This window comes from Agromyces sp. Leaf222 (assembly GCF_001421565.1).
Lineage (GTDB): Bacteria > Actinomycetota > Actinomycetes > Actinomycetales > Microbacteriaceae > Agromyces.
This window is the reverse complement of the sequence record NZ_LMKQ01000003.1, coordinates 1-228,900: the sequence shown is the minus strand read 5'-3', so window position 1 is coordinate 228,900 and position 228,900 is coordinate 1. Positions and strand designations below refer to the sequence as shown.

General features: G+C 71.3%; 204 protein-coding genes and 2 pseudogenes (1 of these 206 only partly in view). 100 read left to right on the top strand and 106 right to left on the bottom strand.

Annotated features, from left to right (window positions below; translation table 11 throughout):
- Both ASE68_RS18475 and ASE68_RS20460 read right to left on the bottom strand, forming a co-directional pair.
- On the bottom strand, positions 1–1,027 hold the 5' portion of the coding sequence (locus ASE68_RS18475) for an RNA polymerase sigma factor (protein WP_055862978.1). It extends 257 nt beyond the left edge of the window; 1,027 of the gene's 1,284 nt are visible here — the first part of the coding sequence; its start codon is at positions 1,025–1,027; its stop codon lies off the left edge, out of view.
- 44 nt (positions 1,028–1,071) lie between these two features.
- Complete coding sequence (locus ASE68_RS20460) at positions 1,072–1,425, bottom strand: YciI family protein (protein WP_055862976.1); 354 nt, start codon at positions 1,423–1,425, stop codon at positions 1,072–1,074.
- Between the two features lie 193 nt (positions 1,426–1,618).
- Between ASE68_RS20460 and ASE68_RS18465 the strand changes: the two genes are divergently transcribed.
- Complete coding sequence (locus ASE68_RS18465; RefSeq protein ID WP_055862973.1) at positions 1,619–2,314, top strand: DUF998 domain-containing protein; 696 nt, start codon at positions 1,619–1,621, stop codon at positions 2,312–2,314.
- Between the two features lie 102 nt (positions 2,315–2,416).
- Here the strand turns inward: ASE68_RS18465 and ASE68_RS18460 are convergent, their stop codons facing one another.
- Both ASE68_RS18460 and ASE68_RS18455 read right to left on the bottom strand, forming a co-directional pair.
- Positions 2,417–3,070: an NAD(P)H-dependent oxidoreductase gene (locus ASE68_RS18460; protein WP_055862971.1), complete on the bottom strand. Its 654-nt coding sequence runs from the start codon at positions 3,068–3,070 to the stop codon at positions 2,417–2,419.
- A gap of 3 nt (positions 3,071–3,073) precedes the next feature.
- Positions 3,074–3,547 carry a MarR family winged helix-turn-helix transcriptional regulator gene (locus ASE68_RS18455; protein WP_055862969.1) on the bottom strand — a complete coding sequence of 158 codons (474 nt, stop codon included), beginning with the start codon at positions 3,545–3,547 and terminating at the stop codon, positions 3,074–3,076.
- Positions 3,548–3,697: 150 nt separating this feature from the next.
- Here ASE68_RS18455 and ASE68_RS18450 point away from each other — a divergent pair, with 150 nt between their 5' ends.
- Entirely contained in the window at positions 3,698–4,534 is an 837-nt protein-coding gene (locus ASE68_RS18450) for an SDR family oxidoreductase (protein ID WP_055862967.1), read from the top strand.
- Here ASE68_RS18450 and ASE68_RS20375 read toward each other — a convergent pair.
- The 7 genes from ASE68_RS20375 to ASE68_RS18420 form a co-directional block, all read right to left on the bottom strand.
- Positions 4,501–4,653: a hypothetical protein gene (locus ASE68_RS20375; RefSeq protein WP_157421767.1), complete on the bottom strand. Its 153-nt coding sequence runs from the start codon at positions 4,651–4,653 to the stop codon at positions 4,501–4,503. The two genes, ASE68_RS18450 and ASE68_RS20375, sit on opposite strands and share 34 nt — an antisense overlap.
- Before the next feature lie 40 nt (positions 4,654–4,693).
- On the bottom strand, positions 4,694–5,176 hold the full coding sequence (locus ASE68_RS18445; protein WP_055862965.1) for an N-acetyltransferase: 483 nt from the start codon (positions 5,174–5,176) through the stop codon (positions 4,694–4,696).
- A 57-nt stretch (positions 5,177–5,233) separates the two neighbouring features.
- Positions 5,234–5,686 (bottom strand): hypothetical protein, encoded by a 453-nt coding sequence (locus ASE68_RS18440; RefSeq protein WP_157421766.1) that lies wholly within the window; start codon positions 5,684–5,686, stop codon positions 5,234–5,236.
- Complete coding sequence (locus tag ASE68_RS18435; protein WP_055862961.1) at positions 5,683–6,978, bottom strand: serine/threonine-protein kinase; 1,296 nt, start codon at positions 6,976–6,978, stop codon at positions 5,683–5,685. The genes ASE68_RS18440 and ASE68_RS18435 overlap by 4 nt, the downstream gene beginning before the upstream one ends.
- Before the next feature lie 88 nt (positions 6,979–7,066).
- Positions 7,067–8,692, bottom strand: a complete 1,626-nt coding sequence (locus tag ASE68_RS18430; RefSeq protein WP_055862960.1) for a hypothetical protein — start codon at positions 8,690–8,692, stop codon at positions 7,067–7,069.
- 18 nt (positions 8,693–8,710) lie between these two features.
- Complete coding sequence (locus ASE68_RS18425; protein ID WP_055862958.1) at positions 8,711–9,547, bottom strand: exodeoxyribonuclease III; 837 nt, start codon at positions 9,545–9,547, stop codon at positions 8,711–8,713.
- 63 nt (positions 9,548–9,610) lie between these two features.
- Positions 9,611–10,117: a DUF6328 family protein gene (locus ASE68_RS18420; RefSeq protein WP_055862956.1), complete on the bottom strand. Its 507-nt coding sequence runs from the start codon at positions 10,115–10,117 to the stop codon at positions 9,611–9,613.
- A 271-nt stretch (positions 10,118–10,388) separates the two neighbouring features.
- Here ASE68_RS18420 and ASE68_RS18415 point away from each other — a divergent pair, with 271 nt between their 5' ends.
- The 9 genes from ASE68_RS18415 to ASE68_RS18375 all read left to right on the top strand — a co-directional run bounded on the left by ASE68_RS18415 (position 10,389) and on the right by ASE68_RS18375 (position 19,704).
- Positions 10,389–11,066: an LPXTG cell wall anchor domain-containing protein gene (locus tag ASE68_RS18415; RefSeq protein WP_157421765.1), complete on the top strand. Its 678-nt coding sequence runs from the start codon at positions 10,389–10,391 to the stop codon at positions 11,064–11,066.
- A 1-nt stretch (position 11,067) separates the two neighbouring features.
- On the top strand, positions 11,068–12,843 hold the full coding sequence (locus ASE68_RS18410) for a DUF4012 domain-containing protein (protein ID WP_055862954.1): 1,776 nt from the start codon (positions 11,068–11,070) through the stop codon (positions 12,841–12,843).
- A 95-nt stretch (positions 12,844–12,938) separates the two neighbouring features.
- Positions 12,939–13,688 carry a coenzyme F420-0:L-glutamate ligase gene (gene cofE, locus ASE68_RS18405; protein WP_055863065.1) on the top strand — a complete coding sequence of 250 codons (750 nt, stop codon included), beginning with the start codon at positions 12,939–12,941 and terminating at the stop codon, positions 13,686–13,688.
- Between the two features lie 74 nt (positions 13,689–13,762).
- A complete protein-coding gene (locus tag ASE68_RS18400) occupies positions 13,763–14,536 on the top strand; it encodes a GntR family transcriptional regulator (protein ID WP_055862952.1) in 774 nt (257 codons plus the stop codon).
- A gap of 264 nt (positions 14,537–14,800) precedes the next feature.
- Entirely contained in the window at positions 14,801–15,799 is a 999-nt protein-coding gene (locus ASE68_RS18395) for a TIGR03557 family F420-dependent LLM class oxidoreductase (protein ID WP_255353523.1), read from the top strand.
- Positions 15,796–16,824: a coenzyme F420-0:L-glutamate ligase gene (locus tag ASE68_RS18390; protein WP_157421764.1), complete on the top strand. Its 1,029-nt coding sequence runs from the start codon at positions 15,796–15,798 to the stop codon at positions 16,822–16,824. Before ASE68_RS18395 ends, ASE68_RS18390 begins: the two co-directional genes overlap by 4 nt.
- Positions 16,818–17,585: a 2-phospho-L-lactate guanylyltransferase gene (gene cofC / locus ASE68_RS18385; RefSeq protein WP_055862950.1), complete on the top strand. Its 768-nt coding sequence runs from the start codon at positions 16,818–16,820 to the stop codon at positions 17,583–17,585. The genes ASE68_RS18390 and cofC overlap by 7 nt, the downstream gene beginning before the upstream one ends.
- Positions 17,582–18,616: a glucose-6-phosphate dehydrogenase (coenzyme-F420) gene (gene fgd / locus ASE68_RS18380; protein ID WP_055862948.1), complete on the top strand. Its 1,035-nt coding sequence runs from the start codon at positions 17,582–17,584 to the stop codon at positions 18,614–18,616. The genes cofC and fgd overlap by 4 nt, the downstream gene beginning before the upstream one ends.
- A 170-nt stretch (positions 18,617–18,786) precedes the next feature.
- Positions 18,787–19,704, top strand: coding sequence for an NAD(P)-dependent oxidoreductase (locus tag ASE68_RS18375; protein ID WP_055862946.1), 918 nt, complete (start codon positions 18,787–18,789; stop codon positions 19,702–19,704).
- A gap of 40 nt (positions 19,705–19,744) precedes the next feature.
- On the opposite strand, the gene ASE68_RS18370 is transcribed toward ASE68_RS18375, so the two are convergent.
- The 3 genes from ASE68_RS18370 to ASE68_RS18360 are packed head-to-tail and all read right to left on the bottom strand — an operon-like array spanning position 19,745 to position 22,721.
- A complete protein-coding gene (locus ASE68_RS18370) occupies positions 19,745–20,587 on the bottom strand; it encodes an ABC transporter ATP-binding protein (protein WP_055862943.1) in 843 nt (280 codons plus the stop codon).
- Positions 20,584–21,696 (bottom strand): putative F420-0 ABC transporter permease subunit, encoded by a 1,113-nt coding sequence (locus tag ASE68_RS18365; RefSeq protein ID WP_082462493.1) that lies wholly within the window; start codon positions 21,694–21,696, stop codon positions 20,584–20,586. Before ASE68_RS18365 ends, ASE68_RS18370 begins: the two co-directional genes overlap by 4 nt.
- Positions 21,696–22,721 carry a putative F420-0 ABC transporter substrate-binding protein gene (locus ASE68_RS18360; protein ID WP_055862941.1) on the bottom strand — a complete coding sequence of 342 codons (1,026 nt, stop codon included), beginning with the start codon at positions 22,719–22,721 and terminating at the stop codon, positions 21,696–21,698. The genes ASE68_RS18365 and ASE68_RS18360 overlap by 1 nt, the downstream gene beginning before the upstream one ends.
- Before the next feature lie 224 nt (positions 22,722–22,945).
- On the opposite strand from ASE68_RS18360, the gene ASE68_RS18355 reads away from it, so the two are divergent.
- The 8 genes from ASE68_RS18355 (at position 22,946) to ASE68_RS20620 (ending at position 29,674) form a co-directional block, all read left to right on the top strand.
- On the top strand, positions 22,946–23,911 hold the full coding sequence (locus tag ASE68_RS18355; RefSeq protein WP_055862940.1) for an alpha/beta hydrolase: 966 nt from the start codon (positions 22,946–22,948) through the stop codon (positions 23,909–23,911).
- Positions 23,908–25,320: a dihydroorotase family protein gene (locus ASE68_RS18350; protein WP_082462492.1), complete on the top strand. Its 1,413-nt coding sequence runs from the start codon at positions 23,908–23,910 to the stop codon at positions 25,318–25,320. The genes ASE68_RS18355 and ASE68_RS18350 overlap by 4 nt, the downstream gene beginning before the upstream one ends.
- A 2-nt stretch (positions 25,321–25,322) precedes the next feature.
- A complete protein-coding gene (locus ASE68_RS18345) occupies positions 25,323–26,321 on the top strand; it encodes an LLM class flavin-dependent oxidoreductase (protein ID WP_055862938.1) in 999 nt (332 codons plus the stop codon).
- A 77-nt stretch (positions 26,322–26,398) separates the two neighbouring features.
- Positions 26,399–27,238 (top strand): ABC transporter ATP-binding protein, encoded by an 840-nt coding sequence (locus ASE68_RS18340; RefSeq protein WP_055863058.1) that lies wholly within the window; start codon positions 26,399–26,401, stop codon positions 27,236–27,238.
- Positions 27,235–28,071 carry an ABC transporter permease gene (locus tag ASE68_RS18335; protein WP_055862936.1) on the top strand — a complete coding sequence of 279 codons (837 nt, stop codon included), beginning with the start codon at positions 27,235–27,237 and terminating at the stop codon, positions 28,069–28,071. Before ASE68_RS18340 ends, ASE68_RS18335 begins: the two co-directional genes overlap by 4 nt.
- Positions 28,068–28,904: an ABC transporter permease gene (locus ASE68_RS18330; RefSeq protein WP_055862934.1), complete on the top strand. Its 837-nt coding sequence runs from the start codon at positions 28,068–28,070 to the stop codon at positions 28,902–28,904. The genes ASE68_RS18335 and ASE68_RS18330 overlap by 4 nt, the downstream gene beginning before the upstream one ends.
- A gap of 8 nt (positions 28,905–28,912) precedes the next feature.
- Positions 28,913–29,326, top strand: a complete 414-nt coding sequence (locus tag ASE68_RS18325) for a RidA family protein (protein WP_055862932.1) — start codon at positions 28,913–28,915, stop codon at positions 29,324–29,326.
- Positions 29,327–29,530: 204 nt separating this feature from the next.
- Positions 29,531–29,674: a hypothetical protein gene (locus tag ASE68_RS20620; RefSeq protein WP_199471814.1), complete on the top strand. Its 144-nt coding sequence runs from the start codon at positions 29,531–29,533 to the stop codon at positions 29,672–29,674.
- A 213-nt stretch (positions 29,675–29,887) separates the two neighbouring features.
- Here ASE68_RS20620 and ASE68_RS18320 read toward each other — a convergent pair whose 3' ends face one another.
- Positions 29,888–30,979, bottom strand: a complete 1,092-nt coding sequence (locus tag ASE68_RS18320; protein ID WP_055862931.1) for an ABC transporter substrate-binding protein — start codon at positions 30,977–30,979, stop codon at positions 29,888–29,890.
- 300 nt (positions 30,980–31,279) lie between these two features.
- On the opposite strand from ASE68_RS18320, the gene ASE68_RS18315 reads away from it, so the two are divergent.
- The 5 genes from ASE68_RS18315 to ASE68_RS18295 are packed head-to-tail and all read left to right on the top strand — an operon-like array spanning position 31,280 to position 35,716.
- A complete protein-coding gene (locus ASE68_RS18315) occupies positions 31,280–32,284 on the top strand; it encodes an alcohol dehydrogenase catalytic domain-containing protein (RefSeq protein WP_055862928.1) in 1,005 nt (334 codons plus the stop codon).
- Between the two features lie 45 nt (positions 32,285–32,329).
- Positions 32,330–33,622: a CaiB/BaiF CoA-transferase family protein gene (locus ASE68_RS18310; RefSeq protein WP_055862926.1), complete on the top strand. Its 1,293-nt coding sequence runs from the start codon at positions 32,330–32,332 to the stop codon at positions 33,620–33,622.
- Positions 33,619–34,482, top strand: coding sequence for an amidohydrolase family protein (locus ASE68_RS18305; RefSeq protein WP_055862924.1), 864 nt, complete (start codon positions 33,619–33,621; stop codon positions 34,480–34,482). The genes ASE68_RS18310 and ASE68_RS18305 overlap by 4 nt, the downstream gene beginning before the upstream one ends.
- Positions 34,483–34,526: 44 nt before the next feature.
- Positions 34,527–35,369, top strand: a complete 843-nt coding sequence (locus tag ASE68_RS18300) for a hypothetical protein (protein ID WP_055862923.1) — start codon at positions 34,527–34,529, stop codon at positions 35,367–35,369.
- Positions 35,369–35,716, top strand: coding sequence for a hypothetical protein (locus ASE68_RS18295; RefSeq protein ID WP_055862921.1), 348 nt, complete (start codon positions 35,369–35,371; stop codon positions 35,714–35,716). Before ASE68_RS18300 ends, ASE68_RS18295 begins: the two co-directional genes overlap by 1 nt.
- A gap of 173 nt (positions 35,717–35,889) precedes the next feature.
- Here ASE68_RS18295 and ASE68_RS18290 read toward each other — a convergent pair whose 3' ends face one another.
- Genes ASE68_RS18290 through cofD form a run of 3 tightly spaced genes read right to left on the bottom strand, consistent with a single transcriptional unit; the run spans position 35,890 to position 38,047 of the window.
- Positions 35,890–36,450 (bottom strand): GNAT family N-acetyltransferase, encoded by a 561-nt coding sequence (locus ASE68_RS18290; protein ID WP_255353526.1) that lies wholly within the window; start codon positions 36,448–36,450, stop codon positions 35,890–35,892.
- Between the two features lie 5 nt (positions 36,451–36,455).
- Positions 36,456–36,929: a hypothetical protein gene (locus ASE68_RS18285; RefSeq protein WP_055862917.1), complete on the bottom strand. Its 474-nt coding sequence runs from the start codon at positions 36,927–36,929 to the stop codon at positions 36,456–36,458.
- A 50-nt stretch (positions 36,930–36,979) separates the two neighbouring features.
- A complete protein-coding gene (cofD, locus tag ASE68_RS18280) occupies positions 36,980–38,047 on the bottom strand; it encodes a 2-phospho-L-lactate transferase (protein ID WP_055862916.1) in 1,068 nt (355 codons plus the stop codon).
- A 180-nt stretch (positions 38,048–38,227) separates the two neighbouring features.
- Here cofD and ASE68_RS18275 point away from each other — a divergent pair, with 180 nt between their 5' ends.
- Positions 38,228–42,451: an HYR domain-containing protein gene (locus tag ASE68_RS18275; protein WP_055862914.1), complete on the top strand. Its 4,224-nt coding sequence runs from the start codon at positions 38,228–38,230 to the stop codon at positions 42,449–42,451.
- 66 nt (positions 42,452–42,517) lie between these two features.
- Here ASE68_RS18275 and ASE68_RS18270 read toward each other — a convergent pair whose 3' ends face one another.
- A complete protein-coding gene (locus ASE68_RS18270; protein ID WP_055862912.1) occupies positions 42,518–44,710 on the bottom strand; it encodes a bifunctional lysylphosphatidylglycerol flippase/synthetase MprF in 2,193 nt (730 codons plus the stop codon).
- Between the two features lie 72 nt (positions 44,711–44,782).
- Positions 44,783–46,192 (bottom strand): PLP-dependent aminotransferase family protein, encoded by a 1,410-nt coding sequence (locus ASE68_RS18265; RefSeq protein WP_235481183.1) that lies wholly within the window; start codon positions 46,190–46,192, stop codon positions 44,783–44,785.
- 261 nt (positions 46,193–46,453) lie between these two features.
- On the opposite strand from ASE68_RS18265, the gene ASE68_RS18260 reads away from it, so the two are divergent.
- The 9 genes from ASE68_RS18260 (at position 46,454) to ASE68_RS18220 (ending at position 56,818) form a co-directional block, all read left to right on the top strand.
- Complete coding sequence (locus tag ASE68_RS18260) at positions 46,454–47,302, top strand: nitrilase-related carbon-nitrogen hydrolase (protein WP_055862907.1); 849 nt, start codon at positions 46,454–46,456, stop codon at positions 47,300–47,302.
- A 32-nt stretch (positions 47,303–47,334) separates the two neighbouring features.
- The gene (hydA, locus tag ASE68_RS18255; protein ID WP_055862905.1) at positions 47,335–48,771 is read left to right on the top strand and encodes a dihydropyrimidinase; all 1,437 of its coding nucleotides are present in this window, start codon (positions 47,335–47,337) and stop codon (positions 48,769–48,771) included.
- A gap of 44 nt (positions 48,772–48,815) precedes the next feature.
- Entirely contained in the window at positions 48,816–49,832 is a 1,017-nt protein-coding gene (locus ASE68_RS18250; protein WP_055862903.1) for a TIGR03842 family LLM class F420-dependent oxidoreductase, read from the top strand.
- Positions 49,829–50,827, top strand: coding sequence for an ABC transporter permease (locus tag ASE68_RS18245; protein ID WP_235481173.1), 999 nt, complete (start codon positions 49,829–49,831; stop codon positions 50,825–50,827). The genes ASE68_RS18250 and ASE68_RS18245 overlap by 4 nt, the downstream gene beginning before the upstream one ends.
- Entirely contained in the window at positions 50,824–51,762 is a 939-nt protein-coding gene (locus ASE68_RS18240; protein ID WP_055862900.1) for an ABC transporter ATP-binding protein, read from the top strand. The genes ASE68_RS18245 and ASE68_RS18240 overlap by 4 nt, the downstream gene beginning before the upstream one ends.
- Positions 51,762–52,616 (top strand): ABC transporter permease, encoded by an 855-nt coding sequence (locus tag ASE68_RS18235; RefSeq protein ID WP_082462490.1) that lies wholly within the window; start codon positions 51,762–51,764, stop codon positions 52,614–52,616. The genes ASE68_RS18240 and ASE68_RS18235 overlap by 1 nt, the downstream gene beginning before the upstream one ends.
- Positions 52,617–52,665: 49 nt before the next feature.
- Entirely contained in the window at positions 52,666–53,817 is a 1,152-nt protein-coding gene (locus ASE68_RS18230; RefSeq protein ID WP_055862898.1) for an ABC transporter substrate-binding protein, read from the top strand.
- 115 nt (positions 53,818–53,932) lie between these two features.
- Positions 53,933–55,255, top strand: coding sequence for an aspartate aminotransferase family protein (locus ASE68_RS18225; protein WP_055862896.1), 1,323 nt, complete (start codon positions 53,933–53,935; stop codon positions 55,253–55,255).
- Between the two features lie 63 nt (positions 55,256–55,318).
- Entirely contained in the window at positions 55,319–56,818 is a 1,500-nt protein-coding gene (locus tag ASE68_RS18220) for a CoA-acylating methylmalonate-semialdehyde dehydrogenase (protein ID WP_055862894.1), read from the top strand.
- Positions 56,819–56,970: 152 nt separating this feature from the next.
- Here ASE68_RS18220 and ASE68_RS18215 read toward each other — a convergent pair whose 3' ends face one another.
- The 3 genes from ASE68_RS18215 to ASE68_RS18205 all read right to left on the bottom strand — a co-directional run bounded on the left by ASE68_RS18215 (position 56,971) and on the right by ASE68_RS18205 (position 60,817).
- On the bottom strand, positions 56,971–57,489 hold the full coding sequence (locus ASE68_RS18215; RefSeq protein WP_157421762.1) for a hypothetical protein: 519 nt from the start codon (positions 57,487–57,489) through the stop codon (positions 56,971–56,973).
- A gap of 116 nt (positions 57,490–57,605) precedes the next feature.
- Positions 57,606–58,391, bottom strand: a complete 786-nt coding sequence (locus tag ASE68_RS18210) for an enoyl-CoA hydratase/isomerase family protein (protein ID WP_055862890.1) — start codon at positions 58,389–58,391, stop codon at positions 57,606–57,608.
- A gap of 56 nt (positions 58,392–58,447) precedes the next feature.
- On the bottom strand, positions 58,448–60,817 hold the full coding sequence (locus ASE68_RS18205; protein WP_055862888.1) for an arylsulfatase: 2,370 nt from the start codon (positions 60,815–60,817) through the stop codon (positions 58,448–58,450).
- Positions 60,818–61,012: 195 nt separating this feature from the next.
- Between ASE68_RS18205 and ASE68_RS18200 the strand changes: the two genes are divergently transcribed.
- The 3 genes from ASE68_RS18200 to ASE68_RS18195 all read left to right on the top strand — a co-directional run bounded on the left by ASE68_RS18200 (position 61,013) and on the right by ASE68_RS18195 (position 61,930).
- A complete protein-coding gene (locus tag ASE68_RS18200; RefSeq protein WP_055863055.1) occupies positions 61,013–61,471 on the top strand; it encodes a DUF6325 family protein in 459 nt (152 codons plus the stop codon).
- 1 nt (position 61,472) lies between these two features.
- Positions 61,473–61,634 (top strand): hypothetical protein, encoded by a 162-nt coding sequence (locus ASE68_RS20615; RefSeq protein WP_200921786.1) that lies wholly within the window; start codon positions 61,473–61,475, stop codon positions 61,632–61,634.
- Between the two features lie 74 nt (positions 61,635–61,708).
- Positions 61,709–61,930: a hypothetical protein gene (locus ASE68_RS18195; RefSeq protein WP_055862886.1), complete on the top strand. Its 222-nt coding sequence runs from the start codon at positions 61,709–61,711 to the stop codon at positions 61,928–61,930.
- On the opposite strand, the gene ASE68_RS18190 is transcribed toward ASE68_RS18195, so the two are convergent.
- Complete coding sequence (locus ASE68_RS18190; protein ID WP_055862884.1) at positions 61,902–64,589, bottom strand: LuxR C-terminal-related transcriptional regulator; 2,688 nt, start codon at positions 64,587–64,589, stop codon at positions 61,902–61,904. The genes ASE68_RS18195 and ASE68_RS18190 overlap by 29 nt on opposite strands.
- 273 nt (positions 64,590–64,862) lie before the next feature.
- Here ASE68_RS18190 and ASE68_RS18185 point away from each other — a divergent pair, with 273 nt between their 5' ends.
- On the top strand, positions 64,863–65,252 hold the full coding sequence (locus tag ASE68_RS18185) for an SHOCT domain-containing protein (protein ID WP_200921785.1): 390 nt from the start codon (positions 64,863–64,865) through the stop codon (positions 65,250–65,252).
- Positions 65,253–65,383: 131 nt separating this feature from the next.
- Here the strand turns inward: ASE68_RS18185 and ASE68_RS18180 are convergent, their stop codons facing one another.
- Positions 65,384–66,349 (bottom strand): LysR family transcriptional regulator, encoded by a 966-nt coding sequence (locus ASE68_RS18180; protein ID WP_082462489.1) that lies wholly within the window; start codon positions 66,347–66,349, stop codon positions 65,384–65,386.
- Positions 66,350–66,815: 466 nt separating this feature from the next.
- Between ASE68_RS18180 and ASE68_RS18175 the strand changes: the two genes are divergently transcribed.
- Genes ASE68_RS18175 through ASE68_RS18150 form a run of 6 tightly spaced genes read left to right on the top strand, consistent with a single transcriptional unit; the run spans position 66,816 to position 74,312 of the window.
- Positions 66,816–68,213, top strand: a complete 1,398-nt coding sequence (locus tag ASE68_RS18175) for a threonine/serine exporter ThrE family protein (RefSeq protein WP_055862879.1) — start codon at positions 66,816–66,818, stop codon at positions 68,211–68,213.
- Between the two features lie 52 nt (positions 68,214–68,265).
- The gene (gene pyrE / locus ASE68_RS18170) at positions 68,266–68,838 is read left to right on the top strand and encodes an orotate phosphoribosyltransferase (RefSeq protein ID WP_055862878.1); all 573 of its coding nucleotides are present in this window, start codon (positions 68,266–68,268) and stop codon (positions 68,836–68,838) included.
- Complete coding sequence (locus tag ASE68_RS18165) at positions 68,838–71,993, top strand: hypothetical protein (RefSeq protein ID WP_055862876.1); 3,156 nt, start codon at positions 68,838–68,840, stop codon at positions 71,991–71,993. The genes pyrE and ASE68_RS18165 overlap by 1 nt, the downstream gene beginning before the upstream one ends.
- Complete coding sequence (locus tag ASE68_RS18160; RefSeq protein ID WP_055862873.1) at positions 71,990–72,922, top strand: nucleoside hydrolase; 933 nt, start codon at positions 71,990–71,992, stop codon at positions 72,920–72,922. The genes ASE68_RS18165 and ASE68_RS18160 overlap by 4 nt, the downstream gene beginning before the upstream one ends.
- 29 nt (positions 72,923–72,951) lie before the next feature.
- Entirely contained in the window at positions 72,952–73,647 is a 696-nt protein-coding gene (locus ASE68_RS18155; protein ID WP_157421761.1) for an SRPBCC family protein, read from the top strand.
- Positions 73,644–74,312 (top strand): DUF4166 domain-containing protein, encoded by a 669-nt coding sequence (locus ASE68_RS18150; protein ID WP_055862871.1) that lies wholly within the window; start codon positions 73,644–73,646, stop codon positions 74,310–74,312. Before ASE68_RS18155 ends, ASE68_RS18150 begins: the two co-directional genes overlap by 4 nt.
- Positions 74,313–74,316: 4 nt before the next feature.
- On the opposite strand, the gene ASE68_RS18145 is transcribed toward ASE68_RS18150, so the two are convergent.
- Together ASE68_RS18145 and ASE68_RS18140 are read right to left on the bottom strand one after the other, a co-directional pair.
- On the bottom strand, positions 74,317–75,468 hold the full coding sequence (locus ASE68_RS18145; protein ID WP_082462488.1) for a hypothetical protein: 1,152 nt from the start codon (positions 75,466–75,468) through the stop codon (positions 74,317–74,319).
- Positions 75,469–75,530: 62 nt separating this feature from the next.
- On the bottom strand, positions 75,531–77,069 hold the full coding sequence (locus ASE68_RS18140; RefSeq protein ID WP_082462487.1) for a PLP-dependent aminotransferase family protein: 1,539 nt from the start codon (positions 77,067–77,069) through the stop codon (positions 75,531–75,533).
- Between the two features lie 158 nt (positions 77,070–77,227).
- On the opposite strand from ASE68_RS18140, the gene ASE68_RS18135 reads away from it, so the two are divergent.
- On the top strand, positions 77,228–78,286 hold the full coding sequence (locus tag ASE68_RS18135; RefSeq protein WP_082462486.1) for an aldo/keto reductase: 1,059 nt from the start codon (positions 77,228–77,230) through the stop codon (positions 78,284–78,286).
- Positions 78,287–78,293: 7 nt separating this feature from the next.
- On the opposite strand, the gene ASE68_RS18130 is transcribed toward ASE68_RS18135, so the two are convergent.
- From ASE68_RS18130 to ASE68_RS18115, 4 genes are all read right to left on the bottom strand, one after another.
- Positions 78,294–79,091: an HAD-IIA family hydrolase gene (locus tag ASE68_RS18130; RefSeq protein ID WP_055862868.1), complete on the bottom strand. Its 798-nt coding sequence runs from the start codon at positions 79,089–79,091 to the stop codon at positions 78,294–78,296.
- Between the two features lie 147 nt (positions 79,092–79,238).
- Positions 79,239–79,571 (bottom strand): UBP-type zinc finger domain-containing protein, encoded by a 333-nt coding sequence (locus ASE68_RS18125; protein ID WP_055862866.1) that lies wholly within the window; start codon positions 79,569–79,571, stop codon positions 79,239–79,241.
- A complete protein-coding gene (locus ASE68_RS18120; protein ID WP_055862864.1) occupies positions 79,568–81,223 on the bottom strand; it encodes a cyclic nucleotide-binding domain-containing thioredoxin-disulfide reductase in 1,656 nt (551 codons plus the stop codon). The genes ASE68_RS18125 and ASE68_RS18120 overlap by 4 nt, the downstream gene beginning before the upstream one ends.
- Before the next feature lie 56 nt (positions 81,224–81,279).
- Entirely contained in the window at positions 81,280–81,744 is a 465-nt protein-coding gene (locus tag ASE68_RS18115) for a MarR family winged helix-turn-helix transcriptional regulator (RefSeq protein WP_055862862.1), read from the bottom strand.
- A gap of 64 nt (positions 81,745–81,808) precedes the next feature.
- Between ASE68_RS18115 and ASE68_RS18110 the strand changes: the two genes are divergently transcribed.
- Both ASE68_RS18110 and ASE68_RS18105 read left to right on the top strand, forming a co-directional pair.
- Positions 81,809–82,177, top strand: a complete 369-nt coding sequence (locus tag ASE68_RS18110; protein ID WP_055862860.1) for a VOC family protein — start codon at positions 81,809–81,811, stop codon at positions 82,175–82,177.
- Positions 82,178–82,320: 143 nt separating this feature from the next.
- Positions 82,321–82,689 carry a VOC family protein gene (locus tag ASE68_RS18105; protein ID WP_055862859.1) on the top strand — a complete coding sequence of 123 codons (369 nt, stop codon included), beginning with the start codon at positions 82,321–82,323 and terminating at the stop codon, positions 82,687–82,689.
- Here ASE68_RS18105 and ASE68_RS18100 read toward each other — a convergent pair.
- Entirely contained in the window at positions 82,679–83,332 is a 654-nt protein-coding gene (locus ASE68_RS18100) for a metal-dependent transcriptional regulator (protein ID WP_055862858.1), read from the bottom strand. The genes ASE68_RS18105 and ASE68_RS18100 overlap by 11 nt on opposite strands.
- A gap of 403 nt (positions 83,333–83,735) precedes the next feature.
- On the opposite strand from ASE68_RS18100, the gene ASE68_RS18095 reads away from it, so the two are divergent.
- Positions 83,736–86,339: a rhamnogalacturonan lyase gene (locus ASE68_RS18095; protein WP_055862856.1), complete on the top strand. Its 2,604-nt coding sequence runs from the start codon at positions 83,736–83,738 to the stop codon at positions 86,337–86,339.
- Between the two features lie 79 nt (positions 86,340–86,418).
- On the opposite strand, the gene ASE68_RS18090 is transcribed toward ASE68_RS18095, so the two are convergent.
- The 3 genes from ASE68_RS18090 to ASE68_RS18080 all read right to left on the bottom strand — a co-directional run bounded on the left by ASE68_RS18090 (position 86,419) and on the right by ASE68_RS18080 (position 89,577).
- Positions 86,419–87,327, bottom strand: a complete 909-nt coding sequence (locus ASE68_RS18090) for an alpha/beta hydrolase (RefSeq protein ID WP_055862854.1) — start codon at positions 87,325–87,327, stop codon at positions 86,419–86,421.
- 78 nt (positions 87,328–87,405) lie between these two features.
- Positions 87,406–87,987: a hypothetical protein gene (locus ASE68_RS18085; protein ID WP_055862852.1), complete on the bottom strand. Its 582-nt coding sequence runs from the start codon at positions 87,985–87,987 to the stop codon at positions 87,406–87,408.
- A 279-nt stretch (positions 87,988–88,266) separates the two neighbouring features.
- On the bottom strand, positions 88,267–89,577 hold the full coding sequence (locus ASE68_RS18080; RefSeq protein ID WP_082462485.1) for an Nramp family divalent metal transporter: 1,311 nt from the start codon (positions 89,575–89,577) through the stop codon (positions 88,267–88,269).
- 159 nt (positions 89,578–89,736) lie between these two features.
- Here ASE68_RS18080 and ASE68_RS18075 point away from each other — a divergent pair, with 159 nt between their 5' ends.
- Entirely contained in the window at positions 89,737–90,345 is a 609-nt protein-coding gene (locus ASE68_RS18075; RefSeq protein WP_055863049.1) for an RNA methyltransferase, read from the top strand.
- Positions 90,346–90,456: 111 nt separating this feature from the next.
- Here ASE68_RS18075 and idi read toward each other — a convergent pair whose 3' ends face one another.
- From idi to ASE68_RS18035, 9 genes are all read right to left on the bottom strand, one after another.
- Entirely contained in the window at positions 90,457–91,065 is a 609-nt protein-coding gene (gene idi / locus ASE68_RS18070) for an isopentenyl-diphosphate Delta-isomerase (protein WP_369800103.1), read from the bottom strand.
- Entirely contained in the window at positions 91,062–92,465 is a 1,404-nt protein-coding gene (locus ASE68_RS18065) for an alkaline phosphatase family protein (RefSeq protein WP_055863045.1), read from the bottom strand. Before ASE68_RS18065 ends, idi begins: the two co-directional genes overlap by 4 nt.
- Positions 92,462–93,655: a metabolite traffic protein EboE gene (gene eboE / locus ASE68_RS18060; RefSeq protein WP_055862850.1), complete on the bottom strand. Its 1,194-nt coding sequence runs from the start codon at positions 93,653–93,655 to the stop codon at positions 92,462–92,464. Before eboE ends, ASE68_RS18065 begins: the two co-directional genes overlap by 4 nt.
- Positions 93,655–94,599, bottom strand: a complete 945-nt coding sequence (locus tag ASE68_RS18055; RefSeq protein WP_055862846.1) for a TatD family hydrolase — start codon at positions 94,597–94,599, stop codon at positions 93,655–93,657. The genes eboE and ASE68_RS18055 overlap by 1 nt, the downstream gene beginning before the upstream one ends.
- Before the next feature lies 1 nt (position 94,600).
- A complete protein-coding gene (locus tag ASE68_RS20610; protein ID WP_200921784.1) occupies positions 94,601–95,281 on the bottom strand; it encodes an EboA domain-containing protein in 681 nt (226 codons plus the stop codon).
- The gene (locus tag ASE68_RS20605) at positions 95,278–96,165 is read right to left on the bottom strand and encodes a sugar phosphate isomerase/epimerase (RefSeq protein WP_200921783.1); all 888 of its coding nucleotides are present in this window, start codon (positions 96,163–96,165) and stop codon (positions 95,278–95,280) included. Before ASE68_RS20605 ends, ASE68_RS20610 begins: the two co-directional genes overlap by 4 nt.
- The gene (locus tag ASE68_RS18045; RefSeq protein ID WP_055862844.1) at positions 96,162–97,052 is read right to left on the bottom strand and encodes an SCO3242 family prenyltransferase; all 891 of its coding nucleotides are present in this window, start codon (positions 97,050–97,052) and stop codon (positions 96,162–96,164) included. The genes ASE68_RS20605 and ASE68_RS18045 overlap by 4 nt, the downstream gene beginning before the upstream one ends.
- Positions 97,049–98,365, bottom strand: coding sequence for an inositol-3-phosphate synthase (locus ASE68_RS20805; protein WP_235481169.1), 1,317 nt, complete (start codon positions 98,363–98,365; stop codon positions 97,049–97,051). Before ASE68_RS20805 ends, ASE68_RS18045 begins: the two co-directional genes overlap by 4 nt.
- 88 nt (positions 98,366–98,453) lie before the next feature.
- Entirely contained in the window at positions 98,454–99,551 is a 1,098-nt protein-coding gene (locus tag ASE68_RS18035) for a polyprenyl synthetase family protein (protein WP_055862842.1), read from the bottom strand.
- A gap of 244 nt (positions 99,552–99,795) precedes the next feature.
- Between ASE68_RS18035 and corA the strand changes: the two genes are divergently transcribed.
- Positions 99,796–100,812: a magnesium/cobalt transporter CorA gene (gene corA, locus ASE68_RS18030; RefSeq protein WP_055862840.1), complete on the top strand. Its 1,017-nt coding sequence runs from the start codon at positions 99,796–99,798 to the stop codon at positions 100,810–100,812.
- A gap of 49 nt (positions 100,813–100,861) precedes the next feature.
- On the opposite strand, the gene ASE68_RS18025 is transcribed toward corA, so the two are convergent.
- Positions 100,862–101,554: a TetR/AcrR family transcriptional regulator gene (locus tag ASE68_RS18025; RefSeq protein WP_055862838.1), complete on the bottom strand. Its 693-nt coding sequence runs from the start codon at positions 101,552–101,554 to the stop codon at positions 100,862–100,864.
- 134 nt (positions 101,555–101,688) lie between these two features.
- Between ASE68_RS18025 and ASE68_RS18020 the strand changes: the two genes are divergently transcribed.
- Together ASE68_RS18020 and ASE68_RS18015 are read left to right on the top strand one after the other, a co-directional pair.
- The gene (locus ASE68_RS18020) at positions 101,689–103,227 is read left to right on the top strand and encodes an MFS transporter (protein ID WP_055862836.1); all 1,539 of its coding nucleotides are present in this window, start codon (positions 101,689–101,691) and stop codon (positions 103,225–103,227) included.
- A 169-nt stretch (positions 103,228–103,396) separates the two neighbouring features.
- Positions 103,397–103,765, top strand: a complete 369-nt coding sequence (locus ASE68_RS18015) for a nuclear transport factor 2 family protein (RefSeq protein ID WP_055862834.1) — start codon at positions 103,397–103,399, stop codon at positions 103,763–103,765.
- Between the two features lie 81 nt (positions 103,766–103,846).
- On the opposite strand, the gene ASE68_RS18010 is transcribed toward ASE68_RS18015, so the two are convergent.
- Positions 103,847–104,506: a TetR/AcrR family transcriptional regulator gene (locus ASE68_RS18010; protein WP_055862833.1), complete on the bottom strand. Its 660-nt coding sequence runs from the start codon at positions 104,504–104,506 to the stop codon at positions 103,847–103,849.
- A 78-nt stretch (positions 104,507–104,584) separates the two neighbouring features.
- Here ASE68_RS18010 and ASE68_RS18005 point away from each other — a divergent pair, with 78 nt between their 5' ends.
- Positions 104,585–105,151, top strand: a complete 567-nt coding sequence (locus ASE68_RS18005; RefSeq protein WP_055862831.1) for a hypothetical protein — start codon at positions 104,585–104,587, stop codon at positions 105,149–105,151.
- Between the two features lie 5 nt (positions 105,152–105,156).
- A complete protein-coding gene (locus ASE68_RS18000) occupies positions 105,157–105,849 on the top strand; it encodes a DUF4386 domain-containing protein (RefSeq protein WP_055862829.1) in 693 nt (230 codons plus the stop codon).
- 111 nt (positions 105,850–105,960) lie between these two features.
- Here ASE68_RS18000 and ASE68_RS17995 read toward each other — a convergent pair whose 3' ends face one another.
- The 4 genes from ASE68_RS17995 to cls form a co-directional block, all read right to left on the bottom strand.
- A complete protein-coding gene (locus tag ASE68_RS17995; protein ID WP_055862826.1) occupies positions 105,961–107,904 on the bottom strand; it encodes a YhgE/Pip domain-containing protein in 1,944 nt (647 codons plus the stop codon).
- Entirely contained in the window at positions 107,901–108,572 is a 672-nt protein-coding gene (locus ASE68_RS17990; RefSeq protein WP_082462481.1) for a hypothetical protein, read from the bottom strand. The genes ASE68_RS17995 and ASE68_RS17990 overlap by 4 nt, the downstream gene beginning before the upstream one ends.
- The gene (locus ASE68_RS17985; protein WP_055862824.1) at positions 108,569–109,279 is read right to left on the bottom strand and encodes a TetR/AcrR family transcriptional regulator; all 711 of its coding nucleotides are present in this window, start codon (positions 109,277–109,279) and stop codon (positions 108,569–108,571) included. The genes ASE68_RS17990 and ASE68_RS17985 overlap by 4 nt, the downstream gene beginning before the upstream one ends.
- Positions 109,280–109,373: 94 nt before the next feature.
- The gene (cls, locus tag ASE68_RS17980) at positions 109,374–110,873 is read right to left on the bottom strand and encodes a cardiolipin synthase (protein WP_055862822.1); all 1,500 of its coding nucleotides are present in this window, start codon (positions 110,871–110,873) and stop codon (positions 109,374–109,376) included.
- Between the two features lie 232 nt (positions 110,874–111,105).
- Here cls and ASE68_RS17975 point away from each other — a divergent pair, with 232 nt between their 5' ends.
- Positions 111,106–111,444, top strand: a complete 339-nt coding sequence (locus ASE68_RS17975) for a hypothetical protein (RefSeq protein WP_055862820.1) — start codon at positions 111,106–111,108, stop codon at positions 111,442–111,444.
- 86 nt (positions 111,445–111,530) lie between these two features.
- Here ASE68_RS17975 and argG read toward each other — a convergent pair whose 3' ends face one another.
- Complete coding sequence (argG, locus tag ASE68_RS17970; RefSeq protein ID WP_055862818.1) at positions 111,531–112,958, bottom strand: argininosuccinate synthase; 1,428 nt, start codon at positions 112,956–112,958, stop codon at positions 111,531–111,533.
- Between the two features lie 115 nt (positions 112,959–113,073).
- On the opposite strand from argG, the gene ASE68_RS20370 reads away from it, so the two are divergent.
- On the top strand, positions 113,074–113,616 hold the full coding sequence (locus ASE68_RS20370) for a DUF3151 family protein (protein ID WP_158551888.1): 543 nt from the start codon (positions 113,074–113,076) through the stop codon (positions 113,614–113,616).
- Position 113,617: 1 nt separating this feature from the next.
- Positions 113,618–114,904, top strand: a complete 1,287-nt coding sequence (locus ASE68_RS17960) for an adenylosuccinate synthase (protein WP_055862815.1) — start codon at positions 113,618–113,620, stop codon at positions 114,902–114,904.
- Positions 114,905–115,118: 214 nt separating this feature from the next.
- On the opposite strand, the gene ASE68_RS17955 is transcribed toward ASE68_RS17960, so the two are convergent.
- The gene (locus tag ASE68_RS17955; RefSeq protein WP_055862813.1) at positions 115,119–116,990 is read right to left on the bottom strand and encodes an alkyl/aryl-sulfatase; all 1,872 of its coding nucleotides are present in this window, start codon (positions 116,988–116,990) and stop codon (positions 115,119–115,121) included.
- Positions 116,991–117,224: 234 nt separating this feature from the next.
- Between ASE68_RS17955 and ASE68_RS17950 the strand changes: the two are divergent.
- Positions 117,225–128,129 (top strand): annotated as a pseudogene (locus ASE68_RS17950) (DUF5979 domain-containing protein); the annotation flags it as partial.
- Here ASE68_RS17950 and ASE68_RS20910 read toward each other — a convergent pair.
- Both ASE68_RS20910 and ASE68_RS17945 read right to left on the bottom strand, forming a co-directional pair.
- Positions 128,048–128,275: pseudogene (locus ASE68_RS20910) on the bottom strand (hypothetical protein); the annotation flags it as partial. The pseudogenes ASE68_RS17950 and ASE68_RS20910 overlap by 82 nt on opposite strands.
- Positions 128,276–128,343: 68 nt before the next feature.
- A complete protein-coding gene (locus ASE68_RS17945; RefSeq protein WP_055862810.1) occupies positions 128,344–128,562 on the bottom strand; it encodes a hypothetical protein in 219 nt (72 codons plus the stop codon).
- Positions 128,563–128,686: 124 nt separating this feature from the next.
- On the opposite strand from ASE68_RS17945, the gene ASE68_RS17940 reads away from it, so the two are divergent.
- Positions 128,687–129,334: a GNAT family N-acetyltransferase gene (locus ASE68_RS17940; protein WP_055862808.1), complete on the top strand. Its 648-nt coding sequence runs from the start codon at positions 128,687–128,689 to the stop codon at positions 129,332–129,334.
- A 4-nt stretch (positions 129,335–129,338) separates the two neighbouring features.
- Here ASE68_RS17940 and ASE68_RS17935 read toward each other — a convergent pair whose 3' ends face one another.
- The 8 genes from ASE68_RS17935 to ASE68_RS17900 all read right to left on the bottom strand — a co-directional run bounded on the left by ASE68_RS17935 (position 129,339) and on the right by ASE68_RS17900 (position 138,414).
- Positions 129,339–130,085 carry a sulfite exporter TauE/SafE family protein gene (locus tag ASE68_RS17935; RefSeq protein ID WP_055862806.1) on the bottom strand — a complete coding sequence of 249 codons (747 nt, stop codon included), beginning with the start codon at positions 130,083–130,085 and terminating at the stop codon, positions 129,339–129,341.
- Between the two features lie 44 nt (positions 130,086–130,129).
- Positions 130,130–131,593, bottom strand: coding sequence for a cation acetate symporter (locus ASE68_RS17930; RefSeq protein ID WP_055862804.1), 1,464 nt, complete (start codon positions 131,591–131,593; stop codon positions 130,130–130,132).
- Positions 131,590–131,937 carry a hypothetical protein gene (locus ASE68_RS17925; RefSeq protein ID WP_235481167.1) on the bottom strand — a complete coding sequence of 116 codons (348 nt, stop codon included), beginning with the start codon at positions 131,935–131,937 and terminating at the stop codon, positions 131,590–131,592. The genes ASE68_RS17930 and ASE68_RS17925 overlap by 4 nt, the downstream gene beginning before the upstream one ends.
- A gap of 137 nt (positions 131,938–132,074) precedes the next feature.
- Complete coding sequence (locus ASE68_RS17920; protein WP_055862801.1) at positions 132,075–132,824, bottom strand: LytTR family DNA-binding domain-containing protein; 750 nt, start codon at positions 132,822–132,824, stop codon at positions 132,075–132,077.
- On the bottom strand, positions 132,821–134,035 hold the full coding sequence (locus ASE68_RS17915) for a sensor histidine kinase (protein ID WP_055862799.1): 1,215 nt from the start codon (positions 134,033–134,035) through the stop codon (positions 132,821–132,823). Before ASE68_RS17915 ends, ASE68_RS17920 begins: the two co-directional genes overlap by 4 nt.
- Before the next feature lie 64 nt (positions 134,036–134,099).
- Positions 134,100–135,140 (bottom strand): LacI family DNA-binding transcriptional regulator, encoded by a 1,041-nt coding sequence (locus ASE68_RS17910; RefSeq protein WP_055862797.1) that lies wholly within the window; start codon positions 135,138–135,140, stop codon positions 134,100–134,102.
- A gap of 53 nt (positions 135,141–135,193) precedes the next feature.
- Entirely contained in the window at positions 135,194–137,332 is a 2,139-nt protein-coding gene (locus ASE68_RS17905; RefSeq protein WP_055862796.1) for an alpha-galactosidase, read from the bottom strand.
- A gap of 59 nt (positions 137,333–137,391) precedes the next feature.
- Positions 137,392–138,414 carry a LacI family DNA-binding transcriptional regulator gene (locus tag ASE68_RS17900; RefSeq protein ID WP_055862794.1) on the bottom strand — a complete coding sequence of 341 codons (1,023 nt, stop codon included), beginning with the start codon at positions 138,412–138,414 and terminating at the stop codon, positions 137,392–137,394.
- 290 nt (positions 138,415–138,704) lie between these two features.
- On the opposite strand from ASE68_RS17900, the gene ASE68_RS17895 reads away from it, so the two are divergent.
- The 8 genes from ASE68_RS17895 to ASE68_RS17860 all read left to right on the top strand — a co-directional run bounded on the left by ASE68_RS17895 (position 138,705) and on the right by ASE68_RS17860 (position 148,751).
- Positions 138,705–140,018, top strand: a complete 1,314-nt coding sequence (locus ASE68_RS17895; RefSeq protein ID WP_055862792.1) for an ABC transporter substrate-binding protein — start codon at positions 138,705–138,707, stop codon at positions 140,016–140,018.
- 13 nt (positions 140,019–140,031) lie between these two features.
- The gene (locus ASE68_RS17890) at positions 140,032–141,000 is read left to right on the top strand and encodes a carbohydrate ABC transporter permease (RefSeq protein WP_055862790.1); all 969 of its coding nucleotides are present in this window, start codon (positions 140,032–140,034) and stop codon (positions 140,998–141,000) included.
- The gene (locus ASE68_RS17885) at positions 140,997–141,926 is read left to right on the top strand and encodes a carbohydrate ABC transporter permease (RefSeq protein WP_082462480.1); all 930 of its coding nucleotides are present in this window, start codon (positions 140,997–140,999) and stop codon (positions 141,924–141,926) included. The genes ASE68_RS17890 and ASE68_RS17885 overlap by 4 nt, the downstream gene beginning before the upstream one ends.
- Positions 141,923–144,502, top strand: coding sequence for a glycoside hydrolase family 2 protein (locus ASE68_RS17880; protein WP_235481164.1), 2,580 nt, complete (start codon positions 141,923–141,925; stop codon positions 144,500–144,502). The genes ASE68_RS17885 and ASE68_RS17880 overlap by 4 nt, the downstream gene beginning before the upstream one ends.
- Before the next feature lie 68 nt (positions 144,503–144,570).
- Positions 144,571–145,518, top strand: coding sequence for a hypothetical protein (locus ASE68_RS17875; RefSeq protein WP_055863038.1), 948 nt, complete (start codon positions 144,571–144,573; stop codon positions 145,516–145,518).
- 70 nt (positions 145,519–145,588) lie between these two features.
- On the top strand, positions 145,589–146,512 hold the full coding sequence (locus tag ASE68_RS17870) for an N-acetylglucosamine kinase (protein WP_055862789.1): 924 nt from the start codon (positions 145,589–145,591) through the stop codon (positions 146,510–146,512).
- Between the two features lie 245 nt (positions 146,513–146,757).
- Positions 146,758–147,123, top strand: a complete 366-nt coding sequence (locus tag ASE68_RS17865) for a DUF485 domain-containing protein (protein WP_055862787.1) — start codon at positions 146,758–146,760, stop codon at positions 147,121–147,123.
- Complete coding sequence (locus tag ASE68_RS17860) at positions 147,120–148,751, top strand: cation acetate symporter (RefSeq protein WP_055862785.1); 1,632 nt, start codon at positions 147,120–147,122, stop codon at positions 148,749–148,751. Before ASE68_RS17865 ends, ASE68_RS17860 begins: the two co-directional genes overlap by 4 nt.
- Before the next feature lie 182 nt (positions 148,752–148,933).
- Here ASE68_RS17860 and ASE68_RS17855 read toward each other — a convergent pair whose 3' ends face one another.
- From ASE68_RS17855 to ASE68_RS17830, 6 genes are all read right to left on the bottom strand, one after another.
- Positions 148,934–149,131 (bottom strand): hypothetical protein, encoded by a 198-nt coding sequence (locus tag ASE68_RS17855; RefSeq protein WP_055862783.1) that lies wholly within the window; start codon positions 149,129–149,131, stop codon positions 148,934–148,936.
- Positions 149,132–149,161: 30 nt separating this feature from the next.
- On the bottom strand, positions 149,162–150,562 hold the full coding sequence (gene lpdA / locus ASE68_RS17850; RefSeq protein ID WP_055862782.1) for a dihydrolipoyl dehydrogenase: 1,401 nt from the start codon (positions 150,560–150,562) through the stop codon (positions 149,162–149,164).
- Positions 150,563–150,698: 136 nt separating this feature from the next.
- Positions 150,699–151,313 (bottom strand): isochorismatase family protein, encoded by a 615-nt coding sequence (locus ASE68_RS17845; protein ID WP_055862780.1) that lies wholly within the window; start codon positions 151,311–151,313, stop codon positions 150,699–150,701.
- A 91-nt stretch (positions 151,314–151,404) separates the two neighbouring features.
- Positions 151,405–151,866 carry a MarR family winged helix-turn-helix transcriptional regulator gene (locus ASE68_RS17840; RefSeq protein ID WP_055862778.1) on the bottom strand — a complete coding sequence of 154 codons (462 nt, stop codon included), beginning with the start codon at positions 151,864–151,866 and terminating at the stop codon, positions 151,405–151,407.
- 38 nt (positions 151,867–151,904) lie between these two features.
- Positions 151,905–152,813: a carbohydrate kinase family protein gene (locus ASE68_RS17835; protein ID WP_055862776.1), complete on the bottom strand. Its 909-nt coding sequence runs from the start codon at positions 152,811–152,813 to the stop codon at positions 151,905–151,907.
- A 90-nt stretch (positions 152,814–152,903) separates the two neighbouring features.
- Entirely contained in the window at positions 152,904–154,079 is a 1,176-nt protein-coding gene (locus ASE68_RS17830) for a hypothetical protein (protein ID WP_055862775.1), read from the bottom strand.
- A 273-nt stretch (positions 154,080–154,352) separates the two neighbouring features.
- On the opposite strand from ASE68_RS17830, the gene ASE68_RS17825 reads away from it, so the two are divergent.
- Positions 154,353–155,294 (top strand): DMT family transporter, encoded by a 942-nt coding sequence (locus ASE68_RS17825; protein WP_369800122.1) that lies wholly within the window; start codon positions 154,353–154,355, stop codon positions 155,292–155,294.
- A 31-nt stretch (positions 155,295–155,325) separates the two neighbouring features.
- Here ASE68_RS17825 and ASE68_RS17820 read toward each other — a convergent pair whose 3' ends face one another.
- The gene (locus ASE68_RS17820; RefSeq protein ID WP_055862774.1) at positions 155,326–156,630 is read right to left on the bottom strand and encodes a sodium:proton antiporter; all 1,305 of its coding nucleotides are present in this window, start codon (positions 156,628–156,630) and stop codon (positions 155,326–155,328) included.
- Positions 156,631–156,845: 215 nt separating this feature from the next.
- Between ASE68_RS17820 and ASE68_RS17815 the strand changes: the two genes are divergently transcribed.
- From ASE68_RS17815 to ASE68_RS17760, 12 genes are all read left to right on the top strand, one after another.
- Entirely contained in the window at positions 156,846–157,205 is a 360-nt protein-coding gene (locus tag ASE68_RS17815) for a GntR family transcriptional regulator (protein ID WP_055862772.1), read from the top strand.
- On the top strand, positions 157,202–158,110 hold the full coding sequence (locus tag ASE68_RS17810; RefSeq protein WP_055862770.1) for an ABC transporter ATP-binding protein: 909 nt from the start codon (positions 157,202–157,204) through the stop codon (positions 158,108–158,110). The genes ASE68_RS17815 and ASE68_RS17810 overlap by 4 nt, the downstream gene beginning before the upstream one ends.
- Entirely contained in the window at positions 158,107–158,874 is a 768-nt protein-coding gene (locus ASE68_RS17805) for a hypothetical protein (protein ID WP_055862768.1), read from the top strand. The genes ASE68_RS17810 and ASE68_RS17805 overlap by 4 nt, the downstream gene beginning before the upstream one ends.
- A 252-nt stretch (positions 158,875–159,126) precedes the next feature.
- Positions 159,127–160,500: a lytic polysaccharide monooxygenase gene (locus ASE68_RS17800; RefSeq protein ID WP_082462478.1), complete on the top strand. Its 1,374-nt coding sequence runs from the start codon at positions 159,127–159,129 to the stop codon at positions 160,498–160,500.
- A gap of 156 nt (positions 160,501–160,656) precedes the next feature.
- Entirely contained in the window at positions 160,657–161,358 is a 702-nt protein-coding gene (locus ASE68_RS17795) for an ABC transporter ATP-binding protein (protein WP_055862765.1), read from the top strand.
- Complete coding sequence (locus ASE68_RS17790) at positions 161,355–162,680, top strand: FtsX-like permease family protein (protein ID WP_055862763.1); 1,326 nt, start codon at positions 161,355–161,357, stop codon at positions 162,678–162,680. Before ASE68_RS17795 ends, ASE68_RS17790 begins: the two co-directional genes overlap by 4 nt.
- A 9-nt stretch (positions 162,681–162,689) precedes the next feature.
- On the top strand, positions 162,690–163,013 hold the full coding sequence (locus ASE68_RS17785) for a chorismate mutase (RefSeq protein WP_055862761.1): 324 nt from the start codon (positions 162,690–162,692) through the stop codon (positions 163,011–163,013).
- Complete coding sequence (locus ASE68_RS17780; RefSeq protein ID WP_055862758.1) at positions 163,010–163,930, top strand: SDR family NAD(P)-dependent oxidoreductase; 921 nt, start codon at positions 163,010–163,012, stop codon at positions 163,928–163,930. Before ASE68_RS17785 ends, ASE68_RS17780 begins: the two co-directional genes overlap by 4 nt.
- 13 nt (positions 163,931–163,943) lie before the next feature.
- Positions 163,944–164,201, top strand: a complete 258-nt coding sequence (locus tag ASE68_RS17775; RefSeq protein WP_055862756.1) for a hypothetical protein — start codon at positions 163,944–163,946, stop codon at positions 164,199–164,201.
- A gap of 202 nt (positions 164,202–164,403) precedes the next feature.
- Complete coding sequence (locus ASE68_RS17770; protein WP_055862754.1) at positions 164,404–165,564, top strand: alcohol dehydrogenase catalytic domain-containing protein; 1,161 nt, start codon at positions 164,404–164,406, stop codon at positions 165,562–165,564.
- A 148-nt stretch (positions 165,565–165,712) separates the two neighbouring features.
- A complete protein-coding gene (locus tag ASE68_RS17765; RefSeq protein WP_055862753.1) occupies positions 165,713–166,132 on the top strand; it encodes a hypothetical protein in 420 nt (139 codons plus the stop codon).
- Positions 166,129–166,692 (top strand): hypothetical protein, encoded by a 564-nt coding sequence (locus tag ASE68_RS17760; protein WP_157421758.1) that lies wholly within the window; start codon positions 166,129–166,131, stop codon positions 166,690–166,692. The genes ASE68_RS17765 and ASE68_RS17760 overlap by 4 nt, the downstream gene beginning before the upstream one ends.
- An 89-nt stretch (positions 166,693–166,781) precedes the next feature.
- Here ASE68_RS17760 and ASE68_RS17755 read toward each other — a convergent pair whose 3' ends face one another.
- The 3 genes from ASE68_RS17755 to purL are packed head-to-tail and all read right to left on the bottom strand — an operon-like array spanning position 166,782 to position 170,504.
- Positions 166,782–167,039 (bottom strand): hypothetical protein, encoded by a 258-nt coding sequence (locus tag ASE68_RS17755; RefSeq protein ID WP_055862751.1) that lies wholly within the window; start codon positions 167,037–167,039, stop codon positions 166,782–166,784.
- The gene (locus ASE68_RS20905; protein WP_369800099.1) at positions 167,036–168,148 is read right to left on the bottom strand and encodes a GNAT family N-acetyltransferase; all 1,113 of its coding nucleotides are present in this window, start codon (positions 168,146–168,148) and stop codon (positions 167,036–167,038) included. Before ASE68_RS20905 ends, ASE68_RS17755 begins: the two co-directional genes overlap by 4 nt.
- A gap of 13 nt (positions 168,149–168,161) precedes the next feature.
- The gene (purL, locus tag ASE68_RS17740) at positions 168,162–170,504 is read right to left on the bottom strand and encodes a phosphoribosylformylglycinamidine synthase subunit PurL (RefSeq protein ID WP_235481160.1); all 2,343 of its coding nucleotides are present in this window, start codon (positions 170,502–170,504) and stop codon (positions 168,162–168,164) included.
- Positions 170,505–170,784: 280 nt separating this feature from the next.
- On the opposite strand from purL, the gene ASE68_RS17735 reads away from it, so the two are divergent.
- Positions 170,785–171,984, top strand: coding sequence for an MFS transporter (locus ASE68_RS17735; protein WP_055862750.1), 1,200 nt, complete (start codon positions 170,785–170,787; stop codon positions 171,982–171,984).
- 25 nt (positions 171,985–172,009) lie between these two features.
- Here ASE68_RS17735 and ASE68_RS17730 read toward each other — a convergent pair whose 3' ends face one another.
- A complete protein-coding gene (locus ASE68_RS17730) occupies positions 172,010–172,471 on the bottom strand; it encodes a DUF3817 domain-containing protein (protein ID WP_235481149.1) in 462 nt (153 codons plus the stop codon).
- 169 nt (positions 172,472–172,640) lie between these two features.
- Between ASE68_RS17730 and ASE68_RS17725 the strand changes: the two genes are divergently transcribed.
- From ASE68_RS17725 to ASE68_RS17715, 3 genes are all read left to right on the top strand, one after another.
- Positions 172,641–173,174 carry an adenine phosphoribosyltransferase gene (locus ASE68_RS17725; protein WP_055862746.1) on the top strand — a complete coding sequence of 178 codons (534 nt, stop codon included), beginning with the start codon at positions 172,641–172,643 and terminating at the stop codon, positions 173,172–173,174.
- A gap of 65 nt (positions 173,175–173,239) precedes the next feature.
- Positions 173,240–173,680, top strand: a complete 441-nt coding sequence (locus ASE68_RS17720; RefSeq protein WP_055862743.1) for a Fur family transcriptional regulator — start codon at positions 173,240–173,242, stop codon at positions 173,678–173,680.
- Between the two features lie 120 nt (positions 173,681–173,800).
- Complete coding sequence (locus tag ASE68_RS17715; RefSeq protein ID WP_055862742.1) at positions 173,801–175,261, top strand: catalase; 1,461 nt, start codon at positions 173,801–173,803, stop codon at positions 175,259–175,261.
- Between the two features lie 68 nt (positions 175,262–175,329).
- On the opposite strand, the gene ASE68_RS17710 is transcribed toward ASE68_RS17715, so the two are convergent.
- The gene (locus ASE68_RS17710; RefSeq protein ID WP_055862739.1) at positions 175,330–176,352 is read right to left on the bottom strand and encodes a DUF389 domain-containing protein; all 1,023 of its coding nucleotides are present in this window, start codon (positions 176,350–176,352) and stop codon (positions 175,330–175,332) included.
- A gap of 75 nt (positions 176,353–176,427) precedes the next feature.
- The gene (locus ASE68_RS17705) at positions 176,428–178,023 is read right to left on the bottom strand and encodes an AMP-binding protein (protein ID WP_055862737.1); all 1,596 of its coding nucleotides are present in this window, start codon (positions 178,021–178,023) and stop codon (positions 176,428–176,430) included.
- Positions 178,024–178,208: 185 nt separating this feature from the next.
- Here ASE68_RS17705 and ASE68_RS17700 point away from each other — a divergent pair, with 185 nt between their 5' ends.
- Positions 178,209–178,799: a dihydrofolate reductase family protein gene (locus tag ASE68_RS17700; protein ID WP_055862735.1), complete on the top strand. Its 591-nt coding sequence runs from the start codon at positions 178,209–178,211 to the stop codon at positions 178,797–178,799.
- 117 nt (positions 178,800–178,916) lie between these two features.
- Here ASE68_RS17700 and ASE68_RS17695 read toward each other — a convergent pair whose 3' ends face one another.
- The 4 genes from ASE68_RS17695 to purS all read right to left on the bottom strand — a co-directional run bounded on the left by ASE68_RS17695 (position 178,917) and on the right by purS (position 180,901).
- Positions 178,917–179,462, bottom strand: a complete 546-nt coding sequence (locus tag ASE68_RS17695; protein WP_055862734.1) for a dihydrofolate reductase family protein — start codon at positions 179,460–179,462, stop codon at positions 178,917–178,919.
- 38 nt (positions 179,463–179,500) lie between these two features.
- The gene (locus tag ASE68_RS20365; protein WP_157421757.1) at positions 179,501–179,746 is read right to left on the bottom strand and encodes a hypothetical protein; all 246 of its coding nucleotides are present in this window, start codon (positions 179,744–179,746) and stop codon (positions 179,501–179,503) included.
- Positions 179,747–179,898: 152 nt separating this feature from the next.
- Positions 179,899–180,597: a phosphoribosylformylglycinamidine synthase subunit PurQ gene (purQ, locus tag ASE68_RS17690; RefSeq protein ID WP_055862732.1), complete on the bottom strand. Its 699-nt coding sequence runs from the start codon at positions 180,595–180,597 to the stop codon at positions 179,899–179,901.
- Between the two features lie 4 nt (positions 180,598–180,601).
- Entirely contained in the window at positions 180,602–180,901 is a 300-nt protein-coding gene (gene purS / locus ASE68_RS17685) for a phosphoribosylformylglycinamidine synthase subunit PurS (protein ID WP_055862730.1), read from the bottom strand.
- Between the two features lie 203 nt (positions 180,902–181,104).
- Between purS and ASE68_RS17680 the strand changes: the two genes are divergently transcribed.
- On the top strand, positions 181,105–181,743 hold the full coding sequence (locus tag ASE68_RS17680) for a PadR family transcriptional regulator (protein WP_055862728.1): 639 nt from the start codon (positions 181,105–181,107) through the stop codon (positions 181,741–181,743).
- Between the two features lie 59 nt (positions 181,744–181,802).
- Complete coding sequence (locus tag ASE68_RS17675) at positions 181,803–183,362, top strand: DHA2 family efflux MFS transporter permease subunit (protein WP_369800098.1); 1,560 nt, start codon at positions 181,803–181,805, stop codon at positions 183,360–183,362.
- Between the two features lie 129 nt (positions 183,363–183,491).
- On the opposite strand, the gene ASE68_RS17670 is transcribed toward ASE68_RS17675, so the two are convergent.
- The 4 genes from ASE68_RS17670 to kynA all read right to left on the bottom strand — a co-directional run bounded on the left by ASE68_RS17670 (position 183,492) and on the right by kynA (position 187,382).
- The gene (locus ASE68_RS17670) at positions 183,492–183,962 is read right to left on the bottom strand and encodes a hypothetical protein (RefSeq protein ID WP_055862725.1); all 471 of its coding nucleotides are present in this window, start codon (positions 183,960–183,962) and stop codon (positions 183,492–183,494) included.
- A gap of 174 nt (positions 183,963–184,136) precedes the next feature.
- On the bottom strand, positions 184,137–185,360 hold the full coding sequence (locus ASE68_RS17665; RefSeq protein ID WP_082462502.1) for a kynureninase: 1,224 nt from the start codon (positions 185,358–185,360) through the stop codon (positions 184,137–184,139).
- A gap of 32 nt (positions 185,361–185,392) precedes the next feature.
- Entirely contained in the window at positions 185,393–186,478 is a 1,086-nt protein-coding gene (locus ASE68_RS17660; RefSeq protein ID WP_157421756.1) for an amidohydrolase family protein, read from the bottom strand.
- A 4-nt stretch (positions 186,479–186,482) separates the two neighbouring features.
- Entirely contained in the window at positions 186,483–187,382 is a 900-nt protein-coding gene (kynA, locus tag ASE68_RS17655) for a tryptophan 2,3-dioxygenase (RefSeq protein ID WP_055862722.1), read from the bottom strand.
- A 189-nt stretch (positions 187,383–187,571) separates the two neighbouring features.
- Here kynA and ASE68_RS17650 point away from each other — a divergent pair, with 189 nt between their 5' ends.
- Positions 187,572–188,222 (top strand): TetR/AcrR family transcriptional regulator, encoded by a 651-nt coding sequence (locus ASE68_RS17650; RefSeq protein WP_162238298.1) that lies wholly within the window; start codon positions 187,572–187,574, stop codon positions 188,220–188,222.
- Here ASE68_RS17650 and ASE68_RS17645 read toward each other — a convergent pair.
- Positions 188,219–189,061 carry a VOC family protein gene (locus ASE68_RS17645; RefSeq protein WP_055862717.1) on the bottom strand — a complete coding sequence of 281 codons (843 nt, stop codon included), beginning with the start codon at positions 189,059–189,061 and terminating at the stop codon, positions 188,219–188,221. The two genes, ASE68_RS17650 and ASE68_RS17645, sit on opposite strands and share 4 nt — an antisense overlap.
- Positions 189,062–189,259: 198 nt before the next feature.
- Between ASE68_RS17645 and ASE68_RS17640 the strand changes: the two genes are divergently transcribed.
- A complete protein-coding gene (locus tag ASE68_RS17640) occupies positions 189,260–189,787 on the top strand; it encodes a DUF1269 domain-containing protein (RefSeq protein ID WP_082462476.1) in 528 nt (175 codons plus the stop codon).
- A gap of 97 nt (positions 189,788–189,884) precedes the next feature.
- On the opposite strand, the gene ASE68_RS17635 is transcribed toward ASE68_RS17640, so the two are convergent.
- Both ASE68_RS17635 and purD read right to left on the bottom strand, forming a co-directional pair.
- The gene (locus ASE68_RS17635; RefSeq protein WP_055862713.1) at positions 189,885–190,832 is read right to left on the bottom strand and encodes a phosphoribosylaminoimidazolesuccinocarboxamide synthase; all 948 of its coding nucleotides are present in this window, start codon (positions 190,830–190,832) and stop codon (positions 189,885–189,887) included.
- 9 nt (positions 190,833–190,841) lie between these two features.
- Complete coding sequence (gene purD, locus ASE68_RS17630; protein WP_055862712.1) at positions 190,842–192,149, bottom strand: phosphoribosylamine--glycine ligase; 1,308 nt, start codon at positions 192,147–192,149, stop codon at positions 190,842–190,844.
- A 90-nt stretch (positions 192,150–192,239) separates the two neighbouring features.
- On the opposite strand from purD, the gene ASE68_RS17625 reads away from it, so the two are divergent.
- Positions 192,240–192,635 carry a sterol carrier family protein gene (locus tag ASE68_RS17625; protein WP_055862710.1) on the top strand — a complete coding sequence of 132 codons (396 nt, stop codon included), beginning with the start codon at positions 192,240–192,242 and terminating at the stop codon, positions 192,633–192,635.
- A 22-nt stretch (positions 192,636–192,657) separates the two neighbouring features.
- On the opposite strand, the gene ASE68_RS17620 is transcribed toward ASE68_RS17625, so the two are convergent.
- Genes ASE68_RS17620 through ASE68_RS17610 form a run of 3 tightly spaced genes read right to left on the bottom strand, consistent with a single transcriptional unit; the run spans position 192,658 to position 195,718 of the window.
- On the bottom strand, positions 192,658–193,431 hold the full coding sequence (locus tag ASE68_RS17620; RefSeq protein ID WP_055862708.1) for a heme ABC transporter ATP-binding protein: 774 nt from the start codon (positions 193,429–193,431) through the stop codon (positions 192,658–192,660).
- Positions 193,428–194,525, bottom strand: coding sequence for an iron ABC transporter permease (locus ASE68_RS17615; protein ID WP_055862705.1), 1,098 nt, complete (start codon positions 194,523–194,525; stop codon positions 193,428–193,430). The genes ASE68_RS17620 and ASE68_RS17615 overlap by 4 nt, the downstream gene beginning before the upstream one ends.
- The gene (locus ASE68_RS17610; RefSeq protein ID WP_235481146.1) at positions 194,522–195,718 is read right to left on the bottom strand and encodes a hemin ABC transporter substrate-binding protein; all 1,197 of its coding nucleotides are present in this window, start codon (positions 195,716–195,718) and stop codon (positions 194,522–194,524) included. The genes ASE68_RS17615 and ASE68_RS17610 overlap by 4 nt, the downstream gene beginning before the upstream one ends.
- 1,312 nt (positions 195,719–197,030) lie before the next feature.
- On the opposite strand from ASE68_RS17610, the gene ASE68_RS17595 reads away from it, so the two are divergent.
- The coding region (locus ASE68_RS17595) for an HtaA domain-containing protein (RefSeq protein ID WP_235481144.1) at positions 197,031–200,021 on the top strand (2,991 nt) is incomplete at its 5' end.
- A 101-nt stretch (positions 200,022–200,122) separates the two neighbouring features.
- A complete protein-coding gene (locus ASE68_RS17590) occupies positions 200,123–200,551 on the top strand; it encodes a hypothetical protein (RefSeq protein WP_055862697.1) in 429 nt (142 codons plus the stop codon).
- A 98-nt stretch (positions 200,552–200,649) separates the two neighbouring features.
- On the opposite strand, the gene purF is transcribed toward ASE68_RS17590, so the two are convergent.
- Both purF and ASE68_RS17580 read right to left on the bottom strand, forming a co-directional pair.
- Positions 200,650–202,107 (bottom strand): amidophosphoribosyltransferase, encoded by a 1,458-nt coding sequence (gene purF, locus ASE68_RS17585; RefSeq protein ID WP_055862695.1) that lies wholly within the window; start codon positions 202,105–202,107, stop codon positions 200,650–200,652.
- 162 nt (positions 202,108–202,269) lie between these two features.
- Complete coding sequence (locus tag ASE68_RS17580; RefSeq protein ID WP_055862693.1) at positions 202,270–202,767, bottom strand: carboxymuconolactone decarboxylase family protein; 498 nt, start codon at positions 202,765–202,767, stop codon at positions 202,270–202,272.
- Positions 202,768–202,815: 48 nt separating this feature from the next.
- Here ASE68_RS17580 and ASE68_RS17575 point away from each other — a divergent pair, with 48 nt between their 5' ends.
- Entirely contained in the window at positions 202,816–204,216 is a 1,401-nt protein-coding gene (locus ASE68_RS17575) for a PLP-dependent aminotransferase family protein (protein WP_055862691.1), read from the top strand.
- A 77-nt stretch (positions 204,217–204,293) separates the two neighbouring features.
- Here ASE68_RS17575 and ASE68_RS17570 read toward each other — a convergent pair whose 3' ends face one another.
- Positions 204,294–204,728, bottom strand: a complete 435-nt coding sequence (locus tag ASE68_RS17570; RefSeq protein WP_055862689.1) for a PaaI family thioesterase — start codon at positions 204,726–204,728, stop codon at positions 204,294–204,296.
- Between the two features lie 79 nt (positions 204,729–204,807).
- Entirely contained in the window at positions 204,808–205,419 is a 612-nt protein-coding gene (locus tag ASE68_RS17565; RefSeq protein WP_055862687.1) for a hypothetical protein, read from the bottom strand.
- 88 nt (positions 205,420–205,507) lie between these two features.
- Here ASE68_RS17565 and purM point away from each other — a divergent pair, with 88 nt between their 5' ends.
- On the top strand, positions 205,508–206,614 hold the full coding sequence (gene purM, locus ASE68_RS17560; RefSeq protein WP_369800096.1) for a phosphoribosylformylglycinamidine cyclo-ligase: 1,107 nt from the start codon (positions 205,508–205,510) through the stop codon (positions 206,612–206,614).
- A 20-nt stretch (positions 206,615–206,634) separates the two neighbouring features.
- The gene (locus ASE68_RS17555; protein ID WP_055862685.1) at positions 206,635–207,435 is read left to right on the top strand and encodes an LLM class flavin-dependent oxidoreductase; all 801 of its coding nucleotides are present in this window, start codon (positions 206,635–206,637) and stop codon (positions 207,433–207,435) included.
- A gap of 43 nt (positions 207,436–207,478) precedes the next feature.
- Here the strand turns inward: ASE68_RS17555 and ASE68_RS17550 are convergent, their stop codons facing one another.
- Complete coding sequence (locus tag ASE68_RS17550; RefSeq protein ID WP_055862683.1) at positions 207,479–207,691, bottom strand: DUF3073 domain-containing protein; 213 nt, start codon at positions 207,689–207,691, stop codon at positions 207,479–207,481.
- A gap of 183 nt (positions 207,692–207,874) precedes the next feature.
- Between ASE68_RS17550 and ASE68_RS17545 the strand changes: the two genes are divergently transcribed.
- Positions 207,875–209,059, top strand: a complete 1,185-nt coding sequence (locus ASE68_RS17545; RefSeq protein WP_055862681.1) for an FAD-dependent oxidoreductase — start codon at positions 207,875–207,877, stop codon at positions 209,057–209,059.
- A gap of 73 nt (positions 209,060–209,132) precedes the next feature.
- Here ASE68_RS17545 and ASE68_RS17540 read toward each other — a convergent pair whose 3' ends face one another.
- From ASE68_RS17540 to ASE68_RS17520, 5 genes are all read right to left on the bottom strand, one after another.
- Positions 209,133–211,223 (bottom strand): APC family permease, encoded by a 2,091-nt coding sequence (locus ASE68_RS17540; RefSeq protein WP_235481142.1) that lies wholly within the window; start codon positions 211,221–211,223, stop codon positions 209,133–209,135.
- Between the two features lie 102 nt (positions 211,224–211,325).
- Positions 211,326–211,706 (bottom strand): fluoride efflux transporter CrcB, encoded by a 381-nt coding sequence (gene crcB / locus ASE68_RS17535; RefSeq protein ID WP_055862679.1) that lies wholly within the window; start codon positions 211,704–211,706, stop codon positions 211,326–211,328.
- On the bottom strand, positions 211,703–212,122 hold the full coding sequence (locus tag ASE68_RS17530) for a CrcB family protein (RefSeq protein WP_055862677.1): 420 nt from the start codon (positions 212,120–212,122) through the stop codon (positions 211,703–211,705). The genes crcB and ASE68_RS17530 overlap by 4 nt, the downstream gene beginning before the upstream one ends.
- A 9-nt stretch (positions 212,123–212,131) precedes the next feature.
- Positions 212,132–212,653 carry a GNAT family N-acetyltransferase gene (locus tag ASE68_RS17525; RefSeq protein WP_055862675.1) on the bottom strand — a complete coding sequence of 174 codons (522 nt, stop codon included), beginning with the start codon at positions 212,651–212,653 and terminating at the stop codon, positions 212,132–212,134.
- Between the two features lie 39 nt (positions 212,654–212,692).
- Positions 212,693–213,451: a MerR family transcriptional regulator gene (locus ASE68_RS17520; RefSeq protein WP_055862673.1), complete on the bottom strand. Its 759-nt coding sequence runs from the start codon at positions 213,449–213,451 to the stop codon at positions 212,693–212,695.
- A gap of 212 nt (positions 213,452–213,663) precedes the next feature.
- On the opposite strand from ASE68_RS17520, the gene ASE68_RS17515 reads away from it, so the two are divergent.
- Both ASE68_RS17515 and ASE68_RS17510 read left to right on the top strand, forming a co-directional pair.
- Positions 213,664–214,596, top strand: a complete 933-nt coding sequence (locus ASE68_RS17515; RefSeq protein ID WP_162238297.1) for a DUF4097 family beta strand repeat-containing protein — start codon at positions 213,664–213,666, stop codon at positions 214,594–214,596.
- Positions 214,593–215,261 carry a PadR family transcriptional regulator gene (locus ASE68_RS17510; RefSeq protein ID WP_055862671.1) on the top strand — a complete coding sequence of 223 codons (669 nt, stop codon included), beginning with the start codon at positions 214,593–214,595 and terminating at the stop codon, positions 215,259–215,261. Before ASE68_RS17515 ends, ASE68_RS17510 begins: the two co-directional genes overlap by 4 nt.
- 99 nt (positions 215,262–215,360) lie before the next feature.
- On the opposite strand, the gene ASE68_RS17505 is transcribed toward ASE68_RS17510, so the two are convergent.
- Positions 215,361–216,077: a YitT family protein gene (locus ASE68_RS17505; RefSeq protein ID WP_082462474.1), complete on the bottom strand. Its 717-nt coding sequence runs from the start codon at positions 216,075–216,077 to the stop codon at positions 215,361–215,363.
- Between the two features lie 61 nt (positions 216,078–216,138).
- Between ASE68_RS17505 and ASE68_RS17500 the strand changes: the two genes are divergently transcribed.
- Positions 216,139–217,590: a PLP-dependent aminotransferase family protein gene (locus ASE68_RS17500; RefSeq protein WP_055862669.1), complete on the top strand. Its 1,452-nt coding sequence runs from the start codon at positions 216,139–216,141 to the stop codon at positions 217,588–217,590.
- A gap of 58 nt (positions 217,591–217,648) precedes the next feature.
- On the opposite strand, the gene ASE68_RS20800 is transcribed toward ASE68_RS17500, so the two are convergent.
- From ASE68_RS20800 to ASE68_RS17480, 3 genes are all read right to left on the bottom strand, one after another.
- Complete coding sequence (locus ASE68_RS20800; protein ID WP_055862667.1) at positions 217,649–218,539, bottom strand: hypothetical protein; 891 nt, start codon at positions 218,537–218,539, stop codon at positions 217,649–217,651.
- A 298-nt stretch (positions 218,540–218,837) separates the two neighbouring features.
- Positions 218,838–219,284, bottom strand: a 447-nt coding sequence (locus tag ASE68_RS20795) for a chaplin family protein (RefSeq protein WP_235481140.1), incomplete at its 3' end; no start/stop codon positions are given.
- A gap of 124 nt (positions 219,285–219,408) precedes the next feature.
- Positions 219,409–220,497 carry a hypothetical protein gene (locus ASE68_RS17480; protein ID WP_055862662.1) on the bottom strand — a complete coding sequence of 363 codons (1,089 nt, stop codon included), beginning with the start codon at positions 220,495–220,497 and terminating at the stop codon, positions 219,409–219,411.
- A gap of 143 nt (positions 220,498–220,640) precedes the next feature.
- Between ASE68_RS17480 and ASE68_RS17475 the strand changes: the two genes are divergently transcribed.
- A complete protein-coding gene (locus ASE68_RS17475) occupies positions 220,641–224,075 on the top strand; it encodes an efflux RND transporter permease subunit (RefSeq protein WP_082462473.1) in 3,435 nt (1,144 codons plus the stop codon).
- Between the two features lie 118 nt (positions 224,076–224,193).
- Here ASE68_RS17475 and ASE68_RS17470 read toward each other — a convergent pair whose 3' ends face one another.
- Genes ASE68_RS17470 through ASE68_RS17460 form a run of 3 tightly spaced genes read right to left on the bottom strand, consistent with a single transcriptional unit; the run spans position 224,194 to position 228,696 of the window.
- Positions 224,194–226,269 carry an ABC transporter ATP-binding protein gene (locus ASE68_RS17470; protein WP_082462472.1) on the bottom strand — a complete coding sequence of 692 codons (2,076 nt, stop codon included), beginning with the start codon at positions 226,267–226,269 and terminating at the stop codon, positions 224,194–224,196.
- A complete protein-coding gene (locus ASE68_RS17465) occupies positions 226,266–228,002 on the bottom strand; it encodes an ABC transporter ATP-binding protein (RefSeq protein ID WP_055862660.1) in 1,737 nt (578 codons plus the stop codon). Before ASE68_RS17465 ends, ASE68_RS17470 begins: the two co-directional genes overlap by 4 nt.
- Positions 228,003–228,015: 13 nt before the next feature.
- Entirely contained in the window at positions 228,016–228,696 is a 681-nt protein-coding gene (locus ASE68_RS17460; RefSeq protein ID WP_162238296.1) for a TetR/AcrR family transcriptional regulator, read from the bottom strand.
- Between the last annotated feature and the right edge of the window lie 204 nt (positions 228,697–228,900).

Here is a 228,900-nt window from a genome sequence, read left to right as displayed (position 1 = left end):
CGACGGCCGAACCGGTGCGACGCCCCAACCGCTCGTAGAGCTCCGCGATCGTCGCCCAGTCGGTGGCGTCGACGGATGCCGCGCGCGCATGCTCGTCGGCGATCGCGGCCTGCAGCACGTACGGTCCGGGCTCCGCCGCGACGCTGACCGATGGCTCGGCGGTGAGCAGGGCGTCGGCGCGCGCGAGTGCGGCCTGGCCGCGGCGGATGCGCGCGGCATCCCAGGTGCGCCGGTCCTGGGCGTCGAGCAGCACGGGCTCGCCGTCGGGGCCTACCCGGGCGGCGAGCCGAGACGACTGCAGCTCCATGAGCGCGGAGAGGCCGTGCACCTCGGGCTCGCCCGGCACGAGCGCGGTGAGGATGCGCCCGAGACGAACGGCCTCGTCGCAGAGCGCCGGACGCATCCAGTCCTCGCCCTCGGTCGCCGAGTAGCCCTCGTTGAAGAGCAGGTAGACGACGCCGAGCACGGTCTGCAGCCGCTCGGCGCGCTCGACGCCGCTCGGCTCCTCGATGGCCGCGCCCGCCTCGGCGAGCGTGCGCTTCGCACGGGACACGCGCTGGGCGATCGTCGCCTCCGGGGCGAGGAACGCCCGGGCGATCTCGCGCGTCGACAGGCCCGCGACGAGCTTCAGCGTGAGCGTGGTCTGCGCCTCGGGCGTGAGGGCCGGGTGGCAGCAGATGAACATCAGCCGCAGCACGTCGTCCTCGACATGGTCGATGCCCGCGCCCGGGTCGGTCTCGACGGCCTCGTCGAGTTCTCGGGCGAGCGCCGCGAAGGCGCTGTCGTGCTTGGCGCGTCGACGGAACTCGTCGACCGCCCGGCGCTTCGCGGTGGTCATGAGCCAGGCTCCGGGACTGCTCGGGATGCCGGTGGCCGGCCACTGGGCGAGGGCGGCGACGATCGCGTCCTGCGCGACGTCTTCAGCCAGGCCGACGTCGCGCACGAAGCGCACGAGCGCGGCGATGAGGCGCGTCGACTCCAGCCGCCAGACGGCCTCGATCGCGGCGCGCGTCGTCTCCTCACCCACGTGGGCATGAGACCACGCGCGCCGCCCGGACGCAAGGGCGCGGCTCAGTACTCCGCGATCTGCCGGATCTCGACGCTGCCGACGAAGCCGGGCCAGTTGTCGACGTGGATCTGCATGAGCCGCCGCGCCAGTTCGAGCGCCTCCTCGTGCGTGCGCACCTCGACGATCGCGTAGCCGCCGACGAGTTCCTTCGCCTCGGTGAACGGGCCGTCGACGGCCTTGATGGCGCCGTCGGCGAGCGAGACGATCGCGCCGGCCGAACTCGGCAGCAGGCCCTGGCTGTCGATGAGCACCCCGGCCTCGCGGCCCCAGCGGTCGTACTCGGCCATGGCCTCGTACATCGCGGGCGGCGTCTGGCCGTTCTCGTCGGTCGACTTCATCATGCACAGGTAACGCATGGGGTTCCTCCTCCATGAGGCGCGCCCGGTCGGCGTGCCCTCACCATAGCGTCGGTGCCGCTCGGCCGTTCTCGACATGGGCGGAAGACGACTTCGGAGTGATTTCCGAGAGTGTGTCGAGAACGGATGCCGCGCCGCGACGCCTTGGTGAACGACCCGATCGACCGGGTCGCCGACCGGAGGGAAGCACACCATGGACACCACCTCGACCGTCGACGTCGACGCCGCCCGCCTCGCCGGGCGGAGCCCGCATCCGCACGCCGTCGCCCAGGCCCCGGATGCCGCGACTCGGCGTCTGGTGCTCGCGGGCGTCGTCGCCGGGCCGCTCTTCGTCGTGGCCGGACTCGTGCAGGCGCTCGCGCGTGAGGGATTCGACCTGTCGCGGCATCCGCTCAGCCTGCTCTCGCTCGGCGACCGCGGATACCTGCAGATCGCGAACTTCATCGTCGCCGGCGTGCTCATGCTCGCCTTCGCGGTCGGCGCCCGCCGCAGCCTCGGCGACGGCCCAGGGCGGGTGTGGGCGCCCGTGCTGTTCGGCCTCTACGGCGTCGGACTCGTGCTCGGCGGGGCCTTCACGGCGGATCCGGCCCTCGGCTTCCCGCTCGGCACACCCGACGGGTACCCGACCGAGTGGACCTTCCACGGCGGCGTGCACGCGTTCGCGGCGCCGCTCGCGTTCCTCGCGCTCGTGGCCGTGACGTTCGTCGTCGCGAAGCGGCTGCGCTGGGAGGGGCGGCGAACGGCGGCGGCCTGGTCGATCGTGATCGGGCTCGCCTGCCTGGTGCTCTGCGTGCCGTTCGGGCCGGCAGCCAGCATCCGCCTGTTCGTGGGCGTGGCGCTCGGGTTCGCGTGGATCACGGCCTACGCCGTCTCGCTGCTGCGCCGCTGATCCACGCGGCTCTCACCTTTTCAGGACCACATCGGTCATGGACGCATATTGCACGCATGACCGATGTGGTCCTGAAAAGGTGGTCTATTCGACAAACGTGGTCTATTCGACCGGGGATGCCACGGCGACGGCGGGCTGACGACGGCGGGCCCTCGCGGCATCCGTCGCCCCGAGCCGGCGAACCTGCTCGAGCCAGGCGGCGCGCTTCTCGGGGGTCGAGAAGCGGACGGGCGTCAGGCGCGTGATGCCGATGGTGCGCACGCCGCAGTACCCGAGGGTCGCCCGCTTGAGCGAGGTCTCGGCGGCGTTGCGGTAGACGAACCGGTTCCACGCGATCGGCGAGTCCATGGTCATGACGATGCGGGCCGTCTTGCCGTCGAGGAGGCGCGTCGAGATCTGCCCGCGTCCGTACGTGAACGCCGTGCCCGAGAGGATGGCGCGGTCGAGGAACGCCTTCAGCACGGCCGGGTAGGTGCCCCACCACTGCGGGAAGAAGAACACGAGGTGGTCGGCCCACGCGACGTCGTCGACGAAGGCGCGGATGCGGGGTTCGAGGTGCGAGGTGTCGCCGTCTGGCGCGCGCAGATCGCCGCGGGCCGTGGGCAGCAGGTCGAACTCCCGCTCTGCGAGGTCGATGACCCGCAGGTCGGCGGGGGCGACGGATGCCGCGCGCAGGCCGGTCAGGTACTGCGCGGCGAGGGCGTGGTTGAAACTGCCCGCGTTGGGGTGGCCGATGATCACGAGCGTGTTCGTCATGGTTCAGTGCTCCTTGGAGTCGAGGTGGCGGATGACGGTCTTGAGGTCTTCGTGCAGGGCGGCGAGGTCGACGGTCGCGAGGTCGTCGAACGTCTCGGTGAACGACGCATCGAGCACCGGCAGCGCCTCGGCGAGGAAGCGCCCCGCCTTCGGGGTGATCGAGAGCAGCACGCGACGCGCATTCGCGGGGTCGGTGTGCGTCTGCACCCAGCCGGCCTCGACGAACGCGGGCACCCGCTTGCTCACGGCGGCCTTGCTGACCCCGAGGCAGGTCGCGAGCGTCGTGATGTCGGGCGGCGGCGCGAGATCGGCGAGCACGGCGATGAACATGAACTGGCTGTAGCTCATTCCGAAGCGCTGTTGCAGCAACTGGTCGGCGAAGCGGTCCATGCGGTCGACGAGGTAGTGCAGGGTGACCGTCACGCGGTCGCCGAGCGGGCCACCGGATTCGGGTCGGGGGTTCGGTTCGGCGGTCATGGGATGAGTAAACCGGTTGACACGTTGGATGTCAACAGGTTGACAGATATTTCGTCAACATGTTGACACCCTCTGGGTACGGTCCGGGTACAGTCCGGGTACAGTCCGGGTCCGGGTCCGGGCCGCGTCCGCGTGCAGGAGAATGGACGGATGACGAGAACGGTGCGCGGGGCGAGACTTCTCATCACGGGCGCTGCGGGCGGCATGGGCCGCATGTACGCGCAGCGCGCGGTGGCCGAGCACGCGGCATCCGTCACCCTCTGGGATCGCGACGCCTCGGCGCTCGCGCGCACCGTCGACGAGCTCGGCGCCGTCTCGCGCGGGCGCACCCGCATCCACTCCTACGTCGTCGACCTGGCCGACCTCGGCTCGATCGCCAAGCACGCGCAGAAGGTGCGCAAGGAGGTCGGCAACCCCGACGTGCTCATCAACAACGCCGGCATCGTGCGCGGCAACGAGTACTTCTGGCAGACCGACAACGGCGACGACACCCGCCCGACCATGCAGGTCAACGCGCTCGCGCCCATGTACGTGACCCGCGAGTTCCTGCCCGGCATGATCGCCGCCGCCTATCGGCCTGCCCGCATCGTGAACATCGCCTCGGCGGCGGGCACGCTGGCGAACCCGCGCATGGCGACCTACGCCGCCTCGAAGGCCGCGCTCATCGGCTGGAGCGACTCGTTGCGGCTCGAACTCGAACAGGCCGACCACACCAACGTGAAGGTCACCACCGTGACGCCGAGCTACATCTCGACCGGCATGTTCGCGGGCGCGAGAGGGCCGGTGCTCACGCCGATCCTCGAGCCCGAGTTCGTCGTCGACAAGGTCTGGGCGGCGATGCTCAAGGGCCGGCCGCTGCTCGAGCTGCCGTGGAGCGTCGGACTCTCACGGGCGCTCAGGGGAATCCTGCCGACGCGCGTGTTCGACCGACTCGTGGGCAACGGCTTCGGCGTCTACCGGTCGATGGAGCGGTTCACCGGCCGCTGACCGCGATCGGCTCGCACGCGCACCGGCTGCGGGCGCCGCCGAAGGGCGACGAGGCCGAGCAGCAACGGGCCGACGACGGCCGAGAGGCAGATGACGGCGAGCCAGGAATCCGCGTTCATGCCTGCACGATAGGCCTGCAGGCTGAACGCCCGCCGCGAATCAGAGCTCCTTGCGCATGTGCAGCGAGGCCGTGAGGTAGCCGAGGCTCTCGTAGAGCGTGATCGCCGGGATGTTGTAGGCGAACGCGTTCAGCCCGAGGCTCTTCGCGCCGCCCTCGCGCGCGATCGCATCGGCTCGCTGCATGACGACCCTCGCGATGCCGCGCCGCTGGAACTCGTCGTACACGCGGATGTCGTAGATCCACCAGTCCTCGACGCCGGTGCCGTTCCAGGGCCCGAGCCAGAACCACCCCGCGTCCTCGCCTGCGAGGCGGACCGTGAAGAGCAGGTGGCCGTCGATCAGCCGCCCGTCGGGGAAGAACCGCTGCTCCGACTCGGCGCGGGCGGCATCGGCCCCCTCGGCGCTGTCCCCCGCCTCCATGCGCGACTCCTCGTACTCGCGCATCGCGACGGGCAGCCAGGCGGCGACCTCCTCGGGGCTCATCGGCTCGAGCGTGATGTCGTCGGGGTTCGCCTGCGTCATGGCTCCATGCTGGCGGATGTCGCGGCGGATGTCTCGGGCGGATGTCTCGGCGACCCGTCAGTCGTCGCCCTTGTCCTTCCCCTTGCCCTTGTCTTTGCCCTTGTCGTCGTTCTTCCCGCCCTTGTTGCCGCTGTTGCCCGGAGCGTCGTCGGAGTCGTCCGAGTCGTCGGTGGTCGGCACCGGGGTCGGGGTCGGTGTCGTCGCAACCTCCGCGGCCTCGAGGTCGGCCCTGACGAGCTCGATGGACTCGCGGATCTCCTGCTCCTGTGCGGCGTCGAGGCTGCCGTCGGTCGCGGCAGCATCGACAGCCGCCTCGAGCCGGTCGAGCTCGGCGAGGGCGCCGACGTAATCGGCCGACGCCGCGCGCTCCGAGACGCGCACGACCGACGCGTGCATGCCGGCCGCCTCGTCGTCCGTCGATGCGCACGACGAGAGGCCGAGCCCGAGCATGAGCGCGAGGGCGGCCGCCGCGACGATCGCGGCGCGCGGACGCGAGGAGGGGCGCATCACCCGGTCACCGCCTCGTCGAGCTGCTCGAGGTGCACGCCGAGCTCGCCGGGAACGCTCGGAAGCGGTTCTGGCTCGGGCGCGGGCGGTGCCGCGAGGGGCGTGACGAGGATCCAGAGCAACGCGACGGCCGCGGCGACGAGCAGCGCGACGACGGCGGCGCGGGCCTTGCGCACGGGTCGCCGCGACGCCGCGGCACCGGGGGCGGGCGAGCGCTCGGGCTTGGGCTCGGGCTCGGACTTCGACGCGGGCGCGCCGGTCGCGGTGAGCACGCGGGTGGGGTCGTCGCCGGTCTCGACCTCGGGCTCCACCGGCAGCCGCTTCGTCGGGGCGTCGTCGGCGACGGTTGCCGCGGCCGCGGCCGCGGTCATGGCGACGGTCGGCGTCTCGGCGACCTCGGCCAACGCGACCGTCGCCGCCGTGGCGCCGGCATCCGCTCGTTCCGAGACGTCGAGTGCGGATGCCGCGACGACGACCTCGAGCGCCGTCGGACGGTCGCCGGGCTCACGTGCGGTCATCGACCGGAGCAGGGCGACCCAGTCGTCGCCGAGCTCGGCCGGGATCGCGGGGTCGCGCACGAGTCGCGCCGCCGCGGATTCCGCGGCCGGGCCGGGGAAGGCGGTGGCACCGCCGCGGGCTTCGAGCATGAGGAGCCCGAGTGCGTAGACGTCGGAGGCGGGTCCGGGATCCGCGCCGGTGACCTGCTCGGGACTGAGGTAGCCGGGGGTGCCCACCAGCAGGCCGGTGCCGGTGAGCCGGGCGTCGTCGATGAGCCTCGCGATGCCGAAGTCCGCGAGCTTCGCGTTCCAGGTGCGGCTCGGCACGTGCGCGGGCTCGAGCAGCACGTTCGCCGGCTTCACGTCGCGATGCACGATGCCGCGACCGTGGATCACGTGCAACGCCTCGGCGAGGTCGGCGAGGATCACCGCGGCATCCGCCGGCCCGATCGGCCCCAACCGCAGGGTCTCGCGCAGGTCGTGCCCGTCGACGAGCTCCATCACGAGGAACTCGCGCCCCGTGGTCTGGTCGTGCGATGCGTCGTAGAGGCGCACCAGTCCGCGGTGGGAGAGGCTCGCGAGCAGCGCGATCTCCGACGAGCGGCGCTGCGCGTCGTCGAGGCCCTCTGCCGTGGCCGAGAACACCTTGACGGCCACCTGGCGTTCGAGCGCGAGATCTTCACCGCGGTACACGCTCGCCATGCCGCCCCGGCCGACGAGGCCGTCGAGGCGGTAGCGCGCGTCGAGCGTTGCTCCGATGAGCGGGTCGCCGGCGACGCGTCGGGGGGAGGTCGTCACCCTTCGAGCGTAGTTCGAACGACCGGCGGCCGCCCGCGGAGCTCGGGGGCTGGCCACGCGGCGACCGATGCGGTACAGGCGGCAGAGCTCACTGGTACGACACGAGATCGGGTTGCGGCGAGACCTCGCTCATCGTCTGCTCGGGCGTGAGCATCGGCCCGTCTTCGTCGATGAAGTTCTTCCAGCCCCAGGCGGCATCGGGTGCCCCGGCGCGCAGCGCGTTCCACGTCGCCTGCTTCGCCGGCTGCGTGCCGTTGCCGTCGACGTGGAAGAGCACGCTCACCTCGGGCCGGTCGACCTCGATGCGGTCGCGGTGCAGGATCATGTCGCCGCGGAACTGGTGCAGCACGAGCAGCTTCGGCGGCAGGTCGTGCTCGTCGCAGATCGCGGCGAGTTCGTCGACGACCTCGTTCACCTCGCTCGCCTCGACCTGGCCGATGTCGACGAGGTGGCGCTGATTCGCGTCGAGGCGCCACTCGGGATCGAGCGCGAGCCCAACCCACGGGTACTCGAGCAGCGATCGGTACTCCTCGAGCTGGGCAGGGAACGAGTCGCGACCCGGCTGCAGGTCGAGGATCACGTACTGCCCTGCGGCCCCCGCCGCCTCGATCCAGGGCACGAGGTCTTCGGCATCGGGCTCGCTCGAGAAGTCGCCGTCGGGCGTCGGGGCCCCGGAGGCGAGCGTCGTGATGATCTCGAGCGCGGGCATCACCGTGCGGTCGGTCAGGTCGTCGTAGGTCGCCGCGGTCTTCGCGGCCCGCTCGACGGTCGCGGGGAGTGGTTGCTCTCCGAGCACGCCGAGCGTGGGGGAGTCGGGCTTGCCGTACAGCGCGATGAGCAGGCGGTCGGGGAAGAGCACCTGCCCCCCGCCCGGCAGCTGCTCGCCCGTGCGTGCCGTGCGCACCTGCCAGTCGAGGGCTTCGGATGCCGCGAACTCTGGGCCGATCGCGATGGCCGGCCCCCCGTCGGCCGCATGCAGCGCCTCGATCGCCCCGGCGGATCGCTGCGGATTCGGGTCGTCGGCGGGCAGCATCTCGACGGTCGCGCCGGCGGCCCGTGCGGTCGCCGTCGATGCCGCGTCGGGATCGGTGGCGAGCACGACGGCGGTCGACGGTTCGTGCGCGAGGTCGAGGCCGGCGTTCGCGTCGTCGATCGCGTCGGCAGCGTCGGATGCGGCGTCGGAACCGCCGACCCGCACGATGTCGCGGTCGCCGTACGCGTCGCCCTCGGTCGCAGGCGAGGGGTCGGCCTCGATCGCGACGACCTGCGAGACGCCCAGGCGGTCGAGCTCCGCGACGAGCGGGTCGGCGCCGTCGGCCGGTGCGGCGGACTCGGATGCGTCCGCGGACGCAGGCGCGCTCTCGGGAGCCGTCGCCGGAGCCGACGCGTCGCCGGTGCCCGTGCCGCTGCCGCCGCCCTCGTCGCCGCCCGGAGCGACGAGCAGCGGCACGCCGAGCTCGACGGCGACCTCCGACCCGATCGCGACCTCATCGGCGGTGGCCGGACTGACGATCGCGACGGGCGACGACGCGAACAGGGTCGAGCTCACGGCGATGGCGGCCGCCGCGGCATCCGTCTCGTCGATGACCGTGAGCGGTGCCTCGGGCGCGTGCACCTCGGGCGAAACCGTCGCGGGAGGGTCGGGCGTCGGGGTGCAGCCCGCGAGCACGAGCAGCGCGCCGACGGCGATCGCCGTCGAGGTCGTGCTGCCCATGCGATGCACGTCGGCCGCCTAGAAGATCATCGGCCGATCGTCGTCGTCGCCGCCCAGGTCGAGGTCGACGAGCACGGGCACGTGGTCGCTCGGGGCGGTGCCCTTGCGCTCGTTGCGGTGGATGGACGCACCGGTCACGGCGTGGGCGAAGGCCTCGGAGCCGAGCACGAAGTCGATGCGCAGGCCCTCGTTGCGGGGGAAGCGCAGCTGCTTGTAGTCCCAGTAGGTGAAGCCCTCCGGCACGAGCGGGCGCACCACGTCGGTGACGCCGGCGCCCTCGAGGCCGAAGAACGCCTCGCGCTCGGCGGGTGAGACGTGCGTGGTCACGCCCTCGATGACCGTGGGGTCGCCGTTGTCGTGGTCGAACGGCACGATGTTGAAGTCGCCCATGAGTGCGAACGGCCGGGTCGGGTGGGCGGCCGTCTCGGCGCGCGTGTACTCGGTGAGGGCGGCGAGCCAGTCGAGCTTGTACGTGTAGTGCGGGTCGTCGAGCGACCGGCCGTTGGGCACGTAGAGGCTCCACAGGCGCACGCCGTCGATCGTCGCGCCGAGCGCGCGCGCCTCTTTCGGCAGGTCGGGGCCCTCGTGGCCCTTGAGGAAGCCGGGCATGCCGGGGAACTCGATCGCGACGTCTTCGATGGGCGCGCGGCTCGCGATGGCGACGCCGTTCCACTGGTTCAGGCCGTGGATCGCGAGCTCGTAGCCCGCGGCCTCGAACGCCTCGTGCGGGAACTGCTCGGGCTTGCACTTGATCTCCTGCATCGCCAGCACGTCGACGTCTTCGCGCACCATCCAGTCGACGGTGCGTTCGACGCGGGTGCGGATCGAGTTGACGTTCCAGGTGGCGATGCGCATGGGTTCAAGCCTACGGTCGGCGTGCGACACCGATGAACGCGGGCGGACGCCGCGGGCGGCCGTTCAGGCGGACAGTTCGGGCCCGTCGTCGGCCGCCGCCCGCACGAGCGGCAGCACCACCCACGCCGCGATCACGACCACCGCGCCGACGCCGAGCGCCCACCACCCCGCCTCGCGCGACACCGCGACGTCGAACACGAGCGAGGTGACGCCGACGAGCAGCAGCCCGACCACGGCGAGGTGCGCGACGAGCAGCCGGTTGCCGGTCAGCACGAGCCGCTCCTTGACCTTGCGGCGGAACAGCGCGCGGTGCAGGGTCACCGGGCCGAGCCCGATCACGGTCGCGAGCCCGGCGAGCGAGACGAGCACGAGGTACAGCCGCACCTGGTAGTCGTCGAGCTCGTCGAACCTCGGCTGGAAGGCGACCGCGATCAGGAACCCGCCGATCAGCTGCGTGCCGGTCAGCGCGACGCGCAACTCCTGCAGGATCTCGTTCCAGTTGCGGTCGCTGCGCTGGTTCGCGGTCTCGTCGCGGCCGTCATCGGGCGCGACATCCGGGTGGGCGTCCATGGCTCGATCGTACGCAGAGCGGATGCCGCATCCGCAAGCCCTTGCGAACCGGAGCGCCTCGCCGCGACCGGCACCGTCGGGTCGGATCACCCCCGTTCTGGGAATCGCCCTTCGAGGCCGAGCAGCGTTCACTTGGAGACCAGTACTCGGTCTGCGTCACCCGCACGTGCCGCACCCTCGGCCGGCAGTCCGAGTCCCGCCCGTCCGCCCGCCCCCCGCCAGCGGCGTCACCCCCGTCGCGCCTACCCGAACCGATGTGATCATGCGTGGAATGACAGCAGCCATCCTGCTCGCCTCCGGACTCGTCCTCCTCGGAGGGCAGTCGGCGAACGCGGCGGAGACCCCCACTCCCGTCGCGCCCGGCTACGCCCCCGGGGTGTCGGTCGAACCGACGCTCGGCGGCTCGACCGCGGTCGGCGTCTGCGACGACGACGTCCCGTACATCTTCTACTCCGTGACGCTGACCGACCCCGACGGGGTCGCGACGTCGGACTTCGCGAAGCTCATCCTGCAGGGGGCCGACGGCCAGTCGCTCGAGATCCCGCTCGGCGAGCTCGTCGACGGGTCGCTCTCGGGGAGCGTGCTGTGGCCGGGCGCCTCGGTCGACGCGAGCGGCGCTGCGACCGGATGGCCCGGTTGGGCGTTCGTCGACGGCGAGTGGGTCGAGACCACCGGCAACTTCGCGTGGACCCGCACGGTGACCTCCGCGACGCTCGTCGTCAACCCCGACCTCGAGGTGGCGCTCAGCTACCCGCCTGCCACGCCCGGCTGCACCGACCCGGCCGGCTCGACGCCCGCAGGTGTTGCGAGCGCCGGCGAGGCGCTGCCCGACACGGGTGTCGCGTCGTGGACGGCGCCGCTCGGGATCGCTGCCGCGGGCGCCGTGCTGCTCGGGCTCATGCTGATCCGTCGCCGTGCCGGGGCGTCGCGGTCCAGGGTGCAGCCCTGAGATGACGTCCGAAGCTCCGGGCCGTCCGAAGCGTCGCCGCGTTCGCCTGGTGCTGCTGGGCATCGGTGCGCTCGTCGCCGTCGCGCTCGCCGCGGCCGCGTGGGTGGGCGTGCGCGGGTGGCTCGCGAGGGGCGAGCTCGAGGCCGCCGTCGACGCGGCGGGATCCGTCATGTCCGCGATGTCCGCCCAGGACCGGCCGGCAGCGGCCCGCGAGGCGGAGCGGCTCGACGAGCACGCGTCCGCCGCGGCGGCGCTCACGGGCGATCCGGTCTGGGCGGGGGCGCAGGTGATCCCGTGGATCGGCGACGACCTCCGGGCCGTCGGCGTGATGGCGGCTGCGCTCGCCAGGGTCTCGGCGGACGCCGTGCTGCCGCTCAGCACGACCGTCGCGGGCCTCGACGCCTCGTCACTGCGAGATGCGGAGGGCCGCATGGACATCGATCGGATCGCCGCATCGGCACCGGTCGTGCACCGCGCGGCGACCGCGATCGGCATCGCGGCCGACGAGGTCGAGGCCATTCCGTCGCGGGGGCTCCTGGGCCCGGTGGCGGGCGCGCGCACCAGGTTCCTCGGTGCGCTCACCGAGGCGTCGACGGTCGCGAACGGCGCCGACGACGCGCTGTCGTTCATCCCGGGGGCGCTCGGGCAGGACGCCCCGCGGCAGTACCTCATGCTCTCGCTCAACAACGCGGAACTCCGCACGGCGGGCGGCATCACGGGCGCGATCGCATTGGTGCGCATCGACGGCGGGCGGCTGACCATCGTGCGACAGGCGAGCACGAGCGACTTCGCGAAGTTCGACCCGCCGTTGACCGTCGACCCGGGCATGCGGTCGGTGTTCGGCGACGACGTCGGCAGCTACATCCAGAACACGACGATGACCCCCGACTTCGCGGAGACCGGCGAGCTCACGGCGGCCATGTGGCAACGGGTGTTCGGCGATCGCATCGACGGCGTCGTCGCCCTCGACCCCATCGCCCTGTCGTACCTGCTCCGGTCGACGGGACTCGTGACCGTCGACGGAGCCGACCCGCTCGACGCCGCGAACGCGGTCTCGCGCCTGCTCATCGAGCCGTACCAGGACCCGACGTTCGAGCAGGCCGCGCGGGACCGGTACTTCAGTTCGATCGCGGCGGCGACCTTCGAGGCCATGCTCCACGAGTCGGTCGACCTCGGAACCCTCGCGTGGGCGGTGGCCGAGTCCGGAGCGGAGCACCGCATCTCGATGTGGAGCGCCGATGCGGGCGAGCAGGCCATGCTCGAGCGGTCGCCGTTCGGCGGGCTCCTCGCCGCGCAGGCCGCAGCCGGCCCGCAGGCCTACGGCGTGTACCTCAACGACACGACGGCCGCGAAGCTCGATCCCTATCTCGACGTGGCGATCGACGTCGGCGCCGTTCAGACACGCGCCGACGCGCACGGTGACGTCACCGTCCGCGTCACGCTCACCGACGCCGTGACGCCGGCCGACCTCGTGCGCATGCCGATCGATGCGAGCGGCGCATACCGGGAGGGCTTCGGGCACGGACGGATCACGACGATCGTCACCGTTCGCGCGCCTGAGGGCGCGTTCAACGGCGGCGTCTTCGTCGACGGCGCGCCGGTGCCGTCCCTCGCACGCGACGTCGCGGGCGCGACGACGAGCTCGCTGCCGATCGACCTCGAGCCGGGCGAACAGGCGATCGTCGAGTTCAGGTTCGTGAGCGCCGAGCCCTTGCAGGCCGAGCCGCAGGTGGTGCACACGCCGCTCTTCGCCCCGCTCGAAGTCGGCTCGCTCTAGCCCCGCACTGGCCGCGACACCGGCGGAACTGCGAAGATCGTTCGAGGCGAGGATCGGGGGGTGCCGTGGGGTTCAGCATCGAAGGCGTCGAGGGCATGCCCGAGATCGGCAAGGGCGACGACCTCGCCGCGATCATCGTCGGGGCGGTGAGCCTGGAAGAGGGCGACATCCTGGTGATCACCTCGAAGATCGTGTCGAAGGCCGAGGGGCGGGTCATTGCCGCGGCCGATCGCGAGCAGGCGATCACCGACGAGACGGTGCGCGTCGTCGCGACGCGCGAGTACGAGGGCGGCGTCACCCGCATCGTCGAGAACCGCCAGGGCATCATCGGCGCCGCGGCCGGGGTCGACGCCTCGAACGCCCCCGACGGCACGGTGCTGCTGCTGCCGATCGACCCCGACGCGTCGGCGCGGGCGCTCGCCACCGGCATCCGCTCGCTCACCGGGCTCGGCATCGGCGTGATCCTCTCGGACACGCTCGGCCGGCCGTGGCGCGACGGGCAGACCGACATCGCGATCGGCGCGGCGGGCGTGCACGTCTTCGACGACCTGCGCGGGGCGACGGATGCCACGGGCAAGCCGCTCGCGGTCACGATGCCGTGCGTGGCCGACGAGATCGCGGGCGCCGCCGAGCTCGTCAAGGGCAAGTCCGCCGGGATCCCCGTGGCCGTCGTGCGCGGACTCGGCCGGTACGTGGGGGCGCTCGACCTGCCCGGGGCGCGCAGCATCCAGCGCCCGGCCGAGCGCGACCTGTTCCGCGTGGGCGCCGACGAGGCGTACGACAACGGGTATCGAGACGGCTTCGACGAGTCGCAGAACGAGGGCCCGCTGCGGCGCGACCTGTAGCTCTTCGACGCACTTCGTGTTTTTTGGATCCAGAACGGGGTGATCGGGGCGGTTATCCGCTACGTTCGGGATCCATGAGCGCGCAGAACGCAGCACCCGGGGGCACCACGGCGGCATCGGGCGACGGCGGGGCCGCCGCCCTCAAGCAACTCGCAGGCCAGCACGCGACCGGGTACCGCTCGGTCGGCGTCATGGTCTACGACATCCTCAAGGACGCGATCCTGAACGGCGCCCTGCTGCCGGGGCAGAAGCTGCGGCAGGAGACGCTCGCCGAGCTGATCGGCGTCTCGCGGCTGCCCGTGCGCTCGGCGCTGATCCAGCTCGAGGCCGACGGGCTCGTCGAGTTCCACGACCGCCGTGGGGCCGTGGTGAAGTCGCTCTCGCCGGCGCAGGCGAAGGAGGTCTACGACATCCGCGTGCTCCTCGAGGTGGAGGCGCTCCGGCTCACGATGGCCGCGCTCACCGACGATCGCGTCGCCCGCCTGCGCGAGCTCGGCAAGGCCGCCGACCGCCAGCAGGAGGGCTCGGACTTCGTCGACGCCCGCACCGAGTTCTACGCCGAGCTCTATGACGCCGAGCAGCGGCCCGTGCTCTGGGAGATGATCGAGCAGCTGCGCCTCAAGGTCGGCCGCTACGTGCTCGGCTGGCGCCTCGTGGGCGACGCCGAGCACAGCCACACGCACGAGCAGCTCATCGAGGCCGTCGCCTCCGGTGATGCCGACCGCGCCGTCGACGTGCTGCGCGACCACCTCGTCGGCGTGCGCGATGCCGTGCTCGAGCTGCTCGAGGCGGAGTCGAAGGCCGCGGATGCCGCGGCGCCGGCGTCGCGGGTGCGCGCACCGCGCTGAGCGGCCGGCGAGGCCGGTCGAGTAGCGGAGCGTATCGAGGCCTTGCGGGGTGCTGGTCTCGATACGGCGCCGGCGCGCCTACTCGACCGGCGAGGCCGGCGCGCCCGCCGGATTGCCGCGCCACACGCGGCGTCGCGCCGAGGCATCGGATCTCGGTATTGCATTTTGGATCCAGAATCCGGAATGATGGAGCTCGGGTCGCTCGAACGCACGACCTTCGCGAATTCGGACCCGGCACCTTCATCGGAGCGGGAGGATGGAGGGGTGTCAGTGCACATCGGATACGCAGCCATGCTCGAGCAGTTCCCGCCCGCCGAGGCGGTGGCGCTCGCCGCGTACGCCGAGCAGCACGGCTTCTCGGGGGTCATGGCCTCCGACCACTTCCAGCCGTGGCTGCCGCAGCAGGGCGAGTCCTCGTTCGTGTGGAGCGTGCTCGCGGCGCTCGGCGAGCGCACGACGGGCGACCTCGGCCCCGGCGTGACCACCCCGACGTTCCGCTGGCACCCGGCCATGGTCGCCCAGGCCAGTGCGACGCTCGCCTCGATGTACCCCGGCCGCCATTGGCTCGGCATCGGGTCGGGCGAGGCGCTGAACGAGCACGTCGTCGGCACCTACTGGCCAGAGGCGCACGAGCGCATCAACCGCATGTTCGAGGCCGTCGACATCATCAAGAAGCTCTTCAGCGCCTCGATCGCCGGCCGCGAGGTGCGCCACGCCGGCCCGCACTTCCGGCTCGAGACCACCCGGCTCTGGACCATGCCGCCCGTCCCCCCCGAGATCTACGTCGCCACCCAGGGGCCCGTCACGGCGAAGCGCGCGGGCCGCCAGGTCGACGGCATCATCACGACCGGCGCCGACGACGAGCGACTGCGCGTGCTGCTCGCGAAGTTCGACGAGGGTGCCCGCGAGGGCGGCCGCGACCGGTCGAAGCTCACGCGCGTGCTGCAGCTCCACCTCTCGTGGGCGCCGACCGACGAGGAGGCGATGGCGAACGCGCTGCGCGAGTGGCCCATCGCGGGCATGCGCTTCGCTCGCGGCGACATCCGCTCGCCCTTCGAGTTCGAGCAGCTCGCGCGCTCGGTGCGCCCTGAGGACTTCGCCGGCCGGCTCACCGTCTCGAGCGACCCCGACGTGCACCGCGCGCACATCCAACGCTGCATCGACCTCGGATTCGACCGCATCTACCTGCACAACGTCGGCCGCAACCAGCGCGAGTGGCTCGAGGTCTTCGGGCGCGACGTGCTGCCGGGGCTCGTGCGATGAGCGCCGTCATCACCGGGTCGCGCGCGGGCGTCGCCGCCGCTTCGGACGTCGCGCGCGTGGCACGCCTCGAGCGAGCGGATGCCGCGGCGATCGCCGTGCGCGCGCTGCCCGGCATCGGCGAGATCCGCCCGGGCGACGACCTCGTCGGGCTCATCGCGTCGGCCGCCGACCACGCCGGCGGACTCCACGACGGCGACATCCTCGTGGTCACCTCGAAGATCGTGTCGAAGGCCGAGGGGCGCATCGTGCACGCGACCGATCGCGAGCAGGCGATCACCGACGAGACCGTGCGGGTCGTCGCGACCAGGGCGCACGAGGGCGGCGTCACGCGCATCGTCGAGAACCGCCAGGGCATGGTCGCGGCTGCGGCGGGCGTCGACGCCTCGAACACGGCGGACGGCACCGTGCTGCTGCTGCCCGTCGATCCGGATGCCTCGGCGCGGCGCCTCGCACTGGGACTGCGCGAACGCACCGGCGCGACGGTCGGCGTGATCCTCTCCGACACGCTCGGACGCCCGTGGCGCGAGGGCCAGACCGACGTCGCCATCGGCGCTGCCGGCGTGCACGTCGTCGACGACCTGCGCGGCGGCACCGATGCGGCAGGGCGCACGCTCACCGTGACCATGGCATGCCTCGCCGACGAGCTCGCGGGCGCCGGCGACCTCGTCAAGGGCAAGGCGAGCGGATGCCCCGTGGCCGTCGTCTCGGGCCTCGCACGCGCCGTCGGCCCGCTCGACCTGCCCGGCGCCGCGAGCATCGCCCGCCCGTCGGAGCGCGACCTGTTCCGACTCGGCACCGACGAGGCCATCGAGCTCGGACGACGAGACGGACACGAGCACGGCTTCGCGAGCGGCCGCGCCGTCGGGCACGCCGAGGGGTTCGCCGCGGGCTACGCGGAGGGCGTCGCGGCCGCCCGCAGCGAGGCGCTCATGGCGCGCGCACGCGCCGCGGCCGTCGTGGGTTCGGCGGTGGGCTCGGCGGTCGTGGGCTCGGCCGAGACGGCTGCGGAGGCGACGACATGCTGACCTACGACGTGGTCGTGCCCGTCAAGCTCCTCGCCGAGGCCAAGACCCGGCTCTCGCCCTCGCTCGACCGTTCCGCACGCGCCGACCTCGCCCGTGCGTTCGTGCTCGACACCATCGATGCGGCGCTCGCCGCCGAGCGCGTCGCGCAGGTGATCGTCGTCGGCGACCTCAGCGGCCACGTCGACGAGGTGCCCGCCGGCGTCGTGGTCGTCGCCGAGCCGGAGCCGCGCTCGCTCTCGGCGGCGATCCGTCACGGCATCGCGGAGGCCCGACGCATCGCCGTCGACGAACGCGTCGCCGGCGAGAGGGCCGGCCGCCGCTCCACCCGCTCCCATCGGGGCATCGCCGTGCTGCTCGGCGACCTGCCCGCGCTGACCCCGCACGCGCTCGATGCCGCGCTCGGCGCCGCGTCGCGGCATCCGCTCGCCTTCATGCCCGACGCCGAGGCGACCGGCACGACCCTCGCAACGGCCGCCGCCCACACCCGGTTCGAGCCCGCCTTCGGCGCCGACTCGGCGATGCTGCACCGTGCGCTCGGATTCCACGACCTCTCGCACGACGTGCCGGCGCCGCTCGCCGAGCGCATGCGCCGCGACGTCGACACGATCGACGCGCTCGACGCCGCCGTACGGCTCGGCCTCGGCGCGCACACCACGGCGGCGCTCGCCGCCCGCGAAGACCGGGGCGCCCCCGGCGACCACCGGACCGACGCCCAGCCGTCGTCACGCCCCATCGACTCCACCAGAAAGGGAGCAGCATGACCCTCACCCTCGGATACAAGGCCAGCGCCGAGCAGTTCGACCCGCGCGAGCTCGTCGAGATCGCCGTCGCGGCCGAAGCCCACGGCATGGAGTCCGTCTTCACGAGCGACCACTTCCAGCCCTGGCGTCACACCGGCGGCCACGCGCCGTTCTCGCTCGCCTGGATGGCGGCGGTCGGCGAGCGCACCTCGAAGATCCGCATCGGCACCTCGGTGCTCACGCCGACGTTCCGTTACAACCCGGCCGTGCTCGCCCAGGCGTTCGCGACCATGGGCGTGCTCTACCCGGGACGCGTGATCCTCGGCGTCGGCTCGGGCGAGGCGCTCAACGAGATCGCCACGGGCTTCCAGGGTGCGGGCGAGCAGGAGTGGCCCGAGTTCCGCGAGCGCTACGCGCGCCTGCGCGAGTCGGTGCGCCTCATGCGCGCCCTCTGGAGCGACGAAGACCAGGTCAGCTTCGACGGCGAGTACTACTCGACCCACGACGCGTCGATCTACGACCGGCCCGAGGGAGGCGTGCCGATCTACATCGCCGCCGGCGGGCCCCAGGTCGCGAAGTACGCGGGCCGCGCGGGCGACGGCTTCATCTGCACCTCCGGCAAGGGCGCCGAGCTCTACGCCGACCAGCTCATGCCCGCCGTGAAGGAGGGGCTGGAGGCCCGCACCGACGGCCGCACCTTCGACGACTACGACCGCATGATCGAGATCAAGCTCTCGTACGAGGAGACCGAGGAGGCCGCGCTCGACAACACCCGGTTCTGGTCGCCGCTCTCGCTGTCGAAGGAGCAGAAGCACGACATCACCGACCCCGTCGAGATGGAGCGGGCCGCCGACGCGCTGCCCATCGAGACGATCGCCAAGCGCTGGATCGTCGGCACCGACCCCGACGCCGTCGTCGAGCAGATCGGCCAGTACATGGACTGGGGCTTCAATCACCTCGTGTTCCACGCGCCCGGGCACGACCAGCGGCGCTTCCTGCAGCTGTTCGAGCGCGACCTCGCGCCGCGACTGCGAGCTCGCGCGGCGCAGTAGCTCCCGCCGGGGCGGCGTCGCCCTGTTCGGCGCCCATCCGAGTCCGTGATGTCGCGCGAACTGCTCGCATCGTCAGCCGATGGCGACGATTCGTGCGACATCACGGGGTTCGGCTCGGCGTAGCGTGGAGCCTGCGAGGCAGCACGACGACGACGTCGGAGGAGGGGGCCATGGCCGTCATCGGATGGATCGGACTCGGGCACATGGGCGGGCCCATGTCGGCCCGCATGGCCCTGGCAGGGCACGAGGTGCGCGGATTCGACCTCGACGACGCGGCCTGCATCCTCGCGGGCGAGCGCGGCGTGCGCGTGTGCGAGAGCATCGCCGAGACCGTCGCGGGCGTCGACGCCGTCTTCACGTCCCTGCCGCGCAACGAGCACGTCCGCGAGGTCTACGCGGCGACCGCCGGTGTGTGGGCGACCGCTCCGGCGGACGCGCTGCTCCTCGACACGTCGACCGTCGATGTCGAGACCTCGCGGTGGTGCCACGCCGAGTCGGCGGCCCATGCGTTCCGGTTCGTCGATGCTCCGGTCTCGGGCGGCATCGCCGGGGCCGAGCGCGGGTCCCTCACGTTCATGCTCGGCGGCGACCCCGACGCCGTGGCGGCGGCCCGCCGGCTCGTGGAGCCCATGGCGGCGCACGTCTTCGACCTCGGCGGGCCGACGCTCGGCATCGCGGCGAAGCTCGCCAACAACCTCATGCTCTTCGTCTCGCTGCTCGGCGTCGCGGAGGCGGCCGCGCTCGCGGCCTCGCTCGGACTCGATGCCGCGAGGTTCCATGAGGTCGCGGCCGCCTCGTCGGGCGACTCCTGGCCGCTCCGCACCTGGTATCCGGCCCCAGGCGTCGTGGAGACGAGTCCCGCGAACCGCAACTTCGACGCGACGTTCTCAGCGGCGCTCGCCGAGAAGGACCTCTCGTTCGCGGTCGCGGCGGGCGAGGCATCCGCGCTGCACATCCCGGCCGCCGAGTTGGCGCTCGAGCAGTTCCGTCGACTCGCCTCGGAGGGGTACGCGGGCAAGGACGCGAGCCTCGTGGCGAAGTACCCGCCCGCCGACGGCACGATACCGGGGTTCGACCCTTCGGCCTGACCCGATCGCCGCGCCGACGCCACCCGCGATCGGTCGGCTGCTACGCCGTGGGCGTCGGCGAGCCGCCGAGGGGCGCCGAGGCCGCCACGGGTCCTGGAACCGCCGACGTCGCCGGGCTCGCGACCGCGATCAGCGGGCGACCCGTGAGCGGGTGCGTGACGACCTCCGCCCGCACCCCGTAGACGTCGTGCACGAGCTCGGAGGTGAGCACCTCGGCGGGCGGCCCGGCCGCGACGACCCGTCCGGCGGTGAGCACGACGACGTGGTCGGCGTAGGCGGCGGCGTGCGAGAGGTCGTGCAGGGCGGCGACGACGGTGAGCCCGCCGCGCGCGAGCCCCGCGAGCAGGTCGAGGGCGACGAACTGGGAGCCGAGGTCGAGGTGGTTCGTCGGCTCGTCCGCGAGCAGCAGGGTCGGCTCCTGCGCGATCGCCCGGGCGAGGGTCACGCGTTGCCGTTCGCCGCCCGAGAGCGAGTCGAGGGGTCGGTCGGCGAACTCCGCGGCGCCGACCGCGGCGAGTGCGCCGTCGATGATCGCGCGGTCGTGGGGGCCGGCGACGCCGAACACGCCGAGATGCGGGGTGCGCCCGAGGGCGACGGATGCCTCGACGGTCAGCCGTCCGTCGACTTCGGCCTGCTGCTCGGCCAGCGCCACGATCCTGGCGCGTTCGCGACGCCGCATGCCGTCGAGCGGCCGACCGTCGAGTCGCAGTTCGCCCTCGTCGGCGCGCTCGATCGCCGCGATGAGGTGCAGCAGCGTCGACTTGCCGGCGCCGTTCGGCCCGATGAGCGCCGTCAGCGCGCCGCGGGGGAGCGTCGCGTCGACGCCGTCGATGATCGTGCGTCCGGCGCGATCGAAGCGAACGCGCGACAGGTCGAGGCTCATGCCGTGCTCCTCGCGCGAAGCAGCAGCCAGGCGAAGACCGGCCCGCCGATCAGTGCGGTGATGATGCCGACCGGCAGCTCGCGAGGGTCGAACAGGGTGCGGGCGGCGGTGTCGGCCCAGACGAGGAAGATGGCCCCGGCGAGGGCCGAGAGCGGCAGCAGCGCGCGGTGACCCGGCCCGGTCACGAGCCGCACGGCATGCGGGAGCACGAGTCCGACGAAGCCGATCGACCCGCTCACCGCGACGAGCGCACCGGTGAGCAGCGCCGTGCCGCCGAGCAGCAGGACGCGTGAGCGGGCGACGTGCACGCCGAGCGCGGCCGCGCCGGCCTCGCCGAGGGCGAACGCGTCGAGCGTGCGGGCGCTCGCGATGAGCGGCACGCCGACGACGACGAGCGCGACGCCGCTGATCGCGACGGAGGTCCAGTCGGTGCCCGCGAGCGAGCCGAGCAGCCAGTTGAGGATCTCGCGGTAGCTGTCGCCCGTCGCGCTCCAGAAGATGACGAGGCTCGTGATCGCCCCGAACACACTCGACACCGCGATGCCGGCGAGCACGGTCGTGGTGGGGTCGAGCCTGGCGCCGCGGCCCGACCGCGCGGAGGCGGCCATGGCAAGTCCGAGCGTCGCGACCAGGGCCGCGAGCGCACCGGCGAAGGCGGCGAGCGGGAGCAGCAGCCCCACGCCGAGCACGATCACGACGACCGCGCCGACCGAGGCGCCCGACGAGAGTCCGAGCAGGTACGGGTCGGCGAGGGTGTTGCGGGTGACGGCCTGCATCACGGCGCCGCAGAGCGCGAGTCCCGCGCCGACCACGGCCGCCGTGATCACGCGCGGCATCCGCAGCTCCCACACGATGCCGTCGCGGATCGGCGAGAGCGTCGGCTCGCCGAACCCCAGGTGCGCTGCGACGCTCGCGAACACGTCGGACGGCGCGATGGGCGCCGGGCCGATCGTGACGGCGATGACGACGGATGCCGCGAGCAGCGCCGCGAGCAGCAGGCCCCAGGCGAGGGCCCGTCCGAGAACAGGCGCGGGCGGACGGCGCGCCGAAGACGCGCCTGCCTCCGGGGCGGAGACCCCGGCGGCGCCTGTTCTCGAGGGGGCGGTCATCAGTACCCCAGGGCTCCGAGCTGCTCGACCGTCGAGGCCACGGCGCCGACGTTGCGCACGCCGGCCTCGGTCGACGGGAAGTCGAGCACGACGTAGCGCTGCTCCTGCACGGCGGGCAGGGCGGCGGTCGCCGGGTTCGCCTCGAGCTGCGCGATCTTCTGGTCGGCGGTGTTCCACGCGGCGTCGACGAGCACGATGACGTCGGGGTTCGCGTCGACGATCGCCTCCCAGCTCATCGAGGTCCAGGTGTCGTGCACGTCCTTCGCGATGTTGTCGAGGCCGGCGGCGCCCATGATCATCTGCGGGGCGCCGATGCCGGCTCCGACGTAGGGCGTGTCGTCGCCCGAGCTGTACCAGAGGGCGGTGAGCCCGTCGTCGTTCGGCTCGATCGCGTCGAGCTCGGCCTGCTGCTCGGCGACGAGGTCGGCCGCGGCATCCGGAACCCCGAAGACGTCGCCGGCCTCGCCGAACTCGCGGAAGACCTCGTCGAAGGTGAGCGGGTCGGGCATGTAGCCCTCGGCCTTGCACGCGGCGGGGGCGACGTAGCTGTTCACGCCGAGCTTCGCGAGGGCGTCGCGCTCGCCGGCTCCCTCGGCCGAGAGGTTCGACTCCCAGCCGGCGAACACGAGATCGGGCTCGAGCGCGAGCGTCGCCTCCTGCGAGGGCACCTTGTCGGAGACGACCTCGATGCCGGATGCCGCGTCGCCGAGGTCGTCGGGCACGGGGCCGTCGCTGAACGCCGAGCCGATCACGCGGTCGGCGAGGCCGAGCGCGAGCATGAGCTCGAGGGTCGAGGACTTGACGGTGAGCACGCGCTCGGGGGCGGACTCGAGGGTGACCTCGGTGCCGCAGTTGTCGATCGTGACCGGGTAGCCGGCGGCTGCGGCCTCGGCCGAGGGGTCTGCGCCGCCGGTCGAGGCGGCGGTGGGGCTCGCGCAGCCGGCGAGCAGCAGGGCAGCGGCGGGGATCGCGAGCACGGCGGCCGGGATCGCGAGGGCAGGGCGGTGACGGCGGGAAATGGGCATGGTTCCTCCGGGACGGTTCGGTGCGGACTTCGACAGTTGTCGAGGACTCACGGCCCAATCCCGGGCCATCACAACCGATCAAGGCGGATCGGCGGTCGGGTTCATCCTACGGCGCCCGGTAATTCGGAATCAATACTGGATTCTGGATCCAGAATACGCAATGATGACCATGCACTGCCGTTCCGCCGCATCGCAGCGACGAGATCCGAGAGGACCCGCACCACATGAAGACCACGAACGTCGAGTTCTACAGCTCCGGCGACCGCCTCGCCGCGATCTGGCGAACGCCCGAGACGCCCGGCCCGTACCGCGCGATCGTGCAGGGTCCCGGCTGGCTCGGCCTCAAGGACGCCAAGCTCTACGTGCGGTACCACGAGGCGCTCGTCGCCGCCGGGTTCGCGGTGCTCATCTTCGACTACCGCGGCTTCGGCGACTCCGAGGGCGACCGAGGCATCCTCTCGCCTGCTCGCCAACTGCAGGACCTCGTGAACGCGGTCACCTACCTGACCACGCGCGACGACGTCGTCGCCGACGCGATCGGCGTCTTCGGCACCGGCGGCACGGGCGGCGGCAACGCCGTGCTCCTCGCCGACGCCGACCCGCGCGTGCGCGCCGCCGTCAGCCAGGTGCCGGTCGCCGACGGCACCGACTGGCTGCACCGCATGCGCCAGGAGCACGAGTGGCTCGCCTTCCTCGCGAGCCTTGACGAGGACCGTCGACTCCGCGTCACGACGGGCGCCGGCCGGCTCGTGCACCCGCGCGAGGAGATCATGGTGCCCACGCCCGAGCGCCGCGCGACCACGATCAAGGCCGACGTCGACGACCGCATCCCGAGCGCGATCCCGCTCTCGTGCGCCGAGGAGATCCTCGCCTACCGCCCGATCGACGCCGCCGCGCGGCTGACGACCCCGCTCCTGGTGATCGGCGTCGAGGGCGACGCGACCACGCCCACCGACCACGCCGAAGCGCTCTACGCCGCGGCCAAGGGGCCGAAGCAGCTCATCATGCAGCGGCACACCACCCACTACGCGGCCTACGACCGCTACTGGGAGCAGACCACCCCGCGCATCGTCGACTGGCTCGACCGCCACGTGCAGCCGAGCGACGTCGACATCCGCACCACGCTCTCGCCGCAGTCGGGCGAGGCCATCGAACACCTGGAGGCACCACGCATGGAGGCAGGACAGTGAGCATCGACCTCAGAATCACGGGCGGCACCGTCGTCACCCCGAGCGGACCCGTCGCCGGCGACCTGCTCGTGCACGACGGCAAGGTCGCGGGCGTGGTCGCGCGCGACGTCGCCGTCGACGCGGATCGCACCATCGACGCATCCGGCCGCCTCGTGCTGCCCGGCATGGTCGACGTGCACGTGCACACCCGCGAACCCGGCTACGAGCACAAGGACGACATCCTCACGACGACCCGCCAGGCCGCGGCCGGCGGCGTGACGACGATCTTCGGCATGCCCAACCTGAAGCCGCCGACCGTCGACGTCGCGAGCCTCACCGACGTGTTCGAGCGCTACGCCTCGTCGTCGATCGTGGACTGGAACCACAACCCGGCGCCGACGAAGTTCGACGAGATCGAGCCGATGGCGGCGATGGGCATCAACGCCTTCAAGATCTACATGGTCGTCGACACGGGCCGCACCTACCCGCACCCGGCGGGGACCGGCATCCACGACCACGGCCATCTGCTGCAGATCATGGATCGCATCGCGACCACCGGCAAGCGCTTCATCGTGCACCCGCACGACCAGGCGCTCATGGACTACATCGAGGGCGAGGTGCTCGCCCGCGGCGACAACACGCCGCAGGGCTACGCGTCCGCCTACGCCGCGCGCGAGGGCGTCATCTGGGACACGGCCATCGACGTCGTGCTGCGCCTGGCCGAGGCATCCGGATGCCCCGTGCACATCGCGCACATCCAGACCCGCCGTTCGATCGAGGCCGTGCGCCGTGCGAAGGCCTCGGGCATCGACGTGACGTGCGAGGTGAACCACTGGGCGCCGTTCCTCTCGACGTGGAACGACGTCGAGACCCTCGGCCCGTACGCGCTCAGCTACTGGGTGCCCGATGACAACCGCGCCGCCATCTGGGAGGGCATGCGCGACGGCACCATCGACGTCGCGAGCTCCGACCACGCGCCGCACACGCGCGAGGAGAAGGAGATCGGCTGGACCGAGATGTGGAGCGCCCACACCGGCACCCCCGGCATCCAGTACTACTACGAGCTCATGCTCGACGCCGTGAACCGGGGCGAGCTCGATCTCGACCGCGTCGTCGAGATGGTCGCCGAGGTGCCGGCCGACAAGTTCGGCCTCGCCGGCGTCAAGGGCACGCTCGCGGTCGGCGCCGACGCCGACATCGTGATCGCCGACCTGGCGCACGAGTGGACCATCACCGACGACGACGTGCTGTCGAAGATCGGCTGGACCCCCTACAACGGGCGCACGATCAGCGCGCGCATCGAGCGCACGCTCGTGCGCGGCCACGAGGTCTACGCCGACGGCGTCGTCGTCGGCGAGCCCGGATTCGGGAAGCTCGCGGCCGCTCCGGCCGCACGACCGGCCGAACTGGCCGCAACAGAAGGGAAGTGACCATGAAATTCGGTCTGCTGCTGCCGCACTTCGGCGAAGAGGCGAGCAAGGAGAAGCTCCTCGAGGGCTCAAAGCGCGCCGAGGAGCTCGGCTTCGACTCCGTCTGGGTTCGCGACCACTTGGTCTTCGAGCCGCACGGCGAGATGGAGAAGCCGAACCGCACGTTCTACGACGCGCTCACGACGCTCACCGCGATCGGCGCCGTCACCGACCGCATCGAGCTCGGCACCGGATCGCTGATCCCGTTCCGCCACCCGCTCGTGACCGCCCTCATGGCCGGCACCATGACCCAGCTGCTCGGGCCGCGCCTGATCCTCGGCTTCGGCGCCGGCACCTTCGACCACGAGTTCGACGCCATCGGCTGGGGCGACCTGGACCGCGTCGAGATGGTGCGCTCGAACGCCGAGATCCTGAAGCGCGTCTTCACCGAGAACGACGTCACCTACGACGACGGCATCTTCTCGTTCGAGAACGTCACGATCGAGCCGAAGCCCGTCGGCGGTCGCGTGCCGTTCTGGTACTGCGGCGCGACGCCGCGTTCGGCCCGCCTCGCCGCCGAGTACGCCGACGGCTGGATGCCCGGCCGCATCTCGCTCGCGTCGATCGAGAAGCGCATGGGCGTCATGCGGGAGATGACGGATGCCTCGGGCCGGCCGATGCCGACCGTCGGCGTGATCCCGCCGACCTCCATCGAGGAGACCCGCGCCGAGGCGCTGAAGGACGTCAACGTGCCGGGCCTGCTCGCCTGGGCGAACAAGGCGAAGTTCGCGGTCAAGCCGCCGTCGGGCGTCTTCGAGACCGTCGAGGACCTCGAGGGCCAGCTCATCGTCGGCAACCCCGACGAGGCCGTCGAGGAGATCCGCAAGTTCGAGGCGACCGGAGTCGACCACCTCGTGTTCGACTTCCGCTTCAAGTTCGACCGCTTCTTCGAGCAGATCGAGCTCCTCGGCACCGAGGTGCTGCCGAAGCTCCGCGAGAAGGCGGCCGTCCCCGTCGGCTGACGTCGACGCCCCGGTGTGCGCGGCGCGGGGTTCCGTGAGAGAAACGTGAGAGACCGAGAGAGAGCAGGACGATGACGATGACGACGACGACCGCCGAACACGACGAGCCCGCGGCATCCGCCCCGCTCATCTCGGTGCGGAACCTGACCGTGAGCTACAACGTCGCGCGCACCGGGGCAACGCTCACGGCCGTCGAGGGCGTGAACCTCGACGTGCACGAGGGCGAGTTCGTCACCGTGCTCGGCCCGTCGGGGTGCGGCAAGACCACGGTGATGAACGTCGTCGCCGGTCTCGTCGCACCCACCTCGGGCGAGGTGCTGGTCGACGGCCGGCCCGTGACGGGCCCCGGCCCCGACCGGGCGGTCGTCTTCCAGGACTACGCGCTGCTGCCGTGGCGCACGGTCTTCGACAACGTGAAGTTCGGCCTCGAGATGCAGAAGCGGCTCAAGGGCGACGGATGGCGCGACCGCGTGCAGGAGGCGATCGAGCTCGTCGGCCTCTCGGGATTCGAGAACTCGTACCCGAAGGAGCTCTCGGGCGGCATGCAGCAGCGCGTCGGCCTCGCCCGCGCGATCGTCGCCGAGCCGCGGATCCTGCTCATGGACGAGCCGCTCGGCGCGGTCGACGCGCTCACCCGCGAGGTGATGCGCGACGAGATCGAGAAGCTCATCGCCAAGACGGGCAAGACGGTGCTCTTCATCACGCACTCGATCGAGGAGGCGATCCTGCTCGGCGACCGCATCGTCGTGTTCAAGAGCCATCCGGGCGCGATCAAGGAGGTCATCGAGACCAAGTTGACGAGGCCCCGCTCGGAGCGCAGCGTGCAGAGCGACCCGCGCTTCCTCGAGCTCCGCGATCACCTGTGGGACGCCCTGCAGGCCGAGGCGACGCAGGCCGCGGTGGCGGGCGGCTCATGAGCGTGCTCTTCGCCACGGGCGGGCCGCGAACGGGTCGTGGCGGGCTCGCCGCGTGGCTCGCCGGCCTCTCGACGGGCGGCAAGGCCGCGGTGATCGCGGTCGAGGTGCTGATCGTGCTGGTGCTGTGGCAGCTCGTGGTCGGCTATTGGGGGCTCATCAACCCGGTGTTCTTCCCGCCGCCGCTCGCGATCGCGCAGGGGTTCGGCGAGATCGTCGCCAACGGCTCGCTCGCGGCCAATGCCGCGGTCTCGGCGCAGGCGTGGCTCACGGGCTTCACGATCGCCGTGATCGTGGGCATCCCCGTCGGCCTGCTCATGGGCGCCTCTCTGCCGGTCGATAAGGTCGTCGGGCCGATCGCGTGGACGATCTACGCGACGCCCGCGATCGCCTACCAGCCGCTCGCGAAGGCGTGGTTCGGCTTCGGCATCGGTCCGGTGATCTTCCTCGTGGTGATCAGTGCGCTCTTCCCGATCATGCTGAACATCGCGGCCGGCATGCGCACGACGAGCCCGTCGCTGCTGCGGGCCGCGCGCGTGTACGGCGGATCGCAGCTCGACCTCTATCGGCGCGTGTTCCTGCCCTCGACCGTGCCGTTCCTGTTCGCCGGGCTGCGGCAGGCCGTGGTGCTCGCCACCATCGGCATGGTCGTCGCCGAGCTCTCGGGCTCCTCGAGCGGCATGGGCGCCCTCATCATCAAGGCGGCGAACACCTACCAGACCGACCAGGCGTTCGCCGCGATCGGCGTCGTCGTCTGCTGGAGCGTCGGCATGACCGGCATCGTGACCCTCATCGAGCGTCGCGTCGCCCCCTGGACCAGGAAGGCACGCCGATGACCGCGACGGTCTCGATCGAGACGCTGAACGCCCCCGCGCCCCGCCGCCGTCGGCCGGGACCGAGCAGGTGGACGTGGGTGCTCCTCGCCGTCATCGCCGGCATCCTGCTGATCTGGGAGGCTGCCGTCTCGTGGCTGCACCTCGTTCCCGAGGCGTTCCTCCCGCCGCCCACCGCGGTGTTCTCCGCGTTCGTGCAGCTGCTCGTCGACCCCGAGTTCTGGCAGGCGTTCGCGTTCAGCATGCAGAACCTGCTCATCGGGCTCGTGCTCGCCGTCGTCGTCGGCGTGACCGTCGGCCTCGCGGTCGGCTGGTCGCCCGTGCTGCGGTTCACGGTGGCGCCGTTCCTCTGGCTGCTCTACTCGACGCCGAAGGTCGCGCTCGCACCGCTGTTCATCCTCGTGCTCGGGCTCGGCAACGAGTCGAAGATCGCACTGGTCTTCCTGCTCGCCGTGTTCCCGATCATCCTGAACACCATGGAGGGCGCGGTCACGGTGCCCGCGTCGCTCGTGAGCGCGTCGCGCGTCTACGGCGTGAACGGCGTGGCCCTCGGCTGGAAGGTGATCCTGCCGGCGACCCTGCCGTACAGCCTCGCCGGCATCCAGCGCGGCGCGGCGCTCGGCTTCACGGGCGAGGTGCTCGGCGAGTTCCTCGGCGGCACGGGAGGACTCGGCCACATGCTCGAGTTCGCGGCCTACCAGTTCGAGATGGACGAGGCGATCGCGATGGTCATCGTCATGGTCATCATCGCCAACCTGACGCTCACCCTCATCTCGGTGCTGCGCAAGCGCCTCGCGCCCTGGTACGACGACCGCCAGATCATGGGCCGGAGCTAGGGGAGCGCATGGTGCACAAGCAGGTCATCGTTCCCGAGGGCGTCTACCCGCCGACGGCGGCGTTCAGCCAGGCGATCCGGGTGCCGGCGGGCGACCTCGTGTTCGTGAGCGGCATCATCGGCATGCGTCCCGACGGCACCATGCCGCCGACGACCCGCGAGCAGGTCGAGCTCGCCTTCGAGAACCTCGTCGCGGTGCTCAGGGCAGCGGATGCCGCACCCGACGACGTCGTCAAGGTGAACGTGTTCATCGGCGAGGCGTTCGACCTCGTGCGCGAGGACCTGCGGGAGATCCGCGCGCGCCACTTCACGCGCGACTTCCCGGTCTCGACGCTCGTGCAGGTCGCCGGCTTCGCCTCGCCCGAGTACCGCTTCGAGATCGAGGCGATCGCGGCGCTGCCCGCTCGGACTCCGGTCGGGTAGCGCCGAAAGGTCGAGCCGAGGCATCCGATCGGCCTCAGAGACCGCCGGTCCCCGTGTCATGCGCGACACGGGGACCGGCTCCCTGCGCCGCGACAGGGTGAACGACCCGACCTGCCAACCCACCGGGAACACCGTGCGCGCGCGGTGCGACCGCGTAGGGTTGCGCGCACGGGGCCGTTCGAGCTCCCGAACAGAGGCGGCATCATGTCCGACAAGTCCCCCAAGAAGTCCGCATCGAAAACCGCGGCAACGCGCACCCTCAAGGAGAAGCGCGCCGACAAGAAGTCGAAGGTCGCAGGCCGCTCGACCGGCAGCGACATCACCGAGGCCACGCACCGCAAGAAGTAGCCCCTGAACGAACGAGGAGCCCCTGCCGACATCTGCTCGGCGGGGGCTCTCGGCATTCAGGCCAACGGTGCGGTCGGAACGTCGATCGAGACGTCTGCATGCATGCATGCGCAGCAAGCTCGAAAGCGACGAAGAGCCCCCGCCGGCATGCGCTCCGGTGGGGGCTCTTCGGCTTCGAGGCGGAGGTGCCGCGAAGCAGGTGCTCAGGGTCGATCAGGGTGCGCCCGGGTAGGTCAGCGTCTCGGGTCCGGCGTTGTCGATGCCGAGCAGCTCCTGCGCCTTCTCGAGGTAGACGAGCTGCGACTCGTCGAACTCGACCGGCTCGAGCGACTGCGTCTCGATGGTGGTGTCCCATGCCTCGGTGTCGAAGTAGAGGTTCGAGCAGGCGAGGTGGCCGTCGAGCACCCAGGGGCTCTCGCTGTCGCGGAGCACCTCGACGTCGAAGTCGTTCGCCTCGTAGATGTCGAGCACCGAGTCGACGTTCTCGGGGAACACGCCGGGCGCCGGAGCCGTCATGTAGTCGGTCGCCTTGAGCGTGGCGCGCAGGAACCGCACGAGCGTGTTCGGGTTCTCGGCGACCCAGCCGCTGCCGGCCACCTGCACGTCGTTCGCCCAGTTGCGCAGCGACTCGACGATGACGTTCGCCCCGTGCTCCTCGAGCGCGGGCAGGTCGTCGGCGTAGAACGGCTGCATCGAGATGCGGTCGTTCACGAAGAACTCGGTCCACGACTCGGAGCCGGGCCCGGGGTAGACGACCTCGGTCTGCACCGTGTCGAGGTCCCAGCCCTCCTCCTTCAGCACCAGCTTGCGCTGGAACTCGGCGGGGTCGCCCGGGGTGCCGGCGAGCACGATGGACGTGCCCTCGAGGTCGTCGACCTTCGTGATGCCCTTCTGGGCGGCGAAGTCGAAGTTCTGGCGGCAGTAGTGGCCGCCGACCAGGTCGACCTCCACGCCGCCGCGGATCGCCTCGATGACCGTGCCGGTGGACTCGACGCCGATGTCGGCGCTGCCGCTCGCGACGGCGGCCGTGACGTTGTCGGCCGTGATGACCTCGACGGTGAGGCCCTCCTCCTCGTAGTAGCCGAGGTCGGTCGCGAGCACGTACATCGAGTACATGGTGATGTCGGGGAACGGGATGGCCACCGTGATCTCGGTGTCCTCCGCTGCCCCGGGTTCGCCGTCGGCGAGGGTGACCGGTTCGGCGTCGGCGGAGCCTCCGGGGTTCGCGGCGCATCCTGCCAGCAGCGTGAATGCTGCGAGGGCGGCTGCCGCGGTGAGGCCGTATCGGCGGATGGATCTGCGCATGACTCTCCATTCTCAGCGGGTGTCTCGAACGGGGCCGGCCGCACAGTACGGGGCCTCGTGCGAATTGACGGATACCGTATCCAAAATCCCTCGAAGTGTCCATGATTCCGGGTGAAGCCGATGGTTACGGTTGGATTGCGGCGCTGCGAAGCGCATCCGTCGGCACGAGGCGACCGGCCACCGGGTGAGGTCGGATGTCGCCGCCTGACGGCGGATCGGTGGACACGTCGCTGCAGATTGGATACGGTATCCAGAAATCACGACATCGAAGTTCGTGACCGAGACGGGAACGGGGTGCGGATGCGAGCGGCGCAACTGCAAGCCAGTGGACTCGAGGGCCTGCGCGTCGGGGACATCGCGCGCCCGGTGCCCGGATCCGGCGAGGTGCTCATCGCCGTCGAGGCGGTGAGCCTCAACCAGCTCGACCTCAACGTCATCGCCGGCCTCGGTCCCGGCCGTGCCGCCCGCCTGCCGCGCGTGCTCGGACTCGACCCCGCCGGCATCATCGTCGAGCTCGGCGAGGGCGTCGACGCGCGACGACTCGGCCAGGCCGTCGTCGTCAAGCCGAACATCCCGTGCGGCGACTGCGCGCGATGCGCGATGGGCCACGAGGCGGACTGCCCGGCGCAGTCCGTGCTCGGCGTGCACCGCGACGGGGGTGCCGCCGAGTTCGTCGTCGTGCCCTCACGCAACGCGTTCGACCGCCACGACCTCGACGCCGCGACGGCCAGCGCGACCGTGCACAGCCTGCCGATCGTCATCAACGCGTTCGACGCCGCGGCCGTCACCGCCGCCGACCGGGTGCTCGTGACCGGCGCGGGCGGCACGCTCGGCCATGCGGCCGTCGCCTACGCCCGGCACCTGGGCGCCTCGGTCGTCGCCGCCTCGCGTGCCGAACTCCCCCGCCTCGACGGGGTCGAGCAGATCGTCGCCCCCGACGCCGCGAGGCTCGCAGGCCGACTCGCCGACCTCGACGCGTTCGACGTCGCGATCGACGTGAGCGGCCACGGCGGCACGATCGCCGCCGGGGTCGCGGCGCTCGGCTGGGGAGGCCGCGCGGTCTTCTGCTCCGCCTCCGTCGACGCCAGGCTCGAACTCGACGCCCGAGACCTGTACCTCAAGCGCAAGCAGCTCCGCGGCGTCGCGAGCGCCGACTACGAGCACGTGCGGCGTGCGCTGCGACACGTGCAGAACGGCACCATCGCGCCGATCATCGGCTCGCGGCATCCGCTCGACGACATCGTGGGCGCCTACCGCGGCTTCGGTGCCTCGCCGAGGGGCAAGGTGGTCATCGATGTGGTGTGACCGCCGCCCCGACCGCGTCAGAACCCTCCGAGAGGACCGCACCAGATGAACACGCCCCACCGCGACGCCGCCGAGGAGGCGGGCCCGCTCGCCGGCATCCGCGTCATCGAGCTCGGCCAGTACATCTCGGGTCCGTACGCCGCGAAGCTCCTCGCCGACCTCGGCGCCGACGTCGTGAAGGTCGAATCGCCCGACGGCGATCCGATGCGGCGCTGGGAGGGCAGCGGCACGATGAGTCCGCAGTTCGCCGCGTACAACCGTGGCAAGCGCGCCGTCACGCTCGACCTCAAGTCGCCCGACGGGCTCGCCGAGCTGCTCGAGCTCGCCCGCACGGCCGACGTGCTCATCGAGAACTTCCGCCCGGGCGTCGCCGCTCGCCTCGGGTTCGGGCCCGAGGTGCTGCACGAGCTCAACCCCGCCCTCATCACCTGCTCGATCACGGGCTTCGGCGCCGAGGGGCCGTATGCGAAGCGCCCGGCGTACGACACGGTGATCTCGGCCGTCGGCGCGATGTACAGCCAGGTCGTGCCTGCCGAGACCCTGCGCCCGCTCGGCCCGGCGTTCTCCGACCTGCTCTCGGGCATGTCCGCGTCGCAGGCGGTGCTCGCGGCGCTGCACGCGCGCAGCGCCCGCGGCGGGTCGGGCGCGGTCGGCGAGGCCGGCGAGGTCGCCGAGGGCGAGCACCTCGAGGTGTCGATGGTCGGGTCGCTCATCGACTTCCTCACCGAGGCGGCCTCGACCTACCTCGAGACCGGGCAGGTGGCGGGCCCCGACTCCCGGCCGCGCCGCGCCCAGGCGTACGCCTGCGTCGGGTCCGATGGGCGCGCGTTCGTCATCCACATGTCGGTGCCCGAGAAGTTCTGGACGGGCCTCGTCGCGGTGCTCGAGCGTCCCGAACTGGCATCCGACCCCCGGTTCGCCACCCGCGAGGCGCGCGTGCGCAACTACGACGAGCTCGACGTCGAGCTCAAGGCGATCACCGAGCGGATGCCGCGGCAGCACTGGCTCGACCGGCTCGCGGCTGCGGACATCCCGCACGGGCCGCTGAACACCGTGGCCGACCTCCTCGACGACCCGCAGGTCGCCTCGATGGGCCTCGTCGAGGAGATCGCCGGACCGGACGGCGAACCGCTGCGCGTCCCCGCGCCGAGCACCCGGTTCCACCGCAGCGGGCGACCCGTGCTGCGCGCGGCGCCGCGCCTCGGCGCCGACAACGGCACGGTGCTCGGCGGCCCCGCCGCGACGACCGCCGCCGCTGCGACATCCGGCGTCGCCGGGACATCCGCCGGGACATCCGCCGTGACATCCGCCCCCACCATCGAAGGAGCCAGCGCATGAGCGGCATCGACGACCTCGTCGCCATCGACGTGCACACGCACCCGCAGACCGAGGAGTTCCTCGCGGCGATGGGGCAGCGGCACCAGCAGATGGCCAAGCACTTCGGGCGGGAGCGGCCGGTGGTCAGCTTCGCCGAGCAGGCCGACCAGTACCGCGACCGCCGCATGATGGCGGTCATCGTGAACTCGGACTCCGAGACCACCTCGGGCATCAAGGGCGCACCGAACGACCTGCTCGGCAAGGCGCAGGCCGACCACCCCGACGTGTTCCTCGCGTTCGCGGGCATCGACCCGTGGAAGGGCGAGGCAGCGGTCGCCGAGATCCGACGCATGCACGCCGAGTACGGCATCAGGGGCGTCGGCGAGCTGAACCCGTCTCGGCAGAAGTTCCTCGCGAACGACCGGCGCTTCTTCCCGATCTGGGAGACGTGCGCCGAGCTCGGGCTCGTCGTGATGTTCCACTCGGGCTTCCCCGGTGCCGGCGCCGGCACCCCGGGCGGTGGCGGCTACCGTCTCGAGAACGCCCGCCCCGTGCCGTACATCGACGACGTCGCCGCCGAGTTCCCCGAGCTGAAGATCATCAGCGCGCATCCGGCCTGGCCCTGGCACCTCGAGAACCTCGCCATGGTCTGGCACAAGTCCAATGTCTACCTCGACCTGTCCGGCTGGGCGCCGAAGTACCTGCCGCCCGAGGTCGTGCGCTACGCCGACTCGCTCATCAGCGACCGGGTGCTCTTCGGCTCGGACTGGCCCGTCATGACCGCCGACCGCTGGATGACCGAGTTCGACGAACTGGGCCTCAAGCCCGAGTCGCGACAGAAGATCCTGCTCGACAACGCCCGCACCCTGTTCGGGCTCTGAGCCCGCCGCCCTCCTGAACCCAGACCCTCGAGAAACGGAACCCGATGGCCGAGCTCGTGCTCGCGGCGGCCACGCCGCACAACCCGCTGCTCTGGCGCGCGATGCGCGACCCGATGCCCGACGACCTCGCCGGGGTCGCCGCGAACTTCGCGCGGTTCCGGCGGTCGTTCGCCGAGCACGACGTCGACGTGGTCGTCGTCATCGGCACCGACCACCTGCGGCAGTTCTCGTACGACCACTCGCCGGCGTTCGTCGTCGGCAAGGCCGAGTCGTACCACGGCACCTGGGAGAACGAGGTGCGCACGTTCGGCATGGACTACGTCGAGCTCGAGGGCCATCGCGAACTCGCCGACGAGATCACCGGTCGCCGGGTGCAGCCAGAGGCGATCGACTTCTCGGTGAGCCTCGAGTGGCGGCTCGACCACAGCTTCGTGATCCCGCTGCAGTACGTGCGGCCCGAGCTCGACGTGCCGGTCGTGCCGATCCACACGAACGCCTCGATGCCGCCGGTGCCGTCGGTGCGCCGGTTCATCGCACTCGGCGAGCACGTGCGCTCGGCGGTCGCGGGGTGGGACTCGGATGCCCGGGTCGCCCTGCTCACCTCGGGCCACATGGCGAACGACGTCGGCGGCCCGCGCACCTTCGCGGGTTCGCCAGACCCCGACTTCGACCGGGCAGCGGCCGCGTGGATGCGCGACGGCGACCTCGACGGCGCGATCGCCGTCTGCAGCGACTTCGACCGACTGCTCGACGCCGGCTGCATGACCTACCAGTACCTCAACGCCGTCGCCGCGCTCGCCGCGATGGGCGGCCGGCCCGCCGACTTCGCCGACGTGACCGAGTCGCGGTTCGCGTCGAGTCCCTTCTTCCTGTGGGAGACCCGCTGATGACCCGATACATGGTCGACAAGTTCATGCGCTTCGTCGAGCTCTCCGACGCGCTCGTCGCCGAGTACGTCGCCGACCCGGCCGCCTACGTCGACCGCTGGCTCGCCGAGGGCGGCGGCCCCGAGGGGGCGACCGACGACCGCGTGCTCACCGACGAGGAACGGGCCGCCTTCGCCGCGCGCGACTTCGAGGCCCTGTACCTGCTCGGCGCGCATCCGTACCTGCTATGGCACTTCACCGAGGCGGTGCACGCCCACGAGTTCACGCTGGAGTCGGGGTGGCGCGAGCTCGTCGAGCGGTACCGCGCCGCGGTCGCCCCGCACGGCGTGGTCGACTACATCCCCTGAGCGTCGCTGCGAGGGTCTCGACGTTGGACTCGGCGGCACTCGGGCACTCGGGCACTCCGGCACTCCGGCACTCCGGCACTTCGGCACCGGGATCCAGAGGGGAACACCCCTCTGGGCCGTCTTCAGTACGGCTCGTCGGGCGGATGCCGCGGACGGGCGCTCTGCACCCCGGTTCAGTCGCGCAGGCCGACCGCGTCGTGCGCCCAGAACGGCCACGCGTAGACGAGCGTGCCCGTCATCGAGGCGTCGTACGAGCCGAGCGGATGCACCTGGAACGCGGCCTCGGGGATGCGCAGCGACGGCCTGCGGAATCCGAGCCCGCCTGCCGCGACGAACCCGAGGCGCGAGTAGTAGGCCGGGTCGCCCTCGAGGAACACGAACGGCGAGCCGGCTGCCTCCGCATGCTCGAGCGCGCGGCGCACGAGCGTGGAGCCGATGCCCGCGCCCTGCCGGTCGCGTTCGACGGCGAGCGGGCTCAGCACCGGCGCCGGCATCAGACGGTCGGGTGCGTCGAGCAGGCTCATCGTGATCATGACGTGACCGACGACCCGGCCGTCGCCGTCGCCGTCGCCGTCGCCGTCGCCGTCCACTGCCACGAACGAGCAGCCGCCGAGTTCGGCGATCGTCGGCCGCAGATCCCGCACCATCGCGTTCACGACGTCTCCGTGCGCGCCGAACGCGGCGAGGTGCAGTGCTGCGACGGCCGCGGCATCCGTCGAGCGCTCGGGCCGGATCCCGATCAGCGGAGTTCCCCCACGCTCGGCGGCAGCGCGCAGTAGTCGTAGAAGAAGCGTTTCGGCGTCGAGTCAAGGGTCGCGTCGACGATGACGTTGACGCCCGCGTGCGGCAGCTCCTCGCCCGCGAGCACCCAGACGGTGAAGTGCCAGATGCCGCGGACCTTCTCGTTGAGCAGGCGGCGGCCGTCGACCACGAGCACGGTGTCGGGGTCGCTCGCCCCGTCGAGCGTGCCCGCGCGGAACGGCTCGATCGTCTCGGCGCGCAGCGTCGCCTCGTCGACGTCGCCGAGCGACCGCCGCGCCACGACCTGGCCCTGCGCTTCGAGGGCGCCCGCGAGGTCGTCGGCGAACCGCGCGGCCCGCTCGGAGTCGGCTCCCTCGATCGCGACGAGTCGTCGACCGCGGGGGGTCAGGTGCAGGAACTCCCGGGCGACCCCGTCGAGCAGGTCGTGGCGGGTTTCGGAGAAGTACGCCATGCGCGCAACGCTACGCGCTCAGGGGCTCGGGCGCTCGGGCGCTGATGTGCTCAGGCGCTCCGGGCGGTGGTGCCGAGGTCGATCGCCGCACCGGCGAGGTCGGCCGAGCGATCGAGGTCGTGCATCCAGAGCGGGGCGGATGCCGCGAGCAGGCCCTCGGCCGACAGTGCCGCCGCGGCCGCGGCATCCGTCTCGTCGACGAGCCATGCGTCGAGCAGGCCGCCGTCGCGCCGGAATCCGTAGTGCCGGCCGACCGCCTCGGCGCTCGTCTCGACGCCGATCGCGGGCAGGCAGGCGTCGGCCATGCCGCGCACGACCTTGCCGCCGATGATCGGGGAGACGCCGACCACGGGAGCCGCGGTCGCTGCGAGCGCCTCGCGCATGCCCGGAACGGCGAGGATCGTGCCGATCGAGACCACCGGGTTCGACGGGGCGATGAGCACGAGGTCGGCGTCGGCGATCGCCTCGACGACGCCGGGCGCCGGGCGGGCCTCGGCGAGGTTGCGCTGCCGGAAGGCGAGCGCGGGCAGCGTCGCGCGGTACCTCGTCCACCACTCCTGGAAGTGCATCTCGCGCTCGCCGGTGCCGGAGCCGGAGCCGGAGCCGTCCTCGGAACCGGATGCCTCGGGGTCGGCCACGAGCACGTGCGTGTCGACCTCGGTGTCGGTCGCCGGGATGAGCCGCACGCCGAGCGGCCATCGCCGCTGCAGGCGCTCGCCGACCTGCGAGGGGGTGAGCCCGTCGCGGAGCCATGCGGTGCGGGCGAGGTGGGTGCCGAGGTCGAGGTCGCCGAGCGTGAACCACGGCCAGCCGACGCCCCACTCGCGCAGCTCGGCCGAGACGCGCTCGGTCTCGCCGGCGCGACCCCAGCCGCGCTCGGTGTCGTTGACGCCCGCGAGCGAGTAGAGCAGCGAGTCGAAGTCGGGCATGAGGCGCACGCCAGAGAGCCAGATGTCGTCGCCGGTGTTCACGATCACGGTGACGGATGCCACGGTGCCGCCTTCGCCGCGCCGTCCTGAGCCTGTCGAAGGGTCGGGCCACCGCCTCGCGCATTCCTCACGCACGCCGCGCACGAAGCGCGACCCTCCGACGCCGCCCGCGAGCACTGTGATCCGCACTCGGCAAGCCTAAGCGGCGGCCGGAGTCGCGCCGCCCGCACGGTGCGCACCGACAGCCACTCCATGTCCCCCGAACTGGCTGCACCCGATCGCGCAGAACGTGAGGAATGCTCTTGACGCTCCAGGGCTCGACTGCTTGTCTCGGGATGAGTTCCCCGCGCCAGACCACAGGAGGTCGGGATGTCCGAACGCGTCCCAGGGCACCAGGCGAGCCGGTCGCGCCTCGAGCGTGGCGCAGGAGCGCCGCGCCGCGGCATCCGCTCGCTCACGCCCGTGCGAACCGTGCTCGCCGCGCTCGCGACCGCCGCGCTCATCGTCTTCCCGCTCGCCGCGCCCGCGAATGCCGCGCCGCCCTCGTTCGTCGAGCCGCCGACGCGCCTCTACATGGCGCCGGCCGGGTCGCTGCCGGTGAGTATTCCTGACGGATTCCCGACGATCATCCCCGAGGGCGACCTGCCCTTCGATGGCGAGACCGACCTCATCTCACAGGACGTGCGCACGATCGAGGTCGAGTCGGGTGAGGTCGGATGCGCGCTGGCGGCGCCCGACTGGAACCAGGGCGGATGCACCGCGGTGCAGCTCTCGGTCTCGCACGGCACGCTGACGTTCGACCCGCTGCCGACCCAGGAGGACGACGGCGACAGCCCGTTCGACGTGCTGAAGTTCGCCGACGGCGCGCTCGAGCGCGACAAGGACGAGCTGAGCGACCTGCCGGCCCCGGCCGTTGCGCTCATCGGCACGACCGCCCAGGTGAACGCCGCGCTCGCGACGCTCGTCTACCTGCCCGACCCCGACGAGGATGACGACGGCACCGAGGACGACCCGTATTACTACAACGGCTCGAATCCCGAGACGCTCGACGTGACGCTCGCCGCCGGCGACCCCGCGATCGGCACCGCCTCGATGGAGGTCGAGATCCGGGTGCAGAAGATCAACGAGTTCCCCGAGGTCGAGGTGCCCGACGAGGTGTTCCAGGTGCCGTCGGGCGGCACGGGGTTCCTCGGCGACGCCGGCGACGACATCGGTCAGCCCGATGAGGAGGACTGGAACGTCCTCGACGAGGACAACGACGAGCAGGACGACAACGACACCATCGACGGGCCGGGCGACGAGTGGCTGCTCATCGCGTGGGCCGACTGCGGCACCTTCGCGATGCCCGCGTCGCCGTTCACGATCTCCGACGATCTTGAGCAGCTGTTCGAGGACGCGCTCGACCTCGGACTCGAGCCCGACCCGGCCGACCCCGAGTACGCCGAGTACCAGACGAACAAGACGGCGCTGATCGACGCCGCGATGGCGGCGCTGCCCGACGAGGTGAAGAACCTGCCGTTCGCGACCGGCAACCCGAGCGACCCGCACAGCGCGTTCGCCGGGGTCGTGAGCGGGCTGAACGCGATCGACAGCCTCAACTACGCCCTCGACCAGGTCGAGTTCCAGGCGACGGGGCTCACCGACACGACCTGCACCGTGCGGTTCCTGGTCTCCGACCTCGGCAACAACGGCCTGCCGCTGCAGTACCTCGGCGACCCGCCCTACGGCATCCAGGTGCCGTTCTTCGGCTTCGACCTCGACACGAACGACTTCCCGACCACCGAGAAGGTCGTCGTCGAGGTCGGCGAGGGCGAGACCATCGAGGTGTCGCTGCCGACGGATGTCTCGGTGCCCGAGGGTGGCGCGACGACGGTGCCGCTCGTGGTGTCGCCGACGACGCACCCGGCCTTCGACGTGACGATCTCGACGTCCGCGGTGCCGCCCACGAGCGCCGCCGACTTCTCGCCCATCGCCGCGCAGACCTTCGCCGTGCCGGAGGATGCCGCGTCGATCGACATCCCCGTCGATGCGCTGCAGGACGGCGACCTCGATCCGGGGGAGACGTACACCGTCTCGATCGACGGGTTCCCGGCCGACCCGCCCGGGTACGACGTGACGATCACCGACCCGACGGCGCTGGTCACGATTCTCGACGACGAAGTGCCGACCGACACGACCCCGCCGACGGTGACGATCGAGCAGGGCGCTGCCCAGGCCGACCCGACCGGGACCTCGCCGATCGTGTTCGAGGTGGAGTTCAGTGAGCCGGTGACCGGGCTCGAGAACACGGATGTCGTGCTGAGCGGTTCGGCGAATCCGACGACGGCGGTCCTGTCGGGTGCAGGAGCCTCGTACACGGTTGAAGTGTCGGGCATGAGCGCGAACGGGCTGGTCGTCGCGGATGTCGTCGCGGCAGCGGCCGAGGATGCGGCGGGCAACCTCTCCGAGGCATCGACATCCGAAGACAACGAGGTGACGTTCTCGGGTGTCGACGAGGTGGCGCCGACGGTGACGATCGAGCAGGGAGCCGCGCAGGCGGATCCGACGAGCACGTCGCCGATCGTGTTCGAGGTGGAGTTCAGCGAGCCGGTGACCGGGTTCGAGAACACGGATGTCGTGCTCTCCGGTTCGGCGAACCCGACGACGGCGGTCGTGTCGGGCGCTGGTTCGTCGTACACGGTCGAGGTGTCGGGCATGAGTGCGAACGGGTTGGTCGTCGCCGAGGTCGTCGCGGCAGCCGCCGAGGATGCCGCGGGCAACCTCTCCGAGGCGTCGACGTCCGAAGACAACGAGGTGACGTTCTCGGGTGTCGACGAGGTGGCGCCGACGGTGACGATCGAGCAGGGCGCTGCCCAGGTCGACCCGACGGGGACGTCGCCGATCGTGTTCGAGGTGGAGTTCAGTGAGCCGGTGACCGGGTTCGAGAACACGGATGTCGTGTTGAGCGGTTCGGCGAATCCGACGACGGCGGTCCTGTCGGGCGCCGGGGCGTCGTACACGGTCGAGGTCTCGGGCATGAGTGCGAACGGGCTGGTCGTCGCCGAGGTCGTCGTTGCGGCCGCTGAGGACGCTGCGGGCAACCTGTCGGAGGCGTCGACGTCGGTCGACAACGAGGTGACGTTCCAGTACGACGAGGGTGACGTCACGGCGCCGACGGTGACGATCGAGCAGGGAGTCGCCCAGGCCGACCCGACGGGTGCGTCGCCGATCGTCTTCGAGGTCGAGTTCAGCGAGCCGGTGACCGGGTTCACGAATACGGATGTGGTGCTCTCAGGTTCGGCGAACCCGACGACCGCCGCTGTGTCCGGTACGGGAGCGTCGTACACGGTCGAGGTGTCGGGCATGAGTGCGAACGGGCTGGTCGTCGCCGAGGTCGTCGCGGCGGCCGCTGAGGACGCGGCCGGCAACCTTTCGGAGGCGTCGACCTCGGTCGACAATGAGGTCACGTTCGCGGGCGTCGACGAGGTGGCACCGACGGTGACCATCGAGCAGGGCGCGGCGCAGGCCGACCCGACGGGGACGTCGCCGATCGTCTTCGAGGTCGTATTCAGCGAGCCCGTGAGCGGGTTCGGTCCGGCCGATGTCGTCTTGAGCGGTTCGGCGAACCCGACGACGGCGGTGGTGTCCGGAACGGCCGCGAACTACACGGTCGAGGTGTCGGGCATGTCGGCTGACGGTCTCGTGATTGCGGAGGTCGTGGCGGGTGCGGCCGAGGATCTGGCGGGCAACCTGTCCGAGGCGTCGACGTCGGTCGACAACGAGGTGACGTTCCAGTACGACGAGGGTGACGTCACGGCGCCGACGGTGACGATCGAGCAGGGCGCAGCCCAGGCCGATCCGACGGGTGCGTCGCCGATCGTGTTCGAGGTCGAGTTCAGTGAGCCCGTGACCGGGTTCACGAATGCGGACGTCGTGTTGAGCGGGTCGGCGAACCCGACGACGGCGGTCGTATCGGGTGCGGGCGCGAGCTACACGGTCGAGGTGTCGGGCATGTCGGCTGATGGTCTCTCGATCGCCGACGTCGTCGCCGGAGCCGCGACGGATGCGGCGTCCAACCCGAGCGAGGCCTCGACCTCCGAAGACAACGAGGTCACGTTCCAGGTGGTCGTGTCGCCCGATCCGCTGACGATCACGGTGCCCGACGACATCGTCGTCGAGGTGCCGTTCGGCGAGACCGGCGACAACGTGGACTTCGACCCGCCCACGACCACCGGCGGCGTCGCCCCCGTCGACGTCGCCTGCGACGCGGACTCCGGGGACTTCTTCCCGATCGGGGTCACGACCGTGACGTGCACGGCGACCGACTCCGCTCCCGCCGAGGAGATCGTGCTCTTCGCGGTCGTCTCGGACTCGTTCACGATCACGGTCGACGAGGGCGAGGAGCCCCCGCCGACCGGCGGTCCGACGGATCCGGGAACGCCTCCGGGTGGCGGCTCGACCGGCGGTGGCTCGACGGGCGGAACGCCGACCGGCATGGCCTCGACCGGCGTCGAGTCGACGCCGACGCTGCTCGTCGGGCTCGCGCTGCTGCTCGCCGGTGCCGCGGCGCTGCGGATCCGCAGGCGGCGGCCCGCGACATCCGCTCGCGACTGACGACCTGAAAGCCGGAGCCCGGGAGCCCGGAGCCCCGACCGGCGATGCCCGAAGACGGGCGGTCGCCTACTTGCCGATCGAGAGGCCCGCGCGCACGAGCTGCGGCACCGACGCGTCGGGCAGGTACGCGCGCACGAGCCCGACGCCGATGCGGGCGAGGTCGGCGCCGTCGCGGTAGAGCAGGTACATGGGCTCGCCGCGCGGGTTGAACTTCTGCTTGAACCGGTGCAGCGAGCGGAACCCGTAGGCCGGCTCGAGGATGCCGCCGAGCTTGTCGAGGATGACCTCGATCTGGCGCTCGTCGTCGGGCGAGTCGGTTCGGGCGAGCGGCGCCCCCGACAGGGAGAGGAACTCCGCCCCCTCGTCGCGGAAGGCGAGCGCCGACGACCCGATGAGGAACTCCATGACGGGCGGGAACCCGCCGCCGTCACGGCGTCGCATGAGGTCGAGCGTCCATCCGCGGATGCGGCCGCCGGGCGCGTACACGGGCAGCCAGCTCAGGAAGCCCTGCACGGTGCCGTCGGCGGACTCGGCGATCGCCATGCGCACCGCGGGATCGAGCGCCTCGTCGATCGACCCGAGCGTGAAGCGCATCTCGGGCAGGCCCTTGTCGCCCACCCACTGCTCGGAGATCGCCGTGATCTGGGCGCGCACCGCGCGAGGCTCGGCGGCGAGCGAGGCGAACCGGAACCGCACCCCGTCGCGGTCGGCCCGGTTCAGCGCCGTGCGCACCGCACCCCACTTCTTGCCCGTGAACTCGAGGCTGGGCAGGTCGACGATCGTGTCCTCGGCGACCTGCAGGGCGTGCCAGCCCGTCGGCATCGCATCGCGCGCCGCCGACCCCGCGCCGAACACGCACACCACGAAGCCGGCGCGCTCGGCCGTGTCGATGAACTCGGTCAGGGTCTCGCCGAGCTTCTCCGGCTCGGCGATGGGGTCGCCGAGCACGAGCGCGACACCCTGGTGAGTCTGATAGGCGACCACCGTGCCGGTGTCCGAGCCGAAGTAGTGCCGGTTGTCGCGCCACGTCGCCATCCACGAGAGGGCGCCGCCGCCGGCCGTCTGCACGACGTGCCGCACCTCGTCGAGGCGAGCGCCAGGGCGGTCGGCACCGCGGTCGCCGGTCAGCCGTCGCCGGAGCCTGGCGCGGAACGCCCGCGCGCACACCACGAGCCACACGAGCATCACCGCCCACAGGAATCCGGATGCCGCGGCGAACGCGAGCCCCTCGCGGTCGTCGTAGTCGGTGCTGCCGTCGAACAGGTCGGGGTGGGCGATGATGAAGACCGAGAGCGCGCCCGCCAGCACGTTGAACGCGGCCAGGATGACGGCGACGACCCAGGCCGCGCGGTACCCGCCGCGGAGGCCGGTCGCGACGACGACCACGATGATCAGGTCGATCACGACGTCGAGCACGTCGATGCCGCCCACCTGCGTCATGCCGAACGGACCGTACGTCGGCACGATCGAGGCGATGAGCTGCACGACGATGAGCGCGACGATCATGACGAACGCCACCCAGCGCTGCTCGCGCAGCGTCGGCTTGCTGAACGAGCCGGCGTTGATGAGCAGCACCATGCCGACCGCCATCGCGTGCTCGACGTCGGCGATCGTGCCCAGGAAGAGCACGCTCACGAGCGTGAACGCCGTCAGCACGAGCAGGGCCCGGCCGCGCCACGGCGACCCGAGGCTCGCGGCGGCGGCGGTGATGCACGCGAACACGCCGCCCGAGGGGCCGACGTCGACCTGGGTGACGAGCGCCTCGGCCCAGTGCGACCCCATCTCGGCGAAGCCGGCGATGACGATCGCGGAGCCGATGATGGCGATCGCCTGACCGCCGAAGAAGTAGGCGGCGGCCCGGCCGGTGCCGCGCCGGAACTCGAGCCAGCCGACGCCGAGGGCCGTGAGCACGAGCACGAGGTAGCCCCACGGCTGCGCGACGAGGAACGTGCCGGTCAGCGTCGTCCACCAGCGACCGTCGGCGAACGAGGGCACGCCGTAGGCGAACGTCTCGTACCAGTCCGCGTCGGTGATCGGCGCCGTGAAGCCGCCGACCAGGATGCCGACGATCACGAGCGTCGCCAGCAGCACGAGCGTGAACGGCACCCGCGCGAGGAGCCGGAGCGCCCGCCGCGCGGGCGTCGGGGTCGCCGGCGAGGCGTCGGCCGCGTCGGCGGCGGAGGGCCGCTTGCGCGCCTGGTCGGTGTCCTTCACGGCGGCGGATGACCCGCCCTGCACCGTGTTCGTCGAGTCGGTCATCTGGACTCCCCCCATGCGACCGCGCTTTGGGGGCAGACTATCGCAGCGCCTCACTCGCGCGGCAGTCGGAGCTCAGTAGCCGCCCGCCACGAGGTGCGTCGCGGCCGACGCGAGGTCGTCGGCGACCTCGTCGGCCGCGGCGCGCACGGCGCCGACGGTGACGCGCACGAAGTCGCCTCCGGCCCGTTGGCGCATGCCGTTCGCGGCATCCGTCGCATCGGATGCCGCGAGGAACGGCGTGCCGGCCGCCACGCGGATGCCGGCCGCCGCCAACTGCACGAGCGCCGACCGCTCGCCGAGCACCGGCATCCACAGGTTGATGCCGTCGGCGGGCACGGCTGCGACGCCGCGGGATCGCAGGGCGTCGCCGAGCGTGCGCTGCCGCGTGTAGTACTGGCGCCGGGCCTCGGTGACGGTGTTGATGGCCGTGCCGTCGACGAGCAGGTCGAGCAGGATCGTCTGCAGCATGCGCGAGGTCCACCCGGGGCCGAGCATGCGGCGGCCGGCGATGTGCTCGATCAGGTCGCGGGGGCCGCCGAGGGCGGCGATGCGCAGGTCGGGTCCGTGCGACTTCGAGAAGCTGCGCACGTGCACGACCCGGTCGGGCAGCCAGGTACCGAGCGTGACGTCGCCCTCGATGGAGATGAGGCCCGAGTGGTCGTCCTCGATGACGACGAGGTCGTCGACGCGTTCGGCCGCCTCGATCGTGCGGGCGAGTGCCTCGGCGCGGGCGGGCGTCATGGACGCGCCGGTCGGGTTCTGGGCGCGCGGCTGCAGCAGCACGGCGACGGGGCGCTTGCGCAGCGCGGCGGCGAGGGACTCGGGCCGCATGCCGTGCTCGTCGAGGCGCACGGGCACGGGCACGGTGCCGAGCACCTCGAGCAGGTCGAGGAACGGCGGGAAGCCGGGGCTCTCGACGACGACCCGGTCGCCGAATCGCACGACCTGCTCGAGCGTGCGCGAGATCGCGTCGAGGGCGCCGTCGACGACCATGATCGCCTCGGCGTCGCTCGGCCAGGAGTCGCGCAGCACGCGCGCGAGCTGCGGGATCACGGGCTCGGCCTGGTAGCTGCCGGTCTCGGCTTTCGCCGAGACGCGCGAGAGCGCGGGCCCGAGCGCGGGCAGCAGCAGGGGGTCCGGCGTGCCGCGTGAGAGGTCGAGGCGCACTGGGTCGTCGGGGGCCGCCATGCCGCGCATGCGGGGCGCGAGGCGGGCGGATGCCGCGCCGCGCACGAAGCTGCCGGCGCGACCGCGGCTCTCGATGAGGCCGGCGCGCGCCAACGCCTGCCATGCCTGGCTGATCGTCGCCGGACTCACGCCGATGGCCGCGGCGAGTTCGCGCACGGTCGGCAGGCGATCGCCGGCTCCGAGGTCGCCGCCGTTCACGAGCCGGGCGACCTCCCCAGCGATGGCTCGGGGCGACGCGTCGGAGAAGTCGGCGAGGTCGATCAGTCGTTCGGCGTCCACACGAATACCTGACACCACCATTGCCTCCACACGGTGCAAGGGACAGGATGTTTAACCACAGCGTCACAGAGTGAAACAGAAGAGAAATGTTCAAGCCGAACAATAACAGAACGGGTCACGAGCCCAGTCCTCGGCATTCCGTTCGGCAGTTCCACCGGCAGTTCAATCGGTACATCTCGGCGTCGCAGCAGCACCCGATGAACACCTGACACGAGCACCACGCCAGGCGATCCTCGAGTGCACGGCAATGGCGCCGCACGACTCAGGAGAATCTTCATGACGATCGTCAGAGCGGCCATCACGCAGACCACGTGGACCGGCGACAAGGAGTCGATGCTCGACAAGCACGAGCAGTTCGCGCGGGATGCCGCGGCGCAGGGCTCCCAGGTGGTGTGCTTCCAGGAGCTGTTCTACGGCCCGTACTTCGGCATCACGCAGGACCAGAAGTACTACCGCTTCGCCGAATCCGCAGAGGGCCCGATCGTGCAGCGCTTCGCCGACCTCGCGAAGCAGCTCGGCACCGTGATGGTGCTGCCGATCTACGAAGAGGCGCAGACGGGCGTCTACTACAACACCTCGGTGCTCGTCGACGCCGACGGCACGATCCTCGGCAAGTACCGCAAGCACCACCTGCCGCACCTCGACCGCTTCTGGGAGAAGTTCTACTTCCGCCCCGGCAACCTCGGCTACCCCGTCTTCGACACCGCCGTCGGCCGCGTCGGAATGTACATCTGCTACGACCGGCACTTCCCCGAGGGATGGCGCGAGCTCGGCCTGAACGACGCGCACATGGTCTTCAACCCGAACGCCACGAAGCCCGGGCTGTCGAACCGCCTGTGGGAGGTCGAAGGGCCGTGCGCCGCCGTCGCGAACGGCTACTTCGTGCTGCAGCCGAACCGCGTCGGCCGCGAGGACAACGAGTACGGCGACCTCGCCGTCGACTTCTACGGCACGAGCCAGGTCATCGACCCGCGCGGCAACTTCGTCGGCGAGCGCGGCTCCGGCACCGACGAGGAGCTGCTCGTGCGCGACCTCGACCTCGACATGGTGCAGCAGATGCGCGACGACTGGCAGTTCTACCGCGACCGGCGCCCCGACTCCTACGCCCAGATCGCGAAGCCGTAACCCGAGCGCGACGAGACGCGAAGGAGCGAATCATGACCACCACCCTCATCACCGGCGGCACCGTCGTCAGCGCCACCGGGCGCGCGGCGGCCGACGTCCTCATCGACGGCGAGACGATCCGCGCGGTGCTCGCCCCCGGCAGCACCCTGCTCGGAACGGATGTCGCGGCATCCGTCGACCGCGTGATCGACGCCACCGGCAAGTACGTCATCCCGGGCGGCATCGACGCGCACACGCACATGCAGCTGCCGTTCGGGGGCACCGAGGCATCCGACACCTTCGAGACCGGAACGCGGGCGGCCGCGCATGGCGGCACCACGTCGATCATCGACTTCGCCGTGCAGACGTACGGGCAGCGCATCGAAGACGGCCTCGCCTCCTGGCACGACAAGGCCGCGGGCAACTGTGCCATCGACTACGGGTTCCACCAGATCGTCGGCGACGTGAACGCCGACTCCCTGGCCGCGATGAAGCGGCTGCCCGACGAGGGCATCTCGAGCTTCAAGCTCTTCATGGCCTACCCGGGCGTGTTCTACTCCGACGACGCGCAGATCCTGAAGGCCATGCAGGTCTCGCGCGACACAGGCCTCATGACGATGATGCACGCCGAGAACGGCCCCGCCATCGACGTGCTCGCCCAGCAGCTCGTCGACGCCGGCAACACCGACCCGTACTACCACGGCCTCGCCCGCGCCTGGGAGATGGAAGAAGAGGCGACCCACCGCGCGATCATGCTCGCCAAGCTCACGGGCGCTCCGCTCTACGTGGTGCACGTGAGCGCGAAGCAGGCCGTCGAGCAGCTCGCCTGGGCGCGCGACAAGGGCCAGAACGTGTTCGGCGAGACCTGCCCGCAGTACCTCTACCTCTCGCTCGAAGACCAGCTCGGGGCATCCGGACCCGAATGGGGCTCGTTCGAGGGCGCGAAATGGGTGTGCTCGACGCCGCTGCGCTCGCGCGCCGAGGGCCACCAGCACTCGATGTGGCAGGCGCTGCGCACGAACGACCTGCAGATGGTCTCGACCGACCACTGCCCGTTCTGCATGAAGGACCAGAAGGAGCTCGGACTCGGCGACTTCCGCAAGATCCCGAACGGCATCGGCTCGATCGAGCACCGCATGGACCTCATGTACCAGGGCGTCGTCACCGGCGAGATCACCCTCGAGCGCTGGGTGGAGCTGACGTCGACGACGCCGGCCCGCATGTTCGGCCTCTACGGACGCAAGGGCGTGATCCAGCCGGGGGCGGATGCCGACATCGTCGTCTACGACCCGAACGGCCACACGTCGATCGGCTACGAGAAGACGCACCACATGAACATGGACCACTCGGCGTGGGAGGGCTACGAGATCGACGGCAAGGTCGACACCGTGCTCTCGCGCGGCAAGGTCGTCGTCGACGGCGATCAGTACCTCGGCGCCAAGGGCGACGGGAAGTACCTCAAGCGGGGCCTCAGCCAGTACCTCATCTGACCCGGACGACACCCGCTTCTCCCCACCCTCGAACGGAGCCCCCCATGGATTTCGGCGTCGTCCTGCAGACCAACCCGCCCGCCTCGCGCACCGTGCACCTCGCCAAGCTCGCCGAGCAGTACGGCTTCAGCACCGCGTGGACCTTCGACTCGCACCTGCTGTGGCAGGAGCCCTACGTCATCTACAGCAAGATCCTGAGCGAGACGCACCGCATCAAGGTCGGCCCCTTCGTCACGAACCCGGCCACGCGCGACTGGACCGTGACGGCGTCGATCTTCGCCACGCTCAACGAGATGTACGGCAACCGCACGATCTGCGGCATCGGCCGCGGTGACTCGGCCGTGCGCGTCACGAACGGCAAGCCGGTCACGATGTCCGAGCTTCGCGAGTCGATCCACGTGATCCGCGAGCTCGCGAACTCGCGGTCGGTCGAGTACAAGGGCTCCCAGCTGCAGTTCCCGTGGTCGAAGGGCTCCGAGCTCGAGGTCTGGGTGGCCGCCTACGGCCCGCTCGCCCTCAAGCTCACGGGCGAGGTCGGCGACGGCTTCATCCTGCAGCTGGCCGACGTCGACATCGCGAAGTGGATGATCAAGACCGTGCGCGATGCCGCCGAGGCGGCCGGCCGTGACCCGATGTCGATCAAGTTCTGCGTCGCCGCGCCCATGTACATCGGCGACGACCTCGAGCACATGCGCGACCAGTGCCGGTGGTTCGGCGGCATGGTCGGCAACCACGTCGCCGACATCGTCGCGAAGTACGGCATGCACGGCGACGTGCCCGAGGCGCTGACCGACTACATCAAGGGCCGCGAGGGCTACGACTACAACGAGCACGGGCGTGCGGGCAACACCCACACCTCGTTCGTGCCCGACGAGATCGTCGACCGGTTCTGCATCCTCGGCACGGCCGAGGAGCACATCGCGAAGCTCGAGCAGTTGCGCGAGCTCGGCGTCGACCAGTTCGCCGGCTACCTCCAGCACGACAACAAGGAGGAGACGCTGCGGGTCTACGGCGAGACCGTGATCCCCGCGCTCTCCGAGCACATCACGGCCAAGGCATGACCGACGTCGACCTGCGCGACCCCAGCCCGATGGCGGATGCCGCGGGCGCGACGCCGGGGCGCGGCATCCGCTCTCCGGGGTCGAAGGGGTCTGCCGGCGGTGCGCGGCGCGGCGGCCCGGTCGCCCGTCGGCGCCTCGCCGCGGTCGGCTGGGGCGTCTTCGGCGTCGTGCTGCTCGTCGTGCTGTGGGAGGGCTACAAGCTGCTCGCGCCGGCCGACGGCGTGCTCATCGGCGAGACCCGCGTGCTGCCGCGCACGACCGATCTCGCGATGCCGCACGTGTGGGACATGATCGGGCGGCTCGGCGAGCCCGTGACGCGCTCCCCGTCGGCGCAGGCGCTCTGGCTCGTCGTGCTGCTCGCGGCGCTCACGACCCTCGGCATCGCCGCGGCCGGATGGCTGGTCGGCGTCGTCGTCGGCGTCGGCCTCGCGCTCGTGATGCAGCGGTGGCGGCTCGCCGAGTGGGGCCTGCTGCCGTGGATCGTGCTGAGCCAGACCGTGCCGCTCATCGCCTTCGCGCCGATCGTGAAGAGCTGGGGCTCGCGCGTCGAGATCGGCTCGTTCGAGTGGCAGGACTGGATGTCGGTCGCGCTCATCGCGAGCTACCTGGCGTTCTTCCCGATCGCGATCGGCGCCCTGAAGGGACTGCAGTCGCCCGACCGCATCCACGAGGAGCTCATGCAGACCTACGCGGCCGGCTACTGGGCGACGCTCGCGAAGCTGCGGTTTCCCGCGGCCGTGCCCTACCTCCTGCCCGCGCTGCGGCTCGGCGCGGCGAACGCCGTCATCGGCGCGGTCGTGGCCGAGGTCTCCACGGGCCTGCAGGGCGGCATCGGCCGCCTGCTCATCCAGTTCGCCGGGCAGGCCTCCGGCGACCCGGCGAAGGCATGGGGGCCGATCTTCGGCGCCATCGTGCTCGGCCTCGTCGCCGCCGGCTCGGTCGCGCTCCTCGGCGTGATCCTCAAGAACTACCGACGAACGGAGGAAGCCGCATGAGTGCTCCAGAGAACGCTGCCGCTCCTGAGACCCCGGCCACCGCTCCATCGGCGCCCGCTGCCGGCGTGACCGCCGTCGAGGTGAAGGCCGTCGACAAGGTGTTCGAGACGCGCGGCGGCCAGGTGCACGCCCTCGAGGGCATCGACCTCGAGGTCGCGGCGGGCGAGTTCGTGTCGCTCATCGGTCCGAGCGGCTGCGGCAAGTCGACGCTCATGCGCCTCATCGCCGACCTCGACGCGCCGTCGGCCGGTGCGATCACGGTGTTCGGCAAGACGCCGGCGCAGGCGCGCCTCGACCAGGAGTACGGCATCGCGTTCCAGCAGGCCGGGCTGCTGCCCTGGCGCACGGTCGCCGCGAACGTCGCACTGCCGCTCGAGCTGCACGGCGTGGCATCCGCCGATCGCAAGGCCAAGGTCGAGCAGCTGCTCGACATGGTCGGACTCGCCGACTTCGCCGACCGCTACCCCGACCAGCTCTCGGGCGGCATGCAGCAGCGCGTCGCGATCGCCCGATCGCTCGCCGAGCAGCCGCGGCTGCTGCTCATGGACGAGCCGTTCGGCGCCCTCGACGAGATGACGCGCGAGAAGATGCAGTCCGACCTCGTGCGCATCTCGGCCGAGACCGGAGCCGCCGTCGTGTTCGTCACGCACTCGATCCCCGAGGCCGTGTTCCTCAGCGACCGCGTCGTCGTCATGTCGCCGCGGCCCGGCCGCATCCGCGAGATCGTGCCCATGCGGCTCGGGTCGGCGGCGGCGGGGTCGGCTGTCGGCGTGTCCCAGGCGACGACGGTGGCCACGACCGGTGGCGCGGCGCGCGCCGCACGCACCGACGGCCTCCGCGAGGACCGCTCGTTCTTCGAGATGGTCACCGCCGTGCGCGAGGCACTGCACGGCGCCCCGGTCGCCATGGGCGCGCGCGGAGTGGAGACGCGCTGATGACCGCGCACCTGAGCCCGCGCGCCGAGACGACGCTGCGGATCGTGGCGCCGATCACGGTGGGCGCGATCGTGCTCGGCCTCTGGCAGTTCCTCGTGAGCGTCGTCGGGGTCTCGGACTACCTGCTGCCGAGCCCCGCCTCGATCGTCGAGGAGCTCGTCGCCTCGTGGGACTCGATCGTGTCGGCCACGATCATCACCGGCACGAACGCGCTCATCGGCCTCGTCGTCGGATCGCTGCTCGGCATCGCCCTGGCCGCGCTCGCCGCGAGGTGGCGTGTGGTCGACCAGATGAGCGCGCCCGTCATCGCCTCGCTCGCGGTCGTGCCGATCGTGGCGCTGGCGCCCGTGCTGAACTCGATGTTCGGGGCCGACAGCCAGTTCGGCCGCCAGGCGATCGCCGCGATCGCCTCGTTCGTGCCGGTGTTCGTGAACACGCTGCGCGGGTTCCGGCAGACCACGCCGGTGCATCGCGAGCTCATGCGCGCCTACGCCGCGACACCCAGCCAGGTGCTGCGCACGCTCACGCTGCCGACGGCCAGGCCGTTCATCCTCACGGGCATCCGCATCGCCTCCTCACTCGCCGTGATCTCGGCCCTCGTCGCCGAGTACTTCGGCGGACCCCGAGGCGGCCTCGGAAGCCTCATCTCGACGTCGGCCGCCTCGAGCGCCTACGCCCGCGCCTGGGCCTACGTCGTGGCATCCATCGCCCTCGGCCTGCTCTTCTACCTCGCGACGCTCCTGCTCGAGCGACTCGTGCTCCGAACCCGCACCACCACCCCCGACCGCACCACCGGAACCCGCACCACCAGCACCAGCACGCGCTCCACCACCAGCACCACCGTTTCGCACTGAGCCGTTTCGCACCGAGACGTCTCGCACCGAGAACCAGGGAAGGACTGACATGAAGCACAGCACACGCCGCGGAATCGCGGCCGGAGCGTTCGCCGTCACGGCCGCGTTCCTCCTCGCCGCCTGCTCGTCCGGAGACGGAGGCACCGATGGCGGCTCCGGCGACGACGGCGCGCTCACCGAGGTCAAGCTCCAGCTGCAGTGGCTCCCGCAGGGCCAGTTCGCCGGCTACTTCGCCGCCGTCGACCAGGGCTTCTTCGAGGAGGAGGGCCTTGACGTCGAGATCATCCCGTCTGGCGGCGACATCGTGCCGCAGGACGCGCTCGCCAACGGCGACGTCGACTACGCGATCGCCTGGGTGCCCAAGGTGCTCGGCTCGATCGAGCAGGGCGCCAACCTCACCGACATCGCCCAGATCTTCCAGCGTTCCGGCACCCTGCAGGTGTCGTGGGCCGACTCGGGCATCGACTCGGTCGCCGACTTCGAGGGCAAGAAGATCGGCTCGTGGGGCTTCGGCAACGAGTGGGAGATCTTCGCGGCCATGGCCGCCGAGGGCCTCGACGCCTCGACCGTGCAGATCATCACGCAGGACTTCAACATGAATGCGTTCCTGCAGGGCGACATCGACGCGGCCCAGGCCATGACCTACAACGAGTACGCGCAGCTGCTCGAGACGGTGAACCCCGACACGGGCGAGCTCTACACCGAGGACGACTTCAACGTCATCAGCTACGAGGACACCGAGGGCGCCATGCTCCAGGACGCCATCTGGGCCGACACCGAGCGCCTCGACAGCGACACCGAGTACCAGGACACGACGGTCAAGTTCCTCAAGGCCGTCATCAAGGGCTGGGCGTTCGCCGCGGCCAACCCGCAGGATGCCGCCGACATCACGATCGCGGCCGGCTCCGGCTGGGGTCCGAGCCACGAGCTCTGGATGGTCAACGAGACGAACAAGCTCATCTGGCCGTCCGACAAGGGCATCGGCGTCATCGACGAGACCGCGTGGGACAAGACCGTCGCCGGTGCGCTCGCCGCGGTGAACGAGACGGGCGCTCACCTCATCACCGAGGAGCCCCCGGCCACCGCCTGGTCGAACGAGTACATCGAGAAGGCCCTCTCGGAGCTCGAGGGCGAAGACCTCGACCTCACGGGCGCCGACTGGTCGCCCATCGACGTCACCCTCGAAGAGGGCGGCAACTAGTGGAACCGCCGGTCGAGTAGCGCGAAGCGCGTATCGAGACCATGCCCGAACGCGGGTCTCGATACGCTCCGCTACTCGACCGGCACCGCAGAACCACCTGAAAGGCACCGAAGCCATGACCGACAACCTCGCAGCCGACCTCGACGACCTCGCCAGGCGGCTCGACCACGAACACGTCTTCCACTCGTGGTCGGCGCAGGGGCAGTCCCCGCAGCTCGTCATCGCGAGCGGTCGCGGATGCCGCGTCTGGGACCACTCCGGGCGCGAGTACCTCGACTTCTCGAGCCAGCTCGTGAACGTCAACATCGGCCACCAGCATCCGGTCGTGGTCGAGGCGATCCGGGAGCAGGCCGAGCTGCTCACGACGATCGCGCCGTCGACCGTGAACCTCGCGCGCGGCGAGGCCGCCAAGCGCATCGTCGACCGCGCGCCCTCAGGATTCCGCCGGGTGTTCTTCACCAACGGCGGCGCCGACGCGAACGAGAACGCGATCCGCATGGCGCGCCTGCACACGGGCCGCGACAAGGTGCTCTCGACGTACCGGTCGTACCACGGCAACACGGGCGCGGCCGTGGTCTCGACGGGCGACTGGCGCCGCATCCCCAACGAGTTCGCGCGCGGACACGTGCACTTCTTCGGCCCCTACCTGTACCGCTCCGAGTTCTGGGCGACGACGCCCGAGCAGGAGTCCGAGCGCGCGCTGCAGCACCTGCGTCGCGTGATCGAGGCCGAGGGGCCGTCGTCGATCGCGGCCGTGCTGCTCGAGTCGATCCCGGGCACCGCCGGCGTCCTGCTTCCGCCGCCCGGCTACCTCGCCGGCGTGCGCGAGCTCTGCGACCGGCACGGCATCCTGCTGATCCTCGACGAGGTCATGGCGGGCTTCGGTCGCACCGGCCGGTGGTTCGCGTTCGACGGCTACGACGTGCGCCCCGACCTCATCACCTTCGCGAAGGGCGTGAACTCGGGGTACATCCCCGCCGGCGGCGTGATCATCTCCGAGACCGTCGCCGAGACGTTCGACGAGCGCGTGTTCCCCGGCGGACTGACCTATTCGGGGCATCCGCTCGCGATGGCGTCGATCGTCGCGACGCTCGACGCCATGCAGGCCGAGGGCGTCGTCGAGAACGCCCGCACGGTGGGCGAGACGGCGATCGGCCCGGCACTCGCCGAACTCGCCGACCGGCACGCCGTCATCGGCGAGGTGCGCGGCGAGGGCGTGTTCTGGGCGATCGAACTCGTCGCCGACCGCGAGACGCGCGAGCCGCTGGCGGCAGCGGCGATGGGCAGGCTCAAGGGCGCGATGGTCGAACGCGGGCTCCTGCCGTTCGTGCAGGACAACCGCATCCACGTGGTGCCGCCGTGCGTGGTCACCGCCGACGAGGTCGCCGAGGCCGTGGCCGTCTACGACGACGTGCTGTCGACGACGCCGGTCGGGTAGCCGAGCGGCCGGTCGAGTGATGAAGCGTATCGAGACCAGGAACTGACAAGGGGAGCAACGAACATGAGCACCACCACCACGATCGAGCACTGGATCGACGGCGCACCCGCGACCGGCGCATCGGAGCGCACCGGCCCGGTCTACAACCCGGCCCTCGGCGTCGAGCAGAAGCGCGTGCGCCTCGCATCGACGGAGGACGTCGACCTGGCCGTCGAGGCCGCTGCGCGAGCCTTTCCAGGCTGGCGCGACACCTCGATCGCGAAGCGGCAGCAGGTGATGTTCGCCTTCCGCGAGTTGCTGAACGCGCGCTCGGGCGACCTCGCCGCGATCCTCACGAGCGAGCACGGCAAGGTCACCTCCGATGCCGGGGGCGAGATCGCCCGCGGACTCGAGGTCGTCGAGCTCGCCTGCGCGATGCCCGGCTACACGAAGGGCGAGTACTCCGAGAACGTCTCGACGGGCGTCGACGTGTACACGCTGAAGCAGCCGGTCGGCGTGGTCGGCATCATCAGCCCGTTCAACTTCCCGGCGATGGTGCCGCTCTGGTTCTTCCCGCTCGCGATCGCGGCCGGCAACACGGTCGTGCTGAAGCCGTCCGAGAAGGACCCGTCTGCTGCCGTCTGGATGGCCGAGCTCATGAAGGAGGCCGGCCTGCCCGACGGCGTGCTGAACGTCGTGCACGGCGACAAGGTCGCGGTCGACGCGCTGCTGGAGCATCCGGTCGTGCGCTCGATCTCGTTCGTCGGCTCGACCCCGATCGCCCAGTACATCTACCAGACGGCCTCGGCCAACGGAAAGCGCGTGCAGGCCCTCGGCGGCGCGAAGAACCACATGCTCGTGCTGCCGGACGCCGACCTCGACCTCGCGGCCGACGCCGCCGTGAACGCGGGCTTCGGCTCGGCGGGCGAGCGCTGCATGGCGGTCTCGGTCGTGCTCGCGGTCGACGCGGTCGCCGACGAGCTCGTCGCCAAGGTGAGCGAGCGGATGTCGCGGCTCACGACCGGCGACGGCACCCGCGGCTGCGACATGGGCCCGCTCATCACGCGCGAGCACCGCGACAAGGTCGCCGGATACCTCGACGTCGCCGTCGACGACGGCGCGACCCTCGTCGTCGACGGACGCGACCCCGAGGTCGACGGCGCGCCCGACGGCTTCTGGCTCGGCCCAACGCTGATCGACCGGGTGTCGACGTCGTCGGTCGTCTACCAGGACGAGATCTTCGGACCGGTGCTCTCGATCGTGCGCGTCGACGGCTACGAGCAGGGGCTCGAGATCATCAACGCCTCGCGCTACGGCAACGGCACGGCGATCTTCACGAACGACGGCGGCGCCGCGAGGCGGTTCCAGCGGGAGGTCACGGTCGGCATGATCGGCATCAACGTGCCGATCCCGGTGCCGGTGGCGTACCACTCGTTCGGCGGATGGAAGGACTCGCTGTTCGGCGACGCCAAGGCGTACGGCCCGAAGGGCTTCGACTTCTTCCTGCAGGAGAAGGCGGTCACCTCGCGCTGGCTCGACCCGAGCCACGGTGGCCTGAACCTGGGGTTCCCGCAGCACGACTGACGGCTCGCGCCGCTCGATCGGTATTCAGGCATTCGCGCGCTGCTCAGGATGATTCGGCCGAATCATCCTGAGCAGCGTGCGTTCGCCTGCGCCGCGTGTTCGCCTGCATCGCGTGAGCCCCGCAGGACGTGCAGACCCGTTCCGCTCGCGGATCAGTCGGCGTAGCTCGGGATCGGGGCCGAGATCCGGTCGACGGCGTTCGCGTCGATGTCGGCGTTGACGAGCACCGTCAGCGTCGGATTGTCGCCGACCCCCTCGGCGGCCGGGAGCGAGACCGGGTCGACGCGGATCGTGCGCTGCCCGCCCTCGGTCTTCGATGGGAGGTCCTCCCACTCGGCCGAGGTGAGATCGATCTCGTCGAGGGGGTCTCCGACGCTGATGCCGTCCGGGGTCTCGATGGCGATGCCGCGAACCTCGCCGACGATCGTGATGATGTGGTGGTTCGGAGAATACGGACCCTCCTCGACCGCATCGGTGTCGAAGAGCTGGAACCCGAGCCAGTTGTGCAGGGTGGCGTTCAGCGAGTCGGAGCGCCAACGCGTGCGGCTCTCGACGGGTTCGCCCAGGTACTCGCTGAGCCCTTCGACGACTTCGGCGGTGGGCTGTCGATAGTCGAAGGTCGCGAGCGCGGCGCCGTCGTCGCCGAGAACGTCGATCGATTCCGCCGACACCACGATTCGCGATGGACCCCCCTGCGCGTCCGGCGTGGCGCAGCCCGAGAGCAGCGCCATAGCGACGATGGCCGAGGCTGCGATGCCGGGTACTCGCGTCATCTCTGTGCCGCCGGTCAGCCGCGGGAGCTGCGCCCGGCGAACGCCGCGACGCGGGCCGCTGCCTCTGGGGTGTCGAACGCGGCACCGATGGTGCGGGCCTCGTCGTCGAGCGCGGCCTGGAACTCGCGCGAGAGACCGGAGCGCACGAGGCGCTTGGCCTGCCCGTAGGCGGCGGATGCCCCGGACAGCCACGTCTCGGCGATCGCGCGGGCGCGCCCGGCGACCTCGTCGGCCGGCACCACCTCGGTCACGAGTCCCCAGTCGAGCGCCTCGGCCGCGGAGAGCGTGCGCGGCGTCAGCGTGAGCTCGAGCGCCCGGCGGGTGCCGACGGCCTCGGGCAGGAGCGTGCTCACGCCGCAGTCGGGCGTCAGGCCGATGTCCGCGTAGCGGCTCGCGAACGTCGCGTGGTCGGAGGCCACGATGAGGTCTGCCACGAGCATGAACCCGAGCCCGCCGCCCGCGACGGGCCCCTGCACGGCGGCGACGATGGGCTTGGCGCTCTCGCGCAGCATCCGGTGCCCCGCGTGGATCGCGTCGGCGAGCTCGGCGACGACCTGGCCAGCCGACGTGCCGTCGCCGCCGAGCTCGGACATGGCGCGCACGTCGCCGCCGGCGCAGAACGCGCGACCGTTCGCGTCGAAGAGCACGGCGCGGATGTCGTCGCGATCGGCGATCTCGCCGGCGTACCGGTGCCAGAGCGCGATCGCGTCGGGCCCGACGGCGTTGAGGCGCTCGGGGCGGTTCAGGGTGAGGTGCGCGAGACCGTCGCGCACGTCGAACAGGAGGGCGTCGTCGCTCATGGTTGGCGAGTCTAGCCCCGGCGGCGCGGGCGGCCGGGGGAGTTGTCGATGTCCGACTACTGGCGGGCCATCGCGATGCGCATCCGCTCGTCGGGATCGATGAAGTGGTCGTGGTCGTCGTCGCCGAGGTCGATCTGCACCCACTCGATGCGTCCGGTGAAGCGGCTGCTGCCCGCGGTGTAGTCGGGGCTCACGCTCGTGCCGGACTCGTAACCGATGTCGGTCGTCTCGTCGGCGGAGAAGACCATCGCCTGGGTGGCGTCGACCCGGCCGGTTCCGTCCGCGCTGCCGTCGACGAACAGCGTGACGTCGCCGCCCTTGGCGAGTCCGCCGCCGTCGTACGCGAACTCCATGCGCACCTGGTGCGTGCCGGCCGGCACCGCCTCGTCGCCCCGTGTCGTGAACGACGTGATGCCGAGCAGGTTGTACGAGAAGACCGGACGTCCCTCGTGGAGGTAGAGCGTCCATCCGCCGAAGCGGCCGCCCTGGGCGATCAGCACGCCGTTCGCGCCGCCCTCGGGGATCTCGACCTCGGCCGTGACCGACCACGACTTGTTCTTGATGTTGACGACGCTGTTCTCGGACAGCCGCCCCATTCCCGGGAAGAACTGCTGCGACGTGCCGCGGATGAGCGTGGGCCGGCCGGCGAGCTCGGGGTTGATGCGCTCGGCACCCCGATCGTCGATCGGGAGCACGTTGTACTTGACGGCCTCGATCAGCCACAGCCGCTGCAGCTCGTGCAGCTTCTCGGGATGTTCGGCGGACAGGTCGCGCGACTGGCTGAAGTCGCCCGCAGCGCCGTCGTAGAGCTCCCAGACGTCGTCGTCGAACGCGGCGAGCGTGCCGCCGACCATCTCCCACGGCGTGCGGTGCTTCGTGACCGCGCTCCAGCCCTTGTGGTAGATGCCGCGGTTGCCGAACATCTCGAAGTACTGCAGGTCGTGGCGCTCAGCGGCATCCGCGTCGTTGAAGGAGTAGAGCATCGACGTGCCCTCCATGGGCGACTGCAGCACGCCGTTGACCATGGTCGGCTCGGGCAGCCCTGCGGCCTCGAGGATGGTCGGCGCGACGTCGATGCAGTGCGTGAACTGGGAACGCAGGCCGCCCGGCTCGGCGATGCCGTTCGGCCAGTGCACGATCGTGCCGTTGCGTGTGCCGCCCCAGTGCGAGGCGACCTGCTTGGTCCACTGGAAGGGGGCGTCCATCGCCCAGGCCCAGCCGACCGCGTAGTGGTTGTACGAGCTCGGCGACCCGAACTCGTCCATCTTCGAGCGCATGAACTCGGGCGTCTCGAGGGCCGCCATGCCGTTGAAGTTCGCCATCTCGTTGAACGCGCCGTTGAGGGTGCCCTCGGCGGATGCGCCGTTGTCGCCGATGATGACGTAGATGAGCGTGTCGTCCATGACCCCGAGCGACTCGATCGCGTCGAGCACCCGACCGACGTGGTGGTCGGTGTGCTCGAGGAATCCGGCGTAGACCTCCATCTCGCGTTCGAGCACGGGCTTGAGGTCGTCGGGCATGTCGTCCCACGCGGGGATCTCGGCATGCCGAGGGGTCAGCTCGGCGTCGGCCGGGACGACGCCGAGCTCCTTCTGGCGCGCGAAGGTCTTCTCACGCTGGGCGTCCCAGCCGTCGGCGAAGGCCCCGGCGTACTTCTCGGGCCACTCCTTCGGCACGTGGTGCGGCGCGTGCGTCGCACCGGGCGCGAAGTAGACGAAGAACGGCTTCTCGGGCGCGAGGGCCTTCTGGGTGCGGATCCAGCCGATGGCATGATCGGCGAGGTCCTCGGTGAGGTGGTACCCCTCCTCCGGCGTCTTCGGCGGCTCGACGGGCGTGGTGCCGTCGTAGAGCGCCGGATCCCACTGGTTGTTCTCGCCGCCGATGAATCCATAGAACGACTCGAAGCCGCCCCCGGCCGACGGCCACGCGTCGAACGGCCCGACCGGCGAGCTCTGCCAGACCGGCACCTCGTGGCACTTGCCGAACTGCGCCGTGGAGTACCCGTTGAGCTTCAGGGTCATGGCGAGCGGCGCCTTGGTGTTGGGCCGGAGCGAGCTGTTGCCGGGTGCCGAGGTCGCGGTCTCGGTGATGCTTCCCATGCCGACCGAGTGGTGGTTGCGCCCGGTCAGCATGGCCTGCCGTGTCGGTGCGCAGAGCGCCGTCGTGTGGAAGCGGTTGTACTTCAGGCCGCCGGCGGCGAGCCGCTCGAAGTTGGGAGTCTCGCAGGGGCCGCCGAAGGCGCTCGAGGCGCCGAACCCGACGTCGTCGATGAGCACCACGAGCACGTTGGGCGCTCCCTCGGGCGGGAGCAGCACCTCGATCGGCGGATAGGAGGTCTGCGGGTCCTTCGCGTCGTACGTGGTCAGTCCGGGTGGCTGCCGATCGGGGATCGGCAGCATGGTGCGGGCGTGGCGATCAGGACTCATGCTCGTTCTCCCCCTCGGATCGCGACCGGCGGGCGCCATCGGGCCGCCGCGGGTCGACGGGCACACGGTACCGAACCGAGGTGGTGGCCGAATCATCCCTATCGGGTGATGCAGGTGGATGCCATCGCGAGGATCGTGGGCGTTCGATGCGGCTTCGCATCGTCGGGGGCACGCGAGAAGCAGAGGACGGTTGACATGGCCGAGCACGAACTGGACGACCTGGGACCGGTCGATTACCTCGTCATCGAGTTTCCCGCGGGACATCAGACCTTCACGGGCGAGATCGCGAAGGAACTCGTGGACCTCGTCGAGGCAGGCACCATTCGGCTCATCGATGCGATCGTCCTCGCGAAGGACGAGAACGGCGACATCGAGGCGGTCGAGCTCGCCGACGCCGGCGACCTTGGTCCGCTCGTCGCCCTCGAAGCCGACCTCGCCGAGCTGCTCGCAGCCGATGACGTCGTGAACCTCGCCGCTGCGATGGATCCGGGCAGCGTCGCCGGCGTCATCGTCTACGAGAACATCTGGGCGGGGCCGTTCGCGGCCGCAACGCGGCGGGCAGGTGGTCAGCTCATCGCCAACGGCCGGATCCCGATCCAGGCGATCCTCGCCTCGATCGAGGCCGATGAACCGCTCGAGACGACAGGAGCGTGACATGCCGCTCAGGCCTGCACGAATCGGACGGGTCGGCGTCATCGGCGCTCCCGTCGCCAAGGCTGCCGTCGTCACCGCCGCGGTCCGACCGGGTCCGGCACCGGTGGCGAAGGCCGCGGTGATCGGAGCAGCCGTCACCCCCGGGCGACGTCGCCGCATCTAGTCGCGCCCTCTGCCCGATCGAAGCGAAGAAGCACGAGGCGCGATGCACGACGTCGTGCGAGTCCGGAGGTGCGTATGGGGGGCCGGGAGACGTTCGACATCCTGGTGCGCGGTGAGCTCGGACCGATGATCACCGATGAGCTCGTCGACTTCGACGTGGTCGCGAGTGGTCCGGGATCGACCAGGCTTCGCGGAGAGGTGCCGGATCAGGCCCGCCTGCTCGGGGTGCTCGATCTGCTCCGGAGCCTGAACGTCGAGATCGAGGCGGTCACGCACGTAGGTGATCGGCCCGACTGAGCGGGGCGAGCAGGCCGAGTTCGCGCGCCTTGGCGATCGCCGCGCTCCGCCCGGTGACGCCGAGCTTGCGGTAGATGTGCGCGGTATGGGTCTTGATCGTGTTGATCGAGACGAAGCACATGCCCGCGAGCTCGGCGGTGGTCGAGTGATCGGGAAGGTGCCCGAGGATCTCGAGTTCGCGATCCGTGAGCGGCTCGGCGAGCGTGGCGTTCGCACGCGCGGGGATCCGCCGCCCGTCGAGCGCGACGACCGTGCCGGCGAGACCGCCTCGCATCGGTGCGAGGTCCGCCACGAGATCGAGCACGACGTCGTCCGATTCGAGGAACGGCGCGACCAGGCCCTCGGGCTCGGCCCGTGCGAGTGCCGCGTCGACGAACTCCAGGGCCGCATGGCGCGACCCCTCGAGGGCGGCGGCCCAGGCGCGGAGCAGGAGTCGTTGCACCGCCCCTCGTGGCGGCTCGGTCCTGAACCGGTCGGTCGTGTCGGAGAGCAGCGCCTTCGCCGCGTCGACCTGGCCGAGCGCGAGGGACGCGGCCACCGCCTCGAGGGCGATCGACGGCGCCGCGCCGAGGCCGCGGCGGTCCGCGGGGTAGAGGTGCAGCGCCTGTTCGGCGCGACCGCTCCGGCGCAGGGCATTCATGCGGGCCGCGACGAGCCGGTCGCGGACCGCCGGAGCCGGAGCCGGGGCGGGGGCGGGCGCGGGGGCGGAGCCGGGAATCGGGCCGTCGGCGGCGGCGGCGTCGTGCGGCACGAGCTCGGTGAGGTCGAGGGCGTCCTCGAACCGACCCTCGAGTCCGGCGACGAGTGCCGCCTCGTACCGGGCGATCCACGACAGCTGGGAGCGGTGGTTGGACTCCGCGGCGATGACGCCGTTCTCGAGCGGGCGGGCGGCGGCTTCAGGGCGCCCGCGCTCGTGGGCGACGAGCGCCTGGGCGAGGTAGGCGTCGGCGATGATCGGATGCATCACGAGCGCCGCCGCGGCGGCCGTCTCGATCGCCTCGGCGGCGAGCAGCTCGGCATCCGCCAGTCGGCCCGACCATGCGTGGAGCAGGGCGAGCGATCCGAGCAGGCCCACGCGATAGGGCGGGTACGCGACGCCGTCGGTGGCGAGGCCCTGTTCGATCCACGCCTCGGCCTCGACGAGGTCGCCGAGGAGGAAGTGCGATCGCCCGCCGGATCCCGTCGCGAGCGTCCGAAGGAGCTCGGGAGTCGTCAGGCCCATCAGGTCGGGAGTCTCGATCGACTCGAGCGCGAGTCGGGCGAGCGAGCGCTCGGCGGCTCGGAGGGTCTCGTCGGGCGACGTGCACCACTGCGCCGTCGCGGAGATCCACGCTTCGGCGATCGCGCGCTCGCCGTTCGTCGCCCGCGGGTCGTCCGCCACCCGCCGGAACGCGTCGGCGGCCCGGATGCTCTCGCCCTGCATTCCCACCAGGATGCCGAGCTCGAGCTGCACGTCGAGGCGGTCGGCGCGCGCGTGCTCGGGGACGGCGGTGATCCAGCGGATCACGGTGTGCATCTCGCCGCGCTCGAAGACGTCGCTGCCGCGGCTCATGATCGCATCGAGCGCACGGTCCCACTCGCGTGAGCGGAGGAGGTACTCGACCGCGGGCGTCAGCTCGCCGCGCGCCAGGTGGAAATCGGCCGCCGCGACGAGCAGGCGCCGTTCCTCGGCGGCATCCTCGGCGCGCAGCCGGTAGCGGAGGAGGTCCCGGAACAGGTGGTGGAATCGGACCGTCGTGCGACGCTGGTCGATCGCCACGAGGAACATCGACTCGTGCTCGAGCTGTTCGAAGAGCTGCTGGGCGTCGGTGCGCCCCAGCACGTGGTCGACGAGCTCGGCGGTCATCACGTCGAGCGCCGACATCCGGAGCAGGAGGGTCCTCGTGCTGTCGGAGAGGGCGTCGAGGACCTCCTCGGTGAGGTATTCGGCGATGAGGCGGTCGCTTCCGCTCAGCTCCGCGACGAACTCCTCCGACTCGCCCTGGAACTTCAGCGTGAGTCCCGCGAGCTGCAGCCCGGCCGCCCAGCCCTCGGTCCTGGAGGCGATCGCGTCGACCGCGTCGGGCCCGATGTCGCGGCGCGTGATCCGGGCGAGCAGCTCCGCCGACTCATCACGGGTCATGGCGAGGTCGAGCTGGCGGAGCTCGTGCATGCGGTTGCGCAGCCGCAGGCGGCTCCAGGCGATGGGCGGATCGGAGCGCGTGGCGATCACCAGGTGCACGTTGGGCGGGATCGCGGCGACGAGGCGACCGATGTCGGCCAGGAGCGTGCGATTGGAGAGGTGGTGGAGATCGTCGAGCACGATGACCGTCTCGGGGAACGACGCGAGTTCGGTGGCCAGGTGGTCGAGGAACGGGTCGCCGAGCCCGCCCGCGCCGAGCGCCGACAGGCGCACGAGCCCGCCGACCCGCGCGCGGACGGTGGAGAGCGCCGCGAGCAGTCGACGCGAGAAGCGCATCGGGTCGTCGTCGTCGGGCTCGATGCCGATCCATGCCATGGCGAGTCCGGGCGTCGCGGCGGCCCACTGCTGCAGCAGCACGGTCTTGCCGGCGCCGGCGGGGGCGACGATCATCGTCAGCGGCAGGTCCCGTGCGTGATCCAGCCTGCGCAGCAGGCTGGGGCGTTCCACGAGGTATTCCGCCGACACCTGTTCGACCATGCGTCCCACCCGACTGCCGACCGAGGCTGCTCGCTCCCCGGCAGACGCGTGTCGGTCGACACCCGGTCAGTATGACACCGGGAGGACTCGGAGGCCCTGCTTTCCACCATCGGTTCCCCTGTTCTTCGCCTTGCATTCGACGGATGTCCCGACCCGGCGTGCGTCGGGCGCCGGTCGAGTCATCCATTCAGGGTGATGCGGAGGCGAGGCGGCGGGAACTACCGTCGTGCTCGCATGGGCGTGAAGAGCACGCCCGGATGGAAAGGGACCACCGTGAACCTCTGGGATTTCTTCGTCTGGCTCTTCTGGTTCTACGTGCTCATCGCCTGCATCTGGATCTTCATCACGGTGATCGTGGACATCTTCCGCGATCACACGCTGAATGGATGGGCCAAGGCGCTCTGGGTCGTCTTCCTCGTGTTCCTGCCCTTCCTGGCGGCGTTCATCTACCTGATCGCGCGCGGGCGCGGCATGGGTGAGCGCAAGCTCGCGGAGGCGCAGGCCGCACGAGCGCAGAGCGACGAGTACATCAGGACGGTCGCGGGTTCGTCGTCGACGGCCTCGGCGGCATCCGAGATCGAGTCGGCCAAGCGCCTGCTCGACTCGGGAGCGATCACGCCCGCGGAGTTCGAGACCCTGAAGGCGAAGGCGCTGCAGGCCTGAGCGCGACCACGCGGCGGCGGACGGCGACTCGGGGGAGCGCCGTCCGCCGCCGTTCGCGCGCCCGGCTCTGCTGCTCGCCCCAGGCGACCGGCTCAGGCGGCCGGCTCAGGCGGCCGCCCCAGGCGGCCGGTTCAGGCAGCCGGCGACGGGGGCTCGCCCTGCACCGCCGCGTCGCCCCGCGACGGGTGCGCGGAGGACTGCTCGAGCCGGGATGCGCGGGCGGTCAGCACGTCGAGCACCGTGCGCACGGCCAGCCGCTCCGCGACATCCGGTCTCACGAGCGCGACGATCTGCCGTGCCGAGGTGACGCCGCGGATCGGCTTCAGGAGCACGCCGTCGGGCACTGCGCCAGAGGTGTAGCGCGGCACGAACGCGACGCCCTGGCCTGCAGCGATGAACGCCTCGACGATGCGCATGTCGCTGAAGCGCTGGGAGACGTGCACGCGCTTGCCGCCCTGCTGCTCGATCGAGTGCAGGATGCGCTCGAACGGGAAGCCGGGCGGCACCCCGAGCCAGGTCTCGTCGACGAGGTCGGCGCTGGTCACGTGCGAACGCCCGGCGAGGCGGTGGTCGCTCGGGATGCCGACGTCGAGCGGCTCGGTCAGCAGCGGCACCACGGTGAGCCCGCGACCGCCCCAAGGCAGTTCGCCCGGCATCGAGTGGGCGAGCACGATGTCGTAGTCGGACGTGAGGTCGGGGAACCCGGCGAGTTCCGGGTCGAGGTCGGTGCAGCGCACCACGAGGCCGGCGACGCTCGCGAGGTCGGTCAGCACGCCGGGCAGCAGGCTCGCCCCGATCGTCGGGAAGGTCAGCAGCGTGACCTCGCCGCTCGGGTGGTTGCGGAACTCGTCCCACAGGGCGGTGGCGCGCTCGAGGGCGATGGCCACGTCGGCCGCGCTCCTGGCCAGCGCGTGGCCGGCGCTCGTGAGCACGAGGCCGCGGCCGCTGCGCTCGGTGAGCGGCATGCCCGCCTCGCGCTCGAGCACCTTCAACTGCTGCGAGACCGCTGACGGGGTTCGGCCCGTGGCCTCGGCGACCGCGGTCACGCTGCCGCGTTCGGAGAGTTCGCGGAGGAGGTCGAGCCGGTTCACGTCCATGTAGCCAGCCTACATATTCATTGCAGTTCTGTGAGCTTGTGCTGCATTGTTTTGAGGAGGATGATGGAGACATCGAAGGGTTGCAACGGCGCAACGAACCGCTCGATCACTCGCCGTCACCATTCGAAAAGGGAACCATCATGGCCACGCTCATCTTCGTCGCAGCTGCATCCGTCGCCGGAGTCGTCGGCACGATCGTTCTCGCCACTCGCGACGGCTACCGCCGCCAGCCCGCAGAGACCTTCGCGCGCACCGTCTGAGGTCGCGCGAACCCGCCCGGCTCGGCCGGGCCCAAGGGCCGCCCACGGAGAGGGACACTCCGCAGGGCGGCCCTTCATCGTGCGCCCGCGGCGCATCGGCATGTACTGGGGGGATGCCGATGCGCCGCGTGTGCTCTCGGGTGCGCACGCGGCGCGGCGCTACCGTGAGCGCGGCGTTACCGTGAGCCTCGACACGAGGGGGAGAGATGACCGACGTCGTCGCCGACCAGGCGGTGCTGCGCCGCTTCCTCCTCGGGCTCGCCGAGGGCATGAACGCCGCGGGCGAGTCCGTCGACAAGGTCGGCGAGACGATGAGCGCGGTCTCGCTCGCCTACGGACGCACCGACACCGACGTGGTCGTGCTGCCGACGGTGGTGCTCATCGAGACCGGAGGCGGTGAGGACGGCCGGGTCGCGATCCGCTCCGCGATCAACGTCTCCTTCCGCTTCGACCAGATCGCGGCGCTGTACCGGCTGATCGAGTCGGCGCAGGCCGGCTCGATCGACCCGCTCGACGGCATCAACCGGCTCAACGAGATCGGCGCGATGCGTCAGCGCTTCGGCTGGCCGGTGCGCGTGTTCGGGCACGCGGTGCTCACCACCGGGCTCGCGCTGCTCCTCGCGCCGACCTGGCAGGGTGCGATCATCGCGTTCGCGCTCGGGGCGCTGCTCGGCCTCCTGAAGCTCGTGCGCTCGCCGACGCTGCAGCTCGTCTTCCCGGTGTTCGCCGCGTTCGTCAGTGCGCTGGCCGTGTTCCTGATCTCGCCCTACGTCGAGATCGGCGACCCGATCCGGCTGCTCATCGCGCCCCTCGCGACGTTCCTCCCCGGCGGCGTGCTGACCACGGCGACCGTCGAGCTCGCGGCGGGCCAGATGGTGGCCGGCGCCTCCCGCCTGGTCTTCGGGCTCGTGCAGCTCGCCCTGCTCGCGTTCGGCATCCTGGCGGCCGGCACCATCGTCGGCGTCGACGATTCGAGCTACGTGCCGCTCGAGACATCCGCAACCCTGCCGTGGTGGATCCCGGCGGTCGGCGTGGTGCTCTTCGCGATCGGCAACTACCTGCACTTCTCGGCGCCGAGGGCGACGTTCGGATGGGTGCTGCTCACCCTCTTCGTCGCCTACACCGGTCAGCAGCTCGGCATCGCCCTCGTCGGGCAGGCCGTGAGCGGGTTCATCGGCGCCCTCGCGATGACGCCGGTCGTGCTCTGGATCGCGACGCTTCGACACGGCGCACCCTCGCAGCTCACCTTCCTCCCGGCGTTCTGGCTGCTCGTGCCGGGTGCAGCGGGACTCGTCGGCATCACCGAGGCGGTCGGCACGAGCGAAGGGCTCGAGAGCTTCGCGACCGCGCTCACCTCAGTCATGTCGATCGCGCTCGGCGTGCTCATCGGAACGGCGCTGTACCGGGTCGTGCACCACGGCGCGGAGGAGATCGCCCAGTTCCACATCGAGGTGCCGGCCGCGCTCGCCGAGGCCGACGAGCCGTCGTTCTGGGCGCGCATCCTGCCGGGCACCCCGCGGTCGTTCTGGGGCCGGCGCAAAGAGGCACGGCGAGCGGATGCCGGTGCGCAGGCGCGGCACGACGACGCCACCCGGCACGACTGAACCCCGAAAATACAAACCTTCCTCTCAGGCGAGTGCGCCGTAGAGTATTCGGGTGACGCTCACAGACCCCCACAGCAGCGCCGACGCCCGTCAGCAGCTCATCGACTACATCTCCGCCGATGCGGTGTTCCATGGCGACTTCACGCTCACCAGCGGCAAGAAGGCGACCTACTACGTCGACCTCCGCAAGGTGAGCCTCGACCACCGCGTGGCACCGCTCATCGGCCAGGTCATGATCGACCTCATCGCCGACGTCCCCGATGTCGCCGCCGTGGGCGGTCTCACCATGGGCGCCGACCCGATCGCCTCCGCCGTGCTGCACCAAGGCGCCGCACGCGGCCTCGAGTACGACGCCTTCGTCGTGCGCAAGGAGCCGAAGGACCACGGCCGTGGCCGACAGGTCGAGGGTCCGGATGTCGCGGGCAAGCGCGTCATCGTGCTCGAGGACACCTCGACCACGGGCGGTTCGCCGCTCAAGGCCATCGAGGCGCTCCGCAAGGTCGGCGCAGAGGTCGTCGCCGTCGCCGTCGTGGTCGACCGTGCCACCGGGGCGCGCGAGGTCATCGAAGCGGCCGGCGTGCAGTACCTCGCGGCGATCTACCTGGACGACCTGGGCCTGGCCTGATGTCGGGCGACCGACTGGGCGGCAACGACGCCGACTGGCTCCTTGCGCAGCTCGCGGCCGGCGGTGAGCCGCGCCCGCAGCATCCGGTGACGCCGCCGTCGTTCGGGCAGCCGGCTGCGCCTGCGGCGCCGTCGAGGTCCGTTCCGCCCGCGTCGGTCCCGCCCGCCTCCGCTCCTTCCGCAGCACCGCCGACCGCATCCGTCCCGCGCCGCAGCGAGGAGTCGCTCGACTGGTTCTCGCTGGCGGAGCCCCCTGCCCGCGACACGGGCACGCGGGCGCTCCCGGTCATCGGCGAATCCCTCCCGACGCAGCACCCGCAGTCGCTCCCGGTCGTTCCGCCCGTGCCCACGTGGCAGGCCGGGGCCGGGGCTGCTGCTGCGGCCGCACCGGGCGCTCCCGCCTCGACGCCATGGGCGCCGGCACCGCCGTCGGCACCGCAGACGTCGGGGTTCCCCGCCTGGAACCAGCCCGCCACGCCCGCCCCCTCGACGCCCTCGTCGCCCTCGTCGGCTGCGCCGTCGCACTCGCCGCTCACGGTCGAGCCGCCCGTCGGCCTCCAGCGCGCCGACCGTCAGGCCGATCAGGTGTTCCCCTCGTGGAATCAGTCGGCCGCTGCCACGCCGGCACCGGCCCCGCAGGCCTTCGACCCGGCGCCGCCCGTCGTGCCCGGTCCGGCCACTCCGACCGGGCCGTTCGCGCTCACCTGGGGCGAGCCCGACGGGGCCTCCGTGAACTCCGAAGACGCGCTTCGCGAGGCGTTCCGCCGGCTGTCGCAGCCCGAGACGGTCGCGCCCGTTGCGCCGGTCGTGTCTCCGGTCGCGCCCCCTGTCGCACGGAGCTCCTTCACGCCCGTGTCACCGACCGCCGGCAACGCGCCGCCCTCCACCGATTTCGGAGCCGACCTCTGGTCTGCCCTCCAGGAGCCCGACCCCCAGCCCACGGCCGTCGCCTCCCCCACCTCGCCCGACCTCACCCGCCGCGAGCGCCTGGCGCTCGAGCAGCAGATGGCCGTGGCCGCCGCAGAGGCGCAGGCCGCGGCCGAAGCCCAGGCTGCCGCCGAGGCGCAGGCCGCCGCCGCAGCGCACGCTGCCGCGGTCGCCGAGGCTCGTGCCGTGGCTGAAGCCCGCGCCGAAGCCGAGGCTCGTGCCGCACGCGATGCCCGCGCTGCAGCCGCAGCTCGCGCCGAAGCCGCAGCCCGCGCCGAGGCCGAGGCGCGCGCCGAAGCCGAGGCGGCCGCCGAGCTCGAGGCCGCCCGCACCCGCGTCTTCCCGGCGATCGACCGCACCCCGTCGCAGGAGGCGCCGAACGCGTGGCCCACGTCCGGTACCGATGCGCCGCGCAACCGGTTCCCCGCCTTCGCGGCGGCCCCGGCCGCATCTGCGCCGATCGCCCCGCAAACGGTGCAACCGGTCGACGACCTGCTGGCTGCGCTCGGCGGCGCCGCTGCGGCATCCGCCCCGATCGCCCCCGTCGCGCCCGTCGCAGACCGCGGGCGCTTCGCGGCGTTCGCCGCCGAGACCTCCCCGTACGACCGGCTGACCCCGGTCGAGTCGGAGCCCGCGCCGCATGCGCAGGGCGAGTCCGAGTCCGAGTCCGACGGGCTCGCGGGCCTTGGCCTCTCGTTCGCCGACGAAGACGACGACGACGACCTCGGCGTCGACGAGACGCCCTCCGTGCCGCAGTTCGGGGCCGCGCGAGCCTGGTCGAACGTGCCCGGTGACGACCGGCACGACGAGCCCGCTCCGGCGGGCGACGACGAGGAGCCCGGCTACCAGTGGGGCATCAGCCCCGACCCGACGGCCGAAGACCCCCGCGCCGACCAGCCCCTCGGTTCCCCGCTCCGCGCGCTCGCGTTCGGCGGGGCGGCGGCCGTCGCCGCGTCGGCCACTGCAGCCTCCGGAGCGCCCGGCGTCCTGCGCCGGCCGGCCGAGGCTCCCGTTCCGTCGGCCGAAGACGACCTCTCGGCCGACGATGCCTTCGGATCCGACGCCGGCGACTGGTTCTCCGCACCGGCGTCCGAAGAGCCGCCGGCAGCCACCGCGATGCTCCCGGTCGTGCCCGGCCACTCCGAGCACGCACAGACCGAGGCGTTCACGAACGATCCGTTCGCCTTCGCGGGCGCTGCGGACGACGCCTTCGCGACGCAGCAGATTCCGACCGCGACGCAGCGCATGCCGATCGCCTCCACCGACCCGTGGGCAACCGATTCGCACGCCGATGCGGACCAGTCCGACGACGACAACCCCTTCGCCTCGTTGTTCGAGCCGACCGGGCCGGTGCAAGTCTCCTCCGCAGCGGCCGCGACCGGGGTCGGCGCATCGGCCGGCGGGTTCGCGGCGTTCGCCGCGGCATCCGGTGCCTCCTCGAGCGGCGCAGGTGGCGCCGCAGGCGCAGGTGCGGGCCGAGGCGACTCCGGCGGCGGCGCATCGCGCGGTGCGAGCGGCGGCAACGGCGGCTTCGCCTCGTCCGGTGCCGGCAACGGATACGGCGCTGGCAGCGCCGGTCGCTCCAACGGCGGTTCCGGTGCATCCGGCGGCAGCGGGTCGGGAGGCTCCGGCTCCGGCAAGGACCCCGGCGGGCGAGGCCCGGCCAGGCCCTTGATCTGGGTGGCCGGCGGACTGCTCGTGCTCGTCGTGCTCGCCGGGCTCTTCTTCTTCGGCACGAAACTGGTCGGCGGCGGACTCGCATCGACCAGCGGCCCGACGGCGAGCCAGACCGAGGGCGAAGCGGCATCCGACACCCCCGCTCCCGAGCCCACCGCACCGCAGCCGATGGGCGTGCACGCGTGGAACACGCTGTTCGGCGGCGAGTGCCTCGACCCGTTCGCGTCCGCGTGGGATGAGGAGTACACCGTCGTGGACTGCGGCGTCGCGCATGCGGCCCAGCTCGTCTACCGCGGCACGCTCCCCGGTGACGAGGCGGCGGTATTCCCCGGCGAGGCCGAGCTCGGCGCGCAGATGAACACCCTCTGCACGGCGGCCGGCATCATCGACGTGGCCGCTGCGGCCGGCGTTCCCGACCTGCAGGTGCAGGGCAGCTACCCCGTGACCGAGGAGCAGTGGGCCGCGGGCGAGCGCACGTACTACTGCTTCGCCAACCGTGCCGGCGGCGAGCCGCTCACGGGCTCGATCGCCGGGCCGGGCCCCACGGCGTGACCGTTCCGGTGATCCTGGACTGCGATCCGGGTCATGACGATGTCTTCGCGCTGTGGCTCGCGGCCGGGCATCCGTCGATCGAGCTGCTCGCGGTCACCACGGTCGGCGGCAACGTGCCCCTCGAGCACACGAGCCGCAACGCGCGCATCGTGCTGTCGGTCGCGGGCGTCGTCGGCGTTCCGGTCGCGGCCGGCGCCCCGGGGCCGCTCGTGCGCCCGCTCGTGACCGCCGAGTGGATCCACGGCGAGAACGGGCTCGGCGGGCCCGTGCTGCCCGAGCCGAGCGTGCCGCTCGACCCGCGAACGGCGACCGAGCTCATGTCCGACGTGCTCGAGGCGTCCGCCGATCCGGTCGCGATCGTCGCGACCGGTCCCATCACGAACGTCGCGGTGCTGCTGCGCGACCGGCCGGAGCTTGCACCGCGCATCCGCGAGATCGTCTGGATGGGCGGCTCCACCGAGCGCGGCAACGCGACCCCGTACGCCGAGTTCAACGCCCTCGTCGACCCCGAGGCGCTCGACCTCGTGCTGCGCAGCGGCATCCGGTTCACGATGGTCGGCCTCAACGTGACGCATCGCGCGCTCGTGACGCCGGCGGTCCGTGCGCGCCTCGCCGCGGTCGGCACGCGCACCGCGGCCTTCGGCGACGAGCTGCTCGAGTTCTTCTGCCGCACCAACGACGAGGTGTTCGGCATGCCCGACGGGCCGTTGCACGACCCGGTCGCGGTCGCCGTGCTCGCCGATCCGGCAGCCGTCGAGCTGCGGCACACGCGCCTCGACGTCGAGCTGGCCGGCACCGAGACCGCCGGGGCGACGAGCGTCGACTTCGACGGCATGCTCGGGCGTGAACCGAACGCCTGGGTGGCCGTCGACCTCGACGTCGAGCGGTTCTGGGCGGGCATGGTCGACGCGGTCGCACGCCTCGCCTGACCCGGTCGACGAGGCGCTAGCCTCGACGGGTGGCACGTTCGGGCATCTACGTCGAGACGACGATCGCCGCCGACCTCGAACACGTGTGGCGGCTGAGCCAGGAGCCGTCGGAGCACGCCAGGTGGGATCTCCGGTTCTCGAGCATCGTGCCCGAACCTGCGTCGCCCGCGAGCGGTCGCCGCGCCGGAGTCGGCACGACGGATGCCGCGGCGCGGCGCTTCACGTACACCCGCCGCGTGCCGTTCCACACCGTGCACGGCGTCGGCGTGAGCCTCGGCGAGACCGACCGACCCGACGGCTCGCGCACCTCGGCGCTGCGCTTCTCGACCTCCGACCACCTCTCGCCGATCCGCTCGGGTCGGGGCTACTGGCGGTACACGACGGATGCCGGGGGCACGCGCTTCATCACCGGCTACGACTATGAGCCGGGCTGGGGTGCGCTCGACGTCGTCGTGCGGCCCCTGCTGGGCTGGGCGACGGCGTGGAGCTTCGACCGCCTCCGCATCTGGATCGAGCGCGGCGAGGAGCCGGAACGGTGGCCGCTGCACAGCGTGCTGTGGTTCAGGCGCGGCGACCGGCCGAGGGCCGGGCGGTGCCGCAGGGCGCCGGCCGGCGGCATCCGTCGCGCCGACCATCTCGCCGGGGCGCCGAGCACGCTCGCGACGTTGCCCGAGCCCGGCGGCCTCGACTCCGTCGGCCCCGCCATCGACAAAGGCGCCTCGTGACCTCGATCTTCGAGCAGGCACTCGGCGACGACTTCGGCCGCCTGCATCCGATGCTGCAGCGCCGCTTCGGCGTCGGGCTCGACGCCGCAGAGGCGTGCATCGGACGCGGCGTCATGAGCGAGGTGCGCCGAGGGCCCTGGTGGACCGTGCCGTTCCTGCAGATCGGGCGCCTGCGCAACATCCTCGTGCCCGATGTCGGCACCGACGTGCCGTTCCGCATCGACAACCATCCGTACCTCGATCCGTTCGGACGCGAGACCGTGACGTTCGTGCGGGAGTACGAGATCCGCGGGCATCGGCGGCGCTTCGACGCCACGATGATCCTCGTCGAGGGGCGCGTCGTCGACTACCTCGGCACGCACCAGCATCTCGCGGTCGACCTCGACCTCGCCGTCGACGACGACGGCGGGCTCCGGCTCACCTCGGGTGCGCAGCGGTTCTACGAGGGCGCGATCGCGTTCCAGTTCCCGATGCTCTTCAGCGGCCGGGCTCACCTGCACGAGCGGTACGACGACGAGCTGGAGCAGTTCGTCATCGAGCTCGAGGTGCGCAACGACCGGTTCGGGTTCCTGTTCGGATACCGCGGGGCGTTCACGTGCGAGTGGGTCGCGGCTGCGGATGCGCCCGAGCGTGTGAAGCCCGTGCGGCACGAGCTGCGCACCTGAGCGCTCAGCCCTCGGCGCCGCCCGACGCGCCGCTGCCGCTGCCGCTGCCGCCTGTCGCCCCGCCGTCGACCGTCGCCCCGCTGCCGTCGGCGTGATGCGACCGCGATGACGCGGCAGACGAGACGCCCGCGCGCACGGCGAGCCCGACGACCGCGACCGCGATCGCGACGATGATCGGCGGCAGCACGACCTCTGGCATCGTCGAGGCGGCCGCGAAGACCCCGACGCCGTAGTCGAGCATCTCCGCGGGTCGGGTGGCCAGCACCCGCGTGCCGACGGCATTGCTCACGGCCGTGGCGAGTGCGGGTGCGATCCAGAGCACGACGAGGCTCGCGATCGCCGCGACGACCCGCCCGACCGTGCCGACCCCGCACCACGCGATCGCGGCGCCGATGAGCACCGCCGGCAGCCAGCGCAGCCAGCCGAGCAGCCACGATACGTCGCCGGTCGCGACGCCGAGGAACGGGTGCAGCAGCGTGCTCGCCCAGAAGCTCACGGCGATGGCGCCGAACGCCAGCCCGATCAGCGCGCCGGCCCGCGGCGCACGGGCGATGAGCCACAGCACGAGCGCGCCCGCGGCGATCGAGAACAGGGCCAGCGCGATGAGCGCGACGAGGTACAGCGTCGACTCGAGGCGCTGCTGCAGCCCCGCCTGCACCGCGATGGCGGTCTGCGCGACGGCGACGACCTGCACGGCGAGCACGCCGGCGAACAGCCCGGCGAAGCCGCGCCGCGGCATCCGTCGGCGAAGGGCGCGCGCGACAACGCCCGCGACCGTGCTGCCCACGACGACCAGCCCGACGATGCTCGTGAGCGCGTACTGGCTGAACGGCAGCAGCACGATGGGCATCGCCTCGGGCATCGTGTCGAATTGCCAGAGGTTCTGCAGCGGCAGGCGCATGCCGGTCGCCAGCCACGGCAGCAGCCCGAGGGTCGCCGAGGCGACGCCGAGCAGCACGCAGAGCCAGGCGGCGAGGCGCGGTGGGGCGGATGCCGCGGGCGACCCGGATGCGCCACTCGGCGGGGTCGGGTCGGTCGGGGTCGGGCCGGGTGGGGTCGGGCCGGGTGGAATCGGGCCGGGCGGAGTCGGCCCTGGCGGTGTGACGCCCGCGTACGGTGCGCTCGAGGGCGTGGTGGCAGGGTCGGAGTCGGTCATCGGTCGCACCTCTGCATGCATCGGTAGGGTCTGAGGGCGCCGGTCTCGGGCCGGCGACGGAGTCAGGCTACGGGATGCCGGCGACCTTCAGGCGGAGCCGTCGATCGCGAATCCGGCGGGCCGCCGATGCCGTCGGGCTCCGACGGCACGGGCTCGATCGAGCGGATCGCCGCCGCGAGCCGCGCGACCGCCTCGTCGACGAGCACGTCCGAGAGGTTGCCGTAGCCGACGACGAGCGCGTCGCGCGCGCCGGGCTCCGTCACGGCCGTCGCGCGGTAGCGGGCGAGATCCGAGACCGCGACCTCGAGGGCGGATGCCGCGTGCCGCACGTCGCGCGCGGCGACCCCTGGCGGAAGCTCGAGCATCGCGTGCATGCCCGCCGCGATGCCCGTCACGGCGAGGTCTGGAAGTTCGCGGCCGAACGCCTCGAGCAGGGCGGCTCGACGCCGGCGGAACCGCCCGCGCGCGGCGCGGAGGTGCCGTTCGAGGTCGCCGGAGGTGATGAAGCCGGCGAGCGCGACCTGGTCGAGCACCGACGGCCGGGGCCGCTCGGCGAGGCGGATCCGTCGTCGCAGTTCGGCGGGCATCACGGCCCAGCCGAGGCCGAACGCCTGCGCCATCGACTTCGAGAGCGAGCCGACCAGCACGACGTGCTCGGGTGCGAGGCCCTGCAAGGCAGCGACGGGCCGGCGGTCGTAGCGGAACTCGGCGTCGTAGTCGTCCTCGATGAGCACGCCGTCGACCGAGCGCGCCCATCGCACGATCGCCTCGCGTCGAGCCGGCGAGAGCGCCGCGCCGAGCGGGAACTGGTGGGCGGGCGTGATGAGGGCCGCACGGGCGCCGGTGCGGGCCCACGCCTGCTCGAGCAGGGCGACGTCGACGCCGTCGCCGTCGACGGGAACGGGCACCGGGGTCAGGCCGGCGGATGCAGCGACCTCGCGCAGCCGACCCCAGCTCGGGTCCTCGACGAGCAGGCTCCGATGGCCCGCGTCGCGCAGGCCCGCGACCACGGCCGTCATGCCGTCGGTCGCCCCGTGCGTGATCACGACGTCGTCGGGCGCGACGACGGCCCGTCGGGACCGCGCGAGGGAGTCGGCCACGGCGGTGCGGGCGAGTGGGTGCCCCAGCGGATCGACGACCATGAGCTCGCCGTCGGCCAGGGTGTCGAGCGCCCGACGGACGGCATCCGCCCAGCGTGTGCGCGGCACGTGCCGGAGGTCGGGGATGCCGGGGCCGAGGTCGAACCGCGGACGGCGGTACTCGCCACGGAGGGCCGTGGGCGCACGGCCGGCCGTCGTGGCATCCGGAACCCGAACGGGATGCAGGGGCACCCGGGTGCCCGACCCGACCACGGCCTCGAGGAAGCCCTCGGCGACGAGCTGGCCGTAGGCCTCGGTGACGACCCATCGCGAGACGCCGAGGGTCTCGGCGAGCACGCGGCTCGGCGGCAGCGCGGACCCGGGCGGCACGAGTCCGCGGTGCACGGCGTCCCGGATGCTGCGCTCGAGCCGGTCGCGCAGGGGCGCAGGGCCATCGCCGAGGTCGAGGAGGGTCTCCCACGCGAGGCTCGGGGCCGCGCCTCGTTCGGTGCTGCGGGGCATCCGCTCGCTCCTGGATCGCTTCGATGAATGGTCTGGTCGAGTACTCGGTGATTGGAGTGTATGCCCGGACCGATCGGGTCATAGCGTCGGAGCTGCCATGACGCCCACGCGTCTCGGACCGCCACTCGAACCGCCACTCGGACCACCACGGAGGAACCATGCGCTACCGCACCATCGGCAACGGCCGCACCAGCTTCGACGTCTCGACCATCTGCCTCGGCACCATGTACATGGGCACGAAGGTCGACGAGGCGACCTCGTTCGCGATCCTCGACCGCTTCGTCGAGGCCGGCGGCACGTTCATCGACACGGCCAACAACTACAACCACTGGGGCCTCGGGTACGGCCGCGACAGCGAAGATGTCATCGGCCGCTGGCTGAAGAGCCGCGGGCGCCCCGACGGACTCCGTATCGCGACCAAGGTCGGCGCCGGAAAGGCCGACCCGAACCTGCCGCTCCGCAACACGCCCCCGACGAACTTCGAGGGACTCGGCGCCGCCGTCGTCGATCGCGAGGTGCGCGAGAGCGCCAGGCACCTCGGCGTCGAGCACCTCGACGTCGTCTACGGCCACGTCGACGACCTCGAGACCCCGCTCGCCGAGACCGTCGGCGCGTTCGGCGCGCTGCAGGACGAGGGCCTCATCGGCATCTCCGGCATCTCGAACGTCGCCGTCTGGCGCGTCGTCGAGGCCCGCGAGGAGGCGCTGCGCCAGGGCGTCGCGCCGTACGGACTCGTGCAGCAGCAGCACAGCTACATCTATCCGGCGCCGAAGCTCGGGCGGCAGAACTTCGTCACGCCCGAGCTGCTCTCGTACGCCGCCTCCACGGGCGTCGACGGCCGGCCCCCGCTCGCCGTGACGGCGTACTCGCCGCTGCACCAGGGCGCGTTCACGCGCACCGACAAGACCCTGTGGGGCGGGGTCGACCACCCGACGACGCACGAGCGGATCCGGCTGTTGCACGAGGTGGCGCGCGAGGCCGGCGCGACCCCGAACCAGGTCGCGCTCGCGTGGCTGCTCGGGCGCGAGGTGCCCGTGATCCCGGTCGCGGGGCCGTCGACCGTGGCGCAGCTGGAGGAGGTGCTCGGTGCGGCCGAGCTCGACCTCGATGCCGAGCTGCGCGAGCGGCTCGACGCCGAGCCCGAGGACGCGGCGACGGCGACGGCGGCGAAGGCCGCGAAATCGGCGAAGGCCGCGCCCGAGGAGACCGCGGCCTGACGGCTCGCTAGAGCTCGGTCTCGACGGGGTCCTTGCGGAGCAGCTCCTGCACGCCGCCGAGGATCTCGTCGGGCCGGAACGGGTACTTCTGGATCTCGGCCTGGTCGCTGATGCCCGTGAGCACGAGGATCGTGTGCAGGCCGGCCTCGATGCCCGCGACGATGTCGGTGTCCATGCGGTCGCCGATCATGGCGGTGTTCTCGGAGTGCGCGCCGATCTTGTTCAACGCCGAGCGGAACATCATCGGGTTCGGCTTGCCGACGACGTAGGGCTCCATGCCCGTCGCCTTCGTGATGAGCGCGGCGATCGCGCCGGTGGCCGGCATGGGGCCGTCCTTCGACGGGCCGGTGGCGTCGGGGTTGGTGACGATGAAGCGCGCGCCGGCGCCGATGAGGCGGATCGCCTTCGTGATCGCGTCGAACGAGTAGTTGCGCGTCTCGCCGACGACCACGTAGTCGGGGTTCGTCTCGGTCATGATGAAGCCGGCCTCGTGCAGCGCGCTCGTGATGCCGGCCTCGCCGATGACGAAGGCGGTGCCGCCGGGCAGCTGCGACTTCAGGAAGTCGGCCGTCGCGAGCGCGGAGGTCCAGATGCGGTCTTCAGGCACATTCAGCCCGCTCGAACGGAGCCTTGCCGAGAGGTCGCGCGCGGTGAAGATGGAGTTGTTCGTGAGCACGAGGTAGGGCGTGCCGGCGTCCTCCCATTGCTGCAGCAGCTCGGCGGCGCCGGGCAGCGCGTGGTTCTCGTGCACGAGCACGCCGTCCATGTCGGTCAGCCAGCACTCGACCTCTTCGCGTCGTCCCATGTGCTCCAGACTAGGCGGCGCAGGTCACGGACGGGTGACGGTGGCGAGGCGAACGGATGCCGCGGGCGGCCGGGGTGCAGACGGCGGGCGGATGCCGCGAGCGTGCGTCTGCGACATCCGCTCGCCCTCACACCGGGCCTGAGGTCGTCAGTGCAGCAGCGCGCGCCAGTCGGCGGGGACGCGCCCGTCGGGCCCGGGCGCCGGCTGCTCGTCGGGCCGTGAGAACGGCGGACTGAGCGGAACCGAGGGCGCCGACGTCTCGTCGACGTAATCCCAGAACCAGTGCTCGCCCGGCTCGAACGAGGTCGCGACGCGGTGCCCGGTCTGCTCGGAGTGCCGGCGCGCGTGCTGCGCGGGCGAGGAGTCGCAGCATCCGACCCGGCCGCAGTCGACGCAGCGGCGCAGGTGGAACCACCAGCCGCCGCCCTCGTCGCAGTCGCCGCATCCGGTGCCGGAGGGTGCAGGGGCGAACTCGCTCATGCGAACACCTCCGCCGCGGCCAGCGCCCGGTGCACGGAGGCGACGGCGCTCGACCCCTCGCCCACGGCGGCGGCCACGCGCTTCATCGAACCTCGGCGCACGTCGCCGGCCGCGAAGACCCGCGGCACGGAGGTCTCGAACGGCAGCGGCATGCGTCCGAGGTCGCGCCACGCCTCGCCGAGGCCGACCACGTCGGCGCCCGTGTGCAGGAACCCGTCGTCGTCGCGTTCGAACTCGCCGAGCCAGTCGGTGGCGGGCTCGGCGCCGATGAAGCAGAACAGTCCGCGGCACTCGATGGCCTGCTCGCCTGTGCCCCCCTGGCTCGAGAGGGTGACCCGCTCGAGCACGTCGCCGCCGTCGAGCGCGGTCACCTGCGTGCCGGTGTGCACGTCGATGCGCACGTCTTCGGTGATGCGGTCGACGAGGTAGCTCGACATCTGCCGCCCGAGGTCGTCGGCGCGCACCACGAGGTGCACGCGGCATCCGCTCGCGGCGAGGGCGACTGCGGCCTGGCCGGCTGAATTGGCTCCGCCGACCACGACGACCTCGCCGCCCGCCACCTGGCGCAGCTCGAGCGTCGAGGCGGCGTAGTGGATGCCGGCGCCCTCGAACTCCTTCCACCGGTCGAGGTCGAGCGAGCGGTAGGCGACCCCGGTCGTGACGACCACGGCGCGTGCATGCACGACCGCCCCGTCGGCGAGCGTGAGTTCGAGGGGGCCGGTGCCGGGATCGAGCCGCACGGCCTCGCACGGCGCGATGACGTGCACGCCGAACTTGATCGCCTGCAGCGAGGCCTGTGCGGTGAGGTCGTCGCCGCTGACGCCGAACGGGAACCCGAGGTAGTTCTCGATGCGGGAGGTCGCCGAGGACTGGCCGCCCGGGGCGACCGCGTCGAGGAGCACGGTCTGCAGCCCCTCGGACGCGCCGTAGATCGCGGCGGCGAGCCCGGCCGGCCCGGCACCGACCACCGCGAGGTCGACGGTCGCGTCGTCTTCGGCGGCGTAGGCCAGGCCGAGCAGCTCGGCGAGCTCGCCCGGGGTCGCGTTCGGCAGGTTCTCGCCCTGCACGATCGCGACGGGCAGGTCGTCGGTCGAGAACCCGTGGTTCGCGTACGCCGTCGCAACCTCCGGGTCGTCGATGTCGGCCCACGTGTGCACGAGGTCGAGCCGTTCGGCGTATCGCCGCAGCGCGACCGCGTCACGCGAGCGACCCGAGCCGATGATCTTCAGCGTCCAGGCGGCCGGCCCGCGGCGCAGCTGCTCGCGCCTCGCCCAGAGCGTGCGCAGCATGAGGTCGCAGAGCTCGTCGTCCTCGGCCATCATGCGCTGCAACGACGCGTGGTCGATGCGGTGCACGAGGCCGGGCTCAGACACGCGTGCGGTGAGGAACGCACGCTGCCCGTTGAGCAGGCCGAGCTCGCCCGCGAACGAGCGCGGGCCGAGCGTGGCGATGCGCGTCTCCTCGATCCACTTCAGCGGTTCGCGCACGATGTCGACGGCGCCCGACTCGACGAGCACCAGGTCGTACCAGCGGTCGCCCGCGGCGAAGAGCACGTCGCCGGGCTCGGCGCGCGTGGCCGTGCCGTAGCGGAGCATGCGGCGCCATTGGTCATCGGTCGGTTCGGGCGTCTTGCGGGTTCCTGGGGCTCCCATGCCTCAATCGTGCATGACGATGGCGATTCCCGGGAGGGTGGGTTTCTCCCCGGGCGCTATCGAGCCGAGGGCGCGCTGTCGTCGCGCAGGGCGTGGACCATGCTCTGCAGGATCCGGAACGCACCGGACTGCTCTTCCGGCGTCATGCCGCCGAGCATCCTCACCTCGACGGATCGGACCGCGGCCGTCGCCTCTTCGAGGCTCCGTCGCCCGAGCGGCGTGAGCCGGGCGGGCAGGACCTTTCCGACGCGGGCCTCCACCGGCCGGGTCACGTAGCCGTCTCGCTCGAGGGCCTGCAGCAGCACGTTCATCGACTGCCGCGTCACGAACGCGCCTCGGGCGAGCTCCGAGTTCGAGAGGCCGGGGCGCTGCGCGAGCAGTTCGAGGCACGAGTAGTGGGTCACGGTCATGCCGAGCGGGCGCAGCACGGCCTCCATGGCCGCGCGGAGGGCGCTCGAGGCTTCCTTGAGCAGGTAGCCCAGTGAGGTATCCAGGTCGATGCCGACTCCGCCTTGACTCATGTCAGTATTCTGACATAGATTGTTTCATGTCAGATAACTGACATGAAACGAAAGAAGCATCCGCATGCCAGCCACCGGCCCCGACTTCCTCTCCCTCCAGGTTCGCGACCTCGCCGCGTCGCAGGCGTTCTACGAGCAGTACCTCGGCCTCGTGCGCTCTCAGGCAGGGCCTCCCCACGCCGTCGTGTTCGAGACGACCCCGATCGCGTTCGCCCTCAGGGACATCGTCCCCGGCATTGATCTCGCATCCGCCGCCCAGCCCGGCATCGGCGCGGCGATCTGGCTCCACGCCACCGACGTGCAGGTTATCCACGATGCCCTCGTCAGCGACGGCCACCCGATCGTCGCGTCGCCGATCGACGGCCCGTTCGGTCGCACCTTCACCTTCGCCGACCCCGATGGATACCAGATCACCCTCCACGACCGCGCCTAACAGGGGCGGATGTCGCCCGCCGGTCATGCGGCGTCGAGCGGGCGGCGTGCCGGCGGCCGTGCCGGGTCGCCGGGCCTCGGTCGCCGGGCCTTGCTCGGCCGACGGCCATGGTGGCGACGCACCGCGTCTGAGAGAGTCGGCGGATGACGACGCGCATCGGGTCGATCGTCTGGGGCGTGCGCGACGTCCCCCAGGCGATCGCCTTCTGGACGGCAGTGCTCGGGTACGTGCTTCGAGAGGCGCCCGACGACGACTGGGCCGTGCTCGTTCCGAAGGACGGCACCGGGCTGCAACTCGCGATCGCACAGGTCGGGTCGGCGCCGAACGGGCGGCGGCGGCACCACCTCGACCTGTACGCCTCGGACCTGGCGGGCGAGGTCGCGCGGATCCTCGAGCTCGGAGCTTCGCGCGTGGACTGGCGCTACGAGGACGACGCGGACTACATCGTGCTCGCGGATCCCGACGGCAACCTGTTCGACGTCATCCAGGCCCGCGTTCGGCTCAGGCCGTGACCCAGATGGCCGAGGCGACCTCGCGCGGCAGCTCGCCCGCCCCGCCCGCGGCCTGCAGGGTCACGAGTTCGTCCGCGGCATCCGTCACCTCGATCTCGACACCGGGGCGGATGCCGCGACGCTCGAGCTCGCGCAGCACCTCTGGGTCGCGGTCGCTGATGCGGATGACGCGGCCCACGTGCGCGCTCGGTGCCTCGGAGAGCAGCACGAACGGCTCGCTCGCGACCTCGCCCGACGCCGACGGGATCGCATCGCCGTGCGGATCGCGCGCCGGACGCCCGAGTCGCACGTCGATCGCCTCGAGCAGCCGGTCGCTCAGCGAATGCTCGAGCACCTCGGCCTCGTCGTGCACCTCGTCCCACGCGTAGCCCATCTCGGCGACGAGCCAGGTCTCGATGAGCCGGTGCCGTCGCACGACCGCGAGCGCGCGTTCGCGACCGGCATCCGTCAGCCGAAGAGGGCCGTAGGGCACATGCGCGACGAGCCCCTGCGCGGCCATCTTCTTCACCATCTCAGTGACGGATGACGGGGCCACGCCGAGCTTGTCGGCCAGGGCCTTCGGCGTGATCGGGTCGGGCTGCCACTCGGTGTGGGCGTACACCGTCTTGAGGTAGTCCTCGATCGCGGGGCTGGTGGCTGGCATCGCACTCAGGATATCGGGGTGCGGGCGGGGCGTCGGGATCGGGGCCGCCGGTGCGGCTCGGGCCCCGACGATATCGCTTCGGGTTCAGGCCTTCGGCGCGAATTCAGGACGATCCGCCGGTTCGCGGCCGGATTCGCGCGCGTTCGCCTGAGTCCCGGATGCCGGTGGCGGGCGGGCGTGGGCGCGCAGGCAATCATTGCGGTGATGTCGCGCAAATCGTCGGCGGATCCGGCAGATGCGCGCAGTTCGCGCGACATCACGGCCCATGAGTGAGGCCGGCAGGCGTGGACTGAATCGTGTCAAATGTGCCGCGAGACCTTGACCACCCCTCGAACGGTGGATAGGTTCGGTCACGCACGGAAAGCGTTATCCCAACGGGCTCCGCCCAGAGAAGGATTCGACGATGAATCTCGGTACCCATCCGTTCCGCGCTGCCCTGGCGGTCGTCGCCGCGGGCTGCCTGATCGCCGGCTCGGCGCAGGCTGCGGCCGCGCAACCGGCCGCGAGCCAGGCCGCGAGCCAGGCCTCGACAGTCACCGCCGCGACCGCCGCGACCACGAATGCCGCGACCACCCGCCACCAGCCCGCCGCGCCCACCCCGCAGCTCGAGACCCTCGACCGCGGACTCGTCGCCGTCTCGACCGGCGAGGGCGTGTTCCTCAGCTGGCGCCTGCTCACCACCGAGGCCACGGGCGCCACCGACACCGGCCTCGCCGGGCCGGACTTCGCCGTGTACCGCGATGGCGAGCGCATCGCGACCGTCACCGACAGCACCAACTACGCGGATGCCGCGGGCACCGCCTCGGCGCAGTACACGGTCGCGCCCGTGGTCAACGGCGTCGAGCTCGCGACATCCGCCCCCGTATCGGCGTGGGAGCAGGGATTCCACGACCTGCCGCTGCAGAAGCCCGCCGACGGCGTGACGCCGAAGGGCGAGGCGTTCACCTACTCGGCGAACGACGTCTCGGTCGGCGACGTCGACGGCGACGGGGCGTACGAGTACCTCGTGAAGTGGGACCCGTCGAACTCGAAGGACGTCTCGCAGGTCGGCTACACGGGCACCGTCTACCTGGACACCTACGAACTCGACGGCACGCTGCTGAACCGCCTCGACCTCGGCGTGAACATCCGTGCGGGCGCGCACTACACGCAGTTCCTCGTCTACGACTTCGACGGCGACGGCCGGTCGGAGACGATGCTGAAGACGGCGCCGGGCACGAAGTCGATCCGCTACGGCGCCGACGGCTCGGTCGCGAGCGAGTCGTACATCACGATGCCCGAGGCGGATGTCGCGGCCGGGTACTCCAATGCCGACGACTACCGCATGAGCGCGGCCGACTACGAGGAGCACCTCGTCGAGGTGTTCCAGGGATGGGCCGAGCACCCCGAGGTCGTGGCGGGCCACTGGCCGGCGACGCTCGAGGAGGCGTTCGGCATCCCGGTGACCCACGACTATCCGCTGAGCCGCGAGAGCGCAGAAGAACTCGTCGACTACTTCATCGACGTCTACGCCCCCGCGCGCAGCACGCGCAACGCGCTGCGCAACTTCGAGGGCTTCATCGTCGAGGGCCCCGAGTACCTCACGGTCTTCGACAGCGCCACCGGCGAGGAGCTGCAGACGGTCGCCTACACCCCCGGCCGCGATGACGACGGCCTGCTCTGGGGCGACTACGCGATGGCCCGCATCGAGCCCGGCAACCGGGTCGACCGGTTCCTCTCGGGCGTCGGCTACCTCGACGGCGAGCACCCCTCGGCGGTCTTCGCCCGCGGCTACTACACGCGCTCCACCGTCACGGCGTACGACTGGGACGGCGAGAGCCTCAGCCAGCGCTGGGACGTCGACAGCGGCCACGTGCCCATGACGAACCCGTTCAACGACTCGCCCCACGGGCGCGACGGCACCGATCCCGAATTCGCGACGATCACGACGCAGGGCGACCACTCGCTGAGCTTCGCCGACGTGGATGCCGATGGCAGGCAGGAGCTCGTCTACGGCTCGGCCACGATCGATGACGACGGCAGCCTGCTCTACAGCTCGTTCGACGTGCTGCCGGAGGGCAGCGCGAACCCGGGCGCGAACGTGCGCCTCGGCCACGGCGACGCGATGCACGTCACCGACATCGACCCGGCACGACCCGGCGTCGAGGTCTGGACGGCCCACGAGGGCGCCGCGGGCGCTCCCTACGGTTCGGTGCTGCGGGATGCCGCGACGGGCGAATCGCTCTTCGGCGCCTACTCGGGCCGCGACACCGGCCGTGCGATGATCGGCGACGTGCGGGCCGACGTGCCCGGCATCGAGGTGTGGTCGAGCATGCCCGGCGGCACCGAGGCGAGCGGACTGCTGAGCGCGACGGGCGAGATCCTCTCGACGGCGACGCCCGGCACGAACATGTCGATCCGCTGGGCCGGCGACCTCACGACGCAGATCGTGAACGGCAGAGGAACCCAGACGCCGACCATCGACGACTGGACCCGCGGAACGCTGCTCACGGCCGCCGGCACGCTCACGAACAACGGAACGAAGGGCAACCCGTCGCTCGTCGCCGACGTGCTCGGCGACTGGCGGGAGGAGCTGCTCGTGCGCACGACCGACTCGAGCGCGCTGCGCATCTACTCGACGACCGAGGTCACGACGCACAAGCTCACGACGCTCATGCAGGACCCGCAGTACCGGGTCGAGACCGCCCGCCAGCAGACGACGTACAACCAGCCGGCGTACACGTCGTACTACCTCGCGAGCGACCTCGACTGGGCGAACGTGCCGATCACGACGACGCCCGTGAAGGCCACGAAGCCGTTGTTCCTCGACCCGCGTGGCTTCCTGCTCGACTACGTCGTCGTGCCGATCGACCGCGACGTCGACTACTACCTCGACGGCAAGCGGGTGAAGGCGGGCCTGTACAAGGCGCCCCGCGCCGAGGTCACGGTGGCCGCCGTGCCGAAGGCGGGCAATGCGATCGCGGAAGGGTCGACGTCGGTGTGGACGCACGACTTCTCGCGCCGCTGAGAGACCGTCCGCGGCTGAGCCGCGGATGAACGACGACCACCCCGGGTGCCGCAATTCCGTGCCGGCGCCCGGGGTGGTCTCACGTCTGCGCGCTGCGGTGCGCGCCGGGAACGGCGCCGAGGCGCTCGGCGAAGTACGCGGCCGTGCGGGCGACGACGGGGGACGGATCGCCGCCCTCGAAGACGTGCGCGGCGCCGGGAACCGGTGCGAACTCCGCCTCGACACCCGCCGCTGCGAGGGCGGCGACCAGGTCGGAACTGTTCGTCTGGGGGACCAGGGTGTCGGCGTCGCCGTGGAAGAGCAGCATCGGCGCGGCATCCGCACCGACATGGCTCATCGGTGACGCCCACGAGACGACCTCGGGGTCGGGGTGCTCCTCGAGCACCGATCCCGTGTAGGCGTACCAGCCGACCACCGCGTCGACGCGGGCCTCGGCGTCGACGATGCCGACCCGCCCGACGAGCGCCGGGTCGCTCGGGCGCAGGCCGGCGAAGACGGCGAGCAACCCACCGGCCGACTCGCCCATGATGCCGATGCGGTCGGCGTCGAGGCCGAGTTCGGGCCCGACGACCCGCAGCCAGCGGATCGCCGCGTGCACGTCGTGCAGCGAGGCGGGAAACGGTGCCTCGCCGTCGAGCCGGTACTGCGCCGAGGCTGTGGCGATGCCGGCGTCGGCGAGGGCCTCGGCGATGCCGAAGAGCGGTCCGTGGTGGCTGCCCCACAGGAACGCCCCGCCGTGCAGGTAGAGCACGACGGGCATCGGGCCCGCCGACGGCGGCACGCGCAGGTCGAGCACGAGCGGCCGGAACCCGCCGAGCCGCGCGTACGCCACGTCGGTGAAGACCCGGTCGCCGCGTTCGTCGACGACCACGGGCAGGGCGGATGCCGCGTCGGGCTCCTGCTGCGTCGCGAGCTCGCGCGGCAGGTCGGCGCCCCTCGCGAGCATGCCGGCGAGGTCGGCCGCGGTCAGCGGGGCGTGGTCGGTCACGCGTTCACCGTAGCGGGAGCCGCCGACGCAGTCGGGGCCCGAGCCGCCATGGCTCGGGCCCCGCAGGGGAGGTGCGTGTCAGTCGAGCAGGCCGCCGAGGTCGAGATCGCCCGTGATGTCGTCGGCCAGGCCGTCGACCGAGCCGGTCACGTCACCGACGATGTCGCCGACCGAACCGGTCACGTCGCCGACCGAGCCCGACACGTCGCCGACGTCGCCTACGTCCACGAGGTCGCTCACGCCGCCGAGGTCGACGTTCGTCTCGTTGCCCGAGCCGATCGGCGCCTGCACGTCGTTGCCCGATCCGACGACGTTGCCCGAGCCGATGTCGCCGTTGCCCGAGCCGATGTCGGACGCGATGTCGCCGGGGGCGACCACGACGGGGCTCTCGTTCGAGACGTCGCCGCCCGTGATGGGCGCCCGGCTCGTGATGTTGCCGAGGTCGTCGAACGACACGGGGCCGAGGTCGAGCAGGTCGGTGACGCCGCGGAGCCCGGTGTCGCCGAAGAGGTCGGTCGACGTGGCCGACTCGGTGATGCTCGTCTCGTCGCCGACCCGGTCGTCGGCCATGGCGGGGGCTGCGACGCCCGCGGCGGCGAGTCCGGCGGCGGCGATGGCTGCCGCTCCGACGAGGGTGCGCTTGGTGGTGAACGTGTTCATGAGATGAACCCTTTCCTCTCCACGTGCCGGTGTCGGTTCCCGTTCGGAACCCTCACGTCCGGCACATCAGGCGATCCGGTGCGGTGGGTGGAACGGTTTGGGCGGATGCCGCGACGCGCCCGGAATCCGACCCCGCGAGCGCGGATTCCCACACGGGCCCACCGCCCGGAGGCCCGAGATGACGGCGGAGTCCGGCCCGCCCGTGCGAAGGCTGGCAACCGCCTGAGTGTCAGCCCGCGGCATCCGTGATATTCGCCGGCCGAGTCCCGGCGAACGTCGTCACGCCCCGGTGAACACCAGCCAGAGCAGCACGCCGTTCAGCGTGATGAGGAAGACGGATGCCGCGATGCCGGCCGCCGTCGTCGCCCAGTGGTTCGAGAACCGCCCGAGCACGCTTCGCTTCGCGGTGACGGAGATGAGCGGGATGAGCGCGAACGGGATGCCGAACGAGAGCACGACCTGGCTGAGCACGAGCGAGAGCGTCGGGTCGAAGCCGAGCGCGAGGATCACGAGGGCGGGGATGAGGGTCACCAGTCGGCGCGCGATGAGCGGTACGCGCACGTGCAGCAGTCCGTGCATGATCTCGGCGCCCGCGTAGGCGCCCACCGAGGTCGACGCGAGCCCGGATGCGAGCAGGCCGACCGCGAACAGCGTCGCGATGATCGGGCCGAGCGAGACCTGCAATGCGGCGTAGGCGCCCTCGAGGCTGTCGGTGCCCTCGACGCCGGCGAGGTTCGCGGCCGCGAGCAGCAGGATGCAGAGGTTCACGGTGCCCGCGATGACCATGGCGATCGTGACGTCCCACCGGGTCGCGACGAGCAGGCGGGCGGTCGGCACGGCGTTCGTCTCGGCGCGGCGGTTCGGCGCGAACCGGTCGCGGGCGAGGGCCGAGTGCGCGTAGATCGCGTGCGGCATGATCGTCGCGCCGAGGATGGAGGCGGCGAGCAGCACCGAGTTCGCGTCCTCGAAGCGCGGCACGAGCCCGCCGAGCACGCCGGCCGGGTCGGGCGGAGCGACGAAGACGCCGACGCTGAATCCCACGGCGATGATCACGAGCAATCCGATGATGACGAACTCGAACGGACGCGCGCCCCGTCGCGACTGGATCACGAGCAGCACGAGCGAGACCGTGCCGGTGATGAGCCCGCCCCACACGAGCGGCACGCCGAACAGCAGGTTCAGCGCAACCGCGCCGCCGATGACCTCGGCGATGTCGGTCGCCATGGCCACGGCCTCGGCCTGCAGCCAGTACGCCCGCCGGCCCCAGCGGTTGCCGATGCGCTCGCCGAGCACCTCCGGCAGGCTCTTGCCGGTGACGACGCCGAGCTTGGCCGAGAGGTACTGGATCAGCCAGGCCATGACGTTGCCGATGACCACGACCCACACGAGCAGGTAGCCGTACTGGGCTCCGGCCGTCATGTTGCTCGCGACGTTGCCGGGGTCGAGGTAGGCGACGCCGGCCACGAGGGCGGGGCCGATCAGCCACGCGAGACGAGGGGCGGATGTCGCAGCACGGCGGCCCGCGGCATCCGTCGCCGTCGCCTCGGGTCGCCCGGGCTGCGTGGTCTCGTCGTCGAGAGTTTTCGGCATACCGAAACCCTAGCAATATTTAGGCATACCGAAACCGCGGATCGCGTACGACGCGGGTAGCGTTGGCGCGTGACCGATGACCGCGCAGAGGCCCAGCCCGAGCCGCAGCCCGAGCCGCAGGAGCCCGGGTTCCCCGAGCCGGAGCACCCCGAGCCGACGCTGCCTCACGGCGTGCCGCCGTGGCCCGGCGGTCGAGCCGAGTGGCCCGACGAGCCGCAGTACGACCCCGAGCTGCTCGAGCACGGCGACACCCGCAACGTCATCGACCGCTACCGCTACTGGAGCATGGACGCGATCGTGGCCGACCTCGACCTGCACCGGCATCCGTTCCACGTCGCGATCGAGAACTGGCAGCACGACCTGAACATCGGCTCGATCGTGCGCAGCGCCAACGCGTTCGCCGCCGAGACGGTGCACATCATCGGCCGCCGCCGGTGGAACAAGCGCGGCGCCATGGTCACCGACCGCTACCAGCACGTGCTGCACCACCCGGATGTCGCCGACTTCGTCGCCTGGGCCGAGCAGCAGGGCCTGCCGATCATCGCGGTCGACAACGTCGAGGGCTCCGAACCGGTCGACGCGGTCGAGCTGCCCGAGCGGTGCGTGCTGCTCTTCGGGCAGGAGGGGCCGGGGCTCAGCGACGAGGCGATCGCGGCATCCGATCGCGTCGTCGAGATCACGCAGTACGGCTCGACGCGCTCGATCAACGCGAGTGCGGCGGCCGCGATCGTGATGCACGAGTGGGTGCGGCGGCACGCGCGGCGCTGATGCGGCGAGAGCCTCGGCCGAACTCCGGATGAGCCAGGCCCCCTGCACGGCGTGTCGCGCGTCGGGAGCGGCGTGTCGGGCGCGGCATCCGGAGAACGGCCGTTGGCCGGCTCAGCCCGCTGCGAGCAACCCCTCCCGGCGGAACTCGGCCGCCTGGAGCACGCTCCACGGGCTGAGCAGGTACGGCGCGCGCTCGGCCGTCGCGAGGAAGTCGGCGGGCTCGACCCAGACCCACGACACGACCTCGTCGGGGTCGGGCGCGAGGTCGGTCGGCAGCTCCGCGAAGTACACCGGGCACACCTCGTGCTCGACCAGTCCGCTCGCGTCGACCGCCCGATAGCGGAACTCGGGCAGCACGAGCCGGATGTCGCGGGGCTCGACGCCGAGCTCCGAACGCACCCGCCGGGCCACCGCGTCGACCGGGTCCTCGCCGGGCTGCGGGTGGCCGCAGCAGGCGTTCGTCCAGACGCCGGGCCACGTGCGCTTCGCGAGCGAACGGCGGGTCAGCAGCATCCGCCCGTCGGCGTCGAAGCCGTAGCACGAAAAGGCGAGGTGCAGCGGGGTGTCGAAGCCGTGCACGAGGGACTTGGCGAAGGTGCCGACCGGCGAACCGGCCTCGTCGAGGAGCACGACCTCCTCGACGAGACCTTCGCCCCCAGGGCCGGCCACAGCCGTCGCCGTGACCGCCCCCGCGCCCTCGCCCGCCAGCACGTCGCTCACGGCGTCGCCGCCGGCTCCGGCACGCGCGCGGCCTCGAGCACGAGGTCGCGCACGCGGGCGGCGGGCACCAGCTCGGCGGCCGTGTCCCAGAAGGGCAGCGCGGCATCCGAGCTGATGAGGAGCGGCGTGTCCGCGTCGGATTCGGGCAGGCGCCCGTGGGTGCCGCGCACGTGGGTCGGGTCGAGCGGCACGACGTTCATCGCGTAACGGAAGCCGAGCTTCTTGCGCACGAGGCCGAGGCCGGCGCGGAGCTTCGCCCGAGGGTCCGCCGGGTCGAAGAACAGCTCGGCGGGGTCGTACCCGGGCTTGCGGTGGATGTCGACGCCGCGCGCGAACTCGGGGGCCCGGTCGTCGTCGAGCCAGTAGTAGTAGGTGAACCAGGCGCCGGGGCGGGCGACGACGACGAGCTCGCCCGAGCGGGCGTGGTCGAGTCCGTACCTGGCCTGCGCCTCACGATCGAGCACTTCGTCGACGCCGTCGAGCCCGCGCAGCAGGTCGCGCACGCGCGGCACGTCGGCGGGGTCGTGCACGTAGACGTGGGCGACCTGGTGGTCGGTGACGGCGAACGCGCGAGAGGTCGTCGGGTCGAGCAGCTCGCGTCCCTGCTGCTCGTGCACCTCGAGCAGTCCGGCGCGACGCAGGGCCCGGTTCACGTCGACGGGCTGGTCGGCGGGGGCGATGCCGTACTCCGCGACGGCGATGACGGTCGCGCCCGCGGCGACGGCGTCGTCGAGCAGTGGCGCGAGCACGGCATCGAGCTCGGCGGCCGCGCGGTCGGCCTCGGGCGAGTCGGGTCCGAAGCGCTGCAGGTCGTAGTCGAGGTGCGGCAGGTACGCCATCACGAGGTCGGACGCCTCCTCGCGCAGGATCGACCGGGTGGACTCGACGATCCACCGCGTCGAGGCGATCGACGCGGTCGGCCCCCAGTAGTGGAAGAGGGGGAACTCGCCGTGCTCTCCCACGAGCCGGTCGTGCAGGGCGGGCGGCCGCGTGTAGGCGTCGGGGGACTTGCGCCCGTCGGCGTGGTACACCGGCCGGGGCGTGACCGTCAGGTCGGTCGTCGCGCCCATCGCGTACCACCAGCACACGTTCGCCGTCGTGAAGCCGGGCGAGCGGCGGCGGGCGGTCTCCCACACCTTCTCGCCCTCGACGAGCGCGTTGTGCTGGCGCCAGAGGTTCACCTCGCCGATGTCGCGGTGGTACCAGCCGTTGCCGACGATGCCGTGCTGCGCCGGAGCGAGCCCCGTGAGCATGGTCGACTGCACGCTGCAGGTGACGGCGGGCAGCACGGTGCCGAGTCGGGCGGTCGCGCCGCCGGCTGCGAGCGCCCGCAGGCGCGGCATCTGCGACAGGGCGCGGGCGGTGAGCCCGACGACGTCGAGCAGCAGCACCCGGGTCACGAGGCCACCCCCACGGCGCCGGATGCCGCGGCCGGGCGCGCCGCGCCGGGAGCCGCTCCCGCCGGGTCGCCGAGCAGCTCGCCGGCGGCCCACCGCAGCTCGGCGGCGATGCCCTCGACGAGGTCGCCGGCGCCGCCCGGGAGCACGGTCCACGTGTAGGTCTCGACGTCGAGGTGGGCGCTGTCGCCATCGGGGAGCTCGCGCACGGCGGCCACGGCGCGCCGCAGCACGTCGGTCGTCGACGACAGCGGCGCCTCGGGCTCGAGGTGCAGCGGCACGTGGAAGTGCACGCGCCACGGGCCGTCGGTGCGGAGCCCCGCAACCTCGTCGAGCGCGTCGGGCAGGTCGTCGGCGCGCAGCACGACGCCGTCGGGTGCGAGCGCGCGCGTCTGGTGCAGGTAGCGCGGCTCGGCGAACGCCGCGAGCGCCTCGCGGGCGGCCGGTTCCGACGGGTCCGCGATGTGCAGGGCCGCCGAGGCCTGCACCTTCGGGATCCGGATGCCGGCGCGCCCGACCCTGCGCACGGTCTCGGCCGGGTCGGCGAACGAGGCGGCGAGGTGGCAGGTGTCCAGGCAGATGCCGATGAACTCCGGGTCGAGGCGGCCAGGACCGAGCCGGGGCGAGAGCCACTCGACGATGTCGTCGACGGTGTCGAGCACGCAGCCCGGCTCGGGCTCGATCGCGAGCCGGATGGTGCGGCCCGTGCGGTCTCGAAGCTCGCGCAATCCGGTCGAGACGCGGTCGAGCGCCGCCGTCGCGGCGTCGTCCTCGGCGGGGGTCCACGGGAATCGCCAGCCGAGCGGCAGCGTCGAGATGCTGCCGACCGCGCCATCGTGCAGGAGGTCGGCGAGCACGCGCGCGCAGTCGAGGGTGTAGTCGGCGCGCCTCGGGTCGGTCCAGTCGGGCCGGTAGACGTCGAGCTTCACGACCTCGGCGTGGAACGCCGTGAACGGGAACGCGTTGATCGTGCGCACCTCGAGCCCTTCGGCCTCGAGCCCGGCGCGCAGGCGTTCGCGTGCGCCGGGGTCTTCGGCGAGCCGATGCGCGAGCGGCGCCGGCAGCCAGAGGCCGACGCCGAGCCGGTCGAGGCCCGCGGCACGACGCGCAGGGCCGGCGTACCGGGTGAGCTGGTCGAGCACGCCGTCGAGGTCCTCGGCCGGGTGCACGTTGGTGCAGTACGAGAGCTCCATCAGGCCGGCACCCCCCGCAGCACGGAGTTGCCCTCGAAGGTCGACGACACGGGGGTCGACGACACGGGGGCCGACGGCACCGGGGTGGACGGCGCCGTGGCCGATGGCGCCGGCGCCGCGGCATCCGTCGCCTCCTCGAACCCGGGCACCGGATCGAGGTTCAGCCGACCGCTCTGCCCGTAGAACGCGACCGGGTTGCGCCAGAGCACGAGGTCGACGTCGTCGGCGGTGAACCCGGCGTCGAGCATGGCGTTCGCGGTCGCGAGGGTCTTCAGCGGGTCGGAGTGGCCCCAGTCGGCGGCGCTGTTGGCCAGCATCCGCTCGGTGCCGTACTCCTTCAGGATCGCGACGAACCGGTGCTCGTCCATCTTCGTGTCTGGGTAGATCGAGAAGCCCATCCAGCAGCCGCTGTCGGCGACATCCGCCACCGTCGTCTCGTTCAGGTGGTCGACGACGACCATGCCGGGTGCGAGGCCCGACTCGCGCACGACGTCGAGCGTGCGGCGCGTGCCGGCGGCCTTGTCGCGGTGCGGGGTGTGCACGAGCGCGGGCAGGCCGTGCCGGAGCGCGAGCTCGAGGTGCCGGGCGAAGACCTCGTCCTCCTCTTGCGTCATCGAGTCGTAACCGGTCTCGCCGACGGCGACGACGCCGTCCTTGGCGAGGTAGCGGGGCAGCACGTCGAGCACCTCGCGGCAGCGCGGGTCGTTCGCCTCCTTCGGGTTCAGGCCGATGGTGGCGTGGTGGCGGATGCCGTACTGCGCGGCGCGGAACCGCTCCCACCCGATGAGCGCGTCGAAGTAGTCGGTGAAGCTGCCCACGCTGGTGCGCGGCTGCCCGAGCCAGAACGACGGCTCGACGAGGGCGCGCACCCCGGCGGCGTACATCTGCCGGTAGTCGGTCGTGGTGCGCGAGCTCATGTGGATGTGCGGGTCGAAGATGCGCATGTCAGTCCTCCGTAGGGTCGGTGGTGCTCGGGGTCTCGTGCCCGGCGGCGAGCCGGGTCATGTCGTCGGTGATGGTGCGGGATGCCGCGCGGCGCTCGGCGATCAGGCCGGCGGCCATCCGGGCCAGCTCGGCGTCGGCGCGGTCGTCGAGACCGGCCACCGCGTCGAGCGGGATGCCCATGAACAGCGCCTTCAGCACCCCGTGCCGCCACGCGTGCTGGTCGAGCCGGGCGGCGGCGAAGGGGCCGAGCGCGGCCGCGACGAGGCGCGGGTCGTTCGTGCGCAGCGCGTCGGCGACCAGGCGCAGGCCGGTCGCGACGACGGGGTCGGCGGCCGCGGGTTCGTCGGGGTTCGTCGGGTCTGCGGATGCCGCGAGCGACCCGGATGCCTCGGCCGCCCCGAGCCCGCGCAGCACGCCGCGCTGCTCGGCGTCGTCGCCGTAGCGGTACAGGTCGGCGAGTTCGGCCGCCGCCTCCTCGGGCGGCAACGCGCGGAGCAGGGCGCCGACGAGCGCCTCGCGCGCCACGTCGTCGGTGGTTCCCGCCGTGAGGCCGAGCGGGTCGGTGTCGGGCGCGAGCGGCGCCCGGCCGACCTCACGGCCGGCGGCGGGGAACAGCTCCGCGATGCGGTCGGGGTCGGCGGCGATCAGCCGCACGGCCTCCTCGGTCCACAGGTGGTTCATCGTGCCTCCCAGGCGGTTCGGAGTGCGGACATCGATCGGGCGGCGACGCCGGGGGCGTCGTGCGCATGGCGCGGCAGCTCGATCGCGGCGAGCCCGCGGTAGTCGAGCTCGTCGAGGGTGCGCAGCGCCGCAGCGAGGTCGAGCGCGCCGTGCCCGAGCTCGAGGTGCTCGTGCGCGGCCGGCAGCATGTCGTCGACCTGCACGTTCCGCAGCAGCGGGCCGGCGGCTCGCAGTGCGCCGACGACTCCGGCGGGCTCCACCACGACGCAGTGGCCGAGGTCGACGGTCAGGCCGAGTGCCTCGGGGTCGCCGAGGTCGGCACGCAGCGCGAGCGCGTCGGCGACCGTCTCGACGAGCATGCCGGGCTCCGGCTCGAACGCGAGCGGAACGCCCGCGTCGACCGCACGGCCGACGAGGCCGTCGAGGCGGGTGCGGAGCCGGTCGGCGGCGTCGGCGGCCTCGACGCCATCGGGCAGGACGCCCGACCAGAGCGACACGCAGTCGGCGCCGAGGATGCCGCCGAGGTCGATCGCCCGCCGCAGGAACAGCTCGCGCAGGCTCGCGTCGTCGTCGAGCAGGTTCGGCCGGTGCTTGCGGAACGGGTCGAGCAGGTACCGCGTGCCCGTCTCGACGACGACGTGCCAGCCGAGGTCGTCGAGCCGACGGCGCAGCCGGGCCGCGACGTGATCGGCGTCATTCGCGAACGGGTCGAGGTGCGGGTGCCCGAGCGTGAGCGCGAGTCCGCGGTACCCGAGCGAGTCGAGCACGGTGACGACGTCGTCGAGCGGATGATCCGTGAAGCCGTTCGTGCCGTAGCCGACCGTGAACCGGGCGTCGGCCAGGCCCTCGCGCACGCTGGGTCCCCCGGCCAGCGCCACGCTCACGTGATGTCTCCCTGGCCGTTGCCGCCGTTGCGGACCTTCCGCCGCCCGCGGAGGCGGATCGCCGCATGAACGGCCATCAGGCCCGCCGCGACCACGAGGCCGCCGCCGCGGGCGACGAGGGCGGCCTGCAGCGGCACGACCGACCCGATGCCCGCACGGGTGGCGTCGCGCACCCGCGCCGCGCTCGGGTCCTCGACGGCGGCGAGCTGCCCGGGCAGGGCGGCGGCGAGGTAGGCCGCCGAGCCCGCGGCGCCGGCGATCCGGGCGGCAGGCGTGCCCAGGCCGTTCGCGGCGGAGTCGACGGCGGCGGCCGCGGCTCCGGTCGCGACGAGGGCGAGACCCGTGTCGGCCGCCGTGCCGCCGTGCACCTCGCCGCGGGAGAGCGCGGTGACGCCGAGCGTGTGCACGGCGACGGCGAGCGCGGCGGGCAGGGCGCGCGACGATCCGCCGGCGCCGAGCAGCACGTCGAGACCGCGGCAGGCCGCCATCGCGAGCGGGCCCGCCGCCGTCGGCTTCGCGATCACGTCGTAGGCGACGACGGATGCCACGAGCGGCGCCGCGACGGCCAGCCCGCGCCGACCCCCGCCGGCCGCGGCCAGCGCCAGCCCGATCGCACCGAGGCCCGCGGCGATGGCGAGCGCTCGCCGTGGGCTGACCCGCCCGGACGGGATCGGCCGCTCCGGCCGCTCGGCCGCATCGACGTCGCGGTCGGCCCAGTCGTTCAGGGCCATGCCGCCGCTGTAGATCGCGACCGAGGCGACCGGCAGCAGCCAGCCGCGTCGGGAGAAGCCGCCGGCGGCGGCTTGGGCGCCGACCGCGGTGTCGCCGAGCACGGTGAGCGCCGCAGGGGCGCGCACGAGCTCGAGGACGTCGGCGGCCGTCGTCACCGCACCCCGCCGATCGGCACGGGCTCGGCCGTCGGCGCCGCAGCGGCTCCGGCGCCTGCGGCGTCCTCGACGGCGCTCGCGGCATCCGCGCCCGTGACCTGCTCGCCGAGGTCGGACGCCCATGACCTGAGCGCGGCCGACTGGTCGGCGAAGGCGTGCACGTCGCTGCCCCACGGATCCTTGAAGAAGCTCCCGAGCGCGGGCACGACGCCGCGCACCCCGGCGGCGCCGGCCAGCGACAGCAGTCGAGCGAGGTCGATCACGAGCGGGGCCGCGAGCATCGAGTCGTACGCGGTCCACGTGGTCTGCAGCGTGATGCGGCTCGAGAGGAAGCCCTCGGCGTGCACGTGATCCCACGCGGTCTTCACGTCGCCGAGGTCGGGCACGTTGTCGATGTGCAGCGGCGCGACGACGTGGTCGCCGACGAGGCTGTGCAGCCCGCGGGTCTTCGACGCGAGCTTGCTGCGCACGGCCTCGGGGTCGGCGAGGGTCTGGCCGTCGCCGCCGCCGAGCAGGTTCGCGCCGGCCCACGAGAGCACCTGCATGCCGCGGTCGACGAACATCGGCGCGAGCACGGTGCGCAGCAGGGTCTCGCCGGTCTTGCCGTCCTGCCCGGCGAATGCGATGCGGGACTGGGCGATCGCACGCAGGGCGGGCAGCCCGAGTCCGGCCGACGGGGTGAAGCCGGCGAACGAGGCGCCGGCCTCGACCGCCGCGAGCGCGGCGAGTGAGCTGGGCGGCAGCACGGCGCGCTCGGGGTCGGCGAGCGCAGCGGCCAGCAGGGCGGGGTCGTGGAACTCCGGTCGGTCGGCCGGCAGCGGCTCGGTCGACGAGACGTCGACGACGGTGACATGGGCGAGCCCGTTCCGGTCGCGGAATGCGATGATGTCGGCCGCGAGCCGGGAGACCACGTCGCGCTGAGTGCCGCCGTGCTCGTCGGGGGCAATGGCGGGTCGGATCTCGGCGTCGGTGCGGTCGAGCTCGTCGCGCACGGCCGCGACGATCGCGCTGGGGATCATGCCCGACGCGGCGAGCTGCTCGGCTCGCTGCCCCAGCGGCACGGTGCTGACGTCGTGCCCGCCGATCACGATCTCGTCGAAGCCGGGCAGCGGCACCTCGGCGAACCCCGGGCCGGCCGTGGTGCAGCCGGTCGGCGGCGCGATGCCCGCGGCGAGGGCGTGCACGCCGACCGCGACGGTGGTCGCGACCGAGCCGCGCGCGCCGATCAGCCAGAGGCCGACACGCCCCCTGGTCCAGGCGGCCCCGACGGCGGGCTGCGAGGCGGCGGGGTCGTGATTGGCGTGGTGCTCCACGTCGGTCTCCTTCGATCGAGGTTGGGTGCGGCCGAGTCGGTCTCGGCCGGCGGTCTTCGTCGTGCGGTCTTCGTCTTGAGGTCGGTGCTCACCGCGTCCGGTGGCGGAGCGCGCCGGCGAGGTCGGCGAGGTGCTCGGCGAGCGGCGCAGGCAGATCGGCGCGGGCCGCGCGGAGCCCGTGCTCGAGGTGGGACTCCACGAGGTCGTGCACGGCGGCGCGTGCACCGGTGGTCGTGACGATCGCGCGGACGCGGGCGGCATCCTCCTCGGTCGCCTCCGGCGAACCGAGGGCCAGGGCGATGTGCGAACGCTCGGCGGCGTCGGCCCGCTCGAGGGCGAGGCGGATGTGCTCGGTGCGCTTGCCGTCGCGCAGGTCGGAGAGCACCGACTTGCCGGTGGTCTCGGGCGCGCCGAACAGCCCGAGGTCGTCGTCGCCGAGTTGGTAGGCGATGCCGAGCGCCGTGCCGACCCGCTCGATGGCGGAGGTGGTGGGCACGTCGTCGGCGCCCGCGGCGATCGCCCCCACCTGCAGCGGCAGGGTCACGCTGTACGAGGCCGTCTTCAGCCGGGCGACGTCGAGCGGCCGGCTGAGCTCCGGCGGCAGCATCTCGCTGCGAACGTCGAGCAGTTCGCCGGCGATGGCCTGCTCGATCGCGTCGAGCGCGGTGGCCGCGAGGCGCAGGCGAACCGGTTCGGGTGCCGGGGCAGTGACGAGGGCGAGCACCGCCGCGTTCAGCGCGAGATCGCCCGAGAGGATTCCGGATGCCTCGCCCTGCCTGGTCGAGGCCGGCCCGTCGAGTCCGGTGGAGCGGGCGTTCGCCTCGGCGTGGCCGACGACGTTCGGGCGGCCGTGGCGCACGCGATCGCCGTCGACGACGTCGTCGTGGGCGCAGAGCCCGAGGTGGATGAGCTGCACGGCGCCGGCGACGTGCCGAAGCAGGGCGAGGTCGGTGCCGCCGTGCGCGAGGTAGGCGGCGGCCACGAGTCGGGGGCGCAGGTACTTGCCGCCGTCCGCCGACGCCGACGTGGCGACGAGGTCGGCCATCTCGGGGCCCGCGGATGCGGTGCGCCGACCCACATCGGCCCAGTGCCCGGCGGCGAGGTCGGCGTGGTCGCCGAGGGCATCGTCGATGCGGGCCCCGAGGTCGTGCTCGACGGTGGCGGCAGCGACCTGGGCGGTGAGCATGCTGACCTCCGTCGTCTTCGACCGGGCACGGATTCCGGCGGATGCCGGGCCGTGATCGCGATGGCGAACGGGAGCTGTTTCCAGCTCGGTTTCGCCGCGGTGCGATCTGATGTGCAGGCTACTTCGCCCAAAGTCGTGGTGTCAATGAGCGACATTCGTACGCGAAACATGCAAAAGTGGAGGAGCCGAAGGATCGCCGATCCGACGGTCCATCGCCCGCCGTCGACCGGGCCACACTGAGGGGATGCCCGTCGTCGACAATGCGATCTACCAGGGTGGCCTCCGAGTCGCCGTCCCGACCTCGCTCGAGGAGACCTTCGAGACGCGCGAGGAGCACGGCGGCTTCGCGTGGATCGGGCTCTACCGCCCGACCGACGCCGAGCTCGACGCGCTCGCCACGGAGTTCGACCTGCATCCGCTCGCCGTCGAGGACACCCGCAAGGGCCACCAGCGGGCCAAGCTCGAGCGCTACGGCGACTCGCTCTTCGTCGTGCTCCGGCCCGCCAGATACCTCGACGCAGAGGAGGAGGTCGAGTTCGGCGAGCTGCACGTGTTCATCGGGCCCGATTTCGCGATCACCATCCGCCATGCGGAGTCGCCGAACCTGGCTCGCGTGCGGCAGCGGCTCGAGTCCACGCCCGAACTGCTCGCCAAGGGCCCGGAGGCGGTGCTCTACGCCGTGCTCGACGAGGTCGTCGACGAGTACTCGCCCGTCGACGCCGGCCTCGAGAACGACATCGACGAGATCGAGGAGCAGCTCTTCTCGGGCGACCCCGAGGTCACCCGTCGCATCTACGACCTCGCGGCGGAGGTCATGGAGTTCCAACGGGCCACGCGTCCGCTCGTGGGCATGTTCGATGCGCTCGAGCGCGGCTTCGAGAAGTACTCCGTCGACCTCGAGCTGCAGCGCTACCTGCGCGACGTGAAGGATCACGTCATCCGCATCGTCGAGCGCGGCGACACCTTCCGCCAGCTGCTGCAGAATGCGCTGCAGGTGCACTCCACGCTCGTCGCGCAGCGGCAGAACGAGGAGACGAAGGTGCTCTCCGAGGCGGCCGTCGCGCAGAGCGAGCAGGCCAAGAAGGTCTCGAGCTGGGCGGCGATCATCTTCGCGCCGACGCTCATCGCGGGCATCTACGGCATGAACTTCAGGTTCATGCCCGAGCTCGACGAGCCGTGGGGCTATCCGTTCGCCCTGGTGCTCATGCTCGCCTTCGCGGGCCTGCTCTACGGGCTGTTCAAGCGCAAGGGCTGGCTGTAGGGCGGATGCCGCGGCCGGGCGTCAGCCCTACGGATGCCGCAGCCGGGCGTCAGCCCTGCGCCCGCCGACCGGCCGGCTCGCCCTCGCCGGTGGCCTCGGCATCGCCCGCCGCCAGGCCGAGCGCGGGCAGGATCACGCCGTCGATGATCGAGAGCAGGAACTCGCGGTCGACCGGCTTGCGCAGCATCAGCAGGCGGTACGAGGCCATGGCGGCGCTCACGACCGACAGCGTGTCGAGGTCGTGGTCTCCGGTGATCTCGCCGCGGTCGAGGGCGCGCTGGAAGAGCGTGCGGTTGATGGTGGCGCGGGGTTCGACGAGCGTCGCGTAGGCGGTGTCGGCGAGTTCGGGCGAGCGCGAGAGCATCGACGCGAGCCCGGACATGACCTGCAGCTTCTTCTCGGCCTCGGCGATCGAGCGCGGCTTGATGAGGGCGATGAGGTCGCCGCGGAGTGTTCCGGTGTCGGGGAGCGGGGCCTCGAGGTCGCCGCGCTTCATGCAGGCGACCGCGTCGAGCACGAGCTCGGCCTTCGAGGGCCAGCGTCGGTAGAGCGTGGCCTTGCCCGCCTTCACCCGGCTTGCGACCATCTCGATGGTCATGCCCTCGTAGCCGGTCTCGGCGAGGATCTCGATCGCGGCGTCGAGGATCTCGGGGTCTCGGGAGTGGTCGCGCTTGCGCCCGAGGCGGGGTGCCGTGGTGGTGTCTGCGGCCGCCGTGTCGGCGGGGAGGTCGAGCTGCGTCATTGCGGCTATCCCATCTCGAGCGTCAGGTGCGTGCGGGTGGTTCTGCGCCGCACGAGAACAGCATAGTTCAGGAACTCGAAAGATCCGAAACGTGAAGGTTCCGAAACTGGGTAGTTCCGTATATAGTCTCCGTCATGACCAACACCTCCTCGGCTCCGACGCAGACGACCGCGTCGGCCCCAGCGCCCTCGTCCCGTCGGTGGTGGACCCTCACCGTCGTCGGGCTGGCCCAGCTCATGGTCGTCCTCGACTCCACGGTGGTGAACATCGCGCTCCCCGCGGCCCAGGCCGACCTCGGCTTCACCGACGGCCAGCGCCAGTGGATCATCACGGCCTACTCGCTCGCCTTCGGCAGCCTGCTGCTGCTCGGCGGCCGCCTCTCCGACCTCGTCGGCCGCAAGCGCACGTTCATCATCGGACTCGTCGGCTTCGCCGTGGCATCCGCCCTCGGTGGCGCAGCCGGCTCGTTCGAACTGCTCGTCGGCGCGCGTGCGCTGCAGGGCGCCTTCGGTGCGCTGCTCGCCCCGACCGCGCTCGCCGTGCTGACCACCACCTTCGTGATCCCCAAGGAGCGCGCTCGCGCGTTCGGCGTGTTCGGCGCGATCGCCGGTGCCGGCGGCGCGGTCGGCCTCCTGCTCGGCGGCGTGCTGACCGAGAACTTCGACTGGCGCTGGAACCTGTACATCAACGTGTTCATCGCCGCCGTCGCGATCGTCGGCGCCCTCGTGTTCGTCACGAACGCGAAGCGCGTCGGCCCGCGTCCGAAGCTCGACATCCCCGGCACGGTGCTCGTCTCCGGCGCGCTCTTCTCGCTGGTCTACGGCTTCTCGAACGCCGAGTCCGAGGGCTGGGACTCCCCGCTCACGTGGGGCTTCCTCGCGGCATCCGCGGTGCTCCTGATCGTGTTCGTGCTGTGGCAGCGCCGTGCGAGCCACCCCCTGCTGCCGCTGTCGATCGTGCTCGACCGCAACCGCGGCGCCGCCTACGCCTCGGTGCTCATCGCGGGCGCCGGCATGTTCGGCATCTTCCTGTTCGTGACCTACTACCTGCAGACCTCGCTCGGCTACTCGCCGATCCAGACCGGACTGTCGTTCCTGCCGATGATCGGCATGCTCGTGCTCGCCGCGCAGCTGTCGACGAACATCTTCGTGCCGCGATTCGGGCCCAAGGTCATGGTGCCGTTGGGCATGGCGCTCGGTGCCATCGGCATGGTCTACCTGACCCGTCTCGGGCTCGACAGCACCTACGCCGCCGACGTGCTGCCGCCCCTGATGATCATCGGCTTCGCGATGGGGTCGATCATGCCGGCATCCATGCAGACCGCGACGCTCGGCGTCGACCGGCAGTTCGCGGGCGTCGCCTCCGCCACGGTCAACACGAGCCAGCAGGTCGGCGGATCGATCGGCACGGCGCTGCTCAACACGCTCGCCGCGACCGCCGCGACCGACTACCTCGCCGACCACCTGCCCACCACGCCGGCGATCGCAGCCGAGGCCGCCGTGCACAGCTACGCGGTGGCCTACTGGTGGGGCGCGGCGTTCTTCGCCTTCGGCGCGGTGCTCGCCGCCCTGCTGTTCCGTCGTCGGGGGCACGGCCTGTCGCTCTCGCACACGGCGCAGCCGACGGATGCCGCGGCCACCGCGGAATCCCCTGAACCCGTGGTCGTGCACTAGCCGCCACGGCTCGCTCCGGAGTTCGGGCGCCGACGCCGCCCGAACTCCGGATCCGCGCCCGGCGCTCCAGCGTGGCGCCGGGCCCAGGATCGGCGTGTCGCCGAGAATCTCCGGAGCAGGGTCGAGAACGCCCTAGCCGCGGCATCCGATCGCGGTTAGCGTTGTCGCCATGACCGAGATCACCGACGATCTGCCCGCCCGACTGTTGCACGAAGAGCACGCCGGCTGGAAGGCGATCCTCGACGGTCGCGGCGGCGAGCACTACCAACGCGCGATGACCCGCGATGCGCTCATGGTGCTCGAGGGGGCGACGCTCGGCCGAGACGAGATCCTCGCGCGGTTCCGAAGCACGCCGCCCTGGGAGTCGTACGAGCTGCACGAGCCCGCGGTGATCCGCCTCGGCGATCGCGCGGGCATCGTCGTCTATCGTGCGGTCGCGCGACGCGGTGACGACACCGCGAACCTCCGCATGTCGACCACCTACGTCTACGATGACGGCGCCTGGCACGTGGCGGCGCACCAGCAGACGCCGGCGTAGCGCCGGCACCACAGAACGAGACGAGGGGCGGATGCCGCGGCATCCGCCCCTCGTGCTGTGCGGGTGGCTCGGCTCGGTGACTCAGCCGACCGAGTCGAGCAGGCGCGCGATCACGCGGTCGTAGTGGTCGTCGCTCCCGTAGCGCTGCATCTCGGCGGCGACCGCGGCGGTGCGGGGCAGCCCGGGCGCGGTGGTGGCGAAGAGCCGCGCCATGCTCGAGGCGGCGTCGGGCTCGCTGCGCGAGATGGCGAACGACGCCCACCCGTAGTTGAGCGCGAGGATGCCGCTGAACAGCGCGACCGCGTCGTCGCCGGCCAGCCCGGCGCGTTCGAGGATCGCGAGGGCGTGCTCGCCGATCGGGAACGCGTTGGGCCCGGGGAGGGGGTGCGCGACGAGCGGCGCGACCGCCCACGGATGCGCGAGCAGCAGCGCGAGGTGGCGGTGGGCGAAGTCGTCGAGCTCGGCGCGGGGGTCGCCGGGCGCGCCGGACTCGGACGTGTCGACCTCGTCGGCGAACTCGATGCGACCGAGCACGCGGTCGAGCAGGGCGTCGACGAGCTCGTCCTTCGTCGCGAAGTAGCGGTAGAGCGCCATGGGCGACGCCCCGAGCTCGTCGGCGACCGCCCGCATGGTCAGGGCGGCGAACCCGTTCGCGGCCACGGACTCGGCGGCGTCGAGGATCTCGTGCTCGGTGAGGGAGTTGCGCGGGCGCCGGGTTCGCGGGGATGCGGCGTCGGTCATCCGTCCTCCTCGATCTGTAGCGTACAGCGTACATTATGATATAACGTACAGCGCACGCAACCGTGATCGGAGTCCCTCATGTCTCTCCTCCGCTGGATCCCCACCTTCCTTGCCTTCCCGCTCGGCGGTCTGCTCGCGATGCTCACGGTCGGGTCGGTGGCCGACCCGCTCACGGGCCTCGCGGCCGGAGCGATCGCCGGTGCCGTCGTCGGCGGAGCCCAGTGGCTCGCGCTCGGTCGTGCCGACGACTGGCGCTGGCTCGTCGCGACCGTGGTCGGCCTCGCGGGCGGCGCCGCCGTCTCGGTCGCGCTGTTCGGCCCGCCCGTCACCCCGGCTGCGGCGGCGCTCACCGGGCTCGTGACCGGCGTGCTCGTCGGCGGAGCGCAGGCGGTCGCCCTCGGCGCGCGCCTCCGCGTCGGCGCACTCTGGGCGGCGACCGTCGCCGCAGCCTGGGCGGCCGCGTGGACCATCACGGCGCTCGTCATCGTCGACCTCGACCGCGGGCACGTCGTCTTCGGTTCGAGCGGGGCGCTCGTCGCCACGATCCTCACCGGCCTCGTGCTGCGGCGGATCCTCGGGCCGCGGAATGCGCGGCGGGCCGCTCGGCCGTCGCCCGTGGTCGACGTCGCCACGACGGGGGCCTGACCGTCATGCGCATCGCCACCGGCATCCTCCTCATCCTGCTCCCGATCGCGTTCAACGTCGCCTTCGCGGCGCTCGCGGCGCGATTCTCCTACCCCGACATCCTCCGCAGGCCCACCACCGAGATCCTCGAGCGCTTCAGGGCGGGCGGGTCATCGCTCGTGCTCCTGTGGTGGTGCTTCGCGTTGACGGCCGTGCTGCTCGCGCCGGCGGCGGTGCTCGTCGCCGGCGCGCTGGCCGACGCCGACGCGACGCTCGTCGCGACCGGTCTCGTCGTCGGGGTGCTCGCGGCGGCCGTGCAGTTCCTGGGGCTCGTGCGCTGGCCCTTCCTCGTTCCCTTCCTGGCGAGGGAGAGCGCGGATCCCGAGTCGTCGCCTGCGCGGCGTGAGGCGATCGACGTCGTGTTCCAGTCGTTCAACCGCTACCTCGGGGTCGCGGTCGGAGAGCACCTGGGGTATCTCTTCAGCGGTGCATGGACGATCCTCGTCGGGGTCGCGATCATGCAGTCGGCCGCGGTGCCGTGGTGGATCGGGCTCATCGGAATCCTCGTCGGAGCCCTGCTGGCGCTGTGCTCGCTCGAGTTCGTCGGCGGGTTCGAGGAGCGAGGTTGGCGACTGGCCGGTGCGGTGACGCCGTTCGCCTACATCGCGTGGTCGGTCTGGCTCGTGGGCACGGGCGTCGCCCTGCTGTTCCCGCTCTGAGGTCGCGCGTTCGCGCCCGGCCGACGGTGCAGAAGAGGGGCGGATGCCGCGGCATCCGCCCCTCTCTTCGTGCGCGAGGTGCCCGGCCGGCGCGATCGCCGGCGCTCCCGCTCAGCCGATGAGGCTCGGCTGCAGGTCGCGCAGCGTGCGGAAATGCGTCATGCGGGTGACGCCGATCGCCGCGAGGGCGAGCGCGCCGACCATCCAGATGAGCAGCACGATCGCGTCGGAGCCGGCGCGGCCGAGGTCGCCGCCGTACATGACCTGCCGCATCATGTCGACGACGTAGCCCATGGGCAGCACGTGGTGCAGGGCCGCGAGCGGCGCGGGCAGCGTCTGCCACGGGAACGTGCCGCCGGCGGTCACGAGCTGCAGCACCATGAGCACGAGCCCGAGGAACTGCCCGACCGAACCGAGCCACACGTTCAGCGCGAGGATGATCGCCGCGTACGTCGCCGACGCGAGGATCATGACCCCGAGCGTGCCGAGCGGATGCGTCATCGGGAACCCGAGCGTCACCGCGAGCACGGTGAAGAGCCCGATCATCTGCACGGCGCCGAGGATGCCCGGGGTCAGCCAGCCGGCGAGCGTCACCCTGACCGGCGAGTGCAGTGCCGTGACCGCCCGACGCGAGATGGGCTTGACGATGAGGAAGAGCGCGTAGATGCCGATCCATCCGGCCAGCGCCGCGAAGAACGGGGCGAGGCCGGCGCCGTAGTTTCCGGCCTCGGTGAGCGCGTCGGTCTCGAGCGAGACCGGGTCGGCGATGGTCTTCGCCTGCGCGTCGCGGGTGGCCTGATCGGAGTCGGGGATCGCGTCGGCACCGTCGGAGAGTCCGGACTGCAGCGTCTGCGCGCCGGTCGCGAGCTCGCCCAGTCCGTCGCCGAGCGTGCCGATGCCGTCGCGCAGTGTCGAGGCGCCGGATGCCGCGGCTGAGGCGCCGTCGGCGGCGGTGGCCGCTCCCGCGGCGAGCGTGGCCGAGCCGGTCGCGAGCTCGGCGCTGCCCGCGGCGAGGTCGGCGGATCCGCTCGCGACCTGGGCGCTGCCCGCGGCGAGCTGGTCGATCTGCCCGACGACCTCCTGCACGCGCGCGTCGCCCGCGGCGATGTCGTCGCCGATCGGGTCGAGGCGGGCGAGCACGTCGTCGATGGTCGCCTGGTCGACGCCCGCGGCCGCGAGGCGCGCGGCGATGTCGGCGCGGGCCTCGGGCACGGAGGCCGCGGCCTGGCCGACGGCGGCTCCGACCCGGTCGGCGGATGCCGCGAGCTGCGCGTTGCCGTCGGCGACCTGCTGTGCGCCGTCGGCGAGGGTCGCGCTGCCGTCGGCCACCTGCTGTGCGCCCGAGGCGAGGCTCGCGCTGCCGTCGGCGAGCTGGCGCGTGCCGGTCGCGAGCGCGGCGTTGCCGTCGGCCAGCGCGGATGCCCCGTCGCCGAGCTGCGAGGTGCCGTCGATGGCGGTCGCGGTGCCGTCGGCGAGCTGCTGCGCGCCGTCGGCGGCCTCGACGATCTTGCCGCGGATCGTCGAGATCGAGTCGAGCAGCAGCGAGGCGGCTTCGCGGCCGACCTGCTCGGCGACGGTCGTGCGGATCGTCTTCACCGCCTGCTCGCCGATGGTGCCGGCGAGGTAGCTGTTCGCGTCGCTCGTCTCGAGGATGATCTCGGCCTGGCGCGGGTCGTCGGTCTGGATCGAGGCGAGCGCCTCGCTGAAGTCGGCCGGCAGCGTGATGACGAAGTCGTACGACGAGTCGGCGAGGCCGTCGGCGGCCTCGTCGGCCGAGACGCGGTGCCAATCGAACGCGCCGTCGTCGATGAGCTCGTCGGCGACCTCGTCGCCGACGTTGCGCGCGGCTGAGTCCTCGGTCGCGGGGCTGCCCTCGTCGGCGACGACGAGCGCCACCGGAACCTCGTTGAGCTTCGCGTAGGGGTCTTGGTTGGCCCAGAGGTAGAGCCCGCCGTAGAGCACGGGCACGGCGACGAGCGCGATGAGCGCGATCACCGACATACGGGTCGAGAACAGGCGCCGGAACTCGGCGGCGATCATCTGCGGAACCTTCACGCGAGGCCTCCTTCGGCGATGACGTCGTGTTCGACGTCCTCGTCGGGTTCTTCGTCGCCCTGCATGCGGGCGAGCATCGAATTCGCGGCGATGGCGGCGGCCGAGGCGTCGCCGGCGATGACGAGCACGGCGAAGCCGCGGTCGGCGAGCGCCCGAGCGAGGTCCCACCACTCGATGGGGTCGCCGCCGTGGCGGTCGGGGGAGACGAGCACGAGGCCCTCGACGCCGTCGCGGAGGATCGCGAGCTCGGTCAGGAGCCGCAGGCGGTCCTTGGGGTCGACGTTCGCGATCGGAACCCGCGCGGATGCCGCGAGCCCGAGGTCGTTCAGCCAGTTCGAGACCGAGACCGGGTGCGACGGGATGCCGGCGAACATGAGCTCCTCGGCGGTGACGCCCGCGACGGTCACATCGGGCGCGGGGTCGCTGACGCCCGGCGCGTCGACGAGGGCCACGCGCCGGCGGATCGCCGAGGCATCCGCTCGCCCGTCGATCGTGACGGTGCCCGTGTCGGGCCGCATGCGCCCCGCCGCCATGAGGCCGAGCACGGTGGGCCGCTGCTCGGTCTCGGCGCGGGCGAGGGTGGCGCGGCCGGACTCGAAGCCGATCGTCGTGCCCGGCAGGGCCTGGCCCTTGCGGCCCTTCGACACGTGGTGCAGGTCGATCCTCATGCGCGGGACTCCTCGTCGGTCTCGGCGTCGGCGGGGGCAGCGGCGGTCGTGGCGCCGGCCGTTGCCGGTGCAGGGCGGTACGCGAGCTCGGGTGCGGCGTCGATGAGCGCGCCGGCCTCGCGCCAGCCGAGGCCGGCCGTGCCGAGCACCGAGAGCATCACGAGGCGGTGGCCCTCGGCGTCGTCGATCCGGGTGACGGATGCCTCGAGCAGCACGGCGATCGCGGCGCGCTCGATGAGGCGGGCGAGCGTCTGCGGGTTCGTGTCGCCGCGGAGCGCGCCCTCGTCGATGCCGCGTGCGACGAGCTCGCCGACGCGTTCGCGCACCGGGGCGAGCGCGGCCGCCACCTGGTCGACGTGGGGCTCGCGCACGGCCATGGCGGCGAGCAGCTGCACGTGCTCGACCGCGTGCCAGAGGCGCGCGCCGAGCAGGGCGATCGCGGTGGGCGTGTGTGGGTGGTCGAGCGTGGCGGCGATGTCGTTGAGCCGGGTCGCGCCGGAGGCGATGAGGGCGGCGATGAGCTCGTCGCGGCCGGCGAAATGGCCGTAGACGGCTCGGCGCGAGAGGCCGGCGGCCGAGGCGATGGCCTCGAGCCCGGCGTCGGGGTGCTCGTTCAGCGTCGCCGATGCGGCGGCGAGCAGGGCTTCGCGGTTCGCGGCGGCATCTCGACGAGGGGCGCGGCGAACCTCCTCGGTGATGGTCGGCATGCTTCCATCGTACGAACTTGCACACTGCTGTGCAAGTTATCTCGGCGAACGCCCAGCGACACGCGCATCGCGCGCCGCGCGTGCTGCCTGCGCTCTACTGCAGCGCCGAGGTGAGTCGTGCGACCCCGTCGAGGAACGTCGCCGACAGCGGCTCCTTCTCCCACTCCTCGAGCGTGAGCTCGCGTCCGGCATCTCGGTACCCCTGCTCCACCTCGCGCATGTCCGCGACGAACGACGCTCCGCGCACCACGAGCGAGATCTCGAAGTTGAGGTTGAAGGAGCGGATGTCCATGTTGCTCGACCCGATGACGGCGACCCCGTCGTCGATCGAGAGATGCTTCGCGTGCAGGATGTACGGCGCCGGGTAGAGCCAGATACGCACGCCCGCCCGCAGCAGGGTGCCGTAGTACGAGCGCTGCGCGTGCCAGACCGAGCCCTGGTCGCCGAGTTCCGAGACGAACAGCTGCACGTCGAGCCCGCGCAGCTTCGCCGACGTGATCGCGTAGATCATCGCCTCGTCTGGCACGAAGTACGGGCTCGTGATGATCACCCGCTCCTGGGCCGACGCCACGAGCGAGAGGAACAGCCGCAGGTTGTTCTCGGTCGGGTAGGCGGGGCCGCTCGGCACGACCTGGCAGACCAGGCCCGCGGATGCCCCGGGCGAGGCGCCCTCGGTCGCGCCGACGGCAGCGGCGGCAGGAGTCGCCGCGCGCTCCGCGGGATCCTCGAGCAGCTCGTCGGTCTCGGCGTACCAGTCCGACCGGAACACCGCATCGATCGAGCGGACGACGGGCCCGGTGGTGCGCACCACGAGCTCCTGCCACTTCAGCCCGCGCTTGAGGTTCTTCTCCGCGTCGTAACTGCGGTCGATGAGGTTCTGCGAGCCCGTGAAGGCCACCCGGCCGTCGACCACGACGAGCTTGCGGTGGTTGCGCAGGTCGGGGCGCTCGTACCGGTTCGAGAAGAACTTCAACGGCAGCAGGAAGTGCCACTGCACGCCGATGCGGTCGAGCTCGGCGAAGGTCGCCTCGTGCACGCTCACCCGCTTGGATGCCACGTGGTCGAGCAGCACCCTCACCGTCACCCCGCGCTGCACCGCGCGCTCCATGGCGGCGAAGAACCCCTTCGTGGTGTCATCGAGCCCGATGATGTAGAACTCCACGTGCACGTACCGCTCGGCGGTGTCGATGTCGGCGGCCATCGCCGCGATCGATGCCTCGTAGTCGCCCATCAGCTGCGCGGAGTCGCCGGCGACCGCCGGCAGCGCGCCGAGCCGGCGGTTCTGCTCGACCACCGTCCGGAACCACGCCGGCCAGTTCGCGGCATCCGGCGACGGCAGGAGGTCCTCGTCGTGCTCCTCGAGGATGCGGTCGATCTCGAGCTGGCGCTGGCGCCGTCGCTTCGACAGCTTCACGTTGCCGATCAGCAGGAACAGGATGATGCCGATGAACGGGATGAGGAAGATCGCCAGCAGCCAGGCCATGGCCGCCGTCGGCTTGCGGTCGCGCGGCACGATGATGAGCGCCGCGATGCGGATGGCCAGGTCGGCGGCAACGAGCAGCCAGCCGATGATGGTGGCCAGTTCGGCGCTCATCGTGAGGGCTCCGCGTCGATCGTCGGTGCGTGGCTCATCGGCACTCCTCGGGTCGGAGCCGGACTGGCCGGCAGCGCGGGCGATGCCTGAGTATCGCACCGACGGAACCCGAACCGCAGGCTCACGCGCCCCGAATTGGGGGCGCGTCGCGGCAGGACGAACGGCACTCGCCGCCGTCGGGCGATTCGGCTGCGGGGCTTGAATGAGGTGACCCGAGACGAAAGGAGCCACCATGTCCGCAACGAAGCGACGGCTCACCGCAACCCTCGCCGTGATCCCGTTCGTCGCGCTCAGCGTGCTCGGCGCCGCCGCGGCCGCGAACGCGACGCAGCCCGGAGCCGACGGCACGCACAAGGTCGCGTTCTGCCACGCCACCCACAGCGAGACGAACCCGTACGTCTACATCGAGACCGACAACATCGCCGTCGTCCGCGCCCACTTCAAGCACCAGGACCAGGAGGACGTCTGGCCCGCCTTCAGCTACACCTGGAAGGGCGAGACCGTCTCGTACGCCGGATCCGACAACGACGCGTTCATCGAGCGCGGATGCCGCAGCGGCGACATCGGCTGACCCGTCGCCGACCCGTCACGTCGACACGCAGAAGGGCGGATGCCGCGGCATCCGCCCTTCTGCATGCGGCGTCGGTGCTGCTCGACTCAGTCGGTGCCGAGGTCGAACGCCGAGGCCTCGTTCGCGGCGTCGGTCGCGGCCTCGAGGTCGGTCTCGCCCGAGCCGGCCAGGATCTGCGCGGACTCGCCTGAGGCGAGGTCGCCCACGAGCGCGGCCGTCGCGCCGCCCACCAGGTTGAGGCGGGCGTACTGCTCGAGGCGCGCACGCGAGTCGGCGATGTCGAGGTTGCGCATGGTCAGCTGGCCGATGCGGTCTTCGGGACCGAAGGCCTGGTCGCCGACGCGCTCCATCGAGAGCTTCTCGGGCTGGTAGCTGAGCGCGGGGCCGGTCGTGTTCATGATCGTGTAGTCGTCGCCGCGGCGAAGTCGCAGCGTGACCTCGCCCGTGACGGCCGACGCGACCCAGCGCACGATCGACTCGCGCAGCATGAGCGACTGCGGGTCGAGCCAGCGGCCCTCGTACATGAGGCGGCCGAGTCGGCGACCCTCGTTGTGGTAGTTCGCGATGGTGTCCTCGTTGTGGATCGCGTTCACGAGGCGCTCGTAGGCGATGTGCAGCAGTGCCATGCCCGGGGCCTCGTAGATGCCGCGCGACTTCGCCTCGATGATGCGGTTCTCGATCTGGTCGCTCATGCCGAGGCCGTGGCGACCGCCGATGGCGTTCGCCTCGAGCACGAGGGCGACCGCGTCGTCGAAGCGCACGCCGTTCAGCGCGACCGGGCGACCCTGCTCGAACGTGACCGTGACGTCTTCGGTCGGGATCTCGACGCTCTCGTCCCAGAACTTCACGCCCATGATCGGCTCGACCGTGGTGATGCCCTCGTTGAGCTCCTCGAGCACCTTCGCCTCGTGCGTCGCGCCCCAGATGTTCGCGTCGGTCGAGTACGCCTTCTCGGCGGAGGCCCGGTAGGGAAGGTCGCGCTGCTGCAGCCACTCGCTCATCTCGGCGCGGCCGCCGAGCTCGGTGACGAAGTCGGCGTCGAGCCACGGCTTGTAGATGCGCAGGCGCGGGTTGGCCATGAGGCCGTAGCGGTAGAACCGCTCGATGTCGTTGCCCTTGTAGGTCGAGCCGTCGCCCCAGATGTCGACGCCGTCTTCGAGCATCGCGCGCACGAGCAGCGTGCCCGTGACCGCGCGGCCGAGGGGGGTCGTGTTGAAGTAGGCCTTGCCGCCGGAGCGGATGTGGAAGGCGCCGCACTGCAGCGCGACCAATCCCTCTTCGACGAGCGCCGCACGGCAGTCGACGAGGCGCGAGAGCTCGGCGCCGTACTCGATGGCGCGCCCGGGCACGGCCTCGACGTCGGGCTCGTCGGGCTGGCCGAGGTCGGCCGTGTACGTGCAGGGGATCGCGCCCTTCTCGCGCATCCACGCGACCGCGACCGAGGTGTCGAGGCCGCCTGAGAAGGCGATGCCGACGCGTTCGCCGACGGGGAGGCTGGAGAGGACTTTCGACATGCCCTCCAGCCTACCGGCGCGGCAATTCCGCTCCGACCGGCGGATGCCGCGCGAGACGCAGGAACCTCCGACGCCGCCTCGTGGGCGGCCGAGACCCCTCGCGATAAGGTTGAGTGTGACTGCAGACGAAACAGAAGCAGAGCGCGAGACCGGTCTCCTCGACGAACCCGAGGTTCGCGAGGCGCTTGCCACCGCCGATCGCGGGGCCGTCGCCGAGGTGGTCGCGGAGCATCCGTCATCGCCCCTCGCCTGGGCTGAGCTCGCCGACCTCGCCGATTCCGAGGGCAACTCCATCGCGTCGTTCGCCTACGCGACCGTCGCGGTCGACCTCGCCGAAGAGCAGCTCGCGGCATCCGGATGGGAGCCCGGCGCAGCCGTGCCCTGGTCCGACGAGCCCAACCGCGCCTACCTGCGCGCCCTCGACGCGAAGCGTCGCGCCGCGTCGGCCCTCGGCCTCGACACGCAGGTCGAGCGCCTCGCCGGCGAGCTCTCGAGCGCCGATGCCGAGGCCCCCGGTCGCATCGCGTCGGAGTACACGCCCACCCAGGTCATCACCATCGTGAGCCAGGCCCAGCTCCTCGAGCGGGCCGAGGCCACGGCAACAACCGGCGACCCGCTCGCCGAACCCGTCGCGCTCGACGCGGCCGGAGAGGACTGAAATGCCCGCAGCCGTCCTGATCGGTGCACAGTGGGGCGACGAGGGAAAGGGCAAGGCGACCGACCTGCTCGGTCCCCGCCTCGACTACGTCGTCAAGTTCAACGGCGGCAACAACGCCGGACACACGGTCGTCGTCGGCGACGAGAAGTACGCGCTGCACCTGCTGCCGTCCGGCATCCTGACCCCCGGGGTCACTCCGGTCATCGGCAACGGCGTGGTCGTCGACGTCGAGGTGCTCTTCGAGGAGCTCGAAGCCCTCGAGAGCCGAGGGGTCGATGTCTCGCGGCTGCGCGTCTCCGCGAACGCCCACCTCATCACGCAGTACCACCGCACGCTCGACAAGGTCACCGAGCGCTTCCTCGGCAAGCGCCAGATCGGCACCACCGGCCGCGGCATCGGCCCGGCCTACGCCGACAAGATCAACCGCGTGGGCCTCCGCATGCAAGACCTCTTCGACGAGAACATCCTGCGCCAGAAGGTCGAGGGCGCCCTCGACCAGAAGAACCACCTGCTGGTCAAGGTCTACAACCGTCGCGCGATCGCCGTCGACGAGGTCGTCGAAGACCTGCTCGGCTACGTCGAGCGCCTGCGCCCGATGGTCACCGACACGGCGCTGCTGCTGCACCAGGCGCTCGAGCGCGACGAGACCGTGCTCTTCGAGGGCGGCCAGGCGACCATGCTCGACGTCGACCACGGCACCTACCCGTTCGTCACGTCGTCGAACGCGACGAGCGGCGGAGCCGTCACCGGCTCGGGCATCGCGCCCAACCGCATCGACCGGGTCATCGCCGTAATCAAGGCCTACACGACCCGCGTCGGCGCCGGCCCGTTCCCGACCGAGCTCTTCGACGAGTGGGGCGAGTTCCTCAGCGAGAAGGGCCACGAGTTCGGCACGACCACCGGCCGCCGCCGTCGCACCGGCTGGTACGACGCCCCCATCGCGCGCTACACCTCGCGCATCAACGGCGTCACCGACTTCGTGCTCACGAAGCTCGACGTGCTCACCGGCATCGAGCGCATCCCCGTCGCGGTCGCCTACGACGTCGACGGGCAGCGCTTCGACGAGGTGCCGGTCTCGCAGTCCGACTTCCACCACGCGACCCCGATCTACGAGGACTTCCCCGGCTGGAGCGAAGACATCAAGGGCGCCCGGGAGTTCTCCGACCTGCCCGCGAACGCCCAGGCCTACGTGCGCGAGCTCGAGGCCATGAGCGGGTCGCGCATCTCGGCGATCGGCGTCGGCCCCGGCCGCGACGAGATCGTGCAGCTGCACGACCTGCTGGCCTGAGCCGCGCTTCCCCCTTTCGACCCTCCCCGACAGCGCCTTCGTTGGTGCCGTGCCGCTGATTCTCCCTCGTGCGTGTCCTGCATGCCATCCCCTACGAACCACGCCCGTGGGAAGTGCCGATCCTCAAGACGGCCGCTCGGACGAGCGCGCTCGAGTGATCGTGTTCTCGATCGGTGACCAGACCCCGCCCTCCACGGGGTCCGGTCCCCTCCACTTACGGGAGGACGATCTCGAAGGCGGGGTTGCCGGGGCTGAGCACGCCGAAGAGCTGCGTCAGCAGGCCGAGGTCGCCGTCCACGCCGAGGCCGTCGGACTGCAGGTCGCCGCCGGCGAGACGGATGAGTCGCGCCTTCTCGAGCGTGAGGTGCAGCGCGGCATCCGTCTCAGGCTCGCGTTCGACGTAGACGAGCACGCCGTTGCGGAGGGTGACGTGGAAGCTCCGACCGAGGTCGCTGACGGTGACGTCGAACGCCAGATCTAGATCCCAGGCCTTCGGGCCGTCGACGGTGATCGCGATGGCGTCGAACACCTGTTCGGGCGTGAGCTGCGCCAGGATCGCCGGCGCGTTCGTGGTGGTCGGCGTGCCGAAGTTGCCCGATCGCAGCTCGGTCGCTCCGGAGAGGAAGAAGTTGCGCCAGGTGCCGTTCTCGGAGCCGTAGCCGAGCTGCTCGAGGGTATCGGCGTAGAGCGCCTTCACCGCCTCGTTCGACGCGTCCACGAACACGGCGTGGTCGAGCAGGGTCGCCGCCCAGCGGAAGTCGCCGCCGTCGTAGGCGACCTGTGCGAGTTCGAGGACCCGGTCGATGCCGCCGATGGCGTCGACATACCGTTCGGCGATCGCGGCCGGCGGGTGCGGCCAGAGCTTGGCGGGGTTGCCGTCGAACCAGCCCATGTAGCGCTGGTAGATCGCCTTGACGTTGTGGCTGACCGATCCGTAGTAACCGCGCGCGTGCCACGAGTTCTCGAGGGCCGGGGGCAGCTGGATCACCTCGGCGATCTCGGCCCCGGTGAGTCCCTGGTTCAGCATCCGCAGTGTCTGGTCGTGCAGGTAGGCGTAGAGGTCGCGCTGCAGGCCGAGGAACTCCGTGATCTCGGCGTTGCCCCACGTCGGCCAGTGGTGCGAGGCGAACACCACCTCGACGCGGTCGCCGTAACGCTCGATCGCCTCGGTCAGGTACTGCGACCAGACGTGCGGGTCGCGCACGACCGCACCGCGGAGCGTGAGCAGGTTGTGCAACGTGTGGGTCGCGTTCTCGGCCATACACAGCGCGCGATACCGAGGGATGTAGAAATGCATCTCGGTGGGGGCCTCGGTGCCCGGCGCCATCTGGAACTCGATCTCGACGCCGTCGATCGTGTGCGTCTCGCCCGTTGTGGTGATCTCCAGCGTCGGCGCGAGCAGGGTCGCCTCACCGGTCGAGGTCGTCTGCCCGAGCCCAGCACCGACGGCGCCCCGCACCCCTCGTGGCAGTGCGGCGCCGTACATGTAGCCGGCACGGCGGCCCATCGCGGTACCCGCGTAGACGTTCTCGGCGACCGCGTGCTCGACCAGCCCTTCGGGCGCGATGATCGCGACGTCTCCGGCGTCGACCTGCTCCTGGGCGACGATGCCCTGCACGCCGCCGAAGTGGTCGATGTGCGAGTGCGTGTGGATGACGGCCACGATCGGGCGGTCGCCGCGGTGCTGACGGTACAGTCCGAGCGCGGCCGCGGCGGTCTCCTTCGAGATGAGCGGATCGACGACGATCACCCCGGTGTCGCCTTCGACGAACGACATGACCGAAAGGTCCAGACCGCGGATCTGGTACAGCCCCGGCACGACCTCGAACAGGCCGTGCTTGGCCACCAACCGGCTCTGTCGCCACAGGCTCGGGTTCACCGAGTCCGGCGCCTCCCCCTGGATGAAGTCGTAGGTCGACGCGTCCCAGATGACCTCGCCGGCCGCGTCGAGGACCTTCGGATCCTCCAGCGTCCCGATGAATCCTCGTTCGACCGCCGCGAAATCCGCGTCATCCGCGAACGGCAAGCGGGCTGTGAGCTCCGCCTGCGCGGCGATGATCGCTTCGGTCGGTTCCTGATGCTGCATTCCTGAAACTCCCCCTCAAGTGGGCACATCCCACCCTTGGCAGTCTGCCGGGAAGCACATGGAGGGGCAACCAACCTGGTCAAGGCTTCCGGCGCAGCTGAACACGCTTCGACGCCATTGCATCGGGACACGCCCCTTCCCCCCCTCGGACCCTCCCGGATAGGGTCGGAGGACGGGCGCTTCACCTACCGTGCGCCCGTGGCAGCCGTGCGGCTGTGGGGGCTGGGGGAAGTGATGTCCGTCGTTCGACGCGTGCTCGCCGGAATCGGCGCAATCATTCTGACGGCGGCACTGGCGACGCCGGCGGCGTTGTCGGCGTCCGCGGCTCCCGATGACGCCGAGTTCACCACCTTCACGAAGGCGGTCACGCCGCCAGACACGGCGCCCTTCGAAGCCGGCGAGCAGTTCAGCTACACGATCACCCTCACGTGCAACAGTCCCATCGTCGACATCTGCGTCGGCGCCCAGGTGGCGGACACGCTGCCGCCGCCCCTGATCTTCGACCCGACGGTTCCGAATCCGGTCATCGTCTCGACCGGCGACGCGACGGTCACGACCGGAGACACCGACTTCACCGTCGACTTCACCGAGGACGGCACGGCGGGCACCGGCCTGGAGACGGGCCAGCAGGTGAGCATCGTCGTCTACGTGCAGGTGCCCGATCCCGTCTCCGCAGACTACGACGGCGAGATCACGAACACCGCGACGGCATCGGCCGAGAACGCGTTGCCGAAGGACGCGTCGGTGGTCGTCGACCTCGACATCCCGTCGGAACTCGACTCGACGGTCGAGAAGTCGGTCGACGACCACGTCGCCGACGGCCAGACCGTTCCGTCGCTGCCCGGCCAGCCCATCGACTACACGATCGGCGGCGGCAACGCGTCGAACCAGTCCGTCGACGCGGTCGTCGTGCAGGACCCGGCGGAGGGCGTCGACAGCCCGTTCGACGGCTACCTCGACTTCACCGGCATCACGTCGATCACGCCGCCGCCTGGCGCCGACCAGGTGCAGATCGAGTACCGCGACGCCGACGGCAACTGGACCAGCGTGTACGGCCCCGACGTGGTGCCCACCGACTTCACCGACATCCCGGGCGTCGACCCGCCGTCCGACGTGAAGGGGCTTCGGTTCACGTTCACGTCCAGCACGGGCGAGCCGATTCCCCCGGGCGACAACGGCACGATCGGCATCTCGGCGGAGACGAACGACAGTGTGCTCGACATCCCGCTCGGCGAGTCGGTCGACGTGCCGAACACCGCCTCGTCGAGCGTCGTGGTCGACGACACGACGACCGACCCGAACACGGCCGACGGCGACGTCGTCATCAGCAACACCGGCCCGACCGTCGACGTCGAGAAGACGTTCGCCGATCCGGTACTGCTCGCCGGCGACTCCACCACGGCCACCATCGAGTCGGCCAACGGGCCGCGGCCCGTGACGTCCATGACCATCGACGAGCCCACCGCCGGGTCGCCGAACCTCGCCGACCAGGGGCTCACCTTCGACGGCTTCGGCGACATCACGTGGCCGCAGAACGCCACCGGTGCGTCCATCACGTACACGTATGCCGACGGCACGACCGAGACGCTCGACACCACGACGCCCGATACGCTGCCCGACCCGTCCGGCGACGTCGTCGGGTTCTCGGTCACCTTCACCGGCCCGATCCTGCCGAACGCGTCGGCGCAGATCCCGTTCGACGTCACGGCGCAGAGCGTCGACGGCCAGGCCGACGTCGTCAGCACGAACGACACGACCTCGACCGTGACCGACTCCACGGGCCAGACGGGCGACGACGAGGATGCCGCGGACATCACCAGGCAGCCGGTGCGCGTGTCGACGGTCATCGACAAGAACATCGTGCGCGACGAGGTCTGGGACGTGCCGGGCAGCACGACGGACGTGACGTTCCTCGCATCCGTGAACAACCAGGGCGAGAACGCATCGACCGTCGGAGCCGACTCGCTCGTGATCAGCGACCCCGCCGACCCGCAGCCCGGCGATCCGCCCTCGCTGTTCTGGAACACGTTCGACCTGAAGCAGATCAGCGCCGGCGTGCCGGCCGACGCGAACCTCACCGTCGAGTACTGGGACGGCGAGGAGTGGGTGACGCTTCCCGGTGCCGAGCTCATCGAGGGTCCGGCAACGTTCAACTACACCGTGCCCGACGACCTGCAGGACGACATCCAGGGCATCCGATTCGTCTACACGCCGAAGCCCGGCGAGACGCTGCCGCCCGGGTTCCAGGTCGCCCCGCGCATCTCGGTCGAGACCCGCGACCAGTTCCGCGACGGCTCGGGCAGCGTGCACGACGCGGCCGTGGCCGCGGATCCGCTCGTGGTCGACAACACGGCATCGTCGACGGTGACGAATCCCGACGACACGTCGCCCGAGGACAACACCGCGACCGACGGCGACCAGATCGACGTGAACCCGTTCGACCCCGACGAGGGCGTCGACCTGCTCGAGAAGCAGTGGCTCGACGAGAACGTCGAGGCGTTCAGCGACGACCAGCGCAGCGCGCGCATCTCGTGGGCGACCGAGGGCCTGCCGTTCGACTCGGTCGCGATCACCGACGACCCGACGGCCGGAGCGGACTTCGCCGACATCGCGGCATCCGCCTTCGACGCCTGGAACCTCGCCGTCATCGAGCCCATCGACGGCGACCTCGACCCGGTCATGACGTACGACCGCATCGGGACCGTGGAGCTCTTCGACGCCACCGCGGGCGACTGGGTCGACATCACGGCCGAGGCGTGCGGGGCGGCCGACACGACCGGCACCGCCTGCGACGGCGGCTTCCCCGGCTACACGCTCTCCGACGCCGAGCAGGCGTCGACGCTCGGCGTGCGCCTGACCTACGTCGAGGGCTCGAACCGCGGGGGCGCCGGACCGGCTGCAGGGTCGGGGGTCGCGGCATCCTACGATTTCGAGCGCAACCTCGACCTGACCTTCCAGCTCCGCCAGGAGAAGCGGAGCGGCGGCCCGGTGGTCGGCACGCTGCACGACGAGCCCTACAACTCGGGCCAGAACGGCGTGGTCACGAACACCGCCAGGGCTGAAGGCGTCGGGCCGCAGCCCGTGACCCATGACGACTCCGACGACATCACGATCCTCGACACCGTGATCAACACGTCGGTCTCGAAGTCGTTCGACCAGGACAGCCTGCCGATCCCGCCCGACAGCGCCGACCAGGCCGATTACCCGCTCGTCAGCGCGACGATGACGGCCGTCAACCAGACGGAGGCGAACGTCAGCGTGCTGCGGCTCGACGACCCGGCCGCGACACCGACGCCCCCGACTCCGCCGCCCGCCGAGACGACGACGTACACCTACCTGAACCTCTACAGCATCGACGTCATCACGGTGCCCGAGGCGGCGACGCAGTCGACCGTGACGCTCACCCGCGAGGGCGGCGGAACCGACGAGTACACGATCGACGAGGCGCTCGCCCTGACCCCGACCGATCTCGCCGACGTCGTCGGCTTCAGCGTCGTGCACACCGATCCCGACGGCGTGTCGATCGAGACCGAGGAGACGACCTCGGTCGTGCTGACCTACCAGTTGCGCGAGTTCCTCCGCGACGAGCCGGGCGTGCGCCCGACGACCGCCGACACGGTGACCAACGTCGCCTCGTCCGGGGCGTCGCGGCCCGGCGGCGATCCCACGCTCGACGAGGCGTATGCCACGGACGACGACTCGCTCACCTTCGCCGACGCGACGTACGGCGTCAACGCGGGCAAGTCGATCGACCCGCCCTCGCGCTACGAGGACGAGTCGCCCGACGGGTACACGGTGACGATCGGCGGCCAGCCGACCGGCAACGTGCGCACGACCGTCCTGACCCTCACGGATGACACGCCAACCTTCTGGAACGCGTTCGAGTTCGCGTCGTTCCCTGCCGCGACCCTGCCCTCCGGCATCGGCCAACTGCAGGTCTCGGCGCTCGTGGGCGTGGAGTACACCTACGACCTCGGCACGAACACGCTCGGCCAGACGTGCGACGGCGACACCGACCTCACCGACTGCTGGGTCGTCGGCGACTGGCAGGATGCCGTCTCCAACGTCGTCACGCCGGCGCTGCCCGACGGGGTCGCCGCCGCCGACGTGCGCGGCCTGCGCTTCGACATCCGCAAGGACGAGGACGAGACGAACTGGGAGTCGCCCCGAAACCCGATCGTGTCGCTCAAGTTCATCGCCGACCGGCTCGAGAACCTGCACTACGGGCCCGACGGCGTCATCGACAGCTACCCCGTGCCGTCGACGCTGCCCGGCCTCGAGACGGCGCCCGGCGAGACCGTGCAGGGCACGACGACCGACGACGTCGACGTGCACGGCACCGGGTCGTGGGAGACGCCCGACGGCGTGACGTGGCAGGCCGACGCCACCGCGTCCGACACCACGATCCTGCAGCACCGGGTGAACGCCATCAGCGTCGTCAAGTCGCCGGGCAACGGCTCCGGCGGCGCGGGCGCCCAGCAGTTCCCGCCGGCGTCGACCATTCCGTACACGATGACCATCACCAACACCGGTCAGTGGGCCATGACGGGACTCGAGCTCACCGACCAGGTCGCGACGGATGCGTCGGGCTCGCTGCTCGTCGCCGACCCCGATGCCGACGAGGAGTTCGAGTTCGAGCTGACCGACTCCTCGGGCGCCGCTCTGCCGACCGACGGGTTCACTGGCGCGCTCGACGAGACCACGGGCATCGTGACGCTCACGGTGCCCGACGGCTTCGTGTTCAACCCGGGCGACGTCCTCGTCATCCAGGCGAACCTCATGTTCCGCCCGGGGCTCACTCCCGGCACACCCGTCGGCAACTCCATCAGTGCCACGAGCGACCGCGACTTCGAGACGTGCGCGCACAGCTCGAACAACGTCCCGATCGCCGACTCCGCGAACGTCGCCGACTGCGCGGCGGACACCACCGTCACCCCGGCCGCTGCGGCGCCGATCAGCATCGTCAAGGCGGTCAAGGGCACGGCGGCGGGCGTGCCGGGCGTCGACCCGTCCGACCCGAACTACGACGACCTCGGCGTGCTGAACACCGCCGCGAATCCCACGGCCGCTGCCTGCGCCTCGCCGAACGCAGGCGGAGGCTTCTACGCGAACCAGTGCGTGCCGATCACCCGCCCCGGCGGGGTCGAGACCTGGCGCATCAGCTTCACCAACCGCGGCAACGTGCCGGCCGACCAGATCGCGGGCATCGACGTGCTCCCGGCCGTCGGCGACACCGGCGTGGTCGTCGGGTCGCCGCGTGGGTCGCAGTGGCAGCCGGTCTTCCTCGGCAACCTCAGCGTTCCCGGCGCCGGCATCGGCACCAGCTACTACATGGCGAGCGTGCCGAACCAGGCCTGCAACGCGGCGGACATCCGGTACAGCACGCTCGGTCAGCCGATCCCCGACAGCGACCCGTGCTTCGCCGACGTCTCCACCCGCCCGTGGGTGGTGTTCGACGCGACGACGCCGGCGGCGGAGCTCGCGACGGCGCGGGCGATCAAGCTCGTGTACAGCTTCTCGGCGGGAACGGGGTTGCCGCCGGGAGCCACCGGGGCCGTCACATACGACACGCGCACTCCGGCGATCGTGCCCACCGCCTATGCCAACGGACTCCCGATCGCGTGGAACACCGTCGCGGCCGGTTCGCGTGCCACGTTCGAGGGGAACCAGATCTACCAGGGTCCGGTCGAGCCCGTTCGCGCGGGCGTCTCGGTGCCCACGGGTCAGGTGCAGCTGCAGAAGCAACAGGTCGCTCCCGATTCGTGGACCTTCCCGCTGCCCGACTCCTACGACTTCGACGTGCAGTGCGAGTCGCTCGACGAACCCGTCGACCTCGTCGACACCGGAGGCGCCGAGGTCTCGCCGATCGACGTGCCAGCCGACGGCTCGCTCGTCGAGGTGGGCACCGCAACCAACCTGCCGCTCTTCTCGAGCTGCACGGTGCAGGAGCTCTTCGCGCAGGGCTCGACCGTCACGTACGACCCCGAGGGCACCGCGGACCGCTCAGGCGAGGTCATCGCGACGCGCGACCTCACGGGCCGCACCGACATCGCCCACCCGTTCCCGCCCGATCCCGTCGAGGACGTCACGCTCCAGGTGACGAACACGTACGAGATCGGCGGCTTCAGCGTCACGAAGGAGGTCGAGCGCAGCACCGCGGTCGACCAGGACGGCAACGCGATCGCATACGACCCGCAGTTCACGTTCGAGGCGAGCTGCATCTGGCTCGGCCAGGAGATCATCCCCGAGGACCAGCGCGAGTTCACGATCGGCGAGGGCGAGACGCAGGACTTCGGTCCGCTGCCGGTGGGTGCGGACTGCTCCGTCCAAGAGACGGATGTCGCGGGCGCGACCGCCTCGACGGTCGTCGTGACCGAGGACGGCGTCGATCGTGTCCCCGCTGATGTCACCGCGCCCGTCGAGTTCACGCTCCTCCCCGACGAGGAGGACGGCACCCACCTGACCGCCCTCACGGCGACGAACGCGTATACCGTCGGCGGCCTCGACATCACGAAGGCCGTGACCGGCGACGGTGCCGACGCGTGGGCGCCCGACGACTTCACGCTCCAACTCGTCTGCACGTGGGACCAGGCGACGACGAACCCCGTCTACGACGACACCTTCACGATCTCCGACGGCGAGACCTGGAGCGTCGACAACCTGCCGACCGGGGCCGACTGCACCGTGTCCGAGCCGGACGACGGCGATGCGACCCAGGTCACGATCACGCCGAACCCCGTCGTGGTCGGCGACACCGACGCCGAGGGCGGGGAACCGATCGCGATCGCCGTGACGAACGACTTCCGCGTCGGCGGCTTCCAGATCGAGAAGACCGTCGCGGGCTCTGGCGTCGGGTTCAGCGAGGACGTGCTGTTCGTCTACGCGTACACCTGCACGTACGAAGGAGCGACGGTCGGCGAGGGCAACCTCTCGATCACGGGCGACGGCACCGTCGGCCCTCTCGACTCCGAAGCGGTCACCGGCCTGCCGGTCGGCAGTTCCTGCCAGATCGTCGAGACGAACGACGGCGGGGCCGATGCCACGCCCGAACCGGTCACGGTGACGATCCCCGACGAGGTCGACGGCGTCGCGCAGGTCGGGGTCGCCGAGTTCGAGAACCGGTTCACCGCCGGCACGATCGCGGTGACGAAGGTCGTCGAGGGCGCGGCATCCGAGATCCCCGGGATTCCCGGGGCGACGTACACGGTGCACGTGACGTGCGCCGCGACCGCCGACGGCGACCCGCTGTTCGAGGGCGACATCGAGGTGGTCGGCGGAGAGACGATCACCGTGACCGATCCCGAGACCGGCGAGCCGCTGCTGCTGCCGCTCGGCACGCACTGCTGGGGCGAGGAGACCGATGACGCGGGCGCGACCTCGTCGAGCGTCGACCTCGACTCCTTCGACAACGCCGCGATCGTCGTTTCCTCCGACGGCGACGACCCGCAGGCGCTCGAGATCACGGCGACCAACACGTTCGACGTCGGCGACCTGACGATCACCAAGGCGATCGACGGCAACGCCGACCATGCCGAGGGCCGCACCTTCACGATCCTCGTGACGTGCACCTTCGACCGCGGCGACGGCAACCCGCCGGTCGTGATCTACGACCGGGAGCCCGTCGAACTGCAGGGCGGCGAGTCCGACACGCTCGGCGACATCCCCATCGGCTCCGAGTGCTACGCGGAGGAGCCCGACGGCGAGGGTGCCTACGACATCTCGATCAGCGCGACGGCGGATGACCCGGTCGTGGTCGACGGCGGTGACGAGCCCGTCACGATCACCGTGACGAACAGCTTCCCCGATGCCGGCTTCACGGTCGTCAAGGAGGTCGACGCCGGCGGCGCCGTGAACGCGGACGGCGAGCCGATCACGTACGACACCGTGTTCACGTTCACGGCGACCTGCGAGTTCGAGGGCGAGAACGTGCTCGACGAGACGTTCGAGCTCAGCGACGGCGAATCCCAGTCCTACGACACGCTGCCCGCGGGCACGGACTGCACCGTCACCGAGACCGACCAGGGCGGCGCGTCGACCTCGATCGTGCTCACGCAGGACGGCGCGGAGACCGACCTCGGCACGGTGGCCGAGGCATCCTTCACCCTCCTCCCCGACAGCGACGGCACGGTCGTGACGAGCGTCGCGGTGACGAACGCCTTCACGGTCGGCTCCATCGCCATCACGAAGGCGGTCACCGGATCGGGTGCCGACACGTGGGCCCCCGACGAGTTCGATGTGCGGCTCGTCTGCACGCTCGACTCGGCGGACCCGGACACCGTGTACGACGGCATCGTCACCATCGGCGCAGGCGAGACGGTCACGGTCGGCGACCTGCCGACCGGTGCCGACTGCACCGTGACCGAGCCCGACACCGCCGGTGCCACCGAGGTCACCATCGCTCGGGAGCAGCCGGTGACGATCGGCGCCGACGGCGAGGAGGGCGACCCCGTCGCCGTGACGGTCACGAACGACTACCGCGCCGGCGGCTTCCAGATCCAGAAGAACATCACCGGCCCCGGTACCGAGTTCACCGACGGGGTCGACTTCGTCTACGACTACACCTGCACGTACCAGGGGGGCACCGTCGGTGAGGGCACGCTCACCATCACCGGCGACGGCACCGCGGGACCGCTCCTCTCCGAGACGGTGACCGGCCTGCCGGTCGGCAGCTCGTGCGAGGTCGTCGAGACCGACGACGGCGGGGCGGATGCCACGCCCGACCCGGTCACGGTCGTCATCCCCGACGTGGACGACCAGGGCGCTCCCCAGGTCGTCGACGTGGACTTCGTGAACCCGTTCAGCGCCGGCACGATCGCGGTGACGAAGGTGCTCGAGGGCACCGGCGCCGAACTGCCCGAGGTCGTCGAGGCGACGTACACCGTGCACCTGACCTGTGCGCTGACCGCCGACGGCGACCCGCTGTTCGACGGCGACGTCGAGGTCACCGGCGGCGAGACGGTCACCGTGCTCGACGAGGCGACCGGCGAGCCCCTGCTGCTTCCGCTCGGCACGCACTGCTGGGGTGAAGAGACGGATGACGCGGGCGCGACCGACTCGTCGGTCGACTACGACTCGTTCGACGATGCCGCCATCGTCGTGGCATCCGATGACGAGGAGCCGCAGGCGCTCGCCGTGACGGCGACGAACACGTTCGACCTGAGCAACGTCTCGATCGAGAAGGAGGTCAGCGGCAACCCCGACCATGCCGAGGGCCGCACCTTCGAGATCCTCGTCACCTGCACGCTCGACCGCGGCGACGGCAACCCGCCGATCGTGGTCTACGACCAGGAGCCGGTCGAACTCGAGGTCGGCGAGGTGACGACGCTCTTCGAGGTGCCGGTCGGCTCCGAGTGCTGGGCCGAGGAGCCCGACGGCCAGGGCGCGTACGACATCTCGATCAGCGCGACCGAGGACGACCCGATCGTGGTCGGCCCAGAGGGCGCCCCGCCCGCCACCATCACGGTGACGAACGACTTCCCCGACGCGGGCTTCACCGTGACGAAGGACGTCGACAACGGCGGCGCCGTCGATGAGAACGGCGACCCGATCGAGTACGACACGGTCTTCTCGTTCACCGCGACCTGCGTGTTCGAGGGCGAGACCGTGCTCGACGAGTCGTTCGACCTGAACGATGGCGAGGAGCAGACCTACGACACGCTGCCCGCCGGCAGCGAGTGCACCGTCACCGAGGCCGCCTCCGAGGGGGCGACGACCTCGATCGTGGTGACGCAGGACGGTGTCGACGACGACCTGGGCGCGACCTCGGAGGCCACCTTCACGCTCCTGCCCGACAGCGAGGGCGTCACCGTGACCGCGGTCGCGGTGACGAACGCCTTCGGAGTCGGATCGGTCGAGATCACGAAGGCCGTGACCGGTACCGGCGCAGAGGCCTGGGGCGGTACGTTCGGCGACTTCGAGGTGGAGCTCGTCTGCACGCTCGAGGGCGCAGACCCCGACGTCGTCTACGACGCGACGCACACGCTGACGAAGGATGCACCGGGCGACGTCTGGACGGTCGAGAACCTGCCGACGGACGCGGACTGCACGGTCGCCGAACTCGACGACGGCGAGGCGACCGAGTCCACCGTGAGTCCGTCGGAGTTCATCGTCGGCGACGACGCGACCGACGAGCCCGTCGCCGTGACGGTCGAGAACGAGTTCCGCACCGGCGGCCTGAACGTGCTGAAGGCGGTCACCGGACCGGGTGTCCCCGAGTTCTCGAACGGTCCGTTCATCTTCCAGGTGGAGTGCACCTACGACGACCAGACCGTCATCGACCAGGAACTCGTCGTGGTCGGTGACGGCACCGATGGTCCGTTCACGAGCGAGACGATCACCGGCATCCCGGTCGGTGCGGAGTGCGTCGTGACCGAGACGTTCAAGGCCGATGCCGACACGACGCCGCCGCCGGTCACCGTGACGATCACCGACCAGGACGAGGGCGTCGAGACCGTCGTCACCGCGGGCTTCCTCAACGTCTTCTCGTTGGGCACGATCGACGTCACCAAGGCGGTCGACGGCTCGGCGGCCGACGAGGCGTACGTGCAGGACGCGACGTTCACCGTGCAGGTGACCTGCCAGCTCGACGTCTTCGGCACGATCGTCACGGTCTTCTCCGGGCCGGTCGAGGTCGGTGCCGACGAGACGGTGCCCGTGCTCCGTGAAGACGGCGACCCGCTGAAGCTGCCGTACCAGACGCACTGCTTCGGCGAGGAGACGGATGCCGCGGGTGCGACCGAGAGCACGATCGACTACGACTCGTACGACAACGCCGCGATCATCGATGTCGAGGACGAGCCGCAGACGTTGGAGCTCACGGCCACGAACACCTTCGAGGAGGGGTCGGTCGACCTCGTGAAGACGGTGAGCGGGGCGACGGATCAGGCCGACGGCAAGACGTTCATCGTCGCGGTGACCTGCACCTTCGACCAGGGCGAGGGCAACGACCCGTACGTGCCGTTCGACGCCGAACCGGTGCCGATCACCGCGGGCGAGACGGTGACCCTCAGCGACCTGCCGATCGGCACGGAGTGCTGGGCCGAGGAGACCGACGCCGGCGGGGCGATCGCCGTCACGGTCAGCGCGACCGAGGCCACCCCGGTCGTGGTCGGCCTCGACGAGGCGGCGACGATCACGGTCGACAACGAGTTCGCGCCCGCGCCGCCGGTCACCGGTGTCGACGGCGCTGCCGTGGCGGCATGGATCGGCTTCGGCGGCATCCTCGTCGCGATCGGCGTCGCGCTCGTGCTGATCGCCCGCCGGCGCCGACGGGCGTAGCGCCGCATCGCGGCCTTCGCGCCGGACATGAGGATGCCCCGCCCGGGATCGGGCGGGGCATCCTCATCTCGGGTCGCTATTCGTTGCCGACCGCCTTGTCGATGTTGCCCTTGACGTCGTCGATCACGCCGTCGTGCTCATCGGGCGCGATCTTCTTCACGGCTTCGCCGATGCCGTCGAGCAGCTTGTCGCTGATGTCCTCGGCCTGCTCGCTCTTCAGGACCTCTTGGATCTTGTCCTTGTTCTGCTCGATGAAGTCCCCGGCCTGCTTGGCGAGGTCGTCGATTCCGGCCATTCCGATCCCCCATCTCCACGGCGTCGTCGCCGATCGGATCCAGCCTATGTCCGGGGCCGACGCCTGCGGAAGGGCGGCCGGCGCCCGTGCGGAGAGCGGCCCGCCCGTGTGCGAGACTCGTGCGGTGACCGCCCTGCTCCCGCCCGCCGAGCCGCTCATCGGCCGGTTCATCAGCCTGTCCCCGTTCGTGCCCGCCGACGTGCCGGAGCTCGCTGGGGCCCTCCGGCATCCGGAGGTCTTCGCCGGCGGATACGGCGGCGGCCCCGACGGCCTCCCCGCTGACGACGCGGAGTTCGAGCGGTTCGCGCTCGGCTACTACGCGGGCGGCCCGCTGGCCCTGCCGTGGACCGTGCGGCTGCGCGGCGGCGAGCACGACGCGCGCGTGGTCGGGGCGACGAAGTTCGGCGACCTCGACCTGGTCAACGAGTCGGGGCACATCGGCTGGACGGCGTACGACCCCCGCGTGTGGGCGACGGGCGTGAACGTCGAGGCGAAGCTCCTGCTGCTCGGCATGGCCTTCGAGCACGGCTTCGGCCGGGTGAAGCTGCAGGCCGACAGCCGCAACGAGCGGTCGCGGGCGGCGATCCTGCGCCTGGGCGCGTCGTTCGAGGGCATCGCCCGTCGGCACAAGCTCCGCGCCGACGGCAGCTGGCGCGACTCCGCGGTCTACTCGATCGTGGTCGACGAGTGGCCGTCGGTGCGCGCTGGGCTCGAGGCGCGTCTCGCCGCCCGGGGCGACGAGCCGGTCCGGCTCGCCGCGGCATCCGCCTGAAGGCCTACGCCGAGAACCAGATCTCGATCGCGCCGTCGATGAGCGCTGCGGCTCCGCCGACGTAGGCGATGGCGATCACGGCGATGCGTGCGGCGTGGTGGGGGATCCGCCGGTGCAGCACCTCGCCCAGCACCAGTCCGGCGAGCACGGCGCCGATCACGATCGGCCACGAGCCCGGTGCCAGCTCGGGGATCGCCCAGCCGGTCTGCGCGAGCTTCAGCACGAGCGAGGCCGTGCCGATGGCCACGAAGTAGGGCTGGGCGGTCGCGGCGAAGCGCGGCTGCGGCCACCTGGTGGCGACGGCGTAGACGCTGAGCGCCGGTCCGCCGACGCCGGCGGCGGCGTTCATGACCCCGGATGCCGCGCCCGCGACGAGTGCGGGCGGCCATCCGCTCACGACGTGCTCGGCGCGCGTGACGAGCAGGGTGATCGTGAGCGCGATGATGACGAGCGCGCCGATGACGACCTGCAGGGGAGCGCCGGGAACGTGCGCGGCGATGAGCGCGCCGACGACCGTGCCGGCGAGGGCCGGGAGCGCGAGCATCGCGAACCGTCGCCACTCCACGTACCGCCACACCCTCGGCAGGATGATGAGCGACGACACGATGGCACAGAGGTTCACGACGATGACCCCGTCGAAGGGGCCGAGCAGGATCACCAGGGCCGGCGAGGCGACGAGCGCGAACCCCATGCCGGTGATGCGCTGTGCGAAGGCGCCGACGAGGACGGAGATGGCGACGGCGGCGAGCACCGGAGTATCCTACGCGCCCCGCGCCGATGCGCCGGTCGAGCAGCTCAGCGCACCCGCTCGGGCGTGTGAAGCCGGGCGAGGAACGCATCCGTTCCCCGGGGTCGCCGCCGCCGGTCGAGGCGCGACACGACCACGGTGACGAGCAGCGCGGCGGGCACGGTCCACGCGGCGGGCTGCTCGAGGAAGGGGCGGATGCCGGGCGCCGCCGCCGCGATCGCCCCGCCGCCGAGGATCGCCGCCCCCGAGAGCACGGCGCCGGTGAGCATGCCCGACACGGCGCCGCGCGGCGTGAGCCCGCGCCACCAGATGCCGAGCAGCAGCATGGGACACAGCGTCGAGGCGGTGAAGGCGAACACGAGTCCGACGCTGCCGGCGAGCCCGGTGGATTCGGTGGCGAGGGCCACGACGAGCGGGACGAACGACGAGGCGACGGCGGCGATGCGGAATCCGCGCACGCTGCCGCCGAGCAGGTCCTGGCTGATGACGCCGGCGAGCGAGACGACGAGCCCCGACGAGGTCGAGAGGAAGGCGGCGAACGCGCCGGCGATGACGAGTGCGGTGAGCAGGTCGCCGGCCCATCCGGGCACGAGCCGGTCGGGCAGCACGAGCACGAGCGCGTCGGCGTCGCCCGAGGCGACGAGGTCGGGAGCGAACGCCCGGCCGAGCAGCCCGAGGATCGTGGGGAAGAGGTAGAACACCGAGAGCAGCACGAGCACGATCACGGTGGTGCGGCGGGCCGCCTCGCCGTCGGGGTTCGTGTAGAAGCGCACGAGGACGTGCGGCAGGCCGAGGGTTCCGAGGAGCAGCGCGACCATGAGCGAGATCGTGCGGTACGGGTCGAGGTCGCCGGGTCCGGCCGTCGGGGGGAACGCCGCCGCGGCCTCGAGCGCGGGTTCGACACCGCCGACGATGATGAGCATCGCGATCACGGGCACGGCGATGGCGGTGAGCTTCAACCAGAACTGGAACGCCTGCACGAAGGTGATCGAGCGCATGCCGCCCGCCGCGACGACGACGGCGACGATCACCGCGACGGCGAGCGAGCCCGCCCACGACGGCAGCCCGGTCGTGATGCGCACCGCGAGGGCCGCGCCCTGCAGTTGCGGCACGATGTAGAACCACCCGATGACGATGACGAGCGTGCTCGTCACGAGTCGTGCGGTGCGCGACTCGAGCCGGGCCTCGGTGAAGTCGGGGATCGTGTACGCACCCGAGCGGCGCAGCGGTGCAGCGACGAACAGCAGCAGCATGAGGTATCCGGCCGTGTAGCCGATCGGGAACCAGATGCCGCCGGCGCCCGTGGTGAGGATGAGGCCGGCGATGCCGAGGAAGCTCGCGGCCGAGAGGTACTCGCCGCCGATGGCCGACGCGTTCCACCACGGCCGCACCGTGCGCGAGGCGACGTAGAAGTCGCTCGTCGTGCGCGAGACGCGCAGGCCGTAGAACCCGATGAGCGCCGACGCGAGCGCCACGGCCGCGATCGCCGCGTAGCTGATGGCGGCGTTCACTCGGCCTCCGTGAGCGCCCGGTACCTGGCCTCGTTGCGGGCCGCGGCGCGCGCGTAGAGCACGGCGACGGTGATCGCGAGCGGGTACACGCCGACCGCGAGCAGCAGCCACGACAGCGGAACGCCGAACACGAACGTCTCGTCGAGCACCGGCGAGAGCACGATCGCGAGCACGAACAGGGCCGTCGCGAGCGCGAACCCAGCGGCGTAGGTGATGCCGAGGCGCAGCTGCGAGCGGATCAGCGACCGCACGTAGACGCTCTCGGGCTCGCTGCCCGCCGCGGCGCCACCGGGCGTCGAAGGGCGAGCGGATGCCGCGGCCGAGCCGCTTCTCGGAGCCGTCACCCGCACCCGGGCGGGCGGAGTCGGTCGAGTAGCCGACGAAGGAGGCGTATCGAGACCGTCCTCCCCGGCTCCGCTGGTCTCGATACGGCCCTTCGGGCCTACTCGACCGGCGGCGGGCGCCGACTCGGTGGGCTCGCTCATGGCCGTGGACGCAGGGTCGCGGACTCGAGCCGCTCCCGCACGGCGGGCAGCAGGCGCCGGCTCACGGGCAGCTCCGCCCCGGCGATCGTGACGCTCGGGTGGTCGGTGCCGAGGCGGATGCGCGTGAGGTGCGCGAGCGAGACGAGGTACGAGCGGTGCACCCGCAGGAAGCCGGCATCCGCCCACTGCCGTTCGAGGTCGGCCATCGGCACGCGCACGAGGTAGCTGGCCTCGTCGGTGTGCAGGCGCGCGTAGTCGCCCTGCGCCTGCACGTAGCGCACCTCGTCGCGGCGGATCATGCGGGTCGTGCCGCCGAGCGTCACGGCGATCATCTCGGGCGCCGTCACGGTCGGGATGCCGCCGGTGGGCGTCGCCTGGCCCGCCTTCAGCACCTCGACGATGCGCCCGATCGAGCGCTGCAGCCGTTCGGTGCGCACGGGCTTCAGCAGGTAGTCGACCGCGGCGAGGTCGAACGCCTCGAGCGCCCCCTCTTCGTCGGCCGTCACGAACACGAGCGCCGGCCGGTGCTCGAAGCGCTGCAGGGCGCGGGCGAGATCGAAACCGTTCAGGCCCGGCATGTGGATGTCGAGGAACGCGGCGTCGACCGGCTCGCGGGTGAGCAGCCGGATCGCCTCCGACCCCGACGAGGCCTGGTGCACCGTGCCGATGCGCGGGTCCTGCGAGAGCAGGAACGCCAGCTCGTCGATCGCGGGCTGTTCGTCGTCGGCGATGAGCACGGAGATCATCGGGTGCGGCTCCCGTCCTGGGCGGCGACCGGGGCGTTGGGGTTCGGACCCGGCTGCGACTTCGGCACCCGCATGCGCACGAGCGTGCCGGCGCCGACGTTCGTCTCGACGACCAGCCCGTGCTCCTCGCCGTACACCTGGCGCAGGCGGGCGTCGACGTTGCGAAGGCCGACGTGCTCACCGGGCGAACCGCCCGCGAGCACCTCCTCGAGCACGGCGGGGTCGATGCCGACGCCGTCGTCCTCGACGCTGATCTCGGCGAAGGCGCCGGAGTCGGCCGCGGTGATCGTGATGCGACCGCCGCCCTCCTTCGACTCGAGCCCGTGCCGCACCGCGTTCTCGACGAGCGGCTGGATCGACAGGAACGGCACGACCGTCGACAGCACCTCCGGCGCCACCTGCAGGGTCACCCGCAGGCGATCGCCGAAGCGCGCCCGCTCGAGCTCGAGGTAGCTGTCGATCGAGCGCAGCTCCTCGGCGACGGTCGTGAAGTCGCCGTGCCGGCGGAACGAGTACCGCGTGAAGTCGGCGAACTCGAGCACCAGCTCGCGGGCCTTGGCCGGGTCGGTGTTGATGAACGACGCGATCGCGTTCAGGGCGTTGTAGATGAAGTGCGGGCTGATCTGGGCGCGGAGGGCGCGCACCTCGGCCTCGGCGAGGGCCGCCCGCGAGGCGTCGAGCTCTCCGAGCTCGACCTGCGACGCCACCCAGCTCGCCACCTCGCCCGTCGCGCGCACGAGGCCGGCCCGCACCGGCGAGGCGAAGGCCACGATCGCCCCGGCTGAGCGGTCGCCGACGAGGATCGGCGCGGCCACGGCATCCGTCTCCTTCGTGCCCATCGTGATGCGCCGCTGCACATGCGGCTTGCCGGTCGACTGCGCCGCGATCGCGAGTTCGCCCGCGATCGCGCGCACCTCGTCGTCGCCCTCGACCGTGACGAGTCCGCCGGGGTCGACGAGGGCGAGGCTCTCGCAGCCGAGCATGGTGCGGAGCGAGCGGCCGGCGCGCGCGGCATCCGCCCCGTCGAAGCCCCCGCGCACGTGCTTCGCGGCGCGGCTCGCGAGGTGCAGCGTCTGGTACGTGGCCTGCTCGGCATCGGTGCCGAGCTCACGCTGCGCGAGCACCAGCCGGCGCAGCAGCAGCACGACGCCGACCGCCAGGGCGCCGGCGACGACACCGGCGCTCGCGGCGAGCAGCATCGACTCGGGCATGCTACGAAAGCGTAGTCGACACGCGATCGCGAGCGATGGATCGCCGAACACCTGCCGGTGCCGCTCAGATTCCGCGCGCGGGCCCCGTGGATTCTCGCACCGCGAGCCGCGGGGTCGAGTCGAGGTGCGCCTGCGGCGAGGCGCCCGCCGCCACCTCGAACAGCCGCCTGGCCGCGTGCGCCCCGAAGGCGACGACATCGTGGCTGAGCGCCGTGAGGCTCGGCACCGAGTGCCGGCAGAGCAGGGAGTCGTCCCACGCGATGATCGAGACGTCGTCGGGGGAGCGGAGCCCGGCGCGCGCCAGCACGCCGAGGGCCGCGACGGCCATGATGTCGTTGTCGTAGACGAAGGCCGTCGGCGGGCGCTCGGAGGCCAGTGCCGCCCCGGTTGCCGCGGCCCCCTGCTCTGGCGAGTAGTCGGTGCGCAGCACCTCGCCCTCGAGGCCGAGCTCGGCGATCTCGGCGACGAACGCCGCATCGCGGATCTGCGTGTGGGCGAGCTCGGCGAGGCCGGCGACCCTGGCGATGCGTCGGTGCCCGAGCGAGGCCAGGTAGCGCACCGCCTCGCGCATCGCGGTGGCGTCATCGGTCCAGACGGTCGTCAGGTCGCTGACGAACGCCGGGTCGGCGACGGCGACCGTCGGAAGCTCTGGGTGTCCGGCGAGGTACGCCGCGCGCGGGTCGTCGGCGCGCAGGTCGACGAGCAGCACCCCGTCGACGCGGCGGGTGGTGCGCCAGCGTCGCAGCGTCATCAGCTCGCTCGGGGCGTCGGGCACGACCTGCAGGAGCACCCCGTAGCCGCGCGGCGACAGCTCGGTCTCCATGCCCGCGAGGAACTGCATGTAGAACGACTCGACGCCGAGGTTCTTGGGGTCGCGCGCGAGCACGAGGCCGAAGATGTTCGACTTCGCCTCGGCGAGGGCCTTGGCCGCGCTGCCAGGGGCCCACCCGAGCTCGTCGGCGACGAGCAGGATGTGGGCGCGGGTGCGCTCCGAGACCCCCTTGCGCCCGTTGAGGGCGAACGACACCGCGCCGGGAGAGACCCCGGCGCGCTCGGCGATCTGGGCGATCGTCACGGTCTGACGTGCGGTCGGCTTGTTCCCCACAGGTGCACCCTACTCCGGGCCCGGTGAGGGTAGCGGCGCCTGCCGCCCCCAGTTCAGAGGGCCTCGAGGTGCAACACGAACGCCTGTACCGGCCAGAGCGTCGGCAACTGGAGCCCGACCGATTCGAGCACGGAACCCGGGAGCTCGATCTCGCCGTCGGTGAACCACTCGGGTGCGATCCAGCCGTACGCGGCGTCGCCGATCTCGCGACGCACCCGCAGCCGGAACCGGCGCGCCGGGTCGAGTCCGGGGATGCGCAGGCGCTCCGCGCGTGCGTCCTCGAGGCTCGCGATCGTCGCGACGACGTAGACGGCCGCATCGCGCGTCTCGGTCACGAACCCCGTCACCCGCCACGCGGGGTCGCGGAGGTCGGGGTGCACCACCCGGCCGCGATGGACGATCGGGCGCAGCTCCCGGTAGAGGGCGGCGAAGCGCGTGATCGCGGCCGTCTCGTCGTCGTCGCAGCCGAGCACGTTCCACTCGAGACCGGCCGAACCCATGAGGCTGGTGGCCATGCGGTACGAGAGCGGCGTCACCCGGCCCGAGCTGTGCGACTCCCACGGGCCGACGTGCGCGCCGACGAGTTCCGGCGGCAGCAGCAGCCCGGTCCAGCGCTGGATGTCCTGGCGTTCGACCGGATCGTTCGAGTCGCTCGCCCAGACCCGATCGGCGTGCTCGAGCATGCCGAGGTCGGTGCGAGCGCCGCCGGAGGAGCACGACTCGATCTCGAGACCCGGGTGAGCGGCCTCGAGCTCGTCGAACATGCGGTACACGGCGAGGGTCTGGGAGTGCACGCCGGGCCGGCCGTCGTGCACGCTCTCGACGAGGTCGCGGTTGTGATCCCACTTGATGAAGTCGATGCCGAGCTCGCCGACGAGCGCGTCGATCTGGCCGAGCACGTGTGCGTAGGCGTCGTCGTTCGCGAGGTCGAGCACGTACTGGGTGCGCCACGACAGTGAGGGGTCGTGCTCGAGGTGCCGCGGGTCGTGCAGCAGCCAGTCGGGGTGCGCCCGGGCGAGGTCGGAGTCGAGACTCACCATCTCGGGCTCGAACCACAGCCCGAACTGCATGCCCAGCTCGTGCACCCGCGCCGCGAGCGGGCCGAGGCCGTCGGGCCACACGGTGCGGTCGACGACCCAGTCGCCGAGGCTCGTGGTGTCATCGCGACGGCCCTGGAACCATCCGTCGTCGAGCACGAAGCGCTCGACGCCGATGGCGGCGGCGCGCTCGGCGAGGGCCGTCACCTTCGCGGGGTCGTGGTCGAAGTAGACCGCCTCCCACGTGTTGAGCACGAACGGTCGCGCGGACTCCGGATGTCTCGGGCGGGCCCGCAGCATCGTGTGGAACGCCGAGGCGATGCCGTCGAGCCCGGAGTCGGAGCACGCGAACAGCACGGGCGGCGCGACGAGCTCGTCTCCCGGCGCGAGCACGAGCTCGCCCGGCTGCAGCAGCTCGCCGCCGCCGAACTGCGTGACCGAGTCGGTGATGCGGTCGACCCGGTACGTCACGTCGGACGACCAGGCGACGTGCGCGGCCCACACCCTTCCGGAGCTCCAGCGCGGTGCGCCCTCCGAAAGGGCGAGCAGCGCGGGCGAGTCGTGCCCGGGGCGCCCGCGGCGCGTCTGCCGCACCGTCGCGCCCGCGGGCAGGCCGGTGACGACCGGGCGCTTCTCGCGGGTCCAGCGGCCGTCGAAGCTCAGCTGGTGGTCGGCCGTCGTCGGCACCGGCAGGATGCCCTCGAGCCAGTCGACCTCGACCGGCAGTGCGTCGGGGGAGCCGGCGTGGCGCAACCGCTGCTCGAGACGGACGATACCGCCGGCCTCGATCGCGACGACGAAGGTCAGTCGCAGGCCGGATGCCTCGTCGACCGCCGTGCACTCGAAACGGTCGGCCGTCGACGGCGAGGTCGTCACCCGCCAGCGCGGGCGGAGGAGCACGCCGCCGCGGCGGAGCTGCAGGCCGGGTCGGCCGCTCCAGCCGTCGCCCTCCTGCGGTGAGAGGGTGACCTGCCACGCGGCGTCGAGGGTGCCGGGCGGCGCCTGCCTGCTGAGCGCGGAGCGGAGTGCGTCGTCGTCTCCGCGGTCGGCGCCGAGCGGGGCGCCCCAGTGGAGCACGCTCGGGAGCGCGCCGCCGGCTGGGTCGATCACGACGGCGACCCCCTGGGCCTCGAGGTGCACGAGGGGCTCGGTCATGCGGCTGGCTCCCATCTGGGGTTCGGTCGGTTCGGTCGGGGTTCGATCGGGCGCGGCGGTCAACGCCGCAGCTCGCTCGGGGGTCGTTCGCCGGTGCCGCGCGCGACGATCCAGGTCGGCAGGTCGATCTGACGGGTGAACCCGCCGGGGTCGCCGATGCGTTCGAGCGCGAGACGGGCGGCCTGCCGGCCGAGTTCGACGGGGTCGTACGAGATCACGGTCACGCCGAGCACGTCGGCGGTGTCGAAGTCGTCGAAGCCGATCAACGCGGGGGCCGTCGTGCCCGGGCGGGCCCGCAGTGCGCGGAGCGCGCCGATGGTCATGCGGTTGTTGCCGGTGACGATCGCCGTGGGCGCTTCGGGCGCGTCGAGGAGCTCGCCGATGATCGTCTCGGCCCGGATCGCGCGGTCGTCGGTCAGGCGCTCGAGGTTTGCGGTGTCGTGCACCCCGTAGGCGGCCATCGCGTCGCGGTACCCGCGGACCCGTTCGGCCTGGGAGTAGACCTCGGCCGGATTGCACGCGTAGGCGATGCGACGGTGGCCGAGTTCGAGCAGCCGCGAGACGGCCTCGAACGTGCCGCGGTGGTTCTCGAGCACGATCGAGTCGGCGATGAGGTTGCGTGCCGGCCGGTCGATCGCGATGACCGGGGTGCCGAGCTGCCGCTCGCCCTCGAGATAGGACTGGTCGTCGGCCGCCGGAATGAGCAGCAGCGCGTCGATGCGCTGGGCGAGCAGGGCGTCGGCGACCCGCTCCTCGCCGTCGGGGGTGTCATCGGTCGTGGCGACGACGAGGGAGTACCCGCTGCGCCGCAGCTCCTCCTCGATGCCCCCGGCGACCTTGTAATAGAAGGGGTTTCCGAGGTCGCCCATGACGAACCCGATGGTGTTCGTGCCGCCGCCGCGGCGCAGCCTGCGGGCGAGCGTGTTCGGCCTGAATCGCAGTCGCTTCGCGGCCGTCAGCACCCGGTCGACGGTCTCGGGCGCGACGACGTCGCGATCGGCGTACACACGCGAGACGGTCTTCGAGCTCACCCCCGCGAGGCGGGCGACGTCGTCGAGCGTCGCCCTCGGTTGCACCGCCACTTCGCCCCCTCCGAATCGGTCAATCGCAGGGCGAGCCTAACAACGGGATGACGTTCTGTCTATCGAAGGACATTTACACGACATTAGCAATTTCCTTTAGCGCACTTGACAGAAGAAAAACCCTGATCAGATCTATTCTGCAGCGCACTAGGAAGGGATCATTAGTGTACGACAGCGCTGACATTTAGTTGCGGCGAGCGCTGCGCGATGCCTATTCTTGCCGCAGCCGACCCGGAGCACAGTCGGGCGGCGCCCCAAGTTCAAGGGTGAACCTGACAAGGAGTCGACACATGGCAAAGAAGGCAGTGGCGGGGCTCGCGGTGCTCGCAGCGGCCGCGATCGCGCTGACCGGCTGTTCAGCCGGCGCAGCATCCGATCCCGACAACACGATCGACGGAGAGGTGAAGGGCGACCTCAAGGTCGTCACCTGGCGCACCGACCTCGTCGAAGACGGCACGTTCGACGAGTACGCCGCCGAGTTCAACAAGCTCTACCCCGACGTGAAGGTCACGTTCGAGGGCATCACCGACTACGAGGGCGAGATGAAGACCCGCCTCTCGACCAAGAACTACGGTGACGTCATCGGCATCCCGACGATGCAGCAGAGCCAGTTCGAGCAGTTCCTCGAGCCGCTCGGCAAGACGAGCGACTTCCAGGACACGTACCGCTTCCTCACCACCCACACCTACGACGGCACCCAGTACGGACTCGCCATCGGCGGCAACGCCCAGGGCGTGCTCTACAACAAGAAGGTCTTCGAGGAGGCCGGCATCACCGAGCCCGCGACGAGCGAAGACGCGTTCATCGCCGACCTGCAGAAGGTCAAGGACAACACCGAAGCGATCCCGCTCTACACGAACTACAAGGACGGCTGGCCGCTCTCGCAGTCCTTCTCGAACCTCGGCTCGATCACGAACGACCCCGACGCCAGCATCCACATGGCGAAGGACGACGCCCCCTGGACCGAGGGCAGCGACATCCACGCCATCGATTCGCTCCTGTTCGACGCCGTGCACGCGGGGCTCACCGAGGCCGACCCGCTCACCACCAACTGGGAGCAGTCGAAGGTCGACATCGGCACCGGCAAGATCGGTGCGATGACGCTCGGTTCGTGGGCGATCTCCCAGATGCAGGCCGCGGCCGAAGACAACGGCGCCTCGGCCGACGACATCGGGTACATGGCGTTCCCCTCCAACCTCGACGGCACGCAGCACGCGATCATCGGCGGCGACTACAACCTGGGCATCAGCAAGTACTCGAAGTCGAAGGCCGCCGCATGGGCCTGGATCACCTGGCTCATCGAGGACTCGGGCTTCACCGAGACCCAGGGCATGATCTCCACCGTCTCCGCGAAGGACCTGCCCGACAACCTCGGCGACTTCACCGCGGCGAATGTCGAGCTCATGGAGACCAACCCCGCCCCGGCCGGCGAGGAGAGCCTGCTGAGCGACGTCTCGAACGACTCGCAGATCGACCTCTGGGGCCCGATCTACCGTCAGAAGCTCGTCGACATCGCCCGCGGCGCCGCCGACGGCGACAAGGACAGCTACTTCGCCGAGCTCAACGAGCGCTGGGCCGCCTCGGTCGACAAGCTCGCGCAGTAGGAAGAAGGCAACCATGGCGATCGCGGCACCGGGCTCCGCAACGACGGATGCCCCGGCCGCCCGCACCGCGCCGGAGGGCCGCCCCGACAGGCGACCCTCCGGCGTCACCACGCGAAAGCGCGTGCTGCGGCGGCTGACCCCCTACCTGTTCCTCGCTGCGGCCGTCGGGCTGATGCTGCTCCTGACCTACTGGCCCGCGGTCAACCTGGTCTGGTACAGCTTCACCGACTGGGACGGGCTCGACCTGACGAAGAACTTCGTCGGGATCGACAACTACGTGCAGGTGTTCACCGACCCGCGCATCTTCCAGGTGTTCGGCGTCAGCCTCTACTACTTCGCGGCCTCGTTCCTGCAGATGGGGCTCGCGCTCTACTTCGCGGCAGTGCTGAGCTTCAGCACCCGGTTCCAGAACCTGTTCCGCGGCATCCTGTTCTTCCCGTACCTGTTGAACGGCGTGGCCATCGGCTTCGTCTTCCTCTACCTCTTCCAGCCCGACGGCACGCTCGACACCGTGCTCTCGTGGTTCGGCGTGACCGAGCCGCCGCAGTGGCTGGGCAACCCCGACATCGCCAACTGGTCGCTGGCCGGCACGAGCGTCTGGCGCTACATGGGCATGAACTTCGTGCTCTTCCTCGGGGCGATCCAGTCGCTGCCGAGCGAGACCTACGAGGCGGCCGAGCTCGACGGCGCGAACAAGTGGCAGCAGTTCTGGGCGATCGTGTTCCCGGGCATCCGCCGCGTGATCGGCCTCTCGTTCATCCTCGCGATCTCAGGATCGCTGTCGGTCTTCGAGATTCCCTTCATCATGACCGGCGGCGCGAACGGCACCTCGACCTTCGTCATCCAGACGATCCAGACGGCCTTCAACTTCCGCCAGGTGGGGCTCGCCAGCGCCATGGCGGTCGTGCTGCTCATCATCGTGCTGCTCGTGACCTGGATCCAGCGCAAGCTCTTCCCCGACGAGAAGGTCGACCTGACATGACCGCCACCACGACGAATCCGGCCATCAACCCGCGCGGTGCGCGCGGCGCGGACGGCCCTGGGGGAGCGCGCCGTTCGCGTGCCGGCCGCAACCTGTTCGCGAACGGCGGTCGTGCCATCCCGGCCAAGACCGCGAAGTACCTGAGCCTCATCATCGCGGCGGTGTGCACGCTGCTGCCGCTCGTCTCGGTGCTCTTCGCGAGCCTCAAGACCAAGCAGGAGTACGGCGCGACCGGCGCGCTCGAGCCGCCGCAGAACTGGCTGAACTTCGACAACTTCGTCACGGCCTTCACGAGCGGCGACATGCTGGCGGGGTTCGTGAACACGCTGATCGTGCTCGCCGTCTCACTCGTCGGCACCATCCTCATCGGCACGATGGCCGCGTACGCGCTCGACCGGTTCGAGTTCCGCGGCAAGCGGCTCGTCATGGCGCTGTTCCTCATCGCGACGCTGATCCCGAGCGTGACCAGCCAGGTCGCCACCTTCCAGGTGATCAACGGCCTCGGCCTCTACGACACGAAGGCTGCGCTGATCCTGCTCTTCATGGGCACCGACATCATCGCGATCTACCTGTTCATCCAGTTCATGGCGTCGATCCCCATCTCGCTCGACGAGGCCGCGATGATCGACGGCGCCAGCCGCTGGACGATCTACTGGCGTATCGTGCTGCCACTGCTGAAGCCCGCGATCGCCACGGTCGTGATCATCAAGGGCATCGCCATCTACAACGAGTTCTACTCGCCGTTCCTCTACCTGCCGAGCGAGGACCTGATCTCGACCTCCCTGTTCCGCTTCAAGGGGCCGTTCGGTTCGGAATGGGAGATCATCTCCGCAGGCACGCTCATCGTCATCATCCCCACCCTGATCGCCTTCCTGCTGCTGCAGCGTTGGATCTACAAGGGCCTCACCTCCGGAGCCGTGAAGTGACCGTCATCCCCACCCGAATCATCCCCGCACCCGTCACCCGCGCCCTGCATGCAGGGTGGACGCTTCGCGCCGCGGCGGGCCCGGCACCCGACGGGCTCGTCGCGGCCGGCGCCGTGACGGCGACCGTGCCGGGGTGCGTGCACACCGACCTGCTCGCCGCCGGGTTGATCCCCGACCCGTACCTCGACGACAACGAGGCGCTCCTCGCCTGGATCGGCCTCGTCGACTGGACCTACGAGACGAGCTTCGAGTGGGCGCCCGATGCGCACGAGCGGCACGACCTCGTGTTCGACGGCCTCGACACCGTCGCGACCGTTCGGCTGAACGGCCACGTCGTGCTCGAGTCCGCCAACCAGCACCGCTCGTTCCGGGTCGACGTGCGCGAGACGCTCGTCGAGGGCGCGAACACGCTCGAGGTCGCGTTCCGCTCGCCGATCCGGTACGCCAACGCGCAGAGCCTCGAGCTCGGGGCCCGCCCGCGCCCGTACCCGCTGCCCTACGAGGCGATCCGCAAGTCGGCCAGCAACTTCGGCTGGGACTGGGGCATCGCGACGTACACGAGCGGCATCTGGCGGCCGGTACGACTCGAATCGTGGTCGACCGCGCGCATCGCCGAGGCGCGCTTCGTCGCGTCGCCGGTGGGCGAGGGCGGCCGGCTCGAGGTCTCGGTCGAGATCGAGCGAGCGGATGCCGCGGGCACGCCGCTCTCGCTCGCGGCCGAGATCGCGGGGCACCGGGTCGAGCTCGCCCTCGATGCGGGGGTCGATTCGGCACACCTCGCGGTCGAGATGGCGGAGGCCCTGCGCTGGTGGCCGGTCGGCCACGGCGCGCAGCCGCTGTACGAGGCGTCGGTCTCGCTGCTGGCCGGCGACGCGGGTGCCGGCGACGCGGGTGCCGGCGACGCAGGTGCCGGCGACGCCGGCGACGCGACCGTGCTCGACTCGGTGCACCGCCGCGTCGGCTTCCGCACGGTGCGCTGGGAGGTCGCGCCCGACGACGCCGGCACCCCGTTCACGCTGGTCGTGAACGAGCGGCCGATCTTCGTGAAGGGCGTGAACTGGATCCCCGACGACGCCCTGCCGGTGCGGGTCGACCGCGCCAGGTACGAGCGCCGGCTGCGACAGGCGGTCGCGGCGAACCTGAACCTCGTGCGCGTGTGGGGCGGCGGCATCTACGAGTCCGAGGACTTCTACGAGCTCTGCGACGAGCTCGGCCTGCTGACGTGGCAGGACTTCCTCTTCGCCTGCGCCGCGTACCCCGAGGAGGAGCCCCTCCGGGGCGAGATCGAGGCCGAGGCCCGCGAGCAGATCGCCCGTCTCTCCTCGCATGCCTCGCTCGTGCTGCTGACCGGCAACAACGAGAACCTCTGGGGTCACGAGGACTGGGGTTGGAAGCGGGCCCTCGACGGCAAGACCTGGGGCGCGTACTACTACCACGAGCTCTTCCCGGCCCTCGTGGCCGAGCTCGCCCCGCACGTGCCGTACAGCCCAGGCAGCCCGTTCAGCCCGGTGCAGCCCGACGGTGCTGCGCCGCACCCCAACGCCGAGCCGCACGGCACCATGCACCTCTGGGAGCAGTGGAACCGGCAGGACTACCTCACGTATCGCGACCACCGGCCGCGCTTCGTCGCGGAGTTCGGCTGGCAGGGCCCACCGGCCTGGTCGACGCTCCTGCGCTCGGTCTCCGACGATCCGCTGAGCCCCGAGTCGCCCGGCATGATCGTGCACCAGAAGGCGGCCGAGGGCAACGCCAAGCTCACGAACGGCCTGCTGCCGCACTTCCGCGTGCCCGCCGACATGGAGACCTGGCACTGGGCGATGCAGCTCAACCAGGCGAACGCGGTGCGCGTCGCGCTCGAGCACTTCCGCTCGTGGGCGCCGCACACCATGGGCGCGGTGGTCTGGCAGCTGAACGACTGCTGGCCGGTCACCTCGTGGGCCGCGATCGACGGCGACGAGCGGCTGAAGCCGCTCTGGCATGCGCTGAAGCTCGCCTTCGCGCCTCGCATCGTCACCGTGCAGCCGCGCGGCGACGGCCTCGCCGTCGTGCTCTCCAACGACACCGACGCCGCCTGGACCGGTGAGCTCGTCGTCGCGCGCCGCGCGTTCGACGGCGCCGAGATCGCCACCCGGAGCGTGCCCTTCGAGGTCCCGGCCGGGGGTACCGTGACGGCGCCGATCGACGCGGAACTCGTCGCACCGGGAGATGCCGCGGCCGAGTTCATCGTGGCCACCGCGCTCACGGCGGCCGGCGCGACCGCGGGCGAGGCGGACGAACGCGGGTTCTGGTTCTTCGCCGAGCCGCGCGACTCGCGACTGCCCGAGGCCGGGCTCTCGTTCGACACCGAGGCCGTCGACGGCGGCACGCTGGTGCGGGTCACGGCCACGACCCTCGTTCGCGACCTCTCGCTCCTCGTCGACAAGGCCGACCCAGACGCCTCGACCGAAGACGGCCTCGTCACCCTGATGCCGGGTGAGACGACGGTCTTCCTCGTGCGCCACGCGCATCCGATCGACCCCGCAGCCCTGACCTCGGCGCGCGTGGTGCGCACGGCGAACGAGCTGGTCGCCCGGTGAACCGCGAAGCCCACGCGACATCCGAGGCCCACACGGCACGAGCCGTGTTCGAGCCGTACGTCGCGGGCATGACCTGGGGCTGGACCGGGGTGCGCGGCAGCTGGGCCGCGCCCGAAGCGGCCGAGTCCATGCGCCTGATGGTCGAGCACGGCGTGAACTGGACGGCGCTCGCCTACGCGGCCGAGCAGGCCACCGCCCAGTCGACCGAGATCCCCTTCCGCGAGGCGCCGACCGTCACCGACGACGAGGTCGTCGGGGCGATCCGCGCGGCGAAGGCCCACGGCCTGCGCGTCTGCCTGAAGCCCGTCGTGAACGTGGCCGACGGCACCTGGCGCGCCCACATCGGCTTCTTCGACGTGGATGTCCCGGGCGAGCCGAGCTGGGGCGAGTGGTTCGAGGCGTACCGCGAGTTCATCGTGCACGCCGCCCGCATCGCCGAGGCCGAGGGCTGCGAGATGCTCTGCATCGGCTGCGAGATGGTGCGCGCAGACTCGCGCGAGGCGGACTGGCGTGAGCTCGTCGCCGCCGTGCGCGAGGTGTACTCGGGTCTCGTCGCGTACAACTGCGACAAGTACCAGGAGGATCGCCTCACCTGGTGGGATGCCGTCGACGTCATCACCTCCAGCGGCTACTACCCGATCGACCGGTGGGAGCTCGAACTCGACCGCATCGAGCGGGTCGTCGAGGCATCGGGCAAGCCGTTCCTCTTCATGGAGGCCGGCTGCCCGTCGAGGGTCGGTTCGGCGCAGCGGCCGAACGACTGGAGCCTCGCCGGCGCGCCCTCGGGCGACGAGCAGCTGCGGTACTACCTGGCCATGTTCGCCGCGTGCGACGCTCGCGAGTGGATGCGCGGCTTCATGCTGTGGGACTGGCCGCCGGGCCTGTTCGCCGCGTCCGACGCCGCGCGCAACGACGACTACTGCCCATTCGGCAAGCCGGCGGGCGAGTTCCTGCGCGAGACCTACCTCGCGCGCAGCGGGGGCCGCCACGAACGCGAAGCCGTGGGCGCGACATGACCCGGCGAAGGCGGCCGCACGGCCCGGGCGGCCTCCCACGGCACCACGAACGGAAGGGCGCACCCAGCGCATGAGCAGCGTGCTCGCCATCGACGCCGGCCAGACCGGCACCAAGCTCCGCCACCTCGACGGCGAGACGGCCCGCGAATGGCAGGCCCCCGGCATCCGGACCGACCTGCCGCTCGTGCCGCAGCTGACTCGCGTGCTCGATGACGCGGCGCTTCGGGGCGGTCGGGTCGAGCTCGTCGGCATCGGCGTCTCCGGCCTGACCGACGGCGCCGCCGACGCGCACTCCCTGCTCGGCACCGCCGCACGACTGGGTGCCCGTTCCCTCTCGCTGGCGCACGACTCGATCACCGCCTACCTCGGCGCGCTCGGCGATTCGCGGGGCGCGGTCGTCGCGTCGGGCACCGGTGTCGTCACGCTCGCGGTCGGCGAGCGGGAGGTCGCGCGCGTCGACGGCTGGGGCAACATCATGGGCGACGCGGGCAGCGGCTACTGGATCGGCCGGGCCGCGCTCGACGCGGTGATGCGCTCGCACGACGGCCGCGGCCCCGTGACGGCGCTCACCGAGGTCGTCGTCGCCGACTTCCCCCGGCTCGAGGACGCCTACATCGAGCTGCAGGGCGACGACGATCGGGTACGGCGCGTGGCCCGCTATTCGCTCGCCGTTGCCGAGCTCGCCTCGACCGACGCGGTCGCCGCCCGCATCATCGACTCGGCCGCCGACGAGCTGGCGCACTCCGTCGTGACGGGGCTCGGTCGGGTCGGCGAGCACGAGTCGGAGGCCCCGCAGGTGCGCGCGATCGGCGGCGTGTTCCGCTCCCGGCGCCTCGCCGACGCCTTCGAGCAGGCCCTCCTCGAGCGGCTGCCCGGCGCCCGGGTGCTGATCGGCACCGCCGATCCGCTCGACGGCGCAGCACGGCTGCCGGGGGTCGGCGAGCACAGCGCCCTGCGCGCTCGCCTCGTGCGGGCGGGGGCCGCGGCCGCCTGATCCAGCGGCATCCGGTCGGCATCCGGTCGGCTTCCGGTCGGCGTGGGCGAAGCCGTCCCCGTCGTTCGTCGGCGCGCTCGAACCGTTCGTCGCACCAGCGGTGCCGTTCGGCGACGACGAACGGCGGAGCCGCCCCGCCCGCCCGGCAGCGCGGCAGCATGGGCCCACTGCTCGTGTGCCACCGGCATCCGGCGCAGTGGGCGCGGACCTTCCCCCGTGCCGGACCCCCTCGAAGGAGAGACGCCATGGGCAACGACGCCCTGAGCGCGGAGACGACGCAACCCGACGTCGATTTCACCGCGGTGCAAGCATCACCCAGATTCCAGGAGCTGCGCGGTCGCCACCGCCGGTTCGTCTTCCCCGTCCTCGCGGCGTGCCTCGTCTGGTACTTCGCGTACGTGCTGCTCGCGATCTACGCGCACGACTTCATGTCGACCCGCGTGTTCGGCAGCGTCAACCTCGCCATGGTGCTCGGCCTCGCCCAGGTCGTCACCACGTTCGCCGTGACCATGTGGTACGTCAGCTACGCCAACCGCCGCCTCGACCCGATCGCCGCGGAGATCCGCGACGGCATCGAGTCCGGCGCCGGCGCCGAGGCGGTGGCCCGATGAGCGCCGTGCACACCGCGGTCGTCGCCGAGGCGGCAGCCACGCAGGTCGGCGAACCCTGGCTGAACATCGCCATCTTCGGCGCGTTCGTCGCGATCACGATGGTCATCGTGTTCCGCGCGAGCCGCAACAACAAGACCGCGGCCGACTACTACGCCGCCGGGCGCTCGTTCACCGGCGGCCAGAACGGCTCGGCCATCGCGGGCGACTACCTCTCGGCGGCCTCCTTCCTCGGCATCGTCGGGGCGATCGCGATCACGGGCTACGACGGGTTCATGTACTCGATCGGATTCCTCGTGGCGTGGCTCGTGGCGCTCCTGCTCGTGGCCGAACTGCTGCGCAACACCGGCCGCTACACGATGGCCGACGTGCTCTCGTTCCGCCTCAAGCAGCGCCCGGTGCGCATCGCCGCGGCGATCACGACGCTCGTGGTCTGCTTCTTCTACCTGCTCGCGCAGATGGCGGGCGCCGGCGGACTCGTGTCCCTGCTGCTCGGCATCGGCGACACCCTCGGGCAGTCGCTCGTGATCACCGTGGTCGGCGCACTGATGATCCTCTACGTGCTCATCGGCGGCATGAAGGGCACGACCTGGGTGCAGATCATCAAGGCGATCCTGCTCATCGCGGGCGCCGGCGTCATGACGGTCTGGGTGCTCGCGATGTACGGCTTCAATTTCTCGAGCCTGCTCGACAACGCGGTCGAGGTGGCCGGCAACCCGGCGATCCTCGATCCGGGCCTGAAGTACGGCGTGTCGGATGTCTCGAAGATCGACTTCGTCTCGCTCGGACTCGCGCTCGTGCTCGGCACCGCGGCCCTGCCGCACGTGCTCATGCGCTTCTACACGGTGCCCACGGCGAAGGAGGCGCGCAAGTCGGTCGTCTGGGCGATCTGGCTCATCGGCATCTTCTACGTGTTCACGCTCGTGCTCGGCTACGGCGCTGCGGCGCTCGTCGGCCCAGAGGTGATCGCGGCCGCTCCCGGCGCCGCCAACTCGGCTGCCCCGCTGCTCGCGTTCGAACTCGGCGGTCCACTGCTGCTCGGCCTGATCTCGGCGATCGCGTTCGCGACGATCCTCGCGGTCGTCGCCGGACTCACCATCACGGCGGCGGCGTCGTTCGCGCACGACATCTACGCGAGCGTCATCAAGAAGGGCAAGACCGAACCGGGCGCCGAGGTCAAGGTCGCACGTCGCACCGTGGTCGTGATCGGCATCGTCGCGATCGTCGGCGGCATCGGGGCGAACGGGCAGAACGTGGCGTTCCTCGTCGCCCTGGCCTTCGCGATCGCGGCATCCGCGAACCTGCCGACGATCGTCTACTCGCTCTTCTGGAAGCGCTTCACCACGAAGGGCGCCATCTGGAGCATGTACGGCGGCCTCATCTCGGCGATCGTGCTGATCATCTTCTCGCCGGTCGTCTCGGGCTCCGAGACGTCGATGCTGAAGACGGCCGATATCAACTTCGCCTTCTTCCCGCTGTCGAACCCCGGCATCATCTCGATCCCGCTGGCGTTCCTGCTCGGCTGGATCGTGACGCTCCTCGACAAGACGGTCGAGGACCCGAAGAAGCAGTCCGAGATGGAGGTGCGCTCGCTGACCGGAATCGGAGCCGAGAAGGCGACGCAGCACTAGGAGGATCCGACCGGCGGCAGGGGGCCGCCGGTCGGCCGGAGTTCCGGGGGCGGGCTGGGGAACGCCCTCCTCCGGAACGGACTTCGGCGCGGCGGGAATGCCTGCCCATGCCGCGCCGAATGAACGAAGCGGGGCGGATGTCACGACCGGTCGGTCGCGGCATCCGCCCCGTCGTCGCGCCGCTAGGGCCGCGCGCGCCGCTTGCGCACGATGCCCCAGCTGAGCAGCGCGACGCCGACGACCGCGACGATCGGCCCCACGATGGCCCACAGCGTCACGCCGCTCATGGCCGAGCCGGGCAGGATGCCGACGCCCTGCAGCGTCCAGACCACGCCCGACACGGTCAGCAGCGCGCCGATGACGATGAGCACGAAGTTCATGGGATCCGCCCTTCTCCGAGGCTCCTGCCTCTACATGTTGATCATGTGGCCCGTGAGGCCGTGGAACGCCTCCTGCAGCGCCTCCGAGAGCGTCGGGTGCGTGTGCACGTTGCGGGCGAGCTCGTGCGCGCCGAGGTCCCACTTCTGGGCGAGCGTGAGCTCGGGCAGCAGTTCCGAGACATCCGGACCGACCATGTGGCCGCCGAGGAGCTCGAGGTACTTCGCGTCGGCGACGAGCTTGACGAACCCCACGGGCTCGCCGAGGCCGTTGGCCTTGCCGTTCGCGCTGAACGGGAACTTCGACACGACCACGTCGTAGCCCTCGTCGCGCGCCTGCTGCTCGGTGAGGCCGAAGCTCGCGACCTGCGGCGAGCAGAACGTGGCACGCGGCATCATGCGGTAGTCGCCGAGTTCCATGGTCTCGGCGTCGCCGATGGTCTCGGCGGCCACGACGCCCTGCGCCTCGGCCACGTGCGCCAGCATGAGCTTCGCAGTCACGTCGCCGATGGCGTAGATGTGCGCCACGTTCGTGCGCATGCGCTCGTCGATCGCGATGGCCCCGCGCTCGGTGAGCGTCACGCCCGTGTTCTCGAGCCCGAAGTTCTCGACGTTCGGCGCGAAGCCCACCGAGATGAGCGCGCGGTCGACCTCGAGCGAGCCCGGCTGGCCGTCGGCGGCGGTGTACGAGACGGTGACGGATGCCCCGTTGTCGACGACCGACTCCACCTTCGTCGAGGTGAGGATCGGCACGCCGAGGTTGCGGTACTGGCGGGTGATCTCCTTCGAGACCTCGACGTCTTCATTCGGGAGCGCCCGGTCGAGGAACTCGATGACCGTGACCTCGACACCGTAGTTGCGCAGCACGTAGGCGAATTCCATGCCGATCGCGCCGGCGCCGACGATGGCGATCGAGCGCGGCAGGTCGCGCGTGAGGATCTGCGTCTCGTAGGTGACGACGTTCTGCGACAGCTGCACGCCGGGCAGCAGGCGCACGCGGGAGCCGGTCGCGATGATCGCGTTCGCGAAGGTCAGGGTCTCGACCGTGCCATCGCCCTTCGCGACGTCGAGCGTGTTCGCGTCGCGGAACGTGCCGCGCCCGTCGAACTCGACGATGCCGTTCTTCTTCATGAGGAAGTGCACGCCCTTGACGTGCTTGTCGGAGACCTGGCGGCTGCGGTCGAACGCGACGCCGAAGTCGAAGTGCGCGTCGCCCGAGATGCCGAAGGTCTTCGCCTGGTCGTGGAAGATGTGCGCGAGCTCGGCGTTGCGCAGCAGGGCCTTCGAGGGGATGCAGCCGACGTTGAGGCAGACGCCGCCCCAGTACTTCTCCTCGACCACGGCGACCTTGAGGCCGAGCTGGGCGGCGCGGATGGCGGCGACGTAGCCGCCGGGGCCGGCGCCGAGAACGATGACATCGAAGTGCGTGCTCATGGGATCCAGCCTAGGCACTCACGGCCTGCGTGTGGCCGGCGTGCGGCAACGACGTCGGGCGTCTCGCCGTCGGGCCGCCGGCGGGCGGCCGCCGGGCCGCCTTCGGCACCCGGCCAACGGCGCGGGTTCGGAGACGCTACTCGGTCGGTGCCGCCGGCAGCAGGGCGATGACCTCGGCGGTCGTGCCGGTCTCGCCGAGGCCGGGGAAGACGACGTCGATGCTGTGCCCGTGCGCGGCGAGGTCGTCGTCGGTCATCGCGTCGGTCGCGAACGTCACGTGGTAGCCGTGCTCGTGCGCGGCACGCGCGGTCGACTCGACGCCCTTCGCGGTGGCGATGCCGGCGAGCACGATCTGCGTGACGCCCGCCCGCTGCAGCTGCTCGTGCAGGTCGGTCTCGTGGAACGCGCCCCAGGTGCGCTTCGTGATGCGGATGCCGGTGCCCTCGAGTTCGGGCACGATGTCCATCGCCTCGGGCGGCAGGGCGGTGGCTGGGGCGGCGCCGGTGCCGGACGCGGATGCCGCCGCGGCCGCCGCAGCGGCACGTGCAGCCCCCTGCTCCGTGCGGCCGGGTGCCTGGCCGACGGCGCGCACGAGCGCGACGGGCAGCCCGCGCTCGCGGAACGCGTCGGCGAGCTCGGCGGCCTTCGCGACGGCTGCCGCGGAGCCGTGCTCGGCGTAGCGCGCGACGATGAGGTGCTGCAGGTCGATGACGACGAGGGCGACGGTGGGGTCGATGGTGCTGAGGGTCATGGGGATTCCTTCGCGAGTGGCGGGCCGGCTCGGGTCGAGCAGGCGGGGGTTCGGGTCGAGCAGGCCGGGGGCCGGGCGGGGGCGGGTGAGGTCAGGGGGCGAGCAGGCGATCGAACAGCCGGGCCGCGTCGGCGAGCGTGCGCTGCTCGGCGGGGGAGAGGCGGTCGCGCATGGCGCTCGCGAACCAGCCGGTCTTGTTGGCACGAGCGCGCCGGATCGCGGACTGCGCCGAGTCGGTGAGGAACACGAGCCTGGCCCGGCCGTCGGTGGGGTCCGGCCTGCGGTCGACGATGCCGGCGTCGGCGAGTTCGCCGACGGTCGCGCTCATCGACTGGGGGCGAACGTTCTCGAGCCTGGCGAGCTCGGCGATCGTCGCTCCGCCGTCGATCTCGCTGAGCATGCGGACGACCGCCGTCTGGCTGGGCGTGAACTCCTGCATGCCGCCTTCGGTGCGCACCTTGCGCGCGAGGCGCGAGATCGCCACGCGCAGGGCGTCGGCGACGGCCTCGAGGTCGAGGTCGAGGTCGAGGTCGGGATCGACGGCGTCGGGCATGCGCCCACCGTAGCAGTTAGACAGTCAAACTGCACAGTTCAACTGTCTATCTGTCGATCGAGTGCGCCGCGCTCCTCGACCGGCGAGTTCCCGAGCAGCGCATCGAGCGACGGGTGCAGGTGCCGCGTCGTGAGCACGGTCGACGCGTGCATGGCGCCCGCCTCGAGGGCGGCCGCGAGCGAGGCCCCCGCCAGGTGCGCGTCGAGCACGCCCGACATGAACGCGTCGCCCGCCCCGTTCGTGTCGATCACCTCGACCGGCACGGCGGCGATGCGGTGCTCGGCGAGGGTGGCATCGACGGCCACCGCGCCCCGTGCCCCGAGCGTGCAGACGACGACGGATGCCCCGCCCCGCACGCACTCGCGCATGAACGGCAGCGGGTCGTCGCCGATGCGGTCGGCGTTCATGAAGATCCAGTCCGCGGACTCGATGAAGGGGCGGTGGAACTCCGCGGTGCCGTCGTAGTCGTGGATGTCGGTCCAGATCGGCCGCCCGGTCGCGCGGGCCGTGGCGATGAGCCCGCGCGAACGCTCCGAGAGGTCGAGCACGATCGCCGCGGCATCCGTCATCGCCCGAACGAGGTCGGGCGACGCGGGCGTGCCCGGGTCGGCGGGCGTCGAGAGGTAGAGCGACACGCGCTCGCCGGCGGGGGTCATCAGGTTGAGGTGCCGCTCGGTCGCGTCGGCGGGCAGGTCGTCGACCTCGATGCCGGATGCCGCGAGCAGCCGCCGCACGCGCTCGCCGTCGGCATCCGCGCCGATGAGGGTGTGCAGGCGCACCGCGTGCCCGAGCCCGACGAGTCCGAGCGCCTTGCCCGCGGACGTGCCGCCGACCGTCTCATGGTCGCCGAGCGCGAACTGCATGTGCGGCACCGGCTCCGGCAGGCGATCGAGCAGCACGATGCGGTTCCACGATGCGGCGCCGGAGATCACGATGGGAGCGGTCATGCGGGCCAGCCTATGGCTCCCGACGGCCTCGTGTGAAAGCGTTTGCAGTCGAAGGTCGCCGGGGAACCGCTCAGCCGGTCGGTTCGCCGCTCACGCTCCGTCGATCGGGGCATCCGGCCAGAAGCGGGACGCGGCGCTGAGCGCGTCCAGGGCCGACACGTGGAAGACGAGCGGCTGGATGTCCTCGTGGCCCGTGATCGGCTCGCGCGGCTGCACCGCACCCCATGCGAACGGCAGGTCTCCCGTCGCCGGATCGCGCCGAGCCCACACGGAGGAGGCGTTCGCGGTGATGAACGTGCCGAACTCGCGAGCCGTCCATTCCGGGCCGAGGGTGGCGCAGACATCCGAGAGGTACCGCAGGCAGATGCCCTTGCCGGTGGAGTAGTCGACCGTGAACTGGTCGAACTCGCTGCGGAAGGCGAGATCCTCGGTGAGGATGCCCTCGACGCTCAGGCCGTCGCGCGCCGCGATGACGAGATGCGCCGCGAGGGAGTCCGTGTACGGCGGCCCCATCTGCTTCTCGAGCTGTCGAAGGCTGTCGATCGCCACGGCCCCCTGATCGCCCGACCAGGCCCACGCCGGGAAGACCGCATTGCCGGTCGGCCGCTCGAAGACCAGGCCACGGTCGTCGCGCAACCCGGGCTGCCCCGCCCGCCCTCTGGCCTCCCAGGCGCCGACCCACGACGAGAGCGCCAGAGCCCGCGATCCGAACGATCGATCCTTCGTGATGGCCTCGAGCTCGAGCGAGAGGAGCCAGAAGCCCGCGTTGGTGACGGAGTTCCGCCCGGCGAGCTGGGGTGAGTCCGAGCCGTCAGGCGCCACGTTGAACGCGCCGCCCACCACGTCGGCATCGTGGGCGGCGTGGTCGATCTCGGCGGAGTACGCCGTGTCGCTCCAGTTGCCCTCGAGCTTCTTCCAGCACCGCACGGACTCGGCGAGCAGGGCGTCGAAGAGCGCATCGTGCGCCGGGTCGCCGTACCCGAGCGCGGCCCGGTTCCGGATCGCGGTGCAGAAGGCGCCGCCCCACCAGCCGTAGTCGTCGCGCCAGATGCCGCCGGCGTCGGTTCCGGCGACGGCCCGGAAGGCCTCGAGCCCGTACGGCAGCAGGCTCGTCGCGTCGCGACCGCCGGTCGCGATGAGGGCGCGCAGTCCGGCATGCAGCGCGTTGCCGAGGAACCAGAAGTTCGCCCCGTTCACCCCCGCGGCGCGATACAGCTGGTCGGCTCTCCGGAACGCCGTCGTCGTTGCCGAGCGGTTCGAGGTCATCTTCGTCTCCGATGCATCCTGATTCGGGTTGGAATGAGGGTTCGGGGGCACCGTGAACGTACCAAGCTCCGTGGGCGCGGCGCCAGAGCTCGCGCGCGACTGCCGACCTTCGGCGGATTCCGGACATCGAGCCGCCGACGGCTCGGAGCGCATCGCGCACGGGCGTAGCCTCGCAAGGTGAGTTCGAGCCCCACCCCCGCAGCCCGCCCAGCGGCCGCCCCCGTCACCGCACCCGCCGGCCCCGCGGCATCCGCCCCTCGTCAGGGTCGGAGCGTGTCGACGCTGCTGCAGTTCATCGCGATGGGCCTCGTGTGGGGATCGAGCTTCCTCTTCATGAAGGTCGCGCTCGAGGGCGTCTCGTTCGGGCAGGTCGCGTGGTCGCGCACGGTGCTCGGCGGGCTCGCGCTCGGCGTGATCGTGCTCGTCATGCGCCCGAGGGTCACCGCCCCCGACGGCACGCCGGGGCCGCTGCTGCCCCGCGAGGGCATCGTCTGGGTGCACTTCCTCGTGGTGTCGCTCACGACGTGCGTGATCCCGTACCTGTGCTTCGCATGGGCCGAGCAGTACGTCTCGTCGAGCCTCGCGTCGATCTACAACGCGACGACGCCGATCATGACGGCCCTCATGGCCACGCTCGTGTTCCGGGTCGAGAAGCTCGGGCTCGGCAAGTGGGCGGGCGTCGCCGTCGGCATCCTCGGCGTCATCGTGGTGATCGGCCCATGGCAGTACTCGGCGCTCACCGGGTCGCTCGCCGGGCAGCTCGCCTGCCTCGTGGCCACCCTCTGCTACGGCTTCACGTTCGGGTACCAGCGCAAGTTCCTCAGCCAGCGTCCGATCGCGCCCGCGACGTTCGCGTTCCTCTCGATCGGCGTCTCGGCGCTCGTGATGCTCGCGCTCACGCCGTGGCTCGCGCTGCATCCCGTCGACCTCGACTTCTCCGACGACGGCTGGCTGATCGTCGGATCGCTGCTCGCGCTCGGCGTGCTCGGCACGGGCCTCGCCTACATCTGGAACATCAACGTGCTGCGCGCCTGGGGTCCGACGGCCACCTCGACGGTCACCTACGTGACGCCGCTCGTCGGCGTCGCGCTCGGCTTCATCCTGCTCGGGGAGCGCTTCTCGTGGCATGAGCCGATCGGTGCGCTGCTCGTGCTGCTCGGCATCCTGCTCGCGCAGGGTCGGCTCCGGATGCCGCGGCGGCGCATCCGGGCGTGACGTCGGCCCCGAGGCATCCGCTCGGCGTCCGTCACTCCGGCTTGCGGGATCCGGGGGCCGGCCAGGTCGGGCCGGAGAGCTGACGCCGGCGCCGGGGCATCGTGGTGGGCCTGGCCTCGCCCGCGGCCGGGTGACCGGCGGTGTGCGCCGTGTACCAGCGGTGGTAGGCGTCGACGAGCGGCACGGAGCTCAGGCCGTGCAGCAGCACGCTGAGCGCCACGGTGACGACCACGGTGGAGAGCACGACCTCGCCCTCTGGGACGCCCTCCTCGACCGCGAGCAGGACGAAGACGAGCGACGCCAGTCCGCGTGGTCCGAACCAGCCGATGAACGCGATGGTCGGGAACCGCGCGCCGCGTCCCGCGAGGGCGATCGCCACGGGAACCATGCGCACGATCGTGAGGCTGAGGGCGGCGTAGAGCAGGACCTGCCAGGTGATGTGGGGGATCGCGCGCGTCAGGGCCAGGGCGCCGAAGCCGATCCAGGTGATGGCGGCGAACACCTCGCCCGCCTGCTCGGCGAAGATGCTCACGGTCGACCTGACCGGGCCGGCGAGACGCCCGAACACGACACCGCCGACGAACGCCGCGATGAACCCGCTGCCGCCGAGGCCGTCCGCGATCACGAATGACAGCAGTGCCGCCGCCAGGGGGAGGATCTGGCGCCACTCCCGCCCGACCCATTGGCGACGATCGCCCATCCGGAACAGCAGCCCGCCGAGGATCCCGGCCGTCGCGCCGCCGACGAGGCCCCAGCCGATCTGCGCGGCCATGCTGCTGACGACCGCGCTGGTGATGCCCGTCTCGAGCTCGGCGTTGGCGATCGACAGCGCGACGAGGAAGAACGGCACGGCCAGGCCGTCGTTCAGGCCGCTCTCGACGTCGAGGGCCTGGCGGACCCGGCCGGGGACCTTCTCGTCCGAGACGACCTTCTGGCCGAGCGCGGCATCCGTCGAGGCGAGCATCGTCGCCAGCAGCACCACCGACGCGATGGCCATGTCGGGGAACACGAGCACGCCGACGCCGATGCCGAGGAGCATCGTCAGCGGGAGGCCGATCAGCAGGAGCCGGCCGGGCCAGGCCATCTGATGGCGCAGCGCGCGAAGGTCCAGTCGCGTGGCGTCGCTGAACAGGAGTAGCACGAGGGCGACCTCGGCGACGCGCTCCGCGACGATGGTCTCCATCGAGATGTCGACCGCGCCGGGCACGACGAGCGTGACCGCCAGCCCGGCCGCCGCGAGGAACAGCGCCGACGTGATGCCGCGCCGATCGAGCGGACGTGAGAAGGCGCTCCACACGATGATGAGCACGAGGACCGTCGCTGCCGCTGCCGCCATGCGGATCCCCTCTCAGCCCCCGGACGCCGTCGAGTGCTCGATGCCCTCAAACCTAGGGCCGAGACGCGCGCGGCGACAGCCCCGATGCGCACGGCGACAGCCCCGATGCCGGGATCGCGGTGCGCGGATGTGCGCGAGGGGTTGACAGATCCTCATGCACATGGTTGGTTAGTCAGTGAAGTAACTAACCAACGAACCAAGCAGGGCGAGGCGGCATGGACGAATCGCGACCGATCTTCATCCAGATCACGGAGCAGGTCGAGAACGACATCATCGACGGCACGCTCGCCGAAGGCGCGCAGATCCCGTCGATCAACGAGTTCGCGACCTTCCACCGCATCAATCCGGCGACCGCGCTCCGCGGCGTCAACCGACTCGTCGACGACGGGATCGTCGAGAAACGAAGGGGCATCGGCATGTTCGTCACCACCGGCGCGAGGGCGCGCCTCGTCGAACGGCGGCGAGACGAGTTCGCCACCGCCTACATCAGACCGCTCATCGTCGAAGCCGAGAAGCTCGGGCTCGACATCGACCAGCTCGCTGCGCTCATCCGCGCGGAAAGGATCGAATCATGACCGCCACCGTCGTCAGCGCGAAGGGGCTCACGAAGCGCTACGGGTCGTTCACCGCCGTCGACGCCGTCGACCTCACGCTCGAGGAGAACCGCATCTACGGCCTCCTCGGTCGCAACGGCGCAGGCAAGACGACCATCATGCAGTTGCTCACCGGCCAGCTCTTCCCGGATGCCGGCTCGCTCGACGTCTTCGGACGAGCGCCGGCCGAGCATGCCGACGTGCTGCGCCGCATGTGCTTCATCGCCGAGTCGCAGCGCTACCCCGACAGCTTCAAGGCCGTACACGTGTTCAAGGCGGCGCCGTGGTTCTTCGAGAACTGGGATGCCGAGTTCGCCGAGCAGCTCATCAAGGACTTCCGCCTGCCGCTGAACCGCCCCATCAAGAAGCTCTCGCGCGGACAGCTGAGCGCCGTCGGCGTCATCGTCGGACTCGCGAGCCGGGCACCGATGACCTTCTTCGACGAGCCGTACCTCGGTCTCGACGCGGTCGCGCGGCACATCTTCTACGACCGGCTCCTCGAGGACTACACCGAGCACCCGCGCACGATCGTGCTCTCGACCCACCTGATCGACGAGGTCGCGAACCTGCTCGAGCATGTGATCCTCATCGACCAGGGTCGCATCCTGTTCGACCGCGACGCCGACGAGTTGCGGGGGTCGGCGACGACCGTCGCCGGTCCGCGGTCCGTGGTCGAGTCGTTCATCGCCGACCGGCCGGTCATCGGCCGCGAGGGCCTCGGGGGGCTGGCGTCGGCCACCATCGACGGCCGGCTCGACCAGGCCGACCGCGTGCGCGCCGCCGAGCTCGGACTCGAGCTCGCGCCGGTCTCGCTCCAGCAGCTCATCATCCACCTGACCGGCACCGACCTGCGTGCCGATTCCACCGACGAGGAGGTCGCAGCATGAGCGCCGTCATCGATCAGTCGATCGTGCGCACCGAAGCCCGGTCGAGGGCCCACGAGATCTGGCGCATCGTGCGCCTGCACTGCGTCAATCCATCCGTGTTCTTCGGCATCCCGTGGATCATCCTCGGCTCCGCCTGGGCGATCATGATGATCGTCGGCCTCATCATCACGGGTGCGGGCGGGCCCGCTGAGGACATGGCCGAGGGCATGCGCTACAGCTGGGCCGTGCTCTCGCCGCAGTGGTACCTCGTCGTCGTCGGCGTGCAGGCGATCGGCATGACCTTCTCGTTCGCGCTCGGCTTCGGCACCACCCGGCGCGACTTCTGGCTCGGCACGAGCGCCATGTTCGCCATCGTCTCGTTCCTGAACGCCGTCGCCATCGCGACCCTCGTGCAGATCGAGAAGGCGACCGACGGCTGGGGCATCGGCATCGCCATGTTCGACTCGCTCTGGTACGGGCAGCAGGGGTGGCTCACCGACTTCTACACGACGCTGGCGATGCAGCTGCTGGTGCTGTTCATCGGCGCGAGCGTGACGACGGTGTACATGCGATGGCGCATGCGGGGCATGCTGTTCGTCGCCTTCGGCGCGATCGCCGTGTTCCTCGCCTTCATCGCGACGATGACGTTCAGCAACAGCTGGATGGCCCTGTTCGAGTGGTTCGCCTCCATCGGCCTCATCGGCGGCTTCACCATCGTGCTCGGGCTCGCGGTGGTCTGCGCGATCGGCGGCTACCTCGTGATCCGGCGGGCAACGCCCCGCTGATCGGGGGCCCGCGAGGGGCGAGCAGAGGCCGCGGCGCGGCATCCGGTGGGGGTCGGATGCCGCGCCGCACTCGTGTGCGGAGACGGGGGCGTGCCGGCGATCGTCGTCGACGGCACCTGCGTCGCGGGCGGTGCGTAGGTGGAATTGCGGATGCCGCGGCCGAACGCCCCGCGTAGCGTCCGGGGGTGCCGGGCAGGGCGACCGTGCTCAGCCGCGCAGAGGCGGCGCCGTGCGCCGCGGAGAGGATGAGCGATGCACACCACCACTTCTCGACGACGGAGGCCGAAGGCGCTCGTCGTGCTCGCCACGGCGACCGCCCTGGCGATGCTCGGCGTCGCCGCGCCGGCGTTCGCGCACGGATGGATCGGCGGCTCGGGTTCGGAGCTGACCGCCCGGCAGGTGATGCCGGGCAACACCGGACTGGGCGCGGTGGCCTACGAGCCGCAGAGCCTCGAGGCGCCCGGCGGGTTCCCCGAGACGGGGCCGGCCGACGGCAGGATCGCCTCGGCCGGCATCGCCCAGTTCTCGGAGCTCGACGCGCAGACCGCGACGAGGTGGGCGAAGAACGAGATCACGCCGGGCCCGCACCGGTTCGGGTGGACGTACACCGCGCCGCACAACACCGACCAGTGGCGGTACTACATCACGAAGAACGGCTGGAACCCGAACGAGCCGCTGAAGCGCTCGTCGTTCGAGCTGCTGCAGGTCGTCGCCCACGACCACTCGGCGGCGAACACGTACCCGGTGCACACGATCACGATCCCGAGCGACCACTCGGGCTACCACGTGATCCTCGCGGTCTGGGAGGTGTGGGACACGACGAACGCGTTCTACAACGTGGTCGACGTGAACATCTCGGGTTCGCCCGGGTCCGCCGACACGCAGGCGCCGACCGCGCCGACGTCGGTGCGCAGCACGGCGACCGGCTCGTCGAGCGTCGGACTCGCCTGGACCGCGTCGACCGACGATCGCGGCGTCAGCGGGTACCGCGTCGAGCGTGCGACCGCGACCGGCGCGTTCGCCCAGGTCGCGCAGGCGACGGGCGCGAGTCACCTCGACACGGGTCTCTCGGCCTCGACGGCGTACCGCTACCGGGTCGCCGCCGTCGACGCGGCGGGCAACGTCTCGGCGTACAGCGCGGTGTTCAGCGTGACCACGGGCAGCGGCTCGCAGCCCGACACGCAGGCGCCGACCGCACCGACGGGCGTGCACAGCATGGCGACCACGGCCACGAGCGTCGACCTCATGTGGACGGCGTCGACCGATGACCGCGGGGTGGCCGCCTACCGCGTGGAGCGTGCGACGCCGACGGGCGCGTTCGCGCAGGTCGGGCAGGGCGCGGGCACGAGCCTCGTCGATTCGGGCCTGACTGCGGCGACGGCCTACCGGTACCGCGTCGCCGCGGTGGATGCCGCGGGCAACGTGTCGGCGTTCAGCACGGTGTTCCAGGTCACGACCGTCGCCGGGTCGGGGGGCACCGCCCCCGCGTGGAACCCCAGCGGCGCGTACACGAAGGGCGACCGCGTGAGCCACGGCGGCGCGGTCTACGAGGCCGTGCAGACGCACCAGGGCGTCGGCGACCCGAGCTGGATCACCGCACGCTCGCTCTGGACGCCCGTGGGCTGACCGGGGGCCCGTTCCTCCGACGCCGCGGCGCGGCATCCGTCGACCATCGGATGCCGCGCCGCATCGTCTCGTGTACATCTGCAGGCGGACGCCGCGGGCCGCCGAATACGCCTGCAGCCCGACGTGCGACGCCCCCCGCCCGGCGAGGCTGGAGGCATGAGTTCGTATGTGATCGAGGCAGCAGGCCTCAGCAAGTCCTTCGGCACCGCGCAGGCGCTGGCGGGTGTGGACCTCCAGGTGCGCACCGGTGAGTCGCTCGCCATCATGGGTGCGTCGGGGTCGGGCAAGACGACCCTGCTGCACTGCCTGGCGGGCATCACCCGCCCCGACTCCGGAACGGTCGGCTTCCGTTCCGGCATCGGCCTGGTGGCGGTCACCGAACTCGGCGAGGGCGAGCGTTCGCGGCTGCGCCGGGAGGCGTTCGGGTTCGTCTTCCAGCAGGGGCTCCTCATCCCGGAGCTCACCGCGGTCGAGAACGTCGCCCTCGCACTCATGCTGAACGGGATGCCGCGCGCGACCGCCGAGCAGCACGCGCGCGGATGGCTGGCCTCCCTCGGCCTCGCCGGGCTCGAGGAGCGCCGCATCGGCCAGCTCTCGGGCGGGCAGGCGCAGCGTGTGGCGATCGCCCGTGCGCAGGTGACGGGCGCGACCGTGGTCTTCGCCGACGAGCCGACCGGAGCCCTCGACTCGCAGACGAGCGCCGACGTGATGGGCGCGCTGCTGCATTCGACGACCGGCCAGGGGCGCACGCTCGTGGTCGTCACGCATGATCCGGATGTCGCGGCGCAGTGCTCCCGCGTCGTCGAGATGCGCGACGGCCGCATCGTGGGCGAGCGCGTGCCGGGGGTGAGCGCATGATCGCCAGGGTCGCGTGGCTGCTCGCACGGCCGGGATCCGCGGGCGCCGCGGCATCCGTGCTCCCCGTGGTCGCGTTCGCCGTGGTCACCGCGCTGCTGCTCACGGTCGCGGGCGGCGCGCAGACGTTCTTCACGTGGACCGACGACACGTCGATGGTCTACCAATTGCTCGCGGTCATCGCGCTCGTGCTGCTCGTGGTGCCGCTCGTCTCGCTCGGCGGGGCGGCCGCACGGCTGTCGGCGAGGCGACGCGACGACCGGTTGGCGACACTGCGGCTGCTGGGCGCGACGCCGGGCGTCGTGCGCACGCTGGCGGTCGTCGAGGCGGCGGCGTTCGCCCTGGCCGGGGCGGTGCTCGGGGCGCTCGCGTACCTCGCGGCGGTGCCGCTGATCGGGCTCATCCCGTTCCGCGGCGAGCCGCTCGGCGCTGCCGGCGTGCTGCTGCCGTGGTGGGTGCTCGTCGCGACCCCGCTCGCGGTGGCCGCGCTCGCCGCGGTGAGCGCCGTGGTCGGACTCCGCCAGGTGGTCATCTCGCCGCTCGGCGTGCGCACCCGGCAGGAGGCTCCGCGACTGCACTGGGTGCGCGTGGTCGTCGGCATCGGCGTCATCGCGCTCGCCTACGGGCTCATGAGCGTGATCGGGGTCGCGCAGGTCGCGCTCGTGCTCATCACGATGCTCGCGGTCGCCTTCGGCGGCACGCTCGCGGTGCTGAACCTCATCGGCCCGTGGGTGATCCGCCTGCTCGCGAGCGGTCAGGCGCGGCGGGCGAAGACCCCCGCGCGGCTCCTCGCCGCGCGTTCGGTGCTCGAGTCGCCGAAGGCGGCCTGGCGGCAGGTCGGCGGCGTCGCGATGACGAGCTTCATGGCCGTCTTCGCGGGGGTCGGCGTCGGCCTGCTCGGTGCGGCCGCCGCCGACGGGGGCAACGCCGATCCCGAATCGGCGATGCTGCTCACCGACGTGCGCACCGGCATCCTGATCACCGTCGTCGGCTCGTTTCTGATGGTCGCGTGCTCGGTGGGCGTCGGCCAGGCGGCGGCGATCCTCGACCGTGCCGACCTGTACCGAAGCCTCGAGATGCTCGGCATGCCGGTCGCCACCATGGAGGCCGCACGGCGTCGAGCCGTCATGTCGCCGCTGCGCGTCACCGCGGTCGGATCGGCCGTGATCGCGGCGATCGTGATGCTGCCGCTCACGGGCATCACGCTCATCGTCGCGCCGCTGTCGCTCGCCGTGATCGCGGTCGTGCTGGCCGCCGGCATCGGCATCGTCTGGCTCGGGCTGGCGGCCACGAAGCCCGTTCTGCATCGGGTGGCTGCCGGGTAGGGTCGAAGCATGACTGAAGGCCGACCCGACGAACGTGATGCCGCGATGACCGAGCTCCTCGGCATCCGCTCGAGCATCGACAACATCGACGCGGCCCTCATCCACCTGCTGGCCGAGCGGTTCAAGTTCACGCAGAAGGTCGGGCGGCTGAAGGCCGAGCACGGACTCCCGCCGAGCGACCCGAGCCGTGAGCAGCGTCAGATCGCCCGGCTGCGCGACCTCGCCGTCGACGCGCACCTCGACCCCGCCTTCGCCGAGAAGTGGTTCAACTTCGTCGTCGCCGAGGTGATCCAGCACCACGAGGAGATCGCGGGCGGGGCGCGAACCGAATGACCTGGTACCCGCTTGCGCTGCCGCCGCAGGCGGGGCGCCGCTATCTCGTCACCGGGGCGAACGCCGGGGTCGGGTTCTTCACCGCGGCACGACTCGCGGCCGCGGGCGCCCACGTGGTGCTCGCCGGGCGCAGCGCAGAGCGGCTCGATGCCGCGCGGTCGGCGATCCGCGAGGCCAGGCCCGCGGCATCCGTCGAGGCGATCGTCATCGACACCTCGTCGCAGGGCTCGGTGCTGCGCGGCACCGACGCGCTCCTTCAGGTGGAGCCGTTCGACGGCATCGTCGCGAACGCGGGCATGGTGCACACGCCCCGCACCCGCGAGGTCTCGATCGACGGCGACGAGCTCGTGCTCGCGACCAACGTGCTCGGGCACTTCACGCTGCTCGCTCGGTTGGTGCCGCATCTCACGCTCGGCGCACGAGTGGTGCTGCTCGGGTCGCTGTCGACCCGGCTCTCGACGTTCCGCATGAGCGACCTGCAGCTCGAGCACGGTTACGACTCCTGGCGGGCGTACGCCCAGTCGAAGATCGCGACGCAGGTGCTCGGGTTCGAGCTCGACCGCCGTCTGCGCGCAGCCGGAGTGGCCGTGTCGAGCATCGTCGTGCACCCCGGCTACTCGGTGCGCGGCCGCACGCCCACCGTTCCCGGCGTGAACGAGCCGACCCGCGGCGACCGGTTCGCCGACGCGCTGCAGTCGGCGTGGGCGCAGGGCAAGCACCGTGGCGCCGAGGTGCCCCTGCACGCCCTCACGGCACCGGATGTCACGGGCGGGCAGTTCTGGGGCCCGCGCACCCTCACGCGCGGCGAGCCCCGGCTGCAGAAGCCGACGCGCGTCTCGACCGATCCGAAGATCGGCGCGAGGTTCTGGACCTTCGCCGAAGAGACCACGGGCCGCGAATTCACCGTCGGCGCATGATCGGGGTCGGCGCATGAGCGACGTCGAGCGGCGGCGCGAACCGGCGACACGGCGCGAGCCGGGGTCGGCCGCTGGGCCGGAGCCGCGCGGGCTGTTCGCTCGGGTCTTCGGCCGTCCGTCCGTTCGCCGCACGATCTCGCGCGTCGTCGTCGTGCTCGGCGCGGTGCTGATGCTGTTCGGCGTGCTCACGGCGCGCTACGGCCTCCTCGTGGTCGGGGTCATCGTCGTCGGGCTCGGCGCCGCGCTCGGGCCGGGGCGCATCCGCCGCTGAACCGCGCCGGCGCATCCGACGCCGAGCAGGCCGACCCCGCCGCCGGGCCCGAACCGGCGCCGAACCCGAGCGGCCGCGGCTCATTCACCTGCCGGTAACCATGCCGACCGACGCCGTTGGCGGCGGCTGCATACGGTGAGAACCCCTACGACAGCACGCGCTCGCCCCGGGCGCATCGGCACGAGAGTGAGGGGCAGCAGCGATGCACACCGTCGACCGCCTGACCGAGCACGACGTCATCGTCAAGCCCTCGCCAGTCGCCATGGTCTGGAACGAGCCCGGTCGTGCGCAGGAGGCGCTCGCCGTGCCCGGCGTGCACCTCGGCGACGGCGAGGCCCTCGTCGAGGTCGAGCTCACGACGATCTGCGGGTCCGACGTGCACACGGTGCTCGGGCATCGTCCGGTCAGGTCGCCGCTCGTGCTCGGCCACGAACAGGTCGGCCGGGTCGTCGCCCTCGGCGCCGGCGCCGTGCGCAGTGACGGGTCGCCGCTCGAGCTCGGCGACCGCGTCGTCTGGTCGGTCACCGTCAGCTGCGGCACCTGCGACCGCTGCCGTCGCGGGCTCACGCAGAAGTGCCGAACGCTCGCCAAGTACGGCCACGAGCGCGTGCACCGCGGGTGGGAGCTCTCCGGCGGATTCGCCACGCACGTGCAGCTCCGCGCAGGCACGGCGATCGTTCGCGTGGCCGAAGACGTGCCGGCGGTCGTCGCGGCGCCCGCCTCGTGCGCGACGGCGACGGCGGTCGCGGCGCTCGCCGCGGCATCCGATCGCGTGGACCTCGACGGCGCCATCGTGCTCATCACCGGCGGCGGCATGATCGGCCTCACCTGCGCGGCGCTCGCCCTCGACGCCGGCGCGACCGTGATCGTCTCCGAACCGGATGCCGCGCGGCGGGCGTTCGCGCGCCGGCTCGGAGCCCTGAGCGCCGACCCGCGCGCCCGGGCCGACGGCGACGAGCGGCTCGAGGCCGTGCTCGCCGCCGCGAGCGGGCCCGACTCGCGCGAGGTGCTCGTCGCGATCGAGGCATCCGGAGTCGCGGCGGGCGTGCGCACCGCCGTCGCGAAGGTCGGCATCGGCGGCGTGGTCGTGCTCGTCGGCACCGTGACGAGCGGCACCGAGCTCTGCATCGATCCCGAGTCGCTCGTTCGCCGTCTCGCGACGATCACGGGCGTGCACAACTACGACGCCGTACATCTCGAGCGGGCGGTCGCGTTCCTCGAGCGAGCGTGGCGCACCCTGCCGCTCGACGAGCTCGTGAGCTCGACGCACGCGCTCGCCCGGCTCGACCACGCGCTCGAGGAGGCCGCGTCGGGCCGGCACATCCGGGTGGGCGTCGCCCCCGGGCGACGGGCCGCCCCCTGAGCCGCTTCCGCCGGGGCGGGTTCGAGGGAGCATTGGGGGATGCCCCGAACCCCGGCCCCGGCGGAAGCGTCCACCACGGCGGCACGCGGCGACGCGCGATGACGCTCGGCTGCGTGACGTGGCGCCCGGTTCGGGGCACGATGGGGAGATGATCAGCAGGGAGCTCGCGCTCGCCCTCCGCGAAGCGGGACTCGTGTGGCATCCGGAGTCGGGCGATCGCTTCCAACTCGACCTGCCGAGCGACGTCGAAGCCGAGGTCGAGGCCGACGTCTTCACGGTGAGCGAGATGACGATCGAGGCGCGCCGGCATCCGACCGGCACGGTGCTCGCGTTCAACGGCACCACCGAGTGGGCGCTCGACTCGGTCGCGCTCGTCGACGCGGTCTGGCTGCCGCGCGAAGACCAGTTGCGCGAGATGCTGCGGGCCACCTTCCGGTCGCTCACCCGGCTCGACGACGCGTTCGAGGTCGAGATCGAGCTCGGCGGCGAACGGGTGCGGTTCGAGCATCCCGATGTCGCTGAGGCCTACGGTCTCGCGCTGCACGAACTGGTGGGCAGGTCGCGATGACGGATGCCGCGGGGCGCGAGCCCGAACCTCCGGCATCGGCCGGCGCGGTTGCCGCCGTCGCGGCGGCGCGCCGGATCGTGGCCGACGCGGTCGCCGCACTCGGCGCTGCCGGTGCGCGCCAGGAGACGCTCGCCGTGCTCGTGCCCGAGCGACGCGTGCTCGGCATCCCCCGGGTCGCGCGCATGACGCCGACCGGTCGGGTCTGGCGGCTCGGCGTGCTGCTGCTCGACGACGCGGGCGGCGCCTGGGACACCGGGCGGGTCGTGCGGGCCGAACGCGCGGCGCGCAAGAGCATCACGGCGGAGTCGGTCGCCGACCAGCGCGCGCTCCGCGCGGCCGCGGTGAAGGGCGGCATCCCCGAGGGCGAGACCGTCGCCTTCGACGCGAGCCCGATCGACTTCGATGCCCTCGCTCGCGACGGCGCGTCGGGTCCGCTCATCGTGCGCGACGGCGAGGTGCTCGTGCGCTGGAACCCGACCTCGCCCGACGCCCTCGCCCCGCTCGCGCGGTACCTCGCCGAGCGCGTCGAGCTGCTCGCGCACCCTCCCGAGCGCGCCTGAAGTTCCCGCGAACCCCGCGAGTGGGCGATTTCGGCGGTCACCCGTCGGCGGAGGTCGCCGAAATCGCCCACTCGCGAACGGGGTCCGCGTCAGTCGCGCTCGGGATCCTCGTCGGTGCGTGACGGGCGCACCTCGGAGACCTGGATCGACTCGATGACCGAGTCCTGCAGGCCCTTCTGGCCGGTGTGCAGCTCCTGGTGCACCTCGAACGAGCTCATGAGCGGGCTGAACGCCGCGCGCATGCGCTGGCCGCGTTCGGCGCGGACCGCTCGCACCGTCATGCCGATGACGAGCGCGAGCGCGAACAGCCCGGTGCCGATGCCGGTGACCAGGCCGAGCTCGTTCATGTTCCCTGCTTCCGTGGGGCGGTTCGGACCCACCGCCGCCAGTCGTGCTGCTCGGAGTAGCCGAGCGACGTCCAGAGACTGCGGCCGAGTTCGTTGTGTGCGAGCACCATCGCGTCGAAGCGCGGGACGCCGAACGCGGCCAGCCTGGCCTCGGCTCGCCGCATGAGCTCGCGGCCGATGCCGCGTCTTCGCTGCTCCGGCGCGACGGCGAGTCGGTACAGGTGGGCTCGCCAGCCGTCGTAGCCGGCGATGACCGTGCCCACCACCCGGCCGTCGAGGCGGGCGACGATGAGCGAGTCGGCGTCGCGCGCCAGCAGCCGCTGGAGGGCCTCGGGCGTGTCGGTCGGCCGCGAGTCGTTCTCTCCGGCGCCGGCCCAGAACTCGATGAGCTCGCGGATGTCGCGTGCCGACGCCGTGCCGTAGGCGACCTGGAGCGGGAGGGCCGGGTCGGGCGCGCTCGCAGGGCCGGGCTCGGCTGCTGCATCGGGCGCGGAGGCACCGCCATGCGTCGCGAACCCGAATGAGGACACGGGTGACAGGGTTCCGCCGCGCCAGTGCTCGAGCACGAACCGCTCGTGGTGCACGACCTGCTCGGGCAGGGCGTCGAGCTCGAACCAGGCGAGGTCGCTCGCCGTGCCCTCCTGCAGCGCGGGCTCGCCGATCCATCGGCGGCAGGCGAAGAACACGTCGAGGCGCTGGTCGACGGGCTTGCCGTTCGGCGCACTGCGGTGCATCGCGGTCAGCGGCTCGAGGTCGTCGGGGTCGAGGCCGACGCCGATCTCCTCGCGCGTCTCGCGCACGGCCGTGGCGTGCACTGGCTCGCCCGGATCGACGTGGCCCGCCGCCGACGCGGCCCACCAGCCGTCGTAGTACGAGGTGTTCGCGCGGCGCTGCAGCAGCACGCGGTCGGGCCGTGCGCTCTCGCCGTCGACGAGGAACACGTAGGCGGCAGGCACGAGGCCGAAGCTGCCGTGCGCGACGCCGTACTCCGCGGGGTAGGACTGCGGCGTCCCATCCGGCGTCGTCGTGCCCTCGGAGACGCCGAGAGGACGGGTTTCGGCCGTGCCGCCGTTCGGCGACAGCCGGAACCCGTCCTCTCGAGGGCGCATGCGCGCGGTCGCGTCAGTACCCGACGACCGGGCCGAACGCGTCGGCGAGCGGCGCGCGGTTGACGCCGCGCAGCTCGTCGATCGACACGGTGAAGGCGTCCTGCACCTCGAGCGAGCCCGACGCGGCATCCGTCACGCCGATGCGGCGCACCGGGTAGCCGCGGCCGTCGCAGAGCCCGCGGAACTTCACGTCGTCTTCGCGGGGGACCGAGACGATGACGCGACCGGCCGACTCCGAGAAGAGCGCGGTCGCGACGTCGATGCCGGCGTCGCCCGTGACCTCGCCGAGGAACACGCGGGCGCCGACGCCGAAGCGCGTGACGGCCTCGGAGAGGGCGATCGCGAGGCCGCCGTCGCTGAGGTCGTGCGCCGAGTCGATGAGGCCCTCGAGCGCCGCCGCGGCGAGCAGCTCGGCGAGGACCTTCTCGCCCTCGAGCGACACGGCCGGCGGGCGACCGCCGAGGTGCCCGTGCACGGTGCCGGCCCACGCGGAGCCGTCGAGCTCGAGCGCGGTGTCGCCGAGGAGGTAGATGTTGTGGCCGTCGTCCTGCCATCCGCTGGGGATGCGGCGCGCGACGTCGTCGATCACGCCGAGCACGGCGATGACCGGCGTCGGGTGGATCGGCACGTCGCCGGTCTGGTTGTAGAAGCTGACGTTGCCGCCGGTGACGGGAATGCCGAGCTCGAGGCATCCGTCGCTGAGGCCCTCGACGGTCTCGGAGAACTGCCACATGACCTCGGGGTTCTCGGGGGAGCCGAAGTTCAGGCAGTCGCTGACGCCCATGGGCTTCGCGCCCGTGACGGCGACGTTGCGGAACGCCTCGGCGAGGGCGAGCTTCGCGCCCTGGCGCGGGTCGAGGTAGGAGTAGCGGCCGTTGGCGTCGGTGGCGACCGAGACGCCGAGGCCGGATTCCTCGTCGACGCGGATCATGCCCGCGTCGTCGGGCGCGCCGAGCGCGGTGTTGCCGAGCACGTAGGAGTCGTACTGGTTCGTGACCCACGCCGCGTCGGCCTGGTTCGCCGAGCCGACGAGCTTCAGGAACTGCTCGCGGATCTCGTCGGCCGTCGCCGGTCGCTCGAGCTTCGCGGCCGTGTCGGCCTGCAGCGCGTCGATCCAGGTGGGGTAGGCGACCGGGCGCTCGTAGACCGGGCCGTCGACGGCGACGGTGCGCGGGTCGACGTTCACGATCTCCTGGCCGTGCCACATGATGCTGAGGCGGCCGGTGTCGGTGACCTCGCCGAGCACGCTGGTCTCGACATCCCACTTCTTGACGACCTCGAGGAAGCCCTCGAGCTTCTCGGGCTTGACGATCGCCATCATGCGCTCCTGGCTCTCGCTCATGAGGATCTCCTCAGGCGTGAGCGTGGGGTCGCGCAGCAGCACGTCGTCGAGCACGATGGCCATGCCGCCGTCGCCGTTCGACGCGAGCTCGGAGGTCGCGCACGAGATGCCGGCAGCGCCCAGGTCTTGGATGCCCTCGACGAGGTCGCCCTGGAACAGCTCGAGGCAGCACTCGATGAGCACCTTCTCGGCGAACGGGTCGCCGACCTGCACCGCGGGGCGCTTGGTCGGGCCGCCTTCTGCGAACGTGTCGGACGCGAGGATCGAGGCGCCGCCGATGCCGTCGCCACCCGTGCGGGCGCCGAACAGCACGACCTTGTTGCCCGCGCCCTTGGCGTTGGCCAGGTGCAGGTCCTCGTGGCGCAGCACGCCGACGGCGAGGGCGTTCACGAGCGGGTTGGCCTGGTAGACCGAGTCGAACCAGGTCTCGCCGCCGATGTTCGGCAGGCCGAGGCAGTTGCCGTAGAAGCTGATGCCCGAGACCACGCCGTGCACGACGCGCGCGGTGTCGGGGTGGTTGATGTCGCCGAAGCGGAGCGCGTCCATGACGGCCACGGGGCGCGCGCCCATCGAGATGATGTCGCGCACGATGCCGCCGACGCCGGTCGCGGCGCCCTGGAACGGCTCGATGTAGCTCGGGTGGTTGTGCGACTCGATCTTGAAGGTGACGGCCCAGCCCTCGCCGATGTCGAGCACGCCGGCGTTCTCGCCCATGCCCACCATCAGGTGCTGCTTCATGGCCGGCGTGACCTTCTTGCCGAACTGGCGCAGGTAGATCTTCGACGACTTGTAGGAGCAGTGCTCGCTCCACATGACGGAGTACATCGCGAGTTCGGCGCTCGTCGGGCGGCGGCCGAGGATGTTTCGGATGCGCTCGTACTCGTCGGGCTTCAGGCCCAGCGCGGCGTACGGCTGCTCCTTCTCGGGCGTGGTGGCGGCGACCTCGACGGTGTCGAGCACCGGCGCCGGCTTCGACGATTCGGCAGCGGTCGTGGCGGTGGTTTCGATGGTCACGAGTGGCGAGCTCCAGTGGTGTGGCGGCACGTGGGGTGCAGCGGCGCAGCGGCGGCGAGCGGATGCCGCGGGCGGATGCCTGACCCAGCGAGTCTACCTTCCACGGGGCGGGGCCGAATCGTCCCCCGGCCCGCTCGCGGCATCCGCTCGGTAGACTGGTCGCGGTCGTCGGATCCCGGCGGCCCTGGGCGCGCACATCGGCGCGCAGTCCTCGTGGCCGTTCGCGCATTCGCGGAGCCCCGCCCGCGCCCCACGAGCGACGTTCGTCCAGGCACTTCACATGACCTCTTCGATTCCCACGGTGCATCCTGCGCCGCCGTTCCCCTGGCTCGGGCTCATCGTGCTCGCCGCCGCCGTCTTCCTCTCGGTCACGATCGAGATGCTCCCCACGGGCCTGCTGCCCGACATGAGCCGCGAGCTCGGCGTCGGCGAGCCCCTCGTCGGCCTGCTCGTGACCGTGTTCGCGGGCACCGTCGTCGTGCTGACGGTTCCGCTCGCGGCGCTGACCAAGCGCCTGCCGCGCCGCCGTCTCATCGTCATCACCCTCGCCGTGCTCGCGCTCAGCTGCGTGCTCACGGCGATCGCCCCGAACTACCCGACGGTGCTCGCGACGCGCGTGCTCGGCGGTGCCGCGCACGGCGTGTTCTGGTCGGTCGTCGGCGCATACGCCGGGCACCTCGTGCCCAAGGAGCAGCTCGCGAGGGCCGTGTCGATCAGCGTGGCCGGCGGTTCAGCCGCGTTCGTGCTCGGCGTTCCGCTCGGCACGGCGCTCGGCCAGGCCCTCGGCTGGCGCGTCGCCTTCGCCGCGATGGGCGTGCTGACGCTGCTCGGCGCGCTGCTCGTCTGGCGGTTCCTCCCGCCGGTGCGCCACCACGCCGGTGAAGCGGATGCCGCGCCCCTGCGCCTGCGCAGCGATCGCACGTTCATGCCGGTGCTCGTGGTCTGCGCCATCACCGCCGTCACGATGATCGGCATGTACACGTTCTACACGTACATCGCGCCGTACATCACCGACGTCATGGGGCTCCCGTCGAGCGCGATCAGCCCGATGCTGCTCGCCTACGGCATCGCCGGCGCGGTGGGCCTGGTGCTCGCCGGGGCGGTGCTCGGCCGGCGCCCGACGGCCGGACTCGTCGTCGCCCTCGTCGCGACGGGCCTCGGCGTCGCCGGCCTCGCGTCGTTCCCGACCACGCCCGTCGTGGGCATCGGCAGCTTCCTGCTGTTCGGCACGGCGTTCGGCGCCCTCCCGACGATGCTCAACACGCGCCTGCTGCACACGGCGTCGGCCCGCATCCGCGACGCCGCGGCATCCTTCTACACGACCGCGTTCAACACGGGCATCGGCGGCGGAGCGCTGCTCGGCGCCGTGCTCTACGGCGTGATCGGCCTCTCGGCGCTGCCGTGGGTGTTCGTCGCCCTGCTCGTGTGCTCGACGACCGCGCTCATCTGGACGGCGCTCGTCAACCGCGTCGGCCGGTAGCCGCCGCGGGCAGGCGTGGGAAGGCCTACGCGGGCGGCGGCACCGGCGGGCCGACCATGAGCAGCACCGTGAACGCCGCCGCGACGGCGACGACACCGACCGCGATCGAGATCGCCGGGCGCGCGAGCACGAGTCGCAGCACGCGGTTCGGCAACGAGCCGTCGGCGGGGTGGTCGCCGGCCTCGCGGCGCCAGTCGCCCTCGAGGTGGCCGCGACGCACGAGCCACAGCTCGAACGGGATCGTCGCATAGGGCACGATCGCGGTGAGGAGGGCGAACGCGATGCGCCCGACGTTCCAGCGCTGGTTCACGCCGACGACGACGGCGATCACGGCGTAGGCGAGGAACACGAACCCGTGGATGCCGCCGCCGATGGTCACGGCGATGTCGACGCCGAACCCGTACTTCAGGATCATGCCCGCGATCAGCAGCGTCCAGGTGATCGCCTCGGCGACGGCGAAGGTGCGGTACAGGCGTTTCGGTGACACGGGTGCTCCAGAGGTCGGGGGTCCCTCCATGCTCGCAGGGCGGGCCTGTGCGAGGCCTCCGACGAACGGTTGAACTCCGGCCGACCAACACGGCGAGCGGATGTCGCGTGGTCGGCCCGCGGCATCCGCTCGCCCGAGCCCGGCGAGCCCGACGGAGTACCCTTGACCGGTGACCGAGCAGGATGTGCGCGACCTTGTCGAATCGAACCTCGCGACGATTCCCGACTTCCCCGAACCGGGAGTGCTCTTCCGCGACCTCACGCCCGTCTTCGCCGATGCGTCCGCGTTCCACGCCCTCTCCGAGGCGCTGACGGCACCCTTCGCCGGCACCTTCGACGTGCTCGCCGGCGTCGAGGCGCGCGGGTTCCTGCTGGCAGGCGCCGCGTCGGCGCTCTGCGGGGCGGGGCTCTTGCCGATCCGCAAGGCGGGCAAGCTGCCGCGCAAGGTGCTCCGCGAGGAGTACGCGCTCGAGTACGGCACCGCAGCGCTCGAGGTGCACGAGGGCGAGCTGCCGCCAGGCACGCGCGTGCTCATCGTCGACGACGTGCTGGCCACCGGCGGAACGGTCGCAGCCGCCGCCAGACTCGTCGAGCGCGCAGGATGGCAGGTCGCGGGCATCTCGGTCGCGATCGAGCTCGTCGACCTCGGCGGTCGCGCGGCGCTCGACGACCGCTACGAGACGTTCTCGCTGCTGCAGTACTGAGCCCTCGTCACCCGAGGCGACCTCAGTTGTTTTGAATGACTCAAAAGAACCGATACGTTGGAGCCATGACCACCGACGAGATCCGCGACGCGGCCGCCGGGCACCTCCGCTCGGCGGGGTTGCGCGTGACGGCGCCACGACTCGCGGTCCTCGAGGCGGTCACCGGCAACGGGCATCTCGACGCCGACGCGGTTCACGCGCGCGTGGGCGTCGACCACCCGGGCATCCCGCTGCAGACCGTGTACAACGTGCTCGCCGACCTGAACGCGGCCGGCCTCCTCCGGCGCATCGAGCCGGCGGGGTCTGCGGCGCTCCACGAGAGCCGCATCGGCGACAACCACCACCACATCGTGTGCACGCGATGCAGTGCCGTGGCCGATGTCGACTGCATCGTCGGGCAGGCACCGTGCCTCGCCCCGTCCGATGCGGGCGGATTCGTCGTGCACACCGCCGAGGTCACCTTCTGGGGCCTCTGCGCGAGCTGTCAGCAGGAGGCCGCGGCCTAGCCTGCGCCGCCTCCGCCGGGAATGCCCGTGCCACGCCGTCTCGGCGCCCTTCGTCGTACCCGCCAGCGGGTGCGTTCGGCGCGCCGTCGCGGCATCCGTCACCCTACTGAGAAGGAACAGATGACCGAGAACACCACCACCCAGACCGGAACGCCCGTCGCCAGTGACGCGCACTCGCTCACCGTCGGCGCCGACGGACCCACCGTGCTGCACGACCGCTACCTCGTCGAGAAGCTCGCCCAGTTCAACCGCGAGCGCATCCCCGAGCGCATCGTGCACGCCAAGGGCGGCGGCGCGTTCGGTCGCTTCGAGGTGACGGCGGATGTCTCCGCGTACACGCGGGCCGCGGTCTTCCAGCCGGGCGCGGACTCCGAGACGCTGATGCGGTTCTCGTCGGTCGCCGGCGAGCAGGGATCGCCCGACACCTGGCGCGACGTGCGCGGATTCTCGGTCAAGTTCTACACGACCGAGGGCAACTACGACATCGTCGGCAACAACACCCCGGTGTTCTTCATCCGCGACGCCATCAAGTTCCCCGACTTCATCCACTCGCAGAAGCGACTGCCGGGCTCCGGCCTCCGCGACGCCGACATGCAGTGGGACTTCTGGACCCTCTCGCCCGAGTCGGCGCACCAGGTCACCTACCTCATGGGCGACCGCGGCCTGCCGAAGTCCTGGCGCGAGATGCACGGCTTCGGGTCGCACACGTACCAGTGGATCAACGCGGCCGGCGAGAAGTTCTGGGTGAAGTACCACTTCCGCTCGCAGCAGGGCGACCTGCACCTCGACGCCGAGACCGCCGAGGCGATCGCCGGCGCCGACGCCGACTTCTACCGCCGCGACCTCCACGAGGCGATCGAGGCGGGCAACCACCCCAAGTGGGACCTGCACGTGCAGGTCATGCCCTACGAGGACGCGAAGACCTATCGCTTCAACCCGTTCGACCTCACGAAGGTGTGGCCGCACGCGGACTACCCGCTGATCCCGGTCGGCACGCTGACGCTCGACCGCAACCCGCAGAACTTCTTCGCCGAGATCGAGCAGGCGGCCTTCTCGCCCGCGAACACCGTGCCCGGCATCGCGATCAGCCCCGACAAGATGCTCATGGCCCGCGTGTTCAGCTACCCCGACGCGCAGCGCTACCGCGTCGGCACGAACTACAACCAGATCCCCGTGAACGCACCGCACGCGGCGCCCGTGCACAACTACTCGCAGGACGGCGCGCAGCGTCACGGGTTCAACTCGCCCGCCGCGCCGGTCTACGCGCCGAACTCGTTCGGCGGACCGTCGGCCGACGCCGAGCGTGCAGCCGAGGGCGGCTGGGAGCAGGACGGCGAGCTCGTGCGCGCGGCCTACACGCTGCGAAGCGACGACAGCGACTTCGGCCAGCCGGGCACGCTCTACCGCGAGGTGTACTCCGCCGAGGCGAAACAGCGCCTGCTCGAGACCCTGACCGGCCAGGGCGAGTCGATCACCGTCGACGAGATCCGCGAGCGGTTCTTCCAGTACTGGACGAACGTCGACGCCGAGCTGGGCGCCGCGCTGCGCGCATCGGTCGGCACGGAGCACGCGGCCGCGTAGCGGTTCGCACCGGGCGGCCGGGGCGCGAGGCGACTCGTGCCCCGGCCGCCGTGCTTCGCCTCGCCCTGCTAGTCGCCGCCCGAGCCGGCCGCGGGGCCGAGCTTCACCGTGTACGTGGGCTCGAGCTCGACCTCCACGTCGCTCGGGTCGATGCCCGCGCCGCGCAGGGCGCTCTCGAGGGTCGCCGTCTCGGGCTGGTCGCCGTCGCCCTCGAACTTCGCGATGATGACGCCGTTCGTGGTCGTCACGCTCGTCAGCTCCCAGCCGACGTCGGCGCCCCAGGCCTTGGCGACGCCGTGCACGGCGGACTCCCGGGTCACGTTCTGCGCGGTCTGCACGCTCGTGATCGTGAGGGGCACGATCACGACGATGCCCATGAGCGTGAGGGCGATTGCCGTGTTGCGGCGCTTGTGCGAGATCTGCCGCGCGTCGGCCGGTGGCGCCGCCAGCCGGCTCGCCCCGTAGACCGCCATCACGACGATGCCCGTGCCGATGATGGCCGCGACGTTCGTGAGGAAGAGCAGCAGCGCGCCGAGCGCCTGGTCGGGCGCACCGGACTGCAGCGTGAGCCCGACGACCGACAGCGGCGGCACGAGTGAGATCGCGATGGCGACGCCCGGCAGCGTGTCTGAGATATCGCGCCGCACGAGGGCGATCGACCCGACGACGCCGGTCGCGAGCGCGGCGAGCAGGTCGATCAGGCCAGGGGAGACCCGGCTCGCGACCTGCGAGTTGTTCGACGCGACGACCTCGTTCACCACGAGCAGGCCCACGGCGAACCCGATGCCCACCGCCGTCGCCGCGCCCGCGATGAGCAGCAGCAGTGAGCGCACGAGCGCGTCGCGGTCGCCGAGCACCGTCGCGAGCATCGTGCCCTGGATCGGCAGCATGAGCGGGGCCACGATCATCGCGCCGATCACCGTGGCGGTCGAGTCGGCGACCACGCCGGCGGCGGCGATGATCGACGAGAGGATGAGCAGGAGCCAGAAGCGGCTCACCTTGTGCGGTGCCTCCGGCCCGTCGAACAGCACGGCATCGCGCATGTGCGCGAGGTCGTTCAGCTGCGGTCGTGGTCGCGTCGTCTCGCTCATGTCGGCCCCCTCGATACTGCCCCCCGGCAGGTCTGCGCGCCCGATCCTATCGACGCGGCACCTCAGCCGAACGGTTCACGCGCCAGTCGTCGCCGCCTCCCTCGCGCGCAGGTCCTTGCGCAGGATCTTGCCCGCGGTCGACTTGGGCACGACGTCGATGAACTCGACCGCGCGCACCTTCTCGTGCGGGGCGACGTGCTCCGCGACGAACGAGATGACCTCGTCGGCATCGAGCTCGGCGTCGGCCTGGGCGACGATGAACGCCTTGGGGATCTCCTGGCCGTCGGCATCGCGCACGCCGATCACCGCGGCATCCGCGATCTTCGGATGCCCCAGCAGCACCGCTTCGAGCACGGCGGGCGCGACCTGGTAGCCCTTGTACTTGATGAGCTCCTTCAGCCGGTCGACGATGCGGTACACGCCGTCGGCGGTGACCGTCGCGATGTCGCCCGTGTGCAGCCATCCGTCGGCGTCGAGCATCTCCGCCGTCGCCTCGGGGTTGCCGAGGTAGCCCTTCATGACCTGCGGGCCGCGGATCCACAGTTCGCCGGGTTCGCTCGCGCCATCGTCAGGCACGTCGACGTCGGCGCCCGACTCGACGTCGACGACGCGCGCCTCGGTGCTCGGAAGCAGGTGGCCGATGCTCGAGCGATCGAGGTCGGGCCGGTCGAGCGCGATGACATGCGTGACGGGACTCGTCTCGGTCATGCCGTAGCCCTGGCAGACGACGCAGTCCAGCCGTTCGGCGACGGCCTCGGCGAGCGAGCCGTCGAGTGGCGCAGCCCCCGAGAAGACGACCTTCACGCTCGACAGGTCGGCCTGCGCGACGAGCGGATGCTTCGCGAGGGCGACCGCGATGGGCGGCGCGATGAACAGCCAGGTCGCCCCGTACTCGCCGATCACCCTGAGGAACTCGGCGAGGTCGAACTTCGGCATGGTCACGAGGCTCGCCCGGCACTTGAGCGCGTAGTTCAGCAGCACGGTCATGCCGTAGATGTGGAAGAACGGCAGCACCGCGAGCACGCGGTCCGACGACTCGAGGCCGATCGACTCCACGTTCTGGGCGACGTTCGCCACCAGGTTGCGGTGCGTGAGCATGACGCCCTTCGGCCGCCCAGTCGTGCCTGACGAGTACGGCAGTACCGCGAGGTGCTCGGCCGGGTCGAACGAGACATCCGGTGCCGCGCGCCCCTCGCCGAGCAGGTCGCGCAGTGACGGATGTCCCTCGGCGCCGTCGAGCACGACGAGGTGGTCGTCGGCGATGCCGACCCGCGCGGCAGCGGCGGCGGCCTGGGGGAGCAGCGGTGACACCGTGAAGAACCAGCGGGCACCGGCATCCGTCAGCTGGTTCGCGATCTCGTCGGGCGTGTAGAGGGAGTTCACGGTCGTCGCCGTGGCGCCCGAGCGCAGGATGCCGTGGAACACCGTCGCGAAGGCCGGCACGTTCGGGCAGAGCACCGCGACCACGTCGCCGACGCCCACGCCGCGTGCGGCCAGCGCCCCCGCGAGCAGCTGGATCTGGCCCACCAGCTGGCGGTACGTCGTGGTCGCCCCGCTGGTGCCGTCGACGATCGCGACGGTGTCGAGGTCGCCCTCGGCCAGGCCTCCGAACAGGTAGTCGAACACGGACAGGTCGGGAACGGTCGCGTCTGGGCGCGGGCTGCTGGCCATCGGATCTCCTTCGATCAACGGGTGCAGCAATCATCCGTCATCGCCCGCAGCGAGGGAAGGGTTCCGTGTGCGGATCGGCCGCGATGCCGGTGCCGATTCCCGGCCGAACGGCCACGATTCCTCCCCGGCGCGACGGCCGCGTGACACGCTCATCCGAGGTCGTCACGAGAGCAGAGGAGTGCGCCGTGGGCAAGGTGGTCATGTACAGCTCGGTGTCGGTCGACGGCTTCATCGCCGACGAGGACGACCAGCCGGGGCCCCTGTTCGACTGGTTGACGAGCGGCGACGTGCCGTTGGACGAGAGCGGCGTGCTGAAGGTGTCGCAGGCGTCGTACGACTACACCCGGCCGTACTGGGACGGGATCGGCGTGACCATCGTCGGCCGCCACGTCTTCGACCTGACGGACGGCTGGGACGGGACGCCTCCGGGCGGGGTCGACCACGTGGTCGTCGTGACGCACCGGCCGGCACCCGAGGGGTGGGACGCCGAGGCGCCGTTCCACTTCGTCGACGGCGTCGAGGCGGCCATGGCCATGGCGCAGGAGCTCGCGCAGGATCGGGTCGTCGAGGTCGCCTCCGGTGACGTCGGTGGCCAGGTGCTCGCCGCAGGACTCGTCGACGAGGTGCGCATGGACGTCGTGCCCGTCGCGTTCGGCGCCGGCAAGCGCTACTTCGGGTCGATCGCCGCGCAGCACCTGCTGGAGGATCCCGACGAGGTGATCCAGGGCGACCGCGTGCTTCACCTGCGCTTCCCGGTGCGCCGCCGATCGAGCTGAGAAGGCCGAAACGATGACGGATGACAACGGCCGATCGGTCGCCGAGTACATCACCTCGCTCGACGACGAGTAGGCCGTGCTGCTCGGCGATGACCACCGTCATCCGTTCAGCCGGCGCTATCGTCTGGGTTCGTACCGCAGTGAGATCGCCCCGGAGACGAACTCCTGTCGGCCCACGAGTCGCAGGTCGACGACGTCGGTGAGTCCGGCGAAGAGGGTCGGCCCATGCCCGACCAAACGCGGATGCACGACGAACTCGTACTCGTCGATCAGCCCCAGCTCGGCCAGCGCCAGTGGCAGGGTCACGCCCCCGACGTAGAGTCCGTCGCCCGGCTCGTCCTTGAGGCGTTGCACGGCCTCGCCCAGATCGCCGCGCAGGAACTCCGCGTTCCAGTCGAGGCTCTCGAGAGTGCTCGACACGACGTACTTCTTGGCGCCGTCGATGCTCTCGGCGAACGGCTGCGTCCACTCGGGCATCTCGTCGGACAGCGGCAGGCGCCAGGCCGACGCCATCATCTCGTAGGTCACCCGGCCGAAGATCAGGGCGTCCGCCCGGGCGATGATCTCGGCCGAATGTCGATGCAGCTCCTCATCGACGACTCCAACGCGGTGGTCGACGCATCCGTCGAGGGTGACATTGATGGAATAGCGAAGCGGTCGCATGGGAAAAGGGTAGCGAGCGGCCGTTCGGATGTCAGGGCTCAGCGGTACATCGACTCGTGGCGTTCGGGGTGGTCCCGCGTCGACGCGGCCGACCCCCAATACGCCGCGGCCGCGTCGAACCAGCGGTGGCGACTCCGAAGGGCCAGGTCGTACGTCGCCCAGAAGGCCGCGACGTGGCGATCCTCGGCGTCGGCCGCGTGGATGAGGTGCATCTGCGGGTTGGGAACGGCAGATGCCTTGGGGCGTGCAGGCGGGGGACGGATCGATCCGAGCGTGTCACTCATGACCGGACGTTACGTCGGCAACATGTGCGGCCCCACAGGTAGGCGGCCGTGCCGAACCCCCGTACCGAAGCAGGAGCCGGCACGACGTCGGCGCCGGGTACAGGAAAGGGCGACCGTCTCCGGTCGCCCTCTCCTGTATTCGTTGCGGGAGGCTACGCCTCGACGAGCGACCTGCGGATGACGCTCGTGAAGAAGCCGAGCCCGTCGACGCCGGAGCGCATGGCCGCGGCGGTGTCGGGGCCGAAGCCGGGTTCGACCGCGTGCTCGGGGTGCGGCATGAGGCCGACCACGTTGCCGCGGGCGTTGGTGACGCCCGCGATGTCGCGCATCGAGCCGTTGGGGTTGACGTCGACGTAGCGGAACACCACGCGACCCTCGCCCTCGAGGCGGTCGAGCGTGTCGGCGTCGGCGATGAATCCGCCCTCGCCGTTCTTCAGCGGGATGGTGATCTGCTGGCCGGCGTCGAAGCCGCTCGTCCAGTCGGTCGACGCGTTCTCGACGGTGAGCACCTGGTCGCGGCAGATGAACGAGCCGTGGTCGTTGCGGATCAGTCCACCCTCGAGCAGGTGCGCCTCGGTGAGCATCTGGAAGCCGTTGCAGATGCCGAGCACGGGCATGCCGCCGTTCGCGGCGTCGACGACCTCGGTCATGATCGGCGAGAGCGAGGCGATCGCGCCGCAGCGCAGGTAGTCGCCGTAGCTGAAGCCGCCGGGCAGGATCAGCGCGTCGACGCCCTCGAGGTCGTGCGAGCCGTGCCAGAGGGCGACGGGCTCGGCGCCCGCGAGGCGCACCGCGCGCTGGGCGTCGCGGTCGTCGAGCGAGCCGGGAAAGGTGATGACGCCGATGCGCATGACGTCAGCCCTCCGTGGGCGCAGTGCCCTCGGTGGACTCGTCGGCCGGGGTCGCCTCGTCGCCGAAGTCGATGTTCACGACGTCTTCGATGACCGAGTTGGAGAGGATCTCCTCGGCGATCTGCTGCACGCTGGCGCGCAGGGCGTCGTCGACGGGACCGTCGACGGTGAGTTCGAAGCGCTTGCCGATGCGCACGGAGCCGAAGCCCTCGTGGCCCGTGCGAGCGAGGGCGCCGGCGACGGCCTTCCCCTGGGGATCGAGCAGTTCGGCCTTGGGCATCACGTCGACGACGATGGTGGGCACCGCGGTTCTCCGTCCGGTGTCGGGGTGTGGATGCCTCGATTCTACCGGCCGCGCGGCGCGGCGCCGCACTGGCGCCCGAACGGCGTCGCAGCGGCATCCGCGGTTCGGATCGGACGCGGTTGTCGACCAACGATTCCAGGTGTACTATTCCGGATGGAATATACATAGCGGAACATCACCGCGAACACGGACGGAGGGTGCGGATGTCGCAGCTGAACCCGCTCGCCTTCTCGGCGCTCGCGATCCTGATCGACGCGCCGATGCATCCGTACGAGATGTACCAGCTCATGCTGGCGCGCAAGGAGGACCGCGTCGTCAAGGTGAGCGCCGGATCGCTCTACCGCGCCGTCGAGCGACTCGCCCGCGACGGGCTGATCGAGCCGACCTCGACCGAGCGCATGGGCAACCGGCCCGAGCGCACGGTCTACACCGTGACCGAGGCGGGCCGCACCGCGTTCGACGAGAGCCTCGAGCAGATGCTCTCGCGGCACGTGAACGAGTTCCCCGAGTTCCCGCTCGCCGTCGGCGAGGCCCACAACCTGCCCGTCGACCGGGTCGTCGAGTTGCTCGACGCCCGGCTCGACGCGATCCGCGACGGCATCGCCTGGCACGACGCCGCCATGGTGCGCATCGCCGGCAAGGGCAAGCCGAAGAGCGTCGTGCTGAACGTCTACTACACCCGCGCGATGCTCGCCGCCGAGGCCGACTGGCTCGCGCAGACCATCGACGAACTCCGATCGGGCGAGCTCGAATGGCCATCGGATGTCGCGGGCGCCGCGCCTTCCGTTCCCGCCTCGGATGCCCCGGTCGCCCCGCCGGCCTCGGCTGCCGCCGCCCACTGACCCGCCGCACCGCGGCCACACGACCCGACCGCTTGCGGTCCCCTGTTCTGGAGGAACACATGTCAACCGACCACCAGCAGAGCGAACACCTGCAGACCGAACGAAAGCCGTGGCCGGCGCTCTGGGCGCTCGTCATCGGCTTCTTCATGATCCTGGTCGACTCGACCATCGTCTCGATCGCGAACCCCGCGATCATGCGCGACCTCGGCACCGACCTCACCTCGGTGCTGTGGGTGACCTCCGCCTACCTGCTCGCCTACGCGGTGCCGCTGCTCATCACCGGCCGCCTCGGCGATCGCTTCGGACCGAAGAACGTCTACCTCGTCGGCCTCGCCGTCTTCACGCTCTCGTCGCTCTGGTGCGGACTCTCCGACGACATCACGATGCTGATCGTCGCCCGCGTCGTGCAAGGCCTCGGCGCCGCACTCATGACCCCGCAGACGATGGCGGTCATCACGCGCATCTTCCCGCCCACGCAGCGCGGTGCGGCGATGGGCCTCTGGGGCGCCGTCGCCGGCGTCGCGACGCTCGTCGGCCCGATCCTCGGCGGCGTGCTCGTCGACTCGCTCGGCTGGGAGTGGATCTTCATCGTCAACGTGCCCGTGGGCGTCGTGGCGTTCATCCTCGCGGTGCGGCTCGTGCCGAAGCTCGAGACGCACCAGCACTCGTTCGACTGGCTGGGCGTGGTGCTGAGCGCCGTCGGCATGTTCCTCGTGATCTTCGGCATCCAGGAGGGCGCGACCTACGACTGGGGCACCATCACCGGACCGATCACCGTGTGGGGCCTGATCATCTCGGGTCTCGTGATCCTCGTCGCCTTCGTCGTCTGGCAGCGCTTCAACCGCAAGGAGCCGCTGCTGCCCCTCGACCTGTTCAAGGACCGCAACTTCGCCCTGTCGAACGCGGCGATCACGGTCGTCGGCCTCGCCATCGTCTCGATGCCGCTGCCGCTCGCCTTCTACTACCAGGTCGCCCGCGGCCTCGAGCCCACGCAGGCCGCGCTCATGCTCGTGCCCATGGCCGTCGTCTCCGGCGTCATGGCGCCGTTCATCGGCCGCCTGACCGACCGCGTCGACCCCAAGTGGATCGCGTTCGCCGGCTTCACCATCACGGCCGGCGCGCTCAGCGCGATGTCGCTGCTCATCACGCCCGACGTCGAGCTGTGGGTGCTGCTCATCCCCGCCGCGTTCCTCGGCCTCGGCCTCTCGGGCATCTGGGCGCCGCTCGCCTCGACGGCGACGCGCAACCTGCCCCCGCAGCAGGCGGGCGCCGGCTCAGGCGTCTACAACATGACGCGCCAGTTCGGCTCGGTCTTCGGCGCCGCGGCCATCACCGCGCTCATGAACGCCCGCCTCGAGGCGAACCTGCCCGGGTTCGCCGAGTCCGGCGGCGAGCAGTCGTCGACCGCGGGCCAGGCGCTGCCGCCGCAGGTCGCCGGCGGATTCACCGACGCGATGTCGCAGTCGCTGTGGCTGCCCGTCATCTCGTTCGCGATCGGCGCCGTGCTCGTGCTCTTCTTCGCCCGCCCCAAGGTGACGGTCGACTGGGAGCACAAGGGCGCAGCCGCGTGGACGGATGCCGCGGGGCCGACGACCGGGTCGCTCACGTCGGTCGAGTGACGACGAAGGAGTCCCCGTCGGTCGAGTAACGACGAAGGAGCGTATCGAGACCTCACTGAACGGGTCTCGATACGCTCCGCTGCTCGACCGCCTCGACTGGCTCGACCGCCTCGACGTCCTCGGGCCGCGTCAGCGCCGGCCGGTGCCTCGGATGACGAGCACGAGGGCGAGCACCGCCGCCGCGCCGACCGCGATCACGAGGCCGGGGTTCTCCCGGTACTTGCGCTTGACGTAGCCTGTGCCGTCGTCGACGAGCCCTCGGCCCGTCTCGAACGCGGCCTGCGCCTGCGCCTGTGCGGCGTCGAGCGCGTCGGCTCCGGCGTCCTTCGCCTGCCCGGCGGCGGACTTCACGCTGTCGATCACCTCGTCGAGGGTGTCCTGCGCGGTGCCGGCGGCGTCGGCGACGGCGCCCTTCGCCGCGCCGATGGTGGCGTCGACGGCGCCGCGTGCGTCCTTCGCCGCCTCGCCGACGTTCTCGGTCGCGGATGCGGCGGCATCCCGCACCTCGTCGGTCGCGTGAGCGGCCGCATCCGTCACCTTGGCGGCGGCCTCACGCGCCGCGTCCGTCGCTTCCGAAGCCGTACGATCCGTGTCCGTCATGCTGCACTCCTGACGTCGTGAACGGGGGTGCCGCCCGTCGTGGGCGCCCATCCGTCCGATGATCCGGCCATGCTACGTCGCGGCTCCGGGGAAGGCCCGATACCGGCGGAGGGGTTGCCACCGCGGGCTGCGGAGTGGTAGCCGACGGCCGCATCCGGCGGCGGTCGGCGCGCCTCAGGCCAGCCCGGCGCGCTCGAGCAGCACCTGCTTGAGCACGTCGCGCGTGGCCGCCAGGCCTCGGTGCACCTCTTCGAAGCTCGTCGAGAGCGGCGACAGGCCGATGCGGATGCCACCGGGGTCGCGGTAGTCGGGAATCACGTCCTGCTGCCAGAGGCGGGCGACGACCTCGCGCATCTCGGGGTGGTGGAAGGTGACGTGCCCGCCGCGCGCCTCGTGGTCGTCTGGCGAGGCGAGCGTCACGCCGAGGGGTGCGAGCCAGTCGGCGGCGAGCGAGATCGCGAACTCGGTGAGGGCGACCGACTTCGCGCGGATCGCGGGCATGCCCGCCTCCTCGATCATCGCCAGCGTCTCCTGCATGGCGAGCATGCCCACGACCGGGGCGGTGCCGCTGATGAAGCGCTGCATGCCGGGCGCCGGCTGGTACTCGGGCCCCATGAGGAACATGTCGGTCGTGCCCCACCAGCCCTGGATCGGCTGCTCGAGCACGCCCTGCAGGTCTTCGCGAACATAGGCGAACGCGGGGTAGCCCGGCCCGCCGTTGAGGTACTTGTAGGTGCAGCCGACGGCGAGGTCGAAGCCCCATTCGTCGGCCTTCACGGGCACGGAGCCGGCCGAGTGGCAGAGATCCCAGAGGATCAGGGCGCCGGCGTCGTGCGCGATGCGCGTCAGCTGCGGCGCATCGGCGAGGTACGCCGAGCGGTAGGCCACGTGCGAGACCACGACGAGCGCGGTCTGCGGTCCGACGGCGGCGGCGAGCTGCTCCGGCGTCACGCCGGCGGACGTGTCGACGTCGATCCAGCGCACGGTCAGCCCGCGCTCCTTCGCGATGCCGTCGAGCACGTAGCGGTCGGTCGGGAAGTTGTCGGTGTCGACGACGATCTCGGTGCGGCGGGGGTCGCGGGCGACCTGCGCATCGACCGCGGCGCGTGCGAGCTTGTAGAGCAGCACGGTCGTCGAGTCGCCGATGATCGTCTGGCCCGCCTTGGCGTCGATCACGGCGCGGCCGATGCGGTCGCCGATCTCGTTCGGCAGGCGCAGCCAGGACTCGTCCCACCCGCGGATCAGGCGAGCACCCCAGCTCTCGCGCAGGAACTCCTCGACCCTGGCGATCGCCGAGATCGGCGGGCGGCCGAGCGAGTTGCCGTCGAAGTAGACGAGGTCGGTGTCGGCCCCCTCGAACTTCGCGCGGTGGTGCGCGAGACCGTCGGAGCGGTCCATGCGCCGGGCGTACGCGAGCTGGGGGTCGAGCGTCACAGGGTCTCCAGTTCTTCGGCTTCCTCGGCCGGCACGACGACGGCTGCAGCGAGCCACGTGGCCAGGTCGTCGAGGTTCTCGGGTGCGGGGTCGGCCGCGAACGTCACGACGCCCTCGGCGGGTTCGTCGCGCGGCCACGGGTCGGTCAGGGCCTCGAGCACGTCGGATGCCGCGAGCCCCGCCTCGACGAGCAGCTCGAGCTCGCGGGGGTTCACGCCGAGCGGCTGGTCGCCGTTGCCGAGGTCGGTGCCGTAGAGCACGCGCCCGCCAGCCGCGTGGAACCGCCGGAGGTTGTCGACCGCTCGTTCGGCATCGGGGGTGCGCTCGCCGTGGCCGGCGACGTACAGCGTCGAGATCCAGCGCTGGCCGAGCGCGACGGCCCGGGCGACGAGCTCGTCGTCGACCCGTTCGGTGAAGGGCGTGTGGGCGAGCGCATCGACGCCGGCCTCGATCGCGAGCCGGGTCATGCCCTCGCCCTCGACGTGGGCGACCACCGGCATCCGTCGTTCATGTGCTGCCGTCACGATCGCGTCGAGCGTCGCGGTGTCGAACACGGGGCCGGCTGCGGCGTTGAGGGCGACCTTGATGACGGATGCCCCGAACGCGTGCTGTTCGGCGACGGCCGCCTCGGCGGGCGAGGGCAGCGCGCCGCGACCGGCGTCGGATGCGAGCGGCACCTCGTGCGCGCATCCGTCGGCGGCCCACGACCGGCCGACGGGGTACCCGCCGGGGGCGGTGAGGAACGCGCCCGCGAAGTCGGTGCGCGGCAGGCCCTCTCGCCCCCGCAGCGCGGTCACCACGTCGAGCGGCGCGCCGAGGTCGAGCACCCCGCCGAGCGCGGAGTCCACGAGCGCGTCGGGTCCGATGATCATGAGGTGCACGTGGTGGTCGACGAGCGGCGGCAGCCGGGTGCCGACCACGCCGGGGTGGGCGCCGTTCAGCGAGCGTCGAACGCGCGACGCGAGCGGCCCGAGGTCGAGCGGCCCGGGATCGAGCGACCCGGGATCGAGCGACGCGCGGGCGAGCGGGTCGGCTTCCGGCCGGTCGTCGGCGGCCGGAGCCGAGTCGTCGAGCTGCGGCATCCGATCACCCCGGGATCTCGGTGCGCACGGCGTAGAGCTCGGGGAAGAAGGTGAGCTCGAGTGCACGCTGCAGGAACGGCGCACCGCTCGACCCGCCCGTGCCCGGCTTCGAGCCGATGATGCGCTCGACCGTCTTCAGGTGGCGGAACCGCCACAGCTGGAAGTTGTCCTCGAGGTCGACCAGCTCTTCGCAGGTCTCGTACGCCGCCCAGTGCTGGTCGGTGTGCGCGTAGATCTGGGCGAACACCGGCACGAGCTCGGGCACGAAGGTCCACGCCTCGGTCACGTCGCGTTCGAGCACCGACGCCGGGATCGGGTAGCCGGCCCGAGCGAGCAGCCGCAGGAACTCGTCGTAGAGGCTCGGCGTCTCGAGGGCCGCGGTCAGCACGGCGGTGGCGTCGGGATCAGCCTCGAAGACCTTCAGCATGCGCGCGTTCTTGTTGCCGAGCACGAACTCGACCGCGCGGTACTGGGAGGACTGGAACCCGCTCGCGTTGCCGAGCACCCCGCGGAACTGCGCGTACTCGGCCGGCGTCAGGGTCGCGAGCACCGACCACTGCTCGGTCAGCGTCTTCTGGATGTGCTTCACGCGGGCGACGCACTTGAGCGCCCGCGCGAGCTCGTCGGCCCGCAGCAGGTCGCGCGCCGTCTCGAGCTCGTGCAGCACGAGCTTCAGCCACAGCTCGGTGGTCTGGTGCTGGATGATGAACAGCAGCTCGTCGTGGTGCTCGGGCCGCGAGATCGGCCGCTGCGCGCTGAGCAGCGTCGGCAGGTCGAGGTAGCCGCCGTAGCTCATGCGGTCGCTGAAATCGGTGACGACGGATGCCTCGATGCGGCGGGTGTTGCCCTCGACGCCGTCGCTCGAGCGATCGTCGACGGCGGCGTCGGGCTGGTCGGTACTCACGGGTTCAGCCTAGCCGCGGGCCTCGCCGGAGGCGGGTCGGGCGCGGCGGGCGCTCCCCCCGACCGGTAGAACCGGCGGTCTGCCCGCCGCACCGCATCCTTCTCCCCCAAGAAGGCCGATCGGCTCGCAATGGATGAAACGGAGCCGACCCTCCGAATGCTACCGGATTGCGGGCGTATGGTGAACTCCATGAATTCCAACGCATCGCCGCGTCGCGATGCGCGACGGAACCATGAGCGACTCCTCGTCGAGGCCAGGAGGCTCTTCTCCGAGCGCGGCGTCGATGCGCCGCTCGATGAACTGGCCACCAGGGCGGGGGTCGGGCCGGGCACCGTGTACCGGCACTTCGCGAACCGCGATGCCCTCATCCGCGAGCTCTACGACAGCGGGGTCGCCGACCTGCACGACCTCGCCCCCGAGATCCTCGGCGCCGAGACGGGCTGGCGCTCGATCGAGCTCTACCTCGAGCGCCTCGCGGAGTGGCTCATCGGCGCGCCCTACGTGCCCGCCGTGATGCGGCGCATGGCCGCCCTCGATCCGTCGTACAAGCCGGGCGCCGAGTTCGCCGAGGCGATCGCCGGCATGGCCGCCAGAGCCCAGGCCGAGGGGAGCCTCCGCGCCGACGTCACCGCCGTCGACCTCAGCGTGCTCGTCGACATGCTCGGCAGCCTCGGCCAGTACGGCGGCGCCTACCTGCCGTTCTGGCGGCGGCAGCTCGCGATCGTGCTCGACGGGCTTCGCGCGCGGCCGGACAACCGGCCGATCCCCGGCGACGGGCAGGCGTTCGACCAGTTCCACGACATGTCGCACGCGAAGCTGCCGAACCCGCCGGCCGACTAGGCGCCCGCGCGCACCTCGACGAGGTTCGCCCACGGGTCGTCGAACGACAGGCTGCGACCGTCGTCACGTGTCGCGACGTCGAAGTGCGACATCCGCTCGCCCAGCTCGCCGAGGTCGTCGGCGGTGGGCACGACGATCTCGACCTTGCCGAGGCCGAGCGCGAGCCCGCGGCGTCCGGCGCCTCGGCTGCCCCATGTGTTCATGGCCATGTGGTGGTGGTACCCGCCGGCCGACACGAAGAGCGCCTGGTCGCCCATGGCGGCGGTGGTCTCGAAGCCGAGGCGGTCGACGTAGAACTCGCGGGCGCTCGCGATGTCGCCGACCGAGAGGTGCACGTGCCCGACGACCGCGTCGCCGAGGCCGGTTCCGGATGCCGCGGCATCCGCCCCGGTCTGGCCCAGGTGCTCGCGGAGATACCCGTTGGGGTCGAGGTAGATGGTGGCCATCTCGACCTGGCCGTGCACCCAGCTCCACCCGGAGCGGTCGCGGTCGAAGTAGAGCTCGACGCCGTTGCCCTCCGGGTCGGTGAAGTAGAAGGCCTCGCTCACGAGGTGGTCGGCGCTGCCGGTGAACGTGCCGGGGTAGCGCGAGGCGACCGCGTAGATCGCCGTCGCGAGGGCTTCGCGCGAGTCGAAGAGGATGGCCGTGTGGTACAGCCCGGCGTCGCGCGGGGAGGCGTGCCGCAGCTCGGGCGCGTGCTGCAGGATGACGATGGGCGTGGTGCCGCGGCCGAGCACGGCCACCGGGCCGTCGTGGCTCAACAGCTCGAGCGTGACGCCGTCGCGGTAGTAGCGGATCATGCCGTCGAGGTCGCCGACGCGCAGGGTCACCGCGCCCATGCCCGTGTCGGCGGCGAGGAGTCCGGAGCCCTGCGGCGTCCCATTGGTTGTAAGCACAACTAATTCTAACCCCGCGCCGGCACGCCATATTCCGACCATTGACGAGATCGCCCTTGAGCGCTCTCCGTCGCCGTCCCTATTGTGGGAGTCAGCGGCTCCCGGGGCACTGTGGGGGGCCCTCATCGAGGGGAACGAAACATGGGTATGGACAACCTGGTGCTCTACGTGGCCACGTACGACGCCGCCACCACCGCGACCGACGACTATCGGCAGCTCAAGCACGCCGAGGACTCGTCGGATCTCGAGGTCGTGTCGTCGGTCGTGCTGCGCCGCGGCGACGACGGCCGCGTCACCGTCGACGAGCACGGCACCGGCCAGGTCGCCGCGGGTGCGTGGATCGGCGGAGCCGCCGGTCTCGTCGTCGGGCTGTTCTCCCCGCCGCTGCTCGCCGCGACGGCAATCGGAGCGGGCGTCGGTGCGATCTCCGGCAAGCTCGCGAAGAAGCACGAGGAGAAGAAGGTGGGCCTCGAGCTCGAGGAGTACCTGCCGAAGGGCACTTCCGCGATCGTCGCCGTGATCGACGACAAGTACCTCGACCGCATCGATGCGGCACTCGCCCAGACTCAGAAGAAGATCAGCAAGGCCATCGACCGCGAAGACTACGAGCAGCTCGAGAAGGCCATCGACGAGGGCGGCGACAAGATCGCGAAGGCCATCGCGTCCTGACCCGACCCGATGAGGCGATGCGGCCGGCGCTCAGGCGCCGGCCGTTCGGCGTTCTGGCTCGGGGCGTTCTGGCTCGGCGCGTTCAGGCGCCGGGCGTTCAGGCGCCGGCCGTCAGCCGATCGAGCAGCTCGCGGTACTTCGCGGCCGTCTGCTCGACGATCTCGTGCGGCAGGGTCGGCGCCTCTTCGGTGGCGTCCTGATCCCAGTTGGCGGCGAGCCAGTCGCGCACGATCTGCTTGTCGAAGCTCGCCATGCGCAACTCGGGCGTGGTCTCGGAAGCGTAGGTCGCGGCATCCCAGTACCGGCTCGAATCGCTCGTGAGCACCTCGTCGCCGAGGGTCACGATGCCGGTGGCGCGGTCGGCGCCGAACTCGAACTTCGTGTCGGCGAGCACGAGGCCGCGGGCCGCGGCGAGGGCCGACGCCTTGGCGAAGATCTCGAGCGAGAGCTCGCGCAGCTGGGCCGCGACGACCTCGCCGACGATCTCGACGGTGCGCTCGTAGCTGATGTTCTCGTCGTGCTCGCCGAGCGGCGCCTTCCACGCGGGCGTGAAGATCGGCTCGGGCAGGCGATCGCCGTTCGAGAGCCCTTCGGGCAGCGGGATGCCGCCGATGGCGCCCGTCTGCTGGTACTCCTTCCAGCCGCCGCCCGTGATGAACCCGCGCACGACGCACTCGATCGGGAACATGTCGAGGGTGCGGCAGAGCGTCGCCCGCTCGGCGAGCGCAGCGGGCACCTCGGGCAGGTCGAGCGCCTGGAGCCGGTCGTCGAGCGGGTGCGCGAGGTGGTTGGGCACCTCGGGCAGCTGGTCGAACCACCACCGGGTCAGCTGGGTCAGCATCGCGCCCTTGCCGGGGATCGCCGGTTCGAGCACCTGGTCGAACGCGCTCACCCGGTCGCTGGCCACCACGAGCACCACGGGCGAGAGCCGCAGCGGGTCGCCGGTCCAGGTGTCGTCGTCGTCGAGCACCGAGGTCGGCACGTAGAGGTCGCGCACCTTGCCCGAGTAGACGTGGGTCCAGCCGGCGTACTCGGTGTCGCTCATGGTGCTTCCTTACTCCGCGACGCGCGCGGCGATGTCGGTGCGGTACTGGCCGCCGTCGAGGCGCAGGTGCCCGAGCGCCTCGTAGGCGCGTCGGCGGGCCTCGCCGAAGTCCTCGCCGAGCGCGACGACGTTGAGCACGCGGCCGCCGGTCGCGACGAGCGGCGAGACGCCGTCGACCGCGGCGCCGACGGCGGTGGCCGCATGCGCGATGTGCACGCCGGGAACGGATGCCGCGGCATCCAGCCCCTCGATGACCCGGCCGGTCTCGGGGGCCTCGGGGTACCCCTCGCTCGCCAGCACGACGGTGACCGCGGCATCGGGACGGAAGACGGGGCGCGGCAGCTCGCCGAGCCCGCCGCTCGCGGCCGCGAGCAGCAGGCCGGAGAGCGGGGTCTCGAGGCGCGGCAGCACGACCTGCGTCTCGGGGTCGCCGAAGCGCGCGTTGAACTCGATGACGCGGATGCCCCGGGTCGTGAGGATGAGCCCGGCGTAGAGCAGGCCGATGAACGGCGTCTGCTCATCGGCGAGCTGCTTCACGGTCGGCAATGCGATGGTGCGGATGACCTCGTCGACGAACTCCTGCTCGCTGCCGAAGTCGGCGTCGAGCCACGGCAGCGGCGAATACGCGCCCATGCCGCCGGTGTTCGGGCCCTGGTCGCCGTCGCGCAGGCGCTTGTAGTCCTGCGCGGGCGAGAGCGGCAGCACGTTCGTGCCGTCGGCGAGGAGGAACAGCGAGACCTCCTGGCCGTCGAGGAACTCCTCGACGAGCACCGGGCCCTGCTGCAGGTAGTGGGCGGCGTGGGCGAGCGCCGCCTCGCGGTCTTCGGTCACGAGCACGCCCTTGCCGGCGGCGAGGCCGTCGGCCTTCACGACGAACGGTGCGCCGAACTCGTCGAGGGTCGCCTCGACGTCGGCGAGGTGCTCGGCGAGGCGCGCACGGCCGGTCGGCACGCCGGCCTCCTCCATGATGCGCTTGGCGAAGGTCTTCGAGCCCTCGAGCGCGGCGGCCGCCTTGCCCGGGCCGAACACGGGCACGCCGCGACGACGCAGTGCGTCGGCGACGCCCGCGACGAGCGGCGCCTCGGGGCCCACGACGACGAGGTCGATGTCGTTGTCGAGCGCGTAGGAGGTGACGATGGAGGGGTCGGTCGGGTCGAGCGCGATCGTCTCGACGCTGCCGCGGCCCGACGAGGTCGCGGATGCCGCGATGCCGGCGTTGCCCGGTGCGGCGATGATCTCGTGTCCGGCCTCCTCTTCGAGGAGCGCGAGGATGATGGCGTGCTCGCGCGCGCCCGAGCCGAGGATGAGGATTCTCACCGGTTCAGGCTACCCGATCGGCCACCTGCCGCCCGGGCCGCGAGCCCTGCGAGACGGCCCGTGACGGCGGGGTGCGGGAGGATGGAGCACATGGCACGAGCGAGGATCGGCGACGACGAAGGACGCGCGGCGGTGGCCGCCTGGCGGGCGGCATCCGGTGAGGCGTCGGCCGCGGCATCCGCCCCGCCCCAGGTCGACCGCGCCACGCTCGCCCTCGCGGTGCGCTACTCGCTGCAGCTGCTCGCCGAGCTCGCCCCCGGCGGCACCGTCGAGGTGCGCGTTCCGCCGTTCGCCGCGGTGCAGTGCGTCGAGGGGCCGAAGCACACGCGCGGCACCCCGCCCAACGTCATCGAGACGGATGCCGCGACCTGGCTGTCGCTGGCCACCGGCGCGCTCACCTGGGCCGACGCCCGAGACGCGGGCCGCGTGCACGCGTCGGGTCAGCGCGCCGACCTCGAGGGGCTGCTGCCGGTGTTGCGCGGCTGACCTGCACAGCGGCCGAGCCGCCTCAGCGCACCGGCAGCACCAGCGGCACGCCTGTGCGCGGGTGCTCGATCACCTCGACCGGCTGCGCGTACACCGCCTCGATGCGCTCGGCCGTGAGCACCTCGGCGGGGGCGCCGTGCGCCACGACCCGGCCCTGCTCGAGCAGCGTGATCTCGTCGGAGTAGGCCGCCGCGAGGTTCAGGTCGTGCAGGACGACCACGACGGCATCGCCGGCCGCCGCCTGGGCGCGGGCGAGGCGCAGCACGTCCTCCTGGTGCCGCAGGTCGAGGGCCGCCGTCGGCTCGTCGAGCAGCAGCACCGGCGAACGCTGCGCGAGCACGCGGGCGAGCGCGACGCGGGCCTTCTCGCCGCCCGAGAGGTTCGCGACCGGGCGATCGGCGAGGTGCGAGACATCCGTCGCCGCCATGGCGCGCGCGATCTCGCGGTCGTCGTCGTCTTCGGCCGGCGTGCGGGCCCACGGGTGGCGGCCCATCTCGACGATCTCGCGCGAGCGGAACGAGAAGGTCACGCTGTGGTCCTGCGTCAGCACGGCGCGCGTGCGGGCGAGGTCGCGCAACGGCCAGTCGGACAGTGGGCGGTCGTGCAGCAGCACGCGTCCGGCGCTCGGTGCCCGATCGCCGGCCAGCACGGCGAGCAGCGTGGACTTTCCGGCGCCGTTGGGGCCGAGCAACGCGTGCACGCGCCCGGGAATCGCCGCGAACGAGACATCCGTCAGCAGGGTCGCACGGTCGATCGTGACCGAGACGTGCTCGGCGACGAGGCCGGTGGCGGTCATCGCCAGCCCCCGGCGCCCTTGCGCTGACGGCGCAGCAGCCAGAAGAAGAACGGGCCGCCGACGAGCGAGGTGAGCATGCCGATCGGCAGGTCGGCCATCGGCACGGCCGTGCGGGCCACCAGGTCGGCGACGAGCAGCAGCAGGGCCCCGCCGAGTGCGCTCGCCGCGATGAGGCCGCGGTGCGCCGGGCCGATGACCATGCGCATGAGGTGCGGCACGATGAGGCCGACGAAGCTGATGATGCCCGCGAACGCGACGGCCGCGCAGGTCAGCACGGCGACGAGCACGATCGAGATGATGCGCACGCGCTCGACGTCGACCCCCAGGTGACGGGCGCTGCGCTCGCCGAGCGAGAAGAGGTCGAGCTGCCGGGCGAGCACGAACGAGAACACGAGCGACACCGCGACGAGCGGTGCGATCACGCCGATCTCCTGCCAGCGCGAGCCGTTCAGTGAGCCGAGCTGCCAGAAGATGATCTCCTCGCGGCTCGCCGTGTCGCCGAGAAACGTGAGCAGCGCGAGCCCGCCGGCGGCGAACGCGTTCACCGCGATGCCCGTGAGCACGAGCGTGACGACCTCGGTTCGGCCGCCCGAACGGCTCGCGAGGTAGACGACCATCGTCGTCGCGAGGCCGGCGAGGAACGACGCCCCCGCCGTCACCCAGTCGCTCGTCGCCGTCAGGCCGAAGACGATCGTGACGGCGGCGCCGAGCGCGGCGCCCGACGAGACGCCGACGACGCCGGGCTCGGCCAGTGGGTTGGCGAACACCGCCTGCATGAGCGTTCCGGCGACCGCGAGGGCGGCACCGATCAGGATCGCGGCGACGATGCGCGGAAACCGGATCGTCCAGAGTGCGGCGTCGACGTGCGGGGCGGCCGCCGGAGCGTCGCTCAGGCCGAGGCCGCGCAGCAGGCTGTTCCACACCTCGCCGGGCGCGATCTGCAGTTGCCCCATGCCGGCCGAGACGAGCGCGAACACGACGAGTGCGACCGAGAGCCCCGTGAACAGCGCGATGCGGCGGGCGGCCGGGCGTCGGGTGTCGAGCGGGACCGGGGTCGCGATGGCCGCGTCGGCGGGGGAGTCGAGCCGCGTCATCCGTCGGTGCCGTCTGCGCTGCCGCTTGCGCTGTCGTCGGCGCCGTCGGATGCCGCGGCGACCGTCGCCGGCGCGTACACCGCACGGGCCAGCGCGTCGACGACCGCGGGCGTGCGCGGACCGAACCCGAGGATCTCGGTGTCGGCCATGTCGACGATGCGCCGGTGCTCGCCGGCGGGCGTGGCGGCGAGTGCGGGCAGCCGTTCGAGCAATCCGTCGACGCCGCCCGTCGAGGCGAGGCCCTCGGTCATGACGAGCACGACGTCGGGGGCCGCCTGCACGAGCGCCTCGGCGGTCACGGGCCGCATGCCCTCCCAGCCGATCTCGCCGGCGACGTCGAAGCCGCCGACCGCGTCGATGAGCGAGTCGGCGCCGGACTCCTCGCCGAAGAGGTAGTAGACGTTCGCGCTGCCGCGCACGTAGAGGAAGATCATGCGCGGCCGGTCGGCCGGGTCGCTCGGGATCGACGCCTCGATCGGGGTCGTGACGGCCGTGAGGTCGGCGTCGATCGCGGACTTCAGCAGTTCGGCGCGTTCGGGCACGCCGAGTGCTGCGGCGATCTGGTCGACGAGCTCGCCGATGTTCTCGACGCTGCGTTCCTTCGTCACGATGACGACCGGGATGCCGGCGTCGCGCAGCTGCGCGAGCGCGTCGCGCGGGCCGAGCGTGGTGTCGGTGATCACGACGGTCGGGTCGAGGGAGAGCACGGCCTCGGCCGAGAGCGTGTGCCCCTCCTGCGTGACCTCTGGCAGGTCGGCGGCCTCGGGGAATCCGGTCGAGGAGTCGCGGCCGACGACGTGGTCGCCGAGGCCGAGGCTGAAGACGGTCGCGGCGATCGTGCCCGTGATGTCGATCGGCAGGATGCGCTCGGTCGACTCGACGGTGACCTCGACGTCGTCGACGCCCGTCACGGTGAGGGGCACGGCGGATGTCTCGTTCGACTCGATGACCGGCAGGCCGGTGTCGGCGAGGCACGCCGTCGACGGGCCGTCGACCGTGCGCACGTCGGCCGCGAGCTGGAGCTCGTCGAACGGGGTCGTGGCGCCGGGGCACTCGGCCTCTGCGGCCGTTCCGGCGGTTGCGCCGGAACCGGCCTGGCCTGCCGCGCCGGTGGTCGCGCAGCCCGTGAGCGTCAGCGACACGAGGGCCGCGAGCGCCATGAGGGCGGCCCGCGGGGTACGGTTCATCGTCATATTGAGGGTAGCCTTACCTCACCTTGCGCGGTGAGCGTTCGTCCGCTTATGTTAGATGAGCCTAACCTAACTTCAGGCATCCCCCTCACCCGCTGCCACGCCTCGGAACCCCTGTTCCGTCGCGCTCGCGCGCCGACTCGGAGGTCCGCGTCTTGACGTCGCCACTGCCCACAGCTCCGCCCTCTCAGCCCGGAGCCGGTGCTCCGCCCGCGACCAGACGATGGCTGGCGGCACTGCTCGCCGCACTCCTCGTGATCGGCGGCACGAGCTTCGGCGCGGCCGCGGCGATGGCCGACGAACTCGCACCGGCCCCGGTGCTCACGGTCACCCCGGCGACCGAGGTCGACCCCGCCGTCGAGAACACGTTCACCGTGTCGGGCATCGGGTATGTCGGCACCGGCGCCGCGAACGGCGCGTACGTGCTGCTCGGCTCGCAGTCGATCTGGCAGGGCGGCGGCCCGCTGGTCAGCACCGGATGGCTCGCGCAGGCGTGGGTTCCCGCGGCGCAGATCGTGAACGGCGCCTTCACGACGACGATCAAGATCCCCGCGGCGAAGTTCGACCCGACGGTCGCCTACCAGGTGGCTTCCTCGGCNCCGCGGCGCAGATCGTGAACGGCGCCTTCACGACGACGATCAAGATCCCCGCGGCGAAGTTCGACCCGACGGTCGCCTACCAGGTGGCTTCCTCGGCTGCGCAYGGTCTCTCGGTGACCGACCGCACGCTCGACGCGTTCGCCCCGATCACGATCAAGCAGCCCGCCCCTCCCGAGCCGGTCGCGGACCCGGTGCTCACCGTGACGCCGGCGACGGATGTCGATTCCGCCGTCGAGAACACGTTCACCGTCTCGGGCACGGGCTACGTCGGTGCCGGTGCGAAGAGCGGCGCGTACGTGCTGCTCGGCGCCCAGTCGCGTTCACCGTCTCGGGCACGGGCTACGTCGGTGCCGGTGCGAAGAGCGGCGCGTACGTGCTGCTCGGCGCCCAGTCGGTGTGGCAGGGTGGCGGCCCGCTSGTSAGCGCCGGATGGCTCGCGCAGGCGTGGGTTCCCGCGGCGCAGATCGTGAACGGCGCCTTCACGACGACGATCAAGATCCCCGCGGCGAAGTTCGACCCGACGGTCGCCTACCAGGTGGCTTCCTCGGCYGCSCATGGTCTCTCGGTGACCGACCGCACGCTCGACGCGTTCGCCCCGATCACGATCAAGCAGCCCGCTCCTCCCGAGCCGGTCGCGGACCCGGTGCTCTCGGTCTCGAAGACCGAGGGGCTGAACCCTAGGGTCTCGACAGACGGATGCGAACGGCGGATGCCGNGGTCTCTCGGTGACCGACCGCACGCTCGACGCGTTCGCCCCGATCACGATCAAGCAGCCCGCTCCTCCCGAGCCGGTCGCGGACCCGGTGCTCTCGGTCTCGAAGACCGAGGGGCTGAACCCTGAGGGCGAAGAACTCACGATCACGGCCGAGAACTACGCGACGGGCTTCACGTCCAACTACGCGCCCGGTGAGGCCGGCTTCTACATCCAGGTCGGATGGCTCGCCGAGGTCTGGAAGGCGTCCGAGAAGGCGCCCTCCAGTGCGCGAACGAATGCGAAGAACACCTGGGTCGCCGATGAGGCGAACACGATCGCGCCCACGAAGTGGACGAAGAACGCCGACGGCACCGCGAACGTGTCGTGGACGGTCGACGTGACCAAGGCCGAGGTCGACGCCAAGGCGAAGGACGGCTACACGCTCGCGGTGTTCACCCTCGGTGCCGGCGGTGCCGTGCAGGCCGCGAACGAGCTCGCCGTCCCCATCGCCTTCGCGCCGCCGGTCGAGCCGACGGTGCCGACGCTGACGGTGTCCAAGACCGCGGAGTTGAACCCCGCGGGCGAGCAGCTCACGATCACGGCCGACGACTACGCGACCGGCTTCGCATCGACCTACGCGCCCGGCGAGGCCGGGTTCTACATCCAGGTCGGATGGCTCGCCGACACCTGGAGGGCCTCGGAGGGTGCGCCGTCGAGCGCACGCACGAACGCGTACAACACCTGGGTCTCCGACACGGCGAACACGTATGCGCCGACGAAGTGGACCAAGAACGCCGACGGAACCGCGGATGTCTCGTGGACCGTCGAGGTGACGAAGGCCGCGCTCGATGCCAAGGCGAAGGACGGCTACACGCTGGCCGTCTTCACGCTCGGAGCCGGTGGTGCCGTGCAGGCCGCGAACGAGCTCGCCGTGCCGATCGCCTTCGCCGCGACCGATCCCGGAACCGACCCGGGCACCGATCCGGGTGCGTCCGCACCGAAGCTGACGGTGCTGCCGGCAGCAGGCGTCGACCCGGCGGTCAAGAACACGCTCACGGTCAAGGGCACGGGCTTCACCGGTGCCGGCGCCGCCAACGGCGCCTACGTGCTCGTCGGCGAGACCACGATCTGGAACGGACACGGCCCGCTCGTCAACGACGGCTGGATCGCCTCGACGTGGGTTCCGACCTCCCTCATCGTCGACGGCTCGTTCACGACGACCTTCACGATCGCGGCCGGTGCCTTCGACCGCTCGAAGAGCTACCACGTCGCCACGTCGGCGGCCCACGGGCTCTCGGTGACCGACCGCTCGCTCGACGCCTTCGCGCCGATCACGCTGCTCGCGAGCAGCGGCGGCGGGAACAACGGCGGTGGCAACAACGGCGGTGGCAACAACGGCGGTGGCAACAACGGCGGCGGCACCGTGACGCCCCCGGTCGTGATCGCGGCCGGATCGCTCGACTGGGGCGTCTCCACTTCCTTCCGCGCCTACATCACAGGTGTCAACGCGAAGGGCTCGATCGCCGTCGGCGGCGGCGCCAGCTCCAACGGATCGTCGTTCCGCTTCGTGCAGTCGGGCAGCTCGTTCAGCCCGATCACCACGACCGGTGCAGCCGACTACGCCGGAACCGTGCGCTTCACGGGCCACAACGGCGCGCTCGACCTGAGCTTCAGCAACCCCACGCTCGTCGCGAACGGCGTCGGCACCGCGACCCTCGTCGTCTCGGTGAACGGCGACCGCGTCGACCTCGCGAACGTCGACCTGTCGTCGGCGTCGCGCTCGACCGTCGACGGCGCGACGCGCTTCTCGAACGCCCCGGTGACGCTCACCTCGGCCGGTGCGGCCGCATTCCAGGGCTACTACGGTGCGGGCCAGGTCCTCGACCCGCTCACCGTCGTCATCGGTTCGGCCGGCGTGGCCGGCGGTTCGGGCGGCGACGGCACCGGCGGAACGGTCGTCGTGGCATCCGCTTCGTCGTCGACCGATGACGAGAAGCCGAGCTACCCCGACACCCCGCCGGCGACCACCGGCATCACGCTCGACGCCGCGACGCTCGAGTCGCTCGGCGCGGGCAAGCGCGTCACGGTGACCGCGGGCGGCTTCGAGTCGAACGAGGAGGGCATCGCGGCGGTCGTCTACTCGACGCCGATCGTGCTCGCCGCCGACCTCGTCGCCGACGGGTCGGGCGTCGTCTCGTGGACGGGCAGCATCCCGGCCTCGCTCGAGCCGGGCACGCACACCCTGACGTTCCAGGGCTCGACCGCGGTCGGCGTGCAGTTCGTCGTGCCGGCCGAGACGGTCGGTGCGTGCAAGGTGACCGCCGGAAGCCTCGACTGGGGCTTCAAGGAGTCGTTCCGCAGCTACCTCACGAGCGGCATCGCGAACGGCGACTGGACGCTCACCGGCGTCACCGAGGACGGCGGCGTGTTCGCCTTCTCGAAGGGCTCGGGCTCGCTCGAGGTGTCGGGCCGAGGCGTGCTCGCCTACGACGGCACGATCGAGTTCACGGGCCACGACGGCGCCCTCGACACGACGATCGCGAACCCGAAGGTCGAACTCGACGGCGACGGCGGCGCGACCCTGCTGCTGGATGTCTCGGGCACGACGCAGGACGGCGAGCCGATCGACCTGAAGTCGGTGCGCTTCGCCGACCTCGAGCTCGCCGACGGCGTCACAGTGGTCGACGGCGTGCTGGCCGGTGAGGCGACGGCGGTGCTCACCGCCGACGGTGCAGCAGCTTTCGGCACCTACCCGTCGGGCGAGCAGCTCGACCCGGTGTCGTTCACGGCCACCGTGTCGACCGACTGCGTCGTCGCGGCGCCCGCCGCGGTCGAGGCGGCCGACGTCGAGGCCGACGCGGAGTCCGCCGACACCGAGGCGGTCGACCAGGCCGCCGCGTCGACCACGTCGACCTGGTGGATCTGGGCGCTCTCCGCCGCGCTGCTGGTGATCGTGCTCGCGGTCATCGCCGTGCTCGTCATCCGTTCCCGTCGCAACTCGACGCAGAGCTGACACCGTTCCATCACGACGGGCCGTCGACCCCACCGGGTCGGCGGCCCATCGTCGTTCCTGCCGCGAAGTCGGCACTCAGGCGCGTGCGCGACAATGGAGGGGTGAGCAACGCCCCCATCCCCGCCGACTCGCCGGAGTCCGCACAGCCGACCACCCCGGCCGAGACCCTCGAGCCCGCCGCAGCCGTGCCCGGCGCGGCATCCGAGGTCCTCATCGAGACCGAGGTCACGAGCGACACCGTCACCGTGCGCCGCGCGCCGAAGTACGGCCGGTTCATGACACTGGGAGCCGGCCTCGGCGCGATCGTCGCGCTCGTGCTCACGCTCGCGTTCACGCCCGCCGAGAGCGAGATCGTGCCGGTCGGCTTCGACGGCGGCCAGGTCTTCGGGTTCCTGCTCCTGATCTGCGCGTCGATCGGCGTCGCGCTCGGCGCACTCATCGCCCTCGCGTTCGACCGGTCGATGGCGAAGCGCACCGCCTCGGTCGGCGTCGAGCACGAGGTCGCGCACCGCGTCGACGAGACCCCGTAGCGCCCACCCCGAGCATGACGAAGGGCCGCCCCGAGATCGGGGCGGCCCTTCGTGCGATCAGCGGCACGCGACATCCGGATGCCGCGTGCCCGCGATGCTCAGCTGAGCTGCGTCTGCTCCACCCACGAGAGGTACTCCTCGGTGACCGTGCCCGTGACGTAGTCGCCCGTGAAGCACGACAGGTCGAGCGACTCGATGGAGGTGCCCTCGGTGATCGCGGCCTGCAGGTCGGCGACCTCCTGGTAGATCATGTGGTCGGCGCCGAGCTCGGCCGCGATCTCGGGGATCTTGCGACCGTGCGCGATGAGCTCCTGACGGCTCGGCATGTTGATGCCGTAGACGTGCGGGAAGCGCACCGGCGGCGCAGCCGAGGCGAAGGTCACCTTGTTGGCGCCGGCGTCGCGAGCCATCTGCACGATCTGCTGCGAGGTGGTGCCGCGCACGATCGAGTCGTCGACGATGAGGATGTTCTTGCCGCGGAACTCGGTGCCCATGGCGTTCAGCTTCTGGCGCACCGAGCGCTTGCGCTCCGACTGCCCGGGCATGATGAACGTGCGGCCGACGTAGCGGTTCTTGTAGAAGCCCTCGCGGTACTCGATGCCGAGCTTCTGCGCGACCTGCATGGCCGACGGCCGCGACGAGTCGGGAATGGGCATGACCACGTCGGCGTCGCCGAGCGGCATGTGCCTCGCGATCGTGTCCGCGAGGCGGTCGCCCATGCGCAGCCTGGACTCGTAGACCGAGATGCCGTTCATGACGGAGTCGGGGCGCGCGAGGTAGACGTACTCGAACGAGCAGGGCACGAGGCGCGGGTTCTTCGCGCACTGGCGCGAGATCATCTGGCCGTCGAGCGTGATGTAGATCGCCTCGCCCGGGAGCACGTCGCGCACGATCTCGTAGTCGCCGTTCTCGAGCACGAGGGACTCGGATGCGACGATCCACTCCTCCTTGCCCTTCGAGGTCAGGCGACGGCCGAGGATCAGCGGGCGGATGCCGAACGGGTCGCGGAACGCGAGCAGGCCGTGACCGGCGATGAGCGCGATGACCGCGTAGGAGCCCTCGACGCGCTCGTGCACCTGCTCGACGGCCGCGAACACCTGGTCGGGGTCGAGGTCGAGGCCCGTGATCTGGCCCTGCAGTTCGGTGGCGAGCACGTTCAGCAGCATCTCGGTGTCGCTCGTGGAGTTCACGTGGCGGCGGTCGATGCGGAAGAGGTCTTCGCTGAGCTCGCGCGTGTTCGTGAGGTTGCCGTTGTGCACGAGGATGATGCCGTACGGCGCGTTCACGTAGAACGGCTGGGCCTCCTCTTCGCGCTCGGCGGCACCCTTCGTCGTGTAGCGCACATGGCCGAGGCCGATGTTGCCCATGAGCGAGCGCATGTCGCGCGTGCGGAACGCCTCGCGCACCTGGCCGCGCGCCTTGGCCATGTGGAACACGGGGCCGTCGGCGGTGGCGATGCCGGTCGAGTCCTGACCGCGGTGCTGAAGGAGGAGCAGGCTGTCGTACACCTGCTGGTTGACGGGTTCGGTCGAGACGATTCCGACGATGCCGCACATGCGAGCAATGGCTCCTCGAAGGTGGGGGAAGGTGTCCGAGCGGACTGCACAATCCTCCCACACGTGCGCGTGTGAGCCGACTGGGTGCGGGCTGGTGCTCGCCTGAGCATCGAGCGCGTCAACTGCGCGCTTCGACGGGGTCGGCGAGCACCGTCGCGCGGGTCAGCCGCGCCGCTTCGCCCGCCATCCGCGCGTCGCCACCGAGATCTCGTTCCAGGCGTTGATCGACACGATCAGGGCGAGCAGCGCCGCGAGTTCGTCGTCGCTGAAGTGGGCGGATGCCTCGTTCCACACGCCGTCGGGAACGTGCGTCTCCGAGAGGCGGGTCACCGAGTCGGTGAGTGCGAGGGCGGCGCGTTCGCGCGCGGTGAAGAAGTTGGCCTCGGGCCACACGGCGACGGCGAAGATCCGCTGGTCGGATTCGCCGGCCTCACGCGCGTCGTGCGAGTGCAGGTCGACGCAGTAGGCGCAGCCGTTGAGCTGCGAGGCGCGCAGCTTGAGGAGGTCGCGGAGGCCCTGCTCGATGCCCGCTCGATCGGCCTCGGCGGATGCCGCGTCGTCGAGTGCGCTGACGGCGCGGGTGAAGGCGGGCGCGACGCCGTCGACGTCGAGTCGGCGGGCGGGGGTGACGGTCTCGGCGGGGTTCGTGGTGGCGGTCATGGGTTTCACGCTACGTACGCGCGGAGGTCGCTGGTAACGTCCATTCGCATGGCGGATGACTGGGCCAATTCCGGATTGGACCTGCACGTCCTGCTCGACCCGCGCCGAAAGGTCGGCTCCCTCGAGCAGGCGCTCCGAGCCGTGATCGACGACGGCTCGCTCGCCGCCGGAACCCGGCTGCCGGCGACCCGCGCGCTCGCCGCAGACCTCGGCATCGCCCGCAACAGCGTGGTCGAGGTCTACGAGCGCCTGCTCGGCGAGGGACGCCTCGAGGCGAGGGTCGGGTCGGGCACGTGGGTGCGCGAGCGCCCGGTGCCGCGGCAGCAGGCCGGCGTCGATCGGTCGACGAGGTTCGAGCTCGACCTGCGGGGCGGGCTCCCCGACGCATCCGCCTTTCCGCGCTCGGCCTGGCTGGCCGCGATGCGGCAGGCGCTCGCCGAGGCGTCGAGCACCACGCTGGGCTACGGCGCCCCCGAGGGCGTCGCGTCGCTGCGCCTCGCGCTGGCCGAGTACCTCGCCCGTGCCCGAGGCGTGCGCGTTCGCGCCGACGACGTGGTCGTCACGCACGGGTTCGGCGAGCTGCTGGGCCTCGTCGCCGGTGCCGTCGCGGCGCGCGGCGGTCGCCGCATCGCGGTCGAGGCCTATGGGCACGGCACGCATCGCGAGGTGCTCGCCGCAGCCGGGCTCGAGCCGGTGCCGCTCCAGGTCGATGCCGACGGCGCCCAGGTCGCACGACTGCATGAGGCCGGCGTCGACGCGGTGCTGCTGACCCCGGCGCACCAGTTCCCGACGGGCGTGCCGCTCTCGGCAGGGCGGCGTGCGGCGCTGGCCGAGTGGGCCGGCGTCACCGGCGGCATCGTCATCGAAGACGACTACGACGGCGAGTTCCGCTTCGACGGCCGGTCGATCGGCGCATTCCAGGCGCTCGCACCCGACTCCACCGTCTACGGCGGCACGGCGAGCAAGGCGCTCTCGCCGGCGGTGGGCATCGGGTGGGGAGTTGTTCCGGCGTCGCTCCGTGATGGCGTGCTCGCGCAACGTCGTCGCACCGGTTCCGCGACGGATGTGATCACGCAGTCGGCCCTGGCCGCGCTCATCGCCTCCGGCGGATACGACCGGAGCGTGCGCACCCTGCGCACCCGGTACCGCGCTCGCCGCGAGCGGTTCGAGGCGTTGCTCGCCGAAGGCGCGCCCGATGCCCGGGTGATCGGCCTCGCCGCCGGCATCCACTGCCTGCTCGAACTGCCGGAGGGCGTCTCCGAGGCGGCCGTCGTCGAGGCCGGAGCCGAGCGAGGCCTGCGCTTCGACGGCCTGGCCGCCTACGCCGCCGACGCGGCCACAGCGGCGAGCCGCCCGCCCACGATGGTCGTCGGGTTCGGCGCGCCGCCCGAGCTCAGGTTCGAGCAGGCCGTCGTCGCGGTCGTGGCGTCGATCGAGGCCGCGCGCTGATCGACGCCGCGCGCTGATCGACGCCCGCGCGATCGACGCTCGTCGGGTCCCGATGTCGCGGCTCGGCGGGGTTCGGCTCAGTACTCCGACGGCTTCGCGAGCACGGCCATGGTGCAGCGCGACACGCAGACGAGCTTGCCGTTGTCATCGGTGATGCGGATGTCCCACACCTGCGTCGTGCGGCCGCGGGTGATCGGCCGCGCCTCGCCGTGCACGAACCCGTCGGCGACCGGGCGCACGTGGTTCGCGTTGATCTCCATGCCGACGCAGTAGAACTGCTCGGGGTCGACGGTGAAGCTCGCGCCCCAGCTCGCGAGGGTCTCGGCCAGCGCGACGGATGCCCCGCCGTGCAGCACGCCGCCCGGCTGACGCGTGCGGCCGTCGACCGGCATCCGTCCCTTCAACGATTCATCGGTGACCTCGGTCATCTCGATGCCGAGGGAACGGATCGCGGTGCCCTCGCAGCGTGCATTCGCCCACTCGACCGAGGGCTCGCCGAACCAGATGCTCATGCGATCGAGTCTGGCATGCCCGTACGCCGGTCGAGTAGGCGCGCAGCGCCGTATCGAGACCAGAGCCCGCCGAGACCGCTCAGGCGAGCTCGGCGATGATCGGGTGGATCGCGTCGTCGAACGCCGACGCATCCGAACGCAGCGAGTCGGTGACCGCGACGGTCTTCTCGCCGATCCACCAGACGCCGGATGTCGCGAGCGGCAGCACCTCGACGTTCAACTCGAACGAGTGGGCCCGGCGTCCGACCTCGCGCTCGTGCTCGGCGATCGTGCCCGCGTAGGCGCGGTACGAGTCGCCACGGCGGGCACTGGATGCGGCACGGTAGCTGTCCTGCGTCCACTCGGCCCACGCTCGCGCGGCCTCGGCATGCGGAACGACGGAGGCGAGCAGCACCTCGGCGCCGGAGACGGGCAGCGCGATCTCGGTCTCGTACTCGTCGACGAGCTGCAGCGGCACGGGCGACGGATGCGACTCGGGTTCGACCGTCATGGCCCACCAGTCGCGCCACTGCCGTTCGAGCAGGTCGTGCTGGTCGATCGCGAGCGTCGGGCCGACCTTGCCGACGTCACGAACGCGCGGCAGTTCGACGGGGGAGGCCACGCCGAGCGCCGCACGGAGGTACAACGCGATCAGCACCGGCCGACTCGCGTTCTCTCGGATCACCCATGACGGTGTGCCCTCCGGCTGCATGCCCGGATTCTACTCGCGGGCTCGTCGCGCGGCCGGTATCCGGGACGAGCGGGCCTTCGGCGTGCCGCGCGCCGGGTACCCTTGCATGGTGAGCGCGAACTCGTCCTACGCCGCTGCCGGAGTCGACACCGCAGCAGGCGACCTCGCCGTCGAACTCATGAAGGCCTCCGTGGCCGCGACGCACGGTCCGAACGTGCTCGGCGGCGTCGGCGGCTTCGCTGGGCTCTTCGACCTGTCGTTCGCGAAGGCGTACGAGCGACCACTGCTCGCCACGTCGACCGACGGGGTCGGCACGAAGATCGCGATCGCGCAGGCGCTCGACAAGCACGACACCATCGGTCAAGACCTGGTGGGCATGGTCGTCGACGACATCGTCGTGGTCGGTGCGAAGCCGCTGTTCATGACCGACTACATCGCCTGCGGCAAGGTCGTGCCCGAGCGCATCGCGTCGATCGTCACTGGCATCGCGAAGGCCTGCGCCGAGACCGGCACCGCGCTCGTCGGCGGCGAGACCGCCGAGCACCCCGGACTCATGGGCGTGAACGACTACGACGTCGCCGGCGCGGCCGTCGGCGTGGTCGAGGCCGACCGCCTGCTCGGCGCCGAGCGCGTGCGCGACGGCGACGCGGTCATCGCGATCTCCTCGAGCGGCCTGCACTCCAACGGCTTCTCGCTCGTGCGCCACATCCTCGCCAACGCGGGCCTCCACTACGGCGACACCGCAGCAGACCTGGGCACGACCTGGGGCGAGGCGCTCCTCGAGCCCACCCGCCTCTACAGCGGCCCGCTCGTCGAGCTCCTCGCCGACGACCGGCTCGGCTCGGCCGTGCACTCGCTCTCGCACGTCACGGGCGGCGGCATCGCCGCCAACCTCGCACGCGTGCTGCCGGTCGGCTCGTGGGTCGAGGTCGACCGCTCGACGTGGTCGCCCGCCGCGGTCTTCCGCTCGCTGAGCGCGCTCGCCGGGTCGACGCTCGAGAGCTCGGAGGGCACCTGGAACCTCGGCATCGGATTCTTCGCCGTCGTCGAAGCAGATGCCGCCACCGACGTGATCGCCGCACTCGAGGGCCTCGGGCTGCCCTCATGGCAGGCGGGCACGGTGACCATCGGCGCCCGCGACCTCGACGGCTTCGAGCAGGGCGCCAAGGGCGTCGACGGCGGCGCCGTGCGCCTCGTCGGCGGCTACGCGAGCTGATCCCGGCTCGACGCGTCGACATGTCGCAGCACAGCGTGAACCGCGAACGCTCGATCCAGCCGATCTCGATCGGCCTCATGGGCACGACGCCGGCCGACACGCTCCGCGCGCTCGCGCCGCGCGTCGAGCGGCTCGGGTTCGCGTCGCTCTGGCTGAACGACGTGCCGGGCGGCGACTCGCTCGCCGGGCTCCGCGTCGCGGCATCCGTCACCTCGACCCTGCGGTTGGCGACCGGCGTGATCCCCATGGACCGTCGACCTGCGGCCTCGCTCGACCTCGACGGCCTGCCGATCGAACGCACCTCGCTCGGCATCGGTTCGGGCGGCGCCGACCGCCCGCTGGCGGCCGTCCGCGACGCGATCGCCGAGCTGCGCGAGCGCACCGAGGCGTCGATCGTGGTCGGCGCGCTCGGGCCGCGCATGCGCAGGCTGGCGGCCGAGGAGGCCGACGGAGTGCTGCTCAACTGGCTGACTCCGGATGCCGCGGCCGCCGCCATGCGCGACCTCGCCGCCGACGCGGCCGGCCGCCCGGTGCGCGGCGTGCTCTACGTGCGCACGATCGTCGACGAGGCGGCCAGGCCGATGCTCGTCGCGGAGTCGTCGAAGTACGACGCGTTCCCGGCGTACTCGGCGAACTTCGACCGCCTCGGGTTCCGGGCCATCGAGTCGACGATCGACGACGCCGCCGAGCTCGCAGCGTATGGCGAGCCGGCCGATGCGCTCGACGAGGTCGTGCTGCGGGCGATCACGCCGGGTTCGACCCCGGCCGAGCTCGAGTCGTTCGTCGAGCGCGCAGCGCAGTGGATCGCCGACCGAGGCTGAGCCGAACCGGCGACGTGCCGGCCGTCTCGAACGAGTCGCGTGGTTACGCGCGCTGCTCGTGTTGTTCGTCGTCGGTCACGTAGCTGTCGTCTTCGTCGTCGGCATATTCTGCCCACTTCGCAGCTTCTTCGGTGTAATCGTCATGCTGCGAACTTGTGAGTTCGCGCTCAAGCGCGTTGTAGTCGGTATTCGGGCTGAAGTACTTCAGCTCCCGAGCGACCTTGGTGTGCTTGGCTTTCTGACGGCCGCGCCCCATGCGTGACCCCCTTACGACGTCTGGCCAGGTGGAATGATCTTCACCCGGCGCTTCTGGTTTATATGAATTTCGTCCGGCCGTCAGTTTAGCACCGCCGTCAGGCAGTCCGACGTTGCCATGCACAGGCGTCTGGGCACGCTCCCGATTGGGCATGCGCACAGCTGGACGTGGTTCGATGGAGGGGTGACGTCGAGCCCTGAACGCGTGAAGATCGCGGTGATCGGCGCAGGGCAGGCGGGCCTCTCGGTCGCGTACTACCTGCGCCGCTTCGAGCTGGTCGCCGGCGAGGACTTCGTGATGCTCGATCGGGCCCCCGGCCCAGGCGGCGCATGGCAGCACCGGTGGTCCTCGTTGCGGCTCGGCACCGCGCACCGGGTCAACGACCTGCCCGGCATGGCCGACCTCGGGCTGAGCTTCGACACCGCCGACCGCACGCTTCCCGCCCGCGAGGTCGTCGCCGACTACTACGGCCGGTTCGAAGAGCACTTCGGCCTCCAGGTGCGACGCCCGATGGACGTTCGCTCGGTCACGAACGAGGGCGTCGACCTCGTCGTGCGCTACGACGACCTCAGCCCGCAGCCGCTCGACGAGCAGCGTGCGCGCGGCTTCTTCGGCCGCATGCGCAAGTCGTTCCAGGAGCCGCCAGAGCAGGCGGCGCCACGGCACGAGCTGGCCGTCCAGTTCCTCGTGAACGCCACGGGCACCTGGGGTTCGCCGTTCGTGCCCTACTACCCGGGCATGACCGCCTTCGAGGGGCGGCACCTGCATACGTCCGACTTCGCCGATGCCGAGGCCTTCCGCGGCAAGCACGTCGTCGTCGTCGGCGGTGGCACCTCGGCGATCGGCTTCATGCTCGAGCTCGAAGGCATCGCCGCCGAGCTCACGTGGGTCTCGCGTCGTCCGATCGACTGGCTCGACCGGCAGGAGCTCGACCTCGAGGGCGCGTCGGCGGCGGTCGCCAAGCAAGATGAGGCGGCACGTTCCGGCCGCGCACTGCCCTCCATCGTGAGCGGCACGGGCGTGCCGAAGAACCGTCGCATCGCCGCGGGCATCGAGCGCGGCCTGCTCGTCGCCCGCCCGATGTTCGATCGCATCGACGCCGACCGGGTCATCTGGGAGGGCGACGACGACCACCCCGCGAGCGAGGTGCGCGCCGACGCGATCATCTGGGCCACGGGATTCCGGCCCGAGCTGCGCCACCTCTCGCCGCTGAAGCTCCGCGAGAAGGCCGGCGGCATCAGCGTCGGCCAGGGCGCCTCGTGGAACGACCCGCGCATCTTCCTCGCCGGGTACGGCCCGCAGGCGTCGACCATCGGCGCGAGCCGTGCCGGCCGCATGATCGCCCGCCAGATCATGGCGATGCTCTGATCCGTTGGCACGGGCTCGTACCCGTTCGGCCCGGCCTCGCCCCCGTTCTCACGGGCGCGGCGGCCGGCCGGCTCTACTTCTTCGGGCTCGAGTCGGCCGGGCGACGCGGGAGCGGGCGCACCGGCTCGCCGCGTCGATCCTGACCGGGGAGCGGCCGCGAACGGCGTCCGTAGATCATGTCGGACGAGTCGAGCAGCCACGGCACGAGTGCCACGGTGACGCCGTGCACGAGCATGACCTTCTGGCGGATGCGGCGGGCCTTGTGGTTGTGGAGGACGCCCTCCCACCAGTGGCCGACGATGAACTGCGGCATGTAGACCGTGATGACCTCGGAGCCGTGCTCCTCGCGGCGCGACTTGATGTACTGGATCAGCGGGTAGCTGAGGTCGCGGTAGGGCGACGACAGGATGCGCAGCTTGACGTGGATGTTCTGCTTCACCCAGTCCTTCTTGAGCTGCTTCGTCGCGTCGTCGTCGATCGAGACGTGCACGGCCTCGATGGAGTCGTGCCGCGCGGCGATCGCGTAGTCGAGCGCCTTCAGGGTCGGCTTCTGCATGCGGCCGACGAGCACGATCGCGTGGTCGCCGTTCGAGCCGAACGTCGTGGTGGGGTCGGGCTCGATCTCGCGCTCGACGTCGCGGTAGTAGCGGTTCACGCCCACCATGAGGAAGAAGAGGATCGGCATCATCACGAACACGATCCACGCGCCGTGGGTGAACTTCGTGACAGTGACGACGATGAGCACCACCGCGGTCATGCCGGCGCCGATCGCGTTGATCACGAGCGCACGCAGCATCGCCGAACGGGACAGGGCGCGGTCGTCGTCGGGCGCGCGGCGGGCGACCTGCGACTTCGACGTCGGATGCCGCTGCTTCGAGAGCTCGCGCAGCCAGTGGCGCACCATGCCGGTCTGGCCGAGCGTGAACGACACGAACACGCCGATGATGTAGAGCTGGATGAGCACGGTGAGGTTCGCCTGGAACACCACGAGGATCACGGATGCCGCGAGCGCCAGGATGACGACGCCGTTCGAGTAGATCAGCCGGTCGCCGCGCGTCGAGAGCGACTTCGGGGCGTAGCCGTCGCGGGCGAGCACCGAGCCGAGCAGCGGGAAGCCGTTGAAGGCCGTGTTCGCGGCGAGGAGGAGCACGAGCGCCGTGGTGGCCTGGATCAGGTAGAAGAGGATCGTGCCCTCGCCGAAGGTCGCACCGGCGACCTGGGCCATGAGGCTCTGCTGCGGTTCGGTGGCGCATTCGGCCCAGCCGATGAGATGGCATGGATCCTCGGCGTAGTGCACTTGCGAGATGAGCGCGACGGCGGTGAGCCCGGCGAACAGGATGATCGCGATGCCGCCCATGAGCACGAGTGTGCGCTGCGCGTTGCGCACCTTGGGGCGGCGGAACGCCGGCACGCCGTTCGCGATCGCCTCGACACCCGTGAGGGCGGAGCATCCGCTCGCGAAGGAGCGCAGCAGCAGCAGGATGATGCCCGCCTGTGTCAGGGATTCGGCGTCGACCTGGTACTGCGCCGATTCGGCGACGGGCGGGTTGCCGAGCATCGTGCGGGTGAGCCCGACCACGATCATCACGAAGACGCTGCCGATGAACAGGTAGGTCGGCACGGCGAAGGCCTTCGAGGACTCGCTCACGCCCCTGAGGTTCACGGCCGCCAGGATGATGACGAAGATCACGGCGAGCTCGACGCGGAACGGGTCGAGCTCGGGAATCGCCGAGATGATGTTGTCGACGCCGGACGCGACCGAGACCACGACGGTCATCACGTAGTCCACGAGCAGGGCGGAGGCCACGACGAGGCCCGCCTTCTCGCCGAGGTTGCGGTGGGCGACCTCGTAGTCGCCGCCACCCGAGGGGTAGGCGCGGATCAGCTGTCGGTACGACGCGACCACCGTCACGAGCAGCACGACGACGGCGACCGCGACCCATGGGGCGAAGCTCAGGAACGCGAGACCACCCACGGTGAGGATCATCAGCAGCTCCTGCGGCGCGTACGCCACGGAGCTCAGCGGGTCGCTCGCGAAGATCGGGAGCGCCAGGTGCTTCGGAAGGAGCTGCCCCTCGAGCTTCTCGGTCGGCAGCGGGTCGCCGATGATCCAGTGCTTCGGCGATTTCAGTTCTGGTGGCGGTGAATCCGCCTCATTTGTCACGGCGGATGAGACTACACCCGCCACTGGCCATGTCAAGTCGACCGAGGCCGCGTGGCCGGAGATCGGCGGAATGCCGCGTCGGTGCGGCGATCGGGCGCCGCCTCACCGCAGCAGCAGGTACGCGCCGGCGGCCGCCGCGATGCCGAGCACGAGGGTGAGCAGCACGTTGAGGATCGCCGCGCGCCACCGGCCTCCGTCGAGCAGTTCGATCGTCTCGACGCTCCACGTGCTGAACGTGGTGAGTCCGCCGCAGAAGCCCGTGACCAGCACGAGCCGCAGGTCGCCGTCGATCGCCGCACGTTCGGCGAGCCCGAGGAACGCGCCGGCGAGACCGGACCCGACGACGTTCACGATGAGGATGCCGCGGGGCAGGCGACCCGACCGAACGGGCAGGGCGCGCGAGAACGCGAAGCGGATGACGGCCCCGATCGAGCCGGCCACGAGCACGGCGGCCACCACGAGGGGCGTGAGCTGGGCGGTCACAGGGTCTGTCCGGCATCCGTGACCGTGGTCGGCATCGGGCGATGCGCGATGCGGGACCCGATGCGGAGCCCGCCCGCCGCGAGCCCGAGGCCCCCGACAACGGAGAATGCAAGATAGAGGATCGCGAGCCAGGCCTCGCCGGCACCCGTCAGCAGCACGACCGCGGCCAGGACGGCCGACATGGTGGTGAACGACCCGATCACGCCGGAGCCGATGCCCGCCTTCAGCCAGTTCGGGGTCGACGGCCTGGTCCAGAGTCCGCCGACGAGCCAGCCGAGCACGAACGCGCCCACGAGGTTCACGGCGAGGGTGCTGAAGGGGAACTCGTCGTCGCCGTGCGGCAGCGCGAGGTCGCACGCCAGGCGGAGGGCGGTGCCGAGGAGTCCGCCGACGAGGACGGCGAGATACGAGCGCACGCGTCGAGATTACGTCGCGGTCGCCGGGTTCGGGGTCAGGTCGTGCACCCAGTCGTTCGTGTGCAGCACGATGCCGGGCTTGACCTCGAACTCCAGCGGGCCGAGCAGGGTGAACCCGGCCTTGCGGCAGACGGCGTTGGAGGCGGGGTTGTCGACGCGGGGGTACGCGTGCACCGGCAGCACCTCGCCGGCGGTTCGTGCGACCTCGAGCATGACGCTCACGGCGGCCGGCGCGATGCCCTGCCCGCGGTACTCGGCCTCGACCGACCACCCCGACTCGAACGCGGGCTCGCCGGCATGCTCGTGCTGCCAGTAGCCGACCATGCCGACGCCCTCGGGGTGCCCAGGGATCATGATGCGGAACTGGTGCGCGGTGCCCTCGGCCTGGAGGCGCAGGTACCTGGCATGGCGCGCGATGACCTGTTCGTCGGTCTCGGGGCCGCCCATCTGGTCCATGAGCTCGGGCGTGTTGGCCCGGCGCAGCAGGTCGAGGTCGTCGGGGGACCAGGGTGCGAGCGTGACATCCGTCATACCCTCACCCAAGCAGGCCCCACCGACGACCATCGACCGCTAGAGGTTGCGCTCCGCGTAGGCGGTCATCGCGTCCCGCACGAAGCGGGCGCCGTCGGCTCCGCCGTAGTTCGCGCCGAAGCGCTCATCGGCGACGTACATCTCGGCGAGGCCGAGGAAGTACTCCCTGCTCGGGCCCTCCGCTCCGCCGCCGGGCGTTCCCGGAATCCCGCGCAGCCACTCGAAGTGGCGCTGCGCGAGCGCCTGCGCCTCGTCGCCGGCCGGGTCGATGCCGCGCTCCTGCGCGGCGATCCAGTCGGCGTTGAGCTCCGAGAGCCGGCCCTGCCAGGCGCGCTTCTCGTCGGCGCTCATCGAGCGCCACCACGCGTCGCTCCTCGCGTACGCGTCCGTGCCCCAGCGCTGCTCGACCTCCTCCTTGTACTCGGTGTGGTCGAACCCGTCGAACATCTGCTCTGCCATGAGTCGTTCACCTCCTTCCAATGCATCGATGGTTCGTTCGACCGACACGATCTGCCGTGCCAGCCGCTGCTGCTCCCTGAGCAGCCACTCGAGGTGGCTGCGCAGGGCGTGTGGCGCGCGGTCCTCGCGCTCGAGCACGTCGGCCACCGCGGGCAGTCCGAGGCCGAGGTCGCGCAGCAGCATGATGCGCTGCAGTCTCACGAGCGCCTCGGCGTCGTAGTACCGGTATCCGTTCGAGCCGATGCGAGCCGGCTCGAGCAGCCCGATGTCGTCGTAGTGACGCAGCGTGCGGCTCGTGGTTCCGGCGAGCTTCGCGATCTCCTGGATCGACCAGTCCACGATGGTTCCCTTCTCCGTGCGGTGGTCGTCGGGCTTCCTCCCCAACGGATGCCACGTTAGAGGTTGACGTTACGTCAAGGTCAAGCCCGCGGTATCCGGTGGTTCTTGCAAATCGGATCAACGCGATATATCGTGTTTGGAGAAGACGCGATATATCGCGACATGAAGACTTCGGATGCCGCGGCATCCGCCCGCAACAGAAGGAGCACCTCATGACCATCGAACAGTGGGTCATCAACCCCGGCGAATCGCGCGTGATCGACCTCGAGCTCGTTCGCCGCATCAAGATCGGCCTCATCGGCGGCAAGGTCGACGTGATCGCGCACGACGAGCCCGGCGCCCGCGTCGAGATCAGCGGCGTCACCGGCAAGGACCTCAAGGTCTCGATCAGCGGCGACGTGCTCGAGATCGACCACCCCCAGCTCGGCTGGGACAACTTCATCGACGTCTTCAAGGGCTGGGCCGGCAACGCGAAGGCCGACGTCTCGATCCTCGCGCCGCGTCACGTCGCCATGAAGCTCGGCATGATCTCGGGCGATGCGCTCGTCGCCGGCTTCACGACCGACGCGAAGATCAGCACGGTCTCCGGCAGCGTCGTGGTCGACAACCACGAAGGCGACCTCGACGTCTCGAGCGTCTCGGGCGAGATCTCGGTCGGCAACCACATCGGTGCGATCGACGCGCACTCCGTGTCGGGCGACGTCGTCGTCTCCGGCGAGATCTACGGCTTCGACGCCGACACCGTCTCGGGCAGCATGATCGTCGACGCCAAGGGCACCCCCGGCAAGATCGACACGAACACCGTCTCCGGCTCGCTCACCGTGCGCTACGACGCGGGCGCCGGTGCGCGCTACCGCATCAACACGGTCGGCGGCACGGTGCTCCTCGACGACACCCGCATCAAGGGCGTGCTCGGCAAGGGCTTCGAGCGCATCACCGGCGAACTCGCCGGCACGTGGCTCGACCTCGCCGCGAACAGCGTCTCGGGCTCCATCTCGGTCATGACGCGGGTCCGCACCGACGCAGGCAGCACCGGGTTCACGGGCACCGGGTCGACCGGCACGGCTCCGACCGGCACTGAGGCGACGGATGCCGCCGGCTCCGCCGGCGCTCGTGCCGACACCGAGGCCGAGGCATCCGTATGACCCCCGTCTTCGCCCACGGAAGCCTGCGGCTCTACCTGCTGGCGCTGCTGGCGGAGCAGTCGCGCCACGGCTACGAGCTGATCCAGGCGCTGAGCGACCAGTTCGGCGGCACCTACACGCCGAGCGCCGGAACGATCTACCCGCGGCTGGCGAAGCTCGAGGAGGAGGGGCTGGTCACCAAGGCGGCCGACGGTCGCAAGACGGTCTACGAGATCACCGATGCCGGCCGCGCCGAGCTCGAGTCCCGCAGGCACGAGCTCGACGACATCGAGAACGAGGTCACCGACTCCGTGCGTCGCCTCGCCGACGGCGTGCGCGCCGAGGTGAACGACGCGATGCGCTCGCTGCGCGCCGAACTCGCGAGCGCGGCTCGCGAGGCCAAGCGTGCGGCGACGACGACCACGGCCGGCGCGACGTCGAGCGCGGCCGGGGGTGCCGCGGGTGGCGCCGGTGCGACCGGCGGTTCGGGATCCGCCGATTCCGATCGCATCGAGGCCGAGCGGGCCCTGCAAGACGCCGATCTCGCGATCGCGGAGTTCCGCCAGCAGCTGCGCACCGACCTGCGCACGCACCGCGCCCAGGTGCGACCCGAGTCGGTGACCCTGCTGAAGGCGCGTCTCGCGCAGGTGCGGGCCGACGTGCTCGCGACCCTCTCCGGTCGCTGACGACGGTCGAGCCCGACAGCCGGTCCGATCCCGGGCCCGGCAGCGGGTCCGAGGGAGTCGGCGGGTCGACGGGTGTCCCGACGCGTCGACCCGCCGGGTTCAGGGGGCGGTCGGGGTCGCCGGTGCGGCGGGAGCCGCTGCGACGTCCGAGACCACGAGGTGCTCGCCGGAGGCGCCGGCATCCGCTCGCTCGACCGGGGCTCGCCTGATCGCGAACAGGGGGATCGTGTAGCCGCAGAGCGGCCCGATCAGGAGCGCGAACGCGACGGTGCCGATGCCCACGTTGCCGCCGAGCAGCCACCCGGCCGCGAGCACCACGACCTCGATGCTCGTGCGCACGATCCAGATCGGCCATCCGGTGCGTCGGTGCAAGCCCGTCATGAGACCGTCGCGCGGCCCTGGGCCGAAGTGCGCGCCGATGTACAGGCCCGTGGCGATGGCCAGCACGAGGATGCCGGCCGGCAGCAGGAGGATCCGCACCCAGAGGTCGAGCCCGCTCGGAACCAGCCAGAGCCCGAGGTCCGCCGCGGGCCCGACGAGGAGCGCGTTCATGATCGTGCCGAAGCCCGGCTTCTGGCGGATCGGGATCCAGAGCAGCAGCACGAAGGCGCTCGTGATGATCGTGACGAGGCCGAAGTTCAGGCCGGTCTGCTTCGCGATGCCCTGCGTCAGCACGTCCCACGGGGCGACGCCGAGCTCGCCGCGCACGATGAGCGCGATGGCGATGCCGTAGAGCAGCAGGCCGAGGTAGAGCTGCACGAAGCGGCGCACGAGGATCGGCGCGGGATCGCGGAATGACGAGAAGCGGCGGAGCATGGCTCAATCCAATTCCATGATTGGACTTCCCGTATACGTCCAATCCTCCTAAAGTGGCCTGATGGTCGACCGGTCGCTCAGCGCGCGCTCACTCGAACTCCTGCTCGGAGACTGGCGTGGCGCGGGCAGCGCCTACGAGGCGCTCGCCGACCGCATCCGGCTGCTCATCGTCGACGGGCGCGTGCCGGTCGAGACCCGGCTGCCCGCCGAGCGCGACCTCGCCGACCGGCTGGGCCTCAGCCGCACCACGGTGGCAGCTGCCTACCGCCGGCTGCGCGAGCTCGACCACCTGCACAGCGTGCGCGGATCCGGCAGCGTCGCCCGCCTTCCCGGTGCCCCCGCGATGCTGCCGATCCCGCTCGAGTCCGAGTACCTCGACTTCTCGAAGGCGGCGCCGTCGGCCCTGCCCTGGCTGCCCGACCTCGCGAGGCAGGCTGCGGAGGACCTGCCGTCGCACCTGGGCGATGCCGGCTACGACGCGATCGGCATCCCGTCGCTGCGGCAGGCCATCGCCGACCGCTACACCGCACGCGGACTCCCGACCTCGCCCGACCAGGTCATGGTGACCATCGGCGCCCAGCACGCGATCGCCCTGGTCTCCCGCGCCCTGATCGCCCGCGGCGACCGCGCCGTGATCGAGGCACCGACCTACCCTCACGCCTACGAGGCGCTGCGCGGGGCCGGTGCGCGGCTCGTCGGCACGCCCGTCGTACCGCGGGGCATCGGCGACGTGGGCGTCGACGTCGACCGCGAGGAGGCCGATGGGCTCGTGCAGGCGATCCGTCACTCCAACCCGGTCGTCGCCTACCTCATGCCCGACTTCCAGAACCCGACCGGGCGCACGATGAGCCGCGAGTCCCGGGCGAGGGTGCTGGATGCCGCGGCGCGGCAGGGCACGGTCGTCATCGCCGACGAGACCATCGCCGACCTCGACATCGACCGGGTGGGCGAGTACCCGCCCATGGCCGCCGACGGACCCGCCGTGCTCATCGGCAGCGTCGGCAAGACGGTCTGGGGCGGCCTGCGCGTGGGCTGGATCCGCGCCGACCGACCGTTGATCCGCCGGCTCCTCGCCGTGCGGTCGCCCGGCGACCTCGGCACGCCCATCCTCGAGCAGCTGCTCGTGGCCCGCGCGCTCGAGCGCTTCGACGACGTGCTCGAACTGCGCCGAGAGCAGCTCCGCGCCGGCCGCGACCGACTCGAGCGGCGCGTCGCCGAACTGCTGCCCGAATGGAGCGTGCCGCACGTCGACGGCGGCATCGTGACGTGGGTCGGCCTCGGGGCGCCGGTCAGTTCGCAGCTCGCGCTCGCCGCGCGTCGCGAGGGCCTCATCATCACCGCCGGCCCTCGGTTCGGCATCGACGGCGCCTTCGAGCGCTTCCTGCGGCTGCCGATCTGCCAGACGCCCGAGGCGACGGATGCCGCGGTGCAGGCGCTCGCCAGAGCCTGGCGCTCGCTCGCCGGGGCGCCGCTCGGCGAACCCGAACCCGAACTGCTCGCGTCCGTCGTCTGACGGCAGGCCGAAGCGGCGGGCCGGACCGTCGAGGTCCGGACCGCCGCTCCGCCGCGGCTCACCGCCGCAGGGCGAACCGCCGCATTCCGACGAGCACGAGCCCGAGCGCGAGCAGCAGCGCCGCGAGCGGGAGCACGCTCGTGCCGGCTCCCGTCGAGGCGAGCATGCCGTCGCTGTCGCTCGCGGCGACGACGGTCACCGAGGTGTTGGCGGCAGTCGTGCCGCTGCCGTCGGTTCCGGTGGCGCCGTCGGTTCCATCGGTGCCCGGGGTACCGGGGTCACCCGGAGTGCCCGGGTCGGTCGGGTCCGTCGGATCGACCGGGTCGGTCGGGTCCGTCGGATCCGTCGGATCCGTCGGGTCGACGGGGTCCGTCGGGTCGACCGGGTCGACGACGGTCGTCGGCCCTTCCGTGGTGCTGTCGCCGACGACCGAGACGGCGTTGCCGCCGATCGTGATGGGCAGGGACAGCGCCGGAATGAACTGCGTTCCCCCGAGCAGCCCATCGGATCCGTCCGTGGTGGCGGAACCGCCCCCGGTTCCCGGTGCGACGACCGTCTCGGCGCCGCTCGACTCGCTGTCGCCGATGACCGAGATCGCGTTTCCGCCGACGGTCACGGGGATCGCGGCGTCGATGACCGCCTGGGTGCCGCCGAGCAGCGAGTCGTCGCCGCTCGTGGTGGCGCCGTCGCCGGAACCGGTTCCGGCGGCCGGCTCGACCGAGGTCGCGGCATCCGTCGACTGGCTGTCGCCGATGACCGAGATGGCGTTGCCGCCGACGGTCACGGGGATCGTGGTGTCGATGATCGCCTGGGTGCCGCCGAGGATCCCGTCGTCACCGGAGGTCGAGGCGCTGCCCTCGGACCCGGCCGCCTGGTCGGATCCAGCGGTCGCGGCATCCGTCGACTGGCTGTCGCCGATGACCGAGATGGCGTTGCCGCCAACGGTCACGGGGATCGCGACGTCGACGAGGCCCTGCAGGCCGCCGAGCAGCGAGTCGCGATGACCGAGATGGCGTTGCCGCCAACGGTCACGGGGATCGCGACGTCGACGAGGCCCTGCAGGCCGCCGAGCAGCGAGTCGTCGCCGCTCGTGGCGTGTGCCGACTCCGGCGCCGACTCTGCAGGTGGAGCCGCCGCCGGTGCGACCTCGGTCGCGGCATCCGTCGACTGGCTGTCGCCGATGACCGAGATGGCGTTGCCGCCAACGGTCACGGGGATCGCGACGTCGACGAGGCCCTGCAGGCCGNCCGTTCCTCGCGATCCTGTTCTTTAGGTGGAGCCGCCGCCGGTGCGACCTCGGTCGCGGCATCCGTCGACTGGCTGTCGCCGATGACCGAGATGGCGTTGCCGCCAACGGTCACGGGGATCGCGACGTCGACGAGGCCCTGCAGGCCGCCGAGCAGCGAGTCGTCGCCGCTCGTGGCGGGTGCCGACTCCGGCGCCGACTCTGCAGGTGGAGCCGCCGGTGCGACCTCGGTCGCGGCACCCGTCGACGACGAGTCGCCGAGCACCGAGATGCCGTTGCCCGAGACCGTGACCGGCACCGCGATCGAGACGATCGCCTGCGTGCCCGAGAGGATGCCGTCGTCGCCGCTCGTCTCCGAGGCGTGCGCGACGCCGGCGCCGAGGAGCGTGAGCCCCCCGGTGACGAGGGTCGCGTACAGCGCCCTCGTGGCGAATCGCTTGAGATTCATGTCGTACTCCTGACTGAAGGGTGTGAGCTGCTCCGGGCGCTCATGCTGCGCGGAGCGATGACCGTGTCCGCCGGGGTTCGTGGCGCGCCGGATGCGCGCCTGCGAGCAGGCGGAGCGGACCCCGTCAGTCAGGGGTGGTGTCGGTCTCGAAGACCGGCGACGACGGCAGCGCGTCGTCGAGCGAGGAGAGCGTCATCGACGTCGCAGCGCCGAGCAACTGCGAGGCGGCGACCGCGTCGGAACCGAGCATGCCCCCGCCCGAACCGGAACCCGCGGTCGGGCCGCCCGCAGGCAGCGGCGCACCAGACGGACCACCCGCGTCGCCTGGCGGGGAGGCGGCGCGAATGCCGCCGGCCCGCAGGACATCGGCGGCGCCCGGTGGCGCGGTGCCGGTGGTCGCCACAGGCAGGGCGACGGATGCCGCGGCGCGCGCCGGAGCGTCGGAAGCCGCGCGCTCGGGTGGCTGCGCAGGCGCGCGGGTGCCGACCATCGTGGATGTCGTGGGCGGAAGCGCAGGCTCCTCGCCCTCGGACCCGCCGTCCGATGACCCGTCGCCGGGCAGCAGCGGCACCTCGGGAAGTCCGGGCAGCACGCCGCCCGGAAGCTCCCCGGTCGAGCCGATGAGCCCGCCCAGCACGCCGTCGACGGCGCCGGTCACGGGCGTGACGATGCCGCTCACGCCGGCATCGCCGACGAGCCCGCCGACCACTCCGCCGACGATCGGAAGACCGCCGACCACCCGATCGACCACGCCGACCACCGGATCGACGATCGCGCCGACGGTGCCGCCGCCCGCGACATCCGTCACGGTCTGCGCGGTCTCGTCGACGACGTCGACGATCGTGGTGTCGGTCGTCTCGATCACGGTGTCGACCGCGTCGGTCGCCCCGCTCACGACGGGAGGCACGAGTTCGACGACCGGGGCGACGGGCTCCGGAACGACGGCGACGACCGGTTCGAGCACCGTGTTCACGGGCTCGACGACGGTGTCGACGACCGCTCCGAGCGTGTCGCCGACGGCGTCGGTGGTGGCCGAGACCCCGCCGAGCAGCGAGCCGACCGCGCCGAGCAGCCCGGTGCCGTCGCGCTCGTCGGCCGAGGCGCTCTGGGGGCCCGAGAACAGCGAGACCGCGAGCCAGGCCGCCGAGAATCCGACGCCGATGAGGGCGTAGCGGATGCCGGACATGCGCATCGCGTTCGTCGACGAAGCCATCCGGATCACCCCCACCCTGCCAGCACCATATCGGCTGTCCCTCGAACAGGGCTAGTGGCGCGTCCGGTCGGCGGACGGGGAACCTCGTTCTTCACAGGTATCCGTGACCGAATGCGAGCAGCGGGCCTGCGAGGATTGACCCCATGTCACTGCTCGCTGCACTCAGCATGAAGAACCGTGCGCTGATCGCGCTCGTCACCGTCGTCGTGGCGATCTTCGGCGGAATCTCGCTGACCTCGCTCAAGCAGGAGCTCGCACCCTCGATCTCGTTCCCGCAGCTGCTGATCGTGACGTCGTACCCCGGCGCCTCGCCCGACGTCGTGAACACCGACGTCTCGACGCCGATCGAGACGGCGATCCAGGGCATCACCGGCCTCGAAGACACGTCGACCACGAGCTCGACCGGCATCTCGCGCGTGACCGCGAGCTTCACCTACGGCACCGACCTCGCGTACGCCGAGCAGAAGCTGTCCTCCTCCGTCAACCGCATCCAGAGCCAGCTGCCCGACGACGTCGACCCGCAGGTGTTCGCCCTCAGCCTCGACGACTTCCCGGTGCTGCAGATCGCGGTCACCGGCGCCGACGACCCGACCACGCTCTCCGACGAGATCACGCGCACCACGCTCGGCGAGATCAAGGACGTCGACGGGGTGCGCGACGCGACGCTCGTCGGCGACACCGGCCAGCGAGTGACGATCACGCCCGACCCCGCGAAGCTCGCCGCCTACGGCATCACCTCGCAGGCGATCGGCGACGCCCTCGCGCAGAACGGCGTGCTCATCCCCGCCGGGTCGATCACCGAGGGCGACAAGACGTACTCCGTGCAGACGGGCACGCGCATCGAGGGCATCGACGACCTCGGGGCCCTCCCCGTGCTCGGCGCGACCGAGCAGCAGGCCGCCCCCGACGCCGCGGCCGGCGACCCGACCGCCGGCGACCCCACCGCGGGTGCCGCCCTTCCCGGTGCGCTCACGGCGCCCGCCGCGGCGAGCGTGCCCGTCGCGATCACCATCGAAGACGTCGCCACCGTCGAGGTCACCGAGAACCCCGTCACGAGCATCTCGCGCGTGAACGGCGAGCCCGCGCTGACCATCCAGGTCACCAAGCTCCCGGCGGCCAACACGGTCGAGGTCTCGAACGCGGTCTCCGCGCTGCTGCCAGACCTGCAGGCCTCGCTCGACTCGACCAACCCCGGCGCCGAGTTCACGGTGGTCTTCGACCAGGCGCCCTACATCCAGCAGTCGATCGAGTCGCTCGCGACCGAGGGCCTGCTCGGCCTCGCGTTCGCCGTCATCGTCATCCTGCTGTTCCTGATGTCGGTGCGGGCCACCCTCGTCACGGCGATCTCGATCCCGACGTCGGTGCTCATCACGTTCATCGGGTTGCAGGCCACGGGCTACACGCTCAACATCCTGACCCTCGGCGCGCTCACCATCGCCATCGGGCGCGTGGTCGACGACTCCATCGTCGTCATCGAGAACATCAAGCGGCACCTGGTCGAGGGCGTCGACAAGTCGTCCACGATCGTGCGCGCCGTCCGCGAGGTGGCGGGCGCGATCACCGCGTCGACGATCACGACGGTCGCGGTGTTCCTGCCGATCGCCCTCGTCGAGGGCGTCACGGGCGAGCTCTTCCGGCCGTTCTCGCTGACGGTCACCATCGCCCTGCTCGCGTCGCTCCTCGTGTCGCTCACGATCGTGCCGGTGCTCGCCTACTGGTTCCTGAAGCCGGCGAAGGTGCACGCGCACTCCGGCGATCACGAGCCCGGGTCGGATGCCGCGGCAGCCGCGTTCATCGACGAGTCCGGTGCCGACGCTCCCGACGAGCTCGAGCACCCGTCGCGCCTGCAGCGCGGCTACCTGCCGATCATCGCCTGGACGCTGAAGCACAGCGTCGTGACGATCATCATCGCGGTGCTCGTGCTCGGCGGCACCATCGCGATGGTGCCGCTCATGAAGACGAACTTCCTCGGGTCCTCCGGCCAGAACACGTTCCAGGTCACGCAGGAGCTGCCCGTCGGCTCGAGCCTCGACGCCATGGACGAGGCGTCCCAGCCCGTCGAAGACGCGATCCGCGAAACCTCGGGTGTCGAGACCGTGCAGACGTCGATCGGCTCCGGCAGCGGCAGCCTCGCGTCGCTCTTCGGCAGCGGCAGCGCCACCGTCACCTACTCGATCACGACCGACGAGGACGCCGATCAAGAGGCGCTGCAGGCCGAGGTCCGCAAGGAGCTCGACGGGCTCTCCGACGTCGGCGAGGTCACGCTGACCGCCTCGAGCGGGTTCGGCGCCTCGAGCGACATCGCGGTGAACATCACGGCCTCCAACGCCGACGACCTGCAGAAGGCGACCGACGCGGTCGTCGACGAGTTCGAGGGCTTCGACTCGCTCACGCAGGTCAGCTCGAACCTCGGCGAGTCGCGTGAGTTCATCGCGATCGAGGTCGATCGCGACGCCGCGGCCGAGGCCGGCTACTCCGAGGTCGCGCTCGGCGGCTACGTGTCGGGCAAGATGTCGCCGCAGACCAAGGGCTCCATCGTGATCGACGAGCAGACGCTCACGATCTACATCGCCGACGAGAACCCGCCGACGACCATCGAAGAGCTGCAGTCGCTCGAGATCCCGACGGCCGCCGGGCTCGTGCGGCTCGACACGCTCGCGAGCGTCGAGACCGTCGATGGCCCGACGTCGATCACGACCGTGCAGGGCCTGCGCAGCGCCACGGTGACCGCGACGCCGGCGAGCGACGACCTCACGGCCGCCAACGCCGACGTGCAGGTCGCGCTCGCCGAGGTCGACCTGCCGGCCGGCACGTCGGCCGAGATCGGCGGCGTCTCCGCTGACCAGGCGGAGTCGTTCTCGCAGCTCGGCCTGGCCCTGCTCGCCGCGATCCTCATCGTCTACATCGTGATGGTCGCGACGTTCCGATCGCTCCTGCAGCCGCTGCTGCTGCTCGTCTCGGTGCCGTTCGCGGCCACCGGTGCGATCGCGCTGCAGGTCATCACGGGCGTCCCGCTCGGCGTGCCCTCGCTCATCGGCGTGCTGATGCTGGTCGGCATCGTGGTGACGAACGCGATCGTGCTCGTCGACCTCGTCAACCAGTATCGAGAGCGCGGCATGAAGGTGCGCGACGCCCTCGTGCACGGTGCATCGCGTCGTCTGCGGCCCATCCTCATGACGGCGCTCGCGACGATCTTCGCCCTCGTGCCCATGGCGCTCGGTGTCACCGGCCACGGCGGCTTCATCTCTCAGCCGCTCGCGATCGTCGTCATCGGCGGCCTGCTCTCGTCGACCGTGCTGACCCTCGTGGTGCTGCCGGTGCTCTACAACCTCGTCGAGGGTGGCCGCGAGCGTCGTGCGGCCAAGCGCGCCGACCGCGCGAACGGCGGCGACTCGGCCGCCGAGGCGCCGACTCCGGTGCTCGAGCCGAGCGGCGGCCCCCGGGCCGAGGCCGGCACCGCGACGGCGTCGGCTTCCGAGGCCGGCACCACCAGCGGCAGCAGCACCGGCACGGAGCCCGTCACCGGCCCTGACACCGGCACCGGGTCCGACCCGGACACCGACACCACGAAGGGCTGAGCCGACGGCTCCGGCCCGGCGGCGCGCCCGACGGGAGCCGCAGGCCCGGACCCGACATCCGGCAACGTAGAAGGGGCTGTGCGCGATCACTCGCGCACAGCCCCTTCGCGTGCCTCGATCAGACCTGTTCGTCGACCGGCGCCTCGAACTGCGCGTTGTAGAGGCGGTAGTAGGCGCCCTTCGCGGCGAGCAGCTGCGTGTGCGAGCCCTGCTCGACGATCGAGCCGTTCTCCATGACGAGGATCACGTCGGCGTCGCGGATCGTCGACAGCCGGTGCGCGATCACGAAGCTCGTGCGGTCGGCCCGCAGGGCGGCCATCGCCTTCTGCACGAGCACCTCGGTGCGCGTGTCGACCGAGCTCGTCGCCTCGTCGAGGATCAGCACGCTCGGCCGCGCGAGGAACGCCCGAGCGATCGTGATGAGCTGCTTCTCGCCCGCCGACAGGTTGCCGGCCTCGTCGTCGAGCACGGTGTCGTAGCCGTCGGGCAGCGCGTGCACGAACCGGTCGACGTATGCGGCGACCGCCGCGGCGAGGATCTCCTCCTCCGTGGCACCCGGCCGTCCGTAGGCGATGTTCTCGCGGATCGTGCCGCCGAACAGCCAGGTGTCCTGCAGCACCATGCCGGTGCGCGAGCGCAGGTCGTCGCGCGTCATCTCGTTGATGTCGACGCCGTTGTAGGTGATGCGGCCGGAGTCGACGTCGTAGAACCGCATGATGAGGTTCACGAGCGTCGTCTTGCCTGCGCCGGTCGGCCCGACGATCGCGACCGTCGAACCCGGCTCGGCCACGAGGTTCATGTGCTCGATGAGCGGCTTGTCGGGCGAGTAGCTGAACGACACGTCCTCGAACGCGAGACGGGCGCCGGCTTCGCCCCCATCGGCGACGGATGCCGGTGAGACCGCCGTCGCGGGGTCTGGTTCCTGCTCGTCGGCGTCGAGCAGCTCGAAGATGCGCTCGGCGCTCGCGACACCGGACTGCAGCAGGTTGGCCATCGAGCCGAGCTGGCTGAGGGGCTGCGTGAACTGCCGCGAGTACTGGATGAACGCCTGCACGTCGCCGAGGCGCATCGTGCCCGCGGCGACCATGAGCCCGCCGACGACCGCGATCGCGACGTAGACGAGGTTCCCGACGAACATCATCGCGGGCATGATGATGCCCGAGACGAACTGAGCGCCGAAGCTGGCGGTGTAGAGCTCGTCGTTCTTGGCGTCGAACGCCTCGTCGACCTCCTTCTGGCGGCCGAACACCTTGACGAGCGCGTGGCCGGTGAACGTCTCCTCGATGCGGGCGTTCAGCGCGCCGGTGTGCTTCCACTGGGCGGCGAACATCTTCTGCGAACGCTTCGCGATCACGACGGTGATCACCGCCGACAGCGGAATGGTGACGAGGGCGACGAGGGCGAGCAGCGGCGAGATGGTGAACATCATCACGAGCACGCCGACCACCGTCAGCAGGGAGGTGAGCATCTGGCTCATCGTCTGCTGCAGGCTCTGCGAGACGTTGTCCATGTCGTTCGTGACTCGCGACAGCACCTCGCCGCGTTGCAGGCCGTCGAAGTACTTCAGCGGCAGGCGGTTGATCTTCTCCTCGACGTCTTCGCGGAGTCGGTAGACCGTGCGCTGGATCGCCCCGTTCAGCACCCATCCCTGCAGCCACATGAAGAGCGAGGCGAGCAGGTAGAGCGCGAGCACGCCCATGAGCACCATGCCGAGCGCCTGGAAGTCGATGCCGGAACCGACGCTGAAGTCGTTCATCGCCGAGACCATGTTCGCGATGTCGTCCTGGCCGGCGGCCCGCAGCATCTCGACCGCCTCGGCCTGGGTCGTCCCCTCGGGCATCTGCTGGCCGAGCGCCGACGAGACGACGCCCTCGAAGATGATGTTGGTGCCCTCGCCGAGCAGCTTCGGACCGAGCACGCTGAACACCACGCCGATCATCGCCAGCACGGTGACCGTGATGACCGGCCAGGCCTCGGGGCGGAGGCGTCCGATGAGGCGCTTGGCCGAGGGGCCGAAGTTCATGGCCTTCTGCACGGGCGCCTGGGCGCCACCGCCGAACGGGCCGCCTCCGCGGCGCGGCGGTGCGGCAGGCGGGGCGGGAGCGGCTTCCGCCTCGGAGGCGATCTCCGCCTGCGTCGCCGCGCTGATCGAGCCGGTGTCCGGCTGGGCGTCGTTTCGCTGTTCGGTGGTCATGCTGCGGCCTCCTCGGCGCTGAGCTGGCTGGAGACGATCTCCTCGTAGGTGGGCGACTGCTCGAGGAGTTGCTCGTGCGTTCCGCGGGCGACGATCTCGCCGTGCTCGAGCACGAGGATCTGGTCGGCGTCGACGATGCTCGACACGCGCTGGGCGACGACGAACATCGAGGCGGCGCCGATGTCGGCACGCAGCGCCCGACGCAGGCGGCCGTCGGTCGCGACGTCGAGCGCCGAGAACGAATCGTCGAACACGTAGATCTCCGGCCGTTTCACGAGCGCCCTCGCGATCGCGAGCCGCTGGCGCTGCCCGCCCGAGACGTTCGTGCCGCCCTGGGCGATCGGGGCCTCGAGCCCTCCGGGCATCGCGGCCACGAAGGACCGAGCCTGTGCGACCTCGAGCGCGTGCCAGAGCTCGTCCTCGGTGGCATCCGGCTTTCCGTAGCGGAGGTTGGAGGCCACCGTGCCCGAGAACAGGTAGGGTTTCTGCGGCACGAGGCCGATGCGCTCCCAGAGCGCGTCGGGCTCGAGGTCGCGCACGTCGACGCCGTCGATGCGCACGCTGCCGTCGGTCGCGTCGAAGAGGCGCGGCAGCAGGTTGACGAGCGTCGTCTTGCCCGCGCCCGTGCTGCCGATGACGGCCGTCGTCGTGCCCGGCTCGGTGAGGAAGGTCAGGTTTCGCAGCACCGGCGCCTCGGCGCCCGGATAGGCGAAGCTCACGTCGTCGAACTCGATCGCCCCGTGCATCGCGACGTCGGTCACCGGCTGCAGCGGCGGCACGACGCTGGACTCGGTGTCGAGCACCTCGCCGATACGGTCGGCGCTCACCGACGCTCGGGGGATCATCACCGCCATGAACGTCGCCATCATGACCGCCATGAGGATCTGCATCAGGTACTGCAGGAACGCCATGAGGGTTCCGACCTGCATGCTGCCGTCCTCGATGCGGAACGCGCCGAACCACAGCACGGCGACGCTCGAGACATTGAGCACGGCCATGACCACCGGGAACATGAGGGCCATGAGCCGGCCGGCCCGCGTCGCGACATCCGTGATCTCCGCGTTCGCGACCTCGAAGCGGCCGCGCTCCTGCGGCTCGCGCACGAACGCGCGGATGACACGGATGCCGGTGAGCTGCTCGCGCAGCACGAGGTTCACCCGGTCGATCTTCTTCTGCATGACGCGGAACAGCGGCACCATGCGGCTCACGATGAGGCCGACGGCGATGAGCAGCACCGGCACGCTGACCGCGATGAGCCAGGAGAGCTCGAGGTCCTGCTGCATCGCCAGGATCACGCCGCCGATCGCGAGGATCGGGGCGGATACGAGCATGGTCGACGTCATGAGCACGAGCATCTGTACCTGCTGCACGTCGTTCGTCGTGCGCGTGATGAGCGACGGAGCGCCGAACTTCGAGACCTCGCGCTCCGAGAACGCGCCGACCTTGCGGAAGACCCCGCGCCGCAGGTCGCGGCCGACGGCCATGGCGAGCCTCGCGCCGAAGTACACGGCCGTGATCGAGCACGCGACCTGGGCGAGGGTGATCAGCAGCATCCATCCGCCGGTCGTGAGGATGTACGCGGTGTCGCCCGTGGCGACGCCGTTGTCGATGATGTCCGCGTTCAGCGTCGGCAGGTAGAGCGAGGCCATCGACTGCGCGAGTTGGAAGATGATCACGCCGACGACGAGCCATGAGTACGGCTTGACGTAGCGCTTCAACAGGGTGAGAAGCATGCGATGCGGCTTTCTACGCGTGAGTGGGTGCGGTCGGCGGTGCGGTGAAGGTGGCGATGACGGATGTCGGGGCCCGGTGCTCGTCGGTGGATGCGGGCGAGTCGCCGGCATCCGCCCGTGCCGAGAAGCCGTGCAGCAGGAGTGCGCTGATCTCGTCGGCGGGCACGATGTCGCCGTTCGTGATGAGCGGGTGGGTCATGGAGAACGTGGCGTACCTGATGAACTGGGCCGCGCGGCGAGGTGTCACCGAGAGTCGGTCGCGGTGCGGCAGCAGCGTGTCGGCGATCGCCTGGATGACGGGCTCGTTGTCGGGCGGACGACGCTTGACGTTCTCGGGGGTGCGCTCGTGGAAGCCGAGGATCGCGACGAGCGCGAAGATCTGCTCGGTGCGGTGCTGGGTCAGCTCGACGATCGCCCGGATCACGTCGTCGAGCTCGGTCGACTCGGGGATCCCGCGGATCGCGTCGACCATCGACGTGGCCTCGATGTGCCGATGGATCGAGTCGTGGATCAACTCGTCCTTGTCCTGGAACACCGAGTACAGCGTTCCTTCGGCCACGCCGGCCGCCTCCGCGAGCTGCTTGCTCGTGACGTCGCGCCCGTACTGCACGAGGAGCGGCACCGCGGCGTCCATGATCGACGCCCGTCGCTCATCGCGGCCCATGGGCTTCGCCCGTCGTGCTCGTTCTGCCATGACCGAGATCATAACTGAATGAGCGCTCACTCAGAAGAGCGGATGCCGGTGAGATGCGCTTTCGAGGCCGGATGCCGCTGCGCATCGACGCCGTTGACCGCGGATGTGCGGGTGTTTGCGGGTGGTGCGACACGCCCGGGGTGTGGGTTGGATTTGTGTGTGTGGGGTGGGGGATTGTAGGTTTTCATATGTCGCCGCGGCGGT

Coding starts and splice junctions, on each gene's coding strand:
- ASE68_RS20460 (WP_055862976.1), bottom strand. CDS start 1,425: ATGCGTTACCTGTGCATGATGAAGTCGACCGACGAGAACGGCCAGACG.
- ASE68_RS18465 (WP_055862973.1), top strand. CDS start 1,619: ATGGACACCACCTCGACCGTCGACGTCGACGCCGCCCGCCTCGCCGGG.
- ASE68_RS18460 (WP_055862971.1), bottom strand. CDS start 3,070: ATGACGAACACGCTCGTGATCATCGGCCACCCCAACGCGGGCAGTTTC.
- ASE68_RS18455 (WP_055862969.1), bottom strand. CDS start 3,547: ATGACCGCCGAACCGAACCCCCGACCCGAATCCGGTGGCCCGCTCGGC.
- ASE68_RS18450 (WP_055862967.1), top strand. CDS start 3,698: ATGACGAGAACGGTGCGCGGGGCGAGACTTCTCATCACGGGCGCTGCG.
- ASE68_RS20375 (WP_157421767.1), bottom strand. CDS start 4,653: ATGAACGCGGATTCCTGGCTCGCCGTCATCTGCCTCTCGGCCGTCGTC.
- ASE68_RS18445 (WP_055862965.1), bottom strand. CDS start 5,176: ATGACGCAGGCGAACCCCGACGACATCACGCTCGAGCCGATGAGCCCC.
- ASE68_RS18430 (WP_055862960.1), bottom strand. CDS start 8,692: ATGGGCAGCACGACCTCGACGGCGATCGCCGTCGGCGCGCTGCTCGTG.
- ASE68_RS18425 (WP_055862958.1), bottom strand. CDS start 9,547: ATGCGCATCGCCACCTGGAACGTCAACTCGATCCGCACCCGCGTCGAA.
- ASE68_RS18420 (WP_055862956.1), bottom strand. CDS start 10,117: ATGGACGCCCACCCGGATGTCGCGCCCGATGACGGCCGCGACGAGACC.
- ASE68_RS18415 (WP_157421765.1), top strand. CDS start 10,389: ATGACAGCAGCCATCCTGCTCGCCTCCGGACTCGTCCTCCTCGGAGGG.
- ASE68_RS18410 (WP_055862954.1), top strand. CDS start 11,068: ATGACGTCCGAAGCTCCGGGCCGTCCGAAGCGTCGCCGCGTTCGCCTG.
- cofE (WP_055863065.1), top strand. CDS start 12,939: ATGCCCGAGATCGGCAAGGGCGACGACCTCGCCGCGATCATCGTCGGG.
- ASE68_RS18400 (WP_055862952.1), top strand. CDS start 13,763: ATGAGCGCGCAGAACGCAGCACCCGGGGGCACCACGGCGGCATCGGGC.
- ASE68_RS18390 (WP_157421764.1), top strand. CDS start 15,796: ATGAGCGCCGTCATCACCGGGTCGCGCGCGGGCGTCGCCGCCGCTTCG.
- cofC (WP_055862950.1), top strand. CDS start 16,818: ATGCTGACCTACGACGTGGTCGTGCCCGTCAAGCTCCTCGCCGAGGCC.
- fgd (WP_055862948.1), top strand. CDS start 17,582: ATGACCCTCACCCTCGGATACAAGGCCAGCGCCGAGCAGTTCGACCCG.
- ASE68_RS18375 (WP_055862946.1), top strand. CDS start 18,787: ATGGCCGTCATCGGATGGATCGGACTCGGGCACATGGGCGGGCCCATG.
- ASE68_RS18370 (WP_055862943.1), bottom strand. CDS start 20,587: ATGAGCCTCGACCTGTCGCGCGTTCGCTTCGATCGCGCCGGACGCACG.
- ASE68_RS18365 (WP_082462493.1), bottom strand. CDS start 21,696: ATGACCGCCCCCTCGAGAACAGGCGCCGCCGGGGTCTCCGCCCCGGAG.
- ASE68_RS18360 (WP_055862941.1), bottom strand. CDS start 22,721: ATGCCCATTTCCCGCCGTCACCGCCCTGCCCTCGCGATCCCGGCCGCC.
- ASE68_RS18355 (WP_055862940.1), top strand. CDS start 22,946: ATGAAGACCACGAACGTCGAGTTCTACAGCTCCGGCGACCGCCTCGCC.
- ASE68_RS18345 (WP_055862938.1), top strand. CDS start 25,323: ATGAAATTCGGTCTGCTGCTGCCGCACTTCGGCGAAGAGGCGAGCAAG.
- ASE68_RS18340 (WP_055863058.1), top strand. CDS start 26,399: ATGACGACGACGACCGCCGAACACGACGAGCCCGCGGCATCCGCCCCG.
- ASE68_RS18335 (WP_055862936.1), top strand. CDS start 27,235: ATGAGCGTGCTCTTCGCCACGGGCGGGCCGCGAACGGGTCGTGGCGGG.
- ASE68_RS18330 (WP_055862934.1), top strand. CDS start 28,068: ATGACCGCGACGGTCTCGATCGAGACGCTGAACGCCCCCGCGCCCCGC.
- ASE68_RS18325 (WP_055862932.1), top strand. CDS start 28,913: ATGGTGCACAAGCAGGTCATCGTTCCCGAGGGCGTCTACCCGCCGACG.
- ASE68_RS20620 (WP_199471814.1), top strand. CDS start 29,531: ATGTCCGACAAGTCCCCCAAGAAGTCCGCATCGAAAACCGCGGCAACG.
- ASE68_RS18320 (WP_055862931.1), bottom strand. CDS start 30,979: ATGCGCAGATCCATCCGCCGATACGGCCTCACCGCGGCAGCCGCCCTC.
- ASE68_RS18315 (WP_055862928.1), top strand. CDS start 31,280: ATGCGAGCGGCGCAACTGCAAGCCAGTGGACTCGAGGGCCTGCGCGTC.
- ASE68_RS18310 (WP_055862926.1), top strand. CDS start 32,330: ATGAACACGCCCCACCGCGACGCCGCCGAGGAGGCGGGCCCGCTCGCC.
- ASE68_RS18305 (WP_055862924.1), top strand. CDS start 33,619: ATGAGCGGCATCGACGACCTCGTCGCCATCGACGTGCACACGCACCCG.
- ASE68_RS18300 (WP_055862923.1), top strand. CDS start 34,527: ATGGCCGAGCTCGTGCTCGCGGCGGCCACGCCGCACAACCCGCTGCTC.
- ASE68_RS18295 (WP_055862921.1), top strand. CDS start 35,369: ATGACCCGATACATGGTCGACAAGTTCATGCGCTTCGTCGAGCTCTCC.
- ASE68_RS18285 (WP_055862917.1), bottom strand. CDS start 36,929: ATGGCGTACTTCTCCGAAACCCGCCACGACCTGCTCGACGGGGTCGCC.
- ASE68_RS18275 (WP_055862914.1), top strand. CDS start 38,228: ATGTCCGAACGCGTCCCAGGGCACCAGGCGAGCCGGTCGCGCCTCGAG.
- ASE68_RS18270 (WP_055862912.1), bottom strand. CDS start 44,710: ATGACCGACTCGACGAACACGGTGCAGGGCGGGTCATCCGCCGCCGTG.
- ASE68_RS18260 (WP_055862907.1), top strand. CDS start 46,454: ATGACGATCGTCAGAGCGGCCATCACGCAGACCACGTGGACCGGCGAC.
- hydA (WP_055862905.1), top strand. CDS start 47,335: ATGACCACCACCCTCATCACCGGCGGCACCGTCGTCAGCGCCACCGGG.
- ASE68_RS18250 (WP_055862903.1), top strand. CDS start 48,816: ATGGATTTCGGCGTCGTCCTGCAGACCAACCCGCCCGCCTCGCGCACC.
- ASE68_RS18245 (WP_235481173.1), top strand. CDS start 49,829: ATGACCGACGTCGACCTGCGCGACCCCAGCCCGATGGCGGATGCCGCG.
- ASE68_RS18240 (WP_055862900.1), top strand. CDS start 50,824: ATGAGTGCTCCAGAGAACGCTGCCGCTCCTGAGACCCCGGCCACCGCT.
- ASE68_RS18235 (WP_082462490.1), top strand. CDS start 51,762: ATGACCGCGCACCTGAGCCCGCGCGCCGAGACGACGCTGCGGATCGTG.
- ASE68_RS18230 (WP_055862898.1), top strand. CDS start 52,666: ATGAAGCACAGCACACGCCGCGGAATCGCGGCCGGAGCGTTCGCCGTC.
- ASE68_RS18225 (WP_055862896.1), top strand. CDS start 53,933: ATGACCGACAACCTCGCAGCCGACCTCGACGACCTCGCCAGGCGGCTC.
- ASE68_RS18220 (WP_055862894.1), top strand. CDS start 55,319: ATGAGCACCACCACCACGATCGAGCACTGGATCGACGGCGCACCCGCG.
- ASE68_RS18210 (WP_055862890.1), bottom strand. CDS start 58,391: ATGAGCGACGACGCCCTCCTGTTCGACGTGCGCGACGGTCTCGCGCAC.
- ASE68_RS18205 (WP_055862888.1), bottom strand. CDS start 60,817: ATGAGTCCTGATCGCCACGCCCGCACCATGCTGCCGATCCCCGATCGG.
- ASE68_RS18200 (WP_055863055.1), top strand. CDS start 61,013: ATGGCCGAGCACGAACTGGACGACCTGGGACCGGTCGATTACCTCGTC.
- ASE68_RS20615 (WP_200921786.1), top strand. CDS start 61,473: ATGCCGCTCAGGCCTGCACGAATCGGACGGGTCGGCGTCATCGGCGCT.
- ASE68_RS18195 (WP_055862886.1), top strand. CDS start 61,709: ATGGGGGGCCGGGAGACGTTCGACATCCTGGTGCGCGGTGAGCTCGGA.
- ASE68_RS18190 (WP_055862884.1), bottom strand. CDS start 64,589: ATGGTCGAACAGGTGTCGGCGGAATACCTCGTGGAACGCCCCAGCCTG.
- ASE68_RS18180 (WP_082462489.1), bottom strand. CDS start 66,349: ATGGACGTGAACCGGCTCGACCTCCTCCGCGAACTCTCCGAACGCGGC.
- ASE68_RS18175 (WP_055862879.1), top strand. CDS start 66,816: ATGACCGACGTCGTCGCCGACCAGGCGGTGCTGCGCCGCTTCCTCCTC.
- ASE68_RS18165 (WP_055862876.1), top strand. CDS start 68,838: ATGTCGGGCGACCGACTGGGCGGCAACGACGCCGACTGGCTCCTTGCG.
- ASE68_RS18145 (WP_082462488.1), bottom strand. CDS start 75,468: ATGACCGACTCCGACCCTGCCACCACGCCCTCGAGCGCACCGTACGCG.
- ASE68_RS18140 (WP_082462487.1), bottom strand. CDS start 77,069: ATGCCCCGCAGCACCGAACGAGGCGCGGCCCCGAGCCTCGCGTGGGAG.
- ASE68_RS18135 (WP_082462486.1), top strand. CDS start 77,228: ATGCGCTACCGCACCATCGGCAACGGCCGCACCAGCTTCGACGTCTCG.
- ASE68_RS18130 (WP_055862868.1), bottom strand. CDS start 79,091: ATGGGACGACGCGAAGAGGTCGAGTGCTGGCTGACCGACATGGACGGC.
- ASE68_RS18125 (WP_055862866.1), bottom strand. CDS start 79,571: ATGAGCGAGTTCGCCCCTGCACCCTCCGGCACCGGATGCGGCGACTGC.
- ASE68_RS18120 (WP_055862864.1), bottom strand. CDS start 81,223: ATGGGAGCCCCAGGAACCCGCAAGACGCCCGAACCGACCGATGACCAA.
- ASE68_RS18115 (WP_055862862.1), bottom strand. CDS start 81,744: ATGAGTCAAGGCGGAGTCGGCATCGACCTGGATACCTCACTGGGCTAC.
- ASE68_RS18110 (WP_055862860.1), top strand. CDS start 81,809: ATGCCAGCCACCGGCCCCGACTTCCTCTCCCTCCAGGTTCGCGACCTC.
- ASE68_RS18105 (WP_055862859.1), top strand. CDS start 82,321: ATGACGACGCGCATCGGGTCGATCGTCTGGGGCGTGCGCGACGTCCCC.
- ASE68_RS18100 (WP_055862858.1), bottom strand. CDS start 83,332: ATGCCAGCCACCAGCCCCGCGATCGAGGACTACCTCAAGACGGTGTAC.
- ASE68_RS18095 (WP_055862856.1), top strand. CDS start 83,736: ATGAATCTCGGTACCCATCCGTTCCGCGCTGCCCTGGCGGTCGTCGCC.
- ASE68_RS18085 (WP_055862852.1), bottom strand. CDS start 87,987: ATGAACACGTTCACCACCAAGCGCACCCTCGTCGGAGCGGCAGCCATC.
- ASE68_RS18080 (WP_082462485.1), bottom strand. CDS start 89,577: ATGCCGAAAACTCTCGACGACGAGACCACGCAGCCCGGGCGACCCGAG.
- eboE (WP_055862850.1), bottom strand. CDS start 93,655: ATGGAGCTCTCGTACTGCACCAACGTGCACCCGGCCGAGGACCTCGAC.
- ASE68_RS18055 (WP_055862846.1), bottom strand. CDS start 94,599: ATGCGCATCTTCGACCCGCACATCCACATGAGCTCGCGCACCACGACC.
- ASE68_RS20610 (WP_200921784.1), bottom strand. CDS start 95,281: ATGAACCACCTGTGGACCGAGGAGGCCGTGCGGCTGATCGCCGCCGAC.
- ASE68_RS18035 (WP_055862842.1), bottom strand. CDS start 99,551: ATGCTCACCGCCCAGGTCGCTGCCGCCACCGTCGAGCACGACCTCGGG.
- corA (WP_055862840.1), top strand. CDS start 99,796: ATGCCCGTCGTCGACAATGCGATCTACCAGGGTGGCCTCCGAGTCGCC.
- ASE68_RS18025 (WP_055862838.1), bottom strand. CDS start 101,554: ATGACGCAGCTCGACCTCCCCGCCGACACGGCGGCCGCAGACACCACC.
- ASE68_RS18020 (WP_055862836.1), top strand. CDS start 101,689: ATGACCAACACCTCCTCGGCTCCGACGCAGACGACCGCGTCGGCCCCA.
- ASE68_RS18015 (WP_055862834.1), top strand. CDS start 103,397: ATGACCGAGATCACCGACGATCTGCCCGCCCGACTGTTGCACGAAGAG.
- ASE68_RS18010 (WP_055862833.1), bottom strand. CDS start 104,506: ATGACCGACGCCGCATCCCCGCGAACCCGGCGCCCGCGCAACTCCCTC.
- ASE68_RS18005 (WP_055862831.1), top strand. CDS start 104,585: ATGTCTCTCCTCCGCTGGATCCCCACCTTCCTTGCCTTCCCGCTCGGC.
- ASE68_RS18000 (WP_055862829.1), top strand. CDS start 105,157: ATGCGCATCGCCACCGGCATCCTCCTCATCCTGCTCCCGATCGCGTTC.
- ASE68_RS17990 (WP_082462481.1), bottom strand. CDS start 108,572: ATGAGGATCGACCTGCACCACGTGTCGAAGGGCCGCAAGGGCCAGGCC.
- ASE68_RS17985 (WP_055862824.1), bottom strand. CDS start 109,279: ATGCCGACCATCACCGAGGAGGTTCGCCGCGCCCCTCGTCGAGATGCC.
- cls (WP_055862822.1), bottom strand. CDS start 110,873: ATGAGCGCCGAACTGGCCACCATCATCGGCTGGCTGCTCGTTGCCGCC.
- ASE68_RS17975 (WP_055862820.1), top strand. CDS start 111,106: ATGTCCGCAACGAAGCGACGGCTCACCGCAACCCTCGCCGTGATCCCG.
- argG (WP_055862818.1), bottom strand. CDS start 112,958: ATGTCGAAAGTCCTCTCCAGCCTCCCCGTCGGCGAACGCGTCGGCATC.
- ASE68_RS17960 (WP_055862815.1), top strand. CDS start 113,618: ATGCCCGCAGCCGTCCTGATCGGTGCACAGTGGGGCGACGAGGGAAAG.
- ASE68_RS17955 (WP_055862813.1), bottom strand. CDS start 116,990: ATGCAGCATCAGGAACCGACCGAAGCGATCATCGCCGCGCAGGCGGAG.
- ASE68_RS17945 (WP_055862810.1), bottom strand. CDS start 128,562: ATGGCCGGAATCGACGACCTCGCCAAGCAGGCCGGGGACTTCATCGAG.
- ASE68_RS17920 (WP_055862801.1), bottom strand. CDS start 132,824: ATGATCTCCGTGCTCATCGCCGACGACGAACAGCCCGCGATCGACGAG.
- ASE68_RS17915 (WP_055862799.1), bottom strand. CDS start 134,035: ATGCCCGAGTCGATGCTGCTCGCCGCGAGCGCCGGTGTCGTCGCCGGC.
- ASE68_RS17905 (WP_055862796.1), bottom strand. CDS start 137,332: ATGACCGAGCCCCTCGTGCACCTCGAGGCCCAGGGGGTCGCCGTCGTG.
- ASE68_RS17895 (WP_055862792.1), top strand. CDS start 138,705: ATGGCAAAGAAGGCAGTGGCGGGGCTCGCGGTGCTCGCAGCGGCCGCG.
- ASE68_RS17890 (WP_055862790.1), top strand. CDS start 140,032: ATGGCGATCGCGGCACCGGGCTCCGCAACGACGGATGCCCCGGCCGCC.
- ASE68_RS17885 (WP_082462480.1), top strand. CDS start 140,997: ATGACCGCCACCACGACGAATCCGGCCATCAACCCGCGCGGTGCGCGC.
- ASE68_RS17875 (WP_055863038.1), top strand. CDS start 144,571: ATGACCTGGGGCTGGACCGGGGTGCGCGGCAGCTGGGCCGCGCCCGAA.
- ASE68_RS17870 (WP_055862789.1), top strand. CDS start 145,589: ATGAGCAGCGTGCTCGCCATCGACGCCGGCCAGACCGGCACCAAGCTC.
- ASE68_RS17865 (WP_055862787.1), top strand. CDS start 146,758: ATGGGCAACGACGCCCTGAGCGCGGAGACGACGCAACCCGACGTCGAT.
- ASE68_RS17860 (WP_055862785.1), top strand. CDS start 147,120: ATGAGCGCCGTGCACACCGCGGTCGTCGCCGAGGCGGCAGCCACGCAG.
- ASE68_RS17855 (WP_055862783.1), bottom strand. CDS start 149,131: ATGAACTTCGTGCTCATCGTCATCGGCGCGCTGCTGACCGTGTCGGGC.
- lpdA (WP_055862782.1), bottom strand. CDS start 150,562: ATGAGCACGCACTTCGATGTCATCGTTCTCGGCGCCGGCCCCGGCGGC.
- ASE68_RS17845 (WP_055862780.1), bottom strand. CDS start 151,313: ATGACCCTCAGCACCATCGACCCCACCGTCGCCCTCGTCGTCATCGAC.
- ASE68_RS17840 (WP_055862778.1), bottom strand. CDS start 151,866: ATGCCCGACGCCGTCGATCCCGACCTCGACCTCGACCTCGACCTCGAG.
- ASE68_RS17835 (WP_055862776.1), bottom strand. CDS start 152,813: ATGACCGCTCCCATCGTGATCTCCGGCGCCGCATCGTGGAACCGCATC.
- ASE68_RS17830 (WP_055862775.1), bottom strand. CDS start 154,079: ATGACCTCGAACCGCTCGGCAACGACGACGGCGTTCCGGAGAGCCGAC.
- ASE68_RS17820 (WP_055862774.1), bottom strand. CDS start 156,630: ATGGCGGCAGCGGCAGCGACGGTCCTCGTGCTCATCATCGTGTGGAGC.
- ASE68_RS17815 (WP_055862772.1), top strand. CDS start 156,846: ATGGACGAATCGCGACCGATCTTCATCCAGATCACGGAGCAGGTCGAG.
- ASE68_RS17810 (WP_055862770.1), top strand. CDS start 157,202: ATGACCGCCACCGTCGTCAGCGCGAAGGGGCTCACGAAGCGCTACGGG.
- ASE68_RS17805 (WP_055862768.1), top strand. CDS start 158,107: ATGAGCGCCGTCATCGATCAGTCGATCGTGCGCACCGAAGCCCGGTCG.
- ASE68_RS17800 (WP_082462478.1), top strand. CDS start 159,127: ATGCACACCACCACTTCTCGACGACGGAGGCCGAAGGCGCTCGTCGTG.
- ASE68_RS17795 (WP_055862765.1), top strand. CDS start 160,657: ATGAGTTCGTATGTGATCGAGGCAGCAGGCCTCAGCAAGTCCTTCGGC.
- ASE68_RS17790 (WP_055862763.1), top strand. CDS start 161,355: ATGATCGCCAGGGTCGCGTGGCTGCTCGCACGGCCGGGATCCGCGGGC.
- ASE68_RS17785 (WP_055862761.1), top strand. CDS start 162,690: ATGACTGAAGGCCGACCCGACGAACGTGATGCCGCGATGACCGAGCTC.
- ASE68_RS17780 (WP_055862758.1), top strand. CDS start 163,010: ATGACCTGGTACCCGCTTGCGCTGCCGCCGCAGGCGGGGCGCCGCTAT.
- ASE68_RS17775 (WP_055862756.1), top strand. CDS start 163,944: ATGAGCGACGTCGAGCGGCGGCGCGAACCGGCGACACGGCGCGAGCCG.
- ASE68_RS17770 (WP_055862754.1), top strand. CDS start 164,404: ATGCACACCGTCGACCGCCTGACCGAGCACGACGTCATCGTCAAGCCC.
- ASE68_RS17765 (WP_055862753.1), top strand. CDS start 165,713: ATGATCAGCAGGGAGCTCGCGCTCGCCCTCCGCGAAGCGGGACTCGTG.
- ASE68_RS17760 (WP_157421758.1), top strand. CDS start 166,129: ATGACGGATGCCGCGGGGCGCGAGCCCGAACCTCCGGCATCGGCCGGC.
- ASE68_RS17755 (WP_055862751.1), bottom strand. CDS start 167,039: ATGAACGAGCTCGGCCTGGTCACCGGCATCGGCACCGGGCTGTTCGCG.
- ASE68_RS20905 (WP_369800099.1), bottom strand. CDS start 168,148: ATGCGCCCTCGAGAGGACGGGTTCCGGCTGTCGCCGAACGGCGGCACG.
- ASE68_RS17735 (WP_055862750.1), top strand. CDS start 170,785: ATGACCTCTTCGATTCCCACGGTGCATCCTGCGCCGCCGTTCCCCTGG.
- ASE68_RS17720 (WP_055862743.1), top strand. CDS start 173,240: ATGACCACCGACGAGATCCGCGACGCGGCCGCCGGGCACCTCCGCTCG.
- ASE68_RS17715 (WP_055862742.1), top strand. CDS start 173,801: ATGACCGAGAACACCACCACCCAGACCGGAACGCCCGTCGCCAGTGAC.
- ASE68_RS17710 (WP_055862739.1), bottom strand. CDS start 176,352: ATGAGCGAGACGACGCGACCACGACCGCAGCTGAACGACCTCGCGCAC.
- ASE68_RS17705 (WP_055862737.1), bottom strand. CDS start 178,023: ATGGCCAGCAGCCCGCGCCCAGACGCGACCGTTCCCGACCTGTCCGTG.
- ASE68_RS17695 (WP_055862734.1), bottom strand. CDS start 179,462: ATGCGACCGCTTCGCTATTCCATCAATGTCACCCTCGACGGATGCGTC.
- ASE68_RS20365 (WP_157421757.1), bottom strand. CDS start 179,746: ATGAGTGACACGCTCGGATCGATCCGTCCCCCGCCTGCACGCCCCAAG.
- purQ (WP_055862732.1), bottom strand. CDS start 180,597: ATGCGCATCGGCGTCATCACCTTTCCCGGCTCGCTCGACGACCGCGAC.
- ASE68_RS17680 (WP_055862728.1), top strand. CDS start 181,105: ATGTCGCAGCTGAACCCGCTCGCCTTCTCGGCGCTCGCGATCCTGATC.
- ASE68_RS17675 (WP_369800098.1), top strand. CDS start 181,803: ATGTCAACCGACCACCAGCAGAGCGAACACCTGCAGACCGAACGAAAG.
- ASE68_RS17670 (WP_055862725.1), bottom strand. CDS start 183,962: ATGACGGACACGGATCGTACGGCTTCGGAAGCGACGGACGCGGCGCGT.
- ASE68_RS17665 (WP_082462502.1), bottom strand. CDS start 185,360: ATGGACCGCTCCGACGGTCTCGCGCACCACCGCGCGAAGTTCGAGGGG.
- ASE68_RS17660 (WP_157421756.1), bottom strand. CDS start 186,478: ATGCCGCAGCTCGACGACTCGGCTCCGGCCGCCGACGACCGGCCGGAA.
- ASE68_RS17650 (WP_162238298.1), top strand. CDS start 187,572: ATGAATTCCAACGCATCGCCGCGTCGCGATGCGCGACGGAACCATGAG.
- ASE68_RS17645 (WP_055862717.1), bottom strand. CDS start 189,061: ATGGGCGCGGTGACCCTGCGCGTCGGCGACCTCGACGGCATGATCCGC.
- ASE68_RS17640 (WP_082462476.1), top strand. CDS start 189,260: ATGGGTATGGACAACCTGGTGCTCTACGTGGCCACGTACGACGCCGCC.
- ASE68_RS17635 (WP_055862713.1), bottom strand. CDS start 190,832: ATGAGCGACACCGAGTACGCCGGCTGGACCCACGTCTACTCGGGCAAG.
- ASE68_RS17625 (WP_055862710.1), top strand. CDS start 192,240: ATGGCACGAGCGAGGATCGGCGACGACGAAGGACGCGCGGCGGTGGCC.
- ASE68_RS17620 (WP_055862708.1), bottom strand. CDS start 193,431: ATGACCGCCACCGGCCTCGTCGCCGAGCACGTCTCGGTCACGATCGAC.
- ASE68_RS17615 (WP_055862705.1), bottom strand. CDS start 194,525: ATGACGCGGCTCGACTCCCCCGCCGACGCGGCCATCGCGACCCCGGTC.
- ASE68_RS17610 (WP_235481146.1), bottom strand. CDS start 195,718: ATGACGATGAACCGTACCCCGCGGGCCGCCCTCATGGCGCTCGCGGCC.
- purF (WP_055862695.1), bottom strand. CDS start 202,107: ATGTGCGGCATCGTCGGAATCGTCTCGACCGAACCCGTCAACCAGCAG.
- ASE68_RS17580 (WP_055862693.1), bottom strand. CDS start 202,767: ATGACCGCCACCACGAACCCCGCCGAGACCGTCACCCCCGCCCGCCGA.
- ASE68_RS17575 (WP_055862691.1), top strand. CDS start 202,816: ATGGCGGATGACTGGGCCAATTCCGGATTGGACCTGCACGTCCTGCTC.
- ASE68_RS17570 (WP_055862689.1), bottom strand. CDS start 204,728: ATGAGCATCTGGTTCGGCGAGCCCTCGGTCGAGTGGGCGAATGCACGC.
- ASE68_RS17565 (WP_055862687.1), bottom strand. CDS start 205,419: ATGCAGCCGGAGGGCACACCGTCATGGGTGATCCGAGAGAACGCGAGT.
- ASE68_RS17555 (WP_055862685.1), top strand. CDS start 206,635: ATGTCGCAGCACAGCGTGAACCGCGAACGCTCGATCCAGCCGATCTCG.
- ASE68_RS17550 (WP_055862683.1), bottom strand. CDS start 207,691: ATGGGGCGCGGCCGTCAGAAAGCCAAGCACACCAAGGTCGCTCGGGAG.
- ASE68_RS17525 (WP_055862675.1), bottom strand. CDS start 212,653: ATGACGGATGTCACGCTCGCACCCTGGTCCCCCGACGACCTCGACCTG.
- ASE68_RS17515 (WP_162238297.1), top strand. CDS start 213,664: ATGACCATCGAACAGTGGGTCATCAACCCCGGCGAATCGCGCGTGATC.
- ASE68_RS17510 (WP_055862671.1), top strand. CDS start 214,593: ATGACCCCCGTCTTCGCCCACGGAAGCCTGCGGCTCTACCTGCTGGCG.
- ASE68_RS17505 (WP_082462474.1), bottom strand. CDS start 216,077: ATGCTCCGCCGCTTCTCGTCATTCCGCGATCCCGCGCCGATCCTCGTG.
- ASE68_RS17500 (WP_055862669.1), top strand. CDS start 216,139: ATGGTCGACCGGTCGCTCAGCGCGCGCTCACTCGAACTCCTGCTCGGA.
- ASE68_RS17480 (WP_055862662.1), bottom strand. CDS start 220,497: ATGGCTTCGTCGACGAACGCGATGCGCATGTCCGGCATCCGCTACGCC.
- ASE68_RS17475 (WP_082462473.1), top strand. CDS start 220,641: ATGTCACTGCTCGCTGCACTCAGCATGAAGAACCGTGCGCTGATCGCG.
- ASE68_RS17470 (WP_082462472.1), bottom strand. CDS start 226,269: ATGACCACCGAACAGCGAAACGACGCCCAGCCGGACACCGGCTCGATC.
- ASE68_RS17465 (WP_055862660.1), bottom strand. CDS start 228,002: ATGCTTCTCACCCTGTTGAAGCGCTACGTCAAGCCGTACTCATGGCTC.
- ASE68_RS17460 (WP_162238296.1), bottom strand. CDS start 228,696: ATGGCAGAACGAGCACGACGGGCGAAGCCCATGGGCCGCGATGAGCGA.